The 223,428-nt window shown below is 65.5% G+C and carries 211 protein-coding genes, 1 tRNA gene and 4 pseudogenes (1 of these 216 only partly in view); 81 read left to right on the top strand and 135 right to left on the bottom strand.

The window, feature by feature from the left end:
• The 3 genes from ACIGKL_RS19550 to ACIGKL_RS19540 all read right to left on the bottom strand — a co-directional run.
• A protein-coding gene (locus tag ACIGKL_RS19550; protein WP_021442481.1) for a PilZ domain-containing protein crosses the window boundary here: on the bottom strand, positions 1-186 show its 5' portion. It extends 171 nt beyond the left edge of the window; the window shows 186 of its 357 coding nt (coding positions 1-186); the start codon lies at positions 184-186; its stop codon lies beyond the left edge, outside the window.
• 59 nt (positions 187-245) lie between these two features.
• Positions 246-668, bottom strand: coding sequence for a DUF4124 domain-containing protein (locus ACIGKL_RS19545; protein ID WP_397488114.1), 423 nt, complete (start codon positions 666-668; stop codon positions 246-248).
• A 76-nt stretch (positions 669-744) separates the two neighbouring features.
• Positions 745-1,119 carry a tol-pal system YbgF family protein gene (locus tag ACIGKL_RS19540; protein ID WP_397488113.1) on the bottom strand — a complete coding sequence of 125 codons (375 nt, stop codon included), beginning with the start codon at positions 1,117-1,119 and terminating at the stop codon, positions 745-747.
• A 151-nt stretch (positions 1,120-1,270) separates the two neighbouring features.
• Here ACIGKL_RS19540 and ACIGKL_RS19535 point away from each other — a divergent pair, with 151 nt between their 5' ends.
• The 3 genes from ACIGKL_RS19535 (at position 1,271) to pyk (ending at position 4,615) form a co-directional block, all read left to right on the top strand.
• Positions 1,271-2,077, top strand: coding sequence for a tetratricopeptide repeat protein (locus ACIGKL_RS19535; RefSeq protein WP_397488112.1), 807 nt, complete (start codon positions 1,271-1,273; stop codon positions 2,075-2,077).
• A gap of 107 nt (positions 2,078-2,184) precedes the next feature.
• The gene (locus ACIGKL_RS19530) at positions 2,185-3,108 is read left to right on the top strand and encodes a universal stress protein (protein ID WP_397488111.1); all 924 of its coding nucleotides are present in this window, start codon (positions 2,185-2,187) and stop codon (positions 3,106-3,108) included.
• Positions 3,109-3,163: 55 nt separating this feature from the next.
• Entirely contained in the window at positions 3,164-4,615 is a 1,452-nt protein-coding gene (gene pyk / locus ACIGKL_RS19525) for a pyruvate kinase (RefSeq protein WP_397488110.1), read from the top strand.
• 152 nt (positions 4,616-4,767) lie between these two features.
• On the opposite strand, the gene ACIGKL_RS19520 is transcribed toward pyk, so the two are convergent.
• From ACIGKL_RS19520 to ACIGKL_RS19510, 3 genes are all read right to left on the bottom strand, one after another.
• On the bottom strand, positions 4,768-5,541 hold the full coding sequence (locus ACIGKL_RS19520; RefSeq protein WP_397488109.1) for an enoyl-CoA hydratase: 774 nt from the start codon (positions 5,539-5,541) through the stop codon (positions 4,768-4,770).
• 63 nt (positions 5,542-5,604) lie between these two features.
• Positions 5,605-6,543 (bottom strand): iron-sulfur-binding ferredoxin reductase, encoded by a 939-nt coding sequence (locus tag ACIGKL_RS19515; RefSeq protein ID WP_397488107.1) that lies wholly within the window; start codon positions 6,541-6,543, stop codon positions 5,605-5,607.
• Complete coding sequence (locus ACIGKL_RS19510; RefSeq protein ID WP_397488106.1) at positions 6,536-7,663, bottom strand: diguanylate cyclase domain-containing protein; 1,128 nt, start codon at positions 7,661-7,663, stop codon at positions 6,536-6,538. The genes ACIGKL_RS19515 and ACIGKL_RS19510 overlap by 8 nt, the downstream gene beginning before the upstream one ends.
• Positions 7,664-7,878: 215 nt before the next feature.
• Between ACIGKL_RS19510 and ACIGKL_RS19505 the strand changes: the two genes are divergently transcribed.
• Both ACIGKL_RS19505 and ACIGKL_RS19500 read left to right on the top strand, forming a co-directional pair.
• On the top strand, positions 7,879-9,402 hold the full coding sequence (locus ACIGKL_RS19505) for a fumarate hydratase (protein WP_397488105.1): 1,524 nt from the start codon (positions 7,879-7,881) through the stop codon (positions 9,400-9,402).
• A gap of 226 nt (positions 9,403-9,628) precedes the next feature.
• Entirely contained in the window at positions 9,629-10,957 is a 1,329-nt protein-coding gene (locus ACIGKL_RS19500; protein ID WP_397488103.1) for a beta-xylosidase, read from the top strand.
• On the opposite strand, the gene zapE is transcribed toward ACIGKL_RS19500, so the two are convergent.
• The 3 genes from zapE to ACIGKL_RS19485 are packed head-to-tail and all read right to left on the bottom strand — an operon-like array spanning position 10,952 to position 13,538.
• Positions 10,952-12,070, bottom strand: coding sequence for a cell division protein ZapE (gene zapE, locus ACIGKL_RS19495; RefSeq protein WP_397488102.1), 1,119 nt, complete (start codon positions 12,068-12,070; stop codon positions 10,952-10,954). The genes ACIGKL_RS19500 and zapE overlap by 6 nt on opposite strands.
• Positions 12,067-12,951 (bottom strand): carbon-nitrogen hydrolase family protein, encoded by an 885-nt coding sequence (locus tag ACIGKL_RS19490; protein ID WP_397488101.1) that lies wholly within the window; start codon positions 12,949-12,951, stop codon positions 12,067-12,069. The genes zapE and ACIGKL_RS19490 overlap by 4 nt, the downstream gene beginning before the upstream one ends.
• Positions 12,948-13,538, bottom strand: a complete 591-nt coding sequence (locus ACIGKL_RS19485; protein WP_397488100.1) for a GNAT family N-acetyltransferase — start codon at positions 13,536-13,538, stop codon at positions 12,948-12,950. Before ACIGKL_RS19485 ends, ACIGKL_RS19490 begins: the two co-directional genes overlap by 4 nt.
• A gap of 112 nt (positions 13,539-13,650) precedes the next feature.
• On the opposite strand from ACIGKL_RS19485, the gene ACIGKL_RS19480 reads away from it, so the two are divergent.
• The gene (locus ACIGKL_RS19480) at positions 13,651-14,049 is read left to right on the top strand and encodes a nuclear transport factor 2 family protein (RefSeq protein ID WP_397488099.1); all 399 of its coding nucleotides are present in this window, start codon (positions 13,651-13,653) and stop codon (positions 14,047-14,049) included.
• A gap of 210 nt (positions 14,050-14,259) precedes the next feature.
• Here the strand turns inward: ACIGKL_RS19480 and ACIGKL_RS19475 are convergent, their stop codons facing one another.
• From ACIGKL_RS19475 to ACIGKL_RS19435, 9 genes are all read right to left on the bottom strand, one after another.
• Positions 14,260-14,562 (bottom strand): ribbon-helix-helix domain-containing protein, encoded by a 303-nt coding sequence (locus ACIGKL_RS19475; RefSeq protein WP_397488098.1) that lies wholly within the window; start codon positions 14,560-14,562, stop codon positions 14,260-14,262.
• An 83-nt stretch (positions 14,563-14,645) separates the two neighbouring features.
• On the bottom strand, positions 14,646-15,230 hold the full coding sequence (locus ACIGKL_RS19470; protein WP_397488311.1) for a DJ-1/PfpI family protein: 585 nt from the start codon (positions 15,228-15,230) through the stop codon (positions 14,646-14,648).
• A 155-nt stretch (positions 15,231-15,385) separates the two neighbouring features.
• Complete coding sequence (locus ACIGKL_RS19465) at positions 15,386-15,994, bottom strand: DUF2846 domain-containing protein (RefSeq protein WP_397488097.1); 609 nt, start codon at positions 15,992-15,994, stop codon at positions 15,386-15,388.
• Positions 15,995-16,071: 77 nt separating this feature from the next.
• A complete protein-coding gene (locus tag ACIGKL_RS19460) occupies positions 16,072-16,839 on the bottom strand; it encodes a crotonase/enoyl-CoA hydratase family protein (protein ID WP_397488096.1) in 768 nt (255 codons plus the stop codon).
• A 97-nt stretch (positions 16,840-16,936) separates the two neighbouring features.
• Positions 16,937-17,848, bottom strand: coding sequence for an SDR family oxidoreductase (locus tag ACIGKL_RS19455; RefSeq protein WP_397488095.1), 912 nt, complete (start codon positions 17,846-17,848; stop codon positions 16,937-16,939).
• A 109-nt stretch (positions 17,849-17,957) separates the two neighbouring features.
• Positions 17,958-18,488, bottom strand: a complete 531-nt coding sequence (locus tag ACIGKL_RS19450) for a DUF1569 domain-containing protein (RefSeq protein ID WP_397488094.1) — start codon at positions 18,486-18,488, stop codon at positions 17,958-17,960.
• Complete coding sequence (locus ACIGKL_RS19445) at positions 18,467-19,378, bottom strand: alpha/beta fold hydrolase (RefSeq protein WP_397488093.1); 912 nt, start codon at positions 19,376-19,378, stop codon at positions 18,467-18,469. The genes ACIGKL_RS19450 and ACIGKL_RS19445 overlap by 22 nt, the downstream gene beginning before the upstream one ends.
• Positions 19,375-20,151, bottom strand: coding sequence for a class II aldolase/adducin family protein (locus tag ACIGKL_RS19440; RefSeq protein ID WP_397488092.1), 777 nt, complete (start codon positions 20,149-20,151; stop codon positions 19,375-19,377). Before ACIGKL_RS19440 ends, ACIGKL_RS19445 begins: the two co-directional genes overlap by 4 nt.
• Before the next feature lie 103 nt (positions 20,152-20,254).
• Entirely contained in the window at positions 20,255-20,704 is a 450-nt protein-coding gene (locus ACIGKL_RS19435) for a flavodoxin (protein ID WP_397488091.1), read from the bottom strand.
• A gap of 103 nt (positions 20,705-20,807) precedes the next feature.
• Here ACIGKL_RS19435 and ACIGKL_RS19430 point away from each other — a divergent pair, with 103 nt between their 5' ends.
• Together ACIGKL_RS19430 and ACIGKL_RS19425 are read left to right on the top strand one after the other, a co-directional pair.
• Entirely contained in the window at positions 20,808-21,245 is a 438-nt protein-coding gene (locus ACIGKL_RS19430; RefSeq protein ID WP_397488090.1) for a PAS domain-containing protein, read from the top strand.
• Positions 21,246-21,310: 65 nt separating this feature from the next.
• Positions 21,311-21,925: a PilZ domain-containing protein gene (locus tag ACIGKL_RS19425; RefSeq protein WP_397488089.1), complete on the top strand. Its 615-nt coding sequence runs from the start codon at positions 21,311-21,313 to the stop codon at positions 21,923-21,925.
• A gap of 245 nt (positions 21,926-22,170) precedes the next feature.
• Here the strand turns inward: ACIGKL_RS19425 and ACIGKL_RS19420 are convergent, their stop codons facing one another.
• Positions 22,171-23,124 (bottom strand): MerR family transcriptional regulator, encoded by a 954-nt coding sequence (locus ACIGKL_RS19420; RefSeq protein ID WP_397488088.1) that lies wholly within the window; start codon positions 23,122-23,124, stop codon positions 22,171-22,173.
• Between the two features lie 93 nt (positions 23,125-23,217).
• Between ACIGKL_RS19420 and ACIGKL_RS19415 the strand changes: the two genes are divergently transcribed.
• Together ACIGKL_RS19415 and ACIGKL_RS19410 are read left to right on the top strand one after the other, a co-directional pair.
• Positions 23,218-23,655 carry a thiol-disulfide oxidoreductase DCC family protein gene (locus tag ACIGKL_RS19415; protein WP_397488087.1) on the top strand — a complete coding sequence of 146 codons (438 nt, stop codon included), beginning with the start codon at positions 23,218-23,220 and terminating at the stop codon, positions 23,653-23,655.
• 111 nt (positions 23,656-23,766) lie between these two features.
• On the top strand, positions 23,767-24,330 hold the full coding sequence (locus tag ACIGKL_RS19410; protein ID WP_397488086.1) for an antibiotic biosynthesis monooxygenase: 564 nt from the start codon (positions 23,767-23,769) through the stop codon (positions 24,328-24,330).
• A gap of 1 nt (position 24,331) precedes the next feature.
• Here the strand turns inward: ACIGKL_RS19410 and ACIGKL_RS19405 are convergent, their stop codons facing one another.
• The gene (locus tag ACIGKL_RS19405; protein WP_397488085.1) at positions 24,332-24,556 is read right to left on the bottom strand and encodes a hypothetical protein; all 225 of its coding nucleotides are present in this window, start codon (positions 24,554-24,556) and stop codon (positions 24,332-24,334) included.
• 266 nt (positions 24,557-24,822) lie between these two features.
• On the opposite strand from ACIGKL_RS19405, the gene folM reads away from it, so the two are divergent.
• The 6 genes from folM to ACIGKL_RS19375 all read left to right on the top strand — a co-directional run bounded on the left by folM (position 24,823) and on the right by ACIGKL_RS19375 (position 28,083).
• A complete protein-coding gene (gene folM, locus ACIGKL_RS19400) occupies positions 24,823-25,533 on the top strand; it encodes a dihydromonapterin reductase (protein WP_397488084.1) in 711 nt (236 codons plus the stop codon).
• A 22-nt stretch (positions 25,534-25,555) separates the two neighbouring features.
• A complete protein-coding gene (folE, locus tag ACIGKL_RS19395; protein ID WP_397488083.1) occupies positions 25,556-26,116 on the top strand; it encodes a GTP cyclohydrolase I FolE in 561 nt (186 codons plus the stop codon).
• Positions 26,116-26,487 (top strand): dihydroneopterin triphosphate 2'-epimerase, encoded by a 372-nt coding sequence (folX, locus tag ACIGKL_RS19390; protein ID WP_397488082.1) that lies wholly within the window; start codon positions 26,116-26,118, stop codon positions 26,485-26,487. The genes folE and folX overlap by 1 nt, the downstream gene beginning before the upstream one ends.
• A 220-nt stretch (positions 26,488-26,707) precedes the next feature.
• Positions 26,708-27,001 (top strand): DUF1244 domain-containing protein, encoded by a 294-nt coding sequence (locus tag ACIGKL_RS19385; RefSeq protein ID WP_021444042.1) that lies wholly within the window; start codon positions 26,708-26,710, stop codon positions 26,999-27,001.
• Positions 26,998-27,339 (top strand): HopJ type III effector protein, encoded by a 342-nt coding sequence (locus ACIGKL_RS19380; RefSeq protein ID WP_397488081.1) that lies wholly within the window; start codon positions 26,998-27,000, stop codon positions 27,337-27,339. Before ACIGKL_RS19385 ends, ACIGKL_RS19380 begins: the two co-directional genes overlap by 4 nt.
• A 156-nt stretch (positions 27,340-27,495) precedes the next feature.
• A complete protein-coding gene (locus tag ACIGKL_RS19375; RefSeq protein ID WP_397488080.1) occupies positions 27,496-28,083 on the top strand; it encodes a putative glycolipid-binding domain-containing protein in 588 nt (195 codons plus the stop codon).
• A 59-nt stretch (positions 28,084-28,142) separates the two neighbouring features.
• Here the strand turns inward: ACIGKL_RS19375 and ACIGKL_RS19370 are convergent, their stop codons facing one another.
• The 4 genes from ACIGKL_RS19370 to ACIGKL_RS19355 form a co-directional block, all read right to left on the bottom strand.
• The gene (locus ACIGKL_RS19370) at positions 28,143-28,472 is read right to left on the bottom strand and encodes an AzlD domain-containing protein (protein ID WP_397488079.1); all 330 of its coding nucleotides are present in this window, start codon (positions 28,470-28,472) and stop codon (positions 28,143-28,145) included.
• On the bottom strand, positions 28,472-29,182 hold the full coding sequence (locus ACIGKL_RS19365; protein WP_397488078.1) for an AzlC family ABC transporter permease: 711 nt from the start codon (positions 29,180-29,182) through the stop codon (positions 28,472-28,474). The genes ACIGKL_RS19370 and ACIGKL_RS19365 overlap by 1 nt, the downstream gene beginning before the upstream one ends.
• A gap of 110 nt (positions 29,183-29,292) precedes the next feature.
• Positions 29,293-30,129: an AraC family ligand binding domain-containing protein gene (locus ACIGKL_RS19360; protein WP_397488077.1), complete on the bottom strand. Its 837-nt coding sequence runs from the start codon at positions 30,127-30,129 to the stop codon at positions 29,293-29,295.
• A gap of 3 nt (positions 30,130-30,132) precedes the next feature.
• Entirely contained in the window at positions 30,133-30,702 is a 570-nt protein-coding gene (locus ACIGKL_RS19355) for a GNAT family N-acetyltransferase (RefSeq protein ID WP_397488076.1), read from the bottom strand.
• A 202-nt stretch (positions 30,703-30,904) separates the two neighbouring features.
• Between ACIGKL_RS19355 and ACIGKL_RS19350 the strand changes: the two genes are divergently transcribed.
• Both ACIGKL_RS19350 and ACIGKL_RS19345 read left to right on the top strand, forming a co-directional pair.
• Positions 30,905-34,387, top strand: a complete 3,483-nt coding sequence (locus tag ACIGKL_RS19350; protein WP_397488075.1) for a NahK/ErcS family hybrid sensor histidine kinase/response regulator — start codon at positions 30,905-30,907, stop codon at positions 34,385-34,387.
• Positions 34,388-34,545: 158 nt separating this feature from the next.
• The gene (locus ACIGKL_RS19345; protein ID WP_397488074.1) at positions 34,546-35,799 is read left to right on the top strand and encodes an MgtC/SapB family protein; all 1,254 of its coding nucleotides are present in this window, start codon (positions 34,546-34,548) and stop codon (positions 35,797-35,799) included.
• Positions 35,800-35,922: 123 nt separating this feature from the next.
• On the opposite strand, the gene ACIGKL_RS19340 is transcribed toward ACIGKL_RS19345, so the two are convergent.
• Entirely contained in the window at positions 35,923-36,735 is an 813-nt protein-coding gene (locus ACIGKL_RS19340; protein WP_397488073.1) for a MerR family transcriptional regulator, read from the bottom strand.
• A gap of 293 nt (positions 36,736-37,028) precedes the next feature.
• Between ACIGKL_RS19340 and ACIGKL_RS19335 the strand changes: the two genes are divergently transcribed.
• Positions 37,029-37,943 carry an alpha/beta fold hydrolase gene (locus ACIGKL_RS19335; RefSeq protein ID WP_397488072.1) on the top strand — a complete coding sequence of 305 codons (915 nt, stop codon included), beginning with the start codon at positions 37,029-37,031 and terminating at the stop codon, positions 37,941-37,943.
• Positions 37,940-38,830, top strand: a complete 891-nt coding sequence (locus tag ACIGKL_RS19330; RefSeq protein ID WP_397488071.1) for a metal-dependent hydrolase — start codon at positions 37,940-37,942, stop codon at positions 38,828-38,830. The genes ACIGKL_RS19335 and ACIGKL_RS19330 overlap by 4 nt, the downstream gene beginning before the upstream one ends.
• 19 nt (positions 38,831-38,849) lie before the next feature.
• Here the strand turns inward: ACIGKL_RS19330 and rmuC are convergent, their stop codons facing one another.
• The 4 genes from rmuC to ACIGKL_RS19310 all read right to left on the bottom strand — a co-directional run bounded on the left by rmuC (position 38,850) and on the right by ACIGKL_RS19310 (position 42,323).
• Positions 38,850-40,211 (bottom strand): DNA recombination protein RmuC, encoded by a 1,362-nt coding sequence (gene rmuC, locus ACIGKL_RS19325; RefSeq protein WP_397488310.1) that lies wholly within the window; start codon positions 40,209-40,211, stop codon positions 38,850-38,852.
• Positions 40,212-40,375: 164 nt separating this feature from the next.
• A complete protein-coding gene (locus ACIGKL_RS19320) occupies positions 40,376-40,729 on the bottom strand; it encodes a tetratricopeptide repeat protein (RefSeq protein ID WP_397488070.1) in 354 nt (117 codons plus the stop codon).
• A gap of 440 nt (positions 40,730-41,169) precedes the next feature.
• Positions 41,170-41,922 carry an RES family NAD+ phosphorylase gene (locus tag ACIGKL_RS19315; protein WP_397488068.1) on the bottom strand — a complete coding sequence of 251 codons (753 nt, stop codon included), beginning with the start codon at positions 41,920-41,922 and terminating at the stop codon, positions 41,170-41,172.
• A 29-nt stretch (positions 41,923-41,951) separates the two neighbouring features.
• Positions 41,952-42,323: an XRE family transcriptional regulator gene (locus tag ACIGKL_RS19310; RefSeq protein WP_021445017.1), complete on the bottom strand. Its 372-nt coding sequence runs from the start codon at positions 42,321-42,323 to the stop codon at positions 41,952-41,954.
• Positions 42,324-42,454: 131 nt separating this feature from the next.
• Between ACIGKL_RS19310 and ACIGKL_RS19305 the strand changes: the two genes are divergently transcribed.
• From ACIGKL_RS19305 to ACIGKL_RS19295, 3 genes are read left to right on the top strand one after another with little or no spacing between them, the layout of a single operon-like run.
• The gene (locus ACIGKL_RS19305; RefSeq protein WP_397488067.1) at positions 42,455-45,019 is read left to right on the top strand and encodes a YdbH domain-containing protein; all 2,565 of its coding nucleotides are present in this window, start codon (positions 42,455-42,457) and stop codon (positions 45,017-45,019) included.
• A gap of 4 nt (positions 45,020-45,023) precedes the next feature.
• The gene (locus tag ACIGKL_RS19300; protein WP_021445189.1) at positions 45,024-45,215 is read left to right on the top strand and encodes a YnbE family lipoprotein; all 192 of its coding nucleotides are present in this window, start codon (positions 45,024-45,026) and stop codon (positions 45,213-45,215) included.
• A gap of 11 nt (positions 45,216-45,226) precedes the next feature.
• Positions 45,227-45,565 carry a YdbL family protein gene (locus ACIGKL_RS19295; RefSeq protein ID WP_397488066.1) on the top strand — a complete coding sequence of 113 codons (339 nt, stop codon included), beginning with the start codon at positions 45,227-45,229 and terminating at the stop codon, positions 45,563-45,565.
• Positions 45,566-45,635: 70 nt separating this feature from the next.
• On the opposite strand, the gene grxD is transcribed toward ACIGKL_RS19295, so the two are convergent.
• The 3 genes from grxD to ACIGKL_RS19280 form a co-directional block, all read right to left on the bottom strand.
• A complete protein-coding gene (grxD, locus tag ACIGKL_RS19290) occupies positions 45,636-45,962 on the bottom strand; it encodes a Grx4 family monothiol glutaredoxin (protein WP_003246056.1) in 327 nt (108 codons plus the stop codon).
• Positions 45,963-46,062: 100 nt separating this feature from the next.
• Entirely contained in the window at positions 46,063-48,171 is a 2,109-nt protein-coding gene (locus tag ACIGKL_RS19285; protein ID WP_397488065.1) for a molybdopterin oxidoreductase family protein, read from the bottom strand.
• 145 nt (positions 48,172-48,316) lie between these two features.
• Entirely contained in the window at positions 48,317-48,748 is a 432-nt protein-coding gene (locus ACIGKL_RS19280; protein ID WP_397488064.1) for a hypothetical protein, read from the bottom strand.
• Positions 48,749-49,084: 336 nt separating this feature from the next.
• On the opposite strand from ACIGKL_RS19280, the gene argF reads away from it, so the two are divergent.
• Together argF and ACIGKL_RS19270 are read left to right on the top strand one after the other, a co-directional pair.
• Positions 49,085-50,005, top strand: coding sequence for an ornithine carbamoyltransferase (gene argF / locus ACIGKL_RS19275; protein ID WP_397488063.1), 921 nt, complete (start codon positions 49,085-49,087; stop codon positions 50,003-50,005).
• On the top strand, positions 50,002-51,108 hold the full coding sequence (locus ACIGKL_RS19270; RefSeq protein ID WP_397488062.1) for an ABC transporter ATP-binding protein: 1,107 nt from the start codon (positions 50,002-50,004) through the stop codon (positions 51,106-51,108). The genes argF and ACIGKL_RS19270 overlap by 4 nt, the downstream gene beginning before the upstream one ends.
• 152 nt (positions 51,109-51,260) lie before the next feature.
• Here the strand turns inward: ACIGKL_RS19270 and ACIGKL_RS19265 are convergent, their stop codons facing one another.
• A complete protein-coding gene (locus ACIGKL_RS19265) occupies positions 51,261-52,067 on the bottom strand; it encodes a PhzF family phenazine biosynthesis protein (protein WP_397488061.1) in 807 nt (268 codons plus the stop codon).
• A gap of 395 nt (positions 52,068-52,462) precedes the next feature.
• Here ACIGKL_RS19265 and ACIGKL_RS19260 point away from each other — a divergent pair, with 395 nt between their 5' ends.
• Positions 52,463-53,692 carry a hypothetical protein gene (locus tag ACIGKL_RS19260; protein WP_397488060.1) on the top strand — a complete coding sequence of 410 codons (1,230 nt, stop codon included), beginning with the start codon at positions 52,463-52,465 and terminating at the stop codon, positions 53,690-53,692.
• A 171-nt stretch (positions 53,693-53,863) separates the two neighbouring features.
• Here ACIGKL_RS19260 and glpK read toward each other — a convergent pair whose 3' ends face one another.
• Positions 53,864-55,351, bottom strand: a complete 1,488-nt coding sequence (gene glpK / locus ACIGKL_RS19255; RefSeq protein ID WP_397488059.1) for a glycerol kinase GlpK — start codon at positions 55,349-55,351, stop codon at positions 53,864-53,866.
• A gap of 203 nt (positions 55,352-55,554) precedes the next feature.
• Positions 55,555-56,025 carry a Cys-tRNA(Pro) deacylase gene (gene ybaK, locus ACIGKL_RS19250; RefSeq protein WP_397488058.1) on the bottom strand — a complete coding sequence of 157 codons (471 nt, stop codon included), beginning with the start codon at positions 56,023-56,025 and terminating at the stop codon, positions 55,555-55,557.
• 97 nt (positions 56,026-56,122) lie between these two features.
• Here ybaK and ACIGKL_RS19245 point away from each other — a divergent pair, with 97 nt between their 5' ends.
• The 3 genes from ACIGKL_RS19245 (at position 56,123) to bfr (ending at position 59,304) form a co-directional block, all read left to right on the top strand.
• Positions 56,123-56,881 carry a DeoR/GlpR family DNA-binding transcription regulator gene (locus ACIGKL_RS19245; RefSeq protein WP_021445198.1) on the top strand — a complete coding sequence of 253 codons (759 nt, stop codon included), beginning with the start codon at positions 56,123-56,125 and terminating at the stop codon, positions 56,879-56,881.
• 122 nt (positions 56,882-57,003) lie between these two features.
• The gene (glpD, locus tag ACIGKL_RS19240) at positions 57,004-58,524 is read left to right on the top strand and encodes a glycerol-3-phosphate dehydrogenase (protein WP_397488057.1); all 1,521 of its coding nucleotides are present in this window, start codon (positions 57,004-57,006) and stop codon (positions 58,522-58,524) included.
• 309 nt (positions 58,525-58,833) lie between these two features.
• A complete protein-coding gene (gene bfr / locus ACIGKL_RS19235) occupies positions 58,834-59,304 on the top strand; it encodes a bacterioferritin (RefSeq protein WP_397488056.1) in 471 nt (156 codons plus the stop codon).
• Positions 59,305-59,419: 115 nt separating this feature from the next.
• On the opposite strand, the gene ACIGKL_RS19230 is transcribed toward bfr, so the two are convergent.
• Both ACIGKL_RS19230 and ACIGKL_RS19225 read right to left on the bottom strand, forming a co-directional pair.
• Positions 59,420-62,491, bottom strand: a complete 3,072-nt coding sequence (locus ACIGKL_RS19230) for an efflux RND transporter permease subunit (RefSeq protein ID WP_397488055.1) — start codon at positions 62,489-62,491, stop codon at positions 59,420-59,422.
• A gap of 6 nt (positions 62,492-62,497) precedes the next feature.
• Entirely contained in the window at positions 62,498-63,601 is a 1,104-nt protein-coding gene (locus tag ACIGKL_RS19225; protein WP_397488054.1) for an efflux RND transporter periplasmic adaptor subunit, read from the bottom strand.
• 94 nt (positions 63,602-63,695) lie between these two features.
• On the opposite strand from ACIGKL_RS19225, the gene ACIGKL_RS19220 reads away from it, so the two are divergent.
• Entirely contained in the window at positions 63,696-64,331 is a 636-nt protein-coding gene (locus ACIGKL_RS19220; RefSeq protein WP_397488053.1) for a TetR/AcrR family transcriptional regulator, read from the top strand.
• 57 nt (positions 64,332-64,388) lie between these two features.
• Here ACIGKL_RS19220 and ACIGKL_RS19215 read toward each other — a convergent pair whose 3' ends face one another.
• On the bottom strand, positions 64,389-65,138 hold the full coding sequence (locus ACIGKL_RS19215; RefSeq protein WP_371921468.1) for a class I SAM-dependent methyltransferase: 750 nt from the start codon (positions 65,136-65,138) through the stop codon (positions 64,389-64,391).
• Positions 65,139-65,277: 139 nt separating this feature from the next.
• Here ACIGKL_RS19215 and ACIGKL_RS19210 point away from each other — a divergent pair, with 139 nt between their 5' ends.
• Positions 65,278-66,045 carry a hypothetical protein gene (locus tag ACIGKL_RS19210; protein ID WP_397488052.1) on the top strand — a complete coding sequence of 256 codons (768 nt, stop codon included), beginning with the start codon at positions 65,278-65,280 and terminating at the stop codon, positions 66,043-66,045.
• Positions 66,046-66,059: 14 nt separating this feature from the next.
• On the opposite strand, the gene ACIGKL_RS19205 is transcribed toward ACIGKL_RS19210, so the two are convergent.
• From ACIGKL_RS19205 to ppc, 6 genes are all read right to left on the bottom strand, one after another.
• Entirely contained in the window at positions 66,060-66,923 is an 864-nt protein-coding gene (locus tag ACIGKL_RS19205) for a DUF72 domain-containing protein (RefSeq protein WP_397488309.1), read from the bottom strand.
• A complete protein-coding gene (locus tag ACIGKL_RS19200; protein ID WP_397488051.1) occupies positions 66,920-67,264 on the bottom strand; it encodes a hypothetical protein in 345 nt (114 codons plus the stop codon). Before ACIGKL_RS19200 ends, ACIGKL_RS19205 begins: the two co-directional genes overlap by 4 nt.
• A gap of 113 nt (positions 67,265-67,377) precedes the next feature.
• A complete protein-coding gene (tsaB, locus tag ACIGKL_RS19195; RefSeq protein WP_397488050.1) occupies positions 67,378-68,061 on the bottom strand; it encodes a tRNA (adenosine(37)-N6)-threonylcarbamoyltransferase complex dimerization subunit type 1 TsaB in 684 nt (227 codons plus the stop codon).
• A gap of 108 nt (positions 68,062-68,169) precedes the next feature.
• Positions 68,170-68,955 (bottom strand): 5'-nucleotidase, lipoprotein e(P4) family, encoded by a 786-nt coding sequence (locus tag ACIGKL_RS19190; RefSeq protein WP_397488049.1) that lies wholly within the window; start codon positions 68,953-68,955, stop codon positions 68,170-68,172.
• A gap of 191 nt (positions 68,956-69,146) precedes the next feature.
• Positions 69,147-69,794, bottom strand: coding sequence for an adenylate kinase (gene adk, locus ACIGKL_RS19185; RefSeq protein WP_397488048.1), 648 nt, complete (start codon positions 69,792-69,794; stop codon positions 69,147-69,149).
• A 223-nt stretch (positions 69,795-70,017) separates the two neighbouring features.
• A complete protein-coding gene (ppc, locus tag ACIGKL_RS19180) occupies positions 70,018-72,654 on the bottom strand; it encodes a phosphoenolpyruvate carboxylase (protein ID WP_397488047.1) in 2,637 nt (878 codons plus the stop codon).
• Positions 72,655-72,838: 184 nt separating this feature from the next.
• Here ppc and ACIGKL_RS19175 point away from each other — a divergent pair, with 184 nt between their 5' ends.
• Positions 72,839-73,183: a hypothetical protein gene (locus ACIGKL_RS19175; protein WP_021446420.1), complete on the top strand. Its 345-nt coding sequence runs from the start codon at positions 72,839-72,841 to the stop codon at positions 73,181-73,183.
• A 56-nt stretch (positions 73,184-73,239) separates the two neighbouring features.
• On the opposite strand, the gene ACIGKL_RS19170 is transcribed toward ACIGKL_RS19175, so the two are convergent.
• From ACIGKL_RS19170 to prfB, 8 genes are all read right to left on the bottom strand, one after another.
• Entirely contained in the window at positions 73,240-73,560 is a 321-nt protein-coding gene (locus tag ACIGKL_RS19170; RefSeq protein WP_397488046.1) for a hypothetical protein, read from the bottom strand.
• Complete coding sequence (locus tag ACIGKL_RS19165) at positions 73,557-74,447, bottom strand: alpha/beta hydrolase (protein WP_397488045.1); 891 nt, start codon at positions 74,445-74,447, stop codon at positions 73,557-73,559. Before ACIGKL_RS19165 ends, ACIGKL_RS19170 begins: the two co-directional genes overlap by 4 nt.
• Positions 74,437-75,183 (bottom strand): TIGR00266 family protein, encoded by a 747-nt coding sequence (locus ACIGKL_RS19160; RefSeq protein WP_397488044.1) that lies wholly within the window; start codon positions 75,181-75,183, stop codon positions 74,437-74,439. Before ACIGKL_RS19160 ends, ACIGKL_RS19165 begins: the two co-directional genes overlap by 11 nt.
• A 92-nt stretch (positions 75,184-75,275) precedes the next feature.
• Complete coding sequence (locus ACIGKL_RS19155) at positions 75,276-76,565, bottom strand: flavohemoglobin expression-modulating QEGLA motif protein (protein ID WP_021446416.1); 1,290 nt, start codon at positions 76,563-76,565, stop codon at positions 75,276-75,278.
• An 8-nt stretch (positions 76,566-76,573) separates the two neighbouring features.
• The gene (locus ACIGKL_RS19150; RefSeq protein WP_397488043.1) at positions 76,574-77,125 is read right to left on the bottom strand and encodes a hypothetical protein; all 552 of its coding nucleotides are present in this window, start codon (positions 77,123-77,125) and stop codon (positions 76,574-76,576) included.
• A 43-nt stretch (positions 77,126-77,168) separates the two neighbouring features.
• Positions 77,169-77,882 carry a TetR/AcrR family transcriptional regulator gene (locus tag ACIGKL_RS19145; RefSeq protein ID WP_397488042.1) on the bottom strand — a complete coding sequence of 238 codons (714 nt, stop codon included), beginning with the start codon at positions 77,880-77,882 and terminating at the stop codon, positions 77,169-77,171.
• Between the two features lie 213 nt (positions 77,883-78,095).
• Positions 78,096-79,613, bottom strand: a complete 1,518-nt coding sequence (gene lysS, locus ACIGKL_RS19140; RefSeq protein ID WP_397488041.1) for a lysine--tRNA ligase — start codon at positions 79,611-79,613, stop codon at positions 78,096-78,098.
• Between the two features lie 111 nt (positions 79,614-79,724).
• Positions 79,725-80,820 (bottom strand): peptide chain release factor 2 gene (gene prfB, locus ACIGKL_RS19135; protein WP_397488040.1). Its coding sequence is split into 2 segments (ribosomal slippage): positions 79,725-80,747 and positions 80,749-80,820, totalling 1,095 coding nucleotides; the frame shifts between segments, so codons are not numbered across the junction.
• A 166-nt stretch (positions 80,821-80,986) separates the two neighbouring features.
• Here prfB and ACIGKL_RS19130 point away from each other — a divergent pair.
• Positions 80,987-82,630, top strand: a complete 1,644-nt coding sequence (locus tag ACIGKL_RS19130) for a diguanylate cyclase domain-containing protein (protein WP_397488039.1) — start codon at positions 80,987-80,989, stop codon at positions 82,628-82,630.
• On the opposite strand, the gene ACIGKL_RS19125 is transcribed toward ACIGKL_RS19130, so the two are convergent.
• From ACIGKL_RS19125 to ACIGKL_RS19110, 4 genes are all read right to left on the bottom strand, one after another.
• A complete protein-coding gene (locus tag ACIGKL_RS19125) occupies positions 82,620-84,275 on the bottom strand; it encodes a GMC family oxidoreductase (RefSeq protein ID WP_397488038.1) in 1,656 nt (551 codons plus the stop codon). The genes ACIGKL_RS19130 and ACIGKL_RS19125 overlap by 11 nt on opposite strands.
• 100 nt (positions 84,276-84,375) lie before the next feature.
• Entirely contained in the window at positions 84,376-85,098 is a 723-nt protein-coding gene (locus ACIGKL_RS19120; protein ID WP_397488037.1) for a tellurite resistance TerB family protein, read from the bottom strand.
• Between the two features lie 163 nt (positions 85,099-85,261).
• Positions 85,262-86,977 carry a single-stranded-DNA-specific exonuclease RecJ gene (gene recJ / locus ACIGKL_RS19115; RefSeq protein ID WP_397488036.1) on the bottom strand — a complete coding sequence of 572 codons (1,716 nt, stop codon included), beginning with the start codon at positions 86,975-86,977 and terminating at the stop codon, positions 85,262-85,264.
• A gap of 47 nt (positions 86,978-87,024) precedes the next feature.
• Complete coding sequence (locus ACIGKL_RS19110; protein ID WP_397488035.1) at positions 87,025-87,552, bottom strand: winged helix DNA-binding protein; 528 nt, start codon at positions 87,550-87,552, stop codon at positions 87,025-87,027.
• A 210-nt stretch (positions 87,553-87,762) separates the two neighbouring features.
• On the opposite strand from ACIGKL_RS19110, the gene ACIGKL_RS19105 reads away from it, so the two are divergent.
• The 5 genes from ACIGKL_RS19105 to ACIGKL_RS19085 all read left to right on the top strand — a co-directional run bounded on the left by ACIGKL_RS19105 (position 87,763) and on the right by ACIGKL_RS19085 (position 92,269).
• The gene (locus ACIGKL_RS19105) at positions 87,763-88,512 is read left to right on the top strand and encodes a 5-oxoprolinase subunit PxpA (protein WP_397488034.1); all 750 of its coding nucleotides are present in this window, start codon (positions 87,763-87,765) and stop codon (positions 88,510-88,512) included.
• On the top strand, positions 88,509-89,213 hold the full coding sequence (pxpB, locus tag ACIGKL_RS19100) for a 5-oxoprolinase subunit PxpB (RefSeq protein WP_397488033.1): 705 nt from the start codon (positions 88,509-88,511) through the stop codon (positions 89,211-89,213). Before ACIGKL_RS19105 ends, pxpB begins: the two co-directional genes overlap by 4 nt.
• Positions 89,210-90,154 (top strand): biotin-dependent carboxyltransferase family protein, encoded by a 945-nt coding sequence (locus ACIGKL_RS19095; RefSeq protein WP_397488032.1) that lies wholly within the window; start codon positions 89,210-89,212, stop codon positions 90,152-90,154. The genes pxpB and ACIGKL_RS19095 overlap by 4 nt, the downstream gene beginning before the upstream one ends.
• Positions 90,151-90,939, top strand: a complete 789-nt coding sequence (locus tag ACIGKL_RS19090; RefSeq protein WP_397488031.1) for a putative hydro-lyase — start codon at positions 90,151-90,153, stop codon at positions 90,937-90,939. Before ACIGKL_RS19095 ends, ACIGKL_RS19090 begins: the two co-directional genes overlap by 4 nt.
• A gap of 103 nt (positions 90,940-91,042) precedes the next feature.
• Entirely contained in the window at positions 91,043-92,269 is a 1,227-nt protein-coding gene (locus tag ACIGKL_RS19085; RefSeq protein ID WP_397488030.1) for an NRAMP family divalent metal transporter, read from the top strand.
• Between the two features lie 15 nt (positions 92,270-92,284).
• On the opposite strand, the gene ACIGKL_RS19080 is transcribed toward ACIGKL_RS19085, so the two are convergent.
• Positions 92,285-92,827, bottom strand: coding sequence for a YaeQ family protein (locus ACIGKL_RS19080; RefSeq protein ID WP_397488029.1), 543 nt, complete (start codon positions 92,825-92,827; stop codon positions 92,285-92,287).
• Between the two features lie 132 nt (positions 92,828-92,959).
• On the opposite strand from ACIGKL_RS19080, the gene ACIGKL_RS19075 reads away from it, so the two are divergent.
• Positions 92,960-94,159: a CaiB/BaiF CoA transferase family protein gene (locus tag ACIGKL_RS19075; RefSeq protein WP_397488028.1), complete on the top strand. Its 1,200-nt coding sequence runs from the start codon at positions 92,960-92,962 to the stop codon at positions 94,157-94,159.
• A 4-nt stretch (positions 94,160-94,163) separates the two neighbouring features.
• Positions 94,164-94,415: a hypothetical protein gene (locus ACIGKL_RS19070; RefSeq protein WP_397488027.1), complete on the top strand. Its 252-nt coding sequence runs from the start codon at positions 94,164-94,166 to the stop codon at positions 94,413-94,415.
• A gap of 217 nt (positions 94,416-94,632) precedes the next feature.
• On the opposite strand, the gene thrC is transcribed toward ACIGKL_RS19070, so the two are convergent.
• The 4 genes from thrC to xerD form a co-directional block, all read right to left on the bottom strand.
• Positions 94,633-96,042, bottom strand: coding sequence for a threonine synthase (thrC, locus tag ACIGKL_RS19065; protein WP_397488026.1), 1,410 nt, complete (start codon positions 96,040-96,042; stop codon positions 94,633-94,635).
• A gap of 57 nt (positions 96,043-96,099) precedes the next feature.
• Positions 96,100-97,404 (bottom strand): homoserine dehydrogenase, encoded by a 1,305-nt coding sequence (locus tag ACIGKL_RS19060; protein WP_397488025.1) that lies wholly within the window; start codon positions 97,402-97,404, stop codon positions 96,100-96,102.
• 247 nt (positions 97,405-97,651) lie between these two features.
• Positions 97,652-98,377: a thioredoxin fold domain-containing protein gene (locus tag ACIGKL_RS19055; protein WP_397488024.1), complete on the bottom strand. Its 726-nt coding sequence runs from the start codon at positions 98,375-98,377 to the stop codon at positions 97,652-97,654.
• Between the two features lie 91 nt (positions 98,378-98,468).
• A complete protein-coding gene (gene xerD, locus ACIGKL_RS19050; protein WP_397488023.1) occupies positions 98,469-99,365 on the bottom strand; it encodes a site-specific tyrosine recombinase XerD in 897 nt (298 codons plus the stop codon).
• A gap of 209 nt (positions 99,366-99,574) precedes the next feature.
• Between xerD and ACIGKL_RS19045 the strand changes: the two genes are divergently transcribed.
• Positions 99,575-100,255 carry a hypothetical protein gene (locus ACIGKL_RS19045; RefSeq protein ID WP_397488022.1) on the top strand — a complete coding sequence of 227 codons (681 nt, stop codon included), beginning with the start codon at positions 99,575-99,577 and terminating at the stop codon, positions 100,253-100,255.
• On the opposite strand, the gene ACIGKL_RS19040 is transcribed toward ACIGKL_RS19045, so the two are convergent.
• The 6 genes from ACIGKL_RS19040 to ffh form a co-directional block, all read right to left on the bottom strand.
• Entirely contained in the window at positions 100,239-100,676 is a 438-nt protein-coding gene (locus ACIGKL_RS19040) for an acyl-CoA thioesterase (protein WP_397488021.1), read from the bottom strand. The genes ACIGKL_RS19045 and ACIGKL_RS19040 overlap by 17 nt on opposite strands.
• 115 nt (positions 100,677-100,791) lie before the next feature.
• Entirely contained in the window at positions 100,792-101,142 is a 351-nt protein-coding gene (gene rplS, locus ACIGKL_RS19035; RefSeq protein WP_021446146.1) for a 50S ribosomal protein L19, read from the bottom strand.
• Between the two features lie 42 nt (positions 101,143-101,184).
• Positions 101,185-101,928 carry a tRNA (guanosine(37)-N1)-methyltransferase TrmD gene (gene trmD / locus ACIGKL_RS19030; RefSeq protein WP_021446147.1) on the bottom strand — a complete coding sequence of 248 codons (744 nt, stop codon included), beginning with the start codon at positions 101,926-101,928 and terminating at the stop codon, positions 101,185-101,187.
• 5 nt (positions 101,929-101,933) lie between these two features.
• Positions 101,934-102,470, bottom strand: a complete 537-nt coding sequence (rimM, locus tag ACIGKL_RS19025) for a ribosome maturation factor RimM (protein WP_021446148.1) — start codon at positions 102,468-102,470, stop codon at positions 101,934-101,936.
• An 8-nt stretch (positions 102,471-102,478) separates the two neighbouring features.
• On the bottom strand, positions 102,479-102,730 hold the full coding sequence (gene rpsP, locus ACIGKL_RS19020) for a 30S ribosomal protein S16 (protein WP_003246162.1): 252 nt from the start codon (positions 102,728-102,730) through the stop codon (positions 102,479-102,481).
• Positions 102,731-102,871: 141 nt separating this feature from the next.
• Positions 102,872-104,251, bottom strand: a complete 1,380-nt coding sequence (ffh, locus tag ACIGKL_RS19015) for a signal recognition particle protein (RefSeq protein ID WP_397488020.1) — start codon at positions 104,249-104,251, stop codon at positions 102,872-102,874.
• Between the two features lie 158 nt (positions 104,252-104,409).
• Between ffh and ACIGKL_RS19010 the strand changes: the two genes are divergently transcribed.
• Together ACIGKL_RS19010 and ACIGKL_RS19005 are read left to right on the top strand one after the other, a co-directional pair.
• On the top strand, positions 104,410-105,210 hold the full coding sequence (locus ACIGKL_RS19010; RefSeq protein WP_397488019.1) for an inner membrane protein YpjD: 801 nt from the start codon (positions 104,410-104,412) through the stop codon (positions 105,208-105,210).
• A 10-nt stretch (positions 105,211-105,220) separates the two neighbouring features.
• A complete protein-coding gene (locus ACIGKL_RS19005) occupies positions 105,221-106,507 on the top strand; it encodes an HlyC/CorC family transporter (RefSeq protein ID WP_397488018.1) in 1,287 nt (428 codons plus the stop codon).
• On the opposite strand, the gene ACIGKL_RS19000 is transcribed toward ACIGKL_RS19005, so the two are convergent.
• From ACIGKL_RS19000 to ACIGKL_RS18980, 5 genes are read right to left on the bottom strand one after another with little or no spacing between them, the layout of a single operon-like run.
• Positions 106,479-107,213, bottom strand: a complete 735-nt coding sequence (locus ACIGKL_RS19000) for an SGNH/GDSL hydrolase family protein (RefSeq protein ID WP_397488017.1) — start codon at positions 107,211-107,213, stop codon at positions 106,479-106,481. The genes ACIGKL_RS19005 and ACIGKL_RS19000 overlap by 29 nt on opposite strands.
• On the bottom strand, positions 107,210-108,391 hold the full coding sequence (purT, locus tag ACIGKL_RS18995) for a formate-dependent phosphoribosylglycinamide formyltransferase (RefSeq protein ID WP_397488016.1): 1,182 nt from the start codon (positions 108,389-108,391) through the stop codon (positions 107,210-107,212). The genes ACIGKL_RS19000 and purT overlap by 4 nt, the downstream gene beginning before the upstream one ends.
• A 21-nt stretch (positions 108,392-108,412) precedes the next feature.
• Positions 108,413-108,613 (bottom strand): DUF1289 domain-containing protein, encoded by a 201-nt coding sequence (locus ACIGKL_RS18990; protein ID WP_397488015.1) that lies wholly within the window; start codon positions 108,611-108,613, stop codon positions 108,413-108,415.
• Positions 108,606-109,130 carry a gamma carbonic anhydrase family protein gene (locus ACIGKL_RS18985; RefSeq protein ID WP_397488014.1) on the bottom strand — a complete coding sequence of 175 codons (525 nt, stop codon included), beginning with the start codon at positions 109,128-109,130 and terminating at the stop codon, positions 108,606-108,608. Before ACIGKL_RS18985 ends, ACIGKL_RS18990 begins: the two co-directional genes overlap by 8 nt.
• A gap of 11 nt (positions 109,131-109,141) precedes the next feature.
• Positions 109,142-109,747: a CoA pyrophosphatase gene (locus ACIGKL_RS18980; RefSeq protein WP_397488013.1), complete on the bottom strand. Its 606-nt coding sequence runs from the start codon at positions 109,745-109,747 to the stop codon at positions 109,142-109,144.
• A 150-nt stretch (positions 109,748-109,897) separates the two neighbouring features.
• Here ACIGKL_RS18980 and ACIGKL_RS18975 point away from each other — a divergent pair, with 150 nt between their 5' ends.
• Together ACIGKL_RS18975 and ACIGKL_RS18970 are read left to right on the top strand one after the other, a co-directional pair.
• Entirely contained in the window at positions 109,898-110,452 is a 555-nt protein-coding gene (locus tag ACIGKL_RS18975; protein WP_397488012.1) for an NUDIX hydrolase, read from the top strand.
• 22 nt (positions 110,453-110,474) lie between these two features.
• Positions 110,475-110,978, top strand: coding sequence for a murein L,D-transpeptidase family protein (locus ACIGKL_RS18970; protein ID WP_397488011.1), 504 nt, complete (start codon positions 110,475-110,477; stop codon positions 110,976-110,978).
• A gap of 80 nt (positions 110,979-111,058) precedes the next feature.
• Here ACIGKL_RS18970 and ACIGKL_RS18965 read toward each other — a convergent pair whose 3' ends face one another.
• From ACIGKL_RS18965 to purL, 3 genes are all read right to left on the bottom strand, one after another.
• The gene (locus tag ACIGKL_RS18965) at positions 111,059-111,379 is read right to left on the bottom strand and encodes an NGG1p interacting factor NIF3 (protein ID WP_397488010.1); all 321 of its coding nucleotides are present in this window, start codon (positions 111,377-111,379) and stop codon (positions 111,059-111,061) included.
• A 160-nt stretch (positions 111,380-111,539) separates the two neighbouring features.
• Positions 111,540-111,809 (bottom strand): CDGSH iron-sulfur domain-containing protein, encoded by a 270-nt coding sequence (locus ACIGKL_RS18960; RefSeq protein WP_397488009.1) that lies wholly within the window; start codon positions 111,807-111,809, stop codon positions 111,540-111,542.
• A 388-nt stretch (positions 111,810-112,197) separates the two neighbouring features.
• On the bottom strand, positions 112,198-116,094 hold the full coding sequence (gene purL / locus ACIGKL_RS18955) for a phosphoribosylformylglycinamidine synthase (RefSeq protein ID WP_397488008.1): 3,897 nt from the start codon (positions 116,092-116,094) through the stop codon (positions 112,198-112,200).
• 433 nt (positions 116,095-116,527) lie between these two features.
• Here purL and mltF point away from each other — a divergent pair, with 433 nt between their 5' ends.
• Positions 116,528-117,994, top strand: coding sequence for a membrane-bound lytic murein transglycosylase MltF (gene mltF / locus ACIGKL_RS18950; protein ID WP_397488007.1), 1,467 nt, complete (start codon positions 116,528-116,530; stop codon positions 117,992-117,994).
• A 1-nt stretch (position 117,995) separates the two neighbouring features.
• Here the strand turns inward: mltF and tadA are convergent, their stop codons facing one another.
• Both tadA and ACIGKL_RS18940 read right to left on the bottom strand, forming a co-directional pair.
• Entirely contained in the window at positions 117,996-118,472 is a 477-nt protein-coding gene (gene tadA / locus ACIGKL_RS18945) for a tRNA adenosine(34) deaminase TadA (protein ID WP_397488006.1), read from the bottom strand.
• Between the two features lie 77 nt (positions 118,473-118,549).
• Positions 118,550-119,914, bottom strand: a complete 1,365-nt coding sequence (locus ACIGKL_RS18940; RefSeq protein WP_397488005.1) for a multicopper oxidase family protein — start codon at positions 119,912-119,914, stop codon at positions 118,550-118,552.
• 807 nt (positions 119,915-120,721) lie between these two features.
• On the opposite strand from ACIGKL_RS18940, the gene ACIGKL_RS18935 reads away from it, so the two are divergent.
• A complete protein-coding gene (locus ACIGKL_RS18935) occupies positions 120,722-120,991 on the top strand; it encodes a hypothetical protein (RefSeq protein WP_397488004.1) in 270 nt (89 codons plus the stop codon).
• Positions 120,988-121,284, top strand: a complete 297-nt coding sequence (locus tag ACIGKL_RS18930; RefSeq protein ID WP_397488003.1) for a LasR-specific antiactivator QslA — start codon at positions 120,988-120,990, stop codon at positions 121,282-121,284. The genes ACIGKL_RS18935 and ACIGKL_RS18930 overlap by 4 nt, the downstream gene beginning before the upstream one ends.
• 615 nt (positions 121,285-121,899) lie before the next feature.
• On the opposite strand, the gene ACIGKL_RS18925 is transcribed toward ACIGKL_RS18930, so the two are convergent.
• The 5 genes from ACIGKL_RS18925 to ACIGKL_RS18905 all read right to left on the bottom strand — a co-directional run bounded on the left by ACIGKL_RS18925 (position 121,900) and on the right by ACIGKL_RS18905 (position 126,342).
• Positions 121,900-123,411: a HEPN domain-containing protein gene (locus tag ACIGKL_RS18925; protein ID WP_397488002.1), complete on the bottom strand. Its 1,512-nt coding sequence runs from the start codon at positions 123,409-123,411 to the stop codon at positions 121,900-121,902.
• Positions 123,412-123,743: 332 nt separating this feature from the next.
• A complete protein-coding gene (locus ACIGKL_RS18920) occupies positions 123,744-124,076 on the bottom strand; it encodes a hypothetical protein (protein WP_397488001.1) in 333 nt (110 codons plus the stop codon).
• Positions 124,077-124,424, bottom strand: a complete 348-nt coding sequence (locus tag ACIGKL_RS18915; RefSeq protein WP_397488000.1) for a hypothetical protein — start codon at positions 124,422-124,424, stop codon at positions 124,077-124,079.
• A 16-nt stretch (positions 124,425-124,440) separates the two neighbouring features.
• Entirely contained in the window at positions 124,441-124,848 is a 408-nt protein-coding gene (locus tag ACIGKL_RS18910; RefSeq protein WP_397487999.1) for a hypothetical protein, read from the bottom strand.
• Positions 124,849-125,244: 396 nt separating this feature from the next.
• Positions 125,245-126,342 (bottom strand): topoisomerase, encoded by a 1,098-nt coding sequence (locus ACIGKL_RS18905; protein ID WP_397487998.1) that lies wholly within the window; start codon positions 126,340-126,342, stop codon positions 125,245-125,247.
• 296 nt (positions 126,343-126,638) lie between these two features.
• Between ACIGKL_RS18905 and ACIGKL_RS18900 the strand changes: the two genes are divergently transcribed.
• From ACIGKL_RS18900 to ACIGKL_RS18890, 3 genes and pseudogenes are all read left to right on the top strand, one after another.
• Complete coding sequence (locus ACIGKL_RS18900) at positions 126,639-126,932, top strand: transposase (RefSeq protein ID WP_397487997.1); 294 nt, start codon at positions 126,639-126,641, stop codon at positions 126,930-126,932.
• Positions 126,929-127,516 (top strand): annotated as a pseudogene (locus ACIGKL_RS18895) (IS3 family transposase); the annotation flags it as partial. The gene ACIGKL_RS18900 and the pseudogene ACIGKL_RS18895, both read left to right, overlap by 4 nt.
• 94 nt (positions 127,517-127,610) lie before the next feature.
• Entirely contained in the window at positions 127,611-127,796 is a 186-nt protein-coding gene (locus ACIGKL_RS18890; RefSeq protein WP_397487996.1) for an IS3 family transposase, read from the top strand.
• 73 nt (positions 127,797-127,869) lie between these two features.
• Here the strand turns inward: ACIGKL_RS18890 and ACIGKL_RS18885 are convergent, their stop codons facing one another.
• The 4 genes from ACIGKL_RS18885 to ACIGKL_RS18870 form a co-directional block, all read right to left on the bottom strand.
• Positions 127,870-129,807 (bottom strand): hypothetical protein, encoded by a 1,938-nt coding sequence (locus tag ACIGKL_RS18885; protein WP_397487995.1) that lies wholly within the window; start codon positions 129,805-129,807, stop codon positions 127,870-127,872.
• Positions 129,808-130,385: 578 nt separating this feature from the next.
• The gene (locus ACIGKL_RS18880; RefSeq protein WP_397487994.1) at positions 130,386-135,920 is read right to left on the bottom strand and encodes a Zn-binding domain-containing protein; all 5,535 of its coding nucleotides are present in this window, start codon (positions 135,918-135,920) and stop codon (positions 130,386-130,388) included.
• A 1,070-nt stretch (positions 135,921-136,990) separates the two neighbouring features.
• Complete coding sequence (locus ACIGKL_RS18875) at positions 136,991-138,868, bottom strand: hypothetical protein (protein ID WP_397487993.1); 1,878 nt, start codon at positions 138,866-138,868, stop codon at positions 136,991-136,993.
• A 1,713-nt stretch (positions 138,869-140,581) separates the two neighbouring features.
• Positions 140,582-141,781: a Druantia anti-phage system protein DruA gene (locus ACIGKL_RS18870; protein WP_397487992.1), complete on the bottom strand. Its 1,200-nt coding sequence runs from the start codon at positions 141,779-141,781 to the stop codon at positions 140,582-140,584.
• 809 nt (positions 141,782-142,590) lie between these two features.
• On the opposite strand from ACIGKL_RS18870, the gene ACIGKL_RS18865 reads away from it, so the two are divergent.
• From ACIGKL_RS18865 to ACIGKL_RS18820, 10 genes and pseudogenes are all read left to right on the top strand, one after another.
• Positions 142,591-143,103: an antirestriction protein ArdA gene (locus tag ACIGKL_RS18865; protein WP_397487991.1), complete on the top strand. Its 513-nt coding sequence runs from the start codon at positions 142,591-142,593 to the stop codon at positions 143,101-143,103.
• A gap of 994 nt (positions 143,104-144,097) precedes the next feature.
• Positions 144,098-144,749 (top strand): annotated as a pseudogene (gene parA, locus ACIGKL_RS18860) (ParA family partition ATPase).
• Positions 144,746-144,981, top strand: a pseudogene (locus ACIGKL_RS18855) (hypothetical protein). The pseudogenes parA and ACIGKL_RS18855 overlap by 4 nt, the downstream one beginning before the upstream one ends.
• A 356-nt stretch (positions 144,982-145,337) precedes the next feature.
• Entirely contained in the window at positions 145,338-145,478 is a 141-nt protein-coding gene (locus tag ACIGKL_RS18850; protein ID WP_397488308.1) for a hypothetical protein, read from the top strand.
• Positions 145,479-146,157: 679 nt separating this feature from the next.
• Complete coding sequence (locus tag ACIGKL_RS18845; protein WP_003241180.1) at positions 146,158-146,676, top strand: Hcp family type VI secretion system effector; 519 nt, start codon at positions 146,158-146,160, stop codon at positions 146,674-146,676.
• A gap of 206 nt (positions 146,677-146,882) precedes the next feature.
• Complete coding sequence (gene tssI / locus ACIGKL_RS18840) at positions 146,883-148,973, top strand: type VI secretion system tip protein TssI/VgrG (RefSeq protein ID WP_397487990.1); 2,091 nt, start codon at positions 146,883-146,885, stop codon at positions 148,971-148,973.
• A complete protein-coding gene (locus ACIGKL_RS18835) occupies positions 148,963-149,706 on the top strand; it encodes a DUF4123 domain-containing protein (protein ID WP_397487989.1) in 744 nt (247 codons plus the stop codon). Before tssI ends, ACIGKL_RS18835 begins: the two co-directional genes overlap by 11 nt.
• Entirely contained in the window at positions 149,703-154,478 is a 4,776-nt protein-coding gene (locus ACIGKL_RS18830; RefSeq protein WP_397487988.1) for an RHS repeat-associated core domain-containing protein, read from the top strand. The genes ACIGKL_RS18835 and ACIGKL_RS18830 overlap by 4 nt, the downstream gene beginning before the upstream one ends.
• Positions 154,475-154,888, top strand: a complete 414-nt coding sequence (locus ACIGKL_RS18825; protein WP_397487987.1) for a hypothetical protein — start codon at positions 154,475-154,477, stop codon at positions 154,886-154,888. The genes ACIGKL_RS18830 and ACIGKL_RS18825 overlap by 4 nt, the downstream gene beginning before the upstream one ends.
• Positions 154,889-155,223: 335 nt before the next feature.
• Positions 155,224-155,595 (top strand): helix-turn-helix transcriptional regulator, encoded by a 372-nt coding sequence (locus tag ACIGKL_RS18820; RefSeq protein WP_397487986.1) that lies wholly within the window; start codon positions 155,224-155,226, stop codon positions 155,593-155,595.
• A 14-nt stretch (positions 155,596-155,609) separates the two neighbouring features.
• Here ACIGKL_RS18820 and ACIGKL_RS18815 read toward each other — a convergent pair whose 3' ends face one another.
• From ACIGKL_RS18815 to ACIGKL_RS18790, 6 genes are all read right to left on the bottom strand, one after another.
• Entirely contained in the window at positions 155,610-156,134 is a 525-nt protein-coding gene (locus ACIGKL_RS18815) for a helix-turn-helix transcriptional regulator (protein ID WP_397487985.1), read from the bottom strand.
• Between the two features lie 4 nt (positions 156,135-156,138).
• Positions 156,139-156,414: a hypothetical protein gene (locus tag ACIGKL_RS18810; RefSeq protein ID WP_012019489.1), complete on the bottom strand. Its 276-nt coding sequence runs from the start codon at positions 156,412-156,414 to the stop codon at positions 156,139-156,141.
• A gap of 60 nt (positions 156,415-156,474) precedes the next feature.
• Positions 156,475-157,731 carry a site-specific integrase gene (locus ACIGKL_RS18805; protein ID WP_150606173.1) on the bottom strand — a complete coding sequence of 419 codons (1,257 nt, stop codon included), beginning with the start codon at positions 157,729-157,731 and terminating at the stop codon, positions 156,475-156,477.
• Between the two features lie 301 nt (positions 157,732-158,032).
• Positions 158,033-159,610, bottom strand: a complete 1,578-nt coding sequence (guaA, locus tag ACIGKL_RS18800; RefSeq protein WP_397487984.1) for a glutamine-hydrolyzing GMP synthase — start codon at positions 159,608-159,610, stop codon at positions 158,033-158,035.
• 75 nt (positions 159,611-159,685) lie between these two features.
• Entirely contained in the window at positions 159,686-161,155 is a 1,470-nt protein-coding gene (gene guaB / locus ACIGKL_RS18795; RefSeq protein ID WP_397487983.1) for an IMP dehydrogenase, read from the bottom strand.
• A gap of 150 nt (positions 161,156-161,305) precedes the next feature.
• Positions 161,306-161,857 carry a sugar ABC transporter ATPase gene (locus tag ACIGKL_RS18790; protein ID WP_397487982.1) on the bottom strand — a complete coding sequence of 184 codons (552 nt, stop codon included), beginning with the start codon at positions 161,855-161,857 and terminating at the stop codon, positions 161,306-161,308.
• A gap of 95 nt (positions 161,858-161,952) precedes the next feature.
• On the opposite strand from ACIGKL_RS18790, the gene xseA reads away from it, so the two are divergent.
• Both xseA and ACIGKL_RS18780 read left to right on the top strand, forming a co-directional pair.
• Positions 161,953-163,332 carry an exodeoxyribonuclease VII large subunit gene (gene xseA, locus ACIGKL_RS18785; protein ID WP_397487981.1) on the top strand — a complete coding sequence of 460 codons (1,380 nt, stop codon included), beginning with the start codon at positions 161,953-161,955 and terminating at the stop codon, positions 163,330-163,332.
• Positions 163,333-163,385: 53 nt separating this feature from the next.
• Entirely contained in the window at positions 163,386-164,207 is an 822-nt protein-coding gene (locus tag ACIGKL_RS18780; RefSeq protein WP_397487980.1) for a peptidoglycan DD-metalloendopeptidase family protein, read from the top strand.
• A gap of 6 nt (positions 164,208-164,213) precedes the next feature.
• Here ACIGKL_RS18780 and ACIGKL_RS18775 read toward each other — a convergent pair whose 3' ends face one another.
• Complete coding sequence (locus tag ACIGKL_RS18775) at positions 164,214-164,612, bottom strand: DUF6491 family protein (RefSeq protein ID WP_397487979.1); 399 nt, start codon at positions 164,610-164,612, stop codon at positions 164,214-164,216.
• 385 nt (positions 164,613-164,997) lie between these two features.
• Here ACIGKL_RS18775 and leuA point away from each other — a divergent pair, with 385 nt between their 5' ends.
• Positions 164,998-166,668, top strand: coding sequence for a 2-isopropylmalate synthase (gene leuA / locus ACIGKL_RS18770; protein WP_397487978.1), 1,671 nt, complete (start codon positions 164,998-165,000; stop codon positions 166,666-166,668).
• Between the two features lie 148 nt (positions 166,669-166,816).
• Here the strand turns inward: leuA and ACIGKL_RS18765 are convergent, their stop codons facing one another.
• The 21 genes from ACIGKL_RS18765 to trmJ form a co-directional block, all read right to left on the bottom strand.
• Complete coding sequence (locus tag ACIGKL_RS18765; protein ID WP_397487977.1) at positions 166,817-167,599, bottom strand: amidohydrolase; 783 nt, start codon at positions 167,597-167,599, stop codon at positions 166,817-166,819.
• A gap of 80 nt (positions 167,600-167,679) precedes the next feature.
• A complete protein-coding gene (locus ACIGKL_RS18760; RefSeq protein WP_397487976.1) occupies positions 167,680-168,828 on the bottom strand; it encodes a pyridoxal phosphate-dependent aminotransferase in 1,149 nt (382 codons plus the stop codon).
• A 140-nt stretch (positions 168,829-168,968) separates the two neighbouring features.
• Positions 168,969-170,444, bottom strand: a complete 1,476-nt coding sequence (gene der, locus ACIGKL_RS18755) for a ribosome biogenesis GTPase Der (RefSeq protein WP_397487975.1) — start codon at positions 170,442-170,444, stop codon at positions 168,969-168,971.
• A gap of 104 nt (positions 170,445-170,548) precedes the next feature.
• Positions 170,549-171,700 carry an outer membrane protein assembly factor BamB gene (gene bamB, locus ACIGKL_RS18750; protein ID WP_122108825.1) on the bottom strand — a complete coding sequence of 384 codons (1,152 nt, stop codon included), beginning with the start codon at positions 171,698-171,700 and terminating at the stop codon, positions 170,549-170,551.
• On the bottom strand, positions 171,693-172,337 hold the full coding sequence (locus ACIGKL_RS18745) for a tetratricopeptide repeat protein (protein ID WP_397487974.1): 645 nt from the start codon (positions 172,335-172,337) through the stop codon (positions 171,693-171,695). Before ACIGKL_RS18745 ends, bamB begins: the two co-directional genes overlap by 8 nt.
• 52 nt (positions 172,338-172,389) lie before the next feature.
• Positions 172,390-173,670: a histidine--tRNA ligase gene (gene hisS / locus ACIGKL_RS18740; RefSeq protein ID WP_397487973.1), complete on the bottom strand. Its 1,281-nt coding sequence runs from the start codon at positions 173,668-173,670 to the stop codon at positions 172,390-172,392.
• Between the two features lie 20 nt (positions 173,671-173,690).
• A complete protein-coding gene (gene ispG, locus ACIGKL_RS18735) occupies positions 173,691-174,803 on the bottom strand; it encodes a flavodoxin-dependent (E)-4-hydroxy-3-methylbut-2-enyl-diphosphate synthase (RefSeq protein WP_397487972.1) in 1,113 nt (370 codons plus the stop codon).
• A gap of 3 nt (positions 174,804-174,806) precedes the next feature.
• Positions 174,807-175,865: a RodZ domain-containing protein gene (locus ACIGKL_RS18730; RefSeq protein ID WP_397487971.1), complete on the bottom strand. Its 1,059-nt coding sequence runs from the start codon at positions 175,863-175,865 to the stop codon at positions 174,807-174,809.
• Entirely contained in the window at positions 175,862-176,623 is a 762-nt protein-coding gene (pilW, locus tag ACIGKL_RS18725) for a type IV pilus biogenesis/stability protein PilW (protein WP_397487970.1), read from the bottom strand. The genes ACIGKL_RS18730 and pilW overlap by 4 nt, the downstream gene beginning before the upstream one ends.
• Before the next feature lie 13 nt (positions 176,624-176,636).
• Entirely contained in the window at positions 176,637-177,785 is a 1,149-nt protein-coding gene (rlmN, locus tag ACIGKL_RS18720) for a 23S rRNA (adenine(2503)-C(2))-methyltransferase RlmN (RefSeq protein WP_397487969.1), read from the bottom strand.
• 27 nt (positions 177,786-177,812) lie between these two features.
• Positions 177,813-178,244, bottom strand: a complete 432-nt coding sequence (gene ndk / locus ACIGKL_RS18715; protein WP_017675177.1) for a nucleoside-diphosphate kinase — start codon at positions 178,242-178,244, stop codon at positions 177,813-177,815.
• A gap of 100 nt (positions 178,245-178,344) precedes the next feature.
• On the bottom strand, positions 178,345-178,545 hold the full coding sequence (gene iscX, locus ACIGKL_RS18710) for a Fe-S cluster assembly protein IscX (RefSeq protein ID WP_021442757.1): 201 nt from the start codon (positions 178,543-178,545) through the stop codon (positions 178,345-178,347).
• A gap of 13 nt (positions 178,546-178,558) precedes the next feature.
• Positions 178,559-178,900 carry an ISC system 2Fe-2S type ferredoxin gene (fdx, locus tag ACIGKL_RS18705; RefSeq protein ID WP_397487968.1) on the bottom strand — a complete coding sequence of 114 codons (342 nt, stop codon included), beginning with the start codon at positions 178,898-178,900 and terminating at the stop codon, positions 178,559-178,561.
• Positions 178,901-178,903: 3 nt separating this feature from the next.
• Entirely contained in the window at positions 178,904-180,769 is a 1,866-nt protein-coding gene (gene hscA, locus ACIGKL_RS18700) for a Fe-S protein assembly chaperone HscA (protein ID WP_397487967.1), read from the bottom strand.
• A 45-nt stretch (positions 180,770-180,814) separates the two neighbouring features.
• The gene (hscB, locus tag ACIGKL_RS18695; RefSeq protein WP_397487966.1) at positions 180,815-181,336 is read right to left on the bottom strand and encodes a co-chaperone HscB; all 522 of its coding nucleotides are present in this window, start codon (positions 181,334-181,336) and stop codon (positions 180,815-180,817) included.
• 9 nt (positions 181,337-181,345) lie between these two features.
• Positions 181,346-181,669 carry an iron-sulfur cluster assembly protein IscA gene (gene iscA / locus ACIGKL_RS18690; RefSeq protein ID WP_106736894.1) on the bottom strand — a complete coding sequence of 108 codons (324 nt, stop codon included), beginning with the start codon at positions 181,667-181,669 and terminating at the stop codon, positions 181,346-181,348.
• A gap of 14 nt (positions 181,670-181,683) precedes the next feature.
• On the bottom strand, positions 181,684-182,070 hold the full coding sequence (gene iscU / locus ACIGKL_RS18685) for a Fe-S cluster assembly scaffold IscU (protein ID WP_003246233.1): 387 nt from the start codon (positions 182,068-182,070) through the stop codon (positions 181,684-181,686).
• A gap of 73 nt (positions 182,071-182,143) precedes the next feature.
• Positions 182,144-183,358: an IscS subfamily cysteine desulfurase gene (locus ACIGKL_RS18680; RefSeq protein WP_397487965.1), complete on the bottom strand. Its 1,215-nt coding sequence runs from the start codon at positions 183,356-183,358 to the stop codon at positions 182,144-182,146.
• Between the two features lie 30 nt (positions 183,359-183,388).
• A complete protein-coding gene (gene iscR / locus ACIGKL_RS18675; RefSeq protein WP_397487964.1) occupies positions 183,389-183,886 on the bottom strand; it encodes a Fe-S cluster assembly transcriptional regulator IscR in 498 nt (165 codons plus the stop codon).
• A 136-nt stretch (positions 183,887-184,022) separates the two neighbouring features.
• Positions 184,023-184,808, bottom strand: coding sequence for a serine O-acetyltransferase (gene cysE / locus ACIGKL_RS18670; protein ID WP_397487963.1), 786 nt, complete (start codon positions 184,806-184,808; stop codon positions 184,023-184,025).
• Positions 184,801-185,580, bottom strand: coding sequence for a tRNA (cytosine(32)/uridine(32)-2'-O)-methyltransferase TrmJ (trmJ, locus tag ACIGKL_RS18665; protein WP_397488307.1), 780 nt, complete (start codon positions 185,578-185,580; stop codon positions 184,801-184,803). Before trmJ ends, cysE begins: the two co-directional genes overlap by 8 nt.
• A 145-nt stretch (positions 185,581-185,725) precedes the next feature.
• Between trmJ and suhB the strand changes: the two genes are divergently transcribed.
• Positions 185,726-186,541 (top strand): inositol-phosphate phosphatase, encoded by an 816-nt coding sequence (gene suhB, locus ACIGKL_RS18660; RefSeq protein WP_397487962.1) that lies wholly within the window; start codon positions 185,726-185,728, stop codon positions 186,539-186,541.
• A gap of 59 nt (positions 186,542-186,600) precedes the next feature.
• Here suhB and ACIGKL_RS18655 read toward each other — a convergent pair whose 3' ends face one another.
• The 6 genes from ACIGKL_RS18655 to queA all read right to left on the bottom strand — a co-directional run bounded on the left by ACIGKL_RS18655 (position 186,601) and on the right by queA (position 192,669).
• Positions 186,601-187,143: a glycine zipper 2TM domain-containing protein gene (locus ACIGKL_RS18655; protein WP_397487961.1), complete on the bottom strand. Its 543-nt coding sequence runs from the start codon at positions 187,141-187,143 to the stop codon at positions 186,601-186,603.
• Positions 187,144-187,259: 116 nt separating this feature from the next.
• A complete protein-coding gene (gene secF / locus ACIGKL_RS18650) occupies positions 187,260-188,177 on the bottom strand; it encodes a protein translocase subunit SecF (RefSeq protein WP_021442768.1) in 918 nt (305 codons plus the stop codon).
• 2 nt (positions 188,178-188,179) lie between these two features.
• Positions 188,180-190,048 (bottom strand): protein translocase subunit SecD, encoded by a 1,869-nt coding sequence (gene secD, locus ACIGKL_RS18645; protein ID WP_397487960.1) that lies wholly within the window; start codon positions 190,046-190,048, stop codon positions 188,180-188,182.
• Positions 190,049-190,116: 68 nt separating this feature from the next.
• Positions 190,117-190,449 carry a preprotein translocase subunit YajC gene (yajC, locus tag ACIGKL_RS18640; protein WP_397487959.1) on the bottom strand — a complete coding sequence of 111 codons (333 nt, stop codon included), beginning with the start codon at positions 190,447-190,449 and terminating at the stop codon, positions 190,117-190,119.
• 40 nt (positions 190,450-190,489) lie between these two features.
• Positions 190,490-191,605 (bottom strand): tRNA guanosine(34) transglycosylase Tgt, encoded by a 1,116-nt coding sequence (tgt, locus tag ACIGKL_RS18635; RefSeq protein ID WP_397488306.1) that lies wholly within the window; start codon positions 191,603-191,605, stop codon positions 190,490-190,492.
• 20 nt (positions 191,606-191,625) lie between these two features.
• A complete protein-coding gene (gene queA, locus ACIGKL_RS18630) occupies positions 191,626-192,669 on the bottom strand; it encodes a tRNA preQ1(34) S-adenosylmethionine ribosyltransferase-isomerase QueA (protein WP_397487958.1) in 1,044 nt (347 codons plus the stop codon).
• A gap of 113 nt (positions 192,670-192,782) precedes the next feature.
• Here queA and ACIGKL_RS18625 point away from each other — a divergent pair.
• The 3 genes from ACIGKL_RS18625 (at position 192,783) to ACIGKL_RS18615 (ending at position 194,016) form a co-directional block, all read left to right on the top strand.
• Positions 192,783-192,867, top strand: a tRNA-Leu gene (locus ACIGKL_RS18625).
• Between the two features lie 333 nt (positions 192,868-193,200).
• Complete coding sequence (locus ACIGKL_RS18620; protein ID WP_003459665.1) at positions 193,201-193,413, top strand: cold-shock protein; 213 nt, start codon at positions 193,201-193,203, stop codon at positions 193,411-193,413.
• Positions 193,414-193,518: 105 nt separating this feature from the next.
• Positions 193,519-194,016 carry an RDD family protein gene (locus tag ACIGKL_RS18615; protein ID WP_397487957.1) on the top strand — a complete coding sequence of 166 codons (498 nt, stop codon included), beginning with the start codon at positions 193,519-193,521 and terminating at the stop codon, positions 194,014-194,016.
• A gap of 60 nt (positions 194,017-194,076) precedes the next feature.
• On the opposite strand, the gene lptG is transcribed toward ACIGKL_RS18615, so the two are convergent.
• Complete coding sequence (gene lptG, locus ACIGKL_RS18610; protein WP_397487956.1) at positions 194,077-195,141, bottom strand: LPS export ABC transporter permease LptG; 1,065 nt, start codon at positions 195,139-195,141, stop codon at positions 194,077-194,079.
• Positions 195,134-196,258 (bottom strand): LPS export ABC transporter permease LptF, encoded by a 1,125-nt coding sequence (gene lptF, locus ACIGKL_RS18605; RefSeq protein ID WP_397487955.1) that lies wholly within the window; start codon positions 196,256-196,258, stop codon positions 195,134-195,136. The genes lptG and lptF overlap by 8 nt, the downstream gene beginning before the upstream one ends.
• Positions 196,259-196,415: 157 nt before the next feature.
• On the opposite strand from lptF, the gene ACIGKL_RS18600 reads away from it, so the two are divergent.
• The 9 genes from ACIGKL_RS18600 (at position 196,416) to rlmF (ending at position 208,576) form a co-directional block, all read left to right on the top strand.
• On the top strand, positions 196,416-197,903 hold the full coding sequence (locus tag ACIGKL_RS18600; RefSeq protein ID WP_397487954.1) for a leucyl aminopeptidase: 1,488 nt from the start codon (positions 196,416-196,418) through the stop codon (positions 197,901-197,903).
• A gap of 84 nt (positions 197,904-197,987) precedes the next feature.
• Positions 197,988-198,407 carry a DNA polymerase III subunit chi gene (locus tag ACIGKL_RS18595; RefSeq protein WP_397487953.1) on the top strand — a complete coding sequence of 140 codons (420 nt, stop codon included), beginning with the start codon at positions 197,988-197,990 and terminating at the stop codon, positions 198,405-198,407.
• Positions 198,408-198,420: 13 nt separating this feature from the next.
• Complete coding sequence (locus tag ACIGKL_RS18590) at positions 198,421-198,834, top strand: DNA polymerase III subunit chi (RefSeq protein WP_397487952.1); 414 nt, start codon at positions 198,421-198,423, stop codon at positions 198,832-198,834.
• 198 nt (positions 198,835-199,032) lie between these two features.
• A complete protein-coding gene (locus ACIGKL_RS18585) occupies positions 199,033-201,864 on the top strand; it encodes a valine--tRNA ligase (protein ID WP_397487951.1) in 2,832 nt (943 codons plus the stop codon).
• A gap of 138 nt (positions 201,865-202,002) precedes the next feature.
• On the top strand, positions 202,003-203,433 hold the full coding sequence (nhaC, locus tag ACIGKL_RS18580; RefSeq protein ID WP_397487950.1) for a Na+/H+ antiporter NhaC: 1,431 nt from the start codon (positions 202,003-202,005) through the stop codon (positions 203,431-203,433).
• A gap of 195 nt (positions 203,434-203,628) precedes the next feature.
• Entirely contained in the window at positions 203,629-205,005 is a 1,377-nt protein-coding gene (gene nhaD, locus ACIGKL_RS18575; RefSeq protein ID WP_397487949.1) for a sodium:proton antiporter NhaD, read from the top strand.
• 15 nt (positions 205,006-205,020) lie between these two features.
• The gene (locus tag ACIGKL_RS18570) at positions 205,021-205,317 is read left to right on the top strand and encodes a helix-turn-helix domain-containing protein (protein ID WP_397487948.1); all 297 of its coding nucleotides are present in this window, start codon (positions 205,021-205,023) and stop codon (positions 205,315-205,317) included.
• Positions 205,318-205,583: 266 nt separating this feature from the next.
• A complete protein-coding gene (locus tag ACIGKL_RS18565; protein ID WP_397487947.1) occupies positions 205,584-207,413 on the top strand; it encodes an SLC13 family permease in 1,830 nt (609 codons plus the stop codon).
• Positions 207,414-207,574: 161 nt separating this feature from the next.
• The gene (rlmF, locus tag ACIGKL_RS18560) at positions 207,575-208,576 is read left to right on the top strand and encodes a 23S rRNA (adenine(1618)-N(6))-methyltransferase RlmF (protein WP_397488305.1); all 1,002 of its coding nucleotides are present in this window, start codon (positions 207,575-207,577) and stop codon (positions 208,574-208,576) included.
• A gap of 158 nt (positions 208,577-208,734) precedes the next feature.
• On the opposite strand, the gene ACIGKL_RS18555 is transcribed toward rlmF, so the two are convergent.
• Entirely contained in the window at positions 208,735-209,979 is a 1,245-nt protein-coding gene (locus ACIGKL_RS18555; protein WP_397487946.1) for an SLC13 family permease, read from the bottom strand.
• Positions 209,980-210,236: 257 nt separating this feature from the next.
• On the opposite strand from ACIGKL_RS18555, the gene ACIGKL_RS18550 reads away from it, so the two are divergent.
• Positions 210,237-211,019, top strand: coding sequence for a substrate-binding periplasmic protein (locus ACIGKL_RS18550; protein ID WP_397487945.1), 783 nt, complete (start codon positions 210,237-210,239; stop codon positions 211,017-211,019).
• On the opposite strand, the gene ACIGKL_RS18545 is transcribed toward ACIGKL_RS18550, so the two are convergent.
• The 5 genes from ACIGKL_RS18545 to ACIGKL_RS18525 form a co-directional block, all read right to left on the bottom strand.
• Entirely contained in the window at positions 211,016-211,714 is a 699-nt protein-coding gene (locus ACIGKL_RS18545; protein ID WP_397487944.1) for a type 1 glutamine amidotransferase domain-containing protein, read from the bottom strand. The two genes, ACIGKL_RS18550 and ACIGKL_RS18545, sit on opposite strands and share 4 nt — an antisense overlap.
• Positions 211,715-211,968: 254 nt before the next feature.
• A complete protein-coding gene (locus ACIGKL_RS18540; protein ID WP_397487943.1) occupies positions 211,969-212,511 on the bottom strand; it encodes a hydrolase in 543 nt (180 codons plus the stop codon).
• A 2-nt stretch (positions 212,512-212,513) separates the two neighbouring features.
• Complete coding sequence (locus tag ACIGKL_RS18535) at positions 212,514-215,948, bottom strand: SbcC/MukB-like Walker B domain-containing protein (RefSeq protein WP_397487942.1); 3,435 nt, start codon at positions 215,946-215,948, stop codon at positions 212,514-212,516.
• A gap of 212 nt (positions 215,949-216,160) precedes the next feature.
• Positions 216,161-216,451 (bottom strand): type II toxin-antitoxin system RelE/ParE family toxin, encoded by a 291-nt coding sequence (locus ACIGKL_RS18530; protein WP_397487941.1) that lies wholly within the window; start codon positions 216,449-216,451, stop codon positions 216,161-216,163.
• Positions 216,448-216,720, bottom strand: a complete 273-nt coding sequence (locus tag ACIGKL_RS18525) for a CopG family ribbon-helix-helix protein (protein WP_397487940.1) — start codon at positions 216,718-216,720, stop codon at positions 216,448-216,450. Before ACIGKL_RS18525 ends, ACIGKL_RS18530 begins: the two co-directional genes overlap by 4 nt.
• 81 nt (positions 216,721-216,801) lie before the next feature.
• Between ACIGKL_RS18525 and ACIGKL_RS18520 the strand changes: the two are divergent.
• Positions 216,802-216,915, top strand: a pseudogene (locus ACIGKL_RS18520) (IS110 family transposase); the annotation flags it as partial.
• A gap of 271 nt (positions 216,916-217,186) precedes the next feature.
• Here the strand turns inward: ACIGKL_RS18520 and ACIGKL_RS18515 are convergent.
• The 6 genes from ACIGKL_RS18515 to sbcD form a co-directional block, all read right to left on the bottom strand.
• The gene (locus ACIGKL_RS18515) at positions 217,187-217,489 is read right to left on the bottom strand and encodes a type II toxin-antitoxin system RelE/ParE family toxin (protein WP_397487939.1); all 303 of its coding nucleotides are present in this window, start codon (positions 217,487-217,489) and stop codon (positions 217,187-217,189) included.
• Positions 217,477-217,734, bottom strand: a complete 258-nt coding sequence (locus ACIGKL_RS18510) for a type II toxin-antitoxin system Phd/YefM family antitoxin (protein ID WP_397487938.1) — start codon at positions 217,732-217,734, stop codon at positions 217,477-217,479. Before ACIGKL_RS18510 ends, ACIGKL_RS18515 begins: the two co-directional genes overlap by 13 nt.
• A 139-nt stretch (positions 217,735-217,873) precedes the next feature.
• Entirely contained in the window at positions 217,874-218,215 is a 342-nt protein-coding gene (locus ACIGKL_RS18505) for a hypothetical protein (RefSeq protein ID WP_397487937.1), read from the bottom strand.
• Between the two features lie 92 nt (positions 218,216-218,307).
• A complete protein-coding gene (locus ACIGKL_RS18500; RefSeq protein WP_397487936.1) occupies positions 218,308-218,700 on the bottom strand; it encodes an SMI1/KNR4 family protein in 393 nt (130 codons plus the stop codon).
• Between the two features lie 76 nt (positions 218,701-218,776).
• Positions 218,777-219,142, bottom strand: a complete 366-nt coding sequence (locus ACIGKL_RS18495; protein ID WP_397487935.1) for a hypothetical protein — start codon at positions 219,140-219,142, stop codon at positions 218,777-218,779.
• Positions 219,143-219,666: 524 nt separating this feature from the next.
• Positions 219,667-220,887, bottom strand: coding sequence for an exonuclease subunit SbcD (sbcD, locus tag ACIGKL_RS18490; protein ID WP_397487934.1), 1,221 nt, complete (start codon positions 220,885-220,887; stop codon positions 219,667-219,669).
• 202 nt (positions 220,888-221,089) lie between these two features.
• Between sbcD and ACIGKL_RS18485 the strand changes: the two genes are divergently transcribed.
• Entirely contained in the window at positions 221,090-221,566 is a 477-nt protein-coding gene (locus ACIGKL_RS18485) for a hypothetical protein (RefSeq protein WP_397487933.1), read from the top strand.
• Between the two features lie 60 nt (positions 221,567-221,626).
• On the opposite strand, the gene ACIGKL_RS18480 is transcribed toward ACIGKL_RS18485, so the two are convergent.
• Complete coding sequence (locus ACIGKL_RS18480; protein ID WP_397487932.1) at positions 221,627-222,046, bottom strand: Lrp/AsnC family transcriptional regulator; 420 nt, start codon at positions 222,044-222,046, stop codon at positions 221,627-221,629.
• 125 nt (positions 222,047-222,171) lie between these two features.
• On the opposite strand from ACIGKL_RS18480, the gene yjeH reads away from it, so the two are divergent.
• On the top strand, positions 222,172-223,425 hold the full coding sequence (gene yjeH / locus ACIGKL_RS18475; RefSeq protein ID WP_397487931.1) for an L-methionine/branched-chain amino acid transporter: 1,254 nt from the start codon (positions 222,172-222,174) through the stop codon (positions 223,423-223,425).
• The last annotated feature ends 3 nt before the right edge of the window (positions 223,426-223,428 follow it).

The following is a 223,428-nucleotide window of genomic DNA, read 5'->3' as shown; positions in this document are numbered from 1 at the left end:
GTGCTGGCCGGGGATCTTCAGGCGCATGTCGAAGCGCGCACCCACCAGCATCGGCAGCTGGCTGATCAGCATCAGGCCGTCCAGTGAGACATTGCCGATGGAGCCCATCGGCTTGTCGGTGATGCGGTTGAACACCTTCAGGTAATAGGGCAACTGATGGCGTTCGATTCGACGTTGGCTGCGCATGCTGGCGAATCGCTACAAGGGGTTTTGAGTATGGCCCCGAAGCCGCCGCTTAACCAGCCTCAGCCACAGCGCTCGGCGATGCGCGTGCGCAGCTGGCGACGAGCGGTGTCGGTCTCTTCATCACTGTAATAAATGCGCTCGCCGCTGGCGTCCGTGCGGTAGTAGCTGAAGCCTTCCGGAATCTGCGCCAGGCGCCGGCGCAGGTCGCGGCATTCGGCGGCGCGCGCCTCGCGCTGTTCGGTCGCGGCGGCGGCGGCCTGCTGCTGCTCCTCGCGGCGGGCATCGAAGAAGCGCTGGCTGCGCGCCTCGCGCTCGCGGGTGTGGGCGTCGCGTTCGACCACCTGCGGCTTGACCTCCACCGTCTCGGCGCCGGCGCCCGGGCGCTGGCCGAAATGCACGCGACCCTGGGCGTCGGTCCAGCGATAGATTTCCGCTGCGGCCAGGGCCGGCAGCAACAGGGCGACAAACAGCAGGCTGCGCATGCTGATCCTCCTTGAACAGATGGCCCAGCTTAAACCGTCGCGCCGCCGGCGCAAATGCGCCGAGACCGGCGGCCGCTCAGAGCGCGGCCGGGCTGGCCTTTGCCGGCTCCGGCGGATTGTGGTGGCCGAGCTGCTCCAGGGTCTGCAGGCGCGCGCGGGCACGGTAGGCGTACTCGCTGGTCGGGTAGCGGCTGATGATGAACTGGTAGGTCTGCGCCGCGTCGACGAACAGGTTCTCGCGCTCCAGGCACTGGCCGCGCAGCAGCGAGATTTCCGGCTGCAGGTAGCCGCGCGAACGACTCTTGCGTTCGGCCTTCGACAGCTCCAGGGCGACGCAGGCGCAGTCGCCATCCTCGTAGGCGCGATAGGCGTTGTTCAGGTGATGGTCGAGCGACCAACGGGTGCAGCCCGTGGCGACCAGCGCCAGGGTCAGAATGATCAGGGTTCGCATGGGCAGTTCCTCCGCTGAGCAGTGTATCGACTGGCGCCGGGAAAACTGAACCGCCGCAAACCTCCGATGGGTTGTGCCGCGCCCGCCTTGGCGCTGGGCGGGCGGCTGACTAGACTGCGGCGCATCGGCCGACTCCGGCCAAGGAGCCCGCATGCCCGCCGCCCGCCTGATCGCCATCGTCCTGAGTACCAGCCTGCTGGCCGCCTGCGCCCCGACCACGCCGCTATTTATCGCCCAGGTCACCACCAACGAGGTGGTCGAGTACAAGGCGCTGAAGACCAAGCGCATGACCGCCGCCATCGAGGAGGAAGGCGACCTGCTCACCTACAGCGCCATGGCCATCCGCGACGCCCACAGCGACAAGGCCGAGGCCCTGTACCTGGACGGCTACCGCGACCGCCAGCTGAGCGGCGAGGTGCGCGCCATCGCCCTGTACCAGATCGGCCTGATCTACATGAACCGCTTCAACGAGCAGCGCGACGACGCCAAGGCGCTCAACTACTTCTACCGGGTACTCAACGAGTTCCCCGCCAGCCAGGCCGCCGGCCGCGCCGAGCAGCGCATCGGGCTGATCCGCCAGCGCAGCGAGGAGCCGCTGCACAAGACCTCGCGCGAGCTGCTGGCGCACTGGCAGCCGAGCCAGAACCTCGACCTGTACCAGAGCAGCCTCGACCCGGACATGACCCTGCTGTCGCGCCGTGCCGTGCTCAAGGGCCGCGTCGCCGAGGCCGAGGAGCTCTACTTGCTGGGCCTGGCCGACCCGCACGTGCCGGCCGAGATCAAGGAAAAGGCGCTGTACCAGCTGGCGCTGATGCACATGGCGGCGGACAACCCCGACGCCGACCGCGCCAAGGCCATCGCCTACCTGCGCCGCCTGCTGCTGCAGTACCCGGACGGCGAGCTCAACGCCAAGGCCGCGCGCCACCTGGACATGGCGCTGAATCCGGCCGTGCGCTGAGCGGCGCCCGCCCTTCGTTCACCTCCTGGGGCTAAGCTGACCCATATCAAGGCAGGCGCCTGCCAGGCGCGCTGCAATGCTCGGGTCATCCTCGCGAGGTACAGGCCATGAAACTGCAACGACTGCTGGTGGTCATCGACCCCAACCGCGACAGCCAGCCGGCGCTGCAACGCGCCGCCTGGCTGGCCCGGCACAACCCGGCGCAGCTGCACCTGCTGCTGGTGGACTACCACGCCGGCCTCGACGGCCGCCTGTTCGACAGCGCGATCCAGGCCAAAGGCCGCGCCGCGCTGCTGGAGCAGCATGGCCAATGGCTGGAGCAACGCGTCGCGCCGCTGCGCAGCGGCGGTCTCGAGGTGCAGGTGGACATCCGCTGGGGCAAACGCCTGGACAAGGAGGTGCTGGCCAAGGTCGCCGAACTGCAGCCGGATCTGGTGTTCAAGTCCGCCGCGCACAACAGCCTGCTGCGCCGCCTGCTGCTGACCGACAGCTGCTGGCAGCTGATCCGCCATTGCCCGGTGCCGCTGTGGCTGGTGCACCACGCCGAGTGGCAAGGGCGCAGCCTGTGCGCCGCGCTCGACCCGCTGCACAGCGCCGACAAGCCGGCGGCCCTGGATCACCTGTTGATCCGCACGGCCATGGAGCTGAGCCGGCGCTTCGCCCTGCAGGCCCACTACCTGCACTGCCACGCGCCGCTGCCGCGCACCCTGGTGTTCGACGCGGCGATGGTCGCCGACTACGACAGCTATGTGCACGACAGCGCGAAAAGCCACCGCGAGGCCTTCGAGCAGCTGCTCGGCCAGTACCCCATCGCCCTGCCCGACACCCACCTGCTGGAAGGTTTCACCGAGGAAGTGCTGCCGCGTTTCGTGCGCGAGCACAATATCGACCTGCTGCTGATGGGCGCCATCGCCCGCGGCCAACTCGACACCGCCCTGATCGGCCACACCGCGGAGCGGGTGCTGGAGGCCGTGGAGTGCGACCTGCTGGTGTTCAAGGCGGATTCGTCACGTAGTGCAACGGAACAATGACTACAGCGAATCGCCGTAGTAGCCTCGCCGGCACATTCCATTAGGGAGTCCGCGCATGACCTTTCGCCGCACCAAAATCGTCGCCACCCTGGGCCCGGCCAGCAACTCGCCGGAAGTGCTCGAGCAGCTGATTCTCGCCGGCCTCGACGTGGCCCGCCTGAACTTCTCCCACGGCACGCCCGACGACCACAAGGCCCGCGCCCAGCTGGTGCGCGAGCTGGCGGCCAAGCACGGCCGGCACGTGGCGCTGCTCGGCGACCTGCAGGGGCCGAAGATCCGCATCGCCAAGTTCGAGAACAAGCGCATCGAGCTCAAGGAAGGCGACCTGTTCCGCCTGTCCTCCAGTCACTCGCGCACGGCCGGCACCCAGGACGTGGTCGGCATCGACTACCCGGCGCTGATCCAGGACTGCGACGTCGGCGACGAGCTGCTGCTGGACGACGGCCGGGTGGTCATGCGCGTCGAGCTCAAGGGCGCCGACGAGCTGCACTGCCGCGTGCTGATCGGCGGCCCGCTCTCCGACAACAAGGGTATCAACCGCCGCGGCGGCGGCCTCACCGCGCCGGCGCTGACCGACAAGGACAAGGTCGACATCAAGCTGGCCGCCGAAATGGAGCTGGACTACCTCGCCGTGTCCTTCCCGCGCGACGCCGCCGACATGGAATATGCCCGCCGCCTGCTCAGCGAGGCCGGCGGCACGGCCTGGCTGGTAGCCAAGATCGAACGCGCCGAAGCGGTGGCCGACGACGAGGCGCTGGACGGCCTGATCCGCGCCAGCGATGCGGTGATGGTGGCGCGCGGCGACCTCGCCGTGGAGATCGGCGACGCCGAGCTGGTCGGCATCCAGAAGAAGATCATCGCCCACGCCCGCCGCCTGAACAAAGCGGTGATCACCGCCACGCAGATGATGGAGTCGATGATCCACAGCCCGATGCCGACCCGCGCCGAGGTCTCCGACGTAGCCAACGCCGCGCTGGACTACACCGACGCGGTGATGCTGTCGGCCGAGAGCGCCGCCGGCGAATACCCGGTGGAAGCGGTCGAGGCCATGGCCCGCGTCTGCCTCGGCGCGGAAAAGCACCCGACCAGCCAGAAGTCCAGCCACCGCATCGGCCGCACCTTCGAGCGCTGCGACGAGAGCGTGGCCCTGGCCACCATGTACACCGCCAACCACTTCCCCGGCGTCAAGGCCATCATCAGCCTGACCGAGAGCGGCTACAGCCCGCTGATCATGTCGCGCATCCGCTCGTCGATCCCGATCTACGCCTTCACCCCGCACCGCGAGGCGCAGGCCCGCGTGGCGCTGTTCCGCGGCGTCTACACCGTGCCCTTCGACCCGGCCGCACTGCCGGCCAACAAGGTCAGCCAGGCGGCGGTGGACGAGCTGCTCAAGCGCGGCGTGGTCGAGCCCGGCGACTGGGTGATCCTGACCAAGGGCGACAGCTACCACGGCACCGGCGGCACCAACACCATGAAGATCCTGCATGTCGGCGATCCGCTGGTGTAAGCGACGGCAATGAACGAAAGGCCGCTCGATGAGCGGCCTTTTGCTTTTTTGGGGCGCTGCATGCTGGCTCTGTAGGGTGCGCCGTGCGCACCGGCTTTTATCGATACGCTGCGTTCTGTCTACCCGCAATGTCTCGGTGCGCGCGGCGCACCCTACGTGAACTTGGAAAAATCCGGCTTTCTGCGCTGCATAAAGGCCGACAGCGCCTCGATGGCCTCGGGCGAGCGCAGGCGTTGGCCGAACAGCGCGCCCTCCTCCTCGATCACCCGGCGCAATTGCTCGCGATCCGGTGCGCGCATCAGGCGCTTGCTGTCGGCCAGCGCCGCGGGAGCCAGGTCGAGAAAGCGCAGCGCCATCTCGCGCGCCTTGGCCAGGGTCGCCGCGCCGTCGTCCAGCGCCTGGTTGGCGATGCCCCAGGCCGCCGCCTGCTCGCCGCTAAAGCCCTGTCCCAGCAATAGCAACTCGGCGGCGCGCGCATGGCCGAGCAGACGCGGCAGGATCAGGCTGGAGCCGTACTCCGGGCACAGGCCGAGGTTGACGAAGGGCATCTTCAGTTGCGCGTCGCGGCTGACGTAGACCAGGTCGCAGTGCAGCAGCAAGGTGGTGCCGATGCCCACCGCCGGCCCCGCCACCGCCGCCACCACCGGCTTGCTGAACTCGAACAGCGCGCGCATGAACTGGAACACCTCGCTGTTCAGCCCGCTCGGCGGCGCCTGGATGAAGTCGGCGACGTCGTTGCCGCTGGTGAAGCACTGCTCGCCGCCGGTGAGCAGCACGGCGCGCACCGTCGGGTCGCGGTCGGCCTCGTCGAGCACCTCGGCCATGCCGGCGTACATGGCGCGGGTCAGCGCGTTCTTCTTGTCCGGGCGCTGCATGCGCAGGGTCAGCAGCGCACCGTCGCGCTCGATTTGCAGGTATTCGCTCATGGATGCTCCAGAATCACGGAATCGTCCCCGCGTAGGGTGCGCCGTGCGCACGGCCCAAGCATCCTACATACGGGTTAGAAACAGGTCGGCGAACATCTGGCTGCGCGGCAAACCGGCCATATAGAGGCGCCGCGCGAAGCTGTCGACCGTAGCGGGATGGCCGCAGAGTAAGGCCAGGGTCTGCCGCGAAACAAGGCGCAGTTCGGCCAAAGCAGCCGGCAACTGCGCCGCCGTCAGCAGTTCGACCTGCAGCTGCGCGTGCTCGCCAGCCAGCGCCTGCAGCGCGCCGGCCAGGTAATGCTCGGCCGGCTCGTGGGCCGCATGCAGCAGGCGGATGGCGCCGCGATGCTCCTGGCGCAGCGCCTCGCGCAGCACGCCGTAGAGCGGCGCCAGGCCGGTGCCGGCGGCCAGCAGCCAGAGCGGCCGCGCCTGCCAGTCGGGATCGTAGTGCAGCGCGCCGCCGCGCAACTCGCCCAGGCGCAGGTCGTCGCCAAGCTGCAGGCGCCGCGCCGCGTCGCAGAAGGCGCCGGGCTGGCGGCAGTCGAGATGGAATTCCAGCCAGGGGTCCTCGCCCGGCAGGCTGGCCAGGGAATAGGGCCGCGCCACGCCGTCGGCGCTCCACAGCAGCAGGTGCTGGCCGGCCTGGTAGCGCAGCCGTCGCTCGGGTTGCAGGCGCAAACGCAGCACGCTGGGGCTCAACCAGTCGAGGCCGACCACCCTGGCGCCCAGGCCGTCGCGCTGCGGATCGAAGGGTTCGACTTCGAGATCGCCGCCGACCTGACACTGGCAGGCCAGGCGCCAGCCCTCGACGCGTTTGTCGGCGGCCAGCGCCTCGGGCTGCAGATCCAGCGGCTCACCGGCCCGGCAACGCACCAGGCAGGCGTGGCAGCTGCCGGCGCGGCAGCTGTAGGGCACGGCAACGCCGCCGGCCAACAGGGCATCGAGCAGATTGGCCCGTTCGGCCACCTGCAGACGTTTGGCGCCAACGCGCAATTCAGGCACCCGCTCTCTCCCAGCTGGCATCGCAGCGATTGCGGCCGCCGCGTTTGGCCTGGTACAGCGCCTGGTCGGCGCGCTGCAAGGCCTCGTCGAGGTCGTCGCCGGCGGCGAGCAGGGTCATGCCGGCGGACAGGCTGAGATTATCCACCTTTATCCCCACCGGTTCAGCCTGGGCGAAGGCTTCGCGCAGGCGTTCGCAGCAGGCGGTGAACTGGTCGGCATCGGTATTGGGCAGCAGCAGGACGAATTCCTCGCCGCCGTAGCGGGCAATGATGTCGCCGTCGCGCAGGCAGGCGCGCGCCACCGCGGCGAAGGTCTGTAGCACGCGGTCGCCGGCGGCGTGGCCATGGGCGTCGTTGATGCGCTTGAAGTGGTCCAGGTCGATCAGCGCCAGGCCGTGCTGGCGACCCGTACCGAGGTGCTCCAGCTCGCGGCCGGCCAGACGAAGGAAATGCCGGCGGTTGAACAGCCCGGTCAGCTCGTCGGTGGCCACCAGGTCCTCGAGCTGGCGCATCATGCCGCGCAGGGTGTCCTGGTGCGCCTGCAGGGCGAAGCGGCGCTGGCGCATGCGTTGACGCATGGCCTGCACGTAGCCGGTGAACAGGCACAGCCAGACCAGCAGGACGAACAGCACGCCGACCTGCAGCAGCGCCAGGCTGGGCTCGCCGAGCTGTTCGCGGTAGGCCTGGATCAGGGTCATGCCGGCGTAGCCGAAGAAGGCGAACGCCGCGCAGCGCACGAACACCCGTGGCCGCAACTGGAACACGCCGAACAGCAGGATCAGCACGTAGAACACCAGCAGGCTGCCGCGGGCGCTGTCGAAGAAGGCCAGCAGCAGCGGCTGCCAGGCCAGCGCCACGAGCACCTGCGCCTCGGTCAGGCTGGGGTCGGCGAAGCGCAGGTTGCGCCCGGAAAGAAACAGCCAAAGCAGCACCAGCTGGCTGGCGAACACCCCGAGGCTCAGGCCGGCGGCGGTGGCGAACGAGCCCTGGAACAGGCCGGCGAAGAAGGCGAACCAGCACAGCAGCGCCATCATCGTGTAGGTGGCACAGGCCATGGCAAAGCGCTTGAGCAGCAGACTCTGCAAGCTGCGTTGCGTTACCCGGTGGCTGGTTGGGCTCATGGGCTCCATCCCATACTGGCATCTGGCCGTTACTCTACCCCCGTGATCACAAATTGCCTAGCGCGCCGATAACCGCCCACAGCTAGCAGCATCGACCTTCGGCGGCTGTGCCCTGTGCGACCGGCGCGCTATACTGCCGCGCCTTTTTTCCGCAGTTGCGCCGGGTCGTGATTCGGCGCTTCCTTATAGATGTTCCCTGATAGAGGAGCGCCCCAATGACCGTGATCAAGCAGGACGACCTGATCCAGAGCGTCGCCGACGCCCTGCAGTTCATCTCCTATTACCACCCCGTCGACTTCATCCAGGCCATGCACGAGGCCTACCTGAAGGAAGAGTCGCCGGCCGCCAAGGACTCCATGGCGCAGATCCTGATCAACTCGCGGATGTGCGCCACCGGCCACCGCCCGATCTGCCAGGACACCGGCATCGTCACCGTGTTCGTCAAGGTCGGCATGGACGTGCGCTGGGACGGCGCCAGCATGAGCGTCGACGACATGATCAACGAGGGCGTGCGCCGCGCCTACAACCTGCCGGAGAACGTCCTGCGCGCCTCGATCCTGGCCGACCCGGCCGGCGCGCGCAAGAACACCAAGGACAACACCCCGGCGGTGATCCACTACAGCATCGTCCCCGGCGACAAGGTGGAAGTGGACGTCGCGGCCAAGGGCGGCGGCTCCGAGAACAAGTCGAAGATGGCCATGCTCAACCCGTCCGACTCCATCGTCGACTGGGTGCTGAAGACCGTGCCGACCATGGGCGCCGGCTGGTGCCCGCCCGGCATGCTCGGCATCGGCATCGGCGGTACCGCCGAGAAGGCCGCGGTGATGGCCAAGGAAGTGCTGATGGAGCACATCGACATCCACGAGCTGAAAGCCCGCGGCCCGCAGAACCGGATCGAGGAACTGCGCCTGGAGCTGTTCGACAAGGTCAACCAGCTGGGCATCGGCGCCCAGGGCCTGGGCGGCCTGACCACCGTGCTCGACGTCAAGATCATGGACTACCCGACCCACGCCGCCTCCTTGCCGGTGTGCATGATCCCCAACTGCGCCGCCACCCGCCACGCCCACTTCGTGCTCGACGGCAGCGGCCCGGCCGAACTGGAAGCACCGGACCTGTCCGCCTACCCGGAAATCGTCTGGGAAGCCGGCCCGAGCGCACGTCGCGTCAACCTCGACACCCTCACCCCGGAAGAGGTGCAGAGCTGGCAGCCGGGCGAGACCGTGCTGCTCAACGGCAAGATGCTCACTGGCCGCGACGCCGCGCACAAGCGCATGGTCGACATGCTGAACAAGGGCGAACAGCTGCCGGTGGATCTGAAAGGCCGCTTTATCTACTACGTCGGCCCGGTCGATCCGGTGCGTGACGAAGTGGTAGGCCCGGCTGGCCCGACCACCGCCACGCGCATGGACAAGTTCACCCGGCAGATCCTCGAGCAGACCGGTCTGCTCGGCATGATCGGCAAGTCCGAGCGCGGCCCGATCGCCATCGACGCGATCCGCGACAACAAGGCCGTGTACCTGATGGCCGTCGGCGGCGCCGCCTACCTGGTCGCTCAGGCGATCAAGAAGTCGCAGGTACTGGCCTTCCCCGAGCTGGGCATGGAGGCGATCTACGAGTTCGAGGTCAAGGACATGCCGGTGACGGTGGCGGTCGACACCAAGGGCGAGTCGGTGCACATCACCGGCCCGGCGATCTGGAACAAGAAGATCGCCGACAGCCTGGCGGTGGAAGTGAAGTAAGCGCCAACGCAGGCGACAGACCCGGCCGCGTGCCGGGTTTGTCGTTTCTGGCGCCGACAGCGCTAAGTGCGCATCCGCAGCGACGGTATTTTGGCTTGGCAAAATGCCACTAAACCGTCAGTCGCATTTCTCGCGCCCTTCGTCATCCGCCCCGTTCTAGAGCGGTTCACGCCCGATTCCAAACCCTATGCTGCAACTCCCAGAGTTCCGCAGCAGGGAGAGCGCCATGTCCAGTTTCGTCAGTTTTCTTCGCCGGCCGCTGCTGGCCGGCCTTGCCAGCCTGTTGCTGGCCAGCCAGCTGGCCCAGGCCGCCCCGTCGCACTCGCTGAAAGCGCCGCGGCCGCTGGTCTGGGCAGACTTTCTCGGCCTCAACGCGCAGCTGCACTGGTTCTCGGAAAGCGCCTACCGCCAGCAGATCGCCAAGCTCAAGGCGCTCAACCTGCGCTGGGTGCGCCTCGGCCTGCACTGGATGCTGCTGGAGCCGAGCCCCGGTCAATGGCAGCTGAACGAGCTCGACCGGCTGATCCAGGTGATGCAGGAGGAGCAGCTCAAACCGCTGATGTACCTGGTCGGTTCGCCCGCCTTCGCCAGCTCGGCGCCGGCCGGGGCGAGCAATATCGACCAGTACCCGCCGAGCAACCCGCAGCTGTTCGCCAGCAGCCTGGCCCACCTGGCCGGGCGCTATCCGCAGGTTCAGGCCTGGCAGGTATGGAACGAACAGAACATCCCGCCGTTCTGGCAACCGGCGGAAGACCCGCTGCACTACCGCCAGTTGCTGGAAAGCAGCCTCGATGCCCTCAGCGCGGTGCGCCCGCAGGCCACCCAGGTAATGGGCGGCCATGCCTACTACAGCCAGATGCCGGTACGCGGCGGGCTGATGCTCGAGGCGCTGATGCACCTCGGCAGCCTCAAGCCGAACCGGGTCAGCGCCTATCACCCCTACTCGCAGGAACCGGAGGGCGACGTGCCCGGCGCCGGCGACTTCCTGCTCAACGCCGGCACCCTCAACCAGCATCTGCGCCTGCTCGGCAGCGGGCCGATCTGGGCCACCGAGTTCGGCTGGTCGAGCTACCCCGGACCGGTGGAGCTGCAGCCGATCATCGGCGAGCAGGGCCAGGCCGACTACCTGCTGCGGCGCCTGGCGCTGATGAGCGCGATGGACTTCGACAAGGTGTTCCTCTTCACCCTCAGCGATCTGGACGCCCGCGCCACGCCGCGCGACCGCTTCTACGGCCTGCTGCGCCTGGACGGCAGCGAAAAGCCCGCCTACCAGGCGCTCAAGCGCTTCCTGCAGATCGCCGGCCCGAGCCTGACGCCGCTGACCCCGCCGGCCTTCGCCGACGCCCCGGCGGGCATGCTCAGCATCGCCTGGCAACGCGCCGACGGCCGCTGGCTCTGGCTGTTCTGGGCGCAGGAGGCCGGCACGCTGCGCCTGCAACGCAACGGCAGCGGCACCCTGTACAACCCGCTGCGCGGCACCAGCCAGGCGCTGCGCAGCAGTGGCGGCGGCATCACCATCAATGTCAGCCGAGAACTGCAGATGCTGTTGCTATGAGCGGCCGAAGCGCGCCAGCTGCATCTCGCGCAGGCGGCTCAGGGTGCGGCGGAAGGGAAACTCCAGGTAGCCCTGGGTGTAGAGCTCGCCCAGCGCCACCTCGGCCTCGATATACAGCGGCACGCGGCGGTCGTAGCACTCGTCGACCAGAGCGATGAAGCGGCGTACCGCGTCGTCGTTGCGCGACAGCGCCGGCAGCTGGCGATCCCCGGCGTCGACCCGTTCGGCACCATCCTCGGTGCCACGGGCGATGCGTCCCTCGCACTGCTCGCCGCCCAGGCAAGGCACCTCGCCGAGCAGGATGGCCGGAAAGCGCTCACAGAGTTCGATGAAGTCGGGCGCCGCCAACGGCTGCTGGCACAGATCATTGAAGCGGCACCATAGCGCCGCCGGGCTTTGACCGAGGGCCGAGACGCGGCGATGGGCCAATTCCACTGGTTCACGGCCAATGACCTGCCCCTCGCTCAAACGGGCAAACAGCTCGCCCAAAGCCTGTGGCTGCTGCACCCAATAACGCTGGACCTCGGCGCCGGGGTGCAGGCGATGATCCTGCGCGCCGTCCACCGCCACCACCTGCATATGCGCCTTGAGCGCGGCGATGGCCGGCAGAAAGCGCTCGCGGTTGTAGCCCTCGGCGTAGAGCTGCTGCGGCGGCTGGTTGGAGGTAGCCACCAGCACCACGCCCTGCTCCACCACCAGGCTGAGCAGGCGGCCGAGCAGCATGGCGTCGCCGATATCGCTGACGAACAGCTCGTCGAAGCACAGCACGCGCACCTCGCGCCCCAGTTCCTCGGCCAACAGACGCAGCGGGTCGGGGTTGCCGGTCAGCTGGAACTGGCGGCGATGCACCCACTGCATGAAATGGTGGAAATGCTGACGCCGCGCCGGCACCCGCAGGGTGTTGTAGAAGCTGTCCATCAGCCAGGTCTTGCCGCGCCCGACTGGGCCCCAGAGGTACACGCCGAGCGGACGCTCGCCGCGCTGCACGGCCTCGTGGCAGCGTTGCAGCGCGTCCACCGCATGACGCTGCGCGGCATCGACGACGAAACCGGCAGCCAGCGCCCGCTCATAGGCGGCCTGCGGCGAATCCGGCAGCGCCTGCGGGGCGTTCAACGCAGCACCAGCCGGCCGTCGTCGAACTGCCGCGGCCAGTCGCGGCGGGTGAATACCTGGCCCTGCTCGCGCAGCCGACGCACCGCGTCCAGGTCCAGCTCGGCGATCAGCCAGCGGCTGCGCCGCGGGCACAGCTCGGCGCTCTCGGCGAGCACGCCGCTGGCCGGCATGCCGTAGTCCGACGGCACGTAGAGCGCGGCGCGGCCGATGTTCTCGTCCAGCGCCGGCGACCAGGGCGCCAGGCCGACGGTGGGCGCCTGCAGCACGGCGATCTGGTTCTCCAGGGCGCGGGCCTGGGCACCGATGCGCACGCGGTGAAAGCCGGCCTCGGTGTCGGTGCAACTGGGGGCGAGGATCAGGTCCACCCCGGCCTCGGCCAGGGTGCGCGCCAGCAGCGGGAATTCGTTGTCGTAGCAGATCAGGATGCCCAGCTTGCCCAGCGCCGTGTCGAACACCTTGAGCCCGCTGCCGGCGGCGATGTGCCACTGCTCCAGCTCGAAGCGGGTCATGATCAGCTTGTCCTGGCTGCCCAGGCAGCCGTGCGGGCCGAACAGCCAGGCGCGGTTGCGGTAGCGGCCATCGGCGTCCAACACCGGCAGAGAACCGGGTTGCAGATGGATCTTCAGGCGTCGCGCCAGGGCCTCGCACAGCGCCAGCCAACGCGGCAGCAGCGGCTGGATGCCGGCGATGGAGCCATGCAGGTCGCCGCGCTCGGCTTCGGGCAGCTGACCGCTGAGCACCAGGCCGGCGTATTCCGGCAGCAGCAGCAACTCCGCGCCCTGCCCCGCGGCCTCCTCGCACAGCGCGGTGAGGTGCGCGGCGTAGGTCTCCCAGCTCTGGTGCAGGTCGATATGGTATTGGCAGGCGGCGACCCTGATCATCGAGCGAGCTCCTTCAACCAGAACGACATGGGCTTGGCCGATTCCTCGCGCTCGTCCAGGTCGCGCCAGTGGTATTCGGTGTGCAATTCGGGATGGTGGCGATAGCCGCGCCGCGCCCAGAAGGCGTCCAGCGGCTGGTAGTCGGCGGGCCGCCGCGGGTGCTCGGCCGGACGCTGCACGGCGCAGAAGGCGCACCAGTCGAAACGCCCCAGATGCCGCGCATGGGCCTCACGCTCGGCGAAGAAATGCAGACCCAGGCCGCGGCCGCGCCAGGCCGGCAACAGCACCGACTCGGCCAGATAGAAGACCCGCGTCGGGTCCCAGCCGGCCTCGACGAAGGGCCGCTGGAACTCCTCGGTCTCATCGCTCAGCGGCAGCGCGGTGGAGGCGCCGACCACGCGGCCCTCGTCGCGCACCAGTACGCACAGGCTGCCCGCGCTGCGCACGTAGGTCGCCAGGTACTCGGCCTCGTAGGCGAGACTGCCGTCGTAGAGATAGGGGAACTCGCGAAACACGGCGATGCGCAGGCGCGCCAGGTCGTCGATATGGGGCGCGATCTCGGCACCGCGCAGCAGTCGGATGTCCATGGGGCGTCGCTCGCCAGCAGCAGGGTGACGCCGGCGGCTATGCCGGCGGGAAGCGGCGAACTTATCATGCGCGCCAGCCAACCGCTAAACGGACTACGACAGGAGCGTCCCCATGACCGCCACCGAACTGCTGCAGGCCTACTACGCCGCCTTCAACGCCGGCGATATGCCCGCCTTCCTCGACCTGCTCAGCGAGGACGTGGTGCACGACATCAACCAGGGCGAGCGCCAGGTCGGCAAGGCCGCCTTCGCCGCCTTTATGGACAAGATGAACCGCTGCTACCGCGAGCGCCTGGAAGACATCGTGCTGATGCAGAACGAAGGCGGCGACCGCGCCGCCGCCGAATTCGTAGTGCATGGCCAGTACCTGGCCGACGACGAGGGCCTGCCGCCCGCCAATGGCCAGACCTACGTGCTGCCGGCCGGCGCCTTCTTCGAGATCAAGGCAGGCAAGGTGGCGCGCATCAGCAACTACTACAACCTGGGCGACTGGGTGGCCCAGGTCTGCTGACAAGCAATAGGCACCGACCAATCGACACCATAGCCACAATCGAATTCATCAATATCTAGCAACGCCCGATCATGCCTCCCTGTCAGCCATATCGCTCAGGGAGCCTCGCCATGACCATGCTCAAACGCCTCTTCCAGCACGTCCGCCCGAGCCCGAAGCCGGCGGCGCCGGCCGTGCCGGAGCATCCGAACTTCTGGATGTACCCGTGATTCAACCGGCGCCGCCGACCACCCGCAGCGGCACCGCGCGCCCGGCCTTCTGCGCCAGGTAGCGGGTGCAGCTGACGCGCAGGAAGGAGGCGAAGTTGACCACCTCGCCGCGAAAGTCCATGACCTCGTCGTAGAGCTTGGCGATCAGCTGGTTGGTGGTCATGCCGTCGACTTCGGCGATCTCGCGCAGGATGTCCCAGAACTGGTTCTCCAGGCGCAAGGTGGTCACCACCCCGTGAATGCGCAGCGAACGCGAGCGCGATTCGTAGAGAATCGGATCGGCCTTTACATAGAGTTCGCACATCGGCTCTATCTCCTGTAGCCCGGATGCAATCCGGGGAATTGCGGCAATGATGCGCCGCGGATGGCGTCCGGGCTACGGCTGGACTACAGACGGATCTCGGTGCCGAGCAGCTTGAGAAAGCCCGCCAGCCAGGCCGGATGCGCGGGCCAGGCCGGCGCGGTGGCCAGGTTGCCCTGCACGTGGGCCTGATCCACCGGGATCTCCACGTAGCGGCCGCCGGCCAGCGTCACCTCCGGCGCGCAGGCCGGGTAGGCGCTGCATTCGCGGCCCTCCAGCACGCCGGCGGCGGCCAGCAGCTGGGCGCCGTGGCAGACTGCGGCGATCGGCTTGGCGGCCTTGGCGAAGGCTTGCACCAGCGCCACCACCTCGGCATTCAGGCGCAGGTACTCCGGGGCGCGGCCGCCGGGAATCAGCAGCGCGTCGTACTCCTCGGCCTTGACCTTGGCGAAGTCGAAGTTGAGGGCGAAGTTGTGCCCCGGCTTCTCGCTGTAGGTCTGGTCGCCCTCGAAATCGTGGATGGCGGTGCGCACGGTCTGCCCGGCGACCTTGTCCGGACACACCGCATGCACGCTGTGACCGACCATCTGCAGGGCCTGGAAGGGCACCATGGTTTCGTAATCTTCGGCGTAGTCGCCGACCAGCATCAGAATCTTCTTGGCAGCCATGATCGTCTCCTGAGGGTGGATGCAACGGGGCCATTATTCGCCCCTACTTGCTCCGACAGGTAACAGCCCGGTACTACTCCCGTGCGCCCGTGCAGGCCGATGGTCGTTGCCGCGGGCTGGTGCGCGGCGCACCCTACGTCACCGCCGCACAACCGCCATCAGATGCCGATCTTGTCCAGCGCCTGGCCGACCGAGCGCCAGAAGCCACGCTGCGGGCGCTCCACCTCTTCATGCAGGGCGGCGATGCGGGCCGGCGGCTGCACCAGGCGGGTGGCGCCCAGTTCGCGCTCGGCCAGTTCGGCCGACACCAGCTGCAGCGGGCCATCGCCGCCACCGTCCAGGGCGCCGCTGTGCGGCGGCGGGCCGTCCTCGTCGTAACGCAGGTAGTAGGTAGCCCCCACGGCGGCGTCCAGGCTGAAGCTGGCGATCAGGGTGAAGTCCAGCGGCCCGTCGGCCAGCAGGGTCCAGAAGCTGCCGGCCAGCGGCCGGCGCATTTCCAGCCGATGGTTGGCCGCCTCGAACTCCAGCACCAGGTAACCGTTGCTCGGCAGGCTGCCGATCAGCTGGTTGTCGAGAAACAGTCCCGGCGCCTCCAGCTCCTGATCGGCCCAGTCGTTGCGCGGCCGGTAGAGGTAGACCAGGGCGTGGTTCTCGTCGCTCAGCGCGTGGGGGACGAAGGCTTCGCCGTCCAGATCGCCGAAGAAGGCGCCGGGGGTCGAGCAACCGACCAGCAGGACGGCGAGCAAGGACAGCAGCAAACGACGCATCGAGCATTCCTTGTGGGGGCATGCACGCAGCTTAGCCGGCCCGTGCACGGGCAACACCCGACAAAAGTGCGGCCCGTTCAGAAGGCGCCGTGGCGCCCCTTGCCGTCGCGAAAGCGCCGCGCGCCCTCCGCCGTCTCGCCGCTGGCCACCACCGCCAGGCCGCCGCGGAATTCGCCGGCCAGCGCCTGGCTCAGCGGCAGGTCCCACTGCGCATAGACACTGGCGCGGTCGGCCAGCAGGCAGCGCTGGGGGAAGGCGGCGAGCTGCGCCGCCAACTGCTGCGCCGCCGCCAGCGCCTGCCCGGGGGCCACCACCCGATTGATCAGGCCCATCTGCAGCGCTTCGTCCGCCGCCACCGGGCGGCCAGTCAGGATCAGGTCCAGCGCCCGCCCCTGGCCGACGATACGCGGCAGGCGCACCGTGCCGCCGTCGATCAGCGGCACGCCGAAACGCCGGCAGAACACCCCGAGCAACGCATCCTGCGCCATCACCCGCAGGTCGGCGAGCAGCGCCAGCTCCAGGCCGCCGGCCACGGCATGGCCCTCGATGGCGGCGATCAGCGGTTTGCCGAGCGACATGCGACTCGGCCCCATGGGCGCATCGCCCTGCTCGTCCAGGCGATTGGCGCGCTCGCCGCCCTCGGCCACCGCCGCCAGGTCGGCGCCGGCGCAAAAGGTGCCGCCGCGGCCGGTCAGCACCGCCACGCACGCTTCATCGTCCGCCTCGAAGGCGCGCAGGGCCGCGGCCAACGCCTCGGCCGTGGGCCGGTCGACGGCGTTGCGCACCTGCGGCCGGTCGATGCTCAGGGTGGTCACCGCGCCGTTCTTCTCGACTATCACCGCCATCAAGCTGCACTCCGCTGGCTGAACGAAAAAAGGCCGGCATCGCTGCCGGCCTTCGAGCCTAATCCGCCTGCGCGGGCGCGTCAGCCCGGCTGGCCGATCAGAGGGCGTACTTGTGCAGATTCGCCATCATTTCCCGGAGCGCCTCGACGTTGTCGGCCGGGTGCGCGGCGCCCTCGAAGTCGCAGATGCGCTGCCACTGCGCCGCCACGTCGTCCGGGCTGAAACCGGCCCTGGGGTCGAAGCCGGCGCCCAGGCTGCGCTCCCAGCGCACCTTGCCGACCCAGCCGCCGCCGACCTCGAACAGGCCGCCGGTGTCCTGGCAGCTCTGGCTGCCCAGGTAGACCACCAGCGGGCTGACCAGCTCGGGTTTGAGCTGCTCGAACACCTGCGGCGGGATCAGCCCCTCGGTCATGCGGGTGGCGCCGGTGGGGGCGATCGCGTTGACCAGGATGTTGTTCTTGCGCCCCTCGATGGCCAGGGTGCGGGTCAGGCCGTAGAGGCCGAGCTTGGCCATGCCGTAGTTGCTCTGGCCGAAGTTGCCGTAGATGCCGGAAGTGGACGAGGTGAAGATCACCCGCCCGTAGTTCTGCTCGCGCAGGTGCGGCCAAGCGGCGTGGGTGGTCTTGTAGGCGCCTTCGACGTGGACCTTGTAGACCAGCTCCCAGTCGGCGTCTTCCATCTTGTGGAAGCTCTTGTCGCGCAGGATGCCGGCGTTGTTGACCAGCACGTCGACGCGGCCGAAGTGATCCAGCGCGGTCTGCACGATCTTGTCGCCGTCGGTCACCGAGTCGTGGTTGGCCACGGCATCGCCGCCGAAGGCACGAATTTCTTCCACCACCTTGTCCGCCGCCGAGGCATTGGCGCCCTCGCCGTGGGTGCTGCCGCCGAGGTCGTTGACCACCACCTTGGCGCCATGGCGGGCGAACAGCAGCGCGTGGGCGCGGCCCAGACCGCCGCCGGCGCCGGTGACGATGACGACCTGATCCTCGAAACGAACCGCTTCACTCATGGCATTAACTCCTCGGCAGTGGGCAATGGCCACGAGTGTCACGCAGCCCCGCCGCAGTCACAACGAACCGGCCTGACGCTGAATGGTGCGCGATAAGGCGACGGGATGGTCAGGCCGGACGGATCAGGCGCAGGTGGTCGTACAGGTGCAGCACATGGGTCTGGGCGTACTCGGCGTGGCTCAGCGCGCCGTAGGCGAAATGCGGCTGCAGAGCGCCGGTGTGCGCGGCGAAGCGCGCGAAGGCGGCCTGCAAACGCTGCAGGGCGGCCGCCTGGCTGGCCGGCTCGTGCAACGGCGCGGCGCCGGGAATCGCCTCGCTCAGCGGATGGCGCATGCCGCCGCGGGCGCTGAACAGGGCGAAGGCGGTCGGGCCGAGGCTGTGGCGAAACCAGGCAGGTTTGAGCTGTGGAAAGCCGTCCAGGGAATACTCGACGCTCTGCGCGCAGTGGTTGAATACCTCGCTCGGGCTCCAGCCCTGCAGGCTGACCAGTGGCCGGCCGGCCAACTCGGCCAGCAGGCGCTGCGCCGCCGCCAGCTCGACGGCAGCCGGCGCCGGGCCACCGGGCAGCGCCCAGAAACCGGCGCCGAGCGCCGCCACGCCGCCGACGGCGGCACCTTTCAACAGAGTGCGGCGCTGCATGTTGCGGCCTCCAGCCGTTGACGAAACTCAAGGTAATGGGCGAGCACCAGCTCCGGTGCCTCGGTCTGCGGATAGTGACCGATGCCGTCGAGCAGCACCGTGTCGGGCTTCTCGATCAGCTCGCGGTAGCGCGCCACCATATGCGCGCCGGAAATCGGATCGAGCGCGCCGTCGATCACCCGCAGCGGCAGCTTGGTGGCCTGCATGGCCGCCACCCAACGCTCGCGCTGTTCGCGGCGCTCGGGCATATAGCGGATCAGCCGGTGCATCACCGCCGGCCCGTCGTTATGCGCGATCAGCGCCCAGAAGGCGTCCAGCTCGGCCTCGCTGGGCTGAGTCCGGGGGCCGAACACCCTGGCAAAGTTCTGCGCCAGTTTCTTGCGGCTAAACAGCCGGCCGATCAGCGGGCCGATGGGGCTGAGCAACAGCTTCTGCACCAGCACCGGATGGTGGGTCTCGGGAAACAGCCCGCCGTTGAGGAACACGCAGCTGGCCAACTGGATGCGCCCCTCCTGGTGCCGCGCCAGCAGCTCCTGGGCCACGCTGTCGCCGTAGTCGTGGGCCAGCAGATGCACCGCTTCCCGTACATCCAGGTGCGCCAGCAGCGCCTGCTGCAGGTCGGCCTGTTCCAGCAGGCTATAGGCGTGGCCACGCGGCTTGGCCGAGTAGCCGAAGCCGAGCATGTCGCAGGCCACGACGCGGTAACGCTGCGCCAGCGGCTGCCACAGGTAATGCCAGTCCCAGCTGGCGGTGGGAAAACCGTGGATCAGCAGCAGCGGCTCGGCATCCGCTTCGCCCGCCGTCCAGTAGCGGATGGCCTGGCCGTTGCAATTGAACTCGCGCCCCTGCGCCCGCCACTCGGCCAGGGCGATGCCGGGCAGCGCCGTCACTGCGCGTAGCCCGGGTTGCAGCGGTCGAGCTTGCGCAGCAGCGCCGGCCAGGGCAGCGCGCCGCCCATGCCCTGCGGGCTCTTCATCACCCCGGCGAGCATCGCCTGGGCGCCGTCGAGAATCTGCTGCGGGATATGGATCAGCTCGCCACCGCCACTCTGCGCCATGATCTGGATCTCGCAGGCGCGCTGCAGGGTGAACATGCCAAGGAAGGCGTCGGCGATGCTGCCGAAGGCGGTGAGCAGGCCGTGGTTGGGCAGGATCATGAAGTTCTTCTCGCCCAGGTCGGCCTGCAGCCGCGCCTTCTCGTCATGGTTCAGCGCCACGCCCTCGTAGCCGTGGTAGGCCAGGCTGGAAAGGACGAACAGCGACTGCTGCGACAACGGCAACAGGCCCTGCTGCTGCGCCGACACGGCGATGCCGGCCGGGGTGTGGATATGCAGCACGCAGCCGACGTCGTGGCGCACCTCGTGCACGGCGCTGTGGATGGTGTAGCCGGCCGGGTTGATGTCGAAGGGGCTGTCCATCAGCTTGTTGCCGGCCAGGTCGACCTTGACCAGGCTGGAGGCGCTGATCTCGTCGAACATCAGGCCGTAGGGGTTGATCAGGAAGTCCTCGGTGCCCGGCACCTTGGCCGAGATATGGGTGAAGATCAGGTCGTCCCAGCCGTACAGGGCGATCAGTCGGTAGCAGGCGGCGAGGTCGACGCGGGTCTGCCATTCGGCGGCGGAGACCTGATTCTTCACGTCGGGCAGATTCAGCGGAGCGTTCACGGCGGTCACCTCGATTGTGGTTCGGCGGTGTCCGCAGTCTAGCCGCGCGTGGGCCGCGCGATAGTTGCCCTGGCAGCCATATCGCTGGCCCTGCGGGTCAGGCTCAGTCCGTGAGCGCGGCGACGAAGGCCTGCAACCAGGGCTCGGCGTCGCGTTCCGGGGTGACCGTCTCGCTAGCGTCCAGGCGCAGCATCGCCACCACTTCGCGCAGGCCCAGCTCGGCGTACAGCTCGCGCACCAGCTCGCCGCCACCGCAGAAGCTGTCGTAGCTGGAATCGCCCAGCGCCAGCACCGCGCCGGGCAGCCCCTGCCAGGCCGGCAGGCGGTCGCGGATGGCGCCGTACAGCGGCAGCAGGTTGTCCGGCAGCTCGCCCATGCCGGTGGTGGAGGTCACGGTGAGAAAGGCCTCGGGGGCGAAGGCCAGCAGCTCCTCCAGGCTCAGGTTCGGCTTGTGCCAGGCCTCCAGCCCGGCGGCCTGGAGCAGGCGCTCGGCGTGGCGGGCAACTTCTTCGGCGGTGCCGTAGACCGACCCCGAGAGGATGGCGACTTTCATGACAACTCCTGAAACAGTGGCAAAGGCGGCGCATTATGCCGCAAGTGGACAGCCCGACCCGATGTTTTAGAATGCAGCGCACATACCCTGCGGAACCGCGCCCATGATCAACGCCAAACTGCTGCAACTGGTAATCGACGCCTCCAACGACGGCATCGTGGTGGCCGAGCAGGAGGGTGACGACAACATCCTGATCTACGCCAACCCGGCCTTCGAGCGCCTCACCGGCTATGCCAGCGAAGACATCCTCTATCAGGATTGCCGTTTCCTGCAGGGCGACGACCGCAACCAGCCCGGCCTGGAGGCCATCCGCCAGGCGGTCAAGACGCAGCAGCCGTGCCGACAGATCATCCGCAACTACCGCAAGGACGGCAGCGCCTTCTGGAACGAGCTGTCGATTACCCCGGTGTTCAACGAAGGCGACCAGCTGACCTACTATATAGGTATCCAGAAGGACGTCACCGAGCAGGTCGAGGCCCAGCAGCGCGTCAAAGCGCTGGAGGCGGAGCTGGCCGAACTCAGGGCACGCCTGGATAACTGACGAACGCACACAACTCTCGCTGCGGGACGCGGTCTGAAGGTGCTGGACTCTAGGTAGTATCCGCCATGCAAAGCGACCCGCTGCTGACCCAAGCCGAGTTGGACTTCATCCAGCAACTCAGCTCGCCACCACCCCGCAAACGCCGCCCCAGCGAAGCGCAAACGCGGCGCCTGGCCATCGGCGCTCAGTTGCGCGAACTGCTCAACCAGCTGAGCAGCGACGAGCAGCTCAGCCTGGATACCCACAGCGACAATCAGCACCTGAGTTTCCCCTTGCGCCTGATCCAGGACGGCCAGAGCAGTTCGCGCCTGGAGCTGGAGGCGCCGCTGATCTTCGAGCAAGGCGTCAGCGAACGTCCCTGGCGCCTGCCCCTCGCCGCCCCGCTGCCCCTGCTGGACCGACACGAACGCCCCAGCGGCCTACAGGTGGTGGAGCTGTCGAACAACGGCATGCTGGTGCAGCACAGCAATCCCGGCAACCCGGCCAAGGATCAGCTGCTGCAGCTGCTGTTGCCGCAACAGCGCCGCGTGCAGTTGCGCGCCCGCCTGGTACGGCGCATCGGCAAGGCCCGCTACGCCTACAGCCTGCAAACCCTGCACGACGAAGACGAGCAGACGCTGCGCCAATACCTCTTCGAACAGCACAGCGGCCGCCAACACCGGAGCGATCCGCTCGCCTGAGCGCCGCCGCGAAATAAAAAATCCGATAGCCGAAGGGGGGATCGGAGAGGGCTGGCTATCGGATTGCGCAGTCGGTCGAGCATCTGCCGTGCAGCCTCAGCGGCCGCGAGTCGCGACGGCAAGCCCTACACATGGCCACAATGTAAAATTCTTGTACAACTAATTTTCGTCAGCGACAAGGCTTTTTCGCGCGCCCACGCGCCCGGCTCCCGGCAAACGGGCTAAGCGGCACGCGTAGGCGGGAATCAGGTATCGAGGTGACCGGCGAGAAACTGCTGCAGGCGTCGCTGCATCAGCCGCCCCTCGCTGCCCAGGCAGGCAATCGGCGAGCCGGCCAGGCTCTCCTCGGCCAGGTCGGCACTGTCGCCGGCCAGCAACAGCGGGCAGTCCAGCGCCAGCGCCAGGCGCGACAGCTGCCGCGGCAGCTCGTCGCTGGGCGGCTGGTTGCTGAACAGCACCAGCGCCTGCGGCTGCATCTTCTCGCATACCAGCGGCAGCTCGGCCAACGGCTGGCCGACGCCGAGCACGCTGACACCGATATCGAGGCTGCCCAGCAGCAGCGCGGCGACCAGCAGCTCCAGCTCGCGACAGTGGCCCGGCAAGGCGGCGAGCAGCACCCGCTCCTCGACGCTGCCGCGGCCCAGCTGCAGGCGCTGCAGGCAACGCCCGCGCAGGAAGCTGTCGAGCAGCAGCCACTCGCTGCACTGGCCGAACTCGTCCTGGCGCAGCAGCAGGGTCTGCCATACCGGCATGAGGATGTCCTGGAACACCACCGGCAGCGGATAGGAGGAGAAGATCTGGCCGTACAGACGCTCCAGGCGCAGCTCGTCGAAGTCGCCGAGGGCGCGACGGATCTGCCCCTGCCATTCGCTCCATTCGCCGGCGCTGACCTCCTCGTAGGCCGGCGTCGCCGCGCTGCGGGCGCCGGCGCTCTTGGCCAGGATCTTGCCGACCTTGCTCACCGCCACGCCACGCTCGATCCAGGCCAGGATGCTGCGCACCGCCTCGATGTCGGCCTGCGAATAGAGGCGATGGCCGCTGTCGGTGCGGGTCGGCTGGATCAATCCGTAGCGTCGTTCCCAGGCCCGCAGGGTGACCGGGTTGACGCCGGTCAGGCGTGAGACTTCGCGGATCGGGAACAACTCTTCCTGTTTCAGGGCGCTGGACGCGAGCAGAGGGGCACCGGCGAGTTCAGGCATGGCTTCGGGCATCGCGGCAAGAAAGGTGCCGGCATTGTAACCCAGGCCCCGACGCGCTTACATTGTACAAAACCTGTACAAGGCGTCTCTCCCATGCACGATCCCGCCTGGCCACTGACCCTCTACTACGACGGTGCCTGCCCGCTCTGCGCCCGCGAGATCGCCCTGCTGCGCCGCCATGCCGCCCGCCAACGGCTGCAGTTGGTGGATATCGCCGCCGCGGACTTCGACCCGCAGCCGCTGGGCCTGGCGCTGTCGACCCTGCAGGCCCGCCTGCATGCACGCTGGGCCGACGGCCGCTGGCTGCTCGGGCTCGATGCCAGCCTGGCCAGCTGGCAGGCGGCCGGCCTTGGCGCCTGGGTCGCGCCGCTAGGCTGGCGGGCGCTGCGCCCGCCGCTGGAGTGGGGCTATCGGCTGTTCTGCCGCCTGCGCCCGCACCTGGCACGGCTGCCGCACCCCGATGGGGCGCGGCGCTGCCGGCAGAACGCGGCCTGCACGCCGCCACGCCCGCCAGCGCAAGGCGCTGGCTAATTGGCGCAAAAACGGAATAATCCTTGCTGCATGTTTACCCGGCGCATCACCCCGCGCCGCGTACGCCCCAGGCCACACCCCGGCCACGGGCCAGCTTCGAGGAGATACACCATGTCCCCGGTTACCCTGATGGTGGCGCGCCGCGTCGCCAACGGCCGCTATCACGACTTCATCGCCTGGCTGCGCGACGGCGAACACCTGGCCACCGACTTCCCCGGCTACCTCGGCTCCGGCGTGCTGGCGCCACCGTCCGGCGACGACGAATTCCAGATCGTCTTTCGTTTCAGCGACGAGCAGACCATGGCCTCCTGGGAGCATTCCGCCTCGCGCCAGGCCTGGCTGCAGCGCGGCAGCGGGCTGTTCGCCCAGCCCCAGGAAAAACGCGCCGTCGGCCTCGACGCCTGGTTCGGCAGCGTGCACCGCCAGCCGCCGCGCTGGAAGCAGAGCATCGCCATCTGGCTGGCGTTCTTCCCGGTCTCGCTGGCCTTCAACCTGTTGTTCGGCCCGGCGCTGGGCGACCTCTCGCTGGTCGTCCGGGTGCTGCTCAGCACCTTGGCCCTGACCCCGCTGATGACCTACCTGTTCATCCCCCTGGCTACCCGCCTGCTGGCGCCCTGGCTGCTGGCCGACAGCGGGCGCCTGGACGGACGCCAGGGCCTGCCCGGCAAGCCCTGATTCAGAGCGGCAGGCGCAACCTGGCGTGGCCCTGGGGCAACGCCGGTCGAGCGGTGATTTCGTCGTGCGCCTCGCTCTGCAGCAGGTACAGAGCATCCACCCCGCACTGGCGCAGACGCCGCTTCAGCGGCGCCAGCGCGCGGTAACCCGCCGCGCGCAGCACCAGCACCTCGAGGCGCAGCACGTTCCCCGCGCGCCAGGCCGCACGCAACTCGCGCCAGCTCATCCACACCTCACACCTATACAGAGACAAGCTTTTTGTACATGAAAAGAGAAAATTTTCTACAGGCCAGAGAAAATTAAAAACCCTTTAAGCTCAATGAAATAGCGAAAACAAGCGCTTTTCCTGAAAAACCACAGGTGCAGCATGGTTGTACAAGTTGCCGAGCTGGTATAGCTTTATCCCAGGTTCGGCCGGTGCCGTCTCTCCTACTGGTCAGGTAACCCGAGGTGGTGCCGCTGAACCCTCCCTTTTTTCCGCCTGGGCCTGAGATGAGCGCTGCCAGCCTACCCATCCTGATCACCGGCGCCAGCCAGCGCGTCGGCCTGTACTGCGCCGAACGCCTGCTCGACGCCGGCCAGCCGCTGATCCTCAGCTACCGCCAGGAGCGCGAGAGCGTGCAGCGCCTGCGCCAGCGCGGCGCCCTGTGCCTGCAGGCGGACTTTCGCGACGAGACCAGCATCCTCGCCTTCATCGAGCAGCTCAAGGAGCATACCGACGGCCTGCGCGCCATCGTCCACAATGCCTCGGACTGGCTCGGCGAGACGCCGGGCGACGAGGCGGCGGCCTTTCAGCAGCTGTTCGCCGTGCACATGCTCGCGCCCTACCTGATCAACCTGCACTGCGCCGAGCTGCTGCGCCGCGCCAGCCCGGCCGACATCGTCCATGTCAGCGACGACGTGACGCGCAAGGGCAGTGCCAAGCGTCCCGCCTACTGCGCCAGCAAGGCCGGCCTGGAAAGCCTGACGCTGTCGTTCGCCGCACGCTTCGCGCCGCACATCAAGGTCAATGGCATCGCCCCGGCGCTGCTGATGTTCAACCAGGACGACGACGCCGAGTACCGCCAGCAGACCCTGGCCAAGTCGGCGCTGGGCATCGAACCCGGCCCCGAGGCCTTCTACCTGAGCCTGCGCTACCTGCTGGACAACCCCTACCTAACCGGCACCACCCTGCCCCTCAACGGCGGCCGCCACCTCAAGTGAGGCGGCGCCAAGGACAACTGCCATGCACCCACATCTGCCCCAGCACTACCGCGAGATCCTCATCGGCCTGGGCGAGAATCCCGAGCGCGAGGGCCTGCTCGACACCCCCAAGCGCGCGGCCAAGGCCATGCAGTACCTCTGCCACGGCTACCAGCAGTCGCTGGAAGAGATAGTCAACGGCGCGCTGTTCGCCTCGGACAACGACGAGATGGTGATCGTCAAGGACATCGAGCTGTACTCGCTGTGCGAACACCACCTGCTGCCCTTCATCGGCAAGGCGCACGTCGCCTACATCCCCACCGGCAAGGTGCTGGGCCTGTCCAAGGTGGCGCGCATCGTCGACATGTTCGCCCGCCGCCTGCAGATCCAGGAGAACCTGACCAAGCAGATCGCCGATGCGATCCAGAGCGTGACCAACGCCGCCGGCGTCGCCGTGGTGATCGAGGCCAAGCACATGTGCATGATGATGCGCGGGGTGGAGAAGCAGAACTCGGTGATGAGCAGTTCGGTGATGCTTGGCGCCTTCCGCGAGTCCTGCAACACTCGCCATGAATTTTTGCAACTGATCGGACGGAGCAAGTAATGCCGCGACTGGAACCCGGAATGGCGCGCATCCGCGTCAAGGACCTGCGCCTGCGCACCTACATCGGCATCAAGGAAGAGGAGATCAACAACAAGCAGGACGTACTGATCAACCTGACCATCCTCTATCCGGCGGTCGACGCCGTGCAGGTCAACGACATCGACCACGCGCTGAACTACCGCACCATCACCAAGGCGATCATCGCCCACGTCGAGGGTAACCGCTTCGCCCTGCTCGAACGCCTGACCCAGGAAATCCTCGATCTGGTCATGGCCCACCCGGCCGTGCGCTACGCCGAGGTGGAAGTGGACAAGCCGCACGCCCTGCGTTTCGCCGAGTCGGTGTCGATTACCCTGGCCGGCCACCGCTAAGAGCCTGTCCACGATCTGCTGCGCGTCGGCCCTGCTGCGTTAAAAACAGGCTCGGACTGCTCATTTACAGCTCGTAAACTCCGCGTCCTCGCCTGTTTTCGCCTTGCATGGCTCTAGCTCGCGAGATCGTGCACAGACTCTCCCGGGCGCCGCGCTCGGCTTGCCGGCCCCGCGAGGGGCTCTTATCATCGCCGCCACCGCCCGCCCCGGAGAGCCCGAGATGACCGAGCAAGAACGCCTCGAACTGGAAGCCGCCGCCTTCCGCAGCCTGGTGCAGCACCTGCGCACCCGCCCCGACGTGCAGAACATCGAGCTGATGAACCTGGCCGGCTTCTGCCGCAACTGCCTGTCCAAGTGGTACAAGGCCGCCGCCGACGACCTCGGCGTCGAGCTGAGCCCCGACCAGGCCCGCGAAGCGGTGTACGGCATGCCCTATGCCGAGTGGAAGGCCAAGTACCAGAAGGACGCCACACCCGAACAGCAGGCCGCCTTCGACAAGGGGAACAAGGCATGAGCGCCCTCGCCGACTTCCGCCGCCGCCTGCAGCAGGACGACTTCGCCTTCGCCGAGACCCTGGCCTTCGTCGCCGCGCATTACCACTACCAGCCCAGCGCCTTTCGCAACGGCGGCGTGGACAACGCCGCCGGGCAGAACGAAGGCTCGTGCAAGACCCTCGGCCTGGCCCTGCTCGAAGGCTTCGACCTGGATGAAACCCTGCGCTGCTTCGGCGAGCACTATCGCAGCGTGCTGGCCACCCCGGACGGCAGCGACCACGGCAATATCCGCGCGCTGATGACCCAGGGCCTGGATGGCGTGCAGTTCGAGCAGGCGCCGCTGCGCCGCCAGGGCTGAACCGATCGCGCAACTATTTGCGCAACTGTCGGCAAAAGCTGACAGACATCACAAAGCCAAGCGCTTATCCTGCGCGCCATGAGAGTCGCCAGGGAAGGGGCTCGGCGCGATCCGCGCGGCACTTCCCGTGGTGCGTACACGGCATGGAGTCGCCCGATGCAGCAAACCCTGGTATGGAAACCCTGGAGCAACCCCGGCGTCGAGACCCTGCGCCTGAGTCAGGACGAGGCCGGCATCCACGCCAGCAGCCACCTGATGCAGAGCCTCAGGGGCGACAGCATAGTCGCCAGCTACCTGCTCGACTGCGCCCCGCGCTGGCGCTTTCGCCGCCTCTGGCTCAAGGTGGACAACCACGGCCCGCGCAAGCTCTGCCTGCAACGCGACATCCGCGGCAACTGGCTGCACAACGGCGAGCCGCGCCCCGATCTGCAGGGCTGCCAGCACGTCATGCTGTCCGCCTCGCCCTTCACCCACACCCCGCTGCTGCAACGCTGCGCCCTGGAAACCGGGCAGAGCGACGAGGTCCAGGTGGCCTACGTCGACCTACTCAGCTTGCGCATCGAGCCGCGCCGCCAGCACTACCAGTGCCTGCAACGCCGCCCGGGGAAAAACCTCTACCGCAGCCAGGCCGAGGGCAAGCCGAGCTGCGAGCTGACGGTGGACGACCAGGCCCTGCTGCTCAAGGCCAGCGAGCAGTACCTGCGCATGAGCCAGCGCGGGCTGAAGATCAGCACCCTGGTATAGGGTGCGCCGTGCGCACCACCGGTAACCAATTGCGATGCCGAAGCGGAATCAGCGCAGCATTAGATCGGCAACTGACCGAACGCCCAGCGCAGCAGGAAGAACACCAGCAAACCGCCGCCGATGGTGGCCAGCAGATGGCGGGTGCAGGCGGCGATGGCGATGGTCGCCAGGCCGGCGAGCAGGTAGGAATTGTCCCATGCCAGCGCCCAATGCGTGCCGTCCGGCAGCAGCATGCCGGGCACCACGATGGCGCTCAGCACCGCGGTCGGCACGTAGTGCAGCCCCTGGCGCACCAGCGGCGGGAAACGCAGGTCGGGAAAGGCGAACAGGCTGTAGCGGGTGGCGAAGGTGATCGCCAGCATGCCCAGGATCAGCAACCAGATATCCATCACACCAACTCCTCCTGCAGCTGCGGTTCACGCCGCTCCAGCCATACGCCGACCACTATGCCGCTGGCTGCCGCGGCCATCAGTCCGAGCTTGTAGGGCAGTGCGTGGCAGGCCAGCGCCACCGCCGCGGCCACCAGTGCCGCCGCCACCTGCGGCTGGCTCCTGAGCATCGGCACGACGATGCCGATAAAGGTCGCCAGCATGGCGAAGTCCAGCCCCCAGTCGCCGATATTCGGCACCGCCTGGCCGAACAGCACGCCGATCAGGGTGCACAGCAGCCAGTTGCCGTACATCGCCAGCGCCGCGCCGAGAAAGTACCAGTGCCGATGCGCCGCGCTGTCGCCACGGGCGTAGCGCTGCAGCACCACCGCATAGGCCTCGTCGGTCAGCCAGAAGGCCAACGGCATGCGCCAGCGCTTGGGCAGGTGGCGCACGTAGGGCTGCAGGCTGGCGCTGTACAGGGCATGGCGCAGGTTGACCACCAGGGTGGTGAGCAGCACCACCGCCGCGCCGGCGCCGCCGGCCAGCAGGCTGACGGCGATGAACTGCGCCGAGCCGGCGAACACCAGCGCCGACATGCCCAGGGTCTGCCAGGGGCTGAGCCCGGCGGCGCCGGCCAGGCTGCCGAAGATGATGCCGAAGGGCATGGCGCCGAGCAGCATCGGCAGCATGTCGCGGGCGCCCTGGGTGAATTCGAGATGACGGGACATGGAACCTCCTTGGGCCGCTCAGTCTAGCCGGCGGTCCGGGGAGGATTCTTGAACGATCTTGCGCAGGTCGGCTGCCCCGTGCGCAGCGAGTCTGGGCCGATCTCGCGGATTTACTGGCGACAGGCCCGGCGATATTCCCCCGGCCCCACGCCGTAGGCCTGCTTGAACTGCCGGCTCAAGTGGCTCTGGTCGGCGAAGCCCAGCTGCGCGGCGACCCCAGCCGCGCTGCAGCCGCCCTTGAGCAGGGCACGCGCCTGCTCCAGGCGGCGCTGCTTGAGCCAGGCGTGCGGCGGCAGGCCGGTAGCACGGCGAAACACCCGGGCAAAATGAAAGGGCGACAGGTTGACCGCGGCCGCCAGTTCCTCCAGCGACGGCGGCTCGCTCAGCTGGCTGGCCAGCAGCTCCTTGGCCAGCGCCACCGCCCGCGGCTCCTGGCCGACGGCGCACGGCGCGGGCAGGCGCGCGTAACGCCGCAGCAGTTCGAGCATCGCTTCGCGCCACAGGGTCTGGCGCTGCAGGGCATCGGCCTGCGGCTCTTCCAGCAGGCGGTGCAAGGCGCTCAGCCGTGCCGCCAGCGCCGGGTCATGATGCACCGTATCCTGGAACATCGGCGGCGCGGACGCCGGCAGCTCGAGCTCGGCCAATAGCGCCTCGAAGGTGCCGGGCGGCGGATAGAACACCCGGTATTGCCAGCCCTGCTCGATGCCCTTGGAGCCGGTGTGCACCTCGTCCGGATTGAGCAGGGCGATGCTGCCGGCCCCGGCCAGGTGCTCGACGCCGCGGTAGCGATAGCGCTCGGCGCCGGCCTCGAGCACGGCGATCACGTGGCCGTCGTGCACATGCGGGGCGAAACGGTGGTCGATGAAGCGCGCGGACAGCAGCTCCAGCCCGTGCAGATCGTCGCTGGCGCTGAACCGTGCGCGTTCGCCTCCCGCCAATGGCTGCATGGCTCAGGCGCCGAAGCGCGTCTCCAGGTTCTGGCGCACCTGCGGCCACTCCTGATCGGTGATGCTATACAGCACAGTATCGTCGAGACGGCCGTCGGCCAGACGTCGGTGGTTGCGCAGCAGGCCCTCGCGCACAGCACCGAGCTTCTCGATGGCGCGCTGCGAACGCAGGTTGCTGGCGGCGGTCTTCAGTTGCACGCGGACCATGCCCCAGTTGTCGAAGGCATGCTTGAGCATCAGGTACTTGATGCTGGCATTGAGGCCGCTGCCGTGCTGGCCGCGGTCGAGCCAGGTCCAGCCGATCTCGCAGGCCGGCAGGTTATTCATGAAGTCGCCGAAGCGGGTGGTGCCGACCAACTGCTCGCCGAGGCGGACGACGAACGGCAGCGCGCGCTGCTCGCGCAGATCGCTCAGGGCACTGCGGTACCAGTCCAGGCGCTGGGTGCCGCTCATATACAGCAACTCGTCACGGTTGGCCTCGGCCAGCGCCACCAGCGCCGGGATATCGGCGTCGGCCAGCGGCTCCAGACGCAGGGCACCGCGTTGCAGAGTCACCAGTTGCGGCTTGAACATGGGGTCCCTCCTCGGACAGCCTCGCCAGCCAGTCACGCTATCAGGCGCGCGCCTGCGGCACAATCGACCCCTGTCGCAGAGGTCAAGGCGGCGCCGTGCGACCTTGGTCGCAACTGACGCGCGCGGGCTTTGGTGCAACACTGCTGCTTATCGCCGCCGGCTGTCGCCGGCGCCTGGTTTTCTCCTGCGTTCCGGAGTCCGCATGTCGCTGTCCCCCGGGTTGATCGCCGCGGTCGCCCTGCTCTACATGGCCATCCTCTTCGCCATCGCCTTCTATGGCGACCGGCGCAGCACGCCCATGCCGCCGAAGGTGCGCGCCTGGGTCTACTCGCTGTCGCTGGCGGTGTACTGCACCAGCTGGACCTTCTTCGGCGCGGTCGGCCAGGCCGCCGAGCAGTTGTGGTCGTTCCTGCCGATCTACCTGGGGCCGATCATCCTGCTGCTGAGCATGCCCTGGGTGCTGCAGAAGATGGTGATGATCAGCAAGCAGGAGAACATCACCTCGATCGCCGACTTCATTGCCGCGCGCTACGGCAAGTCGCAATCGCTGGCCATAGTCGTGGCGCTGATCTGCCTGGTCGGCGTGCTGCCCTATATCGCCCTGCAGCTCAAGGGCATCGTCCTCGGCGTCAACCTGCTGATCGGCGAACACGCCCTGGACACCGGCACCAGCGCGCAGGACACCGCGCTGATCGTGTCGCTGGTGCTGGCGCTGTTCACCATCCTGTTCGGCACGCGCAACCTCGACGTCACCGAGCACCACCGCGGCATGGTGCTGGCGATAGCCTTCGAGTCGCTGGTCAAGCTGCTGGCCTTTCTCGCCGTCGGCGCCTTCGTCACCTTCGGCCTGTACAACGGTTTCAACGACCTGCTCGATCAGGCGCACAACACCGCCGAGCTGGACGCCTTCTGGAACGAGGCGGTGAACTGGCCGGCGATGCTGGTGCAGACCGGCATGGCGATGATCGCCATCGTCTGCCTGCCGCGGCAGTTCCACGTCACCGTGGTGGAGAACATCGAACCCAAGGACCTGCGCCTGGCGCGCTGGGTGTTCCCCGCCTACCTGGTGCTGGCCGCGCTGTTCGTGGTGCCCATCGCCCTGGCCGGGCAGATGCTGTTGCCGGCCGGCATCACCCCGGACTCCTTCGTCATCAGCCTGCCGCTGGCCGAGGCCCATCCGGCCCTGGCGGTGCTGGCCTTTATCGGCGGCGCCAGCGCCGCCACCGGCATGGTCATCGTCGCCTCGGTGGCGCTGTCGACCATGATCTCCAACGACATGCTGCTGCCCTGGCTGCTGCGTCGACAGAACACCGAGCGACCGTTCGAGGCCTTCCGCCACTGGATGCTCACCGCGCGCCGGGTGAGCATCGTGCTGATCCTGCTGCTGGCCTACGTCTGCTACCGCCTGCTCGGCGAGGGCGCCAGCCTGGCCACCATCGGCCAGGTGTCGTTCGCCGCCATCGGCCAGTTGGCGCCGGCCATGTTCGGCGCCCTGGTGTGGAAACAGGCCAATCGCCGCGGCGTGTTCGCCGGGCTGATCTTCGGCGCCCTGCTGTGGTTCTACACCCTGGTGTTGCCGCTGGTAGCGCGTGGCATGGGCTGGTCGCTGGCGGGCTTCCCCGGGCTCACCACCCTGCTCTACGCACCCATCGGCCTGCAGGTCGACCCGCTGACCCGCGGCGTGGTGCTGTCGCTGGCCGGCAACCTGCTGCTGTTCGCCTGGGTCTCCTGGTTCTCCCGCACGCGGGTGTCGGAACACTGGCAGGCCGGGCGCTTCATCGGCCACGACCTGGGCACCAAGCCCAGCGGCCGCAGCCTGCTGGCGGTGCAGGTGGAAGACCTGCTGCTGCTGGCCAGCCGCTTCGTCGGCGAGGAGCGCGCGCGGCAGAGCTTCATCCGTTTCGCCCAGCGCCAGGGCAAGCCCTTCGAGCCCAACCAACCGGCCAACAGCGAATGGATCGCCCATACCGAACGCCTGCTGGCCGGCGTGCTCGGCGCCTCGTCGACCCGTGCGGTGGTCAAGGCGGCCATCGAAGGCCGCGAGATGCAGGTCGAGGACGTGGTGCGCATCGTCGACGAGGCCTCCGAAGTGCTGCAGTTCAACCGCGCGCTGCTGCAGGGGGCGATCGAGAACATCACCCAGGGCATCAGCGTGGTCGACCAGAACCTGCGCCTGGTGGCCTGGAACCACCGCTACCTGGAGCTGTTCGACTACCCCGAGGGGCTGATCTACGTCGGCCGGCCGATCGCCGAGATCATCCGCTTCAATGCCGAACGCGGCATGCTCGGCGGCGGCGACGTCGAGGAGAACGTGGCCAAGCGCCTGTACTGGATGCGCCAGGGCACCGCGCACAGCTACGAACGGGTATTCCCCAACGGCCGGGTGATAGAGCTGATCGGCAATCCCATGCCCGGCGGCGGCTTCGTCATGAGCTTCACCGACATCACCGAGTTCCGCGAGGCCGAGCGGGCGCTCAAGGAGGCCAACGAGAGCCTGGAGCGACGAGTCGCCGAGCGCACCCAGGAGCTGTCGCAGCTGAACCAGGCGCTGACCGAGGCCAAGGCCCATGCCGAAGCGGCCAACCAGTCGAAGACGCGCTTTCTCGCCGCGGTCAGCCACGACCTGATGCAGCCGCTCAACGCCGCGCGGCTGTTCTCCGCGGCGCTGGCCCACCAGGACGAGGCGCTGCCGCACGAGGCCCAGGAGCTGGTGCGCCACCTGGACAGCTCGTTGCGCTCGGCCGAGGACCTGATCACCGACCTGCTCGACATCTCGCGCCTGGAGAACGGCCGCATCGCCCCGGACCGCCATCCCTTCGCCCTGGCCAGCCTGTTCGACACCCTCGGCGCCGAGTTCGGCGTGCTGGCCGCCGAGCAGGGCATCGACCTGCGCGTGCGCGGTAGCAAGCAGTGGATCGACAGCGACAGCAAGCTGCTGCGGCGCATCCTGCAGAACTTCCTGACCAACGCCTTCCGCTACGCCAAAGGCCGCGTGGTGCTCGGCGTGCGCCGAGAGGGCACGCATCTGCGCCTGGAGGTGTGGGACCGCGGCGCCGGCATCCCCGAGGACAAGCGCAAGGTGATCTTCGAGGAGTTCAAGCGCCTGGACAGCCACCAGACCCGCGCCGAGAAGGGCCTGGGCTTGGGTCTGGCGATCGCCGACGGCCTGTGCCGGGTGCTCGACCACCGCCTGGAGGTGCGTTCCTGGCCGGGCAAGGGCAGCGTGTTCAGCGTCAGCGTGCCGCTGGCGCGCAAGCCGCAGGCCAAGCCCAAGGCGGCGGTCGCCGGCGAGGTCAACGGCCAGCCGCTGCAAGGCACCCAGGTGCTGTGCATCGACAACGAGGACAGCATCCTCACCGGCATGCACAGCCTGCTGTCACGCTGGGGCTGCCAGGTGTGGACGGCGCGCAACCGCCTGGAATGCGAGCATCTGCTCAGCGAGGAGGTGCGCCCGCAGCTGGCGCTGATCGACTACCACCTCGACGAGGGCGAGACCGGCACCGAGCTGATGGCCTGGCTGCGCACCCGCCTGGGCGAGCCGGTGCCCGGCGTGGTGATCAGCGCCGACGGCCGCCCTGAGCTGGTGGCTGAGGTGCATGCCGCCGGCCTCGACTACCTGCCCAAGCCGGTCAAGCCGGCCGCCCTGCGCGCCCTGCTTAGCCGTCATCTGAGCCTGCGCGGGTAGCGCGTGGCCGTAGGGTGGACAACGCGCAGCTTGTCCACCACCGACACAGTGTCGGTGGAAAAGGCTTCGCCGTTTTCCACCCTACGGACTGACCTGCCGCAATACCCGGCGGCGACGGCCGGCTAGACTGCCAGCATTGCCCCGCCCAAGGACGCGCCATGCCCGACGAGCTGCACACTCTGCTGAATTTCGCCAGCGCCCTGGCCGCCGGCCTGCTGATCGGTGCCGAGCGCGGCTGGCAGGAACGCCATGGCGACGACACGCACCTGGCCGCGGGCATCCGCACCTACGGCCTGGTCGGCCTGCTCGGCGGTTTCGCCCTGCTGCTCGGCGAACGCTTCGGGGTCGTCGCCTGGGCGGCGATCTTCCTCGGCTTCGCCGCCCTGGTGCTGGTCGCCTACGCCGGCGATCTGCTGCAACTGGGCGACCGCGGCCTGACCAGCGAGATGGCGCTGCTGATCACCTTCCTCCTCGGCAGCCTGGCCGTCGCCGACCAGGCGCCGCTGGCCGCCGCCGGCGCGGTGGCGGTGGCCTTGCTGCTGGGGCTGAAACAGGCCCTGCATGGCGCCTTGCGCCGCCTCAGCGAGGGCGAAGTGCTCGGCGCGCTGAAGCTGCTGTTCATCTCCCTGGTGCTGCTGCCGGCGCTGCCGAACCAGGGCTACGGCCCCTGGCAGGCGTTCAACCCCTACGTGATCTGGTGGATGGTGGTGCTGATCGCCGCCATCGGCTTCGCCGCCTACGTGGCGATCCGCCTGGTCGGCACCCGCCACGGCCTGCTGATCACCGCCCTGCTCGGCGGCATCGTCTCGTCCACGGCGATGACCGTCACCCTCGCCCGCCTGCACGGCGAACGCCGCCTGCAGGCGCTGCTGGCCTGCGGCCTGCTGGCCACCTCGGCGCTGATGTTCCCGCGGGTGCTGCTGGAGGTCGGGCTGATCAATCCGGCGCTGCTGGCGCAGCTGTTCTGGCCGCTGACCGCCGCCGCGCTGGTCTACAGCGGCGGCGCCCTGGCCTTCTACCGCCTGGCCGGACGCGAGTCGGACGAAAGCGGCGAGCCGCCCTTGAAGAATCCCTTCGAGCTGGGCCCGGCGCTGCGCTTCGCCGCCCTGCTGCTGCTGATCCTGTTCCTGGTGGAGGGCGCGCGGCGCTGGCTGGGCGATGCCGGGGTGTACCTGGTGGCGCTGGTCTCGGGCCTGGCCGACGTCGACGCCATCACCCTGTCGCTGGCGCGCAGCGCGCAGCTGGACCTCGACCCGCAGGTGGCGGTGCACGGCATCTTCCTCGCCGCGCTGAGCAACAGCCTGGTCAAGGCCGGCCTGATCGCCCTGATCGGCGGCCGCCAGCTGGCGCTGCGCACGGCGCCGGTAATGCTCGGCGGTCTGCTGGCAGGGGCGGCGCTGCTGCTCGGGTAGAGACCAGTTCGGCGAGATGACCCAGTTTTTGTGCGCCATGCGCACCAGCAGGCTGCATATCCCGCTGCGCGCAGCGCACCCTACAGGAGCCCCCCGACAGGGGCATAGCCCATCAACTCGTCCCTACGGGCGCTGCAGAAAACCCTGCAACAGGCGATGCACCCGCTCGCTCAGTTCGCGGTTGGCGGCCACCGGCAGGCCGCGCGCCAGCTCCGCTTCCACCACCTGCTCGACCAGCGGGCGCAGCTGCAACAGCTGGGCGCTGAGCGGCTCCAGCTGGTCGGCATGCGGCAGCGAGGTCTGCAGCAGCGGGTTGACCAGGTGGCCGACGATCATCTGCACGATGCCGGTGGCGACCTGCTCGACGTGGCCGCGAATCGACTCCAGCTCGTCCAGCAGCGCCGGCAACGGGATGCCGGCGCGGTACAGCTCGATGCCGGCGGCCAGCAGCCGCGGGCTGGGCACCGCCAGGTGGTCGCCGGCGAACTGCAGCAGGCCGAGGGCCTGGGCGCGGTCGATCACCGCGTCGTCCAGATCCGCGCCGAAGATCGCCTGCAGCTCGGCGAACTCCAGGCGCCCGGGTTGCTCGGGTTCGCCCGGGCCGCGGATGGCCTGCTCCAGGCCCAGCACGTGGGCCAGGTCGCGGCCCTGGGCCCAGGCCTCGAACAGCTCGCGAATGCTGGCGATGCTGTAGCCGCGCTCGAGCAGTTGGCCGATCAGCTGCAGCCGCGCCAGGTGCTCGCCGCTGTAGATGCCGACCCGCCCACGCCGTTCGGGCGGCGGCAGCAGGCCGCGATCCTGATAGGCGCGCACGTTGCGCACGGTGGTCTGCGCGGCCTGGGCCAGCTCGTCGACCGTGTATTCGGCGGCAGCCGCCGCGGCCATCGGCGCGGCGCTGCCGAGCAGGCGCTGGAAAAACAGGGAGGCTTGGGTCATGGCGCGATCATAGCCCCGCGCTTCGCCCGCCAACAACCGCGCCGGCGCCCCCAACCAAGGGCTGGACTTGCCCTGCCCGGCTCCCGCGGCAAAGCCGCGCCAGGCGCTATAACCCCTGATCTAGAGCGGCTGCAGGGCGCTCGGTAACGCCGTAACGCGGCCGCCGGCCAGGCGCCGGATCGGCTAGGCAAGCGTCCATCGGCACTGAACAATGACGATGACATCGAGCGATGTAACCGTCACTTGCCGGAGCCTGCCATGCCCACCTCGTCCATCCCCGCCGGATTCGCCCCATGAACGCACCGCTGCCCCGTCACGAGCTGCCGCCGCAGCGCCTGCAGGTCCAGGGCGACGGCGTGCGCCTGCACACCTATGTCTGGGGCCAGGCCGACGGCCCGACCCTGCTACTGGTGCACGGCTACCCGGACAACCACGAGATCTGGCTGCCGCTGGTGCGCGAGCTGGCCGCCGAGTACCGCATCGTCGCCTACGACGTGCGTGGCCAGGGCGCCTCGCAGGTGCCGCGGCGGCTGCGCGACTACCGCCTGGAGCGGCTGGCAAACGACCTGGAGGCGGTGATCCGCGCCGTCAGCCCGCAGCGCCCGGTGCATCTGGTGGCCCACGACTGGGGCTCGATCCAGAGCTGGGAGGCGGTCACCGAGCCGCGCCTGCAGCCGCTGCTGGCCTCCTACACCAGCATCTCCGGGCCCTGCCTGGACCACGTCGGCCACTGGCTGCGCGAGCGCCTCAGCCTGCGCCGCCCGCAGGCGCTGATACAGGCGCTCAGGCAGCTGCTCAGCTCCTGGTATATCGCCTTCTTCCACATCCCGTTGCTGCCGGAACTGTGCTGGCGCCTGGGCCTGGATCGCGCCTGGCCCTGGCTGCTGCGCCGCCTCGAAGGGGTGCGCGGCCTGCCGCCGAGCAGCAGCCAGCGTGGCGACGGCATGCGCGGGGTGCAGCTGTACCGCGCCAACTTCATCCGCAGCCTGCTGCGCCCGCGCGCGCGCAGCACCCGGGTACCGGTGCAACTGATAGTGCCGCTGGACGACCGCTTCGTCCGCCCGCAGCTGTTCGACGACCTGGCGCACTGGGCGCCGCTGCTGAGCCGCCGCGAGGTGCGCGGCGGCCACTGGCAGCTGCTGGCCGAGCCGAGCGCGCTGGCCGGCTGGCTGCGCGAGTACCTGCAGCAACTGGAGTCCCGCCCATGAACCAGAGCGCCCAGCCGCCGCTGCGGCAACGCAAGGTGCGTTTCGACTTCGCCGACACCCCGCTGCACTGGGTGCCGAACGAGCCGGAGGCCTCACATATCATGAACGGCCTGCACCTGCTGCTGCCGGCCGGCGAGTTCTGGTTCTGCAAGGTCTACAACAAGGCGCTGGCGCTGGTCGACGACCCCCGCCTGCGCGAGGACGTACGCGGCTTCGTCCTGCAGGAGGCGCAGCACGCCCGCGCCCACGACAGCGCGCTGACGCCCTACCTGGCGCGCCACGGCATCGACGCCACCCCCTTCACGCGCAAGGTCGACTGGCTGTTCGACAAGGTGCTGTGCGATCACCCGTTGGGCGAGCACGCCCTCTCCCGCCGCCTGCAAGGCTGGTGGCTGCGCCAGCGGGTCGGTTTGATCGCCGCCGTGGAGCACTTCACCTGTGTGCTCGGCGACTGGGTGGTGAACAGTCGCCAGCTCGACCACGCCGACCCGGTGATGCTCGATCTGCTGCGCTGGCACGGCGCCGAGGAAGTGGAGCACCGCTGCGTGGCCCACGACCTGCACGTGCACCTGGGCGGCAGCCTGGCGATGCGCTGGCTGTTCATGCTGATCGCCACGCCGGCGCTGCTCTACCTGTTCAGCGATGCGATGCAGCTGATGATGCGCCAGGACCCGGCCACCCGTTACCGCCCGGGCTTCCTGCGTATGTGGCACGACCTGGGCAAGCGCGGTCTGCTGCCGAGCACCGCCAGCGTCGGCCGTTCCGTGCTGCGCTACTTCAACCCGCGCTACCACCCGCGCGTCGAGGGCGACCTGCAGGCGGCGCTGGACTACCTGGCCAGCTCGCCGGCCGCACGCCGCGCCGCCGCGGAACAAGCCACAGCCTGAACGGGTTGAGCGCGGCGCCTCACTCGCCCAGCTCGTCCAGCGCCGGCAGGTCGGCGGCGCGTTCCAGCAGCTCGGCCGGCAGGCTCTTGCTGGCGCGGGCGCCGAGCAGCTTGAGGTTCTCCGCGCGGCCGATCAGGTTGCCGCGGCCCTCCACCAGCTTGTTGCGCGCGCCGGCGTAGGCCTTGTCCAGCTGCTGCAGGCGGCTGCCCATCTCGTCCAGGTCGGCGATAAAGGCGACGAACTTGTCGTACAGCTGACCGGCGCGCTCGGCGATCTCGCGGGCGTTCTGGCCCTGGCGCTCCTGGCGCCAGAGGCTGTCGATGACGCGCAGGGTGGCCAGCAGGGTGGTCGGGCTGACGATCACCACCTGTTGCTCGAAGGCCTCCTGAAACAGCCCCGGCTCGGCCTGCAACGCCGCGGCGAAGGCCGCCTCGATGGGCACGAAGAGCAGGACGAAATCCAGGCTGTGCAGCCCCTCCAGGCGCTGGTAGTCCTTGCCGGACAGGCCCTTGAGGTGGCTGCGCAGCGACACCAGGTGCTGCTTGAGCGCCTGCTGGCGGATCACCTCGTCGTCGGCGGCGACATATTGCTGATAGGCGCTGAGGCTGACCTTGGCGTCGACGATGACCTGCTTGTCGCCCGGCAGGCGAATCAGCACGTCGGGCTGGAAGCGCTCGCCACCGGCGCCCTTGAGGCTGACCTGGGTCTGGTATTCGCGGCCCTTCTCCAGGCCGGCGTGTTCCAGCACCCTTTCCAGCACCAGCTCGCCCCAGTTGCCCTGGGTCTTCTGGCCCTTGAGCGCGCGGGTCAGGTTGGTCGCCTCGTCGCCCAGGCGCTGGTTGAGCTGCTGCAGGCGCTCCAGCTCCTTGGCCAGGGAGAAGCGCTCGCGCGCCTCCTGCTGGTAGCTCTCGTCGACGCGCTTCTCGAAGGCCTGGATGCGCTCCTTGAGCGGGTCGAGCAACTGGCCGAGGCGCTGCTGGCTGCTCTCGGCGAAACGCTGCTCGCGCTCGTCGAAGATCTTCGTCGCCAGCTCGGCGAACTGTGCGCGCAACTCGTCGCGCGCGCCCTGCAGGTCGTCCAGGCGCTGCTGCTGGTTGTCCTTGTGCTCCTGCAGCTCGGCGCTCAGCGCCGCGCACTCGGCGCTCAGCCGGCGCAGCTCGGCCTCGTTGCGCTCACGTTGCTGGCTCCAGCTCTGCGCCGCCTCGCGGGCGATCAGCCGCTCCTGCTGGAGCAGTTCGTTCTCGCGGCGCAGGCCGGCCAGCTCGCTCTGCTGCTCGACCTTGATCTCACTGACCTCGGCCAGCTCGGCGCGGCAGTCGTCAAGCTGAGCGGTCAGCCCGGCCTGGGTCAGCTGGGCATGCTCCAGGCGTTCCTGCAGCAGCGCCTGCTCGCGCTCGGCGCGCGCCAGACGCCGCTGCCAGGCCCACAGCCCGGCCAGCAGGGGCAACAGCGCGGCGGCGAAGCCGAGCGCGAGGGATAGGGGATCGAATGGCATAGACGCTCCGTGTAAGACCGCCGGCAGTATAACCAGCGCTGCTACCCGGGTCAGCGCGGCAGGCGTGCGAGCAGGCGCTTGGCCTCTTGGGAACCCTGAGCCGCGGCCTGCTCCAGCCAGTGGCGGGCCTGCTGCGGCTCGCCGGCACCGGGCTGGCTGCACAGCCGACCGAGTTCCAGCTGGGCACGGCGGTCGCCGGCGCGGGCAGCCTGGCGCAGCAGCTCGAAGCCGATACGGCGGTCGCGCGGGTTGCCGCAATCGCGGCAGAGCAACTGGCCCAGGCGGCTCTGCGCCTGCACGCAGCCCTTGCGCGCCGGCTGCTTGAGCAGGTTGCCGGCCAAACGCTTGACGCTGTGGGCATGGCCCAGGCGCGGGCTGTCGAGCAGCCAGAGGGCAACGCGCATGGGCAGGCGCGAACTGGCGGGAACCGTAGCGAGGGAGGTGGCGGATAAAGCGCGAGGCATAAGACTGGGGGGGCTGGTGCAAGGGCGCGCCACTCTACTCCTTTTTTCGCCCAGGTAAAGCCTTGGCAAAAGCGCCGAGCGGCGTTCTAGAGCAAGCGCTTGGGACAATCCACAGAAGCTGTGGATAACTCCGTGCACAACTTGGGCGAAAGGCGCTTCAGGCCCGATGCCATGGGCCTCGCAGACAAACTGTCGATTTTTTCACCAACGAAAAAATTGCATATTTTTCATTGACTTAAAAATCAAGCGCGGAAAATCAAGCGGTTACCGGCGATTCTGACAGTGACGTGACAGGCTGCGTCATCAATGTGCACAACTCTGTGCGGCATAACCGCGCAGCGCTCTGTTTCGGGGCATCGCCAGGCGCTTGGCGCAGGATTTCAGGCCGGTTGCGGCAGCCGTCCCTGCACCAAGAACTGCTCCCAGCGAAACAGCCGCGGTTGGTCCGGTGCCTGGGCATGCTTGAACGCCACGTACTCGGCGGTGGTTTCGCACAGCCAGGGCGTCAGGTTGCGCGGACGCGTCTCGGCGAAGGCCTGCGGCGCATAGAGCGCGACATTGCTGCCGCCGTCCGGACAACGTGCCGAACGGTACTCGAAGGCCTGCACCCCGGCCGCGCGCATCGCCGCGCCCAGCTGCTGGGTCGCCCGGTAGTCGCTGGGATGAGCCAGCAGGCGCTGATGCTCGCTGAACGGCGGGCGCTGCAACTGGATGCCGCGCTCGACCCGGTAACGCGCCTCGAAGGTGGAATGCTCGGAAAGGATGCGCCCGCTGGGCGGCGGGCTGGCCATGCCGTGCCACAACACGAAACGGTAGTAGGCGGCCTCGGCCATGGCCGTCTCCAGGCGCTGCGCGGCGTAGAACAGACTCGGCTCGTGCACGCCGCCGAAACGCGAGCCCCAGCGCAGCGGCGGGTAGCGAAACGGCGTCTTCAGCAGGTAATGCAGCGGCTCGGCCGCGCTCGGCAGCGGCGGCTTGCTGCCTTCCAGCAACTCTTCGAGCAGCGCCTGCTCGGCCAGGTTGTCCACCAGTTGCAGGGTCGCCACCTGCACCTGGCTCTCCACCATGCGCAACAGCTTGCCGCGCAGCGGGCGGATCTGCCGAGCACCGTCGCAGCCGTGCCAGATATCCATGCCCTCGCCCTCCCTGGTTTATGTCGTGCTTAGACCTTGCCGCGAATGGCGTCCAGATACTCCACCACCCGCACCAGGCCCTGCACCTGGCTCATCTGCTGCAGCGGCACGCCGGCCAGGTGGCGGTTCTCGGTGCGCAGAAAATGGCGCATGTCCTGCTGATTGCCGCCGAACAGGGCGAACAGGGCGCGGTAGACGCGGATCAACAGCAGCGCCAGCTCGCCGGTCTTGCTCTGCGGGCGCAGGCCGCCCTGCTCGTTCCAGCGGCTGACCGCACTGCGATGCACGCCGACGATATCGGCCAGCTCCTGCTGGGTCAGCCCCAGCTGTTCACGGGTATTGAGCAGGGCCTTGGCCAACACCGCATCGGCGTCGGGTAGGCTGCGAGTCACTGCACTCATCGCGCATTCCTCCGTGTGTTTGTATCAATAGTAATAGTAAAAGCTGCAAATGCACAGCAGCGCACACAACGGATTGGCACTCGCCCGGGCATTGGGGTACCGTCCCGGCAGACACCGAGCAAGGAGAGAGCATGGGCCGCCGGCGCTTCTGGCTGGGCACCTGCGCCGGCGTACTGGGCGTGCTGCTGGTTCTGGGCAGCTACGCCGGCTACCGCGTCCAGCGCCTGCTGAGCGAACAGGGCATCGCCCTCGACTGGCAGGCGCTGAGCCTGTCGCCGCGCGGCCTGCGCCTGGACGGCTTCAGCCTGCAGCAAGGCGGCGGCGCCGCCGGCCTGCAACTGCGCGCCGGCCAGCTGCAGCTGGACTGGCTGGCCAGCGCGGCACCGCGCTACCGCCTGCGCCTGCAGGACGTGCAGCTGGACTGGCAGGCGGGCGCGGCGGACGCAAGCGCAGCGCCGCCCGGCGACCTGCAGGCCCTGCTTGCGCGACTCGACGCCGCCCTGCCCTGGCTGCCGCGACGCCTCGAACTGCAAGCCGTGCAGGCGCAACTGCCCTGTGCCAGCGGCCGCTGCAGGCTGCGCGGCGACGCCAGCGTGCAGGTGCGCAGCGCCGGCCTGCAGCTGCACAGCCTGCTGCTGCACGACGCGCACCGCGCCGAACTGCAGGCCGAGCTACAGATGCCGGCGGGCGACGTCCCGCTGCAGCTGCAGGCCGAGCTGCGCCTGGACGACCAGGCCCAGCTGCAACTGCACAGTCAGCTGCAGAGGCAGGCCGACACCACGCACTGGAGCGGCCGGTTGAGCATGCCGCAACTGGGCGAGGTGGCCTGGTTCGGCGACTGGCTGAGCCAGTGGCTGCTGAGCACGCCCACAGCGCTGCCGGCCACCCCGCAGCAGGCGCGTCTCGCCGCGCAGTGGCAGGTGCGACTGGCGCCCGGCCCCTGGCAACTGGACGACCTGCTCGCCGCGCCGGGCTGGCTGCGTCTCGATGCCCTGCTGCAACGCCCCTGGCCGCTGCCTGCGCTGGGCCTGGTCAGCGGCGAGCTGGCGGTGGATCTGCATAACGCCGCAGACCGCTGGCAGGCCCGCGAACTGCGCGCCGACCTGCTGCTCGATCCCCAGGGAGCGCCCTGGCTGACGGCGCTGCCCGACGGACTGCGCCCGCAGCAGCTGCGCCTGCAGATCGCCCCGCGCGCGACGCCCACCAGCACGCCCGGCACCCTGGCCCTGCACGCGCAACTGCAGGGCCAGGGACCGCTGCGGCTGCAGGGCGAGGCCGATATCGAGCTGCAGCTGCAGAAGGACTGGGCGCTGACCCTGGCGCAGCTGCGCCTCGATGCCGACGCCGCCCAGGCCCGCCTGGCCGGCAACCGGCTCGACGACCTGCAGCTGCGGTTGCGGCTAAGCGGCCTGGCCGATGCCCAGCGCCTGGACGTCGTCCTCGGCGAAGGCTCGCGAATCGCGCTCCGCCGCCTGCGCAGCGGCGAGCTCGAGCTGCAGCAGCTGCACGCCGAGCTGGGCGCCCTGCGCCTGCACGGCACGCCCCAGGCGCCGCAGCTCGAAGGCCCGCTGACGCTGCGCACGCAACGCCTGCAGCAACCCCGGTTGCAGGCGCAAGGCTGGCAATGGCAGGGCCAGCTGCAGGCCACGGACGAACGCCAGCGCCTCGCCGGCAGCCTGCTGGGCGACGCCGGGTTGAGCCTGGCCCTGCAACTGGAGCGCGACGCCGCGGGCGAGCTGCGCGCCGCGGCGACGCTCGAAGAGCTGTTTCTGCGCGCCGGCAACCCGCTGCCGCAGACGCTGAGCGACTGGCCGCCGCTGTTGTCGCTGGACAACGGCCGCCTGCAGGGTGAGGCGCAGCTGCGCCTGCCGCCGGGCCAGCCGCTGCAGGCGCAGCTGAGCCTCAACGCCCGGGGGCTGAGCGGCATCTACGACCGCAGCAGCTTCGCCGGCCTCGACGGCGAGCTGCGCCTGGCGCTCGAGGGCGAGCGCCTGGACCTGCACCTGCCGCAGTTGAGCGCGCGACAGATCGATCCCGGCATCGCCCTCGGCCCCCTGCAGCTGCAGGCCCGCTACCAGGCGACGCTGGCCCGGCCGCTGGCCGGCGTGCTGACACATCAGCGCGCCGAGCTCGGCATACTCGGCGGCAGCCTGAGCCTGGCGCCGCACCAATGGCGGCTGGACAGCCCCAGCCAGGTGCTGCCGCTGCGCCTCAGCGGCCTGGACCTGCAGCAACTGTTTCGCGTCTACCCGGCCGAGGGCCTGGAAGGCAGCGGCCTGCTCGACGGCCTGATCCCCCTGCGCCTGGGCGCCGGCGGCCCCAGCGTCGAGCAGGGCCTGATCGAGGCGCGCGCACCCGGCGGCCGCCTGCGCTTTCACTCACCGCGCATCCGCGCCATGGGCCAGGCCAACCCGGGGATGAAACTGGTCACCGACGCCCTGGAAGACTTCCACTACGACCTGCTCGGCAGTAGCCTCGACTATGATCAGTCCGGCACACTCAGGCTGGGCATGCGTCTGCAGGGACGCAACCCGGCCATCGAGCAGGGCCGGCCGATCCACTTCAATATCAATCTGGAAGAGGACATCCCCACCCTGCTGGCCAGCCTGCAACTGACCGCCAAGGTGAGCGAGATCATCCAGCAACGGATCCAGCAACGGATGCGCCAGCCTGTCCCCCAAGCAACCAAGGAGTAGCGCCATGCGCCTGTGCCGCTTCCTCGCAGTCCTGAGCCTGGGCCTGCTGTGCCTGGCCTGTACCCCGACGGTACAACTGGCCATGCCCAACGAGCCAATCAATATCAACCTCAACGTCAAGGTCGAACACGAGATCTATATCAAGGTGGACAAGGCCCTGGACAACGTCTTCAACGAAGACAGCGGCCTGTTCTAAGGAGAAGCCCGATGATTCGCCATATTTCGACCCTGCTGCTGGCGCTCTGCCTGAGTCTGCCGGCCCATGCGCTGAACCTCAACCAGGCCATGAGCGCGCTCGGCACCGCCAAGGCCAGCGGCCAGCTGGGCGAGCAGCCCAACGGCTACCTCGGCGTGGTCAAGCCGGACGGCCAGGCCGAGGAGATCGCCCGCCTGATCAACCAGGCGCGCCGCGCCGAGTACCAGAAGGTGGCCAAAGACAACGGCATCGCCCTCTCCGATGTGGAAGCCATCGCCGGCAAGAAGGCCATCGACCGCACGCCCCAGGGGCAGTTCATCCAGTTGAACGGGCAGTGGCTGAAGAAGTAGCCACTGCCCAGCCGGAGCCCAAAAGCAAAGAACCCGCCGAGGCGGGTTCTTTCGTTGGCAAACGCAGCGATCAGGCGCCGGCCTTGCTCACGGCATCCTTGATCAGGGTCTGCAGCTCGCCCTTCTCGTACATCTCGGTGAGGATGTCGCTGCCGCCGACCAGCTCGCCGGCCACCCACAGCTGCGGGAAGGTCGGCCAGTTGGCGTACTTCGGCAGGTTGGCGCGAATTTCCGGATTCTGCAGGATGTCGACGTAGGCGAACTTCTCGCCGCAGCCCATCACCACCTGCGCGGCGCGGGCGGAGAAGCCGCACTGCGGCGCGTTGGGCGAGCCTTTCATGTACAGCAGAACGGTGTTGTTGGCGATCTGCTCTTTGATGGTTTCGATGATATCCATGGGGCACCTCAGCGTAGACTTCCCGACCCCTCGGTCGGCACGGTGGCGCGATTGTAGCGAAAAGCCGAGCGCAATGCTCGGCCTTGCCACGGCATCCGGGCTACGCGGCCACCACCTCCACCGGCACGCCATTGAGCGCGGCATTGCCGGACAGCGCATCGAGCTGGCGTTCGTCGGTCAGGTCGTTGGCGCTGGCGCCCGGCTGCTCGCGGGCAATCGCCATCTGCACGCCGGGGCGGGCATGGCCCCAGCCATGCGGTAGGCTGACCACGCCGGCCATCATCTCGTCGCTGGCGGCCACCTCCACCTCGATGCTGCCGACCCGCGAGCGCACCCGCACGCGCTGGCCATCGACCAGGCCGCGGCGGGCCAGATCCGCCGGATTCATCAGCAACTGGTGACGCGGCTTGCCCTTCACCAGGCGGTGATAGTTGTGCATCCAGGAATTGTTGCTGCGCACGTGGCGGCGGCCGATCAGCAGCAGCTGGTCCGCCGCCGGCGGTAGCTGCGCGGCGAAGCGCGCCAGATCGCCCAGCAGCAGCTCGGGGGCGGCCTCGACGGCTTTCGATGCGGTCTTTAGCCGCGCCGCCAGGTTCGCCTGCAGCGGCCCCAGGTCGAGCCCGTGCGGGTGATCGCGCAATGCGGCCAGGCTGAGCTTGCGCTCGCTGCGATCACCATAGGGGCCGAAGCGCAGGCCCATGTCGATCATCTGCTCGGGGGCCATGGTCGGTTTCAGTTCCAGAGCGTTGCGCGCGGCGAAGGCCTTGGCCAGGCCGACGAAGATCTCCCAGTCGTGCAGCGCGCCGTCCGGCTTGGCCAGGATCGCCTCGTTGAAGCGGGTGACGTTGCGCACCGCGAAGACGTTGAAGGTGGTGTCGTAGTGGTCGTGCTCCAGCGGCGCGGTGGGCGGCAGGATCAGGTCGGCATGGCGGGTGGTCTCGTTGATATAGAAGTCCACCGAGAGCATGAACTCCAGACCGTCCAGCGCCTGCTCCAGCTGGCGGCCGTTGGGCGTGGACAGCACCGGGTTGCCGGCCACGGTGACCAGCGCGCGGATCTGCCCCTCGCCGGGGGTGAGCATCTCCTCGGCCAGCGCCGAGACCGGCAGCTCGCCGCCGTATTCCGGCAGGCCGGACACGCGGCTCTGCCAGCGGTTGAAATGCCCGCCCGAGGTGCTCGCCACCAGGTCCACCGCAGGCAGAGTGCAGAGCACGCCGCCGACCCGGTCGAGGTTGCCGGTGACCAGGTTGATCAGTTGCACCAGCCACTGGCACAGCGTGCCGAAGGCCTGGGTGGAGACGCCCATGCGGCCGTAGCACACGGCCTTGTCGGCGGCGGCGAAATCCCGCGCCAGCTGGCGAATGGCCTGCGCCGGCACGCCGCAACGCTCGCTCATGGCCTCGGCGGTGAAGGCGGCAATGGCCGTACGCACCTGCTCCAGCCCTGCCACCGGTAGATGGCTGGCACGGGTCAGGCCTTCCTCGAACAGGGTGTTGAGCAGGCCCAGCAGCAGCGCGGCATCGCCGCCGGGACGCACGAACAGATGCTGGTCGGCGATGGCGGCGGTCTCGCTGCGGCGCGGGTCGACCACCACCAGCTTGCCGCCGCGGGCCTGGATGGCCTTGAGGCGCTTCTCCACGTCCGGCACGGTCATGATGCTGCCGTTGGAGGCCAGCGGATTGCCGCCGAGGATCAGCATGAAGTCGCTGTGGTCGATATCGGGAATCGGGATCAGCAGGCCGTGGCCGTACATCAGGTGGCTGGTCAGGTGGTGCGGCAGTTGGTCGACCGAGGTGGCCGAATAACGGTTGCGCGTCTTCAGCAGGCCGAGGAAGTAGTTGCTGTGGGTCATCAGCCCGTAGTTGTGCACGCTGGGGTTGCCCTGGTACACGGCCACGGCGTTCTGCCCGTGCTCGGCGCGGATCGCGCTGAGGCGCTCGGCGACCAGTTCGAAGGCGTCGTCCCAGGCGATGGCCTGCCACTGCTCGCCGATGCGGCGCATGGGCTGGCGGATGCGGTCGGGGTCGTTCTGGATGTCCTGCAGCGCCACCGCCTTGGGGCAGATATGGCCGCGGCTGAAGCTGTCCTGGGCGTCGCCCTTGATCGAGCGGATCTGCGTGCTGCCGTCTGCCTGGGCTTCGGTTTCGATGGCGAGGCCGCAGATGGCTTCGCACAGGTGGCATGCACGGTAATGGAGGGACTTGGTCATGGCCTGGCCTCTTGTTCTGCTCCGAGACGACCGGTCGGGTCGCGGGATTGGAACTATGGGCCGGCGGAGCGGACGACGCCAGCAGCGTTCGTCTCATGAATCGGCAGGCATCATGCCTGCCGATTCAGGGTCGCGACTATCCGACTTAACGGATGGAGGTCACGGTGCCCTTGTTGCCGGTCACGCTGACGTTGACGGTCTTGTATACGAAGTAATCCTCAACGTTCACTTCGTAACGCGGGGCGACGATCACGTCGGCACCCGAGGCCTTGACTGCCTTGTAGGCAGCTGCGGACTTGGCGGAAGCGACCGGGTCGAGACCCAGGGCGAAACCACCCTCGCCACCACCGTAGGTCACGCCGTCGGCGAACTGGGTATCGCCACCCAGCTTGAACACACCGAACAGGATGTTCACCGAAGATTGACCGGAGATGGGCTCGCCCACTTTCACGTCGGCCTGCAGGTTAGTCTTGACGGTACCGTTCAGCGGAACGGCCGGCTGGCTAACGTTCTGGCTGGCACAGCCAGTCAGCAGGGCGAGGGCGGAGAAAGCGGCGGCGTAGGCTACGTGTTTCATGCAAAACTCCTTTGCACATTTATTCCATGGATACCCCATTCCGGGGGCAATGCATTGCCTAGGAAAGGCGGCGGCATCCTAGAAGCGCGCCGCAGAGCGCTGCAAGCAGGGATGTCAGTTTTGTGACATCTCGCACGCAGCTTTGGGAAAAGGCTTACAAAACAGCCCGTTGTCATGGCCAGGCGGGCAATTTGCGCCTTCTCGTCATTTCCTTATAAGATCGCGCCTTCCCCCTGTTTCGTCGCACCCTGCGGCCTCCTGCCGCAAGCCTCGCTGTTTTCCCGGTTTTTGTCGCCGACGCGGGCTTGCGACCTGTAGTGAAAAAGGTAGTTAACGATGAGCGCCAGACACTTTCTCTCGATGATGGATTACACACCGGACGAACTGGTGGGGTTGATCCGCCGCGGCATCGAGCTGAAGGACCTGCGCAATCGCGGCGTGCTGTTCGAGCCGCTGAAGAACCGCGTGCTGGGCATGATCTTCGAGAAGGCCTCGACCCGCACCCGCCTGTCGTTCGAGGCCGGCATGATCCAGCTCGGCGGCCAGGCCATCTTCCTCTCGCCGCGCGACACCCAGCTGGGCCGCGGCGAGCCGATCGGCGACGCCGCCATCGTCATGTCGAGCATGCTCGATGCGGTGATGATCCGCACCTTCGCCCACAGCAACCTCACCGAGTTCGCCGCCAAGTCCAGGGTGCCGGTGATCAACGGCCTGTCCGACGACCTGCACCCCTGCCAGCTGCTGGCCGACATGCAGACCTTCCTCGAACACCGCGGCAGCATCGCCGGCAAGACCGTGGCCTGGATCGGCGACGGCAACAACATGTGCAACTCCTATATCGAGGCGGCGATGCAGTTCGACTTCCAGCTGAAAGTCGCCTGCCCCGAAGGCTACGAGCCGGACGCGCGCTTCCTCGCCCTGGCCGGCGAGCGCGTGCAGGTGCTGCGCGATCCGCGCGAGGCGGTGACCGGCGCCCATCTGGTGAGCACCGACGTGTGGGCCTCGATGGGCCAGGAAGACGAGGCGCAGCTGCGCCTGCAGCGTTTCAAGCCCTACCAGGTCAACCGCGAACTGCTCGACCTGGCGGCCAAGGACGTACTGTTTATGCACTGCCTGCCGGCGCACCGCGGCGAAGAGATCAGCGAGGATCTGCTCGACGACCCGCGCTCGGTGGCCTGGGACCAGGCGGAGAACCGCCTGCACGCGCAGAAGGCGCTGCTGGAACTGCTGGTCGAACCGGCGTACCACCACGCATGAGCGAGCCGCTGCTGCAACTGCGCGGGCTGAACTGCGGCTACCACGCGCACAAGGTCGTGCAGGACCTCGACCTGCACCTCAATCCCGGCGACATCGGCTGCCTGCTCGGTCCCTCCGGCTGCGGCAAGACCACCACCCTGCGCGCCATCGCCGGTTTCGAGCCGGTGCTCGCAGGCGAGATCGAGCTGGCCGGCACGGTGATTTCCCGCGCCGGCTTCACCCTGGCACCGGAGAAACGCCGCATCGGCATGGTGTTTCAGGACTACGCGCTGTTCCCCCACCTGAGCGTGGCGGACAACATCGCCTTCGGCATCCGCCAGCAGCCGGATGCCGAGCGCGTCACCGCCGAGTTGCTGGAGCTGGTCAAGCTCGGCCACCTGGCCAAGCGCTACCCCCACGAGCTGTCTGGCGGCCAGCAGCAGCGCGTGGCCCTGGCCCGCGCCCTGGCGCCGGAGCCGCAGCTGCTGCTGCTCGACGAACCCTTCTCCAACCTCGACGGCGAACTGCGCCGGCGCCTCAGCCATGAGGTGCGCGAGATTCTCAAGGCGCGCGGCACCAGCGCGATCCTGGTCACCCACGACCAAGAGGAGGCCTTCGCCGTCAGCGACCAGGTCGGCGTGTTCAACAAGGGCTGCCTGGAGCAGTGGGACACCCCCTTCAACCTCTACCACGAGCCGCTGACGCCCTTCGTCGCCAGCTTTATCGGCCAGGGCTACTTCATCCGCGGCCAGCTGCTCAGCCCGGACACGGTGCAGACCGAGCTCGGCCCGATCCGCGGCAACCGCGCCTACACCTGGGCCAGCGGCAGCGCGGTGGACGTGCTGCTGCGTCCGGACGACATCGTCCCGGATGAAAGCAGCGGGTTGAAGGCGCTTATCGTCGGCAAGACCTTCCTCGGCGCTGCCACCCTCTATCGCCTGCAACTGGCCACCGGCAGCCAGCTGGAGTCGATCTTCCCCAGCCACGCCGACCACCTGCCGGGCGACGAAGTGGGCATCCGCGTCGCCGCCGACCACCTGGTGGCCTTCCCGGCCCTGGGCAGCGTGGCGGCGCAACTGCAGCTGACCGACTCCGGTGGCGTGCGCCGGGTCAGCAGCAACTGATCCCGATCCTCTAGGGTGCGCCGTGCGCACCAGCGATGGGCCGCTTGCCGTTCCCGGCAGACCCACCGCCGCCGCGCAGGAGCCCGCTTGCGGGCGATAGGACAATCGCCGGCAAGGAGCAGGCGCCGACGGCGCCTACAGTCAGCATCGGCTCAAACAAACAACCGGCCGCTGGCGATATGCCGGGCATGGCCGGCGATCTTCACCCGCTCGCCGTCCAGCCTGCACAACAGTTCGCCGCTGCGTGCCGAGCACTGCCAGGCGCTCAGCGCGTCCCGCCCCAAGCGCTCGGCCCAGTAAGGCACCAGGATGCAATGGGTGGAGCCGGTGACCGGATCCTCGTCGATGCCGATGCTCGGCGCGAAGTAGCGCGAGACGAAGTCGTGGCGCTCGCCGGGCGCGCTGATCAGCACGCCGAGACCCGGCAGTTCGGCCAGCGCCGGCAGGTTCGGGACGAAGCCGCGCACCTCGGTCTCCGAATCCAGCACCGCCATCAGTTCCTGCACGCTGCCGTCGCCATTGCGCAGCGCCAGCACCTGCTGCGGCGCACGGCCCAGGGCCTGCTCCACGGCAGCCTGCAGCTCCGGCGCCACCGGCACGGCGCGACGCAGCGGGAAATCCAGCTCCAGCAGCCGGCCCTGGCGGGTGACGCGCAGCGCCCCGGAGCGGCAGACGAACTCCAGCACCTGGCCCGGTTCCCGATACAGATCGAACAGCACGCAGGCCGCCGCCAGGGTGGCATGGCCGCACAGCGGCACCTCGCTGGTCGGGGTGAACCAGCGGATATGCCAACGCTCGCCGTCGCGCACCACGAAGGCGGTCTCGGCCAGGTTGTGCTCGGCGGCGATGCGCTGCATCAGCGCCTCGTCGAGCCAGGCCTCGAGGCGATAGACCATGGCCGGATTGCCGGCGAAGGGCTGTTCGGTGAAGGCGTCGATCTGGTGAAACTCGAGCTGCATGGGGGAACTCCCGATCCGTTGTCACGCCGAGCATGCCGCAACCGCGCGTCGCCCGCCCGCTACAGCCGCGCGGCATTGCAGGAGTACAGCTGTGCACCCCGGCAAGGCAGGGCGAGCGGCCACGGTGCAGCGCGCTATCGCCAAATCGTCTTACAAAGCTTCCAAACCTATGAAAATCAACTGGTTGTGATTTCTGGCACAGGGCCTGCTTAGACCCGCCCCGGTCAGCACAACGGCGTGTCTGCCACACATCCGACAACGACGTCACCGCACCCCGCTCCCGTGGAGCCGTGGGCGCCGTGACGTTTTTTATTTGCGTTCAAGGATCTGTTGCCGTTGTGATGCCGCTCGCGCGAGGCGGCAGCAGCCCCTATGGCCCTTAGGAAATGACCGCTATGCGCATGATGAAACCCACCCTGCTGTCGCTCGCCGCTGCCAGCGCCACCTTCAGCCACGCCGCCCTCGCTGAGGAGGCCTTCGCCAACCTGTTCAGCCAGGCCAAGCCGATCCTCGATGCGCGCTACCGCTATGAACACGTCGACCAGGACAACGCCCTGAACCACGCCAACGCCCAGACCCTGCGTACCCGCGCCGGGGTGCAGAGCGGCAAGTGGTACGGCCTGTCCGCGCTGATCGAGGCGGACAACGTCAGCCGCATCGGCGACGCCCGCTACAACAGCACGCGCAACGGCCAGAGCGACTACTCGGTGGTCGCCGACCCCGACGGCAGCGAGATCAACCAGGCCCTGCTGCGCTACGACCAGCAGTACGGCAGCGCGGTGCTCGGCCGCCAGCGCATCAACCTGGACAACCAGCGCTTCATCGGCGGCGTCGCCTGGCGGCAGAACGAGCAGACCTACGACGGCGCCCTGCTGCAGCTCAAACCGGTCGAGGGCCTGACCCTGAGCTACGCCTACATCGACAAGGTCAACAGCATCTTCGGCCCTGGCGACAACCGCTTCGACACCGCCGCCAACCCGGCCAATATCGAAGGCCACAGCCACCTGCTCAACGCCCAGTACGTGCTGATGCCGGCGCTGACCGCCACCGCCTACCAGTACCGCCTGGGCCTGGACAACCTCACCGGCGGCAGCCAGTCGAGCGAAACCCGCGGCCTGCGCCTGCACGGTGCCGTGGCCGGCATCGGCTACGCCCTGGAATACGCCCGGCAGAACGACTACGCCGACAATCCGCTGGATCTGGACAGCGAGTATTACCTGCTGGAGCTGGGCTACAGCCTCAAAGGCGTGGCACTCAAAGCCGGCCACGAGGTGCTCGGCGGCGACAGCGGCCCGGGTAACCGCGCCTTCCAGACCCCGCTGGCGACCAAGCATGCGTTCCAGGGCTGGGCCGACATCTTCCTGCTGACCCCGGCGGACGGCATCGAGGACAGCTACCTCAGCGCCAGCCTGCCGCTACTCGGCGGCACCCTGCTGGCCCTGTACCACGACTACCGCGCCGAACGCGGCAGCAGCCACTACGGCCGCGAATACAACCTGTCCTACGCGCGGCCGATTCCCGGCCTGAAAGGGCTGACGGGGCTGGTCAAGGCGGCGCGCTACGACGCCGACGACTTCGCCGTGGACACCGACAAGCTCTGGCTGCAGCTGCAATACAGCTACTGATCCCCGCAAAGGGCGCGCGGCCGCGCCGCGCGCCTGTGGAGAAGCCCACGAACATCGGTCTTTTCACCGCGCTGCCGGTGCTGCCGGCCCTGCCGGCCGGGGCGATGATCGGCGCCGCAGGCTGCGCCGCGCGCACCTCCCGGCTGCCCGGTGCACATGCGCCCCCGGCCGTCAGCCCTCGCTGCGCACCCGTTTCACCGCGTCCAGCCAGCCGGCGTAGAGGCGCTCGCGGTGCGCCTCGTTCATCCGCGGCTCGAAGCGCTGCTGGCGGTGCCAGTGGCTGGCGATGGCGTCGAGGTCGGCGTACAGCCCCAGTTGCAGGCCGGCCAGATAGGCGACGCCGAGCGCGGTGGTCTCGGTGACCTCGGGGCGTTCGACGCCGACGCCGAGGATGTCGGCGAGAAACTGCATGACCCAGTTGTTCTCCACCATACCGCCGTCCACGCGCAGCGCGCTGGGCGGCGCGGCGCCGTCCTGGCGCATGGCCTCGAGCAGGTCGCGGGTCTGGTAGCACACCGACTGCAGGCCGGCGGTGACGATCTCCTTGATCCCGGTGTCGCGGGTCAGACCGAAGATCGCGCCGCGCGCCTTGGGATCCCAGTAGGGTGCGCCGAGGCCGGTGAAGGCCGGCACCAGGTAGACGCCGCAGGCATCGCCGGTCTGCTCGGCCAGCGCTTCGCTGTCACGCGCATGGCCGATCAGCTTGATGCCGTCGCGCAGCCACTGCACCGCCGCGCCGGCGACGAAGATGCTGCCCTCCACCGCGTAGGTGACCTTGCCCCCCAGACGGTAGGCAACAGTGGTCAGCAGGCGATTCTTCGAACTCACCGGCTGATCGCCCGTGTTCTGGATCATGAAACAGCCGGTGCCATAGGTGCTCTTCACCATGCCCGGCTGGAAGCAGGCCTGGCCGATCAGCGCTGCCTGCTGGTCGCCGGCCATGCCCAGCACCGGAATGCTGGCGCCGAGCAACTCGGCGTCGGTATGACCGAACTCGGCGGCGCAGTCGAGCACCTCGGGCAACAGGCTGGCGGGGATGTCGAACAGTTGCAGCAGTTCCGCGTCCCACTGCTGGCTGTGGATATTGAACAGCAGGGTGCGCGAAGCATTGCTGGCATCGGTGCGGTGCACCTTGCCGCCGCTCAGGCGCCACAGTAGGAAGCTGTCCACCGTACCGAAGCGCAGCTCGCCGCGCTCAGCCCGATCCCGCGCGCCGGGCACGTTGTCGAGCACCCAGCGCAGCTTGGTGGCGGAGAAATAGGGGTCGATCAACAGGCCGGTCTTGGCCGCGACCATGGCCTCATGCCCGGCGGCCTTGAGCCCCGCGCAGTAGTCGGCGGTGCGGCGATCCTGCCAGACGATGGCCGGGTGGATCGGCGTGCCGCTGACGGCATCCCACACCAGGGTGGTCTCGCGCTGGTTGGTGATGCCGATGGCGGCGATGGCGTCGGCGGCCAGGCCGCTCCTGGCGATGGCCTCGCGGCACACCTTGAGGGTGGACAGCCAGATTTCCTGACCATCGTGCTCGACCCAGCCGTCCTGCGGGAAATACTGCTGGAACTCCTGCTGGGCGCGCGCCACCGGCAGGCCCTGAGCGCTGAAGATGATGGCGCGGGAGCTGGTGGTGCCCTGGTCGATGGCTAGCAGGTACTGGGACATACGCGTTTCCTTGTTGTTATGCGGGGGTTAGCCCTAGGTAATTCTGTGTCAACGCAGCCCCTGCTTGGAGTCGTAATCGGCTGCGTCCGCATACGGCCGTAGGGTGGATGACGCTTTTTTCATCCACCAATCCGGCGCCAGGGTGGATCGATGAAGCCTGATCCACCCTACACACTGGGCGAGCGGCGCTCGCTCCTAACCTCTCACTCGCGACCGATGGCGGCGAAGCTGCCCTGAGTGTGCTGCGCCAGCACCTCGGCCGCCAGCTCCACCTCCAGGCCGCGGCGGCCGGCGCTGACGAAGATGCTGGCATGCTCGCGCGCCGAACTGTCGATAAAGGTGCGCAGGCGTTTCTTCTGCCCCAGCGGACTGATACCGCCGAGCAGGTAGCCGGTGGCGCGCTGGGCCGCGGCCGGGTCGGCCATATCGGCCTTCTTCACGCAAGCGGCCTGGGCCAGCGCCTTGAGGTCGAGGCTGCCGGCCACCGACACCACCGCCACCAGCAACTCGCCCTTGTCGCTGGCGGCGAGCAGCGTCTTGAATACCCGGGCCGGCGGCAGGTCGAGCTTTTCCGCGGCCTCCAGGCCATAGGACGGTGCCTTGGGGTCGTGCGCGTAGCTGTGCACCCGGTGTTCGGCCTTGGCCTTCTTCAACAGATCGATCGCTGGAGTCATGTTCGAATGTGAAAATAATCTGACAAGATTGGCGTACCTTAGCCGAAATCCCTTTTCGCGGGCAGCCTATAATGCCCGGCAAAATAAGGACGCTGCCATGAACCTGGCCCCTCGCCAACACGACATCCTCAACCTCGCCCGCGAACGCGGCTACGTCAGCATCGACGAACTGGCCCTGGCCTTCGCCGTGACCCCGCAGACCATCCGCCGCGACATCAACCAGCTGGCCGAACACGGCCTGCTGCGGCGCACCCACGGCGGCGCCGCCTGCGAGGCGTCGAGCATCCACAACACCGCCTACGGCATGCGCGCCGGGCAGATGCGCGAAGAGAAACAGCGCATCGCCGAGGCCGTGGCCGCGCACATCCCCGACCACGCCTCGCTGTTCATCAACATCGGCACCACCACCGAGGCCATCGCCCGCGAGCTGCTCGGTCACCAGGGCCTGAAGATCATCACCAACAACCTGCACGTCGCCGCCCAGCTCAGCGCCAAGGCCGACTTCGAGGTGCTGGTGGCCGGCGGCACGGTGCGCAGCGACGGCGGCATCGTCGGCCAGGCGGCGGTGGACTTCATCCAGCAGTTCAAGGTGGACTACGCCATAGTCGGCATCAGCGGCATCGACGAGGACGGCAGCCTGCTCGATTTCGACTACCAGGAAGTGCGCGTGTCCCAGGCCATCATCGACAACGCCCGCCAGGTGTTCCTCGCCGCCGATTCGAGCAAGTTCGGCCGCAACGCCGTGGTGCGTCTGGGCTCGATTGCCCTGGTCGACCGCGTATTCACCGACTGCGCGCCGCCCGCCGCCGTGGCCCGCCTGCTGCACGAGCACAAGGTCCACCTCGACCTGGTCTGAATCCGCGCCCGCACCGTTCGGCGCGAAAGCGCGCGCCGGGCTGGCGCACCTGCGCGCATTCGACTAGCATATTTTCGAAAGTGAACATAACCACATTCGAATTCAATAGCGAGTGCCCTGCCATGCCCCACGATCACCTCGCCAGCCCTGTCGCGGAAGTCTACGACCTCGCCGTGGTCGGCGGCGGCATCAATGGCGTGGGCATCGCCGCGGATGCGGCCGGCCGCGGCCTGGCGGTGTTCCTTTGCGAACAGGACGACCTGGCCAGCCACACCTCCTCGGCCAGCAGCAAGCTGATCCACGGCGGCCTGCGCTACCTGGAGCACCACGAATTCCGCCTGGTGCGCGAGGCCCTGGCCGAACGCGAGGTGTTGCTGGCCAAGGCGCCGCATATCGTCAAACCCATGCGCTTCGTGCTGCCGCACCGGCCGCACCTGCGCCCGGCCTGGATGATCCGCGCCGGCCTGTTCCTCTACGATCACCTGGGCAAGCGCGAGCGCCTGCCTGGCTCGCGTGGCGTGCGCTTCGGCGCCGGCAGCCCGCTCAAGGCCGAGATCGGCCGCGGCTTCGAGTACTCCGACTGCTGGGTCGACGACGCCCGCCTGGTGGTGCTCAACGCCATGGCGGCGCGCGAGCACGGCGCGCATATCCACACCCGCACCCGCTGCATCAGCGCACGGCGCAGCAAGGGCCTGTGGCACATCCACCTGGAGCGCGCCGACGGCAGCCTGTTCTCCATCCGCAGCCGCGCCCTGGTCAACGCCGCCGGCCCCTGGGTCGCGCGCTTTATCGGCGAGGACCTCAAGCAGCAGTCGCCCTACGCCATCCGCCTGATCCAGGGCAGCCATATCGTGGTGCCGCGCCTGCACGACGGCGAGCAGGCCTACATCCTGCAAAACGAGGACCGCCGCATCGTCTTCGCCATTCCCTACCTGGAGCGCTTCACCCTGATCGGCACCACCGACCGCGAGTACCGCGGCGATCCGGCGCAGGTGAGTATCAGCGCCGAGGAAACCGACTACCTGCTCGCGGTGGTCAACGCCCACTTCAAGCAGCAGCTGAGTCGCGCCGACGTGCTGCACAGCTTCTCCGGCGTGCGCCCGCTGTGCGACGACGAATCGGACGAGCCTTCGGCCATCACCCGCGACTACACCCTGGCGCTGGCCGGCGCGCCGGGCGAGGCGCCGCTGCTGTCGGTGTTCGGCGGCAAGCTGACCACCTACCGCAAGCTGGCGGAAGCCGCGATGAACCAGCTGGCGCCGTTCTTCCCCAAGCTGGGCCCGAGCTGGACCGCCAGCGCGCCGCTGCCCGGCGGCGAGCAACTGGACAGCCAGAGCGCCCTGATCGAAGCGCTCTGCGCCCGCCATGACTGGCTGCCGACCAGCCTGGCCAGACGCTGGGCGGCCAGTTACGGCAGCCGCAGCTGGCGCCTGCTCGACGGCGTGCACAACCTCACCGACCTCGGCGAACACCTCGGCGCCGGGCTCTATGCCCGCGAGGTGGATTACCTGCGCCGCGAGGAATGGGCGCGCAGCAGCGCCGATATCCTCTGGCGGCGCAGCAAGCTCGGCCTGTTCATGACCCCGGCGCAGCAGGCCCGCCTGCAGCAGTACCTGCAACCCCATTCGGCCCACGCCGCCTGAGCTTCTGCGTGCCCCATGCCCCGCTCCGCGGGGCTTTTTTATGGTCTGCGCGAGCACCCCTACGGCCGCGCCAGCGCAGAGGGCCAAGGAGAAATAAATCGCCGGCAGACACGACGATCCGGCGCATCGCGGCTCTCGCCGCATTTTTTTATCGCGGCAATTCAAGCACTTGGCTGCATGATGCGGAACCAAAGCGTTCGTATTCAGTTTTATTTTTACTTATGTTTCAAGCACTTAGGTTTGACAGGCGGCGAATTGGGGCAGAAAATTTGACGTTACCAATCTCACCGCAACACGGCAGGAGCGATCATGAAAGGCGACAAGAAGGTCATCCAACACCTGAACAAGATCCTCGGCAACGAACTGGTGGCCATCAACCAGTACTTCCTGCACGCGCGCATGTATGAGGACTGGGGGCTGAAGAAGCTCGGCGAGCACGAGTATCACGAGTCGATCGACGAGATGAAGCACGCCGACAAGCTGATCAAGCGCATCCTGTTCCTCGAGGGCCTGCCCAACGTGCAGGATCTCGGCAAGCTGCTGATCGGCGAGAACACCAAGGAAATGCTCGAGTGCGACCTCAAGCTCGAACAGAAGGCCCACGCCGACCTCAAGGCCGGCATCGCCTACTGCGAGAGCATCGGCGACTACGCCAGCCGCGAACTGATGGAAGAAATCCTCTGCTCGGAAGAGGACCATATCGACTGGCTGGAAACCCAACTGGGCCTGATCGAGGCGGTCGGCCTGCAGAACTACCTGCAGTCGCAGATGGACGAATAAACCCTATTCGCCGGATAAAGAACGGGAGCCAGTGGCTCCCGTTTTTTATGGCGCTGCCCAGCAGCCCGGCTGAACACCACGCGCACCGCCTTGGGATTGGCGCGCACGGCGCACCCTACGCCTCGTGCTCCTTGACCCGGAACCAGGCGGCGTAGAGCGCCGGCAAAAACAGCAGGGTGAGCGCCGTGGCCACCACCAGGCCGCCCATGATGGCCACCGCCATCGGCCCGAAGAACACGCTGCGCGACAGCGGGATCATCGCCAGCACCGAGGCCAGCGCGGTCAGCACGATGGGCCGGAACCGCCGCACCGTGGCCTCGATGATGGCGTGCCAGCGGTCCAGGCCGGCGGCGATGTCCTGCTCGATCTGGTCGACCAGGATCACCGAGTTGCGCATGATCATGCCGGCCAGGGCGATGGTGCCGAGCATGGCGACGAAGCCGAACGGCTGGCGGAAGATCAGCAGGAACAGGGTCACCCCGATCAGCCCCAGCGGCGCGGTGAGAAACACCATGGCCGAGCGCGAGAAGCTTTTCAGCTGCAGCATCAGCAGGGTCAGCACCACCACGATGAACAGCGGCACCCCGGCGTTGACCGATTTCTGCCCGCGCGCCGAATCCTCCACCGTGCCGCCCACGTCCAGCAGGTAGCCGTCCGGCAGCTCGGCGCGGATCGGCTCCAGGGTCGGCAGGATCTGTGCCACCAGGCTGGCCGGCTGCTCCTTGCCGTAAACGTCGGCGCGCACGGTGACGTTGGGCAGGCGGTTGCGGTGCCAGATGATGCCTTCCTCGAAGCCGTACTCCAGGGTCGCCACCTGCGACAAGGCCACGCTGCGGCCGCTGTCGGTGGGCACCGCCAGGCTCGGCAGCAGGCTCAGCGACTGGCGCTCCTGCACGGTGCCGCGCAGGAGAATCTCGATCAGCTCGTTGCCTTCGCGGTACTGGCTGACGCTGGTGCCCGACAGTGCGCTCTGCAGAAAGCGCGACAGCTCGGCGGTGTTGACCCCCAAGGCGCGTGCGCGCTCCTGGTCGACGTTGAGGTAGATGACCTTGCTCGGCTCCTCCCAATCCAGGTGCACGTTGACCACATGGGGGTTCTCGCGCACCTTGGCCGCCACCTGGCGCGCCAGCGCACGCACCTCGTCGATATGCTCGCCGCTGACCCGGAACTGCACCGGGTAACCCACCGGCGGGCCGTTCTCCAGGCGACTGACGCGGCTGCGCAAGCCGGGGAATTCGTCGTTCATGGTCTGGATCAGCCAGCTGCGCAGGCGCTCGCGCTCCTCGATGCTGCCCGCCAGCACCACGAACTGGGCGAAGCTGGCCGCCGGCAGTTGCTGGTCCAGCGGCAGGTAGAAGCGCGGCGAACCGGTGCCGACGTAGGCCACGTAGTTGTCGATCCCTGGCTGCGCCTTGAGCAGCGCCTCCAGGCGCTTGACCTGGGCCTCGGTGGCGGCGAGCGAGGCGCCCTCCTCCAGCTTGATGTCGACCATCAGCTCCAGGCGCCCGGAGGCCGGGAAGAACTGCTGCGGCACGAAGCGAAACAGCAGCACGGCGGCGACGAACAGGCCGATGGTCAGCAGGATCACCGTCCGCCGCCGGCGCACGCACCACTCCACCGTGGCCCGCACGCGCCGGTAGAAGGGCGTCGCGTAGGGATCGTGGCCGGCGTCGCTGCCACCGTGCTTGGCCGCGTGCAGCTTGGCCAGGTCGGGCAGCAGCTTGTCGCCCAGGTAGGGCACGAACATCACCGCGGCGATCCACGAGGCGACCAGGGCGATCACCACCACCTGGAAGATCGAGCGGGTGTACTCGCCGGTGCCGGACTGCGCGGTGGCGATCGGCAGGAAGCCGGCAGCGGTGATCAGGGTGCCGGTGAGCATCGGGAAGGCGGTGCTGGTCCAGGCGTAGCTGGCCGCCTTGAAGCGGTCGTAGCCCTGCTCCATCTTGATCGCCATCATCTCCACCGCGATGATCGCGTCGTCCACCAGCAGGCCGAGGCCGAGCACCAGGGCGCCGAGGGAGATCTTGTGCAGGCCTATCCCTAAGTAGTACATGCTGGCGAAGGTCATCGCCAGCACCAGCGGGATCACCAGCGCCACCACCAGGCCGGTGCGCAGGCCGAGGGAGAAGAAGCTGACCAGCAGCACGATCACCAGCGCCTCGACCAGCACGCGGACGAACTCGCCGACCCCGGTCTTCACCGCCGCCGGCTGATCGGCCACCTTGCGCAGCTCCATGCCCAGCGGCAGGGTCTGCTGCAGGCGGGCGAACTCGCCCTCCAAGGCCTTGCCCAGCACCAGAATGTCGCCGCCGGCCTTCATCGATACCGCCAGGCCGATGGCGTCCTCGCCCATAAAGCGCATGCGCGGCGCGGGCGGATCGTTGAAGCCGCGCTTGACCTCGGCCACGTCGCCGATGCGGAAGGTGCGGTCGCCGACGCGGATGGGGAAGTCGCGGATTTCCTCCACCGACTCGAAACGCCCGGTCACGCGCAGCTGGATGCGGTCGCTGACGGTCTCGAAGAAGCCGGCGGCGGCCACCGCGTTCTGCGCCTCCAGCGCCTGCTGCACCGCGGCCAGGGGCAGGCCGAGGGTGGCCAGCTTGGTGTTGGACAGCTCGATCCAGATCTTCTCGTCCTGCAGGCCGACCAGCTCCACCTTGCCGACGTCCTTGACCCGCTGCAGCTGCAGCTGGACGCGGTCGGCGTAGTCCTTGAGCACCGCGTAGTCGAAGCCCTCGCCGGTCAGCGCGTAGATGTTGCCGAAGGTGGTGCCGAACTCGTCGTTGAAGAACGGCCCCTGGATGCCGGCCGGCAGGGTGTGGCGGATGTCGCCGACCTTCTTGCGCACCTGGTACCACAGCTCGGGGATTTCCGAGCTGCGCATGGAGTCGCGCGCCATGAAGGTCACCTGCGACTCGCCGGGGCGCGAGAAGCTGGTGATGCGGTCGTACTCGCCGGTCTCCATCAGCTTCTTCTCGATGCGTTCGGTGACCTGGCGCGACACCTCTTCGGCGCTGGCGCCCGGCCAGTTGGTGCGGATCACCATGGCCTTGAAGGTGAAGGGCGGGTCCTCGCTCTGCCCCAGCTTGGTGTAGGACAGCGCGCCGACCACGGCCAGCAACAGCATGATGTAGAGGACGATCTGGCGGTGGCGCAGCGCCCAGGCGGACAGGTTGAAGCTCATCCGGGCTTACTCCTTGGCGGCCAGTTCGACGTTGCGGTTGTCGCGATCGACCGGGCGCACCTGCTGGCCCTCGCGCAGCACCTGCACGCCGGCGGCCACCACCCAGTCGCTCGCCGCCAGGCCTTCGAGCACCGGCACGCGGTCGTCGCCGTAGGCGCCGACACGCACCAGGCGGCGCTGCACCTTGTGTTCCTTGGGCTCGACCACCCAGACGAAGGGCTGACCCTGCTCGGCGCTGAGCGCCGACAGCGGCACCGCCAGCGGCACTTCGCCGTTGCTGGCGATGAACACCCGCGCGCTCTGCCCCAGCTCGGCCGGCACCTTGCCCTCGGTGAAGGCGACGCGGGCGGCGAAGGTGCGCGACTGCGGATCGGCGGCCGGCGCCATCTCGCGGATGCGCCCGGGGAAACGCTGATCCGGCTGCGACCACAGCTCCACCTCGACCGCCTGGCCGATCCGGAAGCGCTCGAAGCCCTGCTCCGGCAGGCTGATCAGCACCTCGCGCTCGCCGTCGGCGGCCAGGGTGAACACGGTCTGCCCGGCGGCCACCACCTGCCCCACCTCCACCGCGCGACGGGCGATCACGCCGTCCTGGGAGGCGCGCAGCACGGCGTAGCCGGCCTGGTTGCGGGCCACGTCGTACTCGGCCTTGATCTGCTTGAGGCGCGCTTCGCCGGCGCGGTAGAGGTTCTCGGTGTTGTCGTACTGCGAGCGGCTGACCAGGTTGCGCGCCAGCAGGGCCTTGTAGCGATCGCGCTCGGCGCGCACGGTCTGCAGGTTGGCCTCGGCGGCGGCCACCTGGGCGCGGGTGGCCTCCAGTTGCAGGCGCACGTCCTGCGGATCGAGCTCGGCCAGCGGCTGGTCCTTCTTCACCCGCGCGCCGACGTCCACCAGGCGCTTGGCCACCTTGCCGCCGATGCGAAACGCCAGCTCCGGTTCGAAGCGCGCGCGCACCTCGCCGGGGTAGCTGTCGACCAGGGCGCCGGCCGGTTGCGGCTGCACCACCATGGCCGGACGAATGGGTTGCTCGACCTGCTCGCCGTTGCCGCAGGCGGACAGCAGCAGGGCGAGGGCAAGGGACGCTACAAGAGGCATGGCATGGCGGAACATGGCGAATGACCTGTGACGACGAAGGTTTGGAATATTTGTACTAGCGGGTATAGTAAAAATAGCAAACTCGCCAGTCCAGTATTAAAATCCGCCGATGCCTAACAAGTTGTTACCGCCCGCCGGTCCCGGTCGCCCCAAGGACCCCGCCAAACGCCAGGCCATTCTCGAAGCGGCCAAGACCCTGTTCCTGCGCCACGGCTACGATGGCAGCAGCATGGACGCCATCGCCGCGGAAGCCGGGGTGTCCAAGCTCACGGTGTACAGCCACTTCACCGACAAGGAGAGGCTGTTTTCCGCCGCGGTGAAGGCCAAGTGCGAGGAGCAGCTGCCCGAGCTGCTGTTCGAGCTGCCGGCGGGTGTGCCGATCGAGACGGTGTTGCTGAGCATCGGCCGCGGCTTCCATGCGCTGGTCAGCAGCCGCGAATCGGTGGAGCTGCACCGCATGATGGTCAGCCTGGCCAGCCAGGATCCCAAGTTGGCGCTGATGTTCTACCAGGCCGGGCCGCAGCGCGTGCTGCAGGAGATGGAGGCGCTGCTGCGCAAGGCCAACGCCAACGGCCTGCTGCAGATCGCCGACCCGCTGGGGGCGGCCGACCAGTTCTTCAGCCTGGTCAAGGGCGGCGCGCATTTTCGCCTGCTGATCGGTTGCTGCGCCCCGCTGGAAGGCGAGGCCGCCGAGCGGCATGTGCGCGAGGCGGTGGGACTGTTCCTGCGCGCCTATCGGCGCTGAAATCTGGATCGCAGGGCGCACCGCTGGCAACCGAATGCCTGGTGCGCACGGCGCACCCTACGCCCCTTCCAGTTTCTTCTTCGGGTAGATGTCGTAGCGGCTGGACTTGCCCTCCAGCACGTAGCCGGGCTTCGCCCCGTCGATGGCCGGCGCCTTGCGCGGGCGCTTGACCACCACCCGGTGGCTGGCCAGCGCCAGGGCCGCCTCCAGCAGCGCCGGGGCATCCAGGTCGTCGCCCACCAGCGGGCGGAACAGGCGCATTTCCTTCTTCACCAGCGCGCTCTTGTCGCGATGCGGGAACATCGGATCGAGGTAGATCACCTGCGGCGGCTCGCCCTGCCACTGGCGCATCAGCTCGATGGCATTGCCCGTCAGCAGGCGCATGCGCGCGGCAATCGGCGCCACCTCCAGGCTCAGCTCGGCACGCGCCAGGCCGTCCTCGAGCAGGGCGGCGATCAGCGGCTGACGCTCGATCAGGGTCATACTGCAGCCCAGGCTGGCCAGGACGAAGGCATCGCGCCCCAGCCCGGCGGTGGCGTCCAGCACCCGCGGACGGATGCCCGGCTGCACGCCGACCGCCTTGGCGATCATCTGCCCGCTGCCGCCGCCGAACTGACGGCGATGGGCCATGGCGCCCTCGACGAAGTCGACCCGCACCGGCCCCGGCGCCTTGTCGCCCAGCTCTGCCAGTTGCAGGCCGTCCGCGCCCAATTGCAGGGCGAACTCGGCGTCGCCGCCCAGCGCCAGGCCGAGACGCGCCGCCCAGCGGGCCGCGGCCTCGGCGTAGAAAGGTTGCAGGGCATCCATGCGGATGCTGGCGCTATGCCGCTCGTCGCTCATCGGGAAATCTGCTCAAAAAACGTTCAACTGATCGACCGCGCGGCCGACAACCTCATCGAGCGGCATTCTGCCAGACCCAGCCCCCTGCGCCGCAAAGAGTTTGCCCATGTTCGACGCCCTCTCCGCCCCGCGCCCCGCCGCCAGCCCGACACGCGCGCCCACCCGCGAGGACGAACTCGACGCCGGCGTGCGCGAATCGCTCGACTACCAGATCCTCCGTCGCACCCTCGGCATCGCTGAGCAGGACGCGCCGGGCGAGGCCGCGCGCGAAATCCGCGAGGCCGCCGCGCCACCGGCGGTCAGCGCGGCGGCGGCCACGGTCAGTCGGACGCTGGTCGAGCAACGCAGCCTGGAGCTGAACGTCACGGCCGGCGGCCAGCCGCAGCAGACCGACCCGCTGGTGCTCGATCTGGCCGGCGACGGCTTCGCCACCAGCGGCCTGCAGCGGCCGCAGCGTTTCGACCTGGACGGCGACGGCCGCCAGGACTGGATCAGCGTACCCACCGGCGACGACGCCCTGCTGGCCCTGGATCGCAATGGCAACGGCCGCATCGACGACGGCCGCGAGCTGTTCGGCGACCAGCACGGCGCCGCCAACGGTTTCGCCGAACTGGCCAGGTTCGACGACAACGGCGACGGCCGCATCGACGCCGCCGATGCGCTGTTCGCCGACCTGCGCCTGCTGCGCTTCGACGCCGCCGGCCGCCAGCACAGCCAGAGCCTGGCCGAGGCCGGGGTCGGCGCCATCGAGCTGAAGGCGCGCGACGTCAGCATCGCCCTCGGCGCCTACGACCGGATCGCCCAGCTCGGCCGATTCGAATTCGCCGACGGCCGCAGCGGCCAGGCCGCCGATCTGCTGCTGGCCCAACGCTGAATCCGGGCTACGCGCTAGAGCAATCCCAGCTGCTCCAGCTGCGGCTCGACCTGCAAGGTCGGCAGCTCCGCCAGGCCGGGCAGGCGCAGGCGCAGTTGCTCGTGGAAACGCCGTGCCAGCTGCGGCGCCAGGCGGTTGTCGGCGGTGTGCAGGAACACGTACGGGCGCCGCCCGTCCTCGATCCAGGCGGCGACCTTGTCCAGCCAGGGCGTCATGAAGGGGTCGTTGGCGAGCAGCTCGGGATGGCCGATAAAACGCAGCTGCGGGCTCTGGCTGAAGGCCGTCGGACGGGTCGGCAGGCGCGGCTTCTTGGCCTGGGCATGCAACACCGCCGGCGCCTGCGACGCGCAGCTGAACAGGGCGCGCGAGTCCAGGCAGATACGCTCGATGCCGCGCGCAAGCAACAGGCGATTCAAGGCGCGCTCGGCCTCGCCCTTGGCGAAGAACTGCGCATGGCGTACCTCGATGGCCAGCGGCCAAGCGCCCCACCACTCGACGAAGGCCGCCAGCTCGTCCAGCCGTGACGGACCGAAGCTGGCCGGCAACTGCAGCCAGTAGGGTGCGACGCGTTCGCCGAGCGGCGCCAGCAACCGACGAAAACGCTCGACCGCCTCCAGTTGCTGGCACAGGTCGTCGCCGTGGCTGATATCGCGCGGCAGCTTGGCGCAGAAACGAAAGTGCGCCGGCATCTGCTCGGCCCAGCGCGCCACGGTCTGCTCGCTGGGGCGGGCGTAGAAGGTGGTATTGCCCTCCACGGCGTTGAATACCTGGGCATAACGACTGAGGAAGTCGGCCGCTCGGGTGTCGCCGGGGTAGAGCGTGGACCGCCAGGCCGCCTCGCTCCAGGAGGGGCAGCCGAGGTAGTACGGCAACATCAGGCGTAGAGGTCGAGACCGAGCACTTGCTGCGCGTCCGCCTCGCTGGCGTAGCTGGCGGTGGCGCCGTAGCTGGCCAGCGCCTGGGCGGCGCGGTTGCTCAGCGCGGGTTGCGGGTAGCCGATATCCTGGGCGCGCGCCGGCAGGCTGTCGCCATTGCCGCTGCTGGCCTGCACCCGGCGGATCTGCGGGGTCTGTTCCAGGCCCTGGCTGCTGGCCGGGGCGGCCGGCCGCTCGCGTTGTACCTCGACTTCGCGCTGCGCCTCGCGATAGGGCGTGACCGCAGTCCCCGAACGGGGGCCGCGATCCGGCGAGGAGGAAGGTAGGGAACCGTCGATGCGCATCTACAACTGCTCGGTGAACTCGGCTGGAAAGTAGACAGTGCTGGCAATGTAGCGACGCCCGACGGGCTTGGCAAATACCGTCGAGCCGTCTGCCCCTGCCGGGCGACCGGGGGTCATGCCGGCGGCGCCTTGGGCGTGGCCACCTGATCGCGCAGGTAGACCGGCTGGGCCTGGTCGGCCGCCACGGCCTCGCCGCGCGCCCAGGCGAATTGCGCCAGGCTCAGCAGATCCTCGGCGTGGGGCAGCAGGCTACCGTCCATGGTCACGGGCTTGAGCGCGATGCGCGCGGCATAGCTACCCCAGCCGGTGCCGGCACCGAACCAGTCGCCGCTGGCGCCGCGCGGCGCCTCGGCCTGCTCCGGCGGCAGCACCGCCTCCTGACCGAGCAGACGCATCTCGCCGGCCTCGGCGCGGTAGCAGCCCCAGTACACCTCGTCCATGCGCGCATCGATGGCCGCCGCCACCTGGCGCGCGCCCTGCTCGCGCAGCGCGCGCTGGGCCAGCACGGCCAGGTTCGACACCGGCAGCACCGGCCGCTCCAGGGCGAAGGCCAGGCCCTGAACCACGCCGATGGCGATGCGCACCCCGGTGAAGGCGCCCGGGCCGCGGCCGAAGGCGATGGCGTCCAGCTGCGCGGCGGCGATGCCGGCCTCGCCCAGCAGTTGTTGGATCATCGGCAGCAGGCGCTGGGCGTGCAGGCGCGGCGCCACCTCGTAGTGGCTGAGCACGCGGCCATCGTGCAGCAGGGCGACGGAACAGGCTTCGGTGGCGGTATCCAGGGCCAGGATCGTGGTCATCGGGTTCGCATGGCTGAAGAAAAAAGAGCCGGCATTAGACCGGCTCGAGGCTTTTTTTTCCAGCGCCGCGATGGCCACAGGCGGCCTGTGCGCGACCGGCGGGCGCCCTTACCAGGGTTCGACCACCGGCTCGGCCTCCCAGGCCTGCAGCGGCGCCTTGGACCAGGTGCCGTAGGTGGCGTTGGGGAACACGATCCACTCGCTGCCCCACTTGCCCGCCTCGCTGGCCACGGTAGCGCGCTGCTGGTCCAGCGGCGTCTTGCGGAAACGCGCATCGAAATCGTGCAGGGTATCGCCGAGTAGCAGCACGATCTGATGATCGGCGCTGACAATGGCGCGCCGCTCGACCTTGGGCGGGCCGAGCAACAGCACGCTCTCCTCCGAGACCTGGGGCAGGCCGAGTTTGCTCAGGGTGGCCAGGGTGTGCTGTTTCTGCTCGTCGGCGCGGTCGGAGATATAGCGGATGGTCACGCCGAGCCGGTCGGCATGCTGCAGGAACTGCTTGGCGCCGGGGATCAGCGCGGGCATGCCGTCGCGCTCCCAGGGCAGCCAGGTGTCCCAGGCGTCGTACTGGTGACAGTTGGCCAGGTCGCGCGCCAGCAAGGCGCTGTTGTCGATCACGGTTTCGTCCAGGTCGGTGACGATCGCCAGCTTGGACGGGTCTTTCACCGCCGCCACCGCCGCGTCCAGCTTCTGCGTGGCGACATTGTAGGCCTGCAGCTGCAGCGCCTGGATCTCCGCCGACTGCTGCTGGAAGCGCAGGCCCATGGCGAACTCGGCGACAGCGCAGTCCGTCTTGGGCTTCGCGGAGGTATCGGCAAAAGCCGAGGGGGTGGCCAGCAGCGCTGCCGCCAGGCCCAGCCAGATAGCACTCTTTGCTGTTTTGTCGATCATTGAATGCGCTCTCTTCCTTAGAATGGGTTGAAGCCTGGACCACCTCAAGATGGTCTAGACCAGGAACCGATGCTAGGGTAGGAAAGCAAGGTTACTATTCTGTGAACGACCTGCAGCGGCCCCAGCGCGCCAACCGCAGAAACGACAACGGCCCGCAAAAGCGGGCCGTTGTCGTGGTTGCTGGCAGCTGTTTAGCTGAGGGCTGCAAACACCTTGGCGGTGATCTCCTCCACCGAACCGACGCCGGCAACGGCGCTGTACTTCGGTGTGCCGTCGGCGGCAGCGAGCTTCTGGTAGAAATCCACCAGCGGCTTGGTCTGCGCGTGGTAGACGGACAGGCGATGACGTACGGTTTCTTCGGTGTCGTCCTTGCGCTGGACCAGGTCTTCGCCGGTCACATCGTCCTTGCCTTCGGCCTTCGGCGGATTGTAGACGACGTGGTAGACACGGCCGCTGGCCTCGTGCACGCGGCGGCCGGCGATGCGCTGGACGATTTCCTCGTCGTCCACGGCGATCTCGACCACGTTGTCAATGGTCACACCGGCTTCCTTCATGGCCTCGGCCTGCGGGATGGTGCGCGGGAAGCCGTCGAACAGGAAGCCCTTGGCGCAATCGGGCTGGGCGATGCGCTCCTTGACCAGGTTGATGATCAGGTCGTCGGAGACCAGGCCGCCGGCGTCCATCACGCTCTTGGCCTGCAGGCCCAGCTCGGTGCCCGCCTTGACCGCAGCACGCAGCATGTCGCCGGTGGAGATTTGCGGAATACCGAACTTCTCGGTGATGTAGCGAGCCTGGGTACCTTTGCCGGCACCGGGCGCCCCCAGCAGAATCACGCGCATCGATGTGCTCCTCAAGATTGATGTAGAAATCGGTCGGACTCGGCTCAAAGGGCCAGTCTCTTGGATGTTGTGCGGCAGCTGTGGCGGCCAAAAGGTTGATCAAGATACACAGCGCCCCCCAGGCACACAAGCCGCCGAAAGTCGGATAAAAACCCTCCTGCCGACGGCTCGGACGCCGCTGCGCACGCGCCTTGCCCGGGTGCCCGCGCAGCCGCGCGGCGGCTCAACCGGTATTGCGCAAACCGGCGGCGATACCCGCCACGCTGACCAGCAGCGCCTGCTCCAGAGGGCTCTCCGGCGCCTGTTCACGCAGCCGGCAGCGCGCCAGCAGCTCGGCCTGCAACAGGTGCAGGGGATCGAGGTAGGTGTTGCGCACGCTGATCGATTCCAGGGTCTCGGCGCTGTGCGCGAGCAGCCGCGACTGCCCGGTCAACTCCAGCACCGCGGCGCAGGCCTGCGACAATAGGTCGCGTAACTGCGCACCCAGCGGACGCAGCGCCGGCTCGACCAGACGCTCGTCGTACAGCGCGGCGATGCTGGCGTCGGCCTTGGCCAGCACCATCTCGAGCATGTCGATGCGGGTGCGGAAGAACGGCCAGCGCTCGCGCATGCCTTTCAGCAGCTCGCCGTCGCCGCCGGCCAGGGCCTGGCCGAGGGCCTGCTCCCAGCCGAGCCAGGCCGGCAGCATCAGCCGCGTCTGGGTCCAGGCGAAGATCCACGGAATCGCCCGCAGGCTCTCCACCCCGCCCTCGCGGCGCTTGGCCGGGCGACTGCCCAGCGGCAGGCGCCCCAGCTCCTGCTCCGGGGTGGCCTGGCGGAAGTACTCGACGAACTGCGGGTGCTCGCGCACCACGCCGCGGTAGGCACTCACGCCGGCGGCGGCCAGGCGATCCATCATCGCCCGCCAGCTCGGCTCGGGGGCCGGCGGCGGCAGCAGGGTGGCCTCCAGCACGGCGGCCAGGTAGAGGTTGAGGTTCTGTTCGGCGATGTCCGGCAGGCCGAACTTGAAGCGGATCATTTCGCCCTGCTCGGTGGTACGGAAGCGTCCGGCCACCGAGCCCGGCGGCTGCGACAGGATCGCCGCGTGGGCCGGACCGCCGCCGCGGCCGACGGTGCCGCCGCGGCCGTGGAACAGCAACAACTCGACCTGATGCTCGCGGCACAGGCGCACCAGCTCTTCCTGGGCGCGGTACTGGGCCCAGGCGGCGGCGGTGGTGCCGGCGTCCTTGGCCGAGTCGGAGTAGCCGATCATCACCTCCTGCGGCCCGTGCAGGCGTGCGCGGTAGCCCGGCAGGCCGAGCAGGCGGTCGATCACCGGGCCGGCGTTGTCCAGGTCGGCCAGGGTTTCGAACAGTGGCACCACGCGCATCGGCCGGCGCAACCCGGCCTCCTTGAGCAGCAGTTGCACCGCCAGCACGTCGGAGGCGGCGCCGGCCATCGAGATCACGTAGGAGCCCAGCGAGGCGGCCGGCGCGGCGGCCACCTCGCGGCAGGTGGCGAGCACCTCGGCGGTGTCGGCCGAGGGCCGGTAGTCGCTCGGCAGCAGCGGCCGGCGGTTGTCCAGCTCGCGCTGCAAGAAGCTCAGGCGCGCCGCCTCGTCCCACTCGGCGTAGCGGCCCAGTCCCAGGTAGTCGGTGATCTCGCTGAGCGCCGCGGCATGCCGACTGGAGTCCTGGCGCACGTCCAGGCGCACCAGGAACAGGCCGAAGGTGGCCGCCCGGCGCAGGCAGTCGAGCAGCGGCCCGTCGGCGATCACGCCCATGCCGCAGGCGTGCAGCGACTGGTAGCAGAGCTGCAGCGGCGCCAGCAGGTCGTGGTTGTCCTGCAGCACCGCGGCGCTCGGTGCCACATCCGCGGCGAGCGCCTGCTGCGCCCAGCTGCGGGTCTCGCGCAGGCGTTCGCGCAGTTGCTTGAGCAGCGCCCGGTAGGGCTCGGCACTGTCGCCGACCTGAGCGCGCAGCTCGGCGCTGGCCTGCTGCATGGACAGCTCGGCGGCCAACTGGTCGACGTCGCGCAGGTACAGGTCGGCGGCCATCCAGCGCGCCAGCAGCAGCACCTCGCGGGTGACCCGCGCAGTGACGTTGGGGTTGCCGTCGCGGTCGCCGCCCATCCAGGAGGCGAAGCGGATCGGCGCCGCCTCCAGCGGCAGGCGCAGGCCGGTGGCGGCCTGCAGGCTGCGGTCGGCGCGGCGCAGAAACTGTGGCACGGCCTGCCACAGCGAATGCTCGATCACCGCGAAGCCCCACTTGGCCTCGTCCACCGGGGTCGGTCGGCTGCGGCGGATCTCCTCGGTGTGCCAGGCCTCGGCGATCAGCCGTTGCAGGCGCTGGACGCTGCGCTCGCGCTCGTCCGCCAGCAGGTCGCCGTGATCCAGCGCCGCCAGCTGCGCGGCGATGGCGTCGTACTTCTGAATCAGGGTACGCCGCGCCACCTCGGTGGGATGGGCGGTGAGCACCAGCTCGATCTCCAGGCGGCCGAGCTGACGGGCCAGTTCGTCGGGCTTCTGCCCGGCGGCGAGCAGGCGCGCCAGCAGCTCGTCGAGCACGCGCAGCTCGAACGGCTCGGGCTCGTCGCCGCGGCGGCGACGCACGCGGTGCTGCTGCTCGGCGATATTGGCCAGGTTGAGGAACTGGTTGAAGGCCCGCGCCACCGGCAGCAGCTCGTCGTCGGCAAGATCGCCGAGGGTGCTGGCCAGCTGTTCGGCGCCGGCCGCCGAGCCGCGCCGGCCGGCCTTGGCGCCCTTGCGGATGCGCTCGATCTTGTCGAGAAACTCGGTGCCCAGCTGGGTGCTGATGGTTTGTCCGAGCAACTCGCCGAGCAAGTGCACCTCTTCACGCAGGCGCGCATCGATTTCCGCCATATCGCCCTCTCCTTCCAAGCCGCGGCTTGCGCCACACAGGCCTCAAGAGTGCCCAGCGCGCCAACTTCTTACAAGGGCGCGACGCACGGCGCGGCAGCCGCGCGTAGCGGGTCTAGGCTTGAGATAGGCGCTTGCGGCGTCCGCCTACCGCGCACCGTCAGCGCCACCCATCAGGAGTGACGCCATGAAAATTCGAGAGTTGGTCAACCATTGGGAACAGAACGCCCGGGGCCGCCTGACCCCGAGTCAATACCACATCCACCTGGATATCGAAGCCGCCGCGCGCCTGGCGGCCCTGACCGAGATGTATCCCAAGCATCACGCCGAGGAACTGCTCGGCGAGCTGATCGGCGCGGCGCTGGAAGAGCTGGAGGCCAGCCTGCCCTATGTGCAAGGCAGCCAGGTGGTGGCGCAGGACGAACAGGGCGACCCGCTGTACGAGGACATCGGCCCCACCCCGCGCTTTCTCGCCCTGTCGCGCAAGTACCTGCGCGAGCTGAGCGCCCAGGCCAAGGGCGCGGCGCACTGAGCGAGCAATAGTCGGCGGCGTGTCGCTCACGCGCGGTACGCCGCCGGCGACGCGCCTTACTGCAGCGCCGGGCTGTCCTGGCCCATGCAGCGCACCGCCTGCTTCTTGTTGTCCACCAGCACGCCGGTGAGGCCCTTCTGCTGGGTGTCGAACAGCACCAGCACGCCGTCGATGCACTGCGCCACCTGGCTGGCCGGCTTCAGCGAGACCTTGTAGTCCTCGCCGGGCACGGTCTTGAGCATGGTGAAGTCCGACAGCAGCAGGGCGTCCTCGGGCTTGGCCATGTGCAGGTAGCCGTAGTACCAGAGCACGCCGATGGTGCCGACTATGCTGGCGATGCCGGTAAGGATCAGGGGAATGGGGTCACGTTCGGTCATTGCGGACTCTCGATTGCGGATTCGGTGGCCGGCGGGCGTTCGACGAAGGCCTGCGGCGCGCTGACGAACTCCAGCAGTAGCTGGCGCCAGGCCGGCTCGGCGAAGGTTTGCACATGTTGCCCGCGGGTCGCCTGGAAGGCGCGCGGCGGGCGCGCAGCTTGATACAACAGGCGGCCATTGGCAAATGGCACCACCTCGTCGTCGGCGCTGTGCAGGATCAGCAGCGGCAGGCCTGCGAGGGCGGCGATGCCATGGATGGCGCTGTCGCCGTCGGGGATCAGCCAGGACAGCGGCACCTGCAGCGGCCAGGTCAGCCAGGAGCGACTCAAGGTATGGCGGGCGACGCCGCGGTAGCTGGCCGGCACGCCGTCGAGCGCCAGGGCGTGCAGCGCCGCGCGGCGCTGCGGGCGTTCGCTCAGGTAGTGCACGGCCAGCGCGCCGCCCAGGCTCTGGCCGAGCAGGATCAGCGGCTTGCCCTGCACCTCGGGCGCCTGCTCCAGCCAGGCGAAGGCGGCGTCGATGTCCTGGTACACCGCCGGCAGGCTGGGCTTGCCCTCGGACAGGCCATAGCCGCGGTAATCGAGCATCAGCACCTGGTAGCCCTGCGCCGGCAGCCAGTAAGCACCGCCCAGGTGCCAGGCCAGGTTGCCGCCGTTGCCGTGCAGGTGCAGCAGCGTACCCTTGACCGCCACTCCGGGCTTGGCCGGCAACCACCAGGCATGCAGGCGCGTGCCGTCGGCGGCGCTCAGGTGGACGTCGCGGTACTCCAGCTCGGCCCGCGCCGGGGTGAACGGCAGCCCCGGTTCGGGATAGAACAGCAGGCCGCTGCAGCCGCTCAGCAGGCCGCCGAGCAGCCCGGCCAGCAGCAGGCGCAGTTTACTTGCCACCGCCGCGCACCTCTTCGCGGGCCTGGAAGGTGGCGGCGTAGACGCGCTCGGCCAGGCGCGAGAACGGCAGGCTCTGGATCCACACGGTGCCGCTGCCCTTGAGCGTGGCCAGGAGGATGCCCTCGCCACCGAACAGCATGCTCTTCAGCCCGCCGGCCAGGGCGATGTCGTAGTCGATGCCGTCGCTGAAGGCCACCAGGCAGCCGGTATCCAGGCGCAGGGTCTCGTCGTTCAGCTGCTTGCGGATCACCGTGCCGCCGGCGTGCACGAAAGCCAGGCCGTCGCCTTCGAGCTGCTGCAGGATGAAGCCCTCGCCGCCGAAGAAACCGGCGCCGATGCGCTTGTTGAAGCGGATGCCGATGCGCGTGCCGTGGGCGGCGCAGAGAAAGGCGTCCTTCTGGCAGATCAGCCGGCCACCGACCTGGGCCAAGTCGATGGGCACCACGGTGCCCGGATAGGGCGCGGCGAAGGCGACCCGCGCCTGGTTTTTTCCACTATTGCTGAAGTGGGTCATGAACAGCGACTCGCCGGTGAGCAGGCGCTTGCCGGCGCCCCACAGCTTGCCCAGCAGGCCGCTGGCCGAGCCGTCGCCCATGCGCGTCTCGAAGCGCACGCCCTCGGTCATGTAGTTCATCGCCCCGGCTTCGGCGATCACCGTCTCGCCGGGGTCGAGGACGATCTCCAGCGACTGCGCCGAGCTGCCGAGGATTTCGTAGTCGAGTTGATGGCTGGGCATGGGGGAACCTTCGGTTAGCGGCAAGCTTCAAGCCACAAGCTGCAAGTTAATCGGACAAACCGCTTGCAGCTTGTAGCTTGTCACTTGCGGCTCTACAGGATGTTGGCGTAGTCGGCTTCGATGCGGTCCAGGCTCAGGTGGTTGAGGAAGTTGGAGAAGCACATCCAGGCCGACAGCGCGTTCATGTCCTGGAACTGCGGCGGCAGGTACTTGGGCGGCCGCACCAGGCCCTCGTCCACCAGTTTGCGCAGGGTGCGCATGTCTTCCAGGGTGGTCTTGCCGCAGAACAGCAGTGGAATCTGCTCCAGCTTGCCCTTGCGCACCGCCAGCTGGATGTAGTTGTAGATCAGGATGAAACCCTTGAGGTAGGACAGGTCCTTGGTGAACGGCAGGCCGGTCGGCAAGGAGCCGCGGAACACCCGGCTGGCGTTGCTGTAGCCGCCCTCCAGACCGTAGCCCTGCTCGCGGAAGAACTCGAACACCTCGAGGAAATCGGCGCCCTCCTCGGCCATGTGGATGGCGCGGGTGCGGTTGGTCAGCTTGCGCAGGCGCGTGGGGTAGGAGGCGAAGGCGATCACCTCCATCAGGATCGCCAGGCCCTCCTGGGTCACCGTCGACGAGGGCGGGCCCTTGGCCAGGAAGGTGCAGATCGGCTGGGCCAGGCCGTTGAGCGTGGTGCCGACGTGCACCAGGCCTTCGTGCACCTCCAGCGCCTTGACGTCGCGCTCGTTGAAGCGCGCATCGCTGCGGATCTTGATGTAGTCGGCGCCGGCCGCGGCATCGGCGAGGATGCCGTCGGACTCGAAGACGCGGATGGTGTCGTCGCCGAACACCCCGGCCAGACGCTGCTGCAGGATGCTCACCGCATCGGTGGCGCCGAGCAGCTTGGGCTCGTCCTCGAGGTCGCCGCGGGCGGCGATGTTGTTGAGGTAGTCCGAGAGCATCAGGCCAAGGTCGGCCAGGGTCGGGTCGCCGGCATGGAAGGCATCGGAGGCGGCGCCGTAGAGCTCCTGGCTGATCAGACCGAAGTCCTCGGTGCCACGCGCCTCGAGCATGCGGATAACCATGCGGTATTCCTTGCACATGCGCCGCATGATCTGCCCGACCGGGTTGAACTGGCCGAGCTGGCGGGTGATGTCGCGCTCGATGTTCTGGAATTCCAGCTTCTTCGCCGCGGCGTCGAAGGCCAGCGGGCGGCCCAGGTAGTAGTCGCGATCCACCGCCGGCAGGGCCTTGCCCTTGGCCTTGAGGAAGGCGTCGCGGACGCCGTCGTCCCACTTCACCGCATCGAGCACGCGGATCGGCGTCTGCGCCTCGACGATGCGGTCGCTCAGGGCGCGGATGCCCAGTTGGTAATCGTCCAGTTTCTGCTGGCTGTTCATCGCAATTCCTAGTCGGCGGCCCGCTGATAGCGCGCCACCTCGACGAACAGGTCGGCGTTGGCCGGGTCGTCGAGGTAGGCGAACACCTGGTCCAGCGGGCTGGTGATCAGCGCGCCGTCGCCTTCGGGCATGTTTACCGTCTCGCCTTGCAGCAGGCCCTTGCTCATGTCCTGGAGGATGCGCTCGGTATCCAGGTTGTACACCACCAGCTCGTTGCTCTTGGTCAGCTCGAAACCGGCGATGGCGAAGTTGGCGCCGAGGCTCTTCGGCAGGCCGGCGGACAGGTACCAGCGACGGCCGTGGTGGGCGACGGTGAAGCCGAATTCCTCGAGGCTGTCGAGGTTGTCCGGGCTGCCCTCGTAGATGCGCGCCTTGTACAGGTTGGAGCCGGCCCGGCTGACTTCCAGATAGAGCTGCTCGCCCCACTCGTCCTGACGGGTCCACTCGCCCAGCAGCGGCATGGGCGCCGCCTCGTTGGCCGGAATCGGGTCCTTGAAGGTGACCAGGCAGCCACTCAACAGCAGGAAGGACAAGGCGACCACTGCGCGCCAGGCTTTCATTTCGCTCTCCTTGTGAAGACCGTTCGACCCCGTGGCCGACGGTTTACAACCCCAGAACCAGGTTCATATAGCGTTTAAGGATGGCCAGCATTCCCTCGCTGTCCAGATGCTCGACGCCGTCCAGCAGGCCCTGATACTCCATCCGCACGATGGTGGCCGTCAACAGCACGGCATCCTGCTCCGGCTGGCGCGAACCGAGCACCTCGAAGAAGTGGGTGACGCCCTGCTGGAGGATCTGCCGGTGGGCACGCACCAGGTCGCGCAGACGCGGATTGAGCAGCGCCTCCTGCTGGAACGCCTGTTCGGCGATCAGGTGGTCGCGGCGTTCGCGCAACTGGCGCTGCACGTACTGCACCGCCAGCGCGGCGATCTCGTCGGCCAGCTGCCGGCGCGCCGCCTCGCTGCCGTCCAGGCGCCCCACCAGATTCGCCAGCAGGCCCTGGGTACTGTCCCAGAAGGCCGCCATCTGCGCCGCGCTGCGTTCGACGAACAGGGCGAAGGTGTCGGTGATGAGGTCGTCGATGTCCTTGAAATAGTAGGTGGTGGCCGACAGCGGCACCTGCGCCTCGGCCGCCACCGCGCGATGGCGCACGGCGCGCACGCCGTCGCGCACGATGATGCGCATGGCGGCGTCGAGGATCGCCTGGCGGCGCTGCTCGCTGCCCTGACGGCTGGCCTTGCGGCCCTGGTACTGGACGCTTTCGGCGACGGCATTGGCCGCCTGGGTGGCACTCGGAGGGGCAGGCGCACGGCTCACGGCAGTCTTACCTCTGGATTCTGGTTATTGATAAGCAGATTAATGGGTTCACCGAATAACCAAAAGGCTCCGTTGCCGCCCAGGATCGGGCAATCAAGAAGGCCAGATCCCGGTAGGGTGCGCCGCGCGCACCAGTCCCATCTCGGTGCGCACAGCGCAACCTACGGCCGCAGCCAACAAAAAGCCGCCCGAAGGCGGCTCGTTGCACAGGATTCAGGCCTGCGGGCGCATGTGCGGGAAGAGGATCACGTCGCGGATCGACGGCGAGTTGGTCAGCAGCATCACCAGGCGGTCGATGCCGATGCCTTCGCCGGCGGTCGGCGGCATGCCGTACTCCAGGGCGCGGACGAAGTCGGCGTCGTAGTGCATGGCCTCGTCGTCGCCGGCGTCCTTGTCGGCCACCTGCTGCATAAAGCGCGCGGCCTGGTCTTCGGCGTCGTTGAGCTCGGAGTAGGCGTTGGCGATCTCGCGGCCGCCGATAAACAGCTCGAAGCGGTCGGTGACGCTCGGATCGTCGTCGCTGCGACGGGCCAGCGGCGAAACCTCGAACGGATAGCGGGTGATGAAGTGCGGCTGCTCCAGCTTGTGCTCGACCAGCTCCTCGAAAATCATCACCTGCAGCTTGCCCAGGCCTTCGAAGCCGAGCACCTTGGCGCCGGCCTGCTTGGCGATTTCACGGGCGCGATCGATGTCGTTGAGATCTGCCGCCGTAATTTCCGGGTTGTACTTAAGGATCGAGTCGAACACCGACAGGCGCACGAAGGGCTCGCCGAAGTGGAACAGCTTGTCGCCGTAGGGCACGTCGGTGCTGCCGAGCACGGCCAGGGCCAACTCGCGGAACAGCTCCTCGGTCAGGTCCATGTTGTCTTCGTAGTCGGCGTAGGCCTGGTAGAACTCGAGCATGGTGAACTCGGGGTTGTGCCGGGTGGAGACGCCTTCGTTACGGAAGTTGCGGTTGATCTCGAAGACTTTCTCAAACCCACCCACAACCAGGCGCTTGAGGTACAGCTCCGGGGCGATGCGCAGGAACATCTGCATGTCCAGGGCATTGTGGTGGGTCTCGAAGGGCTTGGCCGCGGCGCCGCCGGGGATGGTCTGCAGCATCGGGGTTTCCACTTCGAGGAAACCGCGCTCGCTGAGGAAGCGGCGGATATGACCGATCACCTGCGAGCGCACGCGGAAGGTGTCGCGCACCTCCTCGTTGACGATCAGGTCGACGTAGCGCTGGCGGTAACGCTGCTCGGTGTCGGTGAGGCCGTGGTGCTTGTCCGGCAGCGGGCGCAGCGACTTGGTCAGCAGGCGCACGTTCTGCATGTCGACGTACAGGTCGCCCTTGCCGGAACGGGCCAGGGTGCCCTCGGCGGCGATGATGTCGCCCAGGTCGAAGTGCTTGACCGCTTCCAGCTGCTCGGCCGGCAGGGTCTTGCGGTTGACGTAGACCTGCAGGCGCCCGGAGGTGTCCTGGATGACCATGAAGGCACCGCGGTTGAGCATGATGCGCCCGGCGACCTTGACCGGGATCGCGGCGGCTTCCAGCTCTTCCTTGGTCTTCTCGGCGAACTCTTTCTGCAGCTCGGCGCACAGGCGGTCGCGGCGGAAATCGTTGGGGAAGGCATTGCCCTGTTCACGGACGGCGGCCAGCTTTTCCTTGCGCTGGGCAATCAGCTTGTTTTCTTCGTGCTGCCGTTCTTCGTGGGTGAGGCCTTGCGGGTCGAGTTGTTGGTCGCTCATGGTCGTTATCTGCCTGACGCGTAAATGCAAATGAGGTTTGGTAGAAGCCGGCTGGCTGGCGATCATGCTCCCTAGAGCATCGCCAGCCAGCTGGCTCCTACAGGGTAAGGGTTACAGGCCCTGCTTGAGGCTGGCCTCGAGGTACTGGTCGAGGTCGCCATCGAGGACCTTCTGGCAGTCGCTACGCTCGACGCCGGTACGCAGATCCTTGATCCGCGAGTCGTCGAGCACGTAGGAGCGGATCTGGTGCCCCCAGCCGATATCCGACTTGCTGTCTTCCAGGGCCTGCGAGGCGGCGGTGCGCTTCATCATCTCCAGCTCGTACAACTTGGCCCGCAACATCTTCATCGCGGTGTCCTTGTTGGCGTGCTGGGAACGTTCGTTCTGGCAGGCCACCACGGTATTGGTCGGCACGTGGGTGATACGCACCGCCGAGTCGGTGGTGTTGACGTGCTGACCGCCGGCGCCGGAGGAGCGGTAGGTGTCGATGCGCAGGTCGGCCGGGTTGATCTCGATCTCGACCTTGTCGTCGATCTCGGGCGACACGAACACCGCCGAGAACGAGGTGTGGCGACGGGCGCCGGAGTCGAACGGGCTCTTGCGCACCAGGCGGTGCACGCCGATCTCGGTGCGCAGCCAGCCGAAGGCGTACTCGCCCTTGATATGCACGGTGGCGCCCTTGATGCCGGCGACTTCGCCCTCGGACAGCTCGATGATGGTGGCGTCGAAGCCACGCTTGTCGGCCCAGCGCAGGTACATGCGCAGCAGGATGTTGGCCCAGTCCTGGGCCTCGGTGCCGCCGGAGCCGGCCTGGATGTCCAGGTAGCAGTTGTTCGGGTCCATCTCGCCGCTGAACATGCGGCGGAACTCCAGCTTCTCGAGGATTTCGCGCAGGCGCTCGACTTCGGCGACGATATCGTTCACCGCGCCTTCGTCGTTTTCTTCGGCGGCCATTTCCAGCAGATCCTTGGAATCGGCCAGGCTGCCGGTGAGGTCGTCGATGGTTTCGACGATCTGCGCCAGCATGGCGCGCTCACGGCCCAGGTTCTGCGCGTACTCGGGGTTGTTCCAGACGCTGGCGTCTTCCAGCTCGCGGTTTACTTCGACCAGACGATCATGCTTGTGATCGTAGTCAAAGATACCCCCGAATGCTCTGGGTCCGCTCGGACAGGTCCTTGATGGCGTTGAGGATCGGATTGATTTCCATGGTAGTCGGCGCTCGCGGCAAATCGGACGGAAAAGCCGGCGATTATACCCGAGCGCAGGCGCCCTGGCAGCCCGTCATCGGCAACCGATCACAGCGTTCTGGATCAACGGCGCACTATACTGGAACACCAGCCGAACGCAGTGGCCGCCCCCGGAAGTCCCCTCTTATGCCCGCATCGCACAGCCTGCGCAGCCGTATCGCCCTCCTTATCGCCCTCCTGGTCGGCGCCCTCAGCTGGCTGCTGGGCACCCTGATAGGCCAGCACAGCAGTCAGCAGATTCGCCAGGAAGTCGGCCGCGACCTGGCGGAAATGTCCTACGTCATGGTCGACCGCCTGGATCGCGACATGGCCGCCCGCGCTGCCGTGCTGCGGGTGCTGGGCAGCCTGCAGGCGCTGCGCCAGCCGGACGATATCGGCGAGGTACGGCGCCTGCTCGACAGCCTGCAGCAGGAAATACCCAGCATCGCCTGGATCGGCTTCACCGATCCGCAGGGCCAGGTGCTGGCCTCCAGCGACGGCGTGCTGGAAGGCGCCAGCATCGCCCAGCGCCCGGTTTATCTGGAGGGCCGCCAGGGCCTGTTCATCGGCGACGTGCACGAGGCGCTGCTGCTGGCCAAGCTGCTGCCCAACCCCAGCGGCGAGGCGATGAAGTTCGTCGACATCAGCCTGCCGGTGCTGGCCGGCGACGGCAGCCTGAGCGGCGTGCTGGCCTGCCACCTGTCCTGGGGCTGGGCCGACGAGGTGCGCCAGTCGATCCTCGGGCCCATGCAGGATCGCCGCAACGTCGAGTTCTTCGTCATCGGCCAGGACCGCGACATCATCCTCGGCCCGCGCGCGATGATCGGCCAGCGCCTGCAACTGCCGGCGCTGGACGAGCTGGCCCCGGGCAACAGCCAATGGGCGGTGCAGCAGTGGCCGGACGGCGTCGACTACCTCACCGGCCTGACCCTGAGCCAGGGCTACCGCGACTACCCCGGCCTGGGCTGGACCGTGGTGGCGCGCCGGCCGCTGGAGCAGGCCTACGCCCCGGCGCGCAGCTTGCTATTCAGCATCCTGCTGTGGGGCAGCGGCCTGGCCCTGCTGTTCGCCGTGCTCGGTTGGCTGCTCAGCGGCTATTTCATCCGCCCGCTGCGGCAGATCGCCGACGCCGCCGATCGCCTCAGCGCCGGCGAAATCAGCGAGATTCCCGACCTGCGCGGCAGCCGCGAGATCGAGCAACTGAGCCAGTCGATCCGCCATCTGGTAGAAAGCCTGACCCAACAGCAGACCGCCCTCGGCGCCATGGAGACCCTGGCCCACCACGACTCCCTCACCGGCCTGCCCAACCGCATGGCGCTGGAGAAATTCCTGCCCCAGGCGCAGCAGCGCGCGCGCCTGCAGCAGGGCTGCCTGGCCCTGCTCTATCTCGACCTGGACGGGTTCAAGCCGGTCAACGACAGCTTCGGCCACGCCGCCGGCGACCACCTGCTGCGCGAAATCGCCCAGCGCCTGCGTCATTGCCTGCGCGACGGCGACATGGTGGCGCGCCTGGGCGGCGACGAATTCCTCATGGTGCTGCAGGTGCCCGGCCAGGAGGCACTGCAGCAGGCCAGCCTGGTCGCCGAGCGGGCCATCGCCGCGCTCGGCCAGCCGGTGCTGCTGGAAGTGGGGCGCGTCGCCATCGGCTGCAGCATCGGCGGCGCGATCTGGCCGCTGGATCACGCCGAGCTGGGCGAGGCCCTGCAGCTGGCCGACCAGGCGCTGTACCGGGCCAAGCAGGGCGGGCGCAATCGCGCCGAGTTCCAGCACCAGGCGGCGCTCAGTCGATAACCGCGACAGCCCGAGGCGACGCAGCCTGCACCGGTCGCCGCGCATCCTCGGCGATCAGCGCGGCGGCCTTCTCGGCAATCATCAGCACCGGCGAGCAGGTGTTGCCGGAGACGATGCTCGGCATGATCGAGGCATCGGCGATGCGCAGCCCGGCGATGCCGTGCACGCGCAGACGGGCATCGACCACCGCGTCGCGGCCCTGGCCCATGGCGCAGGTGCCCACCGGGTGGAAGATGGTGGTGCCGATCTCCCCCGCCGCCCGCTGCAGATCGTCCTCGCTGCGATAATCCGCCCCCGGCTTGTACTCCTGCGGGCTATAGGGCGCCAGCGCCGGCGCGGCGACGATGCGCCGGGTCAGGCGGATGGCGTCGGCCGCCACCTGCAGGTCGCGTTCGTCGCTCAGGTAGTTGGGCCGGATCGACGGCGCGACGCCGGCCTCCGCCGCGGCGATCTCGATGCGCCCGCGGCTGTGCGGACGCAGGTTGCACACCGAGGCGGTGAAGGCCGGGAAATCGTGCAACGGCTCGCCGAATCGCTCCAGCGACAGCGGCTGCACGTGGTACTGCAGGTTGGCGCGGGCCTGGCCGGGGTTGGATTTGGCGAAGGCGCCGAGCTGGCTGGGCGCCATCGACAATGGCCCGCTGCGCCTGAGCAGGTACTCTAGGCCCATGCCCAGCTTGCCCCAGGGGCTGGCGGCGATGCGGTTGAGCGTCTTCACCCCGCTGACGCGGTAGATCAGGCGCAGCTGCAGGTGATCCTGCAGGTTCGCGCCGACCCCGGGCAGCTCATGCCGCACGCCGATGCCCAAGCGCTCGAGCAAGGGCCTGGGGCCGATGCCCGAGCGCTGCAGCAGCGCCGGAGTGCCGACCGCGCCGGTGCACAGGATGATCTCGCGACGCGCCGCCACGCCGAGCGTGCGCCCCTGCCAACGCAGCTGCAGGGTGCGCGCCCGCCCCTCGGCCAGTTCCAGGCGCTCGACCTCGGCGCCGGTCAGCACCTGCAGGTTGGCGCGCTGGCGGATACCGCGCAGAAACGCCTTGGACGCATTCCAGCGCACGCCGCGCCGCTGGTTGACCTGAAAGTAGCTGCAGCCCTCGTTGTCGCCGCCGTTGAAGTCCTCGACGCTGGCGATACCGCTCTGCGCCGCGGCCTCGCGAAAGGCCTCGAGGATCTCCCAGGACAGCCGCTGGCGCTCGACCCGCCACTCGCCGGCGCCGCCGTGCAGCGCGCTGGCGCCGGCGAAGTGGTTTTCCGTGCGCTTGAACAGCGGCAGCACGTCGCGCCAGGCCCAGCCGGGATTGCCCGCCGCGGCCCAGGCGTCGTAGTCGGCGGCCTGGCCGCGCATATAGATCATGCCGTTGATCGACGAGCTGCCGCCGAGCACCCGCCCGCGCGGGTACTTCAGCGCGCGGCCGTGCAGGCCGGGCTCGGCCTCGGTGCTGTAGCACCAATCGGTACGCGGGTTGCCGATGCAGTAGAGGTAACCGACCGGAATATGGATCCAGGGGTGGTTGTCGCGCCCGCCGGCCTCGATCAGCAGCACGCTGACGCCGGGATCGGCGGATAGGCGGTTGGCCAGCAGGCAGCCGGCAGGGCCGGCACCGACGATCAGGTAGTCGTAACTGTCCAGGGGCGGCTGCGCCATGAGATCCTCGCGGGTCGTGTCCATCGAACCGGCAGACTAACCAGTGTTGACGCCGCGATGAATGATCTTTTGGTCTGACGGCCCCACCCGGCGCCCAGACTCAGACCGCGCTCAGTTCGACCCGCACCTGGGCTTCCAGCTCGCGCTTGAGCGCCGGGTCGAGCTTGAGCTGGCGGGACAACTCCTCGAGGTAGGCACGCTCCATAAAGTGCTCCTCGTCCACCATCAGCACGCTGGCGATATACATTTCCGCGGCCATTTCCGGCGTGGCGGCGGCGCGCGCGACGTCGGCCGGATCCAGCGGCTTGTTCAGTTCGGCGTGCAGCCACTGCTGCAGCTCGGCGTCCTGCGCCAGCTTGCCCAGCTCCTCTTCGATCAATTGGCGCTCGCGCTGGTCGACATGGCCGTCGGCCTTGGCGGCGGCCACCAGCGCCTTGAGGATGGCGCGGCTGTGCTGCTCGACCTGCGGCGCCGGCAGGCGATCCAGGGTCTGCGGCTCCACCGGCTGCGGGCCACCCTGGGCGGCCTGCTGCGCCTGCCAGTTGCCGTAGGCCTTGTAGGCGATCACGCCGAGCGCGGCCAGGCCGCCATAGGTCAGCGCCTTGCCGCCCATCTTGCGCGCCTTCTTGTTGCCCAGCAGCAGGCCTACCGCGCCGGCGGCCAGGGCGCCGCCACCGGCCCCGGAGAGCAGGCTGCCGAGGCCGCCGCCGGAAAGCAGCCCGCCCAGGCCGCCGGCGCTGCCCTGGGTCTGACCGGAGGAGGATTTCTGCATGGCCTGCTGGCCGGCCTTGAGCAGTTGGTCGAGCAGATTGCTGGTGTTCATCGCGGGTTCTCCTGAGGGTGGGCGGCGTAGCATCCGACCCTGGCCGTGCAGGGAAATTCCGGATGTTCCAGGCGCCCGCACTGGGCGCTGGCGCCAGGAGTTTCTAGCAGAGTTCGGCGGCGCCGGCCGACACCTTTGGTTACAGCGGATTTCGCCCTGTCCCTCAGCGCGGGGCGATATGCGCCACCAGCAGCTGCACGCTCTCGTTGCCGCGGAACTCGTTGAGGTCGAGCTTGTAGGCCAGCTCGGCCCAGCGCACGGTGGGATTGGGCCAGACCTCGCGGTCGATGTTGAAGGCGATGCCGTCGAGCTGCACGCTGCCGCATTCGGTCTTGAGCACCAGCTTGAGGTGACGTTCGCCGACGATGCGTTGCTGGACGATCTGGAACAGGCCATGAAACAGCGGCTCGGGGAAATGCTGGCCCCAGGGCCCGGCATTGCGCAGGGCGCGGGCCAGCTCCAGGTGGAACTCGGTGGCGTCGAGCTGGCCGTCGGAGAGCAGGCGCCCGGTCAGGTCGTCCTCGCTGAGCTGGCGGCGCACCTCGGCGTCGAAGGCGGCGGCGAAGGCGCCGAAATGTTCCTGCGGCAGCGACAGCCCGGCGGCCATGGCATGCCCGCCGAACTTGCTGATCAGCCCCGGGTGCTTGGCCGCCACGGCGTCCAGCGCATCGCGGATATGCAGCCCCGGCACCGAGCGCGCCGAGCCCTTGAGCAGGCCGTCGCCGGCATCGGCGAAGGCGATGGCCGGGCGGTGGTAACGTTCCTTCAGGCGCGAGGCGAGGATGCCGATCACCCCCTGGTGCCAGTCGGCCTCGAACAGGCACAGGCCGAACGGCATGTCGTGCAGCGGCAAGTCCTTGAGCTGGGCCAGGGCCTCGCGCTGCATGCCCTGCTCGATGGCCTTGCGATCCTGGTTGAGCTGATCGAGCTGTACCGCCATGTCGCGGGCCAGCGCCTCGTCGTCGCACAGCAGGCATTCGATCCCCAGGCTCATGTCGTCCAGCCGGCCGGCCGCATTCAGCCGCGGGCCGAGGATGAAACCCAGATCGGTGGAAGTGATGCGCCGATGGTCGCGCCCGGCGACTTCGAGGATCGCGCGCAGCCCCGGCCGCGCCCGCCCGGCACGAATCCGCGCCAGGCCCTGGTGCACCAGGATGCGGTTGTTGGCATCCAGCGGCACCACGTCGGCGACGCTGCCCAGGGCCACCAGGTCGAGCAGCTCGCCCAGATTCGGTTCCGCCCGACCTGCCCGGGCGAACCAGTCCAGCTCGCGCAGGCGCGCGCGCAGCGCCAGCAGCACATAGAACATCACCCCGACGCCGGCCATGGCCTTGCTCGGGAAGTCGCAGCCCGGCTGGTTGGGATTGACGATGGCATCGGCCGCCGGCAGCTCCGAGCCCGGCAGGTGGTGATCGGTGACCAGCACCTTGAGCCCGGCGGCCTTGGCCGCGGCCACGCCGTCGACGCTGGAGATGCCGTTGTCCACCGTCAGCAGCAGGTCGGGCTGGCGCTGCAGCGCCACGGCGACGATTTCCGGGGTCAGGCCGTAGCCGTATTCGAAGCGGTTCGGCACCAGGTAATCGACATGCGCGGCGCCGAGCAGGCGCAGGCCGAGCACACCGACGGAGCTGGCGGTGGCGCCGTCGGCATCGAAGTCGCCGACGATAAGGATGCGCTGGCGCTGCTGCAGCGCCTCGACCAGCAACTGCACCGCCGCCTCGATGCCCTTGAGCTGCTGGTAGGGAATCAGCCGCGCCAGGCCCTTGTCCAGCTCCTCGGCGGACTGCACGCCGCGGGCGGCATAGAGACGGGTCAGCAGCGGCGGCAGGTTGCCCAGGTCGGGCAGGCTTGCGGGTAACGGGCGAAGGTCGATGCGCATGGCGGTTCCGGGATGGCGCGCGCGTCAGCGGACGCGCTGCACTTGGGTCAAAGCGAAGTGGCGGCGCGGGCGGCCTGGTCGTAGAGGCCGGACATGGCCCTGAGCATGCCGGCCAGGCGATGGATTTCCTCGGGGTCGATATTGAGGTTCTCGAACGAGGCGATCAGGCATTCGCGGCGGATGTCGGCGTACTCCTGGCACAGGGCGCGACCTTTCTCGGTGGTGCGGTAGAACATCTCCTTGCCCTGCTTCTCGCCTTCCACCAGCGCCAGCTTGGCCAGCTTCTTCAGCGCGTAGGTGACGGTATGGGTGTCTTCGATGTTCAGCAGCAGGCAGATATCGGCCTGGCGCTTGGCGCGGTCGCGGCTGGTCAGGCTGTGCAGCACCATCACGTCCAGGGCGTTCATCTCCACCTCGCCGGCGGCGCGCATGCAGCGCCCCATCCAGCGCAGGAAGGCGTTGCTGGAAATGATGATGGCGAATTCGAGCTCGGAGAGCTCCTGCGACTGCTCGGCCAGGTGGGCCGACGCCACGATGGGCGAGCGCGGGGAACGGGCAGATTTGGCGTCAACCATCTTGCGATCCATGACTGCGGACGGCCGCCGAGGCCGCGGGTGAAAGTTGGGTGGCAAGCATACAGCAAAGCACGAGCGCCACGGACGGCGACCGTTCGGTAGGTTTTTTAAAAAATATATTGATGTTTTATCGATATTTTATCATCGTCATGTCAACGAGATTCCCAACCCGAAGCTTCGGGCCACGCCAAAAACAACCAGAGGATCCCGATGAGCCGCCTGCTCCTGAATTGTGATATCGGCGAAAGCTACGGTGCCTGGACCATGGGTCTGGACGCCGAGGTGATGCCCTTCATCGACTGCGCCAACGTCGCCTGCGGCTTCCACGCCTCGGAACCGCTGACCATGCGCCGCACCGTGGCGCTGGCCGTCGAGCACGGCGTGCGCATCGGCGCCCACCCCGCCTACCCCGACCTGGCCGGTTTCGGCCGCCGCTCGATGGCCTGCAGCCCGGACGAGATAGAAGCCATGCTGCTCTATCAGATCGGCGCCCTCGACGGCATCTGCCGTGCCCACGGCGCGCGGGTCGGCTACGTCAAACCGCACGGCGCGCTGTACAACGACATGATGCGCGAGCCGGCCAAGCTGCGCGCGGTGATGCGCGCCGTCGCCGCCTACGACGCCAGCCTGCCGCTGATGCTGATGGCCACCCGCGACGACCGGGCGGCGCAGGCCATGGCCGACGAACTGGGCCTGCAGCTGTGGTTCGAGGTGTTCGCCGACCGCGCCTACGATGCCGCCGGCATGCTGCTGGCGCGCCACCTGCCCGGCGCGGTGCACCATGGTGCCGACGCCATAGTCGCCCAGGCCGTGGCCCTGGCGCGCGGCGAGGCGCTGTACGCCAGCGACGGCAGCGCCCTGCAACTGCGCGCCAACACCCTGTGCGTGCATGGCGACAACGCCGCCTCGGTGGCGGCGGTGCAGCGCATTCGCGCCGCCTTGCAGAGCCTGCCGGCATGACCCCGCGCATCGAGGTGGTCGGCATCGACTGCCTGATCCTGCGCCTGTTCGAGCGGATCGAGGAAAGCAACATGCCCTGGTTGCTGGCCGCCGGCGAGCGCCTGCGCGCCGCCTTCGGCCCGGCGCTGGTGGACCTGGTGCCCTCCTACACCACCCTGCTGCTGCACTACGACCTGCAGCAACTGGACGACCGCCAGGCCCGTGCGCGGATCGCCCAGGCCTTCGACAACCTGGCTCCGCAGGCCGACACCAACGGCCGCGAGCTGCAGATCCCGGTGTGGTACCACCCCAGCGTCGGCCCCGAACTGGCGCTGCTCGGCCAGCGCAGCGGGCTGGGCATCGGCGGCGTGATCGAGCGCCACAGCGCACGCAGCTACCAGGTGTTCGCCCTGGGTTTCGCCCCCGGTTTCGCCTTTATGGGGTTGGTCGACGAATGCCTGGCCAGCCCGCGCCTGAGCACCCCGCGCCAGCGCGTGGCGGCCGGCAGCCTGGGCATCGCCGACCGCCAGACCGCGATCTACCCGCTGGTTTCCCCCGGCGGCTGGAACCTTATCGGACGCAGCCCGAGTCAACTGTTCGACCGCCGGCTGGACGGCTACAGCCTGCTGCGCCCGGGCGACCGGGTGCGTTTCGTGGCCATCGAACGCGACGAGTTCGTGCGCCTGGGCGGCGACGACAGCCCCTTCGAGGAGACGCCATGAGCCTGTTGATCGAACGCAGCGGCGCCCTCGCCAGCCTGCAGGACGGCGGCCGCTTCGGCGTGCGCCACCTCGGCGTGACCCAGGGCGGCAGCGCCGACTGGTGCTCGCACCACTGGGCCAACTGGCTGCTGGGCAACCCGCTGGCGGCGCCGGTGATCGAGATCGTCCTGGGCAATTTCGAGCTGCTCGCCGAGCGCGACGGCTGCCTGGCGCTGACCGGCGCCGACCTCGGCGCCAGCCTCGACGGCCAGCCGCTGGCGCCTGGGCGCAGCTTTCGCATCGGCAAGGGCCAGCGCCTGCGCTTCGCCCAGCCGCGCCAGGGCGTGCGCGCCTACCTGGCGGCGCCCGGCGGCTTTCGCGCCGAAGCGGTGCTGGGCAGTTGCGCCACGGTGCGCCGTGAAGCGCTCGGCGGCCTGCACGGCGACGGCCGCCCGTTGACCGCCGGTGACTGCCTGCAGTGGCAGGGCCCGGCGCCGGCGCCACGCGCCCTGGCCGCCGCGCAGATCGCCCGGTTCGACGGCGATGCCCTGCTGCCGGTGATCCTCGGCGCGCAGGTCGGCGACTTCAGCGGGCAAAGCCTGTTCGATGCGTTCAACCTCGAGTGGCGGGTCGACCCGCGCGCCGACCGCATGGGCATCCGTCTGAGCGGCCCGCTGCTGCAGTGCGCGCGCCAGTCGATGGTGTCCGAGGGCGTGCCGCTGGGGGCGATCCAGGTGCCCAGCGACGGCCAGCCCATCGTCCTGCTCAACGACCGCCAGACCATCGGCGGCTACCCGCGCCTGGGCGCCCTCACCCCGCTGGCGGTGGCGCGTCTGGCGCAATGCCTGCCCGGCAGCCGGGTGCGCCTGCGGCCCATCGCCCTGGACCAGGCGCAGCGCCAGCAGCGCCGGTTGCTGGCCGAATGGCAGCGTTCCCCCCAGGCCGCGGAGGCCACGCCATGAACCTCGCCGACCTGTCGCCGGCGCAACTGCGCCAGCGGATTCGCCAGGGCGCCTTCGCCGGCCCGACCGCCGGCCTGGCCAACGGCTATGCCCAGGCCAACCTGCTGGTCGTGCGCCGCGAACTGGCGTTCGACTTCCTCCTGTTCTGCCAGCGCAACCCCAAGGCCTGCCCGCTGCTGGAGGTGACCGACCCCGGCTCGTTCGAGCCGCGGCGCATCGCTCCCGGCGCCGACATTCGCCACGACCTGCCGAAATACCGCATCTACCGGCACGGCGTGCTGGAGCAGGAAGTCGCCGACATCACGCCCTTCTGGGAGGACGACATGCTGGCGTTCCTGATCGGTTGCAGCTTCAGCTTCGAAGGCGCCCTGCTGGCCAACGGCATTCCCGTGCGCCACATCGAGGACGGCCACAACGTGCCGATGTACCGCAGCAACCTGCCCTGCGTGGCGGCCGGCAGCCTCGCCGGGCCGATGGTGGTGAGCATGCGGCCGATGCCGGCCGCCCTGGCGATCCGCGCCACCCAGCTGACCTCGCGCTTTCCCGCCGTGCACGGCGCCCCCGTACATATCGGCGACCCGCGACAGATCGGCATCGCCGACCTCGAACGCCCCGACTTCGGCGACCCCGCGCAACTGCGCGAGGGCGAAGTACCGGTGTTCTGGGCCTGCGGGGTGACGCCCCAGGCCGTGGTCATGCAGGCCAAGCCGGCCCTGGCGATCAGCCACGCCCCTGGGCACATGTTTATCAGCGACCTGCGCGACGAGCAGCTGGCGCTGATCTGAGTCAGCCAAAACAACAACACGCGGTTGCCTGACCGCCAGCCCGTCAGACGGGCGCTTCACCTACCTGCCCAGACACCAAGAACAACAGCGAGAAGGTAACCCCATGCAATCGACCCAGACCCTTGCCGGCAGTGCGCCCGGCAGCCAGCGCAATGTCCTTCGCGGCGCCGTGTTCATCATGGCGACCTCCTCCATCGGCCCGGCCTTTCTGACCCAGACCTCGCTGTTCACCGAGAAGTACCTGGCCAGTTTCGCTTTCGCCATCGTCATCTCGCTGCTGATCGACATCGGCGCCCAGCTCAATATCTGGCGGGTGATCACCGTCGCCAACCTGCGCGGCCAGGACGTCGCCAACCGCGTGCTACCGGGTGTCGGCCACCTGATCTCGGCCTTTATCGTGCTCGGCGGCATTGCCTTCAACATCGGCAACATCGGCGGCGCCGGCCTGGCCATGAACGTGATCTTCGGCATCCCGCCGATTCTCGGCTCGCTGATCGCCGCCGTGCTGATCATCGCCATTTTCATGCTGCGCAACGCCAAGCGGGTGATGGACGGGCTGATGCAGCTATTCGGCCTGGTGATGCTGTGCATGATCGGCTACGCCATGCTGCAGTCCAATCCGCCGCTGCAGGAAGCCCTGTTGCGCAGCATCCAGCCGGACGATCCACTGATCCTGCTGCTGCCGATCATCACCCTGGTCGGCGGCACCGTCGGCGGCTACATCTCCTTCTCCGGCGGCCACCGCCTGGTAGAGGCCGGCATTACCGGCGTGGAGAACGTTGGCGTGGTCACCCGCGCCGCGGTCACCGGCATCCTCACCACCGGCGTGGTACGCATCTGTCTGTTCCTCGCCGCGCTCGGCGTGGTCAGCCAGGGCCTGGCGCTGGACCCGAGCAACCCAGCCGCCTCGGTGTTCGCCCACGCCATGGGCACGGTCGGCTACAAGGTGTTCGGCGTGGTGCTGCTGGCCGCGGCGCTGTCCTCGGTGATCGGCGCCGCCTACACCAGCGTCAGCTTCATGTATTCGCTGCACCCGAGCATCCGCAGGCACAACCAGCGCATGGTGATCGCCTTTATCGCCTGCTCCACGCTGATCTACAGCCTGGTCGGGCAACCGGTGAAGGTGTTGGTGGTGGCGGGCGCGCTGAATGCCCTGGTGCTGCCGCTGGCGCTGGGCTGCATTCTGTGGGCGGCGAAGAAGCCGAGCATCGTCGGCCAGGACTACCAGCACCCGCACTGGATGCTGGCCTTCGGCGTTCTGGCCATAGTCGCCACGGCGGTGGGCGTTGGCCTGTCGTTCAATGCGTTGCTGCAGTTCTGGCAATCCTGACGACTGCGAGCCGCCTCAGCCGCGCTCGCCGGCCAGCCACTCCAGGGGAATCTCGTGCTGGCCGCGTTCGTCGGTGACGAACAACTCGCCGTCGCTGATCATCAGGCTCCAGGACAGCGAGCGCGGCAGGTCCAGCGCCAGGTCGGCCAAGGCCTCCTGGCCGAGGGCGACCACGTTGATGTTCTTCAGGCTGCGCACCGGATCGAGGCATTTGCCCTGCCACACGCGCAGATTGCCATAGGCCACCAGGCTGAACTTCTCGGTACGCCGCGAGCACCAGGTGATGCGCTCGCTGTCCGGCTGGCCGACCTCGATCCAGTGCAGCACGCGGTCGTCCAGGCTCTTCTCCCACAGCGCCGGCTCGTCGACGTCCGACAGGCCGCGGCCGAAGGCCAACTGCTCGTGATAGAACAGCGCGTAGGCGATCAGCCGCGCGGCCAGGCGTTCCTCGGTCTCCGAAGGATGACGGGCGACGGTGAAGCGCAGGTTCTCGTAGACGCTGCGGTCCATGTCGGTGAGGTTCAGTTCGATCTTGTAGGTGGTCGATGGCAGGGCCATGGCGGGCTTCTTGGCTGGTCGTAAAGGCGGCAAGTCTACTCCGATCCGCCGGTCCGTGCCCTAGCGATGCGCCCGTGGCCAGGCCACCGCCAATGCAATAGGCTTGCAGGCATTGCAGCCACAGGAGCCACCATGAGCGCGCCCAGCCAACCCCTCGCCGGCCTGAAAGTGATCGAACTCGGCAGCCTGATCGCCGGCCCCTTCGCCGCGCGCATCTGCGCCGAGTTCGGCGCCGAGGTGATCAAGGTGGAATCGCCCGACGGCGGCGACCCGCTGCGCAAGTGGCGCAAGCTGTACGAGGGCACCTCGCTGTGGTGGTTCGTGCAGGCGCGCAACAAGCGCTCGATCACCCTTAACCTCAAGCACGAAGCCGGCCGCGAGGTACTCCGCAAGCTGTTGGCGGACGCCGATATCCTGATCGAGAACTTCCGCCCCGGCGTGCTGGAAAAGCTCGGCCTGGGCTGGGACGTGCTGCACGCGCTGAATCCCAAGCTGGTGATGGTGCGCCTGTCCGGCTTCGGCCAGAGCGGGCCGCTGAAGGATCAGCCCGGTTTCGGCGCGGTCGGCGAATCCATGGGCGGGCTGCGCTATATCACCGGCTTCGAGGACCGCCCGCCGGTGCGCACCGGCATCAGCATCGGCGACTCCATCGCCGCCCTGTGGGGCGTGATCGGCGCGCTGATGGCGCTGCGCCAACGCGAGGTCAACGGCGGCAGCGGCCAGGTGGTGGACGTGGCGCTGTACGAGGCGGTGTTCGCCATGATGGAGTCGATGGTGCCGGAGTTCGACGTGTTCGGCTTCGTGCGCGAGCGCAGCGGCAATATCATGCCCGGCATCACCCCCTCCTCCATCCACACCTGCGCCGACGGCCGGCATATCCAGATCGGCGCCAACGGCGATGCGATCTTCCAGCGTTTTATGCGCGCCATCGACCGCGCCGACCTGGCCGACGATCCGTCGCTCGCCGACAACGCCGGGCGCGATGCGCGGCGCGACGAGCTGTACGGGGTGATCGACCGCTGGGCGGCGAGCCTGCCACTGAGCGAGGTGGAAGCGCTGCTCAAGCGCGCCGAGGTGCCGGCCAGCCGCATCTACTCGGCGGCGGACATGCTCATTGATCCGCAGTTTCTCGCCCGCGAGATGTTCCTTTCGGCCAAGCTCCCCGACGGCAAGGCGTTCAAGATGCCCGGCATAGTGCCCAAGCTGTCCGACACCCCCGGCTCGGTGCAATGGACCGGCCCGACACTGGGCGAGCACAACGCCGAGGTGCTCGCCAGCCTGGGCTACGACGCCGCGCAGATCGCCGCGCTGCGCGATGCGGGCGCGATCTGAGGCCGTGGACGAGCTGCCGGAGGAGGTCCGCCGCCTGCTGCGCCTGGAGCAGCGCGAGGCGGCCATCGAGCTGCTGCGCCTGCGTCAGCGCCTGAACGAGGAAGAGGCGACCCGGCGCGTTGATCTGTATCTGGAAGAGAATCCGCCGATTCGCCCGCGCGGCCCGACCATCCTCCTCGCCAGCAAGCTCAACGCCCTGATCTGGCTGGCGCTGATCGGCCTGACCGCGCTGATCGCGCTGCTGTTCGGCGGCTGATCCAGCAATCGCCCCGTCGCTGCACTCGACCCAGGCTACGGGCTGTAGGAGCGGATTTATCCGCGAATTTCGCGGCTGAAGCCGCTCCTACGGAAGCGGGATCGGCGCATCGACACACAGTGGCGACATAGCCCCCAAAAGCCCAACAAAAAGCCGCGGGAGCATGCGCCCCGCGGCTTTTTCACTTGCAGCTTGTGGCTTGCCGCTTGCCGCTGCCTTACAGCGGCTTGCCGCGGTTGCCGTGGGCAGCGACGAACTGCTGCACGGTGTGCAGGTCATTGGCCAGCACGGTGCAGCGTTCGTCGCGCTGGAACAGGTCGGCCAGGTGCGGCGGCAGTGCAGGCACCGCGTCGATACCGGCCTTTTCCACCGCCTCGGGAAACTTGACCGGGTGCGCGGTGCCCAGCACCACCATGGGCGTGGCCAGGCTGCGCCGGCATTCGCGGGCGGCGCGCACGCCGATGGCGGTGTGCGGGTCGAGCAGCTCGCCGCACTCGGCATAGACCTCGGCGATGGTTTCGCAGGTCTGCGCGTCGTCCACCGCCAGCGAGTCGAACAGCTTGCGCGCCTCGGTCCAGCGATCGTCCTCGACGCTGAAGCCGCCGCCCTGCTTGAAGGTTTCCATCAGCCCGGCGATGGCGGCGCCGTTGCGGCCATGCAGGTCGAACAGCAGGCGCTCGAAGTTGGACGAGACCATGATGTCCATCGACGGCGACAGGGTCGGATGCAGCGTTTCTTTAACGTATTGGTTCCCGCTCATAAAGCGGTGCAGGATGTCGTTGCGGTTGGTGGCGACGATCAGCTGGCTGATCGGCAGGCCCATATTGCGCGCCAGATAGCCGGCGAAGATGTCGCCGAAGTTGCCGGTCGGCACCGAGAAGGCCACGGAACGGGCCGGGCCGCCCAGCTGCAGCGCCGCGTGGAAGTAGTAGACGATCTGGGCCATGATCCGCGCCCAGTTGATCGAGTTGACCGCCACCAGGCGAGTGCCCTTGAGGAAGCCCTGGTCGGCGAAGCTGGCCTTGACCATCTCCTGGCAGTCGTCGAAGTTGCCTTCGATGGCGATGTTGTGGATGTTCTCGCCGAGGATGGTGGTCATCTGCCGGCGCTGCACCTCGGACACGCGGTTGTGCGGGTGCATGATGAAGATGTCGACGTGCTCGCAGGCCTTGCAGCCCTCGATGGCCGCCGAGCCGGTGTCGCCGCTGGTGGCGCCCATGATCACCACGCGCTCGCCGCGCTTGCTCAGCACATGGTCGAGCAGACGCCCCAGCAGCTGCAGAGCGAAGTCCTTGAACGCCAGGGTCGGGCCGTGGAACAGCTCCAGCACCCACTCGTTGCCATTCAGCTGGCGCAGCGGCGCCACGGCGTTGTGAGCGAACACGCCATAGGTTTCCTCGAGGATCTTCTTGAAGTCGGCGTCATTGATGCTGCCGGCAACGAACGGGCGCATCACCCGGAAGGCCAGCTCGTGGTACGGCAGGCCGGCCCAGGAGGCGATCTCCTCGACGGTGAAGCGCGGCAGGTTTTCCGGCACGTAGAGGCCGCCGTCGCTGGCCAGGCCAGCCAGCAGCACGTCTTCGAAGTTCAGGGCCGGTGCCTGGCCGCGGGTACTGATATAGCGCATGGGATAAACCTTCGTTCTGCTGCACCCGCAGGCCAAGACCTGCGGGCGGACACGGGATTAGTTGAGCTGCTCGACGCGGATACGGACGATGGGCGAGGCCACGCCGTCCAGCGCTTCCATGGCGGCGATGGCATCGAGGATACGCGCCTCGACCACGCGATGGGTGACCAGAATCATCGGCACCAGGCCGTCCTGCTCCTCGGCTTCCTTCTGCATGATCGACTCGATATTGATGCCGCGCTCGGAGAGGATGCTCGCCACCTGGGCCAGCACGCCCGGATGGTCCTTGGCCTGGATGCGCAGGTAGTAGGCGCTCTCGCACTCGTCGATGGGCAGGATCGGGTGATCGGACAGCGAATCCGGCTGGAAGGCCAGGTGCGGCACGCGATTGGTCGGGTCGGTGGTCAGCGCGCGTACCACGTCCACCAGGTCGGCCACCACCGCCGAGGCGGTCGGCTCCATGCCGGCGCCGGCGCCGTAATAGAGGGTGCTGCCCACGGCATCGCCATTGACCATCACCGCGTTCATCACGCCGTTGACGTTGGCGATCAGGCGGTCGGCCGGGATCAGCGTCGGGTGCACGCGCAGCTCGAAACCGGCCTCGGTGCGGCGGGCCACGCCCAGGTGCTTGATGCGGTAGCCCAGCGCCTCGGCGTAGTTGACGTCGGCCGTGGTCAGCTTGGTGATGCCTTCGGTATAGGCCTTGTCGAACTGCAGCGGGATGCCGAAGGCGATGGAGGCGAGAATGGTCAGCTTGTGCGCGGCGTCGATGCCCTCGACGTCGAAGGTCGGGTCGGCCTCGGCGTAACCCAGCGCCTGCGCTTCCTGGAGCACGTCGTCGAAGGCGCGGCCCTTCTCGCGCATCTCGGTCAGGATGAAGTTGCCGGTGCCGTTGATGATGCCGGCCAGCCAGTTGATGCGATTGGCGGCGAGGCCCTCGCGGATCGCCTTGATCACCGGGATGCCGCCGGCCACCGCGGCCTCGAAGGCGACGATCACGCCCTTCTCGCGGGCCTTGGCGAAGATCTCGTTGCCATGCACGGCGATCAGCGCCTTGTTCGCGGTGACCACGTGCTTGCCGTTGTCGATGGCCTTGAGCACCAGATCGCGGGCCAGGCTGTAACCACCGATCAGCTCGATGACGATATCGATCTCGGGATTGCTCGCAACGGCGAACACGTCATTGGTGGTGGCGATGCCGGTAATGTCGTACTGCGGCTTGGGCGAGCGAATGGCGATCTGGGCAATCTCGATGCCGCGACCGGCGCGCCGGGTAATCTCCTCGGCGTTGCGCTTGAGTACATTCAAGGTACCGCCACCGACGGTGCCCAACCCACAGATGCCCACTTTGACCGGCTTCACACTCAATTCCCCATCAGCACTGCGTAAAACGGCCGGAGCATGCTCCGGCCGCCGAAAAGAGCCGCACATTACGAAGCGGCTGTTTGTTAGTCAATCCACGGCTCAAAGAACCTGTTCACGAGCTCGCGAGCTAGAGCTATGCAAGGCAAAAGCAGGCGAGGAAGCGCAGTTTACGAGTTGTAAATGAGCATTCCGAGCCTGCTTTTAACGCAGCAGAGCCGACGCGCAGCAGGTCGTGGACAGGTTCTTAGTTGGACTCCAGCGCAATCTTGGCCAGCTGCGGCGCCGGCTGATAACCCGGGATCATCTTGCCGTTGGCCAGGACGATGGCCGGCGTGCCGTTGACCCCGATCATCTGGCCCAACTCGTACTGCTTGGCCACCGGGTTGTCGCACTGCGCCTCGGCCACGCTCTGGCGAGTCTTGGCGCGGTTCATCGCTTCTTGCTGGTCCTTGGCGCACCAGACGTTGACCAGCTCCTGGGCCGCCGGGCTGCTCAGGCCCTGGCGCGGGAAGGCGACGTAGCGCACCTCGACGCCCAGGCGGTTGAGCTCGGGCACTTCGCTGTGCAGCTTCTGGCAGTAGCCGCAATCGGTGTCGGTGAACACGGTGATATGGGTCTTCGGCGCCTTGGGCGCGAACACCACCATTTCCTTGGCCGGAATGGCGTTGATCTGCTTGGCCACCGCGCGGCTTTCCTCGATCTCGGTGAGGTTGACCGCTTTACCGTCCTTGACCTGGAACAGGTAGCCCTGCATGAGGAACTGGCCATCGGCGCTGGTGTAGAGCTGACGCCCGCCCTTGAGCTGAACCTGATAGATGCCCGGCATCGGGCTCTCGGCGATGGCCTCGATCGGCAGGCTGGCATCCAGCGAGGTCAGGCTCTGGCGGATGGCCTGATCGGGATCGGCGGCCAGGCTGAAACTGCTGCCCAGCACCAGCGCCAGGGCAACGGAAATACGGGTCAGGGACATGAACACTCCTGTCAAACGGGGACGGGCGAAGATCGGCACAGCCTACCACAGATGGCCGGCCAGGCAGCTCGCAGGCGACCGGACGGCAAGCCTAGCCGCGCGGATGGTGCAGCGCGTGCAACTCCTGCAGGCGCGCCCTGGCGATGTGGGTGTAGATCTGCGTGGTGGACAGGTCGCTATGGCCCAGCAGCATCTGCACCACGCGCAGGTCGGCGCCATGGTTGAGCAGGTGGGTGGCGAAGGCGTGACGCAGGGTGTGTGGCGACAACGGCTTGGCGATGCCGGCCACCCGCGCCTGATGCTTGATCCGATGCCAGAAGGTCTGGCGGGTCATCTGCTCGCCGCGCAGGCTGGGGAACAGCACGTCGCTGGGTTTGCCGCCGAGCAGCAGCGGGCGCGCCTCGCGGCTGTAGCGCTCGATCCAGGCGATGGCCTCCTCGCCCAGCGGCACCAGGCGTTCCTTGCTGCCCTTGCCGAACACCCGCAGCACGCCCTGGCGCAAATTGACCTGCTCCAGGCTCAACGACACCAACTCGGTCACCCGCAGGCCACAGGCATACAGCACCTCGAGCATGGCGCGGTCGCGCAGGCCGATGGGGTCGTCCAGATCCGGCGCCTGCAGCAGCGCCTCGACGTCCGCCTCGGACAGCGACTTGGGCAGCGGCCGGCCGATCTGCGGCAACTCGACCTGCAGGCTGGGGTCTTCGCCGATCAGCCCCTCGCGCAGCAGAAAGCGGTAGAAGCCGCGCAGCCCGGAGAGAAAACGCGCGGTGGAACGCGCCTGATAGCCTTGCTCCAGGCGCCAGGCCAGGTGGTCGAGGATGGCATCGCGAGCGATATGCTGCAGCGCCAGGCCGCGCGCATCGAGCCAGGCGTTGAAGTGCTCCAGGTCGCTGCGGTAGGCGGCGCGGGTATGGGCGGACAGCCCCTTCTCGAACCACTGGGCCTCGAGGAAACGCTCGATCAGGGGATGGGACAGGGTGGCCATGAGGGCTCTTCGCAAGCAGGGGCGCCTAGTGTTCCACAGCCGAGACCGACAGGACGAGTGCAACCAATCGAAACAGCCGGACAACCGTCGGTCAGCCGCCGCACCGAGCCATACGACCAATGGCCAGACAAGCCTATCCTTGGTTGGGTGACAGCCGGAGTGGGCGGCGCCATGATTGCACCCTGCCATCACGCCACCGGTAGCGCGCCATGCCCAATCACGTCCACTCCCGTCTCGGCCAGATCCTGATCAACAAGGGTCTGATCACCTCCGCACAGCTGGACGCCGCGATCAAGGTGCAACTCGTCAGCCACAAGCGCCTGGGCGAAGTACTGATCGAGCAAGGGCTGCTGACCCAGAAGCAGCTGAGCAAGGCCCTGCAGAAGCAGAGCAAGCTGCGCCTGGCCGCCACCCTGGTGGCCGCCCTGATGAGCCCGTTCCAGATGGCCAGCGCCGACATCCAGCGACTGCAGCCGCCCAGCAGCATCAGCCGCCAGGAGACCCCGCAGGGCATGCAGGCGCTGAGCGACAGGGAAATGAGCGCGGTCAGCGCCCAGGGCCTGGACGACGCCCTGCAGGGCCTGCTGCTACGCGCCGAAAGCGGCGACGGCCTGGGCACGGTCAAGCAGCTGGCCAAACTGGTGATGCCGGTGCTGGACAACCTGGATGCCGAGACCAGCCTGCGCGACGTACGCTACGACACCGGCAAGCTGCGCTCGACGCTGAACAACGACGGCTCGTTCAACGTCAACCTGCCGAGCTCCATCGGCGAGCTGCGCTTCGACAATATCCGCGTCAAGGACGCCCCCGCCGGACAGAGCTTCGGCAGCCTCAGCCTGCACAACATCGACCTGTCGCAGGCCAGCCTGAAGATCAGCCTGCGTCCCTGACCTCCGCCTGGGGCGCAAAGCCCGGCAGCACCGGCACCGGCGTCTGCCGCTCGTCGACCGCGACGAAACTGAAACTGCCGCTGATGGCGTGCTCGCGCCCTTCCTGATACAGCCCCTCGACGAACACCTCGACCGCAACCTTGAGGCTGGTGTTGCCCACCTTGCTCACCCGCCCGACCAGCTCGACGATGGAGCCGGCGGGAATCGCATGCTTGAAGTCGATGCGGTCGCTGGACACGGTGACCAGCGGCAAGCGGCAGAACCGCGTGGCGGCGATAAAGGACACCTCGTCCATCCAGGCCAGCGCCGTGCCGCCGAACAGGGTGTTGTGGTGATTGGTACTCGGCGGGAACACCGCCTTGGTCACGCGGGTTTCCGACAGCGCGATGCGCCGCTGGATTTCTTGCTCTCTCGGACTCATGCCACTACTGCTCGCAATCGATGTGCTTCGGCCGGGCCGCGAAACCCGCCGGTCGACGGGCCCAGAAACGAAAAAAGCAGCCCGTAGGCTGCTTCTTTCAGAAAGGCGTCCGAACTTAGGACAGCTTTTCCTTGATGCGCGCGGCTTTGCCGGACAGGTCGCGCAGGTAGTACAGCTTGGCCTTGCGCACGTCGCCGCGACGCTTGACGCTCAGGCTGTCGACCAGCGGCGAGTAGGTCTGGAAGGTACGCTCGACGCCGACGCCGCTGGAGATCTTGCGCACGGTGAAGGCGCTGTTCAGGCCGCGGTTACGCTTGGCGATCACGACGCCTTCGAAGGCCTGCAGACGCTGACGGTCGCCTTCCTTCACCTTGACTTGAACGATCACGGTGTCGCCCGGGGCGAAGCTCGGGATTTCTTTGTTCATCTGCTCGGCTTCGAGCATCTGGATAATCTTGTTGGTCATGCTGCGCTCCTAAGACAAGCCTCCCGGCCTGCCATCGATACGTTAACTATCGTCCCGCTGGCGGATGTATTCCTCCAGCAGCTTCTTCTCTTCTCCAGAAAGCGAGCGGCTATCCAGAAGATCGGTGCGACGTTCCCAGGTCCGCCCAAGGGACTGCTGCAAACGCCAGCGCCGGATGTGTTCGTGGTTGCCACTAAGCAACACTTCGGGAACACGTTTATCCGCATACACCTCCGGACGGGTGTAGTGCGGGCAGTCGAGCAGGCCATCCGTAAAGGAGTCCTCCTCGGCCGAATCGGCATGACCCAATGCACCAGGCAAAAGGCGCGTCACCGCATCGATCAGCACCATGGCCGGCAGCTCACCGCCGGACAGGACGTAGTCGCCAATCGACCATTCCTCGTCGACATGCGTTTCGATGAAACGCTCGTCGATGCCTTCGTAGCGACCGGCGATCAGGATCAGTGCCTGCTCCTGCGCCAGCTCGCGGACCGCCGCCTGATTCAGACGACGCCCCTGCGGCGACAGGTAGATCACCTTCGCCGCCTCCCCCGCGGCCTGCCTGGCACTGGCCAGGGCGTCCTCGAGAGGCTTGATCTTCATCACCATCCCCGGGCCGCCGCCGAAGGGGCGGTCGTCCACCGTATGGTGGCGATCCGTGGTGTAGTCCCGCGGATTCCAGCAGTGCAGCTTGAGCAGCTCCTGCCTGACCGCACGACTGGTGATGCCGTACTCGCCGATGGCGGCAAACATTTCCGGGAACAGGGTGATGACTTCGACGCGCATAGGCCTTAGAAGTCCGCATCCCAATCGACCCGCATCTCGCCGGCTGCCAGATCCACCGCCAGCACGCACTGCCCGGTGTAGGGCAACAGGCGCTCGCGCTCGTCCAGGCTGCCCGCGCAGGGCTTGACCACCATCACATCGTTGGCACCGGTCTCGAACAGATGATCGACCACGCCGAGCAACTGCCCCGCCTGATCGACGACCTTCAGACCTTGCAACTGGTACCAGTAGAACTCGCCATCATCCAGGTCGGGCAGCTCGCCACGCGGCACGCAGATCTCGAAACCGGCGTAGGTACGCGCAATCTCGCGATCGTCCAGACCCTTCAACTTGGCGACCAGCACCTTGCCTTGCAGGCGGCCGCTGGCCAGTTCCACTTGCTTTACCTCGCCGTCACGCCTGAGCGTCCAGCGCGGGTAATCGAGCACGTTATCGATGGGATCGGTAAAGGAATAGACCTTCACTTCGCCCCTGACGCCGTGCACCGAAACAATCTTGCCGAGAACCACCAGATCCTCGGCGACGGCCGGCGTCGTACTCATAAAAGTGCTTAGGCGGCAGCCTTGGCAGCTTCCTTGAGCAGCTGAGCAACACGCTCAGACGGCTGAGCGCCCTGGCCCAGCCAGTAGGTCGCGCGCTCCTGGTCGACGGACAGACGCACTTCGCCACCGGCAGCGATCGGGTTGAAGAAGCCGATGCGCTCAACGAAACGACCATCGCGCGCATTGCGGCTGTTGGTCACGGTCAGGTGGTAGAAGGGGCGCTTTTTGGAGCCGCCACGAGCAAGACGGATGGTTACCATGTGAACATCGTTCCTATAGTCGGTGCTAACTTGAGGCACACATTAAAAATGGGCCTAGGCCCGAAAGGCCGCATATTTTAAGGATTATGCGGCGGTTTGCAAATCTCTTTTTCCGCCCAGCCATCGAGCGGGGCGCAGGCCTCAGAATTTCGGCATTCCACCGCCGCCCGGCAGCATGCCGCCCATACCGCGCATCATCTTGGCCATGCCGCCCTTGGCGGTGAATTTCTTCATCATCTTCTGCATCTGCTTGTGCTGCTTGATCAGCCGGCCGATGTCCTGCACCTGGGTACCGGACCCCATCGCGATGCGACGCTTGCGCGAGCCGCTAATGATGTCCGGGTCGCGGCGCTCGGCCGGCGTCATCGAATTGATGATCGCCTCCATCTGCTTGAACTGTTTCTCCGCCGCGCCCTGGGCGTTGCCCATCTGCGCCAGGTTGACCCCGCCGATGGACGGCAGCTTGTCCATCAGGCCGCCGAGGCCGCCCATGTTCTTCATCTGCTGCAGCTGGTCGCGGAAGTCCTCAAGGTCGAAGCCCTTGCCCTTCTTCAGCTTCTTGGTGAGCTTCTCGGCCTTCTCGCGGTCGAGGGTCTGCTCGGCCTGTTCGATCAGGCTGAGCACGTCGCCCATGCCGAGGATGCGCGAGGCGATACGATCCGGGTGGAAGGGCTCAAGCGCATCGCTCTTCTCGCCCATGCCGATGAACTTGATCGGCTTGCCGGTGATATGCCGCACCGACAGCGCGGCACCGCCGCGGGCGTCGCCGTCGACCTTGGTCAGCACCACGCCGGTCAGTGGCAGCGCGTCGCTGAAGGCCTTGGCGGTATTGGCGGCGTCCTGGCCGGTCATGGCATCGACCACGAACAGGGTTTCCACCGGCTTGACCGCGGCGTGCAGGGCCTGGATCTCGGCCATCATCTCGGCGTCGATGGCCAGACGACCGGCGGTATCGAGAATGACCACGTCGATGAACTTCAGCTTGGCTTCGCGGATCGCCGCATTGGCGATGTCCACCGGCTTCTGGCTGGCATCGGAGGGGAAGAAGGTCACGCCCAGGTCGCTGGCCAGGGTTTCCAGCTGCTTGATCGCCGCCGGACGGTAGACGTCGGCCGAGACCAGCAGTACCGACTTCTTCTTGCGTTCCTTGAGGAACTTGGCCAGCTTGCCGGCAGTGGTGGTCTTGCCCGCCCCCTGCAGGCCGGCCATCAGTACCACGGCCGGCGGCGCGGCATTCAGCGCCAGGTCTTCGTTGGCCGCGCCCATCAGCTCTTCCAGCTCGGCGCGGACGATCTTCACGAAGGCCTGGCCCGGGGTCAGGCTCTTGGAGACCTCGGTGCCGACCGCGCGCTCCTTGACCTTGGCGACGAAGTCCTTGACCACCGGCAGGGCCACGTCGGCTTCGAGCAGGGCCATGCGCACTTCGCGCAGGGTGTCCTTGATGTTGTCTTCGCTGAGCTTGGCCTTGCCCGTGACGTTACGCAGGGTCTGGGACAGGCGATCGGTAAGATTTTCGAACATGCGCGTTCCTTTGGAAGTGCGGCTCGACCGGAGTCGGGCGTACGACAGGCGGCGGATTATAGCCAAGTCGCCGCGCCACCGACACCGCCAGCGGTCTTTCGTGCGAGCGCTCATCTGTGCCACACTCAGCGCCTTTCGGGCTCGCCTTACACGGATTTATGCACCCTCTGCTGCCCAGCCTCGCCGCCGCCTGCCTGTACGCCGGCGCCGCCACCTACCAGGGCCTGCGCCTGACTCAGCGCAGCAGCCCCGACAAGCGCCTGCTGGCGTTGCTCGGCGTGCTCGCCCTGTTCTTCCACGGCGGCAGCCTGTTCCTCCAGTTGCACGACGTCCACGGCCTCAACCTGGACTTCTTCAATGCCGCCAGCCTGATCGCCTGCGCGGTGATCGCCCTGACCCTACTGGCCTGCCTGCGCATCCCGGTGGAGAACCTGCTGCTGCTGCTGTTTCCCCTGGGCGGGCTGACCGTGCTGGCCGCCGAGTTCCTGCCCTCGGGCACCATCCGCCCGATCGACGAACACCCCGGCATCCTGGCCCATATCCTGCTGTCGATCCTGGCCTACGGCATGCTCACCATCGCCGTGTTCCAGTCGATCCTGCTGCTGCTGCAGGACTATCAGCTCAAGCACAAGCACCCGTCCGGGCTGATCAAGAACTTCCCGCCGCTGCAGACCATGGAAAGCCTGCTGTTCGGCTTCCTCTGGGCCGGCTGGCTGCTGCTGTCGCTGTCGCTGCTATCCGGCGCGCTGTTTCTCGACGACCTGTTCGCCCAGCACCTGGCGCACAAGACCATCCTCTCCAGCTTCGCCTGGGTGGTGTTCGCCGTGCTGCTGTGGGGCCGCCACCGTCTGGGCTGGCGCGGGCACAAGGCCATTCGCTGGACCCTGGCCGGGTTCTGCCTGCTGATGCTGGCCTACTTCGGCAGCAAGCTGGTGCGCGAATTCATCCTGCACATCTGAGGCGCCTTCCTTGGACGACCTTCATGCGAGCTACCTGCTCGGCCTGCTGATCTTTCTCATCCTCTGCTCGGCGTTCTTCTCCAGCTCCGAGACCGGCATGCTCAGCCTCAACCGCTACCGGCTCAAGCACCTGGCCAAGGAAGGACACAAGGGCGCCAAGCGGGTGACCCGCCTGCTCGATCGCCCGGACCGCCTGCTCGGCACCATCCTAGTCGGCAACAACGTGGTCAACATCCTCGCCGCCTCCATCGCCACGGTGCTGGCGGTGGACCTGTGGGGCGAGGCCGGCATCGCCATCGCCACCGCCGGCCTGACCATCGTCGTGCTGATCTTCGGCGAGATCACCCCCAAGACCCTGGCCGCGCTGCGCCCGGAACTGGTGGCCTTCCCCGCCAGCCGCCTGCTCAACCTGCTGCAGCGCCTGCTCTACCCGGTGGTGTGGCTGACCAGCGCAATCAGCAACGGCCTGCTGCGCCTGCTCGGCATCGACCCGGCGCAACGCGCCAGCGACAGCCTGTCCACCGAGGAACTGCGCAGCGTGGTGCGCGAATCCGGCGCCCAGCTGCCGAAGAACCGACAGAACATGCTGCTGGGCATCCTCGACCTGGAACGGGTGACGGTGGACGACATCATGATCCCGCGCAACGAGGTGGCCGGCATCGACCTGGACGACGACCTGGAAAGCATCGTCGGCCAGCTGCGCACCACCCCGCACACCCGCCTGCCGGTGTTTCGCGGCGACATCAACCAGATCGAGGGCGTGGTGCACATGCGCCAGATCGCCCGCCTGCTCAGCCACAACCAGCTGACCAAGGAAGCCCTGCTGGCGGCCTGCCACGAACCCTACTTCGTGCCGGAGAACACCCCGCTGTCGACCCAACTGATCAACTTCCAGAAGCAGAAGCGGCGCATCGGCATAGTGGTCGACGAGTACGGCGAGGTGATCGGCATCGTCACCCTGGAAGACATCCTCGAGGAGATAGTCGGCGACTTCAGCAACCAGGACAGCCTGCGCAGCCCCGACATCCATCCGCAGGAGGACGGCACCCACGTGATCGACGGCGCCGCCTACATTCGCGAAGTGAACAAGACCCTCGGCTGGCACCTGCCCAGCGACGGCCCCAAGACCCTCAACGGCCTGATCACCGAGGCGCTGGAGAGCATTCCCGACAGCGCCGTGTGCCTGAAGATCGGCCCCTACCGCCTGGAGATCCTGCAGGCGACGGAGAACCGGGTGAAAAGCGTGCGGGTCTGGCAGACGGAAAAGCTCAAAGCGGACGCCGCAGCAGCGGAGTGAGACGCGCGGCCAGGCCCTCGGCCCACAGCCGGTAACCCAGCGCCGAGGGGTGATAGCCGTCCTCGGCCAGATAACGCAGCTCGAACGGCAACTCCAGCGCGCAATACTCCACCCCCAGACACCCACTGAGCCTGCGCAGCTCGGCGTCGAGCAAGCGCGCGCGCCAGCCCATCAGCTGGCGCAGCAGCCAGGGCAAGGCGCTGAAGTGCTGCAACGGCGGCACCGCGCTGAACGCCACGCGGCAGCCCTGCCCTTGCAGCGCATCGGCCATATCGGCAAGCGCCTGCAGCCAGCGCACACTCGGCGTGAGCTGGGTGGTGTCGTTGACGCCGAATACCAGCAGGGCCAACTCGGCCGGCTCGGCCAGCGCCTGCGGCAGCAGGCGCTCGCGGGCCTGGGCCGCGGTGATGCCGTTCTCGCCGCAGGCGCGCCAGCGCACCGGGCGCTGCAGGCGTTCGGCCAGCGCCGTCGCCAGGCAGGCGGCCAGGGCCTGATCCAGGCTCGCCACGCCGACGCCGGCCACCGTGGACTCGCCGATCAGCAGCAGGCGCAGCGGCTCGCCCGGCAAATGCGCCGCGGCGATGCCCGTAGGCTCACCCTGCGCAACCGGCAGCCGCAACGCCGTGCGCCGGGTGTGCAAGGCCAGCGGCAGCGCCAATGGCAGCAGCGGCAGCGTCGCCAGCCACCACAGCGCGTGCCGGCTCACAGCCGCACGCGTACCGCGCGGGCACTGCGCAACGCCTTGGCCCGCGCCGCCTCGATCGACTCGTCGCGCGCCAGGGCCACGCCCATGCGCCGCTGGCCCTTGACCTCGGGCTTGCCGAACAGGCGCAGAGCGGTGTCCGCCTCGTTCAATGCCGCGCCCAGGTTGGCGAAGCTGGCCTGCTGCGAATGGCCCTCGACCAGGATCACCGCCGACGCCGACGGCCCCATCTGCCGAATAACAGGAATCGGCAGGCCGAGAATGGCCCGCGCATGCAGGGCGAACTCGGACAGTTCCTGGGAAATCAGAGTGACCAGGCCGGTGTCGTGCGGCCGCGGCGAGACTTCGCTGAACCATACCTGGTCGCCCTTGACGAATAGTTCGACGCCGAACAGGCCACGCCCACCCAGAGCCTCGGTCACTGCCAACGCCACGCGCTCGGATTCGGCCAGCGCCTGTGGGCTCATCGCCTGCGGCTGCCAGGACTCCTGATAGTCGCCGTGCTCCTGACGGTGGCCAATCGGCGCGCAGAAGCTGGTGCCGCCGGCGTGGCGCACGGTAAGCAGGGTGATCTCGTAGTCGAAGTCGATAAACCCTTCCACTATGACCCTGCCCTTGCCGGCGCGCCCACCTTCCTGGGCATAGTCCCAGGCGCGCTGCAGGTCGGCGTCGCTCTTCAGCACGCTCTGGCCCTTGCCGGAGGAGCTCATGATCGGCTTGACCACGCAGGGGTAACCGACGGCTTTCACCGCCGCGGCGTAGCTCTCGAAGGTGTCGGCGAAATGGTAGGGCGAAGTCGGCAAGCCCAGCTCCTCGGCGGCCAGGCGACGAATGCCTTCGCGGTTCATGGTCAGCTGTGCGGCGCGTGCGGTGGGCACCACGTTGAAGCCCTCGGCCTCCAGCTCGACCAGGGTGGCGGTGGCGATGGCCTCGATCTCCGGCACGATGAAATGCGGCTGCTCGGCCTCGATCACCGCACGCAGGGCGGCGCCGTCGAGCATGTCGATGACGTGGCTGCGGTGCGCCACCTGCATGGCCGGCGCATTGGCATAGCGATCCACGCCAATGACCTCGCAGCCCAGGCGCTGCAGCTCGATCACCACTTCCTTACCAAGCTCGCCGCAGCCGCACAGCAGCACGCGGGTCGCGGAAGGCGACAGGGGGGTTCCAATACGGGGCATGAGGGGTCCTCGAGCAAAGAATCAGGAAGGCGTCAGCAGATGACCGGAGGCGCGGACGCGCTGCAGACAGAGTTGCAGTACCGCACGCCGCTCGGCGTTGTCCATACGGCCCCAGCGGGTGATCTCGCCGGCCGTGCGCTGGCAGCCGATACAGATGTCCTGCTCGTCCAGCGCGCAGATCTGCACGCAGGGCGAGCGCACCGGCTTTTCCACATCACTCATCGTCGGGCACCAGTTCGCGAGCATAGCGCTGGGCGTTATGCACGTAATGGGCGGCGCTGGCCTCGAGCATCTTCTTCTGCTGCTCGCTCAGCTCGCGCACCACCTTGCCGGGGCTGCCCATCACCAGGCTGCCGTCGGGAATCACCTTGCCTTCGGGGATCAGGCTATTGGCGCCGATGATGCAGTACTTGCCGATTCTGGCGCCGTTGAGGATCACCGCGTTGATGCCGATCAGGCTGTAATCGTCCACCGTGCAGCCATGCATCATCACCTTGTGCCCCACGGTGACGCCCTTGCCCAGGGTCAGCGGGAAGCCCATGTCGGTGTGCAGCACGCTACCGTCCTGCACGTTGCTGTGCTCGCCGATATGGATCAGTTCGTTGTCGCCGCGCAGCACGGCGCCGAACCAGACGCTGGCGCCGGCCTCCAGGCGCACCTTGCCGATCAGGTCGGCGCTCGGCGCGACCCAGCTGTCGGGGTGGGCTTCGACACGGGAGCTTCCCAGGCGGTATTTCATGGCACGGACTCTCAACGCAGGTGAATAAAGTGTTCGGGCGGCTGGTGCAGGGCGATCTGCGCGTCGTCGTAGAGCAGGTTGACCAGCTCCACCACCATGATCGCGGTCAGGCCCCAGATGCGGTACTCGCCATAGCTGTAGGACGGCACGTACCAGCTGCGCCCGAGGTAGTCGATGCGATGAGTCAGCTCGCGCGGGTCATCGCGGAAGAACGCCAGCGGCACCGAGAACACCGAGGCGATCTCGGCGTCGTTGGCCTTGTACTCCACATAGTCCGGCACCAGGCCGACATAGGGGGTGACCTGGATGCCGTGGCGTGACACCAGGCTGCTGAGCGGTCCGATCACCTCGACCAGCCCCGGCGGCAGGCCGATTTCCTCCTCGGCCTCGCGCAGGGCGGTATGCACCAGGTCGCGATCCTCCGGGTCGCGCCGACCGCCGGGGAAGGCCACCTCGCCACTGTGGGTCGACAAACCGCTGGCGCGCAGGGTCAGCACCAGTTCGGGTTCGTCACTGCGGGTGATGGGGACCAGCACCGCCGCCTCGGGGAAGCTGCGCTCGGTCTCCAGAGGGCGCGGCCGATGACCGCGCACGCGATGGAGCAACTCGTCCAGCATGGGCACACTCGGGGGTTGTTATGCCCGGCATCATGGCATGAAAGCGCCGCCGCGCCCAAGCCCGAAGACAGGGCAAGGCGGCCGAGTTGACGGGCTTGCCGGCCATGCCGCCGGCGCGCCAAGATAGCCCCAACAGGCCGAGGACAAGCCATGAAATTCTGCAGCCAATGCGGCCAGCCGCTGACCCGGGCGATTCCCGCCGGCGACAACCGCCTGCGCCACGTGTGCAACCACTGCCACACGGTGCACTACGAGAACCCGCGCATCGTTGCCGGCTGTTTGCCGGTGTGGGGCGAGCAGGTGCTGCTGTGCCGCCGCGCCATCGAACCGCGCCGCGGCTACTGGACCCTGCCGGCCGGCTTTATGGAAAACGGCGAAACCATCGAGCAGGCGGCGGCGCGGGAAACCCTGGAAGAGGCCTGCGCGCGGGTGCGCGACCTCAATCTCTACACCCTGTTCGACCTGCCGCATATCAGCCAGGTGTACATGCTGTTTCGCGCCGAGCTGGTCGACCTGGATTTCGCCGTGGGCGAGGAAAGCCTCGAGGTGCGCCTGTTCGCCGAAGCGGAAATCCCCTGGTCGGAGCTGGCTTTCCCGACCATAGGCCGTACCTTAGAATGTTTCTTCGCCGACCGCCGGCAGAACCTGTTTCCGGTGCGCAACGAGCCGCTGGAAGCCCTGCGCGCGCATTACCGCCCCCGTTGACCCCTTGCCGAGAAGTATTCCGATGCGCTGGCTGTTGCCCCTGTTGTGCCTGACCCTCAGCCTGAACGTGCAGGCCAACGCCACCCCCATCGACGCCACGCGCCAGGTGGACAAGGTGCTGGTGCTCAAGTCCGAACGCCAGCTGCACCTGCAGCGACGCGGCGAGACCATCAAGTCCTACCGCATCTCCCTCGGCAAGCAGCCCAACGGCGCCAAGCAGCGCGAAGGCGACCTGCGCACGCCGGAAGGCTTCTACTGGATCGACTGGCGCAAGGCCAGCGACAAGTACCAGCTGTCGCTGCACATCTCCTACCCCAATGCCCGCGACCTGGCCAACGCGCGCCAGGCCGGCGTGCCGCCGGGCGGCATGATCATGATCCACGGCACGCCGCTGGACGAGGAATACCCGGAGTGGTTTTTCCACACCCTGGACTGGACAGAAGGCTGCATCGCCATGAAGAACGACGACATGCGCGAGGTGTGGGAGCTGGTCAGAGACGGCACGCTGATCGAGATCCGTCCCTAGGGCGTCGCGGGGCCGCCCAGGCCGTGCGCACCACAACGAGAAAGCTTTCGCCAACGCCTATTCGGTGCGCACGGCGCACCCTACTGGAATTGCAGATCAGACAGGCGCCAGACATCGAACGCCGGCGCCTCGTAGGGATGGGCCTGCTTGAGCGCCTTGACCGCATCGTGGATCAGCTCGTCGGCCACCACCAGCTCGACCTTCCACTCCGCCACCTGCTCGACGCCGCCGATCTGGCCGAGAAACGGCTGGCTACCCTCCAGCGCGCGGAACTGGCCCTGGCCGAGCGCCTGCCAGCAGCAGCTGTCGTAGCGGCCGATGCGTCCGCCGCCGGCGGCGAACACCGCCTTCTTCACCGGCTCCAGATGGCTTTCCGGCACGTAAAAACACAGTTTGTACATCAAGTTCTCCGCAGATGGGGCAACCGAACAACAGACAAGCCATGATGCTGAAATGATGGCATTTTGCCTCAGCGCAATACTGAGAACCACCTCGGAAATTCCGCATCCGCCAGCCCGTTCGCTAGTTTCGACTCGCCGCCCGGACAGGCGTTCCGCGACCTCAGGCCTTGCCGATAAAGCGCCGCCACTTGTCGCCCAGACCGGACGCCGGCGGACTGTGGCTGCCATCGCAATAGGGTAGATCGGCCGAACGGCCGCAGCGGCAGAGCAGCAGACGCTGTTCGCGCTCGGGGCGCAGCAGCAGCGAATGCGCGCATGAGCCATGGCAGTCAGGCAGGGAAGACGAGCGGCCACATTGGCACAGACGATGGGTTTCGCCGGGTCTGACCAGGCGAACCTCAGGAAGGATGGAGAGAGGATCATCGGCCATGGCTGGGCCTGCGTAGCCCGGATGAAATCCGGGGAGGGATGGGGCGAGGTTTCCCGGATTGCATCCGGGCTACGGGTTCCACGACCGGCCCCCTCCCCCATTTATTGGGGGCACGCCTAGTGGAGAGGGCTGGGGAGAGGCTTTCGGCGTTGGCTATAGCACCCTCTCCCGCCCTTCGGGCACCCCGCTCCGCGCCCCGGCCTGATCGCTTCACGATCAGGCGCTCATCGGCGCAGAAGCGATGCTTCCAAAGCGCACCTCTTCGCCCCATAAATGAGAGAGAGTCATCGGAAGACTGGTGCGCAGCCGCTTTTGCCCTCTCCCGCCCTTCGGGCACCCTCTCCCGCAAGCGGGAGAGGGTCAGCAGAAGGCCGCTACGCGGCCGCTTTTAGTTCACCCAGACGCGGGCGTTGCGGAACATGCGCATCCAGCCGCCGTCTTCCTGCCACTCGTCCGGGCGCCAGGAGTTCTGCACAGCGCGGAACACCCGCTCCGGGTGCGGCATCATGATGGTCACGCGGCCGTCGCGACTGGTCAGGCCGGTGATGCCACGCGGCGAACCGTTGGGGTTGGCCGGGTAGCTCTCGGTGACCTTGCCGTGGTTATCCACGTAGCGCAGGGCCACGGTGCCGGACAGATCGGCTTCCAGCAGCGCTTCCTCACTCTCGAACTCGGCATGGCCCTCGCCGTGGGCGATGGCGATCGGCAGGCGCGAGCCGGCCATGCCCTGCAGGAAGATCGACGCCGACTCCTGGATCTGCACCATGGCCACGCGCGCTTCGAACTGCTCGGAGCGGTTGCGCACGAAGTGCGGCCAGAACTCGGTGCCGGGGATCAGCTCGTGCAGGTTGCTCATCATCTGGCAGCCGTTGCACACGCCGAGGGCGAAGCTGTCGCGCCGCTCGAAGAAGCCCTGGAAGGCATCGCGGGCGCGGGCGTTGAACAGCACCGACTTGGCCCAGCCCTCGCCGGCGCCGAGCACGTCGCCATAGGAGAAGCCGCCGCAGGCCACCAGCCCCTTGAACTCTTCCAGGCTGACGCGGCCGGCGAGGATGTCGCTCATATGCACGTCGACGGCGGCGAAGCCGGCGCGGTCGAACGCCGCGGCCATCTCCACCTGGCCGTTGACGCCCTGCTCACGGAGGATCGCCACCTGCGGCCGTACGCCCTTCTTGATATAGGGCGCGGCCACGTCCTGGTTGACGTCGAAGCCGAGCTTGACCGACAGACCGGGGTTGTCTTCTTCCAGCAGCAGGTCGAATTCCTGATCGGCGCCCTGGGCGTTGTCGCGCAGGCGCTGGATGCGGTAGCTGGTCTCGGCCCACTGACGCTGCAGCAGGCGACGCTCGCCGGCGAACACCGGCTCGCCGTTGAAGCTGATGCCGATTTCGCCGTTGTTCACAGCCTGGCCGATCACCGCCACGCAGTCACCCAGACCGGCAGCGCTGAACTGCGCCAGCACTTCCGGGGTGGCGTCCTGGCGCACCTGGATCACCGCACCCAGCTCTTCGTTGAACAGCACGGCCGGCAGCTCGGCGCTGGCGTCGGCCAGCGCGTCGAGGTTCAGCGCCAGGCCGCAGTGACCGGCGAAGGCCATTTCCAGCACGGTGGTCAGCAGACCGCCGTCGGAACGGTCGTGGTAGGCCAGCAGATGACCGTCGGCGTTGAGGCCCTGGATCACGGCGAAGAAGGCCTTGAGGTCTTCGGCGTCGTCGAGGTCCGGCGCCTGCTGGCCGATCTGCGCATAGACCTGCGCCAGGATCGAGGCGCCCATGCGGTTCTGGCCGCGGCCGAGGTCGATCAGAATCAGATCGGTCTCGCCCTTGTCCATGCGCAGTTGCGGGGTCAGGGTCTGACGGATGTCCTGCACCGGGGCGAAGCCGGAGATCACCAGCGACAGCGGCGCGGTCACGCTCTTGTCGACGCCCTCTTCCTGCCAGCGGGTTTTCATGGACATGGAGTCCTTGCCCACCGGAATGGTGATGCCGAGCTGCGGGCACAGCTCCATGCCGACCGCCTTGACGGTGTCATACAGGCGGGCGTCTTCGCCCGGGTGGCCGGCAGCCGCCATCCAGTTGGCCGACAGTTTGATGTCGGACAGTTTGCCGATGCGCGCCGCGGCCAGGTTGGTGATGGTCTCGCCCACCGCCATGCGACCCGACGCCGGGGCGTCGAGCAGCGCCAGCGGGGTGCGCTCGCCCATGGCCATGGCTTCGCCGGTGTAGACGTCGAAGCTGGTGGCGGTCACCGCGCAGTCGGCCACCGGCACCTGCCAGGGGCCGACCATCTGGTCGCGCGCCACCAGGCCGGTGATGCTGCGGTCGCCGATGGTGATCAAAAAGCTCTTGCTGGCCACGGCCGGGTGACGCAGCACGCGCTCCAGCGCTTCGTCGATCGCCACGCCGGCGGCGTCGAAATCATCGCCCTGCTCGGCTTCGCGGGCGACGCTGCGGTGCATGCGCGGCGGCTTGCCGAGCAGCACTTCCAGCGGCATGTCCACCGGTGTGTTGCCGAAGTGGCTGTCGGTCACGGTCAGCTGCGGCTCTGCAGTGGCCTCGCCGACCACGGCGAAGGGGCAGCGCTCACGCTCGCAGATGGCCTGGAAACGCTCGAAGTCGGCCGCATCGACCGACAGCACGTAACGCTCCTGCGACTCGTTGCACCAGATTTCGTGCGGGGCCATGCCCGGCTCGTCGTTGGGCACCTTGCGCAGTTCGAAGCGACCGCCGCGACCGCCGTCGTTAATCAGTTCCGGCAGGGCGTTGGAGATACCGCCGGCGCCGACGTCGTGGATGAACTTGATCGGGTTGGCCTCGCCCAGCTGCCAGCAGCGGTCGATCACCTCCTGGCAGCGACGTTCCATTTCCGGGTTCTCGCGCTGTACCGAGGCGAAATCCAGGTCGGCCGAGCTGGCGCCGGTGGCCATCGACGAAGCGGCGCCGCCGCCCAGACCGATGAGCATGGCCGGGCCGCCGAGCACGATCAGCTTGGCGCCGACAGAAATCTCGCCTTTCTGCACATGGTTCTCGCGGATATTGCCGAGGCCGCCGGCGAGCATGATCGGCTTGTGGTAGCCGCGCACTTCCTCACCACGCGGGCTGCCGACAGCCTGCTCGAAGGTACGGAAGTAGCCGTTGAGCGCCGGGCGACCGAACTCGTTGTTGAACGCGGCGCCGCCCAGCGGGCCTTCGATCATGATGTCCAGCGCGCTGACGATGCGCTCGGGCTTGCCGTAGGGCTTTTCCCAGGGCTGGAGGAAGTCGGGGATATTCAGGTTGGACACCGAGAAACCGGTCAGGCCGGCCTTCGGCTTGGCGCCACGGCCGGTGGCGCCCTCGTCGCGAATCTCGCCGCCGGAGCCGGTGGAAGCGCCCGGGAACGGCGCGATGGCGGTCGGGTGGTTGTGCGTCTCCACCTTCATCAGGATATGCACCGGCTCGACGCTGGCGCCGTACTCGCGGGTCTCCGGGTTGGGGAAGAAACGCCCGGCGGTGTGGCCGACGATGACCGAGGCGTTGTCCTTGTAGGCGCTGAGCACGCCTTCGTTGTGCATCTGGTAGGTGTTCTTGATCATGCCGAACAGCGACTTGTCCTGGCTCTCGCCGTCGATGTCCCAGCTGGCGTTGAAGATCTTGTGGCGGCAGTGCTCGGAGTTGGCCTGGGCGAACATCATCAGCTCGATGTCGTGCGGGTTGCGCCCCAGGTCGATGAAGCTCTTCACCAGATAGTCGATTTCGTCCTCGGCCAGGGCCAGGCCCAGATCCTGGTTGGCCTGCTCCAGCGCGGCGCGGCCGCCGCCGAGGATGTCCACGGCGGTCAGCGGCTTGGGCTGGGCATGGCTGAACAGCGCCGCGGCGTCTTCCAGGGCGTTCAGCACCAGCTGGGTCATGCGGTCATGCAGCAGGGCGGCGACGGTGGCGCTGTCGGCCTCGCTCAGCTCGCCGCTGACGTAGTAAGCGATGCCGCGCTCCAGACGCTGAACCTTGGCCAGGCCACAGTTGCGGGCGATGTCGCTGGCCTTGCTCGACCAGGGCGAAATGGTGCCGAAGCGCGGAATGGTCAGGAACAGCTTGCCGCTGGGCTCCTGCACCGGCACGCTCGGGCCGTACTTGAGCAGCCGCGCCAAAACCTGCTGCTCGTCGGCGTTGAGCACGCCGGTGACGTCGGCGAAATGCGCGAACTCGGCGTACAGCCCGGTCACGGCCGGCACCTTGCTGGTCAGTTGCTCAAGCAATTTGCCATGGCGGAAAGCGGAAAGGGCGGGAGCGCCGCGCAGGATCAACATCGTCGGAACAGCCTCTGGGAAGGGGGAGTGCTAGAGGCCGTGCATTCTAGCCTAAAGCGCCGCCCGCGGCACCCGTGGCCGAGGGTCTGCTCCCGCTTCATCGCAAGCCGCGTTGCTTCGGCAAATGGCGCCATGACTGGGCGGCGCGTCAAAGACACGGGTTACCCCCTGCCGAATCACGTTACAGCCCATGGCGCCATTTGCCACGCAACCCGCTGGGACGGGCCAGTTATGGCGCGGCGCGTTGTTGCTCGACAGCTCATTTGGACGACCAAATTTCGCGTCTCGCGCCTAGCTCCACACAATAACTGACTCCGTCGCGGCCACGAACGAAACGAGAACAGACCCTGGCTTTCAAGACGGATGCGCGCTATCAGAGAAGCGCGCCGCTGTCGAGATATGGCGCCGTCAGCGCTTTGCGTATACTGCGCCGATGTTTGCACGACCTGCGATACGCATGCGTTGCGCCACAGGGCTGTTGGCGATTGGAATCCTCCTGATGCTCGGCGGCTGTGGCGAAGAACTCAAGCCCAGCGTACTCGAGCAGGTAAAGGCGGAGGGTGAGCTGCGCGTGATCACCCGCAACAGCCCGGCCACCTATTTCCAGGACCGCAACGGCGATACCGGCTTCGAATACGAGCTGGCCAAGCGCTTCGCCACCGATCTGGGCCTGGAGCTGAAGGTCGAGACCGCCGACAACCTCGGCAGCCTGTTCGCCAGCCTCGGCCGCCCCGAAGGCCCGGTGCTGGCCGCCGCCGGCCTGGTGGAGACCCCGGCGCGACAGAACCAGGCGCGTTTCTCCATTCCCTATCTGGAAGTCACCCCGCAGGTCGTCTACCGCCAGGGCCAGCCACGCCCGACCAAGGCCGCCGACCTGGTCGGCAAGCGCATCCTGGTGCTGGCCGGTAGCAGCCACGCCGAACAGCTGGCCGCCCTCAAGCTGAAAGTGCCGGAGCTGGCCTTCGAGGAATCCGACGCGGTGGAAGTGGTCGACCTGCTGCGCATGGTCGACGAGGGCCAGATCGATCTGACCCTGGTCGACTCCAACGAGCTGGCGATGAACCAGGTGTACTTCCCCAACGTGCGCGTCGCCTTCGACCTCGGCGAGGCCAACCACATGCGCTGGGCGGTGGCGCCCGGCGAGGACGACAGCCTGCTGCAGGAGGCCAACGCCTTCCTCGAGCGGGCCGAGGCCAACGGCACCCTGCAACGCCTGAAGGAGCGCTACTACGGCCATGTCGACGTGCTCGGCTACGTCGGCGCCTACACCTTCGCCCAGCACCTGCAAAAGCGCCTGCCGCGGTACGAACAGATGTTCCGCCAGGCCGCCCGCGCCAACCAGGTGGACTGGCGCCTGCTGGCCGCCATGGGCTATCAGGAATCGCTGTGGCAGCCCAACGCCACCTCCAAGACCGGCGTGCGCGGGCTGATGATGCTGACCCAGCGCACCGCGCAGTCGGTCGGCGTGTCCAATCGCCTCGATCCCAAGCAGAGCATCGACGGCGGCGCACGCTACTTCGTCCAGGTCTACGAACAACTGCCGGAAGGCATCGAGGAGCCGGATCGCACCTGGTTCGCCCTGGCCGCCTACAACGTCGGCGGCGGCCACCTGGAGGATGCGCGCAAGCTCACCGAGGCCGAGGGGCTGAACCCCAACAAGTGGGCCGACGTGCAGAAGATCCTGCCGCGCCTGGCGCAGAAGCAGTGGTACAGCAAGACCCGTTACGGCTACGCCCGCGGCGGCGAGCCGGTGCATTTCGTGCGCAACATCCGCCGCTACTACGACATTCTCACCTGGGTGACGCAGCCGCAGCTGGAAGGCACCCAGGTGGCCGAGCGCGGCGTGCACCTGCCGGGCATCGACAAGCGCCAGCCCAGCGAAGAGACCCCGCCGCTCTGATTCAGCCGCGCCGAACCTTGAAAAACGCCTTCAGCAACGCCCCGCTCTCCTCCGCCAGCAGCCCACCCTCCACCAGCACTCGATGATTGAGAAAGCCCTGCTCGAAGAACTGGCCCTGGCTGATCGCCACCCCGGCCCGCGGCTCGCTGGCGGCGTAGACCACGCGGGCGATGCGCGCGTGCACGATCAGCCCGGCGCACATGCTGCAGGGCTCCAGGGTCACGTACAGGGTGCTGCCGGGCAGGCGGTAGTTCTGCGCGGACTCGGCCGCTGCGCGGATCGCCACCATCTCGGCATGGGCGCTGGGGTCACTGCGCGAGATCGGGCAGTTGAAGCCGCGGCCGACGACCTCGCCCGCCTGCACCAGCACCGCGCCCACCGGCACCTCGCCCTGCTCCGCGCCCAGGCGCGCCTGCGCCAGCGCCTCACGCATGAAATGCTCGTCGCGCGAGCGGTCGATGATCTGCGGCTTTTTCATTGAATCAATCCGTAGGGCGGAAAACCGCGCGGCGATTTCCACCCATCAAGCTTGCGACTGCCAAAACGGCGCCCACCCTACACCACTTCGATCGCCGCCATCAGCCCGGTTTCCATATGGTCGATGACATGGCAGTGGAACATCCACACCCCGGGATTATCGGCCACCAGCGCCACCCTGGCGGTCTCGTTCTTGCCCAGCAGATAGGTGTCGGTGAACCAGGGCTCGGCGATGCGTCGACGGTTGGAGCCCAGCACCTTGAAGGTCATGCCGTGCAGATGGATGGGGTGCTGGTACTGACTGAGGTTGCGCAACTCGAGGATATAGCTCCTGCCGCGCTGCAGGGTGGCGATGGGGCGCTCGTAGCAGCTCTTGTCGGCGATATCCCAGGCCTGGCCGTTGATCTGCCAGAAACTATGCGCGGCGCCCTGCTCCAGGCCGACCGAGACGGCGCCGGCCCACTCGAAGTTGAAGCGCAGGGTCTCCGCATTGGCCAGGTTCGGCTCGGCCACCGGGTTGGCCGGCAGCGCCGGCGGCCAGTCACCGGCCGGCTCGCTGGACGCCACCGAACTCAGGGTGGCCAGACGCAGCGGGCCGTTGCGCAGCGACAACGCCTGGCCGGCCGACGGCACCTTGAGGCCCAGTTCGATACGCATGCCCGGCCCCAGCCAATACTCCTTGCCCAGCGGCCGCGGCGTCACCGGATTGCCGTCCAGCGCGTAGATGCGCGCCTCGCCGCCCGGCAGGTTGAGACGGTAGGTCAGGGTGTTGTCCAGGTTGAGCAGACGCAGGCGCACCACCTGGCCGGCCGGCAGCTCCACAGTCGGCGCATGCACGCCGTTGACCGTGCTCAGCACGCCGGGCGTGCCGCCGCGCGCCGCCTCGCGCGGCACGCTGAAGGCGGTGAAGGCGCCCTGCCCGTCCACGTGCCAGCTCTTCAGGCTCAGCGTGCGCTCGTGGCGAAAGCCCGTGGGCTGCCGCTCCTCGACGATCAGCGGGCCGACCAGACCACGCCCCAGCTGCTCGGCGCTGGCGGTATGCGGGTGATACCAGAAGCTGCCGGCATCCGGCACGCGGAACACATAGTCGAAATACTCCCCCGGCAGCACCGGCAACTGCGAGAGATAGGGCACGCCGTCCATCTCCAGCGGCAGACGGATGCCATGCCAGTGAATGGTGGTGGGCTCCGGCAACCGGTTGATGAAGCGCACCCGCAGCCAGTCGCCCTGGCGGGCGCGCAATTCCAGCCCCGGCGCCTGGCCGCCATAGGCCCAGGCCGGGGTCTGATGCCCGGGCACCAGTTCGATATCCAATGGCGCGGCGATCAGCTCGTAGTCGTGGCTGGCGCTCTGGCTGCGGCGCAACCAGTAGCCGGCGCCGCCGACGGCGAGCAGGCTGACGCCGCCGAGGCCGGCGAGAATTTGTCTGCGGGTAAAGGTCATGGTCGTATCCGTGGCCCGGCGGCAATCCGGGAAGGCCGCACCTGGCTGACATCCGGGCGATAAGTTGCGACATCTTCTCATTTCCAGCCCCCGGCTGACGACCCCGGATACGAGATAGGTTGCCGCAGCGGCCGACAGAAACGACAAGGGCAGCTTGCGCTGCCCCTGTCGGTCACATCACTCCCACTCGATCATCAACAAGCCGCCCGAGCCCGCTTGGCTAAAGGGATTGGCTGAAATTGATATGGGGCTTACCGTCACTTCTACCGTCAATCGCGTAGAGCTTTTGCTGACGCGGGAGATAGATCGATTTACGGGGTGACGGCTCTGGCGAAACTATCCTCAATCAGCCCTCATATTATCCGTACCCTGCCCCCAAGACGAGCCCGAAATACGGCCGCCGAATCAGAGGCCGAGGCGTTACCCGTCATCAATCTCACCTACGCCACAGTAGGTTGCCATCCGGAAACCCTCGGGCTAGAGTGCGCCCGTCGTGGTCAATCCCACGACCGAGCGTGACAACTCGTGGAGCAAGGGCGCGGCAACGCCAAAGGTGATTAGCAGGCACGCAAGTGCTGGGCTATCGCTTTTCTATGGTGGGCCGTGCGGGGCAGGCTTTTGCCTGGCCGGTTCCCTTGGTTCCCGGTTGTCACCCCCGTGCGGTCCACCACCAATCCGCGTGACAACGGTTGGTAGTGGCTCCTTAATCGAACCAAGGAGCATAAGGAATGCGCTACCCACTTTTTACCCGAGAGCTCCGCCTTGGGCTTCAGGTCTTGCTGTCCACCTCCACTCCGGAGGTGCGCCATGGCTGAGTTCGAATCCAGCGTTGTACCTTTTCCACTGCAGCGAAGCCCGCTGCACGAATCCGAACGCTCTCCCCAACCCTCTGAAGCTGCGGCTGAACTGCGTGGAGTCATGCTCGGCAATTTGCTGGATCAACTGGCTGAACCTGATGGGCTGCAGCCGGCAGATCTGCGCGTACGGATCGCTGCATATTCAGCCTTGGATCTGCTGGACGAGATGGTGGTGCTCTATCGCCGCGCTCTCTCCGAAGTACGAGGAGGTGCCAGATGAGCAAGGGCGTCATGACGTGCCTGCCACCTCACGATGGCCACCCAGGTGTAGAAATCATCTGGGCTGCCGACTGCCGGGAAGCGTTCAACCAGGGCGTGAAGCTGGCCCAGACCTGGCTCGACAACGCCCGCAGCGGCTGGCTCTGGGCGGTCATGATCGCCGAGCGCGACTTACTGCCATGCGCGATAGAACGGAGAGCCTTTGAAGTGGGCTTCCTCAGCCGCGTCCACCAGCGCATATGCTCACCCAGGTGCTGCGGCCAGTCGGCTAAACCCCTTTCCTTGGAGCTGTAAAGCGGATGTTCACGAGCCGGCCTTGCCGGCTCGCGCTAACTGTCACATGTCGTCAAATTTTTGGGGCGCCCCCAAAACGCGGGCGCAATAGAAGAGGCCGAGAACGGCCGATTCTGTTGAAAAAGTAGGTTCAGCGGCAGTTGGCCGGTCGGATGTGCCTGCTGTCGAAGTGGCTGGAAGCCACTTCAAGTTGCCTTTCGGCGTTTCACTGAGCTTCCTTGCCTAGGTCTGAGGGTTATTCCGAGGGTTTCTGCTCGCCGCAGGCGCACCTATCCCGTGATCGGCGGCCCGTGAGGCAGTAGCTTGGCCATACGTCTCAGGTTCTGTACGGTCGCCGCCAAGGTGAATTCATCAGCCGCACCAGTCGCTCCAATTTTTGAATGGCCGCCCAGCGGTGAGCAATGACAATCCCTACTTAGAGTCGCTGTTACGACACCTGAAATACCGCCCGGAATGGCCGCAGGATGGCTTTGCCGCTCGCGGGCTTGAGGTCATGCAACAGGCTGCTTTTGGCCGTCTCCAGCCTGATACGTCAGGCTAGTCCCGGCCAGGAGCGGACGATAATAGTAGAGATAAATCTCTCCCCCTTTCTCCAATAGGGAACCAATCTGAACCTTATCGCTGAACTGTCCCGATAGCAGCTGGCGTTACCGCGACCCGAAGTTCACCGATTAGGTAGTCATATCCCGCCAGAAACCGAGTGAAGCTATGTCCAGAACCTAGAGATTTGGTCGACCACTCCTGGGCATTCCATCCAGCTTCTATCAGATCGGATGCCGCAAACACGAACTCAAGCGCGTCGGTTAGAAATGGCAGGAAAGGTTCGAGTTTTTCGTATTCAAGCCCGTCCAAGCTGCCATGTACAAAGTAATTTCTAAGCTTCACGGCGATACCAACGACAAACGCAAGATCCGGGAATTTTGTCCCTAGCTGTCTCTCCACGAAGGTTGCACGGTGCACCACCTTCTTTGGTAACGATGGCTGTCCCATTCTACCAAGCGCTCCAAGTACGCTATCCCGCTCAACCCCTTTGGGGAGTTTCTTAAGTATTGCTTTGCAGAGTAGTTTTGCTTCCGCCAGTTCCGGTGATAGTTGGTTCTTGGCTGGCACTGCTTCTGCGGGCAGGATGTCGAACATGTTAGCCGCAGCCACAAGTCGATCAAAATCGTAGTCGTTTGCTTTTCGAAGGCATCCCAGGCAGCGCCATCGAGATGTGTGCCATGATGCGTGGCGCTCAATCCAGTTGGCCAAGACAGAGCGGAACTCCTCCGGTGCACGAATCGGATCCAGCGGCACGTCTGCTGGGTGAGGCTTGTAGTACGTGCCCTTTCCGCCAGTTTTCCATGGGAAGCTTGGAAACACTGAAAGCATGTGTGGAATGCCTTCGTTTGACTGAGTAGTCTCTAGCTGGATGTGCTTTATACCCTGTGCGCGCCCCGCAATTATGGAGAGAAAGCAGCTAATGTCATACATTCTCTGAACAGTTTCGGAGAATGTGGCAGGCTCACTTGGCTCTATCGACACCACCATCCGGTTCTTTATGTAGACACCATCCGGTCCTCCCAAGCTATAGCTCGGGCGGTGGTGGACTGAGATTTTGCCTATGGATGTTGGCACTTCAATCAAACAGTCCTTGCCTGTGTAGTAAAAAACTTGCGGATGATCGCCTGCTTTGACAGGTCGCATCCGACGGCGCTCTGCGAGTACTGAATCGATAATTGGGCTAGCATCTGTCACATGGCCAAATGCATCAAAGTCATAGAACAGGTCGTGCAGATCCGTGGCTGTAAAGTGAATTGCCTTGATGCATGGTACTTCCGGATCTAGGTGATATGAACCAATGGCCACATAGTGAGGAAGGAGGTCGGCGTGGTGGCGAAATGAACCATCCTTTGATTGATGCCACCTGACCCCCTGGCTTAGACAATCAATAAGGGTTATGTAGTCCCCTGTATATGCGATCCCTTTCACATGGGCAACGTTTTCCACCTCTGGACGCTCATCGGCATGAACTCTCAATACTGTGCCCTCTGCATTGAGCTCAAGCTCTCCGACCAAGCTTTTGTCGCCGGACACCTGGTATGTCCCAAGATACCGATTGCGAGAGGCTCCTTTTGTCTTCTTCATAGTGATCCTTGGTCTTATTACTGAACCCCGTTATAGGAGTCCTGCGAACTGACTGTCGTCGGCATTCTATACGCAGTCATGGGCGGCTGTGTGATCGCGAGAGTTAATGCAGCCAGGAGGTACCACTAGAGTCGGCACGCTGTGTTGTAGGCGATGGGGCCCCTAACTATCGAGAATAATCAGGTTCACAGCTAGAGGGACACCTTGCTGAGCAATCAGCCCGGCCAAGCTTTCTAAGCATCGAATAACAGGGGGAGGCAGGCCACGATTAATTTCGATTCTGTTTATTTTAGGCCAAAATTGTGACTTCCCCCTTATTGCCCTTAGCCATTTCACAACTTTGTCATAAAATGAAATAATAGCTTAAAGGAAAAGGATAAAAACATGAGGAAAATCCCACGATAAACCCAAATCGCATCCTGCGGATTGTATGCCGCCACCATCTTCGCCACACTATCAAGCTTATCATTTAAATTTTCTAGAACATCGCCACGAGAGAGAGATGAAAGTCTCTCAACCATGATTCTTCTTGCCTCATAAATAGCGCGACTCTCTCTTAATATCCTATACCCAGGTATTATCAAGGCACAGCTACCTGCAAAGCCAAAAATGTCAGACAATACCTCTACAGCAGGCGCGATGCACTTCCATGCGATTAGCTCCACTTAGTTTAGATCTCCAACTAGGGCTAATCGTACCGTCAACTGAGGCTTTCGCCCTGGGAATCCAAACACAGCACTGTCCGGAGAACTTTGTTCGCCAAGCGGGAGCCACTCCAGTCCGTTTTCTGCTGCAAGCTGAAAGAGGATTTTTAACTGATCAATCCCGCCCTTCAAGTTAACCTCGGCGGGGAATGCTAATTTGGTCGTTAAATTAACATCATTTGATCCAGGGTCGAGAAGAGCTCGGAGAGCGTCCAGAACCTCACGATTCTCGATTACGAATGTTGTGATGGAGTCGCGTGTCTCAGAAGGAAATGCTCTTTCTAAAGCTAGCCGCTGTGTTTCGTTCATGTTCGCTGACCTCTGGCTAAGGAATTCGATTATTCGCCCTAACCTCAGGGGCATTTGTCCCTAGCAGCCAGCTACTGCCTGTTACATCGCACGCAAGAACATCCCAGCAAGAAAACTTTCCGTCTTGATAAATAGCGGCCACCGCTTGCCCCATGGTGGAGGCGCCTAGTGTAGATCGCATACTATACTCAGCCAAAAATAATTTTCCCTTTTGATTTGGAAGACTACTTTGCTGTAGGTGTGTCATATCCTTTAGTGCACATGCAGTGACGGCCTTCACCAGAGCATTTGTAATTACTACTTTCTGAGTAGTATTGCCATTAATTTTTACTGTATTGTATTCGTGTTCTGTTTCAGGGTGCAGGTGATTTGGTGCGCACATATTTTTACTCCCAAAACCATCTCCGTAAAAAGATAAACTCACAGGCACACATTGGAAAGCCATTATTTTTTGTATGTTAGTACTTAAAAACAATAGTAGCAGCCGAAAGCCACGCTTCAAGCACCTGCAAAGCGTTCAACCTTGCTTTCTCGGTGCCGCTTGTCTGATATTGGCCGCTTTCAGTCGGATGCGACTGGCTAGCTCCGGCCATGAGCAGCCGTTTGGAGTAGAGAAAAATCTGTCCCCTTTTCAATCGGTGACAGGCAGGAAGGCCGCGTGGCTCGGCGCTCTGGTGCTGTGAGCCGATGCTTTCAGAGGACTTTGCTCCGCGATCAGCGAAGCATACGAAAGGCGACCGTCCTCATTTGTCGAAGCCCCTTAAGGCTGGTAGCAGGACCTCGGCTTGAGGCGAGTTCGGTGAGGCCACTGGCGCGGGCACTAGCGACCGGGTTTGAACGCCAGGAAGTCCTCCATGGCGTGGAACTCCAACTGCTTGGCCTTGCGCGTGGGAGACAAGTACGCCGCAATGTCGTCAAAGATGGCATCGGGATCCTTCAGGTCTGTATCTGTGTAGACAATGATGGGGATACCACGTTTGCGGAAATAGGCCTTGAGCTTGCGCATTTCCTTCTCGAAGTTTGCCTGAGCCTCTTCATTGATTTGCTTTTGGGTCTTGTCACGGGTGCCCTCCAGTCTGCCATGGGTTGACCAGGGCGAAAGCTCGAACCCGACCTTCGACAGGGTAAAAGGATCAATGATGGTGAAGTCGAGGCGATGCTCATGGCGCGCCACCTTTCCACCATAGCGCAGTTCTGGGATCAACAGTGGCACATCCAGTGGGTTCTCGCTATTGAGCACGAAATTGCAGTAGCGCCTGGCAATCGCCATTTCATATTCGGAGCCGGAGTTGCGCACCAAGGTCTGGCGGAAGAATTTCAGGTAGTGATCGACGGAGGGAAACTCGATGCGATCATCTTCATCGGGTATCACGAATCCAGTCTGCAGGATGTGCCCGATGGTCCAGTAGTTCGGTTTGAAATGTCGAATTTCACTCTTATCGTTCTCCCAGGCTCCATTCTTGAACCGGGGGGTCACCAGGATGCCGTAGGACGCATTCTTTTGACCTATCCATATCTCAGCATCCTCCACTTCCGGACGCTTGCGGGCCAGAGCATCGAACTGACGCAGGTAGGTTCGAGTGAGGAAAAGCTTGAACCAGCGACGCACCGTCTTGGAGTTCTTGATATGCGCGTGGGCCTCGTAATAGGGATTGCCAGGCCGCGCGGCAGGTCCGAGGTTCTCCAGAACCTCAAGGAACCCACGGAGATAAAGCGCGATGAACTGCTCGGGTGAATCGATGACTTCGTTCTTGATGTCGATGTACTCGGCGTGCTTCCCGCCATAAGTGGCGTTCAACGAATGTTCGCTGGGATAGCCGGTGATATCTAAGACGTCCTCCTTGAGTTCATTTATCTGCGCCGTGAGTTCGTTAATCTGGCGATTGCGCTGCGTTTTTACCGGGTCTCTGGGGGCCACCGTAACTGTCCCTTTCCTTGGTCGTCACGCCGCAGGGGGCATAGCCCGTAGCGCGGAGCTGGAGTGCGGCGATTCGCGGTTGAGAATCCATGAATTTTCGCACGCACGGGCCAATGTCACCACACCCGCGTAGGGGCAAAGCGCGCCGAGTTAGACTGGCAATAGCATCACTGGTCGACATGCTGCAGGGGGCAAAACTTGCACTAGGTGCAATCAGCACAAGACGCCGCAGTGGTCTGTCCCGGGCTGAGTGGACACCGACTTAAGGTGGATAATGTCCGCCGCCAGGAGTGTTCATGACCCAGACCAGACGACGTTTTCCCGAATCCTTCAAACGCGAAGCGGTAGACCAGGTGCATGCCGGTACGCCGCTTCGTCATGTAGCCGACACGCAGGGCATCGCTGAAAGCCTGTTGGGCAAATGGAAGCGCCAGTACGAACAGCAAGGTGACGATGCCTTTCCGGGTAACGGTAAGCAGCGTGGCGAGAGCGCGGAGCTGCGTCGCCTGCGCCAGCAGCTGGCTCAGGTCACCATGGAGCGCGACGTATTAAAAAAGGCGCTCGCCATCTTCTCGCAGCCCACGAAGTGAAGTTTCGCACCATCGAGGCGTTGGCCGGTCGCTATCCCGTAGCACCGATGTGCCGGCTGCTGCGGGTATCACGCAGCGGTTTCTATGCCTGGCAGCAGCGGCCTCCTTCGGCGAGAGAGATGGCGAATCGGCGTCTGAGCAAGGAGATCCGTACCATCCACCACGAGGTGAATGGGATCTATGGCCATCGCCGCATCAAGGCCGAGTTGACGGCCATGGGGCATGAATGTGGCCGGCACCGAGTCGCTCGCCTGATGCGCGAGGCCGGTCTGCGTGTTCGTTCGCGCAAGCGCTGGCGGCTGGTTTCCAGCAGTCGCCACGCTCTACCGATTGCTCCGAACCACCTGGATCGCCAGTTCGCCTCGGATCGCGCCAATCGGCACTGGGTCTCGGACATCACCTACGTGCGGACGGCCCAGGGCTGGCTGTATCTGGCCGTCGTGCTCGATCTCTATTCACGCGCCGCCGTCGGCTGGGCGATGCACCACCGCATGCAGCAGGCCCTGGTACACGCCGCGCTAGAGATGGCTGTGGCGCTCCGACAGCCGCAAGCAGAGGTGCTGCTGCACTCGGATCGTGGCAGCCAAATACTGCGCGTACGACTACCAAGCCTTGCTGCGGCGCCATCGAATCGTGCCCAGCCATTCACGCCCAGGGAACTGCTGGGACAACGCCGCAATGGAGAGCTTCTTCCGTTCGCTGAAGGCCGAACGGGTGTACCTGACGCGCTATGCCAGTTACCAAGAAGCGAAAACCGACCTGTTCGACTACATCCGCTTTTACAATCACCGCCGTCGCCACTCGACGTTGGGCTATCTCAGTCCGATGGAATTTGAGCGGCGCTATGCGAGCAGTAGCTCTTAACTACCTGTCCACCAGCTCCGGGACAGACCAAACATCACCTGCAGCTACTTGTTGGGAGGCAGTGCTCGGAGGTTTAAAACTCATAGTAATCAATGCTTTCGGGGTACTTGCGGTGTAGGTCAATGGCGATTTTGCCAATGTACGACTCAGGGTCTGAGACGTGGATCACGAGCGTGTCTATTGCTCTTGTGAGGGGGATCATCACCCACTTTTTCGCGTAATCAAGGGCCGCTTGTTGTTCGTCGTAGAATATGTCGTTTTTCTCCTCTTCGCTGACTTTAGCGTTCTCCTGCTTGTAAGCAAAGAATTCATCTAAGGCGAAATTAACCACGACCCAACCTTCGAGGCCACGACATGATTCGTACTGAACAACCCGAAACTGTTCGACACTAGTTGGATATTCGTCTCGCTGCTCCGGATCTACGGCATCCCAACACTTAAGCCCCCACTCAGAATACTGTTTTCCGACCTTCGAACACCTTTTCCCATCGGCGGAATTTTCCACCCACCCAGGTGGCACACAAAATAGCATGTCAATCGGCTTGTTCCCATCATCTCTAGCGGTTGCCGCCAGCTTAGAATGAAACCTTTGGGACAATGGGTCGCCAACAATCACTATAACTCTACCGCCGTGTGATTCAGGCAGAGGCTCGAGATTCCAATTCGCGTACCCAATTTCCTTAGCGAAATGACCTACCGTTTGGCAAAGGCTGGATTTAAGCCGCAGGCTTTTCCTTAGCGGAACAATTTGGCTTTCGCACGCCCCAACATTTGCCCGCCAATCGATCTTCTCCACTCCTCGCACGAACTGATCAACCCCGTCAGCAATGATTACCTTCTCCGCCCCATATAGCTGATAGATCAGGTCTCGTTCAGTAGCAGGCCAATCTTGCGATTCGTCGATGAGCAACAGATCCCATGTCAAGGACCTACTGTGAGCTGATCTCGACCTCTCGACTTCTTCTTGTGTCACAGTGCCGGTTGACAAATATTCAAGCGCAGCTTTTTTATACCCTTCGTAAGCCTCAAGGAAATCGGGCTCCTGCTTTGAAATAACACCCAAAGCAACCAGCCATTCGTGCATGAAGCTATGAATGGTCTTGATAGAAATACTTCCCTCTCCAACCGAATCTTTAGCTCCTAGCAAGGCAAGTAGTCTACGCAAATCTGCAACCAAAGCCTTGTTGTACGTAAGCAAGACAACGCGCAATCCAAGTTCGTCATATGCTTGATATGCGACGCGAATAAGGCGTACCGTCTTTCCTGTCCCCCCGCGCCCCCGAAATATTAAAAGCTGCTTTCCCAGCTTCTCGGCATATTGCTGCTGCGTTCGATCAAGGACAGATTTAGTGATCGCTTCAAGCCGCTTTCTGTCGATTTTGGATGGAACCAATGTTTTTGAAAACACCTCCAAGGTGTTTACCATGTAGCCGCGAGCGGAAAAACAACACACCTCGTTAGCACCCGGCCGACTCGATAGCAAGGCTACTTTTTCCAACAAATCTTCCCAAGTCGCATCCGACCCAAGGATATTGTTCTGTGATTTGGGGATAAGCGAATTTTGCACTCGCTCAAGCCAAATCAAATTTGTGATCCAAGGAGAGCTTTTGCTCAGACTATTCCTCTCAATATATTTTTTGATGGAATACTTCTGCCCATCGCTTTGCGCAGTAACATCATGATCACTATCATTGTATTTAACAACACACCGATTCCCCTCAAAGCGAACCAAATGGGGCGGATGACCTTTCAATTCAAACGAAACACAGAACGAATGGATTAGCGTTTTGTTTTGGATCGATCGAATTTCCTCCTTGCGGTAGTTGGCAAATAACACAAGCAAGTCGATGTCTTGGATCTTCTGCCCAAAGCATTTAGCCGAAGGAAAAATCTCAAGAAATATATGACCATCCTCATCCAGCCCGGCAATACTCGCTGCAGCGAGGCCTGCTAATTTCTCAGCTGCCTGATACTCCGGCGAGTTGTCCTTTTGCCCATGTATTCTGATCATTCTTCTAGCCGCCCCACTATAAGTAGGCAACACAAGTGAGCATAATTTCTTATGCCACTTGTATCCCATAACGTCCCTGATCCACCTGTAACCCCTTGACCCAATTGAGTCGATCACTCAAACGCAACATGGGACTGAGGGAAAAAGCGACAACACTGGGCAGGAGATTACGAAGTCGTTTGCAACGTGTCTATGGCTGGTGCTGGCGGATTCTGTTGAAAAAGGCGCTTCTGCGGCAGCCAGCCGGCCAGATGCATCAGCTTTCGAAGTGGCTGCAAGCCACTTCACGTTGCCTTGCGGCCTTTCACTGAGCGTCCCAGGCTCAGGTTTGCGGGTTATTTCGAGGGTTTCTGCTCGCAGCAGGCGTACCTATCCCGTGATCGGTGTCCGGGATCAGTAGACCACTACAGGACACCGCTTCCCCTTTACCATAAGGGATAGGCAAACGACTGTGTTTATGACTACCAGCAGGCATTCGCACCCAGTTGAGCATGATTGAACTGGGGTAATTAGTGGCCAGATTCACCGTTCGGGAGACGTGTCCCCGGGACATGTACCGAGGACACTTCCGTCGCTGCCTAACGGAAAAAGCTCCGGACTCGCTGATGGGCATCCGGCAGGTTGGATCGGAGCAGGTACTCGTTCAATGCCAGATAATCGTGGACATTCTGTGCGTTCTTAACTGCATGAACGAACTCCGGCCTACCAATGAGCCCCGGGTAGGAACCCAAGGCCATTCGACGTTCACCGTGTTCTACAAGTATGGGGGCTTCGGGCGTACCGCCAGGCAAGCACCGGAAGTCGTCCAACTCCAGACTGGCGCACAACTGGGACAGCGTGGCCTCCTGTGCATTCGGAGATGAGCAACGCGGCTCCTCGCCGAATATTCCATAGCGTAGAAGTGCCGCACCGAGCTTCCTGTTCAGTCGGTCTTGGATGTGCTGGTTGTGGAAGTGGTCTAGGCATTCAGTGCATGAGGTGTCGCACGTGCAACTCTCCAGCAACGATAGAGTAGCCTCCAAGATCTCTGGAAGGTTTCTCGCCGCCACCTCGGCGTAACCTGCGCCCCCCGAGAGGGTGTCGTATAGGAATATGTCCAACATCCGAGCCTCGTTTTGGAGCGCAGGGACAACGCGAAAGCCGGAACCAAACTCCGCAGGGTCGAGATCCAATTGCCTATGGCGGCTCGCAGCGAGCCGGACGGCCTCTGCGATCGTGTGAAGGGCGTCCTCTAGCATTCGCAGGGTTACTATGTCACTGGTGTCGGTCACTAGAGGAGCCGCGACTCTCAGCCTTACCAGCAATAGATCCGTTTTGAAGTCATGGCCGAGAAGCACACGTCGGAACTCACCGGAGCATAGCTGCGGGGTTCCCTGCTGGCCGAGGTAGCGGTAGGGGCGTTCGTGCGGACCACCAGTAGGCGAGAACTGGTCGAAGACGGAGGCCGCTCCACAGTCGACACATACCGAGAACCCGTTGGCCTGACCGCCCTCTTTGCCTCGGTTGACGGTTACTAGCCTGCAGTCGGTCGCGTGAGTAAAACTAGCATTCGGCCCACACGGCCTAAAGGTGAATACCTCCGGATCAACCGGCTGCGGGAACTGCGCCATCGTTGCGTACGTGATCTCTTGCTCGCGGTCGTCTTCGGGAAGTTCTCTGGCGCATTCGGGCCCGAAGACTTCTGGCTGAATCATCGTCTCTTCCTTCAGCGCCCCTCCGCAAACAGGACAGTTACTGTCATTTCCCTGGGCCGTATGGGGATCACGCACAAAGGAGCATGCCTCGCAATGGACTAGCTTTCTCGCAGCTGCGAAAAGCGGTCTGGCCCGGCTCACCTCCCCAGATGGAAGGTCAGCAAACACGCCTCCGGAACGGTAAGTCTTCTTATCGATAACGATCAGCCGCCCAGGGGCATACTCGCTTAACGCCTGAGAAATCGACTGCTGCGGCCTCTGAACCGTGCGAACCTCCCAAATGCCTTTGAGATTCTTCTCGCGCTTCTCCACCAAGAAACTGCAGAGGCTTGTGGGAAATGCGTAGCTCGGTAGAAGACCGTGGAAGAAAAGGAACTCCAGGAGTTCCTCCTGCTCTAGCTTCGGTCCCGCGTTTTCGTTGTCCTCAACTTCCTTGCTCTCTCCGTCGTCCTCCGAGGCGGCAGGTGGTGGGACGTCTGCGCTGAGCCGATGCAGAGTCGCCAGGAAATCTTCCGCCACCTCCGCGAGCCACTCCTCGAGCGCTCGGCCGCCGGTATCCAGGGACGCCGGAAGCCATGCTGCGACGGATGCCCTCAAGTCACCCTCAGCCGCGAGGATACGGTGTGACACCCAGTCTCCAAAACCTTCGAGGTTTAGAGCGGTGTCCCGTGCCCCATGGAAAAACTGTCGTGTCGGGCCGAGCGCCTTCTCAAGCATTGACGTTTTTTCACCAAGACCGTGGCCCCCTTGCTCCATGAGTTCGTGGAAGAAGGTCTGGACCAAATAAGCATGCACGTGCCGTCGGGCGATCTTGGGGTTATCTACCTTGACCTCGGGCGTACGTGGCGGCCCAGCCACGATGTGCTCGGGATTCAGGAAATAATGGCTGTCGTGAGGCCCGGTCTGGGAATACGTCACGACGGTCGAGACCGAAGCACCGCGACGGCCCGCACGACCGGCACGTTGCTGGTAATTCTCACGTTGGGGGGGAACGTTCCTCAGTGCTACCGCGACTAGAGAGCCGATGTCGACACCAACTTCCATGGTGGTGGTGCAACTGAGCACGTCGATCGGCCTGTCGGAGTCCTCGATAAGGACATCTTGAAACCTCAACTCATAAAGCTCGGTGGTAGCGTGGACGCTGCTGCGGTCTCGATTCGAGAGTTGGGCCGTGTGCTCTTCGACGCTCAGGTTGGAGAGCCGGGCACCGGAGGCGAGGGCCTCTTGCACCGGCAGGCGCCAGAAACCCTTGCGGGCGGCCACGTAATTGCTTACCAGGGGATCAACTAGTCTGACTCCTTCGCCTCCGCAGGCAAGGCAGATCGTCCCACCTAAAGCGAGAGGCATAAGGGCTGTGCAGTCCGGACACTGAGCCCATACGTGGGAAAGGTCGACCCGTAGGCGGAGTGTGTTCGGAGTAAGGAACCAGACTTTGTCTTTCTCAGACGCCAACTGGCTGCGGAACGCTGCCTCGATAGCCTCGACGGCGGGCTTCCCCCAGCCGGGGCGACGGGCAAGGGCCTCCGCGAAGGCCCGGTCGAACTGCCCTTTGCTTCCCCAGTCCGGCTTGAAGTAACCGGCCGCCTTGCAGCGAAGTACCGGGTCCAGCGACGGGTCGAATGCGAACTCCCTGAGCAATGCATCTATCCAGGCGACTGCAAGTGCTCGGACGTCCTCGTCCCCTAGGGCGATCCCCACCGCCTTGATATCATCTTTCAGTTTCCTGAGTTTTGCCCGCGCGGGCTCGACGAAGCCGACGGTTGTTCCCGACAGCGAATAGTAGTTGCTACAAAAGAGCTTCAGCAGCGCTATCCGGTATCGTGCGGGTGGCGTTTCCGACGGTTCGAAATCGTCGTCGAGAGCCTGCCTCAGATCCCCCTCGCAGTCGCGCTCGAATTCGACGCGAGCGGCGGCGATCTTCTTCGCATCCTGCCCGTCGAAAATGAGGAGGTCGTGTTCAGATAGGACGGATAAGAAGGCGAGATAAAGGCTAAGGTTAGGTCGCGGCTCTTGGGGAATTGCCTCCAGCCGCGCGCACGCGAGCGCAACCGCCTGCCGGAACACGTCGAGTTCGATGTCCCGGGGGATGTCGCGAGCCAACCGGGCAGCCTTCTGGCGGCCATCGGAGAAGATTAGTACCTTCCGACCTCCATTGGGATGCTTTGCATCGATAGTGCGACTTGCCGGCTGGCGAGCCATCTGCGTGCGGACCAACGCAGTGAATGGAGCCTCGCCCTTCGTCACGTGGTCCATCACTTTGGAGGGCTCGTCCTTGGAGCTTCGGGTCCTACGCATGCATACAGGGCATTCGTCGAAGGCGATCTCCACCTGGCCTGCGGCAACCTTGTCGGGTACTTGTACCTTGCGGTAGCCTGAGGCATCTGGGGGGCACGTCGGGGAGAGTTGTCCGGTTGGAACGTGAAGCCACATGTCTTTGTGGCGGCTGCGTGGGTGAACATTCTCCTCGACCAAGATCTCAATCGGAATAAGTTCGATGGTACCGCCTTCGGACAATGGTCCACTCGGCTGATGCCATACAAAGTCCATATCGGAACTCACGTAGCCGCGGATGAAAGCGGCACCGCAATCGCGGTGGGTGAGCAATTTGTAGACCCGTCCCTTCGACGTGCAAAAGCACCGGTCCAACGGCTTCGTGTGAAGACGACCTAGGATGGTGGGTCCGGCGTGGCCGCCGAGTCTTTGCGAGCATTCGGGGTCCACGCAAGCGTGAAGCCCGGGCAGCCCTCTATGGAAAAGATGTAAGCGGGTCGGTATCAATACGCGGCCATCTGAGCGCCGCCGGGCATAGCTGCCCAAAGCAAGCAAGGCGTCAGCCGCCCGCGCTGCGGTGTTAGGTGGAGATTCGCGGAAGAGCGCCTCGCTGAGGGCGTCGAGCCTAACCGCCTTGCCCGACACCGCCGCGATCAATGCCTCAAGGGGACCGAAGTCGGTCATATTCTCGTAGAGCCAGTCACGGAATGATGCATGGTCGCCTGCGGTTGGCGCTTGCCAGTTCAGGCGTGCGGCGAGGTCCACCGTGGCCGCCTGCGCGGCGCGGAGGTCGTTGGCTGCATTCTGAAAGGCCCCAAGATCGAACTCCGCCAACGCCTCGGCCTCTTCGCACGTAGCGGGACGTGGGAGAGAACGCGGTTCTGGAGTTCCTTGGATCACTCTGACGCGTCGGGAGGAACCATCTGGCAAGCCGGTTAGATCCCGGGCGAAGCGCTCGCCATCCTCGACTGCAGTCGGGCCTGAACCAAGGCTCGCACTGGTTAGAATACAACGCATGCGTTCACGGGATATCTCCAGGCGGGCGCAGAGTCGTCGGATGAGAAGAGCGACTTCCGCGCCACCAGCTCCTCTATACATATGCGCCTCGTCGAGAACGAGGACGAATTCGTTCCGGGGGTCAGCTTTGAGCCAATCCCTAGTCTGCTCAAAGATGCCGCGTTCGATGGGGCGCATGAGCATGTATTCAAGCATGGAGTAGTTGGTGATGAGCAGTTCCGGGCAACGTTGCTGCATCTCGTCCCGGGTCATGAGCTCACGGTCACCGGGCTGCGTAATAAGCCGATGGCCCCAGTTGTTGGCAATGTATTGCTTGCCAGCCTTCTTACCTGATACGTAGGTTTTGGTCTGAGCAGACTCGCGCCCGTAGAAGGCGTCAAGATCCTTACTGGGCCAGCGGCCGATGCGTTCCAACTCCATCCGGACGGCCGACTTCTCTGCAACCTTGCGATAGAACTCTTCGAAAAGAGGCTTGATGAAGCGTTCATCCCGCACGGAAGATCGGCGTCCTGGATAAGGAGTACGTCCTGTATAACTACCGAAACGTACGGGCCTCTGTCGTCCCTTTGACAGGACCTTTGCTGCCTCGGGGTTGCCGAGCAATCGCCGGATACGTGCAAGCTGATCGTTGACCAAAGCGTTCATCGGATACAACAGCATCGCCCTACAACCCGGAAGCTCGGCAGACTCGGGTCTTTCTTCCCCCTCGATCGCCAACTTGCCTATGACAGACATAAGGAAGCTTTCGGTCTTACCAGAACCTGTACCGGTAGCCACCACAAGGTCGGCAGCTTCATCGCCGAGGAAAGACACGAGCGCTGCCGACTGGTGCTCATAGGGGTGGGGGTAAAGGCCGACGCCCATCCCCACCAGTTGAGTCAATGCATCGACGGCAGCCTTAGGAATCGGCAGGCTGTCGTAGAGATCACCCACTTTATAGACTGGAGTGGCTTCCACATAAGGGACTTGGGCGATGGTGGCATCCTTCCGAAGAAGCGCATGGCGCTCTTTGATAAGCCCCTCATCACGGATGTGATATTGAGCCTCAATGTATTGCCTGAGGCTCTCGGCCAGACTCCTCGCTGCCTCATGGACGCCGGTCGCTTCAACAGTTTTCGGCATTACGGTCATTAGTTTCCTCTCCCTACGCAAAAGCGCTCGTCCAGCACGATCCGAAGCCCCTCGAATGCCTTGCGCAGAATAGGCAGAGTCTCTACGGGGAACATGTGATGCGTTACTCCAGGATGCTTACTCTCGGGCGCGGGGACCTGCCAGCCAAGCAGGAGTACCCGCGCCTCCCGCTCCGGCAAGCGACGCCCTAGACTGAACTTCACCAAGCCTTGAGACACTGAAGTGACGACTCTGATAGGACGCCCTACCTTTGCATCCAGATAAAAACGAAGACGCCTGGCGTCCTGGGAGTCAATGCCGCTGAGTCTCCGCAGACGACTCCTGAGAAATTCGCCAATGAAATAGGAAAACATTGGCCCAGCCACTCCCAAACTGCGCACTCTGCAGAGTAAGATCGGCCCCTCGCCTGCCGGCAGATCCGCAAGCCTGACCCATTCACGGGGCAAGTAGGCGGAGACCTCACCCATGTCGTCGGGAGCGTCCGTCAGTCGAGTCGTAGCTTCGGCAAGCAACCGCGCCGACCATGCTTCAAGCCCTTCGGCAGGGGCTCCGATCCATTCATCTGCCTCCCACGCATCTATCCAGCCTTCGCAAGCAGCGGTCTCCACAAGCCGAGCCCTACCTTCAACCCGAGCCGATACTCCCACCGCCTGTGGGAGTATCTCCTTTGCCCCTCCACCTAGGAGCACAGATAATCCACCTTCGGCTCTTACAGTGTGAGCTGGCGCCGCAAGCCACTTGCCGCCTTCGAGTCTGACCATGTCACCGAGCTCGGCAAGGCTATTAAGTATTTCTATTACTCCAGGTTGAGTATCCCCTCCGTCGACAGCAAGATCTGGCCACAACGAAGCCAGCTTACGTCGCACCATACCGGTCAAGCGAACTGAGGCAGCAGGCTCCCACTCCTCCTGTACGCCTTTAGGGGCAGAGCAAAGATGTGATACCGCCCGTAAGCATTCCGAAACTGCAGATATTCGAAGGCATTCCCCACCGTGCCTACAGCCTATCCCCGCCCCGACGACCCTACGCGCGCCCTCTAAAGAAGTCGCCTGCAACTCCATCGCCATCCCTCAAACGTTCAAGTCTGCTCGCCCTTCGGCCAGCTCGCGCTCAGCGATTTGAATAATCTCTTTGACAGGACCGCCCGCGGCTCTAGCCCATGGAACGGCCCACGAGACAAGCAGCGAATTTAGATCATCCTCCGCATTTCCGCCTGGCATAGCCCTGAGAGTCGCGTAAGCGCGGGTAGACACGCGCCGCCATAAACTACCACCGTCAAAGCCTGTTTCTTTCAGTAGTTCGCCCAATTGCCTCGTGACTGGAGTCGTATCACTATTTTCAAGACCCTCGACCTGTGACCAGGTTTCTTTCACGAGTCGCCCGTACTTCAACTCGGGTAGCTTGGCGGAAACTCCGCGCATCGGGAGATTATCCGTATCTAGTACGGGCCCCAACTCGGCAAGCGTGCTCCCATCGGGGAACGCGGCCGGGCCCTGCGCCCAAGAGGCGATTAGAGCAAGGCCTCCGTAACTGGACCCGATAAACTGCCGTCGAACGACAAGATCCCTAACAGCAGAACCATAGACCTCAAAAGCCGAAAGGTTCGCCCCCTTCAGAAGCAGGCAACTTGACGATTCTGCGGCAATCTCGACGCAGTCAGACGCTGCCTCATCAGATATAAGTCCGACCGGAACTCGCCATTCATGGAAAACCGGCCCACCGATAGCGGCGGCCACAGAGTCAGCCACCAAGTCAGCGAGCGACCCCGAGAATTGCACCATTTGGCCTGCGATAAGAGCCGCTACTGTCTGGCGAGCAACGGCGGTTGCAGCCCCTCTCGCAATACCGGTCGCCTGAAGATTCGAAGCAACTAGGTCACAGGCGTTTTGGATAGAAAGAATGTCAACAAACACTCCCTCCGGCTTGTTCTCAAGCAACCTAACCCGTTGCTTTGCCCCTAATTCCGCACCACTTCCCACCAAAATGTTTTCAAGGGCAGTAACTCTTCTCAAAAGTAAACCAACACTCTCTGCCGTCTCAGCTCGATCAGCTTCGCCTGCTGAAAGGTTCTCGACAGCCACCCTCAGCGCCGCTAGGTCAGTTGCGGCCTTATCCCACCTATCCCCAACCACCTCAAGCGCCCGAACTCCTTGCTCAAGAGCATCGGCCTTGATGTAAACAGCGGTGACAGCATCAGCGTTCTTCTTAGCGGCAACGCTTAACGATTCAGTAACTTTTTTAGTTGCTTCGGAGCGTGCGAGCTCCGCATCCAGTGCAACCCACAACTGGGATACTGCATCGGAATTCTGACTAACGTTCTTGGCAAAATCCTCCATGCCCCTGATAAGAGAAGCCGAAACGACGTCAAGCTTTCCTACGCTTTTAGCCTGATCCGCAACTGCAGTTTCAACAGCTGCAAAGCGTTGCTCCATTTCTTTAAGCTGGGTCGGTAGACTGTCGATAATCTGATCGCGCGCCAGAGCAGCAGCCGAGCGAAAGCATGAAACTGCCATCGCGACATCAGGATGATCTGGAAAACAGCTGAAAAGGAATAATCGCTCTACGTCCTCTTTAGCGGCGTGCGGAAAACGTTCAGCAAGCGCCTTCATGAAGAAAGGACCGGCGTCGGGAATATGCTCAGAGTTGTCAACTTGCGGGATCGAGCCTCCCAGTCGATCCCGCCCCCAAGCCTCCCAAAGCTGGGTGAATATGCTCCAGTCAAATACATCTTTGGGACTTGTTTGCGGGTGGACTAGGTGCCCTATCAGACGCTTCTGTCTCTCTTTGAATTCAGGAGGTGTACCTGGTCTGAATCCCTGAATACGCGGTAAGCGGTCATAGATTGACTTGCGCAGGCCATGGGGAATCTCCTCAATGAATTCGACGACCGCTGCTTGTCCCAGTGCAGAGATTCGCTGTTTTGCCTCCTGGCTGTACTGGTAACTCATAAAGAGGCACCTTCTCCCAAACGTTTAATTTTAAAGCCGCAGGCAAGGATCTCCTTTACCAGCGAACGATAGTGCGGGATAAACGACGCCTCGAGCCTCACAGTAGCGAAGGCCCCAACTAGCGTGCTGTCGTTAGAATATACTGATGTTGGCCACGCAATTTGCAACTGGAACATGAAACTGAGCAACCTTGATCGCAGGGCTGGGGGGAGCACCCTACCACGCCCCCCTACTGAAGTAGGTTCTCCAGTACCAGCGACGCGCAAGCGCCCAAAGCCACCGAAATCAATCTCCACGTAGCATGCAGGGTCGGCCAAGCCCGAAGTCATTTTCGTCAGCACATCGGGCGGAGGGAGGCGCATGTGACGGCTGTGAGGAGGGGAATCACTCCCCGAGGAGAATGCAGTTACAAAGCGTCCGGCCGGACCATCTATGCGAAGAGTTCCAACCGCGCCAGAAGGCATAGATAGATAGTCCGGCCCCCTCCCATGTGCCCGTAGCATAGCGGCCATATCTCTACACCTGCGTTGATGCAGAGGAATAATATGGCAAGCTCCCATTGGTGTCGTGAACGCCATTTCGACAGAGGGGAGCTCCTGAGAGCGCTCTAGATCAAGGGAAAAGGATACAAACTCTTCAATCCCTGGAGTGTTCGCATCAGACACTTTGACGGTCTGCATGCCGCCAGGCTTAAGGGCAAAGAACGCTGGAGATCGCTCAACCCCTAGAACGGAATGCTTTGAGGCTCCACTTTGGACCTGCATTGTCGGACCTTGGTCCGACTGTTCCAACGGCATCATCTTCGCCGCTAGCAAGAGCATGCTTGTTCTAACACTCTCAATAACATTGACGCTTGCGTTTCTAGTGAAGAATGGCCAAACGGCTGTGATTGCAGGTACGGGTGGCGCTACTGGTAGTCCAGTGAATGAATGCAGCCAATCGGTGCATTCAGGAGTTAACTCATCAGGTAATGTGGCTAGAGCCAGATTCCAACCCTGCCGTCCAGGAAACCTGTCGATCACTAACTCATCGGGAAAGTCTAGCTGAGCAGGCTCCCTCCACAGCAGGGCAAAGGTTTCCGAGACTCTTAGTTCATAAGCCCGTGGGAATCCTCGAGGCTCGCTTCGTCCTGACGCGGTGAAGGCAGCACCGCCTACGGCGGGCAATCCCCGGCACTCCCTATCCACGCTGAGGACGAACGAGGGGTCGGGTTTGCCACTAAATCCAGTTATTGCGTAGGGAGCTGTGGAAAACTCCGCAGTTACACGGCGGCGCCCTTGCATACCACGCATATTCAGCGTCTGGATTCTTCCACCCACGTCCAGCGAAAGCGTAGCTTGACATTCGCGACATGGCGGAATTACCAGCTCAAGCGACCACCCAGCACGATCTGTCCCTATTGATGGAATCACCAAGCGAAGTTCAATTCTCTGCTTTTCTATGGCGAGAGAGCCTTGTCCGTGGACATTCTGCCCATGGAGGCCCGGCACAAACATCTCACACTCAGGCGAACCCATTCCAGGCCAGTGGGCGAAGTGGGGCTTTCTTCTTACACCAGAGCGATGAAAAACTCTCGCCTTGCAAACTGGGCATACATAAAGCCAGGAGAACGATACTTTCGCTGCCGACTCCAATCTGCCAGTTATCTCATTGAAAGCATACTCCATCTCCCCTCCCTGTATCCTTACAGCCGACTGGCATTACTGTACATCTCTACTTTTCTAGCTGTGCACGTAGATTTCGAGCCTGATTCCCAAACATGTCAATTAGGTCGCTGGACATCCAATCACGATATTCAGATCTACGCCTTGAACGGGGCAGCATCCACCGATCCACCGCTTGCTCGGCAATATCCTTTGCAGGTAGAAGCGAAGTCAGTTCAGGCTGACCTTTTCCCGTCTGAAGAATTTCAGTAGCATTATTGGCGAGCTGGCATATAAAAACCTCACGCTGGATACCATGCCGCATTAGATCCTGTTTGAAACCGAGCGCAGATAACGCCGCCTTCATAGTTCGTAAACGCCAGTTCGGCCCCTGCCCAAAAGCATGCTGATCCGCATAAGTATGATCAATGTCGCGCAAGTAACAGCGGAGCTCCGCAAACAACTGATCTGGTATATGGAAATGCCCCCAACCACTGGTGTACCCAATAGAATCTAAATACCTTACGCCATTAAGCCTCAGCCGATTATAAACCGATGAACGCCCCATTGACGATGAAGTTGTGATCGCAAGCAGGCGTGCTTTTTTTACCTCCCCAGAAATGACACCTGCCGCACAACCGTACACGCTGGAAAAATCATCATAAATATCACGACTACGCAACAAGCACGCTATAAGTTTTCCGCCTAGAAGCATGTTATATGGGGGGAGCGCCCCTAAGACGTATGCATCCATCAAATTTACAAGGCGCGCACTCCTATCATGAACATCCCAACCAACAAACTTATCACGCACAGCAAGATTAAATACAGGATCACCAATGGCAATCAACCCCATCAGCTTACCGTTACTTTCATCCCAGACAAGGTAACGGAGACGTCTACCAAATCCATTCGAAACGGGAACAGACCACGATAGCGAAGCAAGCCGAAAGAGCTCACCTTGTTGAGTTCCCGATGAAACACGCTCAAGAACCGGCGAAATCTTTTCTGGATCAATATCCTTCCCTGATGCAAAGAACCCCATCAGCTTTCGGCCAGTTTGTGAGACAAATTTTTCGTTAGCCGAGAGCTTCTCCTCTCGCTGTGCACTGTGTAGAGAGCGGATCGCTTCCTTGGTACCTCTTGGAGCCTGTAATATTCCATTTTCAGTTTTAGTAAAGCCAAGCGAATGCAGGTGCTCCCGCAGTTTATCCTTTAGATTATCCTCGCGTGAGTCGAGACCAATTACTGCTGTATCGCCACTTGGCATATTTAGCTCTTGCATTCCACTCAATTTTTCCAATTTGCACCTATCTCGGAACAGGCGCCATTAGAGCCTCCAAATGACGACCGCCGCAAGAGCAATAGCCGCAATCAGGCTGCGGACGGCCCCAACTCCTCTGAAGAACTCTACGGTCGAGTAAGGACGGCACGCCCTCCCCCAGAAGCCGTAGCTTCGACTTCGTCGCTTGTATTGCGAAACTGCCGCCCATATGCCTTTTCTGCCAGAACTAGATCGGGCGGCTCCTTGCAGACCAGAGGCTCCGTTACGGCCAACACCATAGTTGTCTTCCGCTTGAATGGATTGCGCTACTTCCTCGACTACAGGACGCAACAGACGACGGTTCTCAGCCGATTGTGTTGAAGAAGCCGGTCGCCACCCTTTCCAGAGTTCGAAAGCGCATGGCGTTAGGTTTGCTATCTGACGTCCAAAGCTAGCAGTCCAGATTTGAATGGAGGCAAAGCTCTTTTCTGGGCAAAAATTGCAGAGAGAGTTTTCCAACAGAATCAGCCGGGTGCGGCATGTCACCACCGGCTGTGATGGGGCGACTACCTAATCAGTTGTCTGCTGACGAAACACGTTCCTGTCACCACCCGTGGTGACGTTCTCCACTTTCCAAAGCAGGGGTTCTTGCCCCCTCAAAATCAAGAAAAATAGACGGTTTCCACCCGGCCGCTGCGCGGGGTGGAGCCTCCGCGATTTTTCCTGATTTTTTCACGACCGCCTTAGTCGCCCTAGTCGGCAGGGGTTCATGCGCAGCGCAAGCGCAGAACCCTCAAGACGAAGGAGCGAAAGCCATGAGCGAAGAAATCAGGATCTACGTTGCCGACCTGGCCGCCTACAACGCCGGTCACCTGCATGGCGTCTGGATCGACGCCACCCTGGAGCTGGACGACATACAGGCGCAGGTCGCCGCCATGCTGGCGGCCTCGCCGGTCGAGGGGGCGGAGGAGTACGCCATTCACGACTTCGAGGGCTTCGACGGCTACCGCATCGGCGAATACGAGGGTCTTGAGAGCGCCCACGAGATCGCCTGCTTTATCGAGGAATACCCCGAGTTCGGCGGCGCCCTGCTCGCCCATTTCAACGACCTGGAGCAGGCGCGCAAGGCGGCCGAGGACGATTACTGCGGCTGCTACAGCTCGCTGGCCGACTACGCCCAGGAGCTGACCGAGGAAACCACCAGCATTCCGCAGCACCTGGCCATGTACATCGACTACCGCGCCATGGCCCGTGACATGGAGTACAGCGGCGATGTGTTCACCCTGGAGACCGGCTTCGAGCAGGTGCACGTGTTCTGGAATCGCTAGGTCGAGCGGAAGGCACCGGGGTGACCCGGTGCCTTGTTTTTTGCGCCCCTGCCCTGCCGGCCACCCGCGCGCCCCACCCGCAAGACTGATGCACAGTCGCGCGCACCCAGCGATCAGCCTGCTGCAACCGCGTTGTGCCGCCTGCTGATTAAGACGGTTACGGTCTTACGTCTTTGCCCAAATCCGCCGATCCGTTTCCACGGATTTACGAATTTGCGGGGAAGCGGATCTGCGCTTCTACGGATTTACGGAAATCCGCCAATGCGGTTTTCCGGTTTTGCAGAAAGCCGTAGAACCGCACCTTCGGAGACTGCAGCCACACACGCCACGTGCCGCCCATTGGGCGAGACTGCGAGACGCGAACTCGCACACGAACAGGCCATGGTCTACCAATGAGGCCCGCCTGTTCACCTTTGAGCCACGCTCAACGACATCGGCCAGAAACGCCGCCAGAGCCCCCTTAGAACGCTCCAACCGCGTCACCCCATAGTGGCCCTTCCCAAGTCATCTGAAGTGTTTCAACGCGCTCCTGGACCGTTTCCGGCAAACGCGCACAGGCCCGGAGGGCAACCATCTGCGCTAACTCCAGCACGAGGACGATGCGCCGCAGAACGTCACACCTCTCCTGAGCGCAGTTATCTCGAGCCTGCCCGCAACCAGCTCCGGGATCGGCGCCAATCCCAGCTTAGGAAACCGCTGAAACATCGCAGCGCTTGCACCCCAGGCGACCGGATCTCCGGCGCGTGCCGTTAACGGCACGGGGATATCTTCTGGAAAAGCTGTGAATTCAGTCGTGCTATCAGGCGTATGCAGGCACGTGCCATCAGGCGCATCACCCTCGTGCTTTTAGGCGCACGAACTCCTCTGCAGGCCACGGCTGGTGCGGCCTCCAGCCTTCCTTAACTTAACTAACTTAAAAGCTCTAACTTGTTATTGGGCAACGCCAGTTTGTGGACAAGTGCTGATCGGGGCGGTTTGGCCGGGGGAACCGGCCATGATCGTCGCCCTGCTCAAGCAGAAAGGCGGGGTGGGCATGACCACCCTCGCCACCCCAAAGTCGCCAGCGAACGGGCCCTGCGCGGGCAGAACGTCATCCTGCTCGATGCTGCCCCACTAGGCTCGGCGCTGGACTGGACCCAGCGGTGCAACCAGCAGGGCTTGCCCAGGCTGTTCAGCGCCGTCGGCCTGGCGCGCGAGACGCGGCACCAGGAAGCCCCGGAGTTGGCTCGTCGCGCCGATCACGTGATCATCGACGGGCCACTGCGCATCGCCGCCCTCGCCCTCGCCCGCTCGGCGTTGCTGGCGGCAGATCGCGTGTTGATCCCGGTGCAGCCCAGCCCCTACGACCTGTGGGCCAGTGCGGAGATGGTCAACCTGATCCGCGAAGCGCAGGTGTTCAGGCCCACGTTGCCCGCGGTGCTTGCCATCAACCGTCGCATCCGCACCACGGTGATCTGATCGGCCGCGAAGCAGGCAGCGCCTTGGCCGACCAACCGCTGCCGGCGCTGCAGGCCGAATCACGCCAGCGCCACGCCTTCACCGAAAGCGTGGCGGCCGGTCGCCTGGCACGTGAACAGGCACCTGACAGCGCCATTGCGTGCGAGATCAGCAGCCTGGTCGACGAGTTGCTGAGGTGGTCGCCATGAGCGGCAAGCGCATCGATATCGGTGCACGCCCGCTGACCGATCCGCAGGCCGAAGCCTGGATACGCCAGGGAGCTGCCCTCGATCATCGCAAGGCCGAGCGCTACAGCGCCCGGCTGACGCTGGACGTGACGCCGGCACTGCGCACGCGTATCAAGCTGGCGGCCTCCGACTACGGCGTGACCATGGGGCGGAAATGATGCGCGAGGTGCTGAAGCAGCAGGCCAAGTCATGATGCAGGGGACTCGCCAGGCATGGCGACCGCTGACACTGCTCACAGGCAGCATATTCGCCCTGGGTTGGGCAGCGCTCACAACGTCGCCACCACGACTGATCTACAACACCTCCGATAACGTGCCTGCCGGCTGGTATCGCACTTCGCCGGCCAATTCATTGGGGCCTGGCGATCTGATGCTGGTTCACCTAATGCAATGGCTGGCAGCACGGCTACCTGCTGGCGAAGGCACCGTTGTTGGAGGCGGTGGCGACGATGGTGCCGCAGCACGTTTGCATACAAGGTCGTCAGAGACGATACGCATCAATGGCGTCCTAGTTGCCAGACGCTTGGGGTGGTAACGACAACGGCGCGCGCTGCCAGTCTGGCAGGCCTGTCGGCGCCTGGCTGGCGCTGAAATACTCCTGCTCAGGAGCACCAACCAGAAGTCATTCGACAGTCGCCACTTCGGCACAGTGTCTGTCGATGGGATGATCGTTCGGGGGCAGCTCTTGTGATCGGGCTCATGTCTATGAGCTGTCCATTATCGCGTCGATCATGATGTCGATAGCGTATGCTCAGCCAGCGCATTCAAGCAGCGCGGAGCTGCAGATACGTCTGCCCTCGGCTGCCGCCCAGCGACGCCGAGGTCCTTAGTATCCCCCAACCTGATTACCCTGCTCAGGCGCACAAAGGCACGGAAAAAGCGGAGGGCAAGATAAAAGGGGGCGGCACTTCGTTGGCCCGGGAAGCAGTCTGCACGGGGGTTTGAGACGGCACCCATTGAGTGCATCAGCGTGCCGCGTATACCCCATAGCCGCGTCATTACTGGCCCTGTAGCGTGCCTAACACGCTGCACTACGATCCACTTGGCAAGCTGCTTGAGCAATAACTCCGTCTGCAGAATGTGTCGCCCAGCTGCGCAGCTTATTGCTCACCAGTGCCGTACTTTTTCGCCACTAAATGCCCTGCAACCCGCGTCTTTACTGAGCTACAGGCCACTGCGCAAGAACCTGCACAGCACTGCGCAACTTGTTGCGCAGAAATCTATGACAGATCACGCAACGTGACCAGAAAACACCGCATGGTCACATCAACTTATTGATTTAATTTAAATTAAATTAAATGGCACGCCGCTCGCTATAGGTCTGGCTCCCGGATCGACCACGATCCATGACCCAGGCAAGGAGAGCACTCATGCCAACACCCGCGTATCTGTCCCTCGAAGGCACCAAACAAGGTCTGATCACCGCTGGCACCTTCACCGAGGACTCGGTCGGCAACATTTTCCAGGAAGGTCATGAGGACCAGATTCTGGTGCAAGCCTACAACCACCAGGTCATCATCCCGCGCGACCCGCAGTCCGGCCAACCGACCGGCCAGCGTGTGCACAAGCCGCTGATGATCACCAAGGTCTTCGACAAGTCCTCGCCGCTGATCTTCAACGCCCTGACCTCCGGCGAGCGTCTGAACAAGTGCCGCCTGGAGTGGTACCGCACCTCCTCCACCGGTACCCAGGAGCACTACTTCACCATCGAACTGGAAGACGCCGTGATCGTCGACGTGCAGTCGCGCATGCCGAACTGCCAGGACCCGAACATGGCGCACTTCACTCACCTGGAAGACGTCTACTTCACCTACCGCAAGATCGTCTGGACCCACGAAGTCTCCGGCACTTCCGGCTCCGACGACTGGCGTACCCCGATCTCCGCCTAAATCCAGGCTGAGTTCGTGCGTCACCGCAGCGGCCAGGCATCGTCCTGGCCGTTGCGTTTCGAGTTTGTGCAGGCTGTAGGAGCGAATTTATTCGCGATCAAATTCGCTCCTACAGCCTGCAACCGCTAACTCGGACACAGCCGTCCCCTACGCCGCATTCATAGAATGGCCCGCGTATTCATGGATCGAAACGAGAGGAACAACGAATGTTCGCCCAGGCCAACCAGACCCATTTCAGCCTCAGCATCGACGGTGTCGAACACGACCTGCAGGTGCTCGAGTTCAAAGGGCGCGAGGCGATCAGCCAGCCTTACGCCTTCGACGTGGAACTGATCAGCGAACGCCCCGACCTCGATCTGGAGAGCCTGCTGCATCAGCGCGCCTTCCTCGCCTTCGATCAGAACGACGCCGGCATCCACGGCCTGATCCACCGCATCGCCCAGGGCGAATCCGGCAAGCGCATGACGCGCTACCGCCTGACCCTGGTGCCGCAACTGACCTACCTGGCGCACCGCACCAACCAGCGCATCTTCCAGCAGCTGACGGTGGAGCAGATCATCGGCCAGGTGCTCGAGGAACACGGCATCCAGGCCGATGCCTACCAGTTCCAGCTCGGCTCGCTCTACCCCGAGCGTGAATACTGCGTGCAGTACGACGAGAGCGACCTGCACTTCGTTCAGCGCCTGTGCGAGGAGGAAGGCATCCATTACCACTTCCAGCACAGCAGCGCAGGCCATGTGCTGTGCTTCGGCGACGACCAGACCATCTTTCCACGTCTGGCGCCGCTGGCCTATCAGCAGGACAGCGGCCTGGTGGCCGACGACCCGGTGATCAAGCACTTCGGCGTACGGGTGGAAACTCGCACCAGCCAGGTCACCCGCCGCGACTACGACTTCGAGAAGCCGCGCCTCCAGCTGGAAGCCAAGGCCGAAGGCGATGCCCAACCCAAGCTGGAAGACTACGACTATCCCGGCCGCTATACCGACCGCGAACGCGGCAAGCACCTGGCCAAACGCGCTCTGGAGCGCCACCGCCACGACTTCGAACAGGCCCAGGGCGACGGCGACTCGCCGACCCTGGTCAGCGGCCACTTCCTCGACCTGCAAGGCCACCCGCGCGAGGCCTGGAACCAGCTCTGGCTGCTCACCGAAGTGCTGCACGAAGGCAAGCAGCCGCAGGTGCTGGAGGAGTCGATCACGAGCGATCTACGCGGAACGGCCCCCTCGCCCCTCCGGGGAGAGGGCTGGGGAGAGGGGGAAAAGGACGACACCGACTTCCACCAAGGCTACCGCAACCGCTTCACCGCCACTCCCTGGAACGTGCCCTACCGTCCCCAATTGGCCCACCCCAAACCGCGCATCCTCGGCAGCCAGAGCGCCGTGGTCACGGGACCGGCCGGCGAAGAAATCCACTGCGACCAGTACGGCCGGGTCAAGGTACAGTTCTTCTGGGATCGCGAGGGCCAGGCGGACGACAAGACCAGTTGCTGGCTGCGCGTCAGCTCCAGCTGGGCCGGTGATCGCTACGGCGCCATCACCATCCCGCGCATCGGCATGGAAGTGCTGGTCACCTTCCTCGAAGGCGACCCCGACCACCCCCTGGTTACCGGCTGCCTCTATCACGCCGAGCACGTCGTGCCCTACGAACTGCCGGCGAACAAGACCCGTAGCGTGTTCAAGACCCTGAGTAGCCCCGGCGGTGGCGGCTACAACGAACTGCGCATCGAGGATCGCAAGGGCGCCGAACAGATCTATGTGCATGCCCAGCGCGACTGGGACGAAAACATCGAGCATGACCAGAAGATCCGCGTCGGCCACGAACGCCACGACACCGTCGAGGCCAACGCCTACAGCCACTTCAAGGCCGAAGAACACCGCACCACCCACGCCGACCGCAAGACCGAGATCAAGGCCAACGACCACCTCACCGTCGGCGACAGCCAGCACATCAAGCTGGGCAACGGCCAGTTCATCCAGGCCGGCAGCGAGATCCACCTATCCAGCGGGCTCAAGGTGGTGCTCGAAGCCGGCAGCGAACTGACCCTCAAGGGCGGCGGCAGCTTTATCAAACTCGACGGTGGCGGCATCACCCTAGTCGGCCCGGTGATCAAGATCAACTCCGGCGGCGCGCCGGGCAATGGCTCGGGGGCAGCGCCCATCCTGCCGGGAGCGGCGAGGCCTGCGGATGCGGACAAAGCCGGAGCTCTACTGACGCCAGCGCAAATTCAAAGCCTCAAGCGCAATGCACCTTTCTGTGAGGAATGCGAGAAGTGCAAGGGAGGTGCTTGTGCAATCTGAGCGACTGACCACTCGCGAATGGCTGGACAGCATTCAGCTGAACCAGGACACCCATCTCTATGTGGTAATGAGCAATGCCAGCGATGCCGCCCCTCTGAAAGCCTATTACCAAGACGAGCAGGCTGCTTCGCCATCCGCCATCTGGAGCGACACGCCCTATGCAGAATGGTGGCCAGTCATGCCCCTGCTTGGCGCGCTGTCCATGCATAGTCCCTTCCTCGACTGGATCGATCAGCAAAGCGATGAGGATTGGGGCTGGCTGGCCATCTCTCCCGAGCCACTGGAAACGGTGCTGGATCATCTTCGCAGCTTGACGCAGGTGCGCATGCCCGATGGCACGGAAGTGTTCTTCCGCTTTTGGGATGGCAGACAGCTGCTACCCATACTCCGCCATCTGGGCAGCGAAGCCGGTGAATTGCTACCAGTTTTCGAGCATTACCTGATCAACGGCCAGACGCTGCGCGCCGAGCGACCGGAGATCATATCGAGCAAGACCTACCCCTGGTGGAATGTGCCCAGCGCCCTACTGACCGCGCTCAGTCAGGACGATCCAAGCACCCTGGTCGATAACCTGATGCAGCTGCTGCGTGAAGACCACCCTGAGCTGTATTTCGCCTTTCCCGAAGCGAACCTGCGGCTGAAAACCGAACATTTCATTCGCCATGCCACGTACACGGAAGACACGCTTGCTGGGCTTTTCGAGGCCCACCTGGAGAAGGAACTGGCCCTATGATCAGCACGATTCTTTATTCCTCGTTCATGCTCCACGGCTTGACCGCAAAAGAGCCGGATGCCCAAAGCATCCTTGCGGACTTCAAGAAGAACAGCATGGATCGGTACAAGGGGCTCGCTGAAGGTTTACTCACTGGCTGGGCTCTGGACGCCCAGCAGCAGTTCAACATCGGCGATGAGGTCAAACTCAAACGGGACAAGGACGACACAGGCCGAGTCCAAGCCTTCGCCACCTGCCAAGCCAATGCACAGCTCAAGCTGCTACACGCCTTCGACTCGGTGAACTTCGTCCCGATCGGCAATACCCCTTACGAAGCCGAGCAGGTGGTTTCCACCTGGGCTCAAATGACTGGCACAAAGCCGCAGAAATTTTCTGGCACCCTCGATGCCAACGGCATGGGCCAGATCATCGGGTGCCAGCCGAATAGCCAATATCGCATCCGTTTTTTCCCCAACGTTGGCCAGGGCGAAATCGACGCACTCTACGCTTCATACGATGGCGTCATCGACAAGCTACATGGCTGGCTGCAAAGCGAATGGAACGGCACCATCTCGCAGCAATGGCGAACACTGGCACCAGTCAACGATCCTCGCCGCCTTCAGCAAATCAATGAAGCCTTCCTCAGCGGCATGGGTAAAGCCCTGATGTCGCTCTGGGATGACATCAAGCATCTGTTCCACATCCTCACCCACCTGGATGAATACTACGACAAGCTGATCAAGTTCATCTCCGAGACCGACTTTCAGAAACTCAAGGCCCAAGCCAAAGAGCTGATGCAACGCATTCTGTTGATCGTCAGCGATGAGCCTCTGATGTTTCTCTATGCATCTGCTGTCGTCTGCTGGGTACAGCTGCTGCCACCGACCACCGTGGCGGAGATCATCGCCCAGTTCGCCACCGGCCTCTTGCTGGACATCCTGCTCGGCATCGTCCTCACCGGTGGCGCGGGCCTCGCCGTTCGGCTCTCCGTCAAGGCGACCAAAGCTGTCGGCAGCGGCGCGGCCGCCATGCTCGAGAAGGCCCTGCAGGCACTGATCGACGCGAGCACGAGCCATGCCCTAAGTGCCCATGCCAATAAGGTGAAGCCGCTGGCAGCCAGGGGTGAGGTGCTCGTCAACAGCTCGCAAAAAGCCACCGTAGAGATCCACAGCCCGGCTCAAGGCATTTCTCAGATCGAGCCCGACACACTCAGCGTCAAACGCAACAAGACCCAGAATACCCAAGTGAGCCAGGCTGCCGATGTCGATGATGCCTCGGCCCCAGCCAAGACGCCCAACGACAAACCGGCAGACAAGGCCGAGAACACCTGCACCAACAACTGCCCGGTCTCGATGGTTACCGGTGAAGAGCTGCTGACACTGGTCGATGGCGAACTCGATGGCTTGCCGGCTTTTCCCTGGAGCCGCCTGTACCGCACCAGTGCCGCTGAAATCGATCATGGACTCGGCTTTGGCTGGAGCCATAGCCTGGCACACCGCCTGAATCGCGAGGGTGAGGAACTGGTTTGGGTCGACCATGAAAACCGCAGCACGCGTTTCCCCATGCCCAGCGTGCAACGCCCGGCGATTACCAATCGCCTCTCACGCGCCGCCATCTACCTGGGTGATGACCCCGCCGAGCTGATCCTCGCCCAGGCCGGCAAGACACCACGCTTCTACCACTTCCGCCGCGATGCACAAGGCGGCTACCTGATCGCGGTCAGCGATGCCTACGGCAACCGCCTCGACATCAGCCGCGACCTGGCAGGGCGTATCCAGCGCCTGAGCAACAAGGCCGGGCGCGCCCTCAAGCTGCAATACGACGGCAAACATATCGCTGCCGTGCACTACCAGATTCAGCGCCCGGCGGACAACGAGGAAGACAGTTGGCACACCGTCGAGACACTGGCGCGTTATCGCTATAACACCGCCGGGCAACTGCTCGAAGCCAGCAATGCCCTGGGTGAAACGGAGCGTTACCGCTACGACGACGCCAACGTCATCCTCGAACGCCAGATGGCGGGTGGCGCCACCTTCTACTGGGAGTGGCAAGGCATCGGCAAACAGGCGCGCTGCGTGCACCACTGGACCAATTTCGGCCAAATGGACGCGCGCTATCACTGGGACGACAAGGGCGGTGTCACCGTCGTCAACGCCGATGGCAGCGAAGAGGTGTATGTCCATGACGACAACGCCCGCCTGATCAAACAGGTCGACCCGGACGGCGCCCAGATCCTCAAATCCTATGACGACAAGGGCCAACTGACCACCGAGCGCGATGCCCTCGGCGCCATCACCGAATACCGCTACGACGAGGCCGGGCGCCTCACCGCCGTGATCCCGCCGGAGGATCAGCCGATTGCCTACGAGTACCGCGACGGTTTCGTCAGCGCGGTGCGGCGTGGCGAAGCGACCTGGCAATACCGCCGCAATACACAGGGCGATATCACCGCGCAAACAGATCCACACGGCCACACCACCCGCTACAGCTACGATGCCCAGGGCCGCCTGCTGGCCATCAACCACCCCGATGGCAGCCAGCACACGCTGACCTGGAACCCACTGGGTCAGTTGATCGAAGAACAACTGCCCAGCGGCGGTGAGCGACGCTATCGCTATGACGCCCTCGGGCGGCAGATCACCCGCCAAGATGAAAACGGCGCCATCACTCACTACCAATGGGATGCCGTTGGCCGCCTGACTCAGATCACCCTGCCCGGCGGCGGTACGCGCGCCTTCAACTACAACGCCTACGGCAAGGTCACCAGCGAGCGCGACGAACTCGGCCGCGTCACCCGCTATGAATACGCCGATGGCCTGCACCTGGTCAGCCGTCGCATCAACCCGGACGGCAGCCAACTGCGCTACCGCTACGACAACGCGCGCCTGCTGCTCACTGAGATCGAGAACGAACGGGGTGAGCACTACCACCTGAGCTACTACCCCAACGGCCTGATCCAGCGTGAAACCGCCTTCGACGGGCGCAGCACCACCTACGCCTACGATCTCAACGGTCACCTGATCGAGAAGAAGGAATTCGGCGACGACGGCAGCGAGCGAGTCACCACTTATCAACGCGACGCCGCCGGGCGTCTGCTGATGAAAACCCTGGCCGATGGTGAGCAGGTGCATTACGCCTACGATGCCCTGGGCCGCCTGGTCAGTGTCGAGGACGGCCAATGGCCGCTGGCCTACCGTTACGACCTGCAGGATCGCCTGATCGAAGAACACCAGGGCTGGGCCACCCTGCGTTACGAATATGACGCACTTGGCCAGCTCAGCCATTGCCGACTGCCCGATGGCAGCCAACTGGACTATCGCCACCAGCGTGGCGGCACCCTTGCCGCCATCGACCTCAACGGCCACCCGCTGACCGCTCACCAGTACACGCCTGGCGGACGCGAACAGTACCGCCAGCAAGGCGCCTTGCTCAGTGAATACCAGTACGACGAACAAGGCCGCCTGCGCGCCCATACCCTGCGCCAGGAACAGCAGCGCGTATTGCAGCGTCACTATCGCTACGATGCCAACGGCAATCTGGCCGGCATCGACGACTCACGCAAAGGCAGCAAGAGCTTCCATTACGACCCGCTGGATCGCCTCGTGGCGGTACGCGGCGACACCCCGGAAAGCTTCGTTCACGACCCCGCCGGCTCCCTGCTGGCCCAGAGCGGCACCAGCAGTGGGTTGGCCAACGTCAAGGGCAACCGCCTGCTGATGCAGGGCGACCGCCACTTCGACTACGACGCCTTCGGCAACCTGATCCGCGAGCGCCGTGGCGCGGGACACAGGCTGATCACCGAATACCACTACGACAGCCAGCACCGCCTGATCGGCGCCTGCCTCCCCGACGGTAGCCAGGTCAGCTACCGCTACGACGCCTTCGGCCGGCGCATCGCCAAAGTCGTCGCTGGCAAAACCACCGAGTTCCTCTGGCAAGGCGAGCGCCTTATCGCCGAGAGCAGTACCGAGCATTACCGCAGCTACGTCTACGAACCCGGCACCTTCCGCCCACTGGCCATGCTCCAGGGCCAAGGCGCACAGGCCAAGCCTTACTACTACCAACTCGACCACCTCGGCACACCGCAGGAACTGACCAGCGCCGCTGGCGAAATTCTCTGGTCGGTGAAGTACCGCGCCTATGGCAACGTGGCCAAGCTGGAAATCGCCGACATCGACAACCCCCTGCGCTTCCAGGGCCAGTACTACGACGTCGAAACCGGCCTGCACTACAACCGCCACCGCTACTACAATCCCAGCACCGGCAGCTACCTCACCCCCGACCCGATCAAGCTCGCGGGTGGGTTGAACAACTACCAGTATGTGAATAACCCGACGGGGTGGGTGGATCCGTTGGGGTTATCAGGGGTTAAGGGGGATTGCCCAGAAGTCGAACAGGCAAAAAGTGATCGGGACGCAAAATATGAAACTCTGCCTCGATTACCTGAGGGGGGAGAAGGCGAATATCTATACCGAGGGGTATATAGAGGGCATCCTGCAGAGCATGAGGCCATAGATGGGATAGTTACACCTGGAAAGCTGGACGGTAAGGTTAGTCCGGAAGATCACAATCGTGGTGGCCACTCAGCGGATAGCCCTTATACCTCATGGACGCGATCACCTGATATAGCTCGCAAATGGGCTAAGGAAGACGGCATCATATTAAGAGTTCGTATTGGTGCCCCTAAAGATGGAGATGGATGGTCTTGGCAATATTCAGACGACATTTGGGGCGAACAGGAAGTTCTAATGAAGGGTTCGAGGACTGGTGACATTGAGGTATATAGACCATGAATCTACTAGAGCTATTAAATAAAGACTTCCACTTATCCAAGGACATATCTTTCAAAGTTAAAGCCATAGACAATCTTATCCATGAAGACTTTGGCTATCAGAATACGTACATTGTAGAAAACACCAGCGCACACTACTTAAACGAAATCAACCTTCAAAATCAAATTGCCGCATCATCACAGAAACCTCGACTTGGCTTTGAAGAGCTGCAAAAAAATCTAAGCACCTGCCAACCCGAAGATACTGTCTATGTACGCTTTATTGAAAGCCACAATTGGGGAGGGCGCATCTACTGTCTTAAAGAAAAAAAACTTATAGGCGTATTTTTAGGAAAAAAAGAACACACTAAATATAAAACACCTCCAAACTGGGATGGCTCATTAGATACCCTAAAAAAATATAATGAATGATATAACCTGAGCATAGAATGCAGTAGCGTCGAGTGTCGGCCAAACAGCCAGTATCGCATCCGTCCTAGCCCAAGGCGAAGTCGGCGCGCTCTACGCCTCCTAGGATAGCGTTACCGGGCTGACGGCAAACCGCACAAGGTCTGAGGGATCTTCTTTTACTTCATTGCAGGACTCAGGCCCACTCAACGACTAGGAGCTACCAGCACTTGTGAGTCTAACTGCAACGATCATCATTAAGTAAAAAACACACATGCTCTGGAGTACGCCACAGCAAGTTGCTGCGATAAATGCCCGCCTCCACCATCTCCCCATGGAGCGTAATCATGGAGATAGAGATGGATACTTCTTCGCGTACTACCGAGGTTCTCGATACCGACTCTGACCAGTCCCTCCCCTTACCGGGCACGGAAGCCTACGAGTCGCTTCCGCAGTACCCGAAGGGCAGCCCCCTGCCCTTCCGGCGCACAATTCGCAAGCATGAGCTGAGACAGATCGTCCCCCTGGCTGAATCAACGATCTACGAGATGGAGCGTCGTGGTGAGTTCCCCAGGCGCTTCAACCTGACACCACGTTGTGTGGTCTGGGATCTGGCCGAGGTGGAGGCTTGGATCGAGGAGCGCAAGCGAGCACCTCGGGCCAACATCAGCAAGCCGGATGTTTACCTGAGGAAAACCCGCCCTGTCCGGGCGGGCTGCAGCCAAGCATGAAGTCGGTGCCGTCCTCATCCGACAAGGGCTTGCAGTTCCTTGGAGGCGGGACGCGTTAGCCGCCGTTCTTCCTTGGCTAGATTGACCTGCAGGGCCACCTGAGCCACGTCCAAGACACCGCCAGGCAGCAGATAGCTGCCTTTGGCGTGTAGCCAGGTCAGCACGTCCGCCAGGTGCCAGATCGATGTACTGCCCTCATGTACCGGTGTAGGGAAGCTGCTCGGATAAGCCAACATCAGCTTGCGCATGTTCTGGCGCGACACGCCGACGATCTCCGCCACATCGGTGAGACCGACCAGATCTGGCGCCACCTCGATCAGCCTGGCCGACGGTACGGCATTGCGCACGTCGGCCAGTGCGCTGCTCACAGCCGCTTCAGCGTTCTCCGCTTCGCGGGTGAACTCCAGCGCCAACCGGCCTGGCTGGCCAATGCCAATCAGGGCATCGTCGCAGCCGGCCTCGCCGAGGCGCTCGACCAACACCTCCGGGTCACGGTCATCGTCGGCCAATTGGTATTTCAGAGTGAAGGTGTATTCCATAGCGCTACTCCTCTGCACCCTCAGCGGTCTGCCGCTGCTTACGGTGCGTGGTGCAGTTGTCGACGACGCGCCGAAGGGCACGCGCATGGTTGCCTGGGTTCTTCGGTGTGCTCCACACGCTGGTGATGCAGAACTCGCCGCAGCGACACTCTTCATCGTTGTAGGGACAATAGATTCGTCCCCAAGCGTGGCTACCACCCAGTTCTATGCGCCAGCCCTGCTCTTCGGCATGCCTGAGTGCTTCTTCAACCTCTTTCTTCGAGTGAGAAGGACGGGTCATCAGTGATCTCCAGTATTCGCATGACCGGCAAGGTTGTCAACTGACAACCTTGCACTTTCCTTAAACCGTGGCACTCAACACCGGTACTACAACGCTGTCCGGCAGCAGTTGGGGAACGTGAGTGCGGCCATCGATCCAGGCGTCGATCATGTCCGCCCACTCCTGCAGCATGTGCCGGCGCTGCTCCGCGTACTCGGCTTTGTTGTAGACCGAGCGCGAGGAGCGACCATCTTCGTGAGCCAGGCATTTCTCGATCCAGTCGCCGTTGAAGCCCACCTCGTTGAGCAGCGTGGAACCCGTCCTGCGCAGGTCGTGGACGGTGAACGGCTCCAACGGCAGGCCTGCCTCCTTCGCACGGGAGGCGATGAGCTGGGTGATGCGGTTCAGTGTGGCGTGCGACATGCAGCGGTAGATGTCATAGCGCGAGGGCAACACATAGCGGGAACCAGCCGCACAGGTGTGCAGCGCAACGAAGATGTCCAAGGCCTGGCGCGACAGGTAGACAACGTGCGGGTTACGCCCCTTCATCCGCTCCTTGGAGATCGTCCAAGTGGCGTTCTCGAAGTCCACCTCGTCCCAGGTCGCCTCGATCAACTCGCTCTTGCGAACCAAGGTCAGCAGCACCAGCCGCAAGGCCAGCTTGATCGTGGGATACGCGGCGATAGTCTCCAGTTGATGGAAGGCCAGCCGAATTTCGGTCGGGCTCAGCGCCCGGTCCTTTGGCACGAAAGTAGCGATGGAAGACGCCTTAACGTCGTCAGCCGGATTCTCGACCTTCTCTCCATGCAGGATCGCGAACGCATAGACCTGTTTCACGATGTCGCGAATATGGACCGCAGTTGCCGGTGCCCCTCGAGCCTTTACCTTGGCACACAGAGCTCGTAGATCGTCAGGGGTGATTTCGGTCAGCAGCCGATTTTCGAAGACCGGCAGGATGTCGCGGTCGATGATGCTTTTGCGCATTGCGCGCGTGCTGTCGGCCATGCGCGCGCCGGCCAACCACTTAGTCAGCGTTTCACCGAAATTCTTGGCTGCGTTGAGGCGCCGCTTAGCGCGCTGCTTCTCAAGAGAGGGAGACTTGCCCAGGGCGACCATGCGCTTGGCATCGAGCAGTTTCTCGCGAGCCATGGCCAGGGAAATGCCAGTTGGCCCATAGCGCCCGATGGTCAGCGTTTCTCGGCGTCCATTGAGACGGTAGTCGTAGCGAAAGGTGACGGTACCGGTAGGCGATACCGTCACGTACATACCATCGCGGTCGAAAGCCTTGTACAGCTTGGACTTGGGCTTGAGATTGCGCAGTTTGGTATCAGTAAGCATCGAGGTTTTTACTCCTGTTCATGACGGCTTTTACCGTCAAGGGTCAGGAGACCTGTTGATGCCGGGAAAGCCGCACGGGGCAAGCTTTCCCAAGGAGCGATTTACCGTCAAAGACCGGTTTTGACCGGATAGTAAACAGAACGGTCTCAATCCGACCGCTGTTTACTACCGTCCCCGCTACCGCCAATCCGTTCTGCTAATCGGCGATAGGCTTCGATAACCATTGCAACAAATTTTCTTTTAAATCAACACGTTGCAACTGGCTATCGATACATCTCAATGAGCCCAGAAGGACCCGACATCACTCCCACTCGATGGTGGCAGGCGGCTTGCTCGACACATCGTAGGTGACGCGGGAGATGCCTTCGATTTCGTTGATGATGCGGCCGCTGACGGTTTCCAGCAGCTCGTAGGGCAGGTGCGCCCAGCGAGCGGTCATGAAGTCCACGGTTTCCACGGCGCGCAGGGCAACGACCCAGGCGTAGCGACGGCCATCACCGACGACACCGACCGACTTCACCGGCTGGAACACCACGAACGCCTGGCTGGTCTTGTGATACCAGTCGGCCTTGCGCAGTTCTTCGATGAAGATGTGGTCGGCGCGGCGCAGCAGGTCGGCGTATTCCTTCTTCACTTCACCGAGGATGCGCACGCCAAGGCCCGGGCCCGGGAACGGATGGCGGTAGACCATGTCGTAGGGCAGACCCAGTTCCAGGCCGATCTTGCGCACTTCGTCCTTGAACAGTTCACGCAGCGGCTCGACCAGCTTGAGGTTCATTTCCTCCGGCAGGCCACCGACGTTGTGGTGGCTCTTGATCACATGGGCCTTGCCGCTCTTGGCGCCGGCCGACTCGATCACGTCCGGGTAGATGGTGCCCTGGGCGAGGAATTGGATGTTGGGAAGCTTGCTGGCCTCGGCATCGAACACGTCGATAAAGGTGCGGCCGATGATCTTGCGCTTCTTCTCCGGGTCGGCTTCGCCGGCCAGGTTGTTGAGGAACTGCTCTTCGGCGTTGGCGCGGATCACCTTGACCCCCATGTTCTCGGCGAACATGGCCATTACCTGCTCGCCTTCGTGCAGGCGCAGCAGGCCGTTGTCGACGAACACGCAGGTCAGCTGGTCGCCGATGGCCTTGTGCAGCAGCGCGGCGACCACCGAGGAGTCGACGCCGCCGGACAGGCCGAGCAGCACGTTGGCGTCGCCGACCTGGGCGCGCACCGCGGCGATGGCGTCTTCGACTATGTTGGCCGGGGTCCACAGGGCCTCGCAGCCGCTGATTTCCAGGACGAAGCGCGAGAGGATGCGGCCGCCCTGCTTGGTGTGGGTCACTTCCGGGTGGAACTGCACGCCATAGTAGTGACGGGCGTCGTCGCTCATGGCGGCGATCGGGCAGCTCGGGGTGCTGGCGAGGATATGGAAGCCCTCGGGCATGCGGGTGACCTTGTCGCCGTGGCTCATCCACACGTCGAGGCCGAGCACGCCGTCGGCGTCGACATGGTCCTCGATGCCTTCGAGCAGCTGGCTCTTGCCGACCACGTCGACGCGGGCGTAGCCGAACTCGCGCAGGTCGGAACCTTCCACCTTGCCGCCGAGCTGCTCGGCCATGGTCTGCATGCCGTAGCAGATGCCCAGCAGCGGCACGCCGAGGTCGAACACCGCTTGCGGCGCACGCGGGCTATTGGCTTCGTGCACCGACTCCGGGCCGCCGGCGAGGATGATGCCGCGCGGGGCAAAGGCGCGGATGTCCTCGTCGCTCATGTCCCAGGGGTGCAGTTCGCAATAGACGCCAATCTCGCGCACGCGGCGGGCGATCAGTTGGGTGTACTGGGAACCGAAGTCCAGAATCAGGATGCGGTGGGCGTGAATGTCGTGGGCCATGGCCGTCTCTCGTAGGTATTCACAAATGACACGGGGCTGATCGAACAGCCCCGTTATTCATAGCATTGCGGCGAATCAACCAACCCGATAGTTGGGGGCTTCCTTGGTGATCTGCACGTCGTGCACGTGCGACTCGGCCATGCCGGCGCCGGTGATGCGCACGAACTCCGGCTTGGTGCGCATCTCCTCGACGGTGGCGCAGCCGGTGTAGCCCATGGAGGCGCGCAGGCCGCCCATCAGTTGGTGGACTATGGCGGCCATGGCGCCCTTGTACGGCACGCGGCCTTCGATACCTTCCGGCACCAGCTTCTCGGCACCGGCCGAGGAGTCCTGGAAGTAGCGATCCGAGGAGCCCTGCGCCTGCGCCATGGCGCCCAGCGAGCCCATGCCGCGGTAGGCCTTGTAGGAACGGCCCTGGAACAGTTCGACTTCGCCCGGGGCTTCTTCGGTGCCGGCCAGCATGGAGCCGATCATCACCGCGGAAGCGCCGGCGACTATGGCCTTGGACAGGTCGCCGGAGAAGCGGATGCCGCCGTCGGCGATCAGCGGTACGCCGCTACCGGCCAGGGCGGCGGCGACATTGGCCACGGCGCTGATCTGCGGCACACCGACGCCGGCGACGATACGGGTGGTGCAGATCGAACCTGGGCCGATGCCGACCTTGACGCCGTCGGCGCCGGCTTCGACCAACGCCTTGGCGGCGTCGCCGGTGGCGATATTGCCGCCAATGACTTGGACTTCCGGGAAGGTCTGTTTGACCCAGCGCACGCGGTCGATCACGCCCTTGGAGTGGCCGTGGGCGGTGTCGACGATGATCACGTCGACGCCGGCATTGACCAGTGCGGCGACCCGGTCGCCGGTGTCGGCCCCGGTGCCGACGGCGGCGCCGACGCGCAGGCGGCCCTGGTCGTCCTTGCTCGCCAGCGGGTAGGCCTTGGCCTTCTCGATGTCCTTGACGGTCATCATGCCCTTGAGGGTGAAGGCGTCGTCGACGATCAGCACCTTCTCGATGCGGTGCTTGTGCAGCAGCTCGCGCACGGTTTCCTTGGCGGCGCCTTCCTTGACGGTGACCAGACGCTCTTTCGGCGTCATCACCTCGCGCACCAAGGCGTCCAGGCGGTTCTCGAAGCGCACGTCGCGGGAGGTGACGATACCCACCAGGTCGCCATTGCTCAGCACCGGCACGCCGGAGATGTTGTTCTGCCGGGTCAGCTCGAACAGGTCGCGCACGGTGGCGTCGGCCTCGATGGTGATCGGGTCCTTGACCACGCCGGCCTCGAACTTCTTGACCTTGCGCACCTCGGCGGCCTGCTGCTCGATGGTCATGTTCTTGTGGATGATGCCGATGCCGCCTTCCTGGGCCATGGCGATGGCCAGGCGCGCCTCGGTGACGGTATCCATGGCGGCGGACAGCAGCGGGATATTCAGTTCGATGCCGCGGGTCAGGCGGGTCTTCAGGCTGACGTCCTTGGGCAGCACCTCGGAATAACCGGGGATGAGCAGGACGTCGTCGAAAGTGAGTGCTTCTTGGCTGATGCGCAGCATGGCGGGCTCCCGGGCGGGAAAATAAGAAGCGCGGCATTATACCCAGCCACCCTCGCCCGCTCAATGCAAAGTGTGGCAGGTGCGACCAGAAAACGGCCGACCGGTCAGTGAGCAGACGCCCTGCCCTACCCGACCTCGGCTAATCCGCCCTCAGCAGTCGACCCGCACCAGGCGCACGGCGAAGCCGATGCGCTCGGCCAGTTCGTCGAGAAAGTCCTGGCGAAAGCCGGCGTCCGCCCAGTTGTTGAACACCAGGCCCAGGTCGGAGAAGCCGCAGGGCTGCAGGAACAGGAAGCCGTTGATATCGTCCTCAAAGCCGCATTCGGGGCAGACGAAATTGTCGGTCTCCCCCGGCCACCAGCGTTCCAGGCTGTCGAACAGCGGCGGGCCGATCTCCTGGCGGCACTCGGGGCAGCCGGCTTCTTCGCCAAAGCCCTGGGTCGGGGTATAGATGCAGCGCTTGGTCACCAGCTCCAGGCCGTTGATTGGCCGGCCGAACGGCAGCAGCTCCGGGCGCTCGACCACCCGCCGCGCACCCGCGGCAATGGCGAAGGCCATGCGATTGCCACTGCGCCCGCAGGTGCTGACATGCGCCTGGACGATCTCGCGCTGCGCCAGCCAGCGCAGCAGGCGCGCCGCCAACGCCTCGTTGCCCGGCAGGCTGGAGATCTGCGGCACGATGATGGCCTGGTTCTCGCCCATGGCGTGCTCCATACGAAGAAAAGTCGCGCAGCTTAGCGGCAGTGGTGCCACGGTCAACTATGGTCGCGACGGCAAAGCCTTTATCATGCCGGCCCATGATCAACGATCCCTTTGCCCGCCTGAACCTCGACCGCGAGGTGCTCAGCGTCAGCCAACTGAACAACCGCGCCCGCCTGCTGCTGGAAGACGTGTTCGCCAGCATCTGGGTCGAGGGGGAAATCTCCAACCTGGCGCGGCCGGCCTCCGGGCATATCTACTTCACCCTCAAAGACAGCCAGGCCCAGGTGCGCTGCGCGCTGTTCCGGCAGAACGCCGCGCGGGTACGCCAGGCGCTGCGCGATGGTCTGGCGGTGAAGGTACGCGGCAAGGTCTCGCTGTTCGAGGGCCGCGGCGACTACCAGCTGATTCTCGATGCGGTCGAGCCGGCCGGCGACGGCGCCCTGCGCCTGGCCTTCGAAGCGCTCAAGGAAAAGCTGTCCGCCGAAGGGCTGTTCGCCACCGAGCGCAAGCTCGCCCTGCCCGCCCATCCCAAGCGCATCGGCATCGTCACCTCGCCCACCGGCGCGGTGATCCGCGACATTATCAGCGTGTTCCGCCGCCGCGCGCCGCAGGTGCAGCTGAACCTGATCCCCACCGCGGTGCAGGGCCGCGAGGCCACCGCGCAGATCGTCCGCGCCCTGCAGCTGGCCGACGCGCAGGGCTTCGACGCACTGATCCTGGCCCGCGGCGGCGGCTCGCTGGAAGACCTGTGGTGCTTCAACGAGGAAGCCGTGGCGCGCGCCGTGGCCGCCTGCGTCACGCCCATCGTCAGCGCCGTGGGCCACGAGACCGACGTTTCCATCGCCGACTTCGTCGCCGACGTGCGCGCGCCGACGCCCTCGGCCGCCGCCGAGCTGCTGGCCCCCGACAGCAGCGAGCTGGTGCAGCGTCTGCACAACCTGCAGCGCCGCCTGGTGCTGCACATGCAGGGGCGCCTGGCCCGCGAACGGCTGCGCCTGGAGGGCGTGAGCCGGCGTCTGCGTCATCCCGGCGAGCGCCTGCGCCAGCAGGCCCAGCGCCTGGACGATCTGGACATGCGCCTGCGCCGCGCCTTCAACCAACAGCTCATCAACCAGCGCGAACGCCTGGCGCGCCTCGACGCCCGTCTCGCCGCCCAGCATCCGGGGCGCAACCTGGCCCTGCTGCGCCAGCGCCTGGATGGCCTGGCCGCGCGCCTGCCGCGCGCCATGCAGGGTCAGCTGCGCAGCCAGCGCCAGCAACTGGGGGCGCTGGCTGCACAACTGCAGATCGTCAGCCCGCTGGCCACCCTCGGCCGCGGCTACAGCATCCTCCTCGACGAACGCGGTCAGGCCGTGCGCCGCGCCGCGCAGACCCGCCCGGGGCAACGCCTCAAGGCCCGCCTGGGCGAGGGCGAGCTGGATGTGCGGGTCGAGGACAACCATATTCAACCGGCGACGCTGTCGCTGCTCGATTGACCTTTTGCCGGGTGGGTAAGCGCCGTGCGCCGATCCACCCCAGGGATAGCCGTATGCGCCTGATCGCTTTCCTGCTGTTTACCGCCTTCGCCCTGCCCGCTCAGGCCGAAGGCTTTATCACCCGCCTGTTGAACAAGCCGGTGCCCGGCGGCGTCGCCGTGCTCGATCTCGGCGACGCCGCCAGCGCGCCAAAGGTGCGCTACCAGGACAAGCCGGTGCTAACCATCCGCGAGGACGGCCAGCGCTGGATCGCCATAGTCGGCATCCCGCTGACGGTGAAACCCGGCGCCCAGCAGCTGGCAGTCGACGGCCGGCCACACAGCTTCCAGGTCGGCGCCAAGCACTATCGCGAACAGCGCATCACCATCAAGAACCAGCAGCAGGTCAGCCCCAACGCCGAGAATCTCAAACGCATCGAGCGCGAACTGGCCGAGCAGACCCGCGCCTACCAGCGCTTCAGCGCGCGCCAGCCGAGCAACCTGCTGTTCGACCGGCCGGTCAACGGCCCGCTGTCCAGCCCCTTCGGCCTGCGCCGCTTCTTCAACGGCGAGGAGCGCAACCCGCACTCGGGCCTGGATTTCGCCGCGGGTAGCGGCACGTCGATCAAGGCGCCGGCAGCCGGCGAGGTGATCCTGATCGGCGACTACTTCTTCAACGGCAAGACGGTGTTCCTCGACCACGGCCAGGGTCTGATCAGCATGTTCTGCCACCTGTCGCAGATCGACGTGAAGCTCGGCGACCAGATCGCCCGCGGCGGCCATATCGGCAAGGTCGGCGCCACCGGCCGCGCCACCGGGCCGCACCTGCACTGGAACGTCAGCCTCAACGACGCGCGGGTCGACCCGGCGATCTTTATCGGCGCCTTCACTCCCTGATCGGCGCTAATGCCGGGCGATCCGCTCCAGGGCATGGATCTCGTCGATCAGGCAGGGCTCGGCAAAGCCGCCCTGGTCATGCACCAGGATGTGATCCAGCGGAGTCAGCATGCCGAGGGTGGTGCGGTAGCTGAGCAGGCTGGAGAAGTTCAGGTTGTGGCAGGGCCGGGTGAAACTCACCAGGTAGGCCCGCCCCGGGCCGCGGCCGAACAGCAGGTGCTGCTTGTCCAGGTACTGCCAGCCGTCGAGGTCGTGGCGCAACACGCTGCGCAGCGACTCGCCCTGGCGATAGCCGAGCTGCTGCAGGCGCTCGTCCAACGGCAGCGCTTCCGGCGCCGGCCGCTGCGCACAGGCGCCGAGCGCCAGGGCAAGGGACAAGGCGATGAGTGCGCTGAATCTGGCCATGGCATGCCTCCTCCCGGCCGAGCCACCGGGTTCTCGCGGGGCCGTCGCGTTCGGCGCAACCAAGCCCCGGGCCAGTTACCAGCCTACGCCTGATGGGGCCGCCGCGCAGCCTCGGCCTGCCGAATATCGCACCAGGCAATACCTCACGCGATAACGTCAGATATCGGCAATAAAATCTCGCCATCAAATGCCATACGCAACGAAACGGCGTTTTTCACAGCTAGCTTGCCATCTTTACCCTCGCGCATTAGGGTTGGCCCCATGAACGACGCCCATACCCTCATTCTCCTGCGACAGCACGCCTGCCTGCGTCTGGTCAGCCCGCGACTGCGTGGCTGAATCCGCACGCCGCTCCCCCTTTCGCTGCCGCTCCAAGGATTTCGCCATGACCATGCTCAAAGACCCGTCGCAGAAGTACCGTCCCTTCACCCAGATCCAGTTGCCCGACCGCACCTGGCCGGACAAGATCATCGACCGTGCGCCGATCTGGCTGTCCACCGACCTGCGCGACGGCAACCAGTCGCTGATCGAGCCGATGGATGCCGAGAAGAAGATGCGCTTCTTCAAGTGCCTGGTGGGCGTGGGCCTGAAGGAAATCGAAGTGGGCTTTCCCTCCGCCTCGCAGACCGATTTCGACTTCGTCCGCGAACTGATCGAAGGCGGCCACATTCCCGACGACGTGACCATCCAGGTGCTTACCCAGGCCCGCGACGACCTTATCGAACGCACCTTCGAGTCGCTCAAGGGCGCCAAGCGCGCCATCGTCCACTACTACAACGCCTGCGCGCCGAGCTTCCGCAAGATCGTCTTCAATCAGGACAAGGCCGGCGTCAAGGCCATCGCCGTGGCCGCCGGCAAGACCATCAAGCGCCTGGCCGCCGCGCAGCCGGGCACCCAGTGGGGCTTCGAGTATTCGCCCGAGGTGTTCAGCTCGACCGAGACCGATTTCGCCGTCGAGGTGTGCAACGCGGTGATCGCGGTGTTCCAGCCGACCCCGGCGAGCAAGCTGATCCTCAACCTGCCGGCCACCGTCGAGTGCGCCACGCCGAACAACTACGCCGACCAGATCGAGTGGTTCGGCCGCCATATCGACCGCCGCGACAGCGTGCTGATCAGCGTGCACACCCATAACGACCGCGGCACCGGCGTCGCCGCCTCCGAGCTGGCGGTGATGGCCGGCGCCGACCGCGTCGAGGGCTGCCTGTTCGGCAACGGCGAGCGCACCGGCAACGTCTGCCTGGTGACCCTGGCGCTGAACCTCTACACCCAGGGCGTCGACCCGCAGCTGGACTTCTCCGACATCGACGCGGTGCGCAAGGTGGTCGAGGACTGCAACCAGATTCCGGTGCACCCGCGCCACCCCTACGCCGGCGACCTGGTGCACACCGCCTTCTCCGGCTCGCACCAGGACGCGATCCGCAAGGGCTTCGCCCAGCAACAGGCCGATGCGGTCTGGGAAGTGCCCTACCTGCCGATCGACCCGGCCGATATCGGCCGCGACTACGAGGCGGTGATCCGGGTCAACAGCCAGTCCGGCAAGGGCGGCATCGCCTTCCTGCTCGAACAGGAATACGGCATCAACCTGCCGCGGCGTATGCAGATCGAATTCAGCCAGGTGGTGCAGCGCGAAACCGATCGCCTCGGCCTGGAAATGACCGCGGCGCAGATCTACCAGCTGCTGGAATCCGAGTACCTGCAGGCCAGCGCGCCCTACGCCCTGAAAGGCCACCGCCTGCAGGAAGAGAACGGCACCAGCGCGGTCGACGTGGAAGTGCTCAGCGCCGGCGAAAGCCAGCACTGGCGCGGTATCGGCAAGGGCCCGCTGGAAGCCCTGGTGGCCGGCCTGCCGGTGGCTGTGGAGATCATGGACTACAGCGAACACGCCATCGGCGCCGGCACCAATGCCAAGGCCGCGGCCTATATCGAGCTGCGCGTCAACGGCGGCCGCGCCCTGCACGGCATCGGCATTGACGAGAACCTGACCACCGCCAGCTTCCGCGCCCTGTTCAGCGCGCTGAACCGCGCCCTGAGCCAGGCCGAGGCACAGGCGGCCTGATCGCGCCGCCGCCGAAACGACAACGCCGGGCATTGCCCGGCGTTTTCATTTCCGCACGCCGTCCTACTGGCGTCGGTTGCGCCGCGTCAGCAGCGGTGCGCGCGGCGCACCCTACGGCCTCGACCACACAGGCCATCGTCCGCCGGCACTAGCGCAGGGCGAAGCCATCGGCATCCAGATGCGCCGGAAAGCGTTCGCGGTAGGCGGCCAGTTCGCCGGCACTGAGGGTCACGCGAAACACCCCGTCGCCGGCCTCGGCGGCCAGCAGCGGCTCGCCCTGGAAATCCAGCACCTGCGAGTCGCCGGCATAGGCGTGGCCCTTGCCGTCCGCACCTATCCGGTTCACCGCCGCGACATAGCACAGGTTTTCGATGGCCCGCGCCGGCAGCAGGCGGTTCCAGTGCTGGCGCCGCGCCGCCGGCCAGTTGGCAGTGTAGAGCAGCAGGTCGGTGCCGCCGGCATCGCGGCTCCACACCGGGAAGCGCAGGTCGTAGCAGATCAGCGGACGCACCCGCCAGCCCTTGAGCTCCAGCAGCACCTGCTCGGCGCCGGCGGCGTAATGCTTGTGCTCACCGGCCATGCGAAACAGATGGCGCTTGTCGTAGTGCGCCAGCGAGCCGTCCGGACGCGCCCAGAGCAGGCGGTTGCGGTAGCTGCCGTCGGCCGCCTGGATGATCAGGCTGCCGCAGATCGTCGCGCCGAGGGCACGCGCCTGTTCGCGCAGCCAGCTCGTGGTCGGGCCGTCCTCGGCTTCGGCCAGGGCGGCGGAATCCATGGAAAAGCCGGTGGAAAACATCTCCGGCAGTATCACCAGGTCGGCGCCGCGCGCCTGTTCCAGCAGCGCCTGGAAGTGCGCGCGGTTGGCGGCCGCATCGTGCCAGGCCAGGCTGGTCTGGACCAGCGCCAGTTCGAGATCGGCTTTGTCGTTCATCTCATTTCACTCGCCGTAGGGTGGATGTCGCCTTTCACATCCACCAAGCTTTGGTGGATAACGCTTCGCGGTTATCCACCCTACACCGCACTGAGCTTTTCGGCGGCCTGGCGCAGGGTCTCCTCGCGCTTGGCGAAGCAGAAGCGCACCAGGCGCAGGTCCGCCGGCGGGCTCTGGTAGAACACCGACACCGGAATCGCCGCCACGCCGTGCTCGCGGGTCAGCCATTCGGCCATGGCCACGTCGTCCAGCTCGGGGCGAATCGCCGAGTAGTCGACCAGCTGGAAATAGGTGCCGGGTGCGCGGCGGAAGCTGAAGCGCGAACCGGCCAGCAGGTCGCAGAACAGGTCGCGCTTGGCCTGGTAGAAGGCCGGCAACTGCTCGACATGCTCGGGGCAGGCGGCCATAAAGTCGGCCAGCGCGTGCTGCAGCGGGGTCACCCCGCAGAAGTTCACGTACTGGTGGATCTTGCGCAGTTCGGCGGTCAGCAGAGGCGGCGCCACCACGTAGCCGGTCTTCCAGCCGGTGACGTGGTAGGTCTTGCCGAAGGAGCTGACCACGAAGGCGCGCGCGTACAGTTCTTCATGGGCCAGCACGCTGGCATGGCGCATGCCGTCGTAGATCAGGTGCTCGTAGACCTCGTCGCTGACGATATGGATATCGCGGCCGCGGATCAGTGCGGCCAGGCGGTCCAGGTCGGCGCGAGCGAGCAGCGCGCCGCTGGGATTGTGCGGCGAGTTGAGGAAGATCAGCCGGGTGCGCGGGCCGATGGCATCGGCCAGGCGCTGCCAGTCCACGGCGAAGTCCGGCAACGCCAGCGGCACGTGCACACAGCGCCCGCCGGCCAGCTCCACCGAGGGCTCGTAGCTGTCGTAGCAGGGGTCGAGGACGATGGCCTCGTCGCCCGGATGGATCAGCGCCTGCACCGCGCAGAAGATCGCCTCGGTGGCGCCGGGGGTGATGGTGATCTCGCTGTCGGCATCGCGCCGCACGCCGTAGCTGCGGGCGATCTTGGCCGCTACCTGCTGACGCAGCGCCGGCAGGCCGGTCATCGGGCAATACTGGTTGCGCCCCTCCAGCACATGCCGCGCCACCGCCTCGCGCAGCGCCTGCGGGCCGTCGAAGTCGGGAAAGCCCTGGGACAGGTTGAGCGCGCCGACGTCCGCGGCGAGCTGGGACATGCGGGTGAAGATGGTGGTGCCGACGTTGGGCAGTTTGCTGACGAGCATCGCGACTTCCTGCGGGGGCTTGAGCAAGCCGCGAGGATAGCCGATGCCCGGTGCCAAGGGCAGCAGCAGGGCTTATGAAAAGCGGGAAGAAGCTTATGCCTTGCCCGCCGCCAAGGCAGCGGCGGGCAAGACGGCGGCGCTTACTTGCGCTTGTCCTTGCGCTTCTTCTCGGCCTTCTTGTGGTGGCTCATCAGGCGGCGCTTCTTGTTCACCTGACGGTCGGTGAGGGTGTTCTTGTTGCCCTCGTAGGGGTTCTCGCCACCCTTGTACTCGATGCGGATCGGCGTACCGACCAGCTTGAGCACGCGGCGGTAGGTGTTCTCCAGATAACGGGTATAGGCGCGCGGCACGGCGTCGACCTGGTTACCGTGGATCACGATCAGCGGCGGGTTGGCGCCGCCGAGGTGGGCATAGCGCAGCTTGATGCGGCGGCCGTTGACCAGGGGCGGCGCATGGTCGCTGACGGCATCCTCGAGAATCTGCGTCAGGCGGCTGGTCGGCCAGCGGGCGATGGCCGACTGGAACGAGGCCTGCACCGACTTGTACAGGTGGCCGACGCCGGTGCCGTGCAGCGCCGAGATGAAGTGGATATCGGCGAAGTCGACGAAGAACAGCCGGCGCTCCAGCTCGGTCTTGACGTAATCCTTCTGCCCCTGGTCCATGCCGTCCCATTTGTTCAGGGCGATGACCAGCGCGCGGCCGCTTTCCAGGACGAAGCCGAGCAGGTTGAGGTCGTGGTCGACCACGCCTTCGCGGGCGTCCATGACGAACACCACCACGTTGGAATCCTGAATCGCCTGCAGCGTCTTGACCACCGAGAACTTTTCCACCGCCTCGAAGATCTTGCCGCGGCGGCGCACGCCGGCGGTGTCGATCAGGGTGTACTTCTCGTCGTCGCGCTCGAAGGGGATATAGATGCTGTCGCGCGTGGTGCCGGCCTGGTCATAGACGATGACCCGCTCTTCGCCGAGCATACGGTTGACCAGGGTCGACTTGCCGACGTTGGGCCGGCCGATGATGGCCAGCTTGATGCCGTCCTTCTCGCTCGGCCCGGGGATGCGCTTGGCCTCCTGGCCTTGCAGCACCTCTTCCTCTTCAGTGCCCTCTTCCGGCTCGCCGGCATCCTTGGGGAAGGCGCCGAGCACCACCTCGAGCATCTGGGTGATGCCGCGGCCATGGGCGCCGGCGATCGCCAGCGGCTCGCCCAGGCCCATCGGGCTGAACTCGGCGCGGGCCAGGTCGACGTCGAGGTTGTCGACCTTGTTCACCACCAGGAAGCTCTGCTTGTTACGCCGGCGCAGGTGCTCGCCGATCATCTGGTCGGAGGCGGTCATGCCGGCGCGCGCGTCGACCAGGAACAGCACGGCATCAGCCTCTTCGATGGCCTGCAGCGACTGTTCGGCCATCTTCGCGTCGATGCCTTCCTCGTCGCCGGAGATACCGCCGGTGTCGATCACGATATAGGTGCGCCCCTGCCACTTCGCCTCGCCGTACTGGCGGTCGCGGGTCAGACCGGAGAGGTCGCCGACTATGGCGTCGCGGCTGCGGGTCAGGCGGTTGAAGAGCGTGGACTTGCCGACATTGGGCCGGCCCACCAGGGCTATTACGGGAACCATCAGGCTCTCCACTCGGTTATTTCATAAAATGCAAAGGCCGCTGCACGGGCAGCGGCCGGAATCTTTCATGGCTGCCGCCAGGATCACCTGGCAGCATAGCCGGTTCACTTGATGGTCAGCGCCACCAGCTTGCCGCCGTTACCGAAGGCATACAGCCAGTCGCCCACCACCAGCGGACGGGCGCGCAGGCCGGCGCTGTCGATGCGCTCGCGGCCGACGAAGCGGCCGTCCACCTGGCTCAGCAGGTGCAGGTAGCCTTCCAGGTCGCCGACCGCGACGTAGCTGGAGAACACCTCGGGCGCCGACAGCTGGCGACGGGCCAGGGCGTCGTTGCTCCACAGCGCCGAGGCGCTGCGCTCGTCGATGCCTTCCACGGTGCCGTTGGCCAGGCTGACGTAGACGTTGCCGAAGCCCTGCGCCACGTTCACCGAACTGGACGCCTCGCGCTGCCAGAGTATGCGGCCGCTCTCCAGGTCCAGCGCGGCGACGCGGCCCTGGTAGCTCACCGCATAGACGGTGCCGCCGGACTGCAGCAGGCCGCCGTCGATATCCACCACCCGCTCCAGCTCGGAACGGCCCTGGGGAATGGCCACGCGCTGCTCCCACACCGGCAGGCCGCGCTGGGCGTCCACCGCGATCACCTTGCCGCTGGACAGACCGGCCACCACCAGGCGGTTGGTCACCAGCGGGCTGCCGGTGCCGCGCAGGGTCAGCACCGCCGGGGTGTTCTCGAAGATCCAGCGCTGGCTGCCGGTATCGGCGTCGAAGGCGATCAGGCGGTCGTCCTGGGTCTGCACCACGACCACGTCGCCGTTGCTCGCCGGGGCCGCCAGCACTTCGCTGGTCACCCGCGAACGCCACTGCTCCTCGCCGGAGCTGGCGTCCAGGGCGATCACCTCGCCCTTCAGCGTGCCCAGCAGGACCTGGCCGTAGCCGGCGCCGACCGCGCCGGATACCGGAATGTCCAGTTTCTTGCGCCAGATCACCTTGCCGCTCATGCGGTCCAGGGCCATCACCAGGCCTTCGACGTCGGCGGCGTAGATCACCTCGCCGTCGATGGCCGGCACCAGCATGTTGAAGGTCTCGCCCTGGCCTTCGCCAATCGAGCGGCTCCACTCGGTGCGCAGTTCGACTTCCTCGTCGAACTTGGTCAGTTCGGCCGGCGGCAGTTCCTTCTTGCTATTGCTGCTGCAACCCACGGCCAGTACGGCCAGGGCCAGCAGTGCGGCATTCTTCCAACGCATCACGTCACGCATCCCCTTTTGCCAGGTCGTCCAGCTTCATCTGCAGGCCACCGACGGCGGCGTCCTCGGCCAGGGCCGCCTTGGCTTTCTGGTAGGCGGCATGCGCCTCGTCGGCACGCCCCAGCTGCACCAGCAGGTCGCCTCTGAGCTCTTCGCGGCTGGCCAGGAAGGCCGTATCGGCTTCGCCAGCGAGCAGCGCCAGGGCCTCCTCGGCCTTGTCCTGCGCGGCCAGCACGCGGGCCAGGCGCTGCCGCGCCAGCTCGCCAAGGGTGGCATCGGCCGGCTTGTCGAGCACGCCCTGCAGCGCCGCCGCGGCATCGTCCAGCTTGCCCGCCTCGACCGCCACCTTGGCGACGAACAGGCTGCCGTACTGCGCGTAGTGGCTGCCGGCATATTCGTTGTTGAGCTTGCCGGCCAGCTCGGCGACCTTCGCCGCGTCGGGCTCGCCAGCCGGGTTCAGCGCGGTCTCCAGCAGTTGCTGGTAGATCAGCGAGGCGCCCTGCGCCTGGTTGCTCTGGTACTTCTGCCAGCCCTGCCAGCCGAATACCACCACCAGGGCCAGCACGCCGCCGGTCAGCAAGGGTTTGCCGTTGCGCTGCCACCAGTCCTTGATGACCGCCAGCTCTTCTTCATCGGTACGCGAAACCACCCCAATACTCCTATCGCTCGACCCCATGACAGGTCGTTGAGAAAACTACCTGTTAAATACGGGCTGCCAGGTGTTCGGCCAGGGCCGCCCAGGCAATGTTCTGTTGTTCGCTGTCGTCGCGCAGCGGCTTGCAACCTACCACTTGCCGGGCCAGTTCGTCTTCACCCATGACCAGGGCGTACAACGCGCCGCTCTTGTCGGCCTTCTTCAGCTGGCTCTTGAAGCTGCCGCCGCCGGCGTTGAGCTGCAGACGCAGCCCCGGCAGCTGATCGCGCAGGCGCTCGGCCAGGGCCAGGGCGGCCAGTTCGGCCGGCTCGCCGAAGGCGCACAGGTACAGGTCGACCTGGCGGGCAATCTCCGCCGGCACCTGGTCCAGGGTCTCGATCAACAGCACCAGGCGCTCGATGCCCATGGCGAAGCCCACGCCCGGCGTCGGCTTGCCGCCCATCTGCTCGACCAGGCCGTCGTAGCGGCCGCCGGCGCAGACGGTGCCCTGGGCGCCGAGCTTGTCGGTGACCCACTCGAACACGGTCTTGCTGTAGTAGTCGAGGCCGCGCACCAGCTTGGGATTGATCACGTAGGGAATGCCGGCGGCGTCGAGACGAGCCTTCAGCCCCGCGAAATGCACGCGCGACTCCTCGTCCAGGTAGTCCGCCAGCTTCGGTGCGTCGACCAGCAGGGCCTGGGTCTCGGCCACCTTGGAGTCGAGGATGCGCAGCGGGTTGCTGGCTAGGCGGCGGCGACTGTCCTCGTCGAGCCGCTCGGCGCGTGCCGACAGGTAGTCGACTAGGGCGTCGCGGTAACGTGCGCGCGCCTCGCTGGTGCCCAGGCTGTTGAGCTCCAGGGTCACCGCGTCGCGGATGCCGAGCAGGCCCCACAGGCGCCAGGTGAGCACGATCAGCTCGGCATCGATGTCCGGGCCGTCGATATTGAAGACTTCCACGCCGATCTGGTGGAACTGCCGGTAGCGCCCTTTCTGCGGACGCTCGTGGCGGAACATCGGGCCGATGTACCAGAGTTTCTGGGTCTGTCCGCCGCCGGCCAGGCCATGCTCGAGCACGGCGCGCACGCAGGCCGCGGTGCCTTCCGGACGCAGGGTCAGGGAGTCGCCGTTGCGGTCCTCGAAGGTGTACATCTCCTTCTCGACGATATCGGTGACCTCGCCGATGGAGCGCTTGAACAGCTCGGTGAACTCGACGATGGGCATACGGATCTGGCGGTAGCCGTAGCCGTCCAGCAGGCTCGCCACGCGGCCTTCGAAGTAACGCCAGAGCGGGGTCTGCTCGGGCAGGATGTCGTTCATGCCACGAATGGCTTGCAGGGTCTTGCTCACAGGAAATCCTTAACGCCGCGTCAGCCGCGGACGATCACGGCCGCATCGGCGGCGGCCTTCTCGGCCGCCTTGTCGCGGATGAGCCGTTCCAGCTCATCCACCAGGTTGTCGTTGGTCAGTTTCGAGGCGGGCTTGCCGTCGATGTAGACCAGGTTGTTCGGCGTACCGCCGGTCAGGCCGATATGCGCCTCCTTGGCTTCGCCGGGGCCGTTGACCACGCAGCCGATCACCGCCACGTCCAGCGGCACCAGCAGATCCTCGACGCGGCTTTCCAGCTCGTTCATGGTCTTGACCACATCGAAGTTCTGCCGCGAGCAACTCGGGCAGGCGATGAAGTTGATCCCACGCGAACGCAGGCGCAGCGACTTGAGGATATCGAAGCCGACCTTGATCTCCTCCACCGGATCGGCGGCCAGGGAGATGCGGATGGTGTCGCCGATGCCCTCGGCCAGCAGCATGCCCAGGCCCACGGCCGACTTCACCGTGCCGGAGCGCAGACCGCCGGCCTCGGTGATGCCCAGGTGCAGCGGCTGCTCGATCTGCTGGGCCAGCAGGCGATAGGCGGCGACAGCCATGAACACGTCGCTGGCCTTCACGCTGACCTTGAAGTCGGGGAAATTCAGCCGATCCAGGTGCTCGACGTGGCGCAGTGCGGATTCCACCAGCGCCTCGGGGGTGGGTTCGCCGTACTTCTTCTGCAGGTCCTTTTCCAGCGAGCCGGCGTTGACCCCGATGCGGATCGGGATGCCCTTGTCGCGGGCGGCCTCGACCACCGCCCTGACCCGATCCTCGCGGCCGATATTGCCCGGGTTGATGCGCAGGCAGTCGACGCCCAGCTCGGCCACCCGCAGGGCGATCTGGTAATCGAAGTGAATGTCGGCGACCAGCGGCACGCGCACCTGCTGCTTGACTTTGCCGAAGGCCTCGGCGGCGTCCATGTCCGGCACCGAGACGCGCACGATGTCGGCGCCGGCATCTTCCAGGCGACGGATCTGCGCCACGGTGGCGGCCACGTCGTTGGTGTCGGTATTGGTCATGCTCTGCACCGCGATCGGCGCATCGCCGCCCACCGGTACCGAGCCGACCCAGATCTTGCGCGACAGTCGGCGCTTGATCGGCGATTCGCAATGCATGCTTTACAACCCCAGCTTCAGGCGCGCGGTCTCGCCCGTGATGAAGGGCGAAACGTCGACCGCCTCGCCGTTGTAACTGACCTGGGCGCCACGGGCGAAGCCCAGGCGCAGTTCCATGGGCGCCTTGCCGGTCAGCTCGATGCGCTCGCCGCTGCGCTTGAGCGCGCTGACCAGCACCTTGCCGTCGGCATCGGTGACCTGGGTCCAGCAATCAGCGCTGAACTGCACGCTGAGCGCGCCCTGCCCGGCGGCTAGCGCAACCGGCGCGGCCGGCGCGGCCGGCTCCGCAGCAGCCGGCGACTGGGCGACCGGGGCGACCGGGGCGACGCTGGTAGGGCTGCTCGGCTCGCTGGGCGCAGGCGCCGGTGCTGGTGCTGGTGCGGGCACGGATTCGCTCGGCGCCGGCACGGCAGCGCTGGACTCGCTCGCGGCAGGCTCGACGGCCGCCTGCTCGGCAGCGCTGTCGGCCGCGCCGTCCACGACTTCTCCCGGCTCGGCCGGCAACAGCAGCGGGCTGCTCGGTTCGCCGCCCTGGGCGGCCACCACCGCCTGGTCTTCCGGCTCGGCCAGCGAGTGCACCTGGGTGGTGCCATCGGCGCCGTCCACTTCCACCTGCTCGAGCCCCAGGCCAGCCAGGTCCGGCGCAGGACGCCCCTGCTCCTGCCACCAGAGGAAACCGGCGCCGATCAGGGCCAGCAGCAGCAGGAAACTGACCAGACGCAGAATGCTTTGCGAGTAGCGCGCCGGCTCCTCGATGCGCCCGAGGCTGTGCACGCTGCTGCCGTTGGCATCGGTGCCGGTGAACTGGTCGAACTCCAGCACCAGACGGTTCTGGTCCAGCTCCAGCAGCTTGGCGTAGGCGCGGATATAACCGCGGGCGAAGGTGGTGCCCGGCAGCTTGTCGAAGGCGCCGGCTTCGAGCTGGCTAAGGCGTTGTGGCGTCAGATTGAGCTGCCCCGCCACTTCGGCGACGCTCCAGCCCTTGATCTCGCGGGCCTGACGCAGGCTCTCGCCCGGATTGTTCGGCATCGGCTGAGTGACTTCGCTATGCGCCGCTTTCATTGTTGCCCCGAAACGTATTGCTGATATTCCTGAGACGCCGGATACAGCCGGCGCAATTGCAGGCCCAGGCTGGCGGCCGTGTCGCGATCCTCGAAGACCTCCGCCAGACGCGCACCGAGCAGTAGGCTGCGGGCGTTCTGTTCCGCGAGTGTGCTGAAACTCTCATAGTAATCACGCGCCGGTACGTACTCGCGCGCATCATAAAAAAGCATGGCCATTTCCAGCAGCACCCGAGGCTGCTGACTATTCAAACGCAGGGAGCGCTCGAAATACTTCTTTGCCTCCTCGCGTTGCCCCAACGCCAGGAAAGTCATACCTATATTCTCGAAAACACGCGAGCGCTCCGAGTAGAGCGGGTCCTCGGAGGCTTGCTGATAACTGGTCAGTGCCTCGTCGTAGCGCTTTTGCTCATAGAGGAAGGTACCGTAGTTGTTCAGCAGGCGGGCATCTTGCGGACGTTGCGACAGCGCCTTGCGAAAATGCTCGTCGGCGAGCTTGCTTTCCATCTCCACCTGAAAGACCAAGGCAAGAGCCGCATGCGCATCGGCATTTGACGGATCAAGTTCCAAGGCACTGCGCAGAGGACGCTTAGCCCGCTCAGTTTGCCCCTTCTGCATATAACCGATCCCCAGACGCACATAAGCATCGCGTGCCTCGTCGCGCCCCTTCGCCGTACGCATGGGGTCGACATCCCCCGTGGTCACACAACCGCCAAGCAGACTGGCAACTAGCAATAACAGCGCGGGGCGCAGGGTCATGGGCATCCTCTCTTCAGCTTCGATTGGCGGCGGGGCGAGGCTCTTGCGCCTCGCTGCCCAGTTGGCGCACGGCAATATAGCGCTCGCTGCGACGGGTACGGTCCATGACCTGGCCAACCAGCTGGCCACAGGCGGCGTCGATATCGTCGCCGCGCGTGGTGCGCACGGTGACGTTGTGCCCGGCCTTGTGCAACAGGTCCTGGAAACGGCGGATGGCGTTGTTGCTCGGCCGCTCGTAACCCGAGAAGGGGAAGGGATTAAACGGAATCAGGTTGATCTTGCAAGGCACATCGGCCAGAAGTGCGACCATCTGCTCAGCGTGCTCGGGCTGATCGTTGACGCCCTTGAGCAGGGTGTACTCGATGGTCAGCACGCGCTTCTCGCCGAGCTTGGCGATGTAACGCTTGCACGCCGCCAGCAGCACGTCCAGCGGGTACTTCTTGTTGATCGGTACCAGCTGGTTGCGCAGCTCGTCGTTGGGCGCGTGCAGCGACAGGGCCAGGGACACGTCGATCACCTCGGCCAGCTTGTCGATCATCGGCACCACGCCGGAGGTGGACAGGGTCACCTTGCGCTTGGAGATGCCGTAGCCGAGGTCGTCCATCATGATCTGCATGGCGGAAACGACGTTGTCGAAGTTCAGCAGCGGCTCGCCCATGCCCATCATCACCACGTTGGTGATGGCGCGATCGACCTTCGCCGGCACGCTGCCGAAGGATTTGTTGGCGATCCACACCTGGCCGATGATCTCGGCGCTGGTCAGGTCGCTGTTGAAACCCTGCTTGCCGGTGGAGCAGAAACTGCAGTCCAGGGCGCAACCGGCCTGCGACGACACGCACAGCGTGCCGCGGCCGTTCTGCGGGATATACACGGTTTCCACGCAGCTGCCCGACGCCACGCGCACCACCCACTTGCGCGTGCCATCGGCGGAAATATTTTCGCTGACCACTTCCGGGCCGCGAATCTCGGCAGAGGCCTCGAGCTTCTCGCGCAAGGCCTTGCCGACATTGCTCATGGCGGCGAAATCATCGACGCCAAAGTGGTGAATCCACTTCATTACCTGGCCGGCACGAAAGCGCTTCTCGCCGATGGACTCGAAGAACTGTTCCATTTCCGGCTGGGTCAGGCCCAGCAGGTTGATCTTGCCGGTGGTATTGGTCATGGCTTCACCCTCGCATCATTCGCCGTATCAGCGAATGCGCGCGCACAGCTCGGTAGCGGAGAAGAAGTAGGCGATCTCGCGCGCAGCCGAAGCCTCGGAGTCGGAACCGTGTACGGCGTTTTCGTCGATGGACACGGCGAAGTCGGCGCGGATGGTGCCGGCAGCGGCTTCCTTCGGGTTGGTGGCGCCCATCAGCTCGCGGTTCTTGGCAACGGCGTTTTCGCCTTCCAGCACCTGAACGATGACCGGACCGGAGGTCATGAAGGCAACCAGATCCTTGAAGAAGCCGCGCTCGCTGTGCTCGGCGTAGAAGCCAGCGGCCTCGCGCTCGGACAGCTGCACCATCTTCGACGCGACGACGCGCAGGCCGGCCTTTTCGAAACGGGTGGTGATTTCACCGATGACGTTCTTGGCGACGGCGTCAGGCTTGATGATGGAGAAAGTACGTTGAACGGCCATGTGAAGCTCCAGAAACTTAGGGTTAAAGCGAAAAATTAAACCCGCGAATTATACGCGGGTTCCGGTTAAAAGCGTAGGGCGGGCGCCATTAGCGCCTGTTTCAGTCGAGCTCTTCGATCCAGGCCGCCTGAATGGCTTCGAGCACCTTCTCGCCGCCACGCTGCGGGTCGTCGGCGAAATCCGGCAACTCCAGCACCCAACGATGCAGATCGACGAAATTGACGTAGCGCGGGTCGACATCCGCCTTGCGTTCACTGAGCTGGATGGCGATTTCCAGCACATCGGTCCACTTCAGACTCATGCTGTTTTCCTGATCAATGCGGCGCTTCGGCCGCGTGGTTAAGCGAATACTTGGGAATCTCGACGGTGAGGTCTTCCTCGCCGACTTTCGCCTGACAGGCCAGACGCGACTGCGCCTCCAGCCCCCAGGCCTTGTCCAGGTAATCCTCTTCCAGCTCGTCGGCCTCGTTCAGCGAGTCGAAGCCCTCGCGCACGATGCAATGGCAGGTGGTGCAGGCGCACACGCCGCCGCAGGCGCTCTCCATCTCGATATGGTGCTGGTGCGCCAACTCGAGGATGGAAACGCCGGGCTCCGCCTCGACCACCATGCCATCCGGGCAGAACCGCTCGTGGGGCAGAAAAATGACCTGCGGCATCAGTTAGTCCTCGATCTCGTTCAGATTGCGCCCGGCCAGCGCGGCTTTTACCGTCGAATCCAGGCGCCGGGCGGCGAAGGCATCGGTCACCTGCGACAGGCGCTTGCTCTGGCGCTCGATGGCCGGGCCGTCGCTGCCGTCGAGCAGCTCGCGCAGCTCCTGCATCTGCAGCGCAATGACCTGGCGCTCCTCGGCATCCAGCAGTCGCTCGCCGTCGGCCTGCAGCGCCGCTTCGACCGCCTCCAGCAGGCGCTGGGCGTCGACCTGTTGCTCGCGCAGGGCGCGGGCGGCCTTGTCGTCGCCGGCGTTCTGGAAGGAGTCCTGCAGCATGCGCGCGATCTCGCCGTCGGTCAGGCCGTAGGACGGCTTGACCTGAATGCTCGCCTCCACCCCGGCCCCCAACTCGCGGGCGGCGACGCTGAGCAGACCGTCGGCATCGACCTGGAAGGTCACGCGGATCTTCGCCGCGCCGGCCACCATCGGCGGGATGCCGCGCAGCTCGAAGCGCGCCAGGGAGCGGCAGTCGGCGATCAGCTCGCGCTCGCCCTGCAGCACGTGGATCATCATGGCCGTCTGGCCATCCTTGTAGGTGGTGAAGTCCTGAGCGCGCGCCACCGGAATGGTGGTGTTGCGCGGGATCAGCTTCTCCATCAGCCCGCCCATGGTTTCCAGGCCGAGCGACAGCGGGATCACGTCGAGCAGCAGCAGCTCTTCGCCGTCGCCACGATGATTGCCAGCCAAGGTGTCGGCCTGGATCGCGGCGCCGATGGCCACCACCTGATCCGGGTCGATATTGGTCAGCGGCGTGCGGCCGAACAGCTCGCCGACCGCTTCGCGCACCCGCGGCACCCGCGTGGAGCCGCCGACCATGACCACCGCGCTGACCTCCTCCAGCTCGACGCCGGAGTCGCGCACGGCACGGCGGCAGGCCTTCAGGCTGCGCGCCAGCATCGGCTCGATCAGCGCCTCGAACTGCGCGCGCGACAGCGTGCCGCGCCAGTCGCCATGCGCCAGCTCGACGCCGTCGGCGGCGGTCAGCCCTTCCTTGGCCGCACAGGCGGTTTGCAGCAGGCTGCGCTGGGTCGCCGGGTCGAGGTCGCTGGACAGGCCGGCCTGCTGGATGATCCAGTCCGCCACGGCGTGATCGAAATCGTCGCCGCCCAGGGCGCTGTCGCCGCCGGTGGCCAGCACCTCGAATACGCCGCCGGTCAGGCGCAGGATGGAAATATCGAAAGTACCGCCGCCCAGGTCGTAGATCGCCACCACGCCCTCGGCCTTCTGATCCAGGCCGTAGGCCACAGCGGCGGCAGTCGGCTCGTTGAGCAGACGCAAGACGTTGAGGCCGGCCAGGCGCGCGGCGTCCTTGGTGGCCTGACGCTGGGCATCGTCGAAATAGGCCGGCACGGTGATCACCGCCCCGACCAGCTCGCCGCCCAGGCTCTGCTCGGCGCGCAGGCGCAGCGCCTTGAGGATTTCCGCGGAGACTTCGACGGGGCTCTTGGCGCCCTGCACCGTCTCGATAAAGGGCATATGCGACTCGCCGACCGCGAAGCGATAGGGCATCTGCTCGCCGAGCTGATGCACGTCGGCGATCCCACGACCCATCAGGCGCTTGACCGACAGCACGGTATTGAGCGGGTCGCGGGCGGCCGCCAGCTTGGCCGACTCGCCGACCTCGACGCTGCCTTCGTGATAACGCACGGCCGACGGCAGGATGACCTTGCCAGCGGCATCGGCGATGGGCTCGGCCAGGCCGCTGCGCACGGCGGCGACCAGAGAATTGGTGGTGCCCAGGTCGATACCCACCGCCAGCCGACGCTGATGGGGTTGCGGGCTCTGCCCTGGCTCGGCGATCTGCAATAAGGCCATGGTCTTCTTGAAATCATCAGGCAGGCTGCCGGGGCAACCCACGGGTTAATCGTCGAGGCGCTCTTCTAACTGGCGCACTTCATGGGAGAGCTTGTCGAGGAACTGCATGCGGCGCATCAGGCGCTCGGCCTCCTCGCGCCGGGCGTCGTCGTCCCAGCAGGCGGCGAAGCTATCGTTGAGCTGCTCCTGCGCACCCTTGAGGCGGCGCTTGAAGGCGGCCACCCCAGCCAGGTCGGCGTCGTCCTGCAGCTCCTCCAACTCCTCGCGCAGCTGCATCTGCTGCAGGAGGAAGTCCGGATCCTGCACCGTCACCTCCAGCGGCAGCTCGGGGCCGCCCAGGGCCAGCAGGTAGCGCGCGCGTTGCGACGGCGTCTTCAGCACCTGGTAGGCCTCGTTGAGGCTGGCCGAGCGCTCCAGCGCCAGACGCTGCTCGCGCTCGCCGGCGTCGGCGAAACGATCTGGGTGAACCTGGCGCGCCAGCTCGCGGTAGCGCGCGGCCAATTGTTCGAGATCGAGACGAAAACTCGGCTGCAGCTCGAACAGGGCGAAATGACAAGGAGTACCCACGCAATAGCCTCAGACGTTGAAGCTCTCGCCGCAGCCGCATTCGCCGCGCACGTTGGGGTTATTGAACTTGAAGCCCTCGTTGAGGCCTTCCTTGACGAAGTCCAGCTCGGTGCCGTCGAGGTAGACCAGGCTCTTGGGGTCGATGATCACCTTGACGCCGTGACTCTCGAACACCTGATCCTCGGCCGCCAGTTCGTCGACGAACTCGAGCACGTAGGCCAGACCCGAACAACCGGTGGTGCGCACACCGAGGCGAATGCCCGCGCCCTTGCCGCGCCCATCGAGGGAGCGCTGCACGTGGCGAGCCGCCGCTTCAGACATGGTGATGGCCATTGCAAACCTCGTCTTTAGAGCAAGCCTTTCTTCTGCTTGTAATCGCGCACGGCCGCCTTGATGGCGTCCTCGGCGAGCACCGAGCAGTGGATCTTCACCGGCGGCAACGCCAGTTCTTCGGCCAGCTGGGTGTTCTTGATGCTCTCGGCCTCGTCCAGGGTCTTGCCCTTCATCCACTCGGTGGCGAGGGAGCTGGAGGCGATGGCAGAACCGCAGCCATAGGTCTTGAACTTGGCGTCTTCGATCACGCCGCTCTCGTTGACCTTGATCTGCAGGCGCATCACGTCGCCGCAGGCCGGCGCACCGACCATGCCGGTGCCGACGTCCGGGTCTTCGGCATTCAGCTTGCCGACGTTGCGCGGATTTTCGTAGTGGTCGATGACCTTGTCACTGTAAGCCATGGTGTACTTCCTCTCTCATCAGGTGCCGCTCTTCAGGCGGGATCGCCCATCGAGCGATCCGCCTTGGCAGCTATCAGTGTGCTGCCCATTCCACGGAGGAAAGGTCGACACCTTCTTTGAACATATCCCACAGGGGCGACAGTTCGCGCAGCTTGTCCACCGCCTCGCGCACCTTGGCGGCGGCGTAGTCGACTTCCTCTTCGGTGGTGAAGCGGCCGAAGGTGAAGCGGATCGAGCTGTGCGCCAGTTCGTCGTTGCGGCCCAGGGCGCGCAGCACGTAGGACGGCTCCAGGGAAGCCGAGGTGCAGGCGGAACCGGACGACACGGCGAGGTCCTTGAGCGCCATGATCAGCGACTCGCCCTCGACGTAGTTGAAACTCAGGTTGAGGTTGTGCGGCACGCGAGCGGTCAGACTGCCGTTGACGTACAGCTCCTCCATGCCTTCGAGCTGGCGGTAGAAACGATCGCGCAGGGCTTTGACGCGCTGGTTTTCCGCAGCCATTTCTTCCTTGGCGATACGGAAGGCCTCGCCCATACCGACGCACTGGTGGGTGGCCAGGGTGCCGGAGCGCATGCCGCGCTCGTGGCCGCCGCCGTGAGTCTGGGCCTCCAGGCGCACGCGCGGCTTGCGTCGTACGTAGAGGGCGCCGACGCCTTTCGGGCCGTAGGTCTTGTGCGCGGAGAAGGACATCAGGTCGACCTTGAGCTTGTCCAGGTCGATCTCCACCTTGCCGGTGGACTGCGCCGCATCGACATGCAGCAGCACGCCGCGCGAGCGGGTCAGCTCGCCGATGGCGGCGATGTCGTTGATGGTGCCGATCTCGTTGTTGACGTGCATCACCGACACCAGCGTGGTGTCGTCGCGCAGCGCGGCTTCGACCATGGCCGGGGTGATCAGACCGTCTTCGCCGGGCTCCAGGTAGGTGACTTCGAAACCTTCGCGCTCGAGCTGACGGGTGGTGTCCAACACCGCCTTGTGCTCAATCTTCGAGGTGACGATGTGCTTGCCCTTGCTGGCGTAGAAGTGCGCCACGCCCTTGATGGCGAGGTTGTCGGACTCGGTCGCGCCGCTGGTCCAGACGATCTCGCGCGGGTCGGCGTTAACCAGCTCGGCGACCTGGCGGCGAGCGTTTTCCACCGCTTCTTCGGCCTTCCAGCCGAACACGTGGGAACGCGAAGCCGGGTTGCCGAAGTTACCATCGACCAGCAGGCACTCGCTCATCTTCTGCGCCACACGCGGATCGACCGGGGTGGTAGCGGAGTAATCGAGGTAAATCGGCAATTTCATCAGGCTTCTCCTATCAGGCAAACGCCCTGCTCACTCGATGGCAGACGCTTCAATCTTATCCAAATGCGGCGCAATGCCTCTGCCGGAGCAGCGACGCTGATCCTGGCGCAACGCGACCTCTTGTACCTCACGGCGCGCGACCAGATCGGCCAGGCTGATGCCGCTGAGGAACTCGTGAATCTGCTGACTGAGGTCGCACCACAGGTGATGGGTCAGACAGGTGTCACCGGCATGGCAATCGCCCTGCCCTTGGCAACGGGTGGCATCCACCGACTCGTTGACCGCATCGATCACCTGAGCCACCTGAATGCCGCGCATGTCGCGCGACAGCTGATAGCCACCGCCCGGCCCACGCACGCTGGACACCAGATTGCCGCGCCGCAGCTTGGCGAACAGTTGCTCCAGGTAGGACAGGGAAATACCTTGCCGCTCGGAAATATCGGCCAGGGATACGGGACCGTGCTGCGCGTGCAACGCCAGATCGAGCATGGCGGTAACGGCGTAACGGCCTTTGGTGGTCAGTCGCATGGCTCTACCACGAATCACTGAATTGCGGCGAAGTATGCGATTCCCGAGTATTTAAGTCAACTATAAGACCTATCGATTTACTCGGGATTGAGCGCAAAAAGAGGCGGCATCATAGCAAAGACCGCCTCGCCGCGCATCAGGCCGCCGGCTTGTCGCCCTGCTGCTGGTCCTTGCACACCTCGGCGAAGTCCTCGTCGCGCAGCACCGGCAGATCCTTGGCGCAGTAGTCGCTACCGAGGGCGGTGAGCGCCTTGCACATGCCTTCCAGGCGACCATCGACCGCATGCAGGTGATCGAGCAACTGGCCGATGGCGCGCGCCACCGGGTCCGGCATGTCCTGGCCGACGCCATAGGCATCGAAGCCGATCTTCTCGGCCATGGCCTGGCGCTTGGCCTCCTGCTCGTCGTCGGACTTGGCGATGATCTTGCCGGGAATCCCCACCGCAGTGGCGCCAGCCGGCACCGCCTTGGTCACCACGGCATTGGAACCGATCTTGGCGCCGGCACCGACAGTGAACGGGCCGAGCACCTTGGCCCCGGCGCCGACCACCACGCCGTCTTCCAGGGTCGGGTGGCGCTTGCCCTTGTTCCAGCTGGTGCCGCCCAGGGTCACGCCCTGATAAAGGGTGACGTCGTTGCCGATCTCGGCGGTCTCGCCGATGACGATGCCCATGCCGTGGTCGATGAAGAAACGCCGACCGATCTTCGCCCCCGGATGAATCTCGATACCGGTCAGCCAGCGGCCGAAGTTGGACACCATCCGCGCCAGCCACTTCCAGCCCGAGCGCCACAGGGCGTGGGCGACGCGGTGCAGCCAGACCGCATGCAGGCCCGGGTAGCAGGTGACCACCTCGAAGGCGTTGCGCGCCGCCGGGTCGCGGTGAAACACGCTCTGGATATCTTCTCGCATGCGCTCAAACATCGGACTTCCCCTGCTTGTGAGGCTCACCGCGCACGGTCTTCTCGGTCTCGGTGAGAATGCCGCGCAGGATATTCATTTCCAACTTGCTCACCGCACTGCGCCCATACAGGCGACGCAGGCGGGTCATCAGGTGCCGCGGCTTCAGCGGATCGAGGAAACCGATCATCACCAGCACCCGCTGCAGGTGGCCGTAGAAGGACTCCAGCTCATCCGCCGTGGCCGCCTGGGAACTGAGCATGGCAGTGGTTTCCAGCTTCTCCACCTTGCTCGGCAAGCCCTGCGCAGCCAACCAGGCCATGCGCACTTCGTAGGCCAGCACCTGCACCGCCGCCGCCAGGTTCAGCGAACTGAACTCAGGATTGGACGGGATATGCACGTGGTACTGACAGCGCTGCAGCTCCTCGTTGGTCAGCCCGGCGTACTCGCGACCGAACACCAACGCCACCTCGGCGCCGGCGGCGGCCTGCTCGCAACTGGTCACCCCGCACTCGCGCGGATCCAGCAACGGCCAGGGAATGCGCCGATCCCGCGCACTGGTGCCGATCACCAGACTGCAGCCGACCAGCGCCTCCTCCAGCGTGCCGACCACCTGCGCCGCATCCAGCACATCGGTGGCGCCGGAGGCGCGCGCCACCGCCTCGCCGCTGGGAAAATCCTCCGGAGCGACCAGCACCAGACGCGACAGGCCCATGTTCTTCATCGCCCGCGCCGCGCCGCCGATATTGCCCGGATGACTGGTGCCCACCAAAACCACACGAATATTGTCCAGCAACGCAGGCACTCTCAGAGACGACAAGGGGGCAACGATCTTACCCAAGCCCTCGGATTAATGCCATGCGGCGTACGGACGGCACTGCATCCGCCGGACTTTTCTGCTAACATGGCCGGCTTTCTTTAACGCCCCAGGTGAACCTTCCATGCAGCCCATGCTGAATATCGCCCTGCGCGCCGCTCGCAGCGCCGGTGAAATGATCTTTCGCTCCATCGAGCGCCTGGACGTCATCTCGGTCGACGAGAAGGATGCCAAGGATTACGTCACCGAGGTTGATCGCGCCGCCGAGCTGATGATCGTCCAGGCCATTCGCAAGGCCTACCCGACCCACAGCTTCCTCGGCGAGGAAGGCGGCGCACTGGAAGGCAGCGGCGACGGCGCCGACTACCAGTGGATCATCGACCCGCTGGACGGCACCACCAACTTCATCCGCGGCGTGCCGCACTTCGCCATCAGCATCGCCTGCAAATACCGCGGCCGCCTGGAGCACGCCATCGTGCTCGACCCGGTACGCCAGGAAGAATTCACCGCCAGTCGCGGCCGCGGCGCCGCCCTCAATGGTCGCCGCCTGCGCGTAAGCAACCGCAAGAGCCTGGACGGCGCGCTGCTCGGCACTGGCTTCCCGTTCCGCAACGAGCAACTGGACAACCTCGAGAACTACCTGGGCATGTTCCGCAGCCTGGTCGGCCAGACCGCCGGCGTACGCCGTGCCGGTGCCGCCAGCCTGGATCTGGCTTATGTCGCAGCCGGCCGCTACGACGCCTTCTGGGAGTTCGGCCTGTCCGAGTGGGACATGGCCGCTGGCGCCCTGCTGATTCAGGAAGCAGGCGGCCTGGTCAGCGACTTCACCGGCGGCCACGAATTCCTCGAGAAAGGTCAGATCGTTGCCGGTAATACCAAGTGCTTCAAGGCCGTACTGACCGCCATCCAACCGCACCTGGCACCGTCGATGAAGCGCTGAGCGCCAGTCTCCCGACAATAAAAAAACGCCCCGAGGGGGCGTTTTTTTATGCACGGCGATTATTGCGCCTGCTGCACCAACACCAGCTCACCCTGCTTGTTAACCGGAATCTGACTGCCCGGGTCGCGATCCATGCGCACGGTGCCGACCTGCTCGCCCAGCTGATACTTGACGTCGTAACCCACCAGCTTCTCGCTGGTATCGGTCACGGTGTTGCAGCGGGTTTCGGTGGTGGTGTAGGTGTCGCGCGCCTGCATGCCTTCCTGGATCTTGTTGCCGGCGTAGCCGCCGCCGACCGCACCGGCCACGGTGGCGATCTTCTTGCCGCTGCCGCCGCCGACCTGATTGCCCAGCAGGCCGCCGGCGATGGCGCCGATGGCGGTGCCGGCGATCTGGTGCTGATCCTTGACCGGCGCCTGACGGGTGACGGTGACGTCCTTGCACACCTCGCGCGGCGTCTTGATGGTTTCCTTGACCGGGGTCACCGCCAGCACTTCGGCGTACTGCGGGCCGCGATCGACCAGGCTGTAAGTGGCAACCGCGCCGCCAGCGGTAACGCCGACAGCGCCCAGCACGGTACCGATCAACATCGACTTGTTCATGATTCTCTCCTAGGCTCGGCGACTCGCGCCTTTCTCCATGCCTAGGACAGCAAAAGGCCGCGACAAGTTCGCCCTGTCGCGGCCAGCGTGCGCATTACATGAAGCAGGTCACAGCCTCAGGGGCGCCCGTCGTCGGCCTCGGCTTCGACGGCCGGCGGAATCAGATCCTCGACGCTCAGCTTCAGCCAGATCAGCACCACGGCGCCGATGTACACCGACGAGTAGGTACCCACCACCACACCGACCAGCAGGGTCAGAGCGAAGGCCGCCAGCACGTCGCCGCCGAAGAACAGCAGCGCCAGCAGGGCCAGCGCGGTGGACAACGAGGTGGCGATGGTGCGCAGCAGGGTCTGGGTGATCGAGATGTCGATGTTCTCGATCAGCGACGCCTTGCGCAGCATGCGGAAGTTCTCGCGGATGCGGTCGTAGATGATGATGGTGTCGTTCAGCGAATAGCCGATCATCGCCAGCACCGCCGCCAGCACGGTCAGGTCGAAGGGAATCTGGAAGAACGCCAGCACGCCAAGGGTGATCACCACGTCGTGCACCAGGGAGGCGATAGCGCCGACGCCGAATTTCCACTGGAAGCGAAACGCCAGGTACAGGAGGATGCCGCCCAGCGCCAGGAGCATGGCGATGCCGCCCTGATCGCGCAGCTCCTCGCCCACCTGCGGGCCGACGAACTCGACGCGCTTGACCTCGAACTCGGTGGTGCTGTCGACCTTGCGCAGGGCCTCGGCCACCCGGTTGCCCAGATCGGGGTCATCGCCCGCCAGGCGCACCAGCACATCGGTGCTGGCACCGAAGTTCTGCACCACGGCGTCGGCGTAACCGGCCTGGCCCAGCTCGCGCTTGATCAACTCGAGGTCGGCCGGCTGCTCGTATTGCAGCTCGATCAGGGTACCGCCGGTGAAATCCAGACCGAAGTTCAGGCCCTTGGCGAACAACGCCCCGAGCCCGACCAGGGTGAGCACCAGGGTCATGGTAAAGGCGATGTTGCGCACCGCCATGAAACGAATGGTTGACTTGATCATGGCTAGATCCACAGCTTCTTGAAGTTACGGCCACCGAAGATCAGGTTGACCAGGCCACGGGTGAACAGGATGGCGGTGAACATCGAGGTGACGATGCCCAGCGACATGGTCACCGCGAAGCCCTTGACCGGGCCGGTGCCCATGGCGAACAGGATGCCGCCGACCAGCAAGGTGGTCAGGTTACTGTCGAGAATCGCCGAGAAGGCGCGGTCGAACCCCTCGTGGATGGCGCGCTGCACGTGCAGGCCATTGGCCAGCTCCTCGCGGATACGCGAGAAGATCAGCACGTTGGCGTCCACCGCCATACCCAGGGTCAGCACGATGCCGGCGATGCCCGGCAGGGTCAGGGTGGCGCCGATGGCCGACATCAGACCGACCAGCAGCACCAGGTTGAACGCCAGCGCGACGGTCGCCAGCACCCCGAAGAAGCGGTAGATGGCGATGATGAACAGCGCCACGAAGACCATCGCCCACTCGGTGGAGTCGATGCCCTTGGCGATATTCTCGGCGCCCAGGCTCGGGCCGATGGTGCGCTCCTCGGCGAAGTACATCGGCGCCGCCAGGCCGCCGGCACGCAGCAGCAGCGCCAGCTCGGAGGATTCGCCCTGGCCGTTGAGGCCGGTGATGCGGAACTGGCTGCCCAGCGGCGACTGGATGGTCGCCAGGCTGATGATCTTCTTCTCCTCGACGAAGGACGACACCGTCACTTCCTGCTCGACGCCGTCGACCACCTGACGCACGTAGCGGGTCACCGGCTTCTGCTCGATGAAGATCACCGCCATGCTGCGCCCCACGTTGTTGCGCGTGGCGCGGTTCATCAGGTCGCCGCCGTGGCCGTCGAGACGGATATTGACCTGCGGCCGGCCGTTCTCGTCGAAGCTGGCCTGGGCGTCGGTGACCTGGTCGCCGGTGATGATCAGCTCGCGCTCGAGCTGCACCGGCGGCCGGCCTTCCTCGCGGAAACCGAAGCTTTCGGTGGCGCCGCGCGGCGCGTCGAAATCGGCCTGCAGGCGGAATTCCAGGTTGGCGGTCTTACCGAGGATACGCTTGGCTTCGGCAGTGTCCTGCACGCCCGGCAGCTCGACCACGATGCGGTTGGCGCCCTGGCGCTGCACCAGCGGTTCGGCCACGCCGAGTTCGTTGACCCGGTTGCGCACGGTGGTGAGGTTCTGCTTGATCGAGTACTCGCGGATCTCGGCGATCTTCGCCGCGGTCAGGCCGAGTTGCAGCACCTGCTGACCACCGCGCTCGACGGCGGTGATCTCGAAATCGGTGAAGTCCTTGCGGATCAGGCGCTGGGCCTGCTCCAGCGCATCGCCGTCGGCGAAGCCGAGCTGAATGCGACCGTTCTGTTCCGGCATGCTGCGGTAGCGAATCCGCTCCTTGCGCAGCAGGCTCTTGATCTCGCCTTCGTAGACCTTGCGGCGTACGTCCAGCGCCTTGTCCATGTCGACTTCGAGCAGGAAGTGCACGCCGCCGGACAGGTCCAGACCCAGTTTCATCGGGCTGGCGCCAAGGTTGCGCAGCCAGTCGGGGGTGGTCTGCGCCAGGTTCAGCGCCACCACGTAGTCGTCGCCCAGGGCGCGACGCACCACGTCCTTGGCCGGCAGTTGGTCATCCTGCTTGGTCAGACGGATCAGGCCCGCGCGGCCGCGCTCGTCGAGACCGATGTCCTTGACCGCGATGCCGGCTTCCTGCAGCGCCTTGCCGGCGCGATCGAGATCGCCCTGCTCGATGCTCAGCGCCGAGCTGGCACCGCTGATCTGCACGGCCGGATCGTCCGGATAGAGATTGGGGATGGAGTACACCAGGCCGACGGCCAATACGGCCAGAATCAGCAGGTACTTCCACAGAGGATATTTATTGAGCATGAACGAGCCGCCCGCTTATGACGCGGGGCGCTAAAAGCGCCCCGTCGAGTGGAAAACTAACAACCGAATCAGATGGCTTTCAGCGTGCCCTTGGGCAGGGTGGCGGCGATGGCCTGCTTCTGGAACTTCAGCTCGACGCTGTCGGAAACCTCGATCACCACGAAATCGTCGGCCACCTTGGTCACCTTGCCGGCGATACCGCCGCTGGTCACCACCTCGTCGCCCTTCTGCAGGCCGCCGAGCAGGTTCTTGTGCTCCTTGGCGCGCTTGGCCTGGGGACGCCAGATCATCAGGTAGAAGATGACCAGAAAGCCGATCAGGAACACCCACTCGAAGCCGCTACCGGCAGGGCCGGCAGCCGGAGCGGTGTCAGCGTAGGCGGCGGGGATGAAAAAGCTCATGTATCACTCCTAATGGAAAGGATGTTGAATCGTTCGGGAATCAGTCCAGCGGCGGCACGGGCAGGCCGCGCTTGGCATAGAAGGTTTCGACAAAGGCGGCCAATGTACCCTGTCCGATAGCCTCGCGCAAACCAGCCATAACCCGCTGATAATGCCGCAAGTTATGGATGGTATTGAGCATGCTACCGAGCATTTCGCCGCACTTGTCCAGATGATGCAGATAAGCGCGCGAGAAACGTTTACAGGTGTAACAGTCGCAGGTCGGGTCCAGCGGCGAGTCGTCGTGTTTGTGCACGGCGTTGCGAATCTTCACCACGCCGGTATCGACGAACAGGTGGCCGTTGCGCGCATTGCGCGTCGGCATCACGCAGTCGAACATGTCCACCCCGCGGCGCACACCCTCGACCAGGTCTTCCGGCTTGCCCACGCCCATCAGGTAGCGCGGCTTGTCGGCCGGCATCTGCGGCGGCAGGAAATCCAGCACACGGATCATCTCTTCCTTCGGCTCGCCGACCGACAGCCCGCCAATGGCCAGGCCGTCGAAGCCGATTTCGCAAAGCCCTTCGAGCGAGCGCATGCGCAGCTCTTCATGCATGCCGCCCTGGACGATACCGAACAGCGCTGCGCTGCTCTCACCGTGTGCGGTCTTGGAGCGCTTGGCCCAACGCAGCGACAGCTCCATGGAACGCTTGGCCACATCGAATTCGGCCGGGTACGGCGTGCATTCATCGAAGATCATCACGATGTCCGAGCCCAGGTCGCGCTGCACCTGCATCGACTCTTCCGGCCCCATGAAGACCTTGGCGCCATCGACCGGTGAGGCGAAGTACACGCCCTCCTCCTTGATCTTGCGCATCGCCCCCAGGCTGAACACCTGGAAACCACCGGAGTCGGTGAGGATCGGCCCCTGCCACTGCATGAAGTCATGCAGGTCGCCATGTTTCTTGATCACCTCCATGCCCGGGCGCAGCCACAGGTGGAAGGTATTGCCGAGAATGATCTGCGCGCCAATATCCTCGACATCGCGCGGCAGCATGCCCTTGACCGTGCCATAGGTGCCCACCGGCATGAAGGCCGGGGTCTCGACCACGCCACGCGGGAAGGTCAGGCGACCCCTGCGGGCTTTGCCGTCAGTGGCCAGCAATTCGAAGGACATGCGACAGGTGCGCGACATACTCAAACCTCGGGCCCGCGCGCGGCGGGATTGCGGGTGATGAACATGGCATCACCGTAACTGAAGAAGCGATAGCCCTGCGCCACGGCTTCGCGGTAGGCGGCCATGGTTTCGGGATAACCGGCGAAGGCCGACACCAGCATCAGCAGGGTCGACTCGGGCAGGTGGAAATTGGTTACCAGGGCATCGACTACATGAAAGGGACGACCGGGGTAGATAAAGATGTCGGTATCACCGCTGAAGGGCTTCAGCTCGCCATCGCGCGCCGCCGTCTCCAGCGAGCGTACGCTGGTGGTGCCCACCGCGATCACCCGACCGCCGCGCGCCCGGCAGGCGGCCACGGCATCGACCACGTCCTGGCCGACCTCCAGCCACTCGCTGTGCATATGGTGGTCTTCGATCCGTTCGACCCGCACCGGCTGGAAAGTGCCCGCACCGACGTGAAGCGTCACGAACGCGGTGTCCACCCCCTTGGCACGGATCGCCGCCAGCAGTTCGTCATCGAAGTGCAGGCCGGCAGTCGGAGCCGCCACGGCACCCGCCTTCTGCGCATAGACGGTCTGATAGCGCTCACGGTCGGCCTCGTCGTCCGGCCGGTCTATATAAGGCGGCAGCGGCATATGCCCGACACGCTCCAGCAGCGGCAGCACCGGCTCGGCAAAACGCAGCTCGAACAGCGCGTCGTGGCGCGCGACCATCTCGGCCTCGCCGCCACCGTCGATGAGAATCTGCGAACCGGGCTTGGGCGACTTGCTCGAGCGCACATGGGCCAGCACGCGATACTGATCGAGCACACGCTCCACCAGCACCTCCAGCTTGCCGCCGGAGGCCTTCTGGCCGAACAGACGTGCCGGAATCACTCGGGTGTTGTTGAACACCATGAGATCACCAGGACGCAGCTGCTCCAGCACATCGGTGAACTGGCCGTGGCGCAGCTCACCGCTTGGGCCGTCGAGCTGCAACAGGCGACTGGCACGACGCTCGGCCAAAGGGTGACGAGCGATCAGCGACTCGGGAAGGTCGAAGTGGAAATCGGCAACACGCATGATTCGGAGGGGGTATTTCTGCAGGGTGGCAAAGCTTACCGGAATTCCCCCAAGCTGGCCACGCACGCGGATTGACCGGGCTCTGAGGCATCCCTATACTGCGCCGCCATTGTGCCCCGGTGGCGGAATCGGTAGACGCGGCGGATTCAAAATCCGTTTTCGAAAGGAGTGGGAGTTCGAGTCTCCCCCGGGGCACCACCTTAGAGCCCGCAAGACCTTGGTCTTGCGGGCTTTTTCATGCCCGCGCCAGGGGCTTCGCGCCGTGCCGCACAAGCCCTGCAACTGCACTTTCCCAGCCCCTCGGCGAGCCCCGTAAAACCTGGCCAACAGCCGCGCCGGCGGGGGTTGGCAATTGCGCAAAAGTTAGCGTAGAGTGATTGCACTGTTTGCATGGGTCGCTGTGAATCGTGACCTGATGCAGTAGATCATTTAGATCCGCTACATCCCGCTCGACTTCTATTACTCCTTGCAACCAGTCTCAGCCCTCTATAGTTAGAGGCTGTCATCAACTCTAGTTTCAAGGAAAAAGACATGTCGAATCGTCAGAACGGTACCGTCAAGTGGTTTAACGACGAGAAAGGTTTTGGTTTTATCACTCCCGAGAGCGGTCCGGATCTGTTCGTGCACTTCCGCGCGATCGAAGGCAATGGTTTCAAGAGCCTGAAAGAAGGTCAGAAAGTCAGCTTCGTTGCCGTGCAAGGTCAAAAAGGCATGCAGGCCGACCAGGTTCAAGTCCTGGGCTGATTGCCGCTGCTTTGAAGAACCCCTGATGCTGCATCGGGGGTTTTTTTATGCCCGCAGGAAAGTCGCGGTTAGAATGGCGCGCCCTATCGTCACAGCGAGCCCATCATGCCGAGACACCTGCTGCGCCCACAGGGGGACTTCCCCACTGCCGGCCTGATCCGTCGCCTGGCGGCGATCTTCTACGACTTCCTGCTCTGCGTCGCGCTGATCATGGTGGTCACCCTGATCTATCAACAGGGCATCCTGCGCCTGATCCACGGCAGCGAGACCCTGCTGGCCATGGCCGAAGCCGGCGCCCTGGATAACGACCCGATCCTGGCCAGCCTGGTGCTGCTCAGCCTGTTCGCCTTCTTCGCCAAGTTCTGGACCCACAACGGCCAGACCCTGGGCATGCAGGCCTGGGGCCTGCGCATCCAGAACGCCGACGGCAGCGCCATCGACCTGTGGCAGGCGCTGCTGCGCTTCGTGGTCGCCATCGGCTCCTGGCTGTTCGCCGGCCTCGGTTTTCTCTGGATGCTGTGGGACAAACAGGGCCGTACCTGGCACGACGCCTATTCCGGCAGCCGCGTGGTGCAGCTGCCGAAGAATATCCACAAGAAGTAGCGCGGCGCAGATGCAAAAAAGCCGGTTCAGAGAACCGGCTTTTTCATGCTCACGCGAAGCTCAGCCCGCACGCCTCAGCAGCCAGACCCCGGCCAGCGCGCAGATCCCCGCCGGCACCAGCACCGCCAGCAGCGGCGAGAAGCCAAATACCAGGCTGGATGGGCCGAGCAGGTCCTGGGCGATGCGGAACACGAAGCCCACCAGCACGCCGGTGAACACCCGCTGGCCCAGGGTCACCGAGCGCAGCGGGCCGAAGATAAAGGAAATCGCCATCAACACCAGCGCGCCGGTCACCAGCGGCTGCAGCACCTTGCTCCAGAACGCCAGCCAGTAACGGGCGTTGTTCAGGCCCTGCTCGCCCAGGTAGTGGATGTACTGCCACAGGCCGCTGACCGACAGCGACTCGGGCTCCATCACCACGGTGCTGAGCAGTTGCGGACTCAGCTCGATGTTCCAGCGTTCATTGGCACGCTTGACGACCCTGGTGCCATTTTTCCGGAAATGGGTAGTTTCCACATTGCGAAGCACCCAGTGATCGCCGCGGTGCTCGGCGCGGCGGGCGAAGCTGGCGGACTGCATGCGCCGTTCGTCGTCGAAGCGGTAGCGGGTCACCCCGAGCAGCAGGCCGTTGGGTTGCACGGCGTTGATATGCACGTACTCCTGCCCCTGGCGGTGCCACATGCCGCGCTTGGAGCTCTGCGCGGCGCCGCCGCCCTGGGCCAGGGCGCGGTCGGCCTGGGCCTGGTTTTCGGTCAGCGGCGCGACGTACTCGCCGACCAGAATGCCGGCCAGCATCAGCACCAGCATGGGCTTCATCACGGCCCAGACGATGCGGCCGATGGACACCCCGGCGGCGCGCATGATGGTCAGCTCGCTGTTGCTGGCCAGGCTGCCGAGGCCGATCAGGCAGCCGATCAGCGCCGCCATCGGCAGCATCTCGTAAGCCCGCCGCGGTGCGGTCAGCAGCACGTACCAGAGCGCCTGGCCGATGCCGTAGTCGCCCTTGTTGAGGTCGCCCAGCTCGTCGATGAAGGCGAACAGCAGGGCCAGGCCGAGGATGATGCCGAGCACCGCGAGAATGGCCAGGAACACCTGAGCGCCGATGTACCTATCCAGCTTAGCCATGGGCCACCTCCACTGCCGCAGCACGGCGGCCGGCCCACCACAGGCTCAATTGTTCCCAGTACAGCAGCAGCACGCCGATCGCCAGGAAGATGCCATGCACCCACCACAGCCCCAGCCCGGGCGGCAGCTTGCCCTTGTCCAGCGCGCCGCGGGCGGCGATCAGCAGGCCCAGATAGGCCATATACAGGAAGATGGCCGGCAGCAGTTTGAGGAAGCGCCCCTGGCGCGGGTTGACCCGCGACAGCGGTACCGCCAGCAGGGTGACCACGAACACCAGCAGCGGAATCGACAGGCGCCACTGCAGTTCGGCCTGCAGGCGCGGATCATCGCTGCCCAGCAGCTCGCGGGTCGGCATCGCCTCGCGCTCGCTGGCCTCGATGGCCACCTCCGGCTTGGGCAGCAGCACGCCGTAAGTGTCGTACTGGATGGCGCGATAATCGGCTTCGCCGGGCTCGCCGTCGTAGCGGTAGCCGTTCTCCAGGATCAAGTAGCGACTGCCGTCGGCCTGGATTTCCTGGCGCCCGCTCTCGGCCACCAGCACGGTGATGCCGCGTTCGGAGCGACCGTCGGCGGAGAAGCGCTTCTCCGACATGAACACCCCGCGCAACTCGCTGCGGTCGGCCGACAGCTCCTGCGAATAGGTCACCCGCGAGCCGTCCTTCATCGACTGGAAGCGCCCCGGCACCAGGGTATCGAGCTCGGTCAGGGCATCCTGTTCGTTGAGAATGCGCGACACCTCGGCCACGCCCTGCGGCGCCAGGCCCATGCTCAACCAGCCAGCCAGCAGGGCGACGATCAGCGCCGGCGCCATGCTGTAGGCGGTCAGCCGTTGCTGGCTGACGCCGGTGGCCGAGAGCACGGTCATTTCGCTGTCGAGATAGAGACGGCCATAGGCCAGGAGGAAACCGAGGAACAGGCCCAACGGCAGGATCAGCTGGAGGAAGCCGGGAATCCGGTAGCCCATGATCAGAAACAGCACGCCGGGGTCCAGCGCCCCCTGCGCGGCCTGCGCCAGGTACTTGATGAAACGGCCGCTCATGATGATCACCAGCAGCACGGCGCTCACCGCACTGAGGGTCACCAGCACTTCGCGGGACAGATAACGGAAGACGATCAAACCGGACGCTCCAGGGTTGTCAGGCTCGGGCGCGAACGCTCACACTAGCCGCACCTTTGCCGGCCCGCCTTGCGGCGGGCCCTCGAAAAAATAGCGGGCATTATCCGCCAAACCCGACTCCTTGTCTTTCTCGGTAACAGTCTTGGGAGCAGCTCATATGGAATTCCTCGTCAAAAGCACCCGTCCGGAAACCCTGAAGACCGCCACCCTGGTGCTGGCCATCGGCGAAGGCCGCAAGCTGGGCGAAGCTGCCAAGGCCGTCGACGCGGCCAGCGGCGGCGCCCTCTCCGCCGTGCTCAAGCGCGGCGACATCGCCGGCAAGCCGGGCCAGACCCTGCTGCTGCACAGCCTGCCGGGACTCAAGGCCGAGCGCGTGCTGCTGGTGGGCAGCGGCAAGGGCGATCTATCCGACCGCCAGTTGCGCAAATTGGTTGCAAGCCTGCACGGCGTGCTCAAGGGCCTCGGCGGCAGCGACGCCGTGCTGGCCCTCGGCGAACTCAAGGTCAAGGGCCGCGACGCCTACGCCAAGACCCGCCTGATCGTGGAAACCCTGGCCGACGGCGACTACCTGTTCGAGCAGTTCAAGAGCCAGAAGGCCGATGCCCGCGCGCTGAAGAAGATCACCCTGATCGCCGACAAGGCCGAGCAGGCCGCGGTCGAGCGCGGCGCGCAGCACGCCCGCGCCATCGCCAGCGGCATAGCCCTGACCAAGAACCTCGGCAACCTGCCGCCGAACCTCTGCCACCCCAGCTACCTGGCCGAAGAGGCCAAGGCCCTGGGCAAGGCGCACAAGAACCTCAAGGTCGAAATCCTCGACGAGAAGAAGCTCAAGGAACTGGGCTCCGGCGCCTTCCTCGCCGTAGCCCAGGGCAGCGAGCAGCCGCCGCGGATGATCGTCATGCACTACCAGGGCGGCAAGAAGGACGACAAACCCTTCGCCCTGGTCGGCAAGGGCATCACCTTCGACACCGGCGGCATCAGCATCAAGCCGGCCGCCGGCATGGACGAGATGAAATACGACATGTGCGGCGCCGCCAGCGTGTTCGGCACCCTCAAGGCGGTGCTCGAGCTGCAACTGCCGATCAACCTGGTGTGCCTGCTGGCCTGCGCCGAAAACATGCCCAGCGGTAGAGCGACTCGCCCCGGCGATATCGTCACCACTATGAGCGGGCAGACGGTGGAGATCCTCAACACCGACGCCGAAGGCCGCCTGGTGCTGTGCGACACCCTGACCTACGCCGAGCGCTTCAAGCCGCAGGCGGTGATCGACATCGCCACCCTCACCGGCGCCTGCATCGTCGCCCTGGGCAGCAACGTCTCCGGCCTGATGGGCAACAACGACGCGCTGATCAAGCAGATCCTCAAGGCCGGCGAGCAGGCCGACGACCGCGCCTGGCAGCTGCCGCTGTACGACGAATACCAGGAGCAGCTGGACAGCCCCTTCGCCGACATCGCCAATATCGGCGGGCCAAAGGCCGGCACCATCACCGCCGGCTGCTTCCTCTCGCGCTTCGCCAAGAACTATCACTGGGCGCACCTGGATATCGCCGGCACCGCCTGGATCAGCGGTGGCAAGGACAAGGGCGCCACCGGCCGCCCGGTGCCGCTGCTGACCCAGTACCTGCTGGATCGCGTCAAGGCCTGATGCACCTGTAGCCCGGATGCAATCCGGGGACGACCCTGTCCCGGATTGCATCCGGGCTACGACTTTCTAATCGCGGAAATGGCAATGCCCAGAATCGAGTTCTACGTCCTCTCCTCCAGCGACGCCGAAGGCCGCCTGCGCGCCGCCTGCCAACTGGCGCTGAAGGCCTGGAGCGCCGGCCTGCCGGTGTTCGTCCGCGGCGGCGACGCGGCGCAGTGCGAGGCGCTGGACCAGTTGCTGTGGGCGTTCAAGGCCGAGCGCTTCGTGCCCCACGACCTGCACCGCGACGCGCCGCAGTCGCCGGTGACCCTGGGCCTGGACGAGGCGCCGGGTTTCGAGCAGGGCGTGCTGATCAACCTCGGCAGCAGCCTGTCGCCGCATGTCGAATGCTTCGCGCGGATCATCGAGATCGTCAACCAGCAGGCGGATCTGCTCGACGCCTGTCGCGAGAATTTCCGTACCTATCGCCAGCGCGGGTATGATCCCAAGCGCGTAGAACTGTAAAGCGCGTCGCCCCATGGATAAGCCCCCGCACAAGCCGACCCAACTGCTCAACGACCTCGAGTCGATCCGCGAACTGCTGGGCGACGAAAGCCTCGAGCCGCCGCTGCTGATCGATTCGCTCGACCCGGACAGCATCCCGGTGCTCTCCGATATCGTCAGCGCGCCGCCCGGCCCGCCGCCGCCCTTCAATATCGCCCCGCCGCCCAGCGGCCCGTCGGCCGCCGCCAGCAGCGCCACGCTGCGCGCCAGCCTGGAGCCGCGCCTGCACGACAGCGCCCGCGACCTGCAGCGCCTGGACAGCGAGCTGCGCGCCGCCGCGCAACTGATCCTGCAGGACGTGATCGACGACTTCGTGCCGCAGATCGAGGCCGAACTCAAGCGCCGCCTGGAAGCCCGCCTGCCGCGCCTGCTGCCGCCGCGCAAGTAGCCGCGTAGGGTGGACATGCCGCCAGGCTTGCCCACCGCCGCACCGCCGCCACGGCGGACAAGGCTTCGCCATCTCCGCCCTACGTGCCGTTGTCGCCCGGCGGCCGATCGGCTTGCAGCTTGAGGCTTATGGCTTGCCGCTCATAAGCGTTATACTTGCCGGCTTTTCCGATCAGCCGTCACAAGGGTCCCGCCGCGCATGGACAAGACCTACCAGCCGCACGCCATCGAATCCAACTGGTACCAGACCTGGGAGCAGAACCACTACTTCGCCCCGCAAGGTAGCGGTGAGCCCTATACCATCATGATCCCGCCGCCGAACGTCACCGGCAGCCTGCACATGGGCCACGGCTTCAACAACTCGATCATGGACTGCCTGATCCGCTTCCGCCGCATGCAGGGCCGCAACACCCTGTGGCAGCCGGGCACCGACCACGCGGGCATCGCCACGCAGATGGTGGTCGAGCGCCAGCTGGCCGCCGAGGGCATCGGCCGCCACGACCTGGGCCGCGAGAAGTTCCTGGAGAAGGTCTGGGAATGGAAGGAGCAGTCCGGCGGCACCATCACCCGGCAGATCCGTCGCCTGGGCAGCTCGGTGGACTGGTCGCGCGAGCGCTTCACCATGGACGACGGCCTCTCGGAAGCGGTGAAGGAAGCCTTTGTGCGCCTGCACCAGGACGGTCTGATCTATCGTGGCAAGCGCCTGGTCAACTGGGACACCAAGTTCCACACCGCCATCTCCGACCTCGAAGTGGAGAACCACGACGAGAAAGGCTCGCTATGGAACCTGCGCTACCCGCTGGCCGACGGCAACAAGACCGCCGACGGCAAGGACCATCTGATCGTCGCCACCACCCGCCCGGAAACCATGCTCGGCGACAGCGCCGTGGCCGTGCACCCGGAAGACGAGCGCTACAAAGCCCTGATCGGCTGCTTCGTCGAACTGCCGCTGGTGGGCCGGCGCATCCCGATCATCGCCGACGACTACTGCGACCCCGAGTTTGGCACCGGCTGCGTGAAGATTACCCCGGCGCACGACTTCAACGACTATGAAGTGGGCAAGCGCCACAACCTGCCGCTGATCAATATCTTCGATGCCGACGCCGCCGTACTGGCGCGCGCCCAGGTGTTCAATATCGACGGCAGCGTCAACGCAGAGATCGACGGCAGCCTGCCGGCCGAGTATGCCGGCCTGGACCGTTTCGTCGCGCGCAAGCAGATCGTCGCCGCCTTCGAGGCCGCCGGCCTGCTGGAGAAGATCGAAGACCACGCCCTGAAAGTGCCGAAGGGCGACCGCTCCGGCACCGTGATCGAGCCCTGGCTGACCGACCAGTGGTACGTCTCCACCAAGCCGCTGGCGGAAAAAGCCATCGCCGTGGTCGAGAGTGGCGAGATCCAGTTCGTGCCCAAACAGTACGAGAACATGTACTTCAGCTGGATGCGCGACATCCAGGACTGGTGCATCAGCCGTCAACTGTGGTGGGGCCACCGCATCCCGGCCTGGTACGACGACGCCGGCAACGTCTATGTCGGCCGCGACGAGGCGGAAGTGCGCGCCAAGCACAACCTCGGCGATGCGCCGCTGCGCCAGGACGAAGACGTGCTCGACACCTGGTTCAGCTCCGGCCTGTGGACCTTCTCCACCCTCGGCTGGCCCGAGCAGACCGACTTCCTCAAGACCTTCCACCCCACCGATGTGCTGGTCACCGGCTTCGACATCATCTTCTTCTGGGTCGCCCGGATGATCATGCTGTCGACCCACCTGACCGGGCAGATCCCGTTCAAGACCGTGTACGTTCACGGCCTGGTGCGCGACGGCCAGGGCCAGAAGATGTCCAAGTCCAAGGGCAACGTGCTCGACCCGCTGGACATAGTCGACGGCATCAGCCTGGACGAGCTGCTGGAAAAACGCACCAGCGGCATGATGCAGCCCAAGCTGGCCGAGAAGATCGCCAAGCAGACCCGCGCCGAGTTCCCCGAAGGCATCGCCGCCTACGGCACCGACGCCCTGCGCTTCACCAACCTGGCGCTGGCGTCCACCGGCCGCGACATCAAGTTCGACATGGGCCGCGTCGAGGGTTACCGCAACTTCTGCAACAAGCTGTGGAACGCCGCCAACTTCGTCCTGGAAAACACCGAGGGCAAGGACTGCGGCGCCGGCGGCGAGCCGGTCGAGCTGTCCGCCGTCGACCGCTGGATCATCTCCGCGCTGCAGCGCTGCGAGCAGGACGTCACCCGCCACCTCGACGCCTTCCGCTTCGACCTCGCCACCCAGGCCCTCTACGAGTTCGTCTGGGACGAGTACTGCGCCTGGTACCTGGAGCTGGTCAAGCCGGTGCTGTGGGACGAAACCGCGTCCGCCGAGCGCCAGCGCGGCACCCGCCGTACCCTGGTACGGGTGCTGGAAGTGATCCTGCGCCTGGCCCACCCGTTCATGCCCTTCATCACCGAAGAGATCTGGCAGCGCATCAAGGCCCTGGCCGGCAAGGACGGCGCCACCCTGATGCTGCAGCCCTGGCCGGTGGCAGCCGAGGAGCGCCTCGACGCCGCCGCCGAGGCCGATATCGAGTGGGTCAAGCAGCTGATGCTCGGCGTACGCCAGATCCGCGGCGAGATGAAGATCTCCATGGCCAAGCGCATCGACATCATCGTCGCCAACGCCAATGACGAGGACCTGCGCCGCCTGGCCGACTTCGAGCCGCTGCTGAGCAAGCTGGCCAAGCTGGAGTCGGTCCGCGTGCTCGCCGCAGGCGAAGAAGCGCCGATGTCCGCCACCGCCCTGGTCGGCGAGATGCAGGTGCTGGTGCCGATGGCCGGGCTGATCGACAAGGACGCCGAACTGGCGCGCCTGGACAAGGAGATCGGCCGCCTGGAAGGTGAAGTCAAACGTGTCGGCGGCAAGCTGGCCAACGAGGGCTTCGTCGCCAAGGCGCCGGCCGAAGTGCTGGACAAGGAACGCGCCAAGCTGGCCGAGGCCGAACAGGCGCTGAGCAAGCTGGTGGAGCAGCGCGGCAAGATCGCCGCGCTCTGAGCCCTGCGCAATACCCCCAGGCCCGCGCCCTAACCGGCGCGGGTTTCTTTTTTTGTGGGAGGGCTTCAGCCGCGAGCTTTAACAGCAAAGTCGCGGCTGAAGCCCCTCCCACGGCTCACCTGATTTACCGGTACACCCATGACTGCCCGCTCCCCTTCTCTGCTCGACGCCCTGCTGCCGATTGGCGTACTCGTCGTGCTGCTCGGCCTTTCCGTCTACCTGTTCGGCGACGGCTCCTCCAGCGGGCCGAACCAGATCGCCCTGATGAGCGCCGCCTTCGTCGCCGGCCTGGTCGGTTTGAAGAACGGCCTGCGCTGGGCCGAGATCGAGGAAGGCATACTCGCCGGCATCCATATGGCGATGAAGGCCAACCTGATTCTGCTGGCGGTCGGTGCGCTGATCGGCACCTGGATTCTCGCCGGCACGGTGCCGACCATGATCTGGCTCGGCCTGAAGCTGATCAGCGCCGAGTACTTCTACCTCACCAGTTGCCTGATCTGCGCGCTCACCGCGCTGTCCATCGGCAGCTCGTGGACGGTGGCCGGCACCCTCGGTATCGGCCTGATGGGCGTGGCGGCCGGATTGGGCCTGGACCCGGCGATCACTGCCGGCGCGATCATTTCCGGCGCCTACTTCGGCGACAAGCTGTCGCCGCTGTCGGACACCACCAACCTGGCCCCGGCCGCCGCCGGCGCCGAGCTGTTCGCGCATATCCGCAACATGCTGCGCACCACGCTGCCGGCACTGCTGATCGCCCTGGCGATCTTCTTCGTGCTCGGCCAGCAGGCCGGCGCCAGCCACGACACCGGGCGCATCGCCGAGGTACTGGCGGCGCTGGAAACGCAGTTCAACCTGGGCTGGCACCTGCTGCTGCCGGTGGCCTTCCTGCTGCTGCTCGCGGTGCGCCAGTGGGCGGCCTTCCCCGCGGTGTTTCTCGCCGCCCTGCTCGGCGCGCTGTTCGCCGTGCTGTTCCAGCCGGAGGTGATGGCGCGCCTGGCTGACCCACAAGCGGGCACCCTGGCGCCGCTGAAGACGGTATGGAGCGCGCTGTTCGCCGGCTACCAGTCGGCCAGCGGCAACGCCGAGCTGGACGGCCTGCTGTCCAAGGGCGGCATGGCCAGCATGCTCACCACCGTGTGGCTGATCATCTGCGCCATGTGCTTCGGCGGCGTGCTGGAACGCCTCGGTCTGCTCCAGCGCCTGCTGCACAGCGCCCTGCGCCTGGTACGCAGCGACAGCGGCCTGGTCGCCAGCACCATCACCACCAGCGTCGGCACCAACGTCATCACCGCCGACCAGTACATCGCCCTGGTGCTGCCGGGGCGCATGTACCGCGCCGAATACGAGAAGCGCGGCCTGCCGCCCACCAGCCTGTCGCGCGCCCTGGAAGACGGCGGCACCCTGACCTCGGTGCTGGTGCCCTGGAACACCTGCGGCGCCTATATGGCCGCCACCCTCGGCGTGGCCACCCTGAGCTACCTGCCGTACTGCTTCTTCAACCTGATCATGCCGCTGCTGGCCATCGCCCTGGCCTATATCGCGCCGCCCAAGCCGCAAGCGCTCGGCTAGGCATCTGCTCTCGCCACCCGGGGCGACCGCCGCGCCGCCCCGGGACTCCTCATTAGGTCGCAAAACGCTCCTGCTGTTTGCCCCTTTTCGCCATAAAAGCCTTCCCTTTTTCCAATTGTTTCAGGCATCTTCAGCCGCCTGGCTACAGCCTCCGGCACTTCCCGACCAATAAAAATCAGAACGGATCCCCCGAACATGTATGCGTTGATGGCACTCGTCTTTGTCCTCGGCTACCTGTGCATCGCACTGGAGCACCCGTTAAAGATCGACAAGGCGGCCTCCGCGCTGCTCACCGCCGTGGTCGCCTGGACCATCCTGGTGCTGGGCGCCGACAGCATCCTGCCGTTGCTGGGCACCGGCACCGCCGGCTCCAGCACCAACACCCATCACGTGGTCGAGGAGCTGCGCCACCACCTGGGCGAGATCTCCGAGATCCTGTTCTTCCTCATGGGCGCCATGACCATAGTCGAGCTGATCGACGCCCACGAAGGCTTCAAGGTGATCACCGACCGCATCCGCACCACCAAGCGCGTGCACCTGCTGTGGCTGGTGGGGCTGATCACCTTCTTCCTCTCCGCCGCGCTGGACAACCTGGCCACCACCATCGTGATGATCTCGCTGCTGCGCAAGCTGATCGCCGACCAGCACGAGCGCTGGTTCTACGCCGGCATCGTGGTGATCGCCGCCAACTCCGGCGGCGCCTGGTCGCCGATCGGCGACGTCACTACCACCATGCTGTGGATCGGCGAGCAGGTCACCGCCACCGGCATCATCGCCAAGCTGTTCCTGCCCAGCCTGGTCTGCCTGCTGGTGCCGCTGATCCTCATGAGCTTCCTGCTCAAGGGCGAGGTCACCCCGCCGCGGCTCAAGGAAAGCGCCGAAAGCCGCCGCGACCCGACCACCCCGTTCGAGCGCAACCTGGTGTTCTGCTTAGGCCTCGGCGCGCTGATCTTCGTCCCGGTGTTCAAGACCATCACCCACCTGCCGCCGTACATGGGCATCCTCTTCGGCCTCGGCCTGCTGTGGGTGACCACCGAAATCATCCACCGCAGCAAGAACAGCGAGGACAAGGACCCGCTGTCGGTGGTCGGCGTACTGCGCCGCATCGACATCACCAGCGTGCTGTTCTTCCTCGGCATCCTGCTGGCGGTGTCCGCGCTGTCCAGCGCCGGCCACCTGATCCAGGTCGCCACCTACCTCAAGGACAGCCTGGGCAACGTCTACAGCATCGCCATCTCCATCGGCATGCTCTCGGCGGTGGTGGACAACGTGCCGATGGTTGCCGGTGCGATGAAGATGTACCCGCTGGTCAGCCCGGAAACCCTGGCCACCGCCGCCGCCAGCGAACTGCCCTGGCTGCGCAACTTCGTGGTCAACGGCAACTTCTGGGAAATGCTCGCCTACTGCGCCGGCACCGGCGGCAGCTGCCTGATCATCGGCTCGGCGGCCGGGGTGGCAGCCATGGGCATGGAGAAGATCAACTTCATCTGGTACCTGAAGAAGATCACCGGCCTGGCCTTTATCGGCTACCTGGCCGGCGCCGCCACCTATATCGCCATCGCCAGCCTGTAACAGGGAGCGCCGCACATGGACGTGAGCAAGACCCGCACCAGCTTCTATCGCCGCCTCTACGTCGCCTGGCTGATCGACAGCGGCCAGGCTGCCAGCGTGCCGGCGCTGATGGCCGCCACCGGCATGCCGCGGCGCACCGCCCAGGACACCCTGGCGGCGCTGGCCGAACTGGATATCGACTGCCAGTTCGAGCAGAACGCGGGCGAGCGCAACAACGCCGGGCACTACCTGATCCGCGACTGGGGCCCGTTCGACAAGCGCTGGATCGCCGCTAACCTGCAACAGATCAAGACCACCCTCGGTTATCCCTGAAATACTCGCCAGCATTTAGAGCCTGCTCACAGCCTAGCGAGCTAGGTTCCTGCAAGGCGAAAACAGGAGAGGAGGCGCAGTTTACTGGTGGTAAATGAGCACTACTCGTTTCACTCGCCCTTCGGGCCGCGCTAAAGCGCGTTAGCCGCAAGCGGCTTGCCGAGCCTGTTTTACTCGCGTCGCTCGCCCTTCGGGCCAGCCTTCGGCTGTTACTCCCGTTGGTCATTTCAACGCAGCAGGTTGTGAGCAGGCGTTAGGGAGTTGCAATGAATCTGGATCTGCTGTGGGTGCTGGGCCTGCTGGCCGGCGCCGTCACCCTCTTCGTCATCGGCAAGCCGCGCATGGACGTGGTCGCCCTGCTGGTGCTGGTCGCCCTGCCGCTGAGCGACGTGCTCGACCTGCAACAGAGCCTGGCCGGCTTCAGCGATGCCAACGTGATCCTGATCGCCGCGCTGTTCGTCATCGGCGACGGTCTGGTGCGCACCGGCATCGCCTACCGCCTCGGCGACTGGCTGGTGGCCAGGGCCGGCAGCAGCGAGACGCGCCTGTTGCTCCTGCTGATGCTGACGGTGGCCGGCCTCGGCTCGGTGATGAGCTCCACCGGCGTGGTGGCGATCTTCATCCCGGTGGTGCTCGGCGTCGCCGCACGCCTGCGCATCGCCCCGGCGCGGCTGATGATGCCGCTGGCCTTCGCCGGGCTGATCAGCGGCATGCTCACCCTGGTGGCCACCCCGCCCAACCTGGTGGTGCACGCCGAGCTGCGCCGCGCCGGCCTGGACGGTTTTTCCTTCTTCGACTTCACCCCCATCGGCCTGGCCGTGCTGCTGCTCGGTATCGGCTACATGCTGCTGGCGCGGCGCTGGCTGGCGCGCAGCGCGGCCGGCCAGGGCGACGAGCCGCCACGCCTGACCCTCGCCGATCTGGCCGAACGCTACCGCCTGAACGGCCGCGAGCGGCGCCTGCAACTGCGCGCCGACTCGCCGCTGGCCAACCAGGTGCTCAACGAGCTGGCACTGCGCCGCGACTACGGCATCAACGTGATCGCCGTCGAGCGTCGCCGACGCCTGCGCAGCCTGCTGCTGGTGGCCAGCGGCAACACCCAGCTGGAGCCCGGCGACGTGCTGCTGGTGGACATCGCCAGCCCGACCATCGGCCTGCTCGGCAGCTACCAGGCACTCGGCCTGGAACCCATGCCGCTGGCGCACTCCTACTTCAGCCTGCACGCCCACCAGTTGGGCCTGGCCGAGGTGGCGCTGCCGCCGGAGTCGCAGCTGCCGGGCAAGACCATCCAGGAACTGGGCTTTCGCTCGCGGCACAAGCTCAACGTGGTCGGCCTGCGCCGCCAGGGCCGGGCCCTGGAAGGCCTGCTGGTGGACGAGAAGCTCAAGGCCTCGGACTGCCTGCTGGTGGCCGGCGAGTGGAAGGACATCCACCGCCTGCAGGCACAGAGCCGCGACTTCCTGGTGCTCAGCCTGCCGGCGGAAGTGGCCGAGGTGGCGCCGGCCGCGCGCAAGGCGCCCTACGCCCTGCTCAGCCTGGCGGTGATGGTGGCGCTGATGGTGTCCGGCCTGGTGCCCAACGTGCTGGCCGCGCTGATCGCCTGCCTGCTGCTGGGCGCGTTTCGCTGCATCGACCTCGATAGCGCCTACCGCGCCATCCACTGGCCGACGCTGATCCTCATCGTCGGCATGCTGCCCTTCGCCCAGGCCCTGCAGCAGACCGGCGGCGTCGAGCTGGCGGTCCGGCTGCTGGTCAGCGGCCTGGGCGGCGCCGGGCCCTACCTGATCCTCGCCAGCCTGTTCGCCCTGACCGCGCTGATCGGCCTGTTCATTTCCAACACTGCCACCGCGGTGCTGATGGCGCCGGTGGCCATCGCCACCGCGCAGGCGCTGGACGCCTCGCCGCTGCCCTTCGCCATGACCGTGGCGCTGGCCGCCTCGGCGGCGTTCATGACGCCGATCTCCTCGCCGGTCAACACCCTGGTGCTCGGCCCCGGCCAGTACCGCTTCGGCGACTTCGTGCGCATCGGCGTGCCCTTCACCCTGCTGGTGATGGTCGTCAGCGTGCTGCTGGTGCCGCTGATCTTTCCGCTCTGAGCTTCTGCGGTGCGCACGGCGCACCCTATGGATCGCAACGGCCGGAGACGTAGGGTGCGCCGCGCGCACCAGCTTCCCTTCGATGCCAGCGGAACCACGAACTGTGCGCGCCAGACCCGGCTGTGGGAAAATCCCGCGCCCCGACTCGCCAGATGCCCGCCATGCCCCAGCCGCCGAAACGCCCGCGCAAGCCCGCCCCGCCCGCCGTCAAGACCGCTCCGGCCAAGGGCCAGCTGCACCCGCGCAACCGCCACCAGGGCCATTACGACTTTCCCGCGCTGATCCGGCTCAGCCCCGATCTGGGCCGCTTCGTCATCGCCAACCCCTACGGCAAGCCGAGCATCGACTTCGCCGATCCGGCCGCGGTGAAGGTCTTCAACCGCGCCCTGCTCAAGCAGTTCTACGGCATCGAGCACTGGGACATTCCCGACGGCTACCTGTGCCCGCCGATCCCCGGGCGCGCCGACTACCTGCACAACCTCGCCGATCTGCTGGCCAGCGAGAATGCCGGGCAGATCCCACGTGGCGGCGCCATCCGCGCCCTGGATATAGGCGTCGGCGCCAACTGCATCTACCCGCTGATCGGCCACTGCGAATACGGCTGGCACTTCACCGGCGCCGATATCGCGCCCGAGGCGCTGGCCTCGGCGCGCGCCATAGTCGCCGCCAACCCGCAACTGAGCGGCGCCGTCGAACTGCGCCAGCAAGGCGCGCCGCAGCATATCTTCCAGGGCCTGCTGCAGCCCGGCGAACGCTTCGACCTGAGCCTGTGCAACCCGCCCTTCCACGCCAGCGCCGACGACGCCAGCCGCGGCAGCACGCGCAAGTGGCGCAACCTCGGCAAGCTCGACCCCAAGCGCAAGCTGCCGCTGCTCAACTTCGGCGGCCAGTCTGCCGAGCTGTGGTGCCCGGGCGGCGAGGCGGCCTTCCTCAAGCGCATGGCCAGCGAGAGCGCGCAGGTGGCCGAGCAACTGCTGTGGTTCAGCAGCCTGGTGTCCAAGGGCGGCAACGTCGAACTGCTGCAAGGCTGGCTGGCCAAGGCCGGCGCGTGTGAGGTGCGGGTGCTGGGCATGGCCCAGGGCCAGAAGCAGAGCCGCCTGGTGGCCTGGACCTTCAAGGATGCCGAGCAGCGCAGCGCCTGGCGCAAAGACCGCTGGAACTAGGCCGTAGGGTGTCGCGGGCCGCCCAGGCCGTGCGCAGCAAACAAATCGCGGCCACCGCTCCATTGGTGCGCACGGCGCACCCTACAGGCTAGGAGCGCCGACACCGAGCCGGGCCCTAGGGTGTCGCGGGGCCGCCTAGGCCGGGCGCACCAAGCCATCTACCAGGGCAACCAGCCGCCCAGGCCCAGCCACAAGCCCGCCGCAGCCATGCTCAGCAGGGTCACCGGCACGCCGCTGCGGGCGTAGTCGACGAAGCCGATGCGTACGCCTTGGCGCTTCGCCCCCTCGGCGACGATCAGGTTGACCACGCTGCCGATCAGCAGCAGGTTGCCGGCCAGGGTCGACATCAGCGCCAGCCCCACCAGCACCGGCTCCGACAGTTCCGGCAGCAGCCCCAGCAGCAGCACCACGAAGGGCACGTTGCCGATCAGGTTGCTGGCCAGCAGCGAAGCCGAGGCCAGCGCCCACACGCCCTGCGGCAACAGGCCGTGTTCGGCGAGCCAGTGCCCGGCGCCGGCCAGCTCCGGCAGCTCCAGCGCCGCGCCGCTGACCAGAAATAGCCCGGCGAACAGCAGCAGCAGGTTCCAGTCCACCTTGTGCACATAGTCGCGGCTGTCCACCCGCCGCGACACCATCACCAGCGCCGCCACCAGCAGCGCCGACAGCTCGCGCGGCAGCGCCGTGGCGAACAGCGCCAGCAGCGCCATACTGGCCGCCAGCGGCTTGAGGTAGCTGTGCGCGCCGTAGATGCACGCCGCCGGGGTTTCCTCAGGCGGCAGCGGCTGCGGCGTGCCCCAGCGCCCCCGCCACTGCAGCCAGAGCACGGCGTAGACGATGACCATGGCCAGCAGCGCCACCGGCGCAGCCAGGGCCAGATAGCCCCAGAAATCCAGGCCGCCGGCCTGGCCGATAAGGATGTTCTGTGGATTGCCGATCAGGCTGGCGGCCGAGCCGGCGTTGCACGACAGCGCCAGGGCCAGGAGAAACGGCCGCGGATCGAGGCCGCGCAGCTGCAGGCTGTGGCACAGCAGCGGGGTCAGGGCGAAGGCGACGATATCGTTGACCAGCAGCGCCGAGAGCAGCCCGCCGAGCAGCACCACCCCGGCCAGCAGCAGCGCCGGGCGCTGGGCATGGTGGGTCAGGTACTGGTTGAGCCAGGCGTACACCCCGGAGAAGTCGAACTGCGCGGAAATCAGCATCAGCGCCAGCAACAGCAGCAAGGCCCCGGCATCCAGGTGCCGCGCCGCCTCGTCCATGCTCAGCGCGCCGCTGACCAGCAACAGCACCGCGGCGCAGGCGGCGATCCAGCTGCGGTCGATGCGCAGCCCGCGCACGCCGCCAGCGGCCATGCCCAGGTAGGTGAGAACGAAAAGACCGAGGGTCAGCCAGGAAGATAACGCCATGGGGGAATGCTCGCCGCCGTTGTCCGCGAGCCGGGATGTCGCGTGCTGCGCACTCTAGTGCGCCGCCTCGCAATAATCCATGGCCCGGGCAGCGCCGCCCGCCCGCATTTCGGCGCCGGCCCGGCGCTGCCCGGAAAGATGCGCTTGCAACTGCAGCGGCCGAGGGGCAGACAGCGGCCGGCGCGCCTGACTAAGATCAACACAGGGCAAGCAGCACAGTGCCAGCATGGCGCCGTCTGCCTGCGCGAGGAGTGCTCATGGCTTACCGCTTCGCCATCCTGCTGTCGATCCTGCTGTGCAGCGCCCTGGCCCGCGCCGAGGCGCCGCTGCTGCGCATCAGTGCCGGCGAATGGCCGCCCTACCTGTCCGCCACGCTGGAACGCCAGGGGCCGGTCGCCCACCTGATCGGCGATCTGCTGGCCGAGGAGGGTTACCGCGTCGAGTTCCACTTCCTGCCCTGGCCACGCGCCTACGCCGAGGCCGCCGCCGGGCGCTTCGATGCCAGCGCGGTGTGGATGCACAAGGCCGAGCGCGAGGCGGATTTCCTGTTCAGCGCGCCGTTGCTCGACGAGCAGTTCGTGTTCTTCCACCTCAAGAGCCAGCCGTTCGACTGGCGGCGTTTCGACGACCTCAGTGGCATGACCCTCGGCGGCGGCCTGGAATACAGCTACGGCCCGGCCTTCGACGCCTTTCTGCAGAGCGGCAAGGTGCGCATGGAGCGGGTCTCCAGCGACCGGCAGAACTTCGAGAAGCTGCTCAAGGAGCGCGTGGTGCTCTACCCGCAGGAGATCAACGTCGGCTATGCCGCGCTGCGCAACCAGTTCGGCGCGGCCGATGCGGCACGCATCACCCACCACCCCAAGCCGCTGCTCAGCAACCTCAGCTACCTGATGCTGCCCAAGCGCCTGGCCGCCAGCGACGCCCTACGCGCCCGCTTCGACGCCCGCCTGCAGCAATACCGCGACAGCGGCCGCTACCAGCGCTACTTCGACGACCTGCAGACGGGCCGCTATCTGCCCGTCGCGCCGGCGCCACACTAGCTCTGCGCCGCCCCCTGCTGCAATTCGGCCAGCACCAGATCGGCCACCGGCCCGCCGGAGGCCGGGTTCTGCCCGGTGATCAGGCGCTGGTCGGCGATGGCGAACGGCAGCCAGGGTTCCGGTGCCTTCTCGTAGTGGGCGCCGCGCCGAACCAGCTCGGTCTCGGTGAGAAAGGGCACGTGCTGATCCAGCTGGGCGAGCTTCTCCTCGGTATTGGAGAAGCCGGTGACGCGCTTGCCGGCCACCAGCAGCGCGCCGTCGGACAGCCTGATGTTGAGCAGGCCGACCGCGCCGTGGCAAACCGAGGCGACCACCCCGCCGGCCTCGTAGATGTCGCGCGCCAGCGCCTGCAGTGCGGCGTTGTCGGGGAAATCCCAAAGCACCCCGTGGCCGCCGGCGTAGTAGATCGCCGCGTAGTCCTCGGCCCCGACCTGATCCGGGCGCAGGGTGGCGCCTAGGCGGTTCATGAAGGCCTTGTCCTGATACCACTGCCAGTCCACCGGCTCGGCCATCGCCAGGCTGTGCGGGTCGATGGGCGTATAGCCGCCCAGCGGGCTGACGTAGTCCACCGTGTGACCGTCCGCCTGCAGTTTCTTGACGAAATGCACCGCCTCGCCCAGCCACAGACCGGTGGCCCGGTCGAGGTTGGGATACTTGGCCACGCTGGTCAGCACCACCAGGATCTTCTTGCCCATCGCTTCTGCTCCTGTAGCGGGTGAAGGGCGCCGCCCGCGCGGCGCATACCCCACCACAGTAGAACAGTTGCCGGTCCTTTCCCCGCCAGCGGACGGACGGCCCCAGGCCGTAGGGTGGATGTCGCTTGCCACATCCACCAGAGCGGTGGAGCGGTGGATCGGTGAAGCGTGATCCACCCCTACGCGCTGAATCGGTGCAGCGCGATCCTCCGTGCAGGGATCGCCGGCAAGCCGGCTCCTACGGACCGCGTCGCCTAGCGGATAAACTCGCGGCTGACCTGGCGGAACAGCTCGCTACCGGCCTGCTCCAGCCACTCGAAGGCGACCATCTCGCGCGAGACGATCGTCGCCCCGGCGCGCTCCATCCGCGCCAGGCCCAGGGCCTTGTCGCTCGGCCGCCGCGAGCCCACCGCCTCGTCCACCACGAACACCTCGCGCCCAGCGGCGAGCAGGCCGAGCACCGTCTGCAGCACGCAGACGTGGGTTTCCGCGCCCATCACCACGAACTGCCGACGCGCGCCGCCGGGCAGGTCGAACAGCCCGGCGCCTGCCGTGGCGGCAAAGTGGATCTTCTCGCGCACCGCGCCCGCCGGCAGCAGCTCGCGCAGCGGCGCCAGGGTCGGCCCCAGGCCCTTGGGGTACTGCTCGGTGGCGATCACCGGCACCTGCAGGCGCTGCGCCAGACGCAGCAGCCAGGCGGCCTGCTCGGCCAGCTCGGCGGCGCCGTCGATGGCCGGCAGCAGGCGCTCCTGCAGGTCGATCAACAGCAGGGTGGACTCATTGGCTTGCATCAACATCGCTACGCTCCTTCCTTCACCGCAAAACGCGCGTCGAGCCGGCTGTAGCCGAGGCCGACGCCCTTGTATACGCGCAGCTGCACCGGGATGCGCTCCTTCATCGCCTCGACGTGACTGATCACGCCGATGGTCTTGCCGCTGGCGTTGAGGTTGTCCAGCGCGTCCAGCGCCACTTCCAGGGTCTCGCCGTCGAGGGTGCCGAAGCCCTCGTCGAGAAACAGCGAGTCGATGCTGGTCTTGTGGCTGACCAGGTCGGACAGTGCCAGGGCCAGCGCCAGGCTGACCAGAAAACTCTCGCCGCCGGACAGGGTGCGGCAGTCGCGCGCCACGTCGGCCTGCCAGGTGTCGAGCACTTCCAGCTCCAGCTCGCCGCTGCCCTTGCGCGCCAGCTGGTAGCGGCCGTGCAGGCGCGCCAGCTGGCGGTTGGCCAGGTGGATCAGGTGATCCAGGGTCAGGCCCTGGGCGAACTTGCGGAACTTGGCGCCGTCGGCCGAACCGATCAGACCGTTGAGCTGCTGCCACAGCGCGTGCTCGCTCTGCTGCGCCTCGATCTCGGCGAACAGCGCCTGCTGGCTGCTGCGCCGCGCATCGTCGGCCTGCAGCTGCGCGCGCAGTTCGCCCTGACGCTGGCTCAGCGCGCGCACTTCGCCCTGCAGCGCCTGCAGCTGCGCGTCCAGCTCGGCCAGCGCCAGTTCGGTCTGCGGCGCAGCGCGCAACTGCTGCAGCTGCGCCTCGGCGGCGGCCAGCAGGGTCGCCGCCTCGGTCAGGGCGCGCTGCAATCGCGCCTGCAGGGCGGCGAGGCGCTCGCGTTCGTCCTCGGCCAGCAGCGCGGCGAGGAACGCCGGCAGGTCGGCGAAGGGGCTGGCCGCCAGCGCCTGCTGCCAACGCTGCTCGGCGTCGTTCAGGCGCGCCTGCAGTTGCTGCAGCAGCGCCTGCTGGCTCTGCTCCCGGCCACGCAGGGCATCGCCTTCGCGCTGGGCGCTGGCAAGATCGGCGGCCGCATCCTGCAGGGCCTGCTCGGCTTGCGCCGCAGGCTCGGGCTCGGCCCATGCCGAGGCGCCTGCCGCCTGCCAGCGCTGCTGCCACTGAGCGGCCTGCGCCTCGGCCTCGGCGAGCAGGCGCTGCGCCTCGCGCTGCTGCTCCTGCAGCTGCTGATCCTGCGCCTGGGCCTGCTGCCAGTCGCGCCAGGCGCCTTGCTGTTCGTCCAGCCAGGCGGCGCCATCGGCCGGCAACTGGTCGGCGAAGCCGTCCAGGCTGGCCAGCAGCGCCTGGCCCCGGTGCTGCAGCTCCCGCTCCAGCTGCTGCAGACGCCCCTGCTGCTCGGCCTGGCGCGCCTGCAGGTTGTGCAGATCGCGCGCCAGCAGCGCCTGGCGTTGCTGCGTATCGGCCAGGGCCCGCTCGGCGACCTCGCGGGCGCCGCGCGCCTGCGCCAGTTCGGCCTGCCGGCTCTCGACCTGGGCCAGCCGGCCCTGCACCTGCGCCAGGCCCTGCTCATGGCTGCGCTGCAGCTCGGCCAGGGCCGCGCCATCGGCCAGCGACAATGCCTGCTCGGCCAGTTGCTGCTGCCACTGCGCATCCAGCTGGGCAGTCTGTTCGCGGGCCTGCTCCAGCTGCTGCTGTAGTTGGGCGATCTGCGTGGCCAGGCGGGTCAGCTCGTCGCGCAGGCTGGCGCCCTGGTCCTCCAGCTGCGCCAGATCGTGGCGGCACCGCTCCAGCGCCTGGCGCGTGGCGGAAACATCGAGCGCCTGGTACTGGCTGACCGCCGGGTGCTGGTGCGAGCCGCACAGCGGGCAGGCCTCGCCCGGCTGCAAGCGGGCGCGATAGGCCTGCAGATCCTCGATGCGCTGTTCCTGCTCCAACAGCTTATCCTTGTCGGCCAGCTGCTGCTTGAGCGCCTTGTAGCGCTCGCGCAGGGCGCCGATTTCGTCCTGCTTGCCGGCGTGCTGGTGCTGCAGCTGCGCCAGGCGCGGGGTCAGCTCGGCGAGCTGCCCGGCCAGGCGTTCGCGCGTCTGCGCCAGCTGCTCCAGACGGTCCAGCGCCCTGCCCTGCACCTGCAGCTGCTGCCAGCGCTGGCGCAGCCCGGCCTCGCCGCCGTCGCCGAGCAAGGCCTGCAGCTCGACCTGCTGCCGGGCTTCGCTGGCGCGCGCCTGCTCCAGGCGCTGGGCGGCTTGCTCATGCTGCGCCAAGCGCTCCTCGCCTTGACGCTGCAGGGCGACGAGTTGCTCGGCCTCCTGCGCCAGGCGCGTCTGCAGCGCCTGCTGCTCCCTGAGCAGCTGCCCGCGCTGGTCGAACTGCGCGCGCCAGCCGCCCAGCAACTCGCCCAGCCGCGCCCGCTGCGGAGCAGCGCTCAGGCAGGCCTGCAGGCTTTGCCGCCGTTCGAGCAGCGCCTGCAATTCGCCCTGGCGCAGACTCAAGACTTGCTCGGCATAGCGGCTGGCCAGCCAGAGCTGCTGGCGCTCGCGCTCGGCACTGCCGCGCTGCTGCCGTTGCAACTCGTCCAGCCCCTCGCGCGCCTGCTGGCTGTCCTGCTGCGCCTGCTGCCAGCCCTGGTACAGCGGCTGCAACCGCGCCGCCGGCTCGCTGGCGGCCAGGCGCTGCAGCTCGCCAGCCGCCTGCGCCTGAGCCTGCTGCGCCTGCTCCAGCCCCAGCTGCGCCTGCTGGCACTGCTGCTCGGCCTGGTGCAGGGCCTCGCGCCAGCGGCGCTGGGCCTGCAGGCTTTGTTGCCGGGCCAGCAGCGGCGCTTCCTCCTGGCTCAGGCGCTGGTGCTCGGCCTGCAATTCGCCGCGCTGCGCCTCGTCGAGCAGTTCCATGCCCTGGGCGCGGCTTTTCAGCAGGTTCAGCGCCTGCTCGGCGGCCTTGGTGCGCTCGTAGACCTGCTGCGAAATCCGCCCGTACACCTCGGTGCCGGTCAACTCCTCGAGCAGCTCGGCGCGCTGATTGGCGCCCGCCTCGAGAAAGGCGGCGAAACCGCCCTGGGCCAGCAGCATGGACTTGGTGAAGCGCTCGAAGTCCAGGCCGGTGAGCTCGGCGGTCAGGCTCTCCTTCTCGCGAATCTTGTCGGTGAGGATCTCGCCGCCGGCGATGCGCGCCAGCTCCACCTTGGGCGCCTGCAGCGCGCCGTCGACCTTGTCGCGCGCGCGGCGCTGGCTCCAGAAGGCGCGATAGCCCTGGCCCTTGACCTCGAACTCGACCTCCGCCAGGCAGTCGGCGGTGTGCCGGGTCATCAGCTCGTTGCCGCCGGCCGACAGCGTGCCCATGCGCGGCGTGCGGTGATACAGGGCCAGGCAGATGGCGTCGAGCAGCGTGGTCTTGCCCGCCCCGGTGGGCCCGGTGATGGCGAACAGGCCGCTGTCGGCGAAGGGCGCGGCGGAAAAATCGATCCTCCACTCGCCCTTGAGCGAATTGAGGTTCTTCAGGCGCAGGCTGAGGATTTTCATGCGGGAATGGCTAGCCGGGAATCAGGCGGGCATTCTGGCATTGTTGGCCGATGGCTGCAGCGGCTTGGCTGGTTCACCCGCCTGCGCGGACGGCTGAACGACCAAGGCGGTAGATTTCAAGAACAGTCTGGATATACGAATGCAACCGCGCTGACGACAGGTGCAAAAGCACAGCATTGCTCGCTACTTGTGGAGCGAGTCCATAGAAGTTGTTAGATGCTTTGTGCACGGTCTTCGTTGTGGTGCCATATACGAAGAATAACGACTGTTTCTGTGTGGACTGAATAGCGAATTATGTACTTTCCGAAAACTGCATCGCGAATAACTTTTGGAGTTGGAGCAAGCTCGACAGTGCGGCCCGCTTCTGGAAATAGACAAAGAGTATCGATGCGGGAAATGAGCTCTGCAGCAACGCGTGCAGCAGCAAGAGGATCTTTCTCTGCTATGAATTCGCGCAAGCGAACGAGGTCTGCTACGGCGTTTTCTGAGTAGACCAGTCTCATTGACCAGCCTTCGGTGGCGATAGCTCATTGGTGGTGCCCCAACTTTGGAGCCAAGCATTTACTGCTTCTCCGGAAACGACCCGGCCTTGCGCCACTGACTCCATAGCTTGCAGTGTTTCCTGCCAGCGGGACTGCTCTAGCTCCTGACGCTCAAAAAACTCTTTAAGCGCTTGATTGATAAGCCAACTTTTACTTCTGTGAAGCTTTTCGGCCATAGCCCCAAGATTTTCTTCGAGCTCTGGTTGAAGACGGACGGTTGTGACGCTCATCGGGATGCCCTCCTTACGGCTGAATGCAATGTATTACATGGTATTCAACCCGGCAAGTAGGTGCGACGCATGGTAGACAGCGGCACGCATCGGGCAGCGCTGGCGCTGGCCAACACGCTGGTGCGGATCTGCTGGGCGGTATGGTGCCATGAGCGGCGTTTCAGCGACGACTGGCAAAGTGTGAAGCCCGCCTGACGGCGGGGGTAATCAGGAAGGCGTGATGGTTTTCTGGTGGTTGTGGCGAGCAGCAGCACTGTCGGAACAGACGAGTCCTGCAGAGGAATATGGCCGATAACAATGCTGATCCACGTGATCGCTTGAACGCTTGGCCCCCGCTGTGCGAACTACAGAATGACCAGGGCGGAAAAGCCCAAAACAGGCCGGATATACGAATGCAACCGCGCTGACGACAGGTGCAAAAGCAAAGCTTTGCTCACTACTTGTGGGGAGAGTCCATATACAATTGTTAGCTATTTCCAAGCATATAAGCGCGAAGCTGCCGCTCTTCTCTCATAACGAAGAGGATGAAAACCTGTTTGCCATCTTCACGATAAAGAACCCGGCAGGGTGGTGCCACTAGCTCTCTATAAACGGAATTTGGAAGTTCTGGCGGAATTCGACCTGATTGGGGAAAACTTTCCAGGCGTTTGGTTTTTTCGAAAACAGCGCTGACTAACTGGCTTGCTGCTGTGGGATTATCTAGGGCTATGTACTCAGCGATGGCTTCCAGCTCTTGGAGGGCGGGTTCCGTCCAGATTACTTCAGCCATTTGCTCATTTTCTCCTTGGCCTCACTTTGGGTGTACGTCCTCCCTTCAAGGACAGCGCGCTCTCCACGTGAGAGCCCTTCAAGCAGTGCCAGTCGACGTTGCATGAACTCGTAATCCTGTACATCGACGAGATACGCAGATGGTTGGCCATGCTCGGTGATCAGTACCGGCTCCTTTGAGACATGCAGATCTGCAAGGATTTTCGTAGCTTGGCGCTTGAGATTGGTGACGAGCTCAACTTTCATGGTGGCACCCTGAACTAGGTAGGAGTGATACTATAGTGTCACTTTCGGGGTGGCGCAAGCAGAGCTAACGTTTGGTTAAGGGGCGGGCTTTAGCCCGTCCCAGTGAGCGAAGCGAACGGCTTGAACCACTAGTTATGTTTCACCATTGCACATTAACCTTGCCTAGATCCACTGTTCCACCGACACCCATGTCTTGAGGATATTTTACAAGCTTTGATGCGACCAGTTTTCCATTGCAGGAAATGCGTATTTGATAATTATTTGAGTACGGTGAAACAGTGAAGCCATCATGGAAATTTCCGCTTACTTCCACAGTTTTCCAAGGTTGGGCGCTTTCTTCATTTCTTAAGCTAAGGGAGAGTGAGCATTTTTCTTTGTTTGGCAAGCCAACTAACGCTCCTTGAACCATAAACATTCCATCACCCATTCGGATGCATGATGATGTAAGCAGTGCAAGACCTAGAATGATCAAGTGGCGCATCACAATGTAAACCCTTGGTCGAACATAACGTTTGGTTAAGGGGCCGGCTTTAGCCGGTCCCGCAGTGAGCGAAGCGAGTGGCTTGAATGCTGTTAGAGTGCTGTTAGCGCGGAAAAATCGTTGGCTATTTTTTGAAGCTTACCGCTTTCATGCGCCCAAATATAAATTTCTTGCCCAAAAGATGTACCTTCTTTTAGCAGAACCAACTGGTCGCCGCTGCCGTTGCCGGCAATTGCTATTGCCTCTTCAGGAAAGCCTGGCCAGCTTTTTAAGTGACTAGTCTCTTTTATTATATGGTTTGCGGTGCGAGACAGACGCTTGCGATCCGACGTGTCGGCTATAGGGTACTGCTGCCAAACATCATCTTCGATTTCTAGCTCCCCGCCATTACTTATAAGCATTGAGCTTCGGTAAGAGGCTGGGAGCTTTGCCTGTAACAATTCCTCTGCTGCAGAGATAAAATTTTCGGCTAGATCAAAGGGCATAGAAAAGCACTCTAACGTTTGGTTAAGGGGCGGGCTTTAGCCCGTCCCGAGTGAGCGCAGCGAACGACTTGAACCACTAGTTAGGTGGCGCTCGAAATTTTAGCTTTTCTACTGCTTCTTTCCAGGCTGTTTCGAATTCATCCCTGGTAATCGGGGTATCGCAAAAATCAGCAATGCTCATGTTGGTATCAAGCCAGAAGCCATAGTTTTCTTTATTTGGCCCTGCGATGACCGGTGTGCCATTTTTGGTTATACCGATTTCACGATTGGGTAAACCTCTGTCGTCAAACTCTATTAGCCATTCATTTACTAGATGAAGTTTCGATTCATAGCCAGGATTGGCTCTTGGTATAAAACTCAGAAGTGCTCTTTCGATGCGCTCAACGATTGAAGGGGTTGGTCGCTTCCAGTCTGTTGCTTTAGTGGTGCGAATGAATTGCACGAATAAGCTACCTAACTATCGGAGCTAAGCACCGCTCGCGCGCTTTTTGGCGAGTGTGTGCTTGAGCGACTAGTTATCCGACAATATTGCACTCCCTGCGCAGCAGGGCGGTAAATGCAATGAAAACTCGGACGGGAGAAAAACGAAAGAATACGGCGCACCGCTGTATAGACACTCGGTGTGTGCATTAACTTCGTTATGCTCCACCGAGTGTCTATACAGCGTAATAGCTGCTTTTTCGAGTTTTCGCCAGTCGGATTCCTTGCCATTTACGGTTTCCCTACGCCGATGGGGCCTATTGTTGGGTAACTATAAATAGACACCAAATGGTGTATAACCTGCCGACCGGCAGTGGTGGATAACCTTCCTTGTCATCTAGCAGCTCCTGTCTACTGCGCGGCTTGCGGCGAGGCGATGGGGTGTTTGGCAGGTTATACACCATGCCGGATAAATAGTGGCAACGAGCGATCATGCCTAGGCAAACCCGGGCTTTTCAGAACGCTTCGCCCGTTTGCTCGGCGAACTCAGCCCTGTTCGCCCCACACATCTTCCAGCACCCTGCGATAAAGCCCCTGCAAGCGCTGCGTCTCTTCCGCGCCCAGTTGTTCCTGCTGTAGGCGTCTGTCGAACACCTCGGCGGCGGACAGCTCGTCCAGCGTCTCGCGCGCCTCGCTGGTCAGGCTGGCGGCGGCGTTGCCACGCTCGCGTCGGATGCGCAGCACTTCCACCGGCAGCCCTTCGCACAGTGCGGCGATGCGGCTGTGCAGGTCGCTCAGGTAGTCGTCGCCGCGCACCTGCACCTCCAGCCATACCGGCCGTTCGGCGCTGCCCTGGGCGGCCTGTTCGGCGATGGCATCCGCCAGTTCCGCCAGCGAGCCGCGCAGGCTGGCCAGGGGCTGGAAGCAGGGTACGGGCAGCGGCGTGACCGCCTGCAAGGCGCCGGCGCCGAACTCGACCAGCAGCACTTCCTTCTGCTGCCTGGCCTCGTCGAAGGACAGCGCAATCGGCGAGCCGCAGTAGCGGATCTGCTCCAGGCCGGCGACCTTCTGCGGCCGGTGGATATGGCCCAGGGCGATATAGTCGGCCGGCGGGAAGGCGCTGGTGGGAAAGGCCTCCAGGCTGCCGACGTAGATCTCGCGCACCGATTCGCTGGCGCTGGCGCCGACCGTGGTGAGGTGGCCGCTGGCGACGATCGGCAGGGCCAGGCCCAGTTCGGCGCGGCGGGCCTCGGCCAGGGCGAACAGCGCCCGGTAGTGCTCGGCGATGGCCTGCTGCAGCGACTGCTGCTTGTCCTGCGCGCTCTGCCCGGCCTGGCTGGCCAGCACCTCGCGCGGACGGATAAAGGGAATGGCGCAGAGGATGGCACCCGGCGCGCCGGCGCGGTCGTGCAGCACCAGCAGCTGTTCGGCGGGATCGAGGCCGACGCCGGGGACCACCCGCGCGCCGAGCTGGGCCAGCAGGGTTCTGCTCTCGCCGAGCATGGCCGGCGAGTCGTGGTTGCCGCCGAGCACGATCAGCGCGCAGCCGGAGTCGCGCAGCTCGACCACCAGGCGGTTGTACTGCTCGCGCGCATAGCTGGGCGGCGCGCCGGTGTCGAACACATCGCCGGCGATCAGTAACACGTCCACCGCGTGCGCCCGCACCTGTTCCAGCAGCCAGGCGCAAAACGCCTGGTGCTCGGCCTGGCGGGTCTTGCCCATGAAGTGCTGGCCCAGGTGCCAGTCGGAGGTGTGCAGAAGGCGCATGGCGGGATTCACAATCAAAGCGGCAGACCATGCATGGCTTTTCGTCTTGGCGCAAGAACCCGCCCAGCACCCTCGGCGCCAGCATGTGATGGCCAAATAATCTCATTTTGCCATTTCCGCCATTCGTCAACCTTCCCTATCATCGCCGCGCCCAGTAAGGGCAATTCGCCATGAGACTCACTACTAGGGAAGTAGTAACGGAATGCATAAATACAAATTTGGCAGCGCCCTCGCGCCCGTCGCCCTGTCGTTCATCCTGAGCGGATGCGCCAGCATCGTCAGCGAATCCACCTACCCGGTAAGCGTCACCAGCGCCCCGGAAGGCGCCGAGTTCGAAGTGCGCAACCGCGCCGGAAAAGTGGTGCACAAGGGCATGACCCCTGGCACCGTTTCGCTCAAATCCGGGGCCGGGTATTTCAAGGGAGAGGACTACACCATCGCATTCCGCAAGGAAGGCTTCTCGGAACAGACCACCACGCTGCACAGCAGCCTGGATGGCTGGTACTGGGGGAATATCGTGTTCGGCGGTCTTATCGGGCTGTTCGCGGTAGATCCCGCCACTGGCGCCATGTACAAGCTGCCGGAAGATGCCTCCGCGTCGCTGACGCCCGTCGTCGCCGACGCCAAGCCGGCGGATAGCCTCACGCTCAACAATCAGCCTCAGGCCGCTGAGCAATAGCCCAGCCAATAGCCCCGGCAACGCAGGATGACGGCAGCGCCGTCATCCTCCTTTCCAGTTTCACATTCCCCACTCCTGCACCACCATATGGGTCTTGACCCGCTGCATCTGCGGGAAGGCCTCGAGGGCGTCGCGGATCTCGCTCAGGCGCGTCATGCTGGCCGCCTCGACGTACACCAGCATGTCGGTCTCGCCGCTGATGCCGCAGCAGCGGCGGATCTCCGGATACAGGCGCATGCGCTCGACGTAGTCCTGGCAGCGGCCGTCCTTGTAGAACAGCTCGAAGAAGGCCTTGACCGCGTCCGCCCCCGGCTCGGCGACCTGGGCGTGGTAGCCGCGGATCACCCCGCTGCCTTCCAGCTGGCGGATGCGCTCGCTGACCGCCGAACGCGAGAGGTTCACCTCGCGGGCGATCTGGCTGACGGGGGTGCGCGCATCGCGGCGCAGCAGGGCGAGGATCTGGCGGTCGAACTTGTCCACGGGGGGTCTCAGACAACAAGCGGATTGAGGGACAGAACCGCCGTTTCGACGGCGAAAGCCGACGCCCTGCACGGGAGCGCCGGCTTACCATGGCGGGATTCTGCGCAAGGACACGAGCATACCCCATGAGTCGACTGAACAAGGAACTGGGCCTGCTGCAAGGCATCGCCCTGCTCAGCACCTCACTGCTCGGCACCGGCATCTTCGTGGTGCCGGCGCTGGCCGCCACCGCCGCCGGGCAGGCCTCGCTGTGGGCCTGGCTAGTGCTGATCGCCCTGGTGCTGCCGGTGGCCTTCACCTTCGCCCAGCTGGGCAAGCGCTTCCCCCATGCCGGCGGCGCGCCGCACCTGATCGGCCGCGCCTTCGGCCAGCGCCTGGAAGGGGTCAGCGCGCTGCTGTTTCTCGCCGTGCTGCCGGTCGGCCTGCCCGCCGCGCTGCATATCGCCAGCGGTTTCTGGCTGGCCCTGTTCGACCTCTCCGGCGCCGGGCTGCTGGCGATCCAGCTGGCCACCCTCGGCGCCATCCTGCTGCTCGGCCAGCGCCCGACCAGGGCCTCGGGCGTGCTGCAGGGGCTGATCGCGGTGGCGATAGTCGCCAGTGTGGCGCTGATCTGGTGGGTCGGCGACTTGCCGCGCGCCAGCCAGCCGCTGTTGCCGCCGCTGAGCGGCCAGTGGCAGCTGCTGCCGGCGGCGCTGGGGGTGATGTTCTGGTGCTTCGTCGGCATCGAGGCCTTCACCCACCTGGGCGAGGAGTTCAAGCGCCCCGAGCGCGACTTCCCCCTGGCCCTGCTGCTCGGCGTGCTGCTCGCCGGCCTGGTGTACTGGGCCTGCTCGGTGGCGGTGCTGAGCTTCGCCACCCATGGCGACGTGCACAGCGACACCACCGCCCTGCCGCGGCTGTTCGAGCTGCTGCTGGGCGAGCGCGCACGGGTGCTGGTGGCGCTGGTCGGCTACCTGGCCTGCTTCGCCTCGATGAACGTGTATATCCAGGGTTTCGCCCGGCTGATCTGGAGCCTGGCCGACGAGGGCAAGCTGCCCGCGCCCTTGGCCCAGCGCAATGGCCACGGCGTGCCGGCGCGCGCCTTGCTGCTGGTGGTGATCAGTTGCGCGCTGTGCGCGGGGCTGGCGGCCGTGCTGAAACTGTCGGTGGACGACCTGATCCGCTACGCCAACGGCAACTTCGTGCTGATCTACCTATTCAGCATGGCCGCAGGCGTGGTGCTGCTGCGTGGGGTGTGGCGCTGGCTGGCCGGGCTGGCCAGCCTGCTGTGCGCCGCGGTGCTGGCGATGCTCGGCACTGACGCGCTCTATGCCCTGGCCCTGCTCGGCCTGTTGCTGCTGCTCGATCAATTGCGTGCCACACGCAGGTCCCTGGCGTAGGGT

This window comes from Pseudomonas sp. NPDC077186 (assembly GCF_044543505.1).
Lineage (GTDB): Bacteria > Pseudomonadota > Gammaproteobacteria > Pseudomonadales > Pseudomonadaceae > Aquipseudomonas.
The sequence above is the reverse complement of the archived record's forward strand: the minus strand, read 5'-3'. Positions and strand labels throughout refer to the sequence as shown.

Coding starts and splice junctions, on each gene's coding strand:
- ACIGKL_RS19545 (WP_397488114.1), bottom strand. CDS start 668: ATGCGCAGCCTGCTGTTTGTCGCCCTGTTGCTGCCGGCCCTGGCCGCA.
- ACIGKL_RS19540 (WP_397488113.1), bottom strand. CDS start 1,119: ATGCGAACCCTGATCATTCTGACCCTGGCGCTGGTCGCCACGGGCTGC.
- ACIGKL_RS19535 (WP_397488112.1), top strand. CDS start 1,271: ATGCCCGCCGCCCGCCTGATCGCCATCGTCCTGAGTACCAGCCTGCTG.
- ACIGKL_RS19530 (WP_397488111.1), top strand. CDS start 2,185: ATGAAACTGCAACGACTGCTGGTGGTCATCGACCCCAACCGCGACAGC.
- pyk (WP_397488110.1), top strand. CDS start 3,164: ATGACCTTTCGCCGCACCAAAATCGTCGCCACCCTGGGCCCGGCCAGC.
- ACIGKL_RS19520 (WP_397488109.1), bottom strand. CDS start 5,541: ATGAGCGAATACCTGCAAATCGAGCGCGACGGTGCGCTGCTGACCCTG.
- ACIGKL_RS19510 (WP_397488106.1), bottom strand. CDS start 7,663: ATGAGCCCAACCAGCCACCGGGTAACGCAACGCAGCTTGCAGAGTCTG.
- ACIGKL_RS19505 (WP_397488105.1), top strand. CDS start 7,879: ATGACCGTGATCAAGCAGGACGACCTGATCCAGAGCGTCGCCGACGCC.
- ACIGKL_RS19500 (WP_397488103.1), top strand. CDS start 9,629: ATGTCCAGTTTCGTCAGTTTTCTTCGCCGGCCGCTGCTGGCCGGCCTT.
- ACIGKL_RS19490 (WP_397488101.1), bottom strand. CDS start 12,951: ATGATCAGGGTCGCCGCCTGCCAATACCATATCGACCTGCACCAGAGC.
- ACIGKL_RS19485 (WP_397488100.1), bottom strand. CDS start 13,538: ATGGACATCCGACTGCTGCGCGGTGCCGAGATCGCGCCCCATATCGAC.
- ACIGKL_RS19480 (WP_397488099.1), top strand. CDS start 13,651: ATGACCGCCACCGAACTGCTGCAGGCCTACTACGCCGCCTTCAACGCC.
- ACIGKL_RS19475 (WP_397488098.1), bottom strand. CDS start 14,562: ATGTGCGAACTCTATGTAAAGGCCGATCCGATTCTCTACGAATCGCGC.
- ACIGKL_RS19465 (WP_397488097.1), bottom strand. CDS start 15,994: ATGCGTCGTTTGCTGCTGTCCTTGCTCGCCGTCCTGCTGGTCGGTTGC.
- ACIGKL_RS19460 (WP_397488096.1), bottom strand. CDS start 16,839: ATGGCGGTGATAGTCGAGAAGAACGGCGCGGTGACCACCCTGAGCATC.
- ACIGKL_RS19455 (WP_397488095.1), bottom strand. CDS start 17,848: ATGAGTGAAGCGGTTCGTTTCGAGGATCAGGTCGTCATCGTCACCGGC.
- ACIGKL_RS19450 (WP_397488094.1), bottom strand. CDS start 18,488: ATGCAGCGCCGCACTCTGTTGAAAGGTGCCGCCGTCGGCGGCGTGGCG.
- ACIGKL_RS19435 (WP_397488091.1), bottom strand. CDS start 20,704: ATGAAAGTCGCCATCCTCTCGGGGTCGGTCTACGGCACCGCCGAAGAA.
- ACIGKL_RS19430 (WP_397488090.1), top strand. CDS start 20,808: ATGATCAACGCCAAACTGCTGCAACTGGTAATCGACGCCTCCAACGAC.
- ACIGKL_RS19425 (WP_397488089.1), top strand. CDS start 21,311: ATGCAAAGCGACCCGCTGCTGACCCAAGCCGAGTTGGACTTCATCCAG.
- ACIGKL_RS19420 (WP_397488088.1), bottom strand. CDS start 23,124: ATGCCTGAACTCGCCGGTGCCCCTCTGCTCGCGTCCAGCGCCCTGAAA.
- ACIGKL_RS19415 (WP_397488087.1), top strand. CDS start 23,218: ATGCACGATCCCGCCTGGCCACTGACCCTCTACTACGACGGTGCCTGC.
- ACIGKL_RS19410 (WP_397488086.1), top strand. CDS start 23,767: ATGTCCCCGGTTACCCTGATGGTGGCGCGCCGCGTCGCCAACGGCCGC.
- ACIGKL_RS19405 (WP_397488085.1), bottom strand. CDS start 24,556: ATGAGCTGGCGCGAGTTGCGTGCGGCCTGGCGCGCGGGGAACGTGCTG.
- folM (WP_397488084.1), top strand. CDS start 24,823: ATGAGCGCTGCCAGCCTACCCATCCTGATCACCGGCGCCAGCCAGCGC.
- folE (WP_397488083.1), top strand. CDS start 25,556: ATGCACCCACATCTGCCCCAGCACTACCGCGAGATCCTCATCGGCCTG.
- folX (WP_397488082.1), top strand. CDS start 26,116: ATGCCGCGACTGGAACCCGGAATGGCGCGCATCCGCGTCAAGGACCTG.
- ACIGKL_RS19385 (WP_021444042.1), top strand. CDS start 26,708: ATGACCGAGCAAGAACGCCTCGAACTGGAAGCCGCCGCCTTCCGCAGC.
- ACIGKL_RS19380 (WP_397488081.1), top strand. CDS start 26,998: ATGAGCGCCCTCGCCGACTTCCGCCGCCGCCTGCAGCAGGACGACTTC.
- ACIGKL_RS19375 (WP_397488080.1), top strand. CDS start 27,496: ATGCAGCAAACCCTGGTATGGAAACCCTGGAGCAACCCCGGCGTCGAG.
- ACIGKL_RS19370 (WP_397488079.1), bottom strand. CDS start 28,472: ATGGATATCTGGTTGCTGATCCTGGGCATGCTGGCGATCACCTTCGCC.
- ACIGKL_RS19365 (WP_397488078.1), bottom strand. CDS start 29,182: ATGTCCCGTCATCTCGAATTCACCCAGGGCGCCCGCGACATGCTGCCG.
- ACIGKL_RS19360 (WP_397488077.1), bottom strand. CDS start 30,129: ATGCAGCCATTGGCGGGAGGCGAACGCGCACGGTTCAGCGCCAGCGAC.
- ACIGKL_RS19355 (WP_397488076.1), bottom strand. CDS start 30,702: ATGTTCAAGCCGCAACTGGTGACTCTGCAACGCGGTGCCCTGCGTCTG.
- ACIGKL_RS19350 (WP_397488075.1), top strand. CDS start 30,905: ATGTCGCTGTCCCCCGGGTTGATCGCCGCGGTCGCCCTGCTCTACATG.
- ACIGKL_RS19345 (WP_397488074.1), top strand. CDS start 34,546: ATGCCCGACGAGCTGCACACTCTGCTGAATTTCGCCAGCGCCCTGGCC.
- ACIGKL_RS19340 (WP_397488073.1), bottom strand. CDS start 36,735: ATGACCCAAGCCTCCCTGTTTTTCCAGCGCCTGCTCGGCAGCGCCGCG.
- ACIGKL_RS19335 (WP_397488072.1), top strand. CDS start 37,029: ATGAACGCACCGCTGCCCCGTCACGAGCTGCCGCCGCAGCGCCTGCAG.
- ACIGKL_RS19330 (WP_397488071.1), top strand. CDS start 37,940: ATGAACCAGAGCGCCCAGCCGCCGCTGCGGCAACGCAAGGTGCGTTTC.
- ACIGKL_RS19320 (WP_397488070.1), bottom strand. CDS start 40,729: ATGCGCGTTGCCCTCTGGCTGCTCGACAGCCCGCGCCTGGGCCATGCC.
- ACIGKL_RS19315 (WP_397488068.1), bottom strand. CDS start 41,922: ATGGATATCTGGCACGGCTGCGACGGTGCTCGGCAGATCCGCCCGCTG.
- ACIGKL_RS19310 (WP_021445017.1), bottom strand. CDS start 42,323: ATGAGTGCAGTGACTCGCAGCCTACCCGACGCCGATGCGGTGTTGGCC.
- ACIGKL_RS19305 (WP_397488067.1), top strand. CDS start 42,455: ATGGGCCGCCGGCGCTTCTGGCTGGGCACCTGCGCCGGCGTACTGGGC.
- ACIGKL_RS19300 (WP_021445189.1), top strand. CDS start 45,024: ATGCGCCTGTGCCGCTTCCTCGCAGTCCTGAGCCTGGGCCTGCTGTGC.
- ACIGKL_RS19295 (WP_397488066.1), top strand. CDS start 45,227: ATGATTCGCCATATTTCGACCCTGCTGCTGGCGCTCTGCCTGAGTCTG.
- grxD (WP_003246056.1), bottom strand. CDS start 45,962: ATGGATATCATCGAAACCATCAAAGAGCAGATCGCCAACAACACCGTT.
- ACIGKL_RS19285 (WP_397488065.1), bottom strand. CDS start 48,171: ATGACCAAGTCCCTCCATTACCGTGCATGCCACCTGTGCGAAGCCATC.
- ACIGKL_RS19280 (WP_397488064.1), bottom strand. CDS start 48,748: ATGAAACACGTAGCCTACGCCGCCGCTTTCTCCGCCCTCGCCCTGCTG.
- argF (WP_397488063.1), top strand. CDS start 49,085: ATGAGCGCCAGACACTTTCTCTCGATGATGGATTACACACCGGACGAA.
- ACIGKL_RS19270 (WP_397488062.1), top strand. CDS start 50,002: ATGAGCGAGCCGCTGCTGCAACTGCGCGGGCTGAACTGCGGCTACCAC.
- ACIGKL_RS19265 (WP_397488061.1), bottom strand. CDS start 52,067: ATGCAGCTCGAGTTTCACCAGATCGACGCCTTCACCGAACAGCCCTTC.
- ACIGKL_RS19260 (WP_397488060.1), top strand. CDS start 52,463: ATGCGCATGATGAAACCCACCCTGCTGTCGCTCGCCGCTGCCAGCGCC.
- glpK (WP_397488059.1), bottom strand. CDS start 55,351: ATGTCCCAGTACCTGCTAGCCATCGACCAGGGCACCACCAGCTCCCGC.
- ybaK (WP_397488058.1), bottom strand. CDS start 56,025: ATGACTCCAGCGATCGATCTGTTGAAGAAGGCCAAGGCCGAACACCGG.
- ACIGKL_RS19245 (WP_021445198.1), top strand. CDS start 56,123: ATGAACCTGGCCCCTCGCCAACACGACATCCTCAACCTCGCCCGCGAA.
- glpD (WP_397488057.1), top strand. CDS start 57,004: ATGCCCCACGATCACCTCGCCAGCCCTGTCGCGGAAGTCTACGACCTC.
- bfr (WP_397488056.1), top strand. CDS start 58,834: ATGAAAGGCGACAAGAAGGTCATCCAACACCTGAACAAGATCCTCGGC.
- ACIGKL_RS19230 (WP_397488055.1), bottom strand. CDS start 62,491: ATGAGCTTCAACCTGTCCGCCTGGGCGCTGCGCCACCGCCAGATCGTC.
- ACIGKL_RS19225 (WP_397488054.1), bottom strand. CDS start 63,601: ATGTTCCGCCATGCCATGCCTCTTGTAGCGTCCCTTGCCCTCGCCCTG.
- ACIGKL_RS19220 (WP_397488053.1), top strand. CDS start 63,696: ATGCCTAACAAGTTGTTACCGCCCGCCGGTCCCGGTCGCCCCAAGGAC.
- ACIGKL_RS19215 (WP_371921468.1), bottom strand. CDS start 65,138: ATGGATGCCCTGCAACCTTTCTACGCCGAGGCCGCGGCCCGCTGGGCG.
- ACIGKL_RS19210 (WP_397488052.1), top strand. CDS start 65,278: ATGTTCGACGCCCTCTCCGCCCCGCGCCCCGCCGCCAGCCCGACACGC.
- ACIGKL_RS19200 (WP_397488051.1), bottom strand. CDS start 67,264: ATGCGCATCGACGGTTCCCTACCTTCCTCCTCGCCGGATCGCGGCCCC.
- tsaB (WP_397488050.1), bottom strand. CDS start 68,061: ATGACCACGATCCTGGCCCTGGATACCGCCACCGAAGCCTGTTCCGTC.
- ACIGKL_RS19190 (WP_397488049.1), bottom strand. CDS start 68,955: ATGATCGACAAAACAGCAAAGAGTGCTATCTGGCTGGGCCTGGCGGCA.
- adk (WP_397488048.1), bottom strand. CDS start 69,794: ATGCGCGTGATTCTGCTGGGGGCGCCCGGTGCCGGCAAAGGTACCCAG.
- ppc (WP_397488047.1), bottom strand. CDS start 72,654: ATGGCGGAAATCGATGCGCGCCTGCGTGAAGAGGTGCACTTGCTCGGC.
- ACIGKL_RS19175 (WP_021446420.1), top strand. CDS start 72,839: ATGAAAATTCGAGAGTTGGTCAACCATTGGGAACAGAACGCCCGGGGC.
- ACIGKL_RS19170 (WP_397488046.1), bottom strand. CDS start 73,560: ATGACCGAACGTGACCCCATTCCCCTGATCCTTACCGGCATCGCCAGC.
- ACIGKL_RS19160 (WP_397488044.1), bottom strand. CDS start 75,183: ATGCCCAGCCATCAACTCGACTACGAAATCCTCGGCAGCTCGGCGCAG.
- ACIGKL_RS19155 (WP_021446416.1), bottom strand. CDS start 76,565: ATGAACAGCCAGCAGAAACTGGACGATTACCAACTGGGCATCCGCGCC.
- ACIGKL_RS19150 (WP_397488043.1), bottom strand. CDS start 77,125: ATGAAAGCCTGGCGCGCAGTGGTCGCCTTGTCCTTCCTGCTGTTGAGT.
- lysS (WP_397488041.1), bottom strand. CDS start 79,613: ATGAGCGACCAACAACTCGACCCGCAAGGCCTCACCCACGAAGAACGG.
- ACIGKL_RS19130 (WP_397488039.1), top strand. CDS start 80,987: ATGCCCGCATCGCACAGCCTGCGCAGCCGTATCGCCCTCCTTATCGCC.
- ACIGKL_RS19125 (WP_397488038.1), bottom strand. CDS start 84,275: ATGGCGCAGCCGCCCCTGGACAGTTACGACTACCTGATCGTCGGTGCC.
- ACIGKL_RS19120 (WP_397488037.1), bottom strand. CDS start 85,098: ATGAACACCAGCAATCTGCTCGACCAACTGCTCAAGGCCGGCCAGCAG.
- recJ (WP_397488036.1), bottom strand. CDS start 86,977: ATGCGCATCGACCTTCGCCCGTTACCCGCAAGCCTGCCCGACCTGGGC.
- ACIGKL_RS19110 (WP_397488035.1), bottom strand. CDS start 87,552: ATGGTTGACGCCAAATCTGCCCGTTCCCCGCGCTCGCCCATCGTGGCG.
- ACIGKL_RS19105 (WP_397488034.1), top strand. CDS start 87,763: ATGAGCCGCCTGCTCCTGAATTGTGATATCGGCGAAAGCTACGGTGCC.
- pxpB (WP_397488033.1), top strand. CDS start 88,509: ATGACCCCGCGCATCGAGGTGGTCGGCATCGACTGCCTGATCCTGCGC.
- ACIGKL_RS19095 (WP_397488032.1), top strand. CDS start 89,210: ATGAGCCTGTTGATCGAACGCAGCGGCGCCCTCGCCAGCCTGCAGGAC.
- ACIGKL_RS19090 (WP_397488031.1), top strand. CDS start 90,151: ATGAACCTCGCCGACCTGTCGCCGGCGCAACTGCGCCAGCGGATTCGC.
- ACIGKL_RS19085 (WP_397488030.1), top strand. CDS start 91,043: ATGCAATCGACCCAGACCCTTGCCGGCAGTGCGCCCGGCAGCCAGCGC.
- ACIGKL_RS19080 (WP_397488029.1), bottom strand. CDS start 92,827: ATGGCCCTGCCATCGACCACCTACAAGATCGAACTGAACCTCACCGAC.
- ACIGKL_RS19075 (WP_397488028.1), top strand. CDS start 92,960: ATGAGCGCGCCCAGCCAACCCCTCGCCGGCCTGAAAGTGATCGAACTC.
- thrC (WP_397488026.1), bottom strand. CDS start 96,042: ATGCGCTATATCAGTACCCGCGGCCAGGCACCGGCCCTGAACTTCGAA.
- ACIGKL_RS19055 (WP_397488024.1), bottom strand. CDS start 98,377: ATGTCCCTGACCCGTATTTCCGTTGCCCTGGCGCTGGTGCTGGGCAGC.
- xerD (WP_397488023.1), bottom strand. CDS start 99,365: ATGGCCACCCTGTCCCATCCCCTGATCGAGCGTTTCCTCGAGGCCCAG.
- ACIGKL_RS19045 (WP_397488022.1), top strand. CDS start 99,575: ATGCCCAATCACGTCCACTCCCGTCTCGGCCAGATCCTGATCAACAAG.
- ACIGKL_RS19040 (WP_397488021.1), bottom strand. CDS start 100,676: ATGAGTCCGAGAGAGCAAGAAATCCAGCGGCGCATCGCGCTGTCGGAA.
- rplS (WP_021446146.1), bottom strand. CDS start 101,142: ATGACCAACAAGATTATCCAGATGCTCGAAGCCGAGCAGATGAACAAA.
- trmD (WP_021446147.1), bottom strand. CDS start 101,928: ATGCGCGTCGAAGTCATCACCCTGTTCCCGGAAATGTTTGCCGCCATC.
- rimM (WP_021446148.1), bottom strand. CDS start 102,470: ATGAGTACGACGCCGGCCGTCGCCGAGGATCTGGTGGTTCTCGGCAAG.
- rpsP (WP_003246162.1), bottom strand. CDS start 102,730: ATGGTAACCATCCGTCTTGCTCGTGGCGGCTCCAAAAAGCGCCCCTTC.
- ffh (WP_397488020.1), bottom strand. CDS start 104,251: ATGTTCGAAAATCTTACCGATCGCCTGTCCCAGACCCTGCGTAACGTC.
- ACIGKL_RS19010 (WP_397488019.1), top strand. CDS start 104,410: ATGCACCCTCTGCTGCCCAGCCTCGCCGCCGCCTGCCTGTACGCCGGC.
- purT (WP_397488016.1), bottom strand. CDS start 108,391: ATGCCCCGTATTGGAACCCCCCTGTCGCCTTCCGCGACCCGCGTGCTG.
- ACIGKL_RS18990 (WP_397488015.1), bottom strand. CDS start 108,613: ATGAGTGATGTGGAAAAGCCGGTGCGCTCGCCCTGCGTGCAGATCTGC.
- ACIGKL_RS18985 (WP_397488014.1), bottom strand. CDS start 109,130: ATGAAATACCGCCTGGGAAGCTCCCGTGTCGAAGCCCACCCCGACAGC.
- ACIGKL_RS18980 (WP_397488013.1), bottom strand. CDS start 109,747: ATGCTGGACGAGTTGCTCCATCGCGTGCGCGGTCATCGGCCGCGCCCT.
- ACIGKL_RS18975 (WP_397488012.1), top strand. CDS start 109,898: ATGAAATTCTGCAGCCAATGCGGCCAGCCGCTGACCCGGGCGATTCCC.
- ACIGKL_RS18970 (WP_397488011.1), top strand. CDS start 110,475: ATGCGCTGGCTGTTGCCCCTGTTGTGCCTGACCCTCAGCCTGAACGTG.
- ACIGKL_RS18965 (WP_397488010.1), bottom strand. CDS start 111,379: ATGTACAAACTGTGTTTTTACGTGCCGGAAAGCCATCTGGAGCCGGTG.
- ACIGKL_RS18960 (WP_397488009.1), bottom strand. CDS start 111,809: ATGGCCGATGATCCTCTCTCCATCCTTCCTGAGGTTCGCCTGGTCAGA.
- purL (WP_397488008.1), bottom strand. CDS start 116,094: ATGTTGATCCTGCGCGGCGCTCCCGCCCTTTCCGCTTTCCGCCATGGC.
- mltF (WP_397488007.1), top strand. CDS start 116,528: ATGTTTGCACGACCTGCGATACGCATGCGTTGCGCCACAGGGCTGTTG.
- tadA (WP_397488006.1), bottom strand. CDS start 118,472: ATGAAAAAGCCGCAGATCATCGACCGCTCGCGCGACGAGCATTTCATG.
- ACIGKL_RS18940 (WP_397488005.1), bottom strand. CDS start 119,914: ATGACCTTTACCCGCAGACAAATTCTCGCCGGCCTCGGCGGCGTCAGC.
- ACIGKL_RS18935 (WP_397488004.1), top strand. CDS start 120,722: ATGGCTGAGTTCGAATCCAGCGTTGTACCTTTTCCACTGCAGCGAAGC.
- ACIGKL_RS18930 (WP_397488003.1), top strand. CDS start 120,988: ATGAGCAAGGGCGTCATGACGTGCCTGCCACCTCACGATGGCCACCCA.
- ACIGKL_RS18925 (WP_397488002.1), bottom strand. CDS start 123,411: ATGAAGAAGACAAAAGGAGCCTCTCGCAATCGGTATCTTGGGACATAC.
- ACIGKL_RS18915 (WP_397488000.1), bottom strand. CDS start 124,424: ATGAACGAAACACAGCGGCTAGCTTTAGAAAGAGCATTTCCTTCTGAG.
- ACIGKL_RS18900 (WP_397487997.1), top strand. CDS start 126,639: ATGACCCAGACCAGACGACGTTTTCCCGAATCCTTCAAACGCGAAGCG.
- ACIGKL_RS18890 (WP_397487996.1), top strand. CDS start 127,611: ATGGAGAGCTTCTTCCGTTCGCTGAAGGCCGAACGGGTGTACCTGACG.
- ACIGKL_RS18885 (WP_397487995.1), bottom strand. CDS start 129,807: ATGATCAGAATACATGGGCAAAAGGACAACTCGCCGGAGTATCAGGCA.
- ACIGKL_RS18880 (WP_397487994.1), bottom strand. CDS start 135,920: ATGACCGTAATGCCGAAAACTGTTGAAGCGACCGGCGTCCATGAGGCA.
- ACIGKL_RS18875 (WP_397487993.1), bottom strand. CDS start 138,868: ATGAGTTACCAGTACAGCCAGGAGGCAAAACAGCGAATCTCTGCACTG.
- ACIGKL_RS18870 (WP_397487992.1), bottom strand. CDS start 141,781: ATGCCAAGTGGCGATACAGCAGTAATTGGTCTCGACTCACGCGAGGAT.
- ACIGKL_RS18865 (WP_397487991.1), top strand. CDS start 142,591: ATGAGCGAAGAAATCAGGATCTACGTTGCCGACCTGGCCGCCTACAAC.
- ACIGKL_RS18845 (WP_003241180.1), top strand. CDS start 146,158: ATGCCAACACCCGCGTATCTGTCCCTCGAAGGCACCAAACAAGGTCTG.
- tssI (WP_397487990.1), top strand. CDS start 146,883: ATGTTCGCCCAGGCCAACCAGACCCATTTCAGCCTCAGCATCGACGGT.
- ACIGKL_RS18830 (WP_397487988.1), top strand. CDS start 149,703: ATGATCAGCACGATTCTTTATTCCTCGTTCATGCTCCACGGCTTGACC.
- ACIGKL_RS18825 (WP_397487987.1), top strand. CDS start 154,475: ATGAATCTACTAGAGCTATTAAATAAAGACTTCCACTTATCCAAGGAC.
- ACIGKL_RS18820 (WP_397487986.1), top strand. CDS start 155,224: ATGGATACTTCTTCGCGTACTACCGAGGTTCTCGATACCGACTCTGAC.
- ACIGKL_RS18815 (WP_397487985.1), bottom strand. CDS start 156,134: ATGGAATACACCTTCACTCTGAAATACCAATTGGCCGACGATGACCGT.
- ACIGKL_RS18810 (WP_012019489.1), bottom strand. CDS start 156,414: ATGACCCGTCCTTCTCACTCGAAGAAAGAGGTTGAAGAAGCACTCAGG.
- ACIGKL_RS18805 (WP_150606173.1), bottom strand. CDS start 157,731: ATGCTTACTGATACCAAACTGCGCAATCTCAAGCCCAAGTCCAAGCTG.
- guaA (WP_397487984.1), bottom strand. CDS start 159,610: ATGGCCCACGACATTCACGCCCACCGCATCCTGATTCTGGACTTCGGT.
- guaB (WP_397487983.1), bottom strand. CDS start 161,155: ATGCTGCGCATCAGCCAAGAAGCACTCACTTTCGACGACGTCCTGCTC.
- ACIGKL_RS18790 (WP_397487982.1), bottom strand. CDS start 161,857: ATGGGCGAGAACCAGGCCATCATCGTGCCGCAGATCTCCAGCCTGCCG.
- xseA (WP_397487981.1), top strand. CDS start 161,953: ATGATCAACGATCCCTTTGCCCGCCTGAACCTCGACCGCGAGGTGCTC.
- ACIGKL_RS18780 (WP_397487980.1), top strand. CDS start 163,386: ATGCGCCTGATCGCTTTCCTGCTGTTTACCGCCTTCGCCCTGCCCGCT.
- ACIGKL_RS18775 (WP_397487979.1), bottom strand. CDS start 164,612: ATGGCCAGATTCAGCGCACTCATCGCCTTGTCCCTTGCCCTGGCGCTC.
- leuA (WP_397487978.1), top strand. CDS start 164,998: ATGACCATGCTCAAAGACCCGTCGCAGAAGTACCGTCCCTTCACCCAG.
- ACIGKL_RS18765 (WP_397487977.1), bottom strand. CDS start 167,599: ATGAACGACAAAGCCGATCTCGAACTGGCGCTGGTCCAGACCAGCCTG.
- ACIGKL_RS18760 (WP_397487976.1), bottom strand. CDS start 168,828: ATGCTCGTCAGCAAACTGCCCAACGTCGGCACCACCATCTTCACCCGC.
- der (WP_397487975.1), bottom strand. CDS start 170,444: ATGGTTCCCGTAATAGCCCTGGTGGGCCGGCCCAATGTCGGCAAGTCC.
- bamB (WP_122108825.1), bottom strand. CDS start 171,700: ATGCGTGACGTGATGCGTTGGAAGAATGCCGCACTGCTGGCCCTGGCC.
- ispG (WP_397487972.1), bottom strand. CDS start 174,803: ATGCATTGCGAATCGCCGATCAAGCGCCGACTGTCGCGCAAGATCTGG.
- ACIGKL_RS18730 (WP_397487971.1), bottom strand. CDS start 175,865: ATGAAAGCGGCGCATAGCGAAGTCACTCAGCCGATGCCGAACAATCCG.
- pilW (WP_397487970.1), bottom strand. CDS start 176,623: ATGACCCTGCGCCCCGCGCTGTTATTGCTAGTTGCCAGTCTGCTTGGC.
- rlmN (WP_397487969.1), bottom strand. CDS start 177,785: ATGACCAATACCACCGGCAAGATCAACCTGCTGGGCCTGACCCAGCCG.
- ndk (WP_017675177.1), bottom strand. CDS start 178,244: ATGGCCGTTCAACGTACTTTCTCCATCATCAAGCCTGACGCCGTCGCC.
- iscX (WP_021442757.1), bottom strand. CDS start 178,545: ATGAGTCTGAAGTGGACCGATGTGCTGGAAATCGCCATCCAGCTCAGT.
- fdx (WP_397487968.1), bottom strand. CDS start 178,900: ATGCCGCAGGTCATTTTTCTGCCCCACGAGCGGTTCTGCCCGGATGGC.
- hscA (WP_397487967.1), bottom strand. CDS start 180,769: ATGGCCTTATTGCAGATCGCCGAGCCAGGGCAGAGCCCGCAACCCCAT.
- iscA (WP_106736894.1), bottom strand. CDS start 181,669: ATGGCCATCACCATGTCTGAAGCGGCGGCTCGCCACGTGCAGCGCTCC.
- iscU (WP_003246233.1), bottom strand. CDS start 182,070: ATGGCTTACAGTGACAAGGTCATCGACCACTACGAAAATCCGCGCAAC.
- ACIGKL_RS18680 (WP_397487965.1), bottom strand. CDS start 183,358: ATGAAATTGCCGATTTACCTCGATTACTCCGCTACCACCCCGGTCGAT.
- iscR (WP_397487964.1), bottom strand. CDS start 183,886: ATGCGACTGACCACCAAAGGCCGTTACGCCGTTACCGCCATGCTCGAT.
- cysE (WP_397487963.1), bottom strand. CDS start 184,808: ATGTTTGAGCGCATGCGAGAAGATATCCAGAGCGTGTTTCACCGCGAC.
- suhB (WP_397487962.1), top strand. CDS start 185,726: ATGCAGCCCATGCTGAATATCGCCCTGCGCGCCGCTCGCAGCGCCGGT.
- ACIGKL_RS18655 (WP_397487961.1), bottom strand. CDS start 187,143: ATGAACAAGTCGATGTTGATCGGTACCGTGCTGGGCGCTGTCGGCGTT.
- secF (WP_021442768.1), bottom strand. CDS start 188,177: ATGATCAAGTCAACCATTCGTTTCATGGCGGTGCGCAACATCGCCTTT.
- secD (WP_397487960.1), bottom strand. CDS start 190,048: ATGCTCAATAAATATCCTCTGTGGAAGTACCTGCTGATTCTGGCCGTA.
- yajC (WP_397487959.1), bottom strand. CDS start 190,449: ATGAGCTTTTTCATCCCCGCCGCCTACGCTGACACCGCTCCGGCTGCC.
- tgt (WP_397488306.1), bottom strand. CDS start 191,605: ATGTCCTTCGAATTGCTGGCCACTGACGGCAAAGCCCGCAGGGGTCGC.
- queA (WP_397487958.1), bottom strand. CDS start 192,669: ATGCGTGTTGCCGATTTCCACTTCGACCTTCCCGAGTCGCTGATCGCT.
- ACIGKL_RS18620 (WP_003459665.1), top strand. CDS start 193,201: ATGTCGAATCGTCAGAACGGTACCGTCAAGTGGTTTAACGACGAGAAA.
- ACIGKL_RS18615 (WP_397487957.1), top strand. CDS start 193,519: ATGCCGAGACACCTGCTGCGCCCACAGGGGGACTTCCCCACTGCCGGC.
- lptG (WP_397487956.1), bottom strand. CDS start 195,141: ATGGCTAAGCTGGATAGGTACATCGGCGCTCAGGTGTTCCTGGCCATT.
- ACIGKL_RS18600 (WP_397487954.1), top strand. CDS start 196,416: ATGGAATTCCTCGTCAAAAGCACCCGTCCGGAAACCCTGAAGACCGCC.
- ACIGKL_RS18595 (WP_397487953.1), top strand. CDS start 197,988: ATGCCCAGAATCGAGTTCTACGTCCTCTCCTCCAGCGACGCCGAAGGC.
- ACIGKL_RS18590 (WP_397487952.1), top strand. CDS start 198,421: ATGGATAAGCCCCCGCACAAGCCGACCCAACTGCTCAACGACCTCGAG.
- ACIGKL_RS18585 (WP_397487951.1), top strand. CDS start 199,033: ATGGACAAGACCTACCAGCCGCACGCCATCGAATCCAACTGGTACCAG.
- nhaC (WP_397487950.1), top strand. CDS start 202,003: ATGACTGCCCGCTCCCCTTCTCTGCTCGACGCCCTGCTGCCGATTGGC.
- nhaD (WP_397487949.1), top strand. CDS start 203,629: ATGTATGCGTTGATGGCACTCGTCTTTGTCCTCGGCTACCTGTGCATC.
- ACIGKL_RS18570 (WP_397487948.1), top strand. CDS start 205,021: ATGGACGTGAGCAAGACCCGCACCAGCTTCTATCGCCGCCTCTACGTC.
- ACIGKL_RS18565 (WP_397487947.1), top strand. CDS start 205,584: ATGAATCTGGATCTGCTGTGGGTGCTGGGCCTGCTGGCCGGCGCCGTC.
- rlmF (WP_397488305.1), top strand. CDS start 207,575: ATGCCCCAGCCGCCGAAACGCCCGCGCAAGCCCGCCCCGCCCGCCGTC.
- ACIGKL_RS18555 (WP_397487946.1), bottom strand. CDS start 209,979: ATGGCGTTATCTTCCTGGCTGACCCTCGGTCTTTTCGTTCTCACCTAC.
- ACIGKL_RS18550 (WP_397487945.1), top strand. CDS start 210,237: ATGGCTTACCGCTTCGCCATCCTGCTGTCGATCCTGCTGTGCAGCGCC.
- ACIGKL_RS18545 (WP_397487944.1), bottom strand. CDS start 211,714: ATGGGCAAGAAGATCCTGGTGGTGCTGACCAGCGTGGCCAAGTATCCC.
- ACIGKL_RS18540 (WP_397487943.1), bottom strand. CDS start 212,511: ATGTTGATGCAAGCCAATGAGTCCACCCTGCTGTTGATCGACCTGCAG.
- ACIGKL_RS18535 (WP_397487942.1), bottom strand. CDS start 215,948: ATGAAAATCCTCAGCCTGCGCCTGAAGAACCTCAATTCGCTCAAGGGC.
- ACIGKL_RS18530 (WP_397487941.1), bottom strand. CDS start 216,451: ATGAGACTGGTCTACTCAGAAAACGCCGTAGCAGACCTCGTTCGCTTG.
- ACIGKL_RS18525 (WP_397487940.1), bottom strand. CDS start 216,720: ATGAGCGTCACAACCGTCCGTCTTCAACCAGAGCTCGAAGAAAATCTT.
- ACIGKL_RS18515 (WP_397487939.1), bottom strand. CDS start 217,489: ATGGCTGAAGTAATCTGGACGGAACCCGCCCTCCAAGAGCTGGAAGCC.
- ACIGKL_RS18510 (WP_397487938.1), bottom strand. CDS start 217,734: ATGAAAGTTGAGCTCGTCACCAATCTCAAGCGCCAAGCTACGAAAATC.
- ACIGKL_RS18505 (WP_397487937.1), bottom strand. CDS start 218,215: ATGCGCCACTTGATCATTCTAGGTCTTGCACTGCTTACATCATCATGC.
- ACIGKL_RS18500 (WP_397487936.1), bottom strand. CDS start 218,700: ATGCCCTTTGATCTAGCCGAAAATTTTATCTCTGCAGCAGAGGAATTG.
- sbcD (WP_397487934.1), bottom strand. CDS start 220,887: ATGCGCCTTCTGCACACCTCCGACTGGCACCTGGGCCAGCACTTCATG.
- ACIGKL_RS18485 (WP_397487933.1), top strand. CDS start 221,090: ATGCATAAATACAAATTTGGCAGCGCCCTCGCGCCCGTCGCCCTGTCG.
- yjeH (WP_397487931.1), top strand. CDS start 222,172: ATGAGTCGACTGAACAAGGAACTGGGCCTGCTGCAAGGCATCGCCCTG.